We start from the raw sequence: 230686 nt of genomic DNA, 5'->3' as shown, positions 1-230686 counted from the left end.
CCGAGGCGCTGGCCGCCGGGGACCGCCGCACCGTGCTCTACCCCGTCCACCACGACGAGGTCGGCGCCGTCGCCCGCAGCCTGGAGCTGATCCGCCAGGACCTCGGGGCCGTCGCCAGGCCCCGGCCCGCCCGCGGCACACCCGCCGCCGCGTCCGCCGCCGCGCCCACCGCCACCCGCTGAGAAGGACCGCCCGAAGTGCTCTTCCTCTACCTCGTGCTGCTGGTGTGCTGCGCCGTCCTGCTGGTGGCGGGGATCGTCGAGCAGCGCCGGCACTTCGCCGCGCTGGAGCAGATCCCCGCCCGGGTGCTGGTCAACGGCATCCGCGGCAAGAGCTCGATCACCCGGCTCTGCGCGGGCGCGCTGCGCGGCGGCGGCCTGGTCACCGTCGCCAAGACCACCGGCACCGCGGCCCGGTTCATCCACCCCGACGCGACCGAGGAACCGGTCTACCGCAAGTTCGGCATCGCCAACGTGGTGGAGCAGATCGGCATCGTCCGCCGCGCCGCCACCTACCGCCCGGACGCCCTGGTGATCGAGTGCATGGCGGTCATGCCGGCGCTCCAGGAGGTCAACCAGACCAAGCTGATCCGCTCCACCATCGGTGTGCTCTGCAACGTCCGCGAGGACCACCTCGCCGAGATGGGCCCGACCCTGGACGACGTCGCCCGCTCGCTCTCCCGCTCGATGCCGGTCGGCGGCGTCTGCGTCACCGCCGAGCAGGAGCGCGCGCACATCCTGCGCGAGGAGGCGGCCAGGCGGAACTGCGAGCTGATCGTGGTCGATCCGGAGTCGGTCACCGACGAGGAGCTGCGCGGCTTCAGCTGGTTCACCTTCAAGGAGAACGTGGCCATCGCCCTCGCCGTCGCCGAACTCCTCGGTGTGGAGCGGCAGACGGCGCTGCAGGGCATGTGGCAGGCCCCGCCGGACCCGGGCGTCCTCTCGGTCGAGCGCTACAGCACCGAGGATGGCAAGGCGCTGCGGTTCGCCAACGTCTTCGCGGCCAACGACCCCGAGTCCACCCTGATGAACGTCCGCCAGCTGGAGGACCTCGGCGCGATCCACCGCCCGCTGAACGTGGTGATCAACTGCCGCCCGGACCGCGTCGAGCGCAACGGCCAGATGGGCCAGATCGTGCCGGACCTCGACCCGGACACCGTCTTCCTGATCGGCCATCCCACCAAGAGCGCCCGGGACGGCATCCCGGCCGGCTGGCCGGGGCGGGTGGTCGACCTCGGCGGTGACCGGCGCGACCCGGCGGCGCTCACCGCGGAGCTGCTGGCCGGGCTCGGACCGGACTCCTCCCTGGTGGCGATCGGCAACATCCACGGCCAGGGCGAGCTGTTCCTGGAGGAGCTGGCCCGGCTGGCCCCGGACGAGGAGCCGGACGCCCCCCGGTACGAGGAGCCGGCCCACCGGCCGTACGACGACCCCGGGCCCGCGTACACCGGGCCGGCGTACGCGGAACCCTCCTACTCGCCACCGCCGTACGTCCAGGCCGTGTACGTCCCCGAGCCGCTGCCCGACTCCTGGTTCGACCCGGCCCCCGCCCGCCCGCGCCAGCCCTTCCCGTACGGAGACCAGCAGTGATCCCCACCGAGCTCACCCCCGAGATCGCCGCCATCGGCATCGCGCTCGGCCTGGTCTTCTCACTCGTCTGCTACCTGACCACCAACCTCTCCCCCGGCGGCATGATCACCCCCGGCTGGCTGGCCCTCACCCTGGTCGAGGACGTCCAGCGGGTGGCGATCGTGATCGGCGTGACGGTGCTGACCTACCTCGCCACCCGGGTCGTCCAGAAGCTGGTGATCCTCTACGGCAAGCGGCTGTTCGCCACCGTGGTGCTGACCGGCGTCCTGCTCCAGGCCACCGTGATGCTGGTCCTCCAGCGCGAGCTGCCGACCCTGTACGCCAACCAGACGCTCGGCTTCATCGTCCCCGGCCTGATCGCGTACCAGCTGGTCCGCCAGCCGCGGGCCGCCACCCTGATGGCCACCAGCACGGTGACGCTCGCCAACTACGTCGTGCTCACCGCCGGTGTGCTGCTCGGCGCCCTCCCCGGTACCTGATCCCGCCCACTGGAAAGCAGCCCCATGCCCGTCACCCGGAAATCCCTGCTCAGCGGCGGCCTCGCCGTCACCCTGCTGGCCGCCAGCGGGTACCTCACCGTCCAGCTGCGGGACCGCGGCGGGCAGCCCGGCTCGGTCGGCGGCACCGCGCCGCTGATCGCCGCCACCGTCGCGCCGAGCCCGGCCGCCGCCCAGGGCACCGCCGCGGCGGGCGCCGGCTACCGGTACGAGCGGCTGGCCGGCCCGGACCGCACGGTGGTCCGTGACGCCCGCGGCGGCGTGGTCGCCACCCTGACCGACGGTGCCCGCACCGCCGTCCTGGCCGGCCCGAGCCGCACCTTCACCGAGCCCGGAACCACCACGGCCACGCTGGTCAGCGACAGCTGGGTCCGGCTGATGCCGCAGACCTGGAAGGCCGGCGCGGAGAACGAGGGCTGGTTCCGCACGTGGTTCCAGCAGTCGCTGGGCTCCACGGCGGACGACGTGCTGGCGATCGCCACCCAGTACCTGGCCGGCGCACCCGAGGGCAAGGACGCCAAGGGCGTGCGGATCAAGGGCGACGCCTCGTTCGGCCCGCTCAACCCGAACGGCTCGGCCGGCAACGACCTACGGCTGGAGCAGACCGACTTCCTCGACTACCTCGGCACCGCGTACACCTTCGCCGACAAGGTCACCAAGCAGCCGGACAAGACCCGCTACGGCTCCTTCGACTGCTCCGGCTTCGTCCGGATGGTCTACGGCTACCGATCCGGCTACCCACTGCTCAGCAAGGACGTGGCCGGAGCCGGCCTGCAGCGCACCGCCAACGGCCTGGCCCGGCTCGCCCCCGGCGTGCCGGTGCTGCCGCTGACCACCGCCCCCGGTTCGGACGCCACCCTGCGACCCGCCTCGATCGACCCGCTGCAACCCGGTGACCTGGTCTTCTTCGAGATCGACGCACGCACCGGCGCCCGGCTCGACCACACCGGCATCTACCTCGGCCTGGACACCGACGGCCACCCCCGCTACGTCTCCAGCCGGGAGGAGGCCAACGGCCCGACCTTCGGCGACAAGGGCGGCACCGCGCGGCTGGACGACAACGGCATGTACGCCAAGGGGCTGCGGAGCGCCAAACGGCTGTAGGTTGCTCCCGTCCGAGCGGGCGAAAAGGGGCCCGCGAGCTGTACTTTCACGCCATCCGGGTAACGATCCGGCACGTCGGGCCGCGATTTTCTACGCGCGTAGTCGTTTCCCGTCTATCCTCGGACGTGTGAACGCATCTCCTCAGTCGGTCGTCTCCGCCGACCCCTACGCCGCCGCCCAGGCCGCCGCCGCGCGCCTGCGCGAGCTGACCGGTGCCGAGCGCCACGACGTCGCCCTGGTGATGGGCTCCGGCTGGGTGCCGGCCGCCGACGCCCTGGGCGAGACCGTGGCGGAGTTCCCGGTCACCGACCTGCCGGGCTTCCCCGCCCCCGCCGTGGCCGGCCATGCCGGCACGATCCGCTCGGTGAAGATCGGCGACAAGCGCGCCCTGATCTTCCTGGGCCGCAACCACTACTACGAGGGCCACGGCGTGGCCACCGTGGTCCACGGCGTGCGCACCGCCGCCGCGGCGGGCTGCGGCATCATCGTGCTGACCAACGGCTGCGGCGGTCTGCGCGAGGGCTGGGTCCCCGGCCAGCCGGTCCTGATCAGCGACCACATCAACCTGACGGCGGACTCCCCGATCGTCGGCGCCAACTTCGTCGACCTGACGGACCTCTACTCCAAGCGCCTGCGCGACCTCTGCCGCGAGGTGGACTCCACCCTCGACGAGGCCGTCTACGTGCAGTTCCGCGGCCCGCACTACGAGACCCCGGCCGAGGTCAACATGGCCCGGGTGATCGGCGGCGAGCTGGTCGGCATGTCCACCACGCTGGAGGCCATCGCCGCCCGCGAGGCCGGCTCCGAGGTGCTCGGCATCTCCCTGGTCACCAACCTGGCGGCCGGCATCACCGGCGAGCCGCTCAACCACGCCGAGGTGCTGGAGGCCGGCAAGGCCTCCGCCGAGCGCATGGGCGCGCTGCTGGCGAAGGTCCTTGAGCGGATCTGACCCGGATCTGGTTCACAATCGTGAGCGACGGGGTCCGCGGGCGGCTGTGATCCGCTGATCACACCCGCCCGCGGGCCCCGTCCGCATGCGCACACCCACGACATCGCGGAACTTTCCAACGGAGCTGGCCATGACGCAGGCACCCACCACCGACCTCCTCGCCCGGGCCCGGACCTGGCTGGCCGAGGACCCCGACCCGCAGACCCGCGAGGAGCTGGCCGCGCTGCTGGCCGAGGCCGAGGGCCCGGACGCCGAGTCGGACAGCAAGATCGCCTGGTCCCAGCTGGCCGAGCGGTTCTCCGGCCGCCTCCAGTTCGGCACCGCCGGCCTGCGCGGCGAACTGGGCGCGGGCCCGATGCGGATGAACCGCGCCGTGGTGATCCGGGCCGCCGCCGGCCTGGTCGCCTACGTGAAGAAGCAGAACCTCGGCGACCTCGTCGTCATCGGCTACGACGCCCGGCACAAGTCGTACGACTTCGCGCGCGACACCGCCGCCGTGGTGGTCGGCGCCGGCCTTCGCGCCGCGCTGCTGCCGGCCGCCCTGCCCACCCCGGTGCTCGCCTTCGCCGTCCGCCACCTCGGCGCGGCCGCCGGCGTCACCGTCACGGCCAGCCACAACCCGCCGCAGGACAACGGCTACAAGGTCTACCTGGGCGACGGCTCGCAGATCGTCCCGCCGGCCGACGCCGGGATCGCCGCCGAGATCGACGCGATCGGCACGCTCGCCGGGGTCCCGCTCGCCGAGGACGGCTGGGACGTGGTCGGCGATGACGTCGTCGAGGCCTACCTGGCCCGCGCGGTCTCGATCGTGGACCCGCCCAGCCCGCGCGACCTCGACGTGGTCTACACCCCGATGCACGGCGTCGGGCGCGACACCCTGGTCGCCGCCTTCCGCCGGGCCGGCTTCCCCGCGCCCACCGTCGTCGCCGAGCAGGCCGAGCCCGATCCGGACTTCCCGACCGTGGCCTTCCCCAACCCGGAGGAGCCGGGGGCGATGGACCTCGCCTTCCGGACCGCCGCCTCGGTCGGCCCGGACATCGTCATCGCCAATGACCCGGACGCCGACCGCTGCGCGGTGGCGGTCCCCGCCAACGGCAACGGCAACGCCTGGCGGATGCTCCGCGGCGACGACGTCGGCGCGCTGCTCGGCGCGGCCCTGGTCGCCAAGAAGGCCGCCGGCACCTTCGCCACCACCATCGTCTCCTCCACCCTCCTCGGCCGGATCGCCGAGGCGGCCGGCCTCGGGTACGCCGAGACGCTGACCGGCTTCAAGTGGATCGCCCGCGCCGACGGCCTGCGCTACGGCTATGAGGAGGCGCTCGGCTACTGCGTGGACCCGCAGGGCGTGCGCGACAAGGACGGCATCACCGCCGCCCTGCTCGTCGCCGAGCTGGCCGCCACCCTCAAGCAGTCCGGACGCACCCTGACCGACCTGCTGGACGACCTGGCGCTGGAGCACGGCCTGCACGCCACCGACCAGCTCTCCGTCCGCGTCCAGGACCTCTCCCTGATCGCCGACGCGATGCGGCGCCTGCGCGAGCAGCCGCCGACCGAGCTGGCCGGCCTGAAGGTGACCCAGGCGGACGACCTGACCGCCGGCTCCGCCGACCTGCCGCCCACCGACGGCCTGCGCTACTACCTGGGCGGCGAGGCCGTCCGCTCGGCGCGGATCGTGGTCCGGCCGTCCGGCACCGAGCCCAAGCTGAAGTGCTACCTGGAGGTCGTCCTCCCGGTCGCCTCGGCCGCCGAGCTGGCGGGCGCCCGCGAGCGCGCCGCCGGTCTGCTCGCCGCGATCAAGCGCGACCTGGCCGCGGCCGCCGGCATCGACGCCTGACGCACCCCGCGTACGACGAAGGGGCCCGCCGATTCGGCGGGCCCCTTCCCGTCATCTGCCGTGGCGCTTGGCCTAGGCCGCGATCACGGTGATCAGTGCGGCCAGACCGGCCAGCGTCGGCGCGATGATCCACCAGCACCAGCGGACGGTCACCGGCCCGGCGGCGTCCGGGCGGGACGCGTTCCGCTCGGCCATGTCCTGCAGCACCCCGACCACCTGGTCGGACCAGGCCCGGTTCGGGTCCGGCGCGCCCTCGACCACCGCCGGCGCCGGGCCTCCGAAGGTCGCCCCCAGCCGGGACGCGTGACGGTCCGCCCCGCCGCGCTGCTCCATCCGGCTGGCCCGCTTGCGCTGCCGCAGCGACACCGGCACCGCCCACACCTGGTACTTCTTGTCGCCGGCCAGCAGCTCCACCGAGTACCCGGCCCGCAGCGCGTCCACCGACGCCCACGGCGCCGTGATCGTCCGCAGCGGATTGCGCACCACCAGCCGCCGGTCGTTGGCCAGCACCGCCGGCCGCAGCGTGTAGGCGATCACCGGGAAGGCGAACACCGGCACGGCCGCCAGCGACACGTACGGCGTCTTCCCCGTCCCGTTCAGCGCCGCGTCCCCGATCAGCCACCCGGCCACGGCCAACAACAGCACGCCGGAGATCACGCCGGGAATGGAGCGGTACACGCGGTCGGCGTACACGGGCTCCCCATCGGAGCCGGCCGAGCCCTGGTGGGGCTTGCCGTCGGATTCGGTCATGCCGACGATTCTGCCGCATGCCCCCCACGATCTACAGGGGTGACGGGCGGGGTACATGGGGCGCCGAGGTCTCGGTCCGGCATCGAAAAGGTCCCGCCCTAGCGCGATGTTACGCGCGTAGATATGCTGGTCTGGTGACTATGTCCACTCTTGCAGCCAATGCCCCCGGCGTTGCGGGCAGCGGTCTCCAGGACGTTGCGGCGTCCGAGGCCTCGCTCCGCCGCTTTCTGCACGGCCTGCCCGGCGTCGACCAGGTCGGCCTGGAGGCGCGTGCCGCCACTCTCGGTACCCGCTCGATCAAGACCACGGCGAAGGCGAACGCCATCGACCTGGCCATCTCGATGATCGACCTGACCACGCTCGAAGGCGCGGACACGGCCGGCAAGGTGCGCGCGCTCTGCGCGAAGGGCCGGACCCCTGACCCCACCGACCCGACCACCCCCCGCGTCGCCGCGATCTGTGTCTATCCGGACATGGTCGCCACCGCGAAGGCCGCGCTGCAGGGCACCGACATCCAGGTCGCCTCCGTCGCCACCGCCTTCCCCGCCGGGCGCGCCGCGCTCCCGGTGAAGCTGGCCGACACGGCCGACGCGGTCGCGGCCGGCGCCGACGAGATCGACATGGTGATCGACCGGGGCGCCTTCCTCTCCGGCCGCTACCTCGACGTCTTCAACGAGATCGTCGCCGTCAAGGAGGCGTGCAAGCGCCCGGACGGCACCGCCGCCCACCTCAAGGTGATCTTCGAGACCGGCGAGCTGCAGACCTACGACAACGTGCGCCGCGTCTCGTGGCTGGCGATGCTGGCCGGCGCCGACTTCATCAAGACCTCGACCGGCAAGGTCGCCGTCAACGCGACCCCGCCGGTCACCCTGCTGATGCTGGAGGCCGTCCGCGACTTCCGGGCGCAGACCGGCGTCCAGGTCGGCGTGAAGCCCGCCGGCGGCATCAAGACCACCAAGGACGCGATGAAGTACCTGGTGATGGTCAACGAGACCCTCGGCGACGACTGGCTCACCCCGCACTGGTTCCGCTTCGGCGCCTCCAGCCTGCTCAACGACCTGCTGATGCAGCGTCAGAAGCTCACCACCGGACGGTACTCCGGTCCCGACTACGTGACGGTGGACTGATCACCATGGCCAAGAAGAAGACCATCGAGGAGCCCGTGGCCCCCAAGCGCGGCGGCCTCTTCGAGTACGCCCCGGCCCCCGAGTCGCCCGCCGCCGCGGGTGACATCGCCACCTCCTACGGCCACTTCATCGGCGGCGAGTTCGTCGACTCCTCCGGCAGCGAGGCCCTGAAGACGGTCAACCCGGCCACCGAGCAGGTGCTCGCCGAGTTCGCCCAGGGCACCGACGAGGACGTCGACCGCGCGGTCGCCGCCGCCCGCAGGGCCTTCGCCGACTGGTCGGCGCTGCCGGGCAGCGAGCGCGCCAAGTACCTGTTCCGGATCGCCCGGATCATCCAGGAGCGCAGCCGCGAGCTCGCCGTGCTGGAGTCGATCGACAACGGCAAGCCGATCCGTGAGACCCGCGACGTCGACCTGCCGCTCGTCGCCGCTCACTTCTTCTACTACGCCGGCTGGGCCGACAAGCTGGACTTCGCCGGCTACGGCCCCGGCCCGAAGCCGCTCGGCGTGGCCGGCCAGGTCATCCCGTGGAACTTCCCGCTGCTGATGCTGGCGTGGAAGATCGCCCCGGCGCTGGCCACCGGCAACACGGTCGTCCTCAAGCCGGCCGAGACCACCCCGCTGACCGCGCTGCGCTTCGCCGAGATCTGCCGCCAGGCGGGCCTGCCGAAGGGCGTCGTCAACATCGTGACCGGTGACGGCCGCACCGGCGCCGCGCTCACCGCGCACCCGGACGTCAACAAGGTCGCCTTCACCGGCTCCACCCCGGTCGGCCGGGCGATCGCCAAGCAGCTGGCCGGCACCCGCAAGAAGCTCTCGCTGGAGCTCGGCGGCAAGGCAGCCAACATCGTCTTCGACGACGCGCCGATCGACCAGGCGGTCGAGGGCATCGTCAACGGCATCTTCTTCAACCAGGGCCACGTCTGCTGCGCGGGCTCGCGCCTGCTGGTCCAGGAGTCGATCCAGGACGAGCTGCTGGACGCCCTGAAGCGCCGGATGGGCACCCTGCGGGTCGGCGACCCGCTGGACAAGAACACCGACATCGGCGCCATCAACTCCGCCGAGCAGCTGGCCCGGATCACCGCGCTGACCGACGCCGGCGAGGCCGAGGGCGCCGAGCGCTGGTCGCCCGCCTGCGAGCTGCCGGGCACCGGCTTCTGGTTCAAGCCGACCATCTTCACCGGCGTCAGCCAGGCCCACCGGATCGCCCAGGAGGAGATCTTCGGCCCGGTCCTGTCGGTGCTGACCTTCCGCACCCCCGCCGAGGCGGTCGAGAAGGCCAACAACACCCCGTACGGCCTCTCCGCCGGCATCTGGACGGAGAAGGGCTCGCGGATCCTGTGGACCGCGAACCGGCTCAAGGCCGGTGTGGTCTGGGCCAACACCTTCAACAAGTTCGACCCGACCTCGCCGTTCGGCGGCTACAAGGAGTCGGGCTACGGCCGCGAGGGTGGCCGCCACGGTCTGGAGGCCTACCTCGATGTCTGATGTCGTGAGCCGTCTTGATGTCCTCAAGACCTACAAGCTGTACGTCGGCGGGAAGTTCCCGCGCTCCGAGAGCGGGCGGGTGTACGAGGTGACCGACTCCAACGGCGAGTGGCTCGCCAACGCCCCGCTGGGCACCCGCAAGGACACCCGCGACGCCGTCCTGGCCGCCCGTGCGGCGGTCAAGGGCTGGGCCGGCACCACCGCGTACAACCGCGGCCAGGTGCTCTACCGGGTCGCCGAGATGCTCCAGGGCCGACGCGAGCAGTTCGCCGCCGAGGTGGCGCTCTCCGAGGGCATCGGCCCGAAGAAGGCCGCCGCCCTGGTGGATGCGGCGATCGACCGCTGGGTCTGGTACGCGGGCTGGACGGACAAGGTCGCCCAGATCGCGGGCGGCGCCAACCCGGTCGCGGGGCCGTACTTCAACCTCTCCACCCCGGAGCCGACCGGCGTGGTCGGGATCGTCGCCCCGCAGGCCGGCTACGGGCACTCGCTGCTCGGCCTGGTCTCGGTGATCGCCCCGGCGATCGCCACCGGCAACACCGTGGTGGTCGCGGCCGCGGCCGACGCCCCGCTGCCGGCCCTGTCGCTGGGCGAGGTGCTGGCCACCTCGGACGTCCCCGGCGGCGTGGTCAACATCATCTCCGGCCGCACCGCCGACATCGCGCCCACCCTGGCCTCGCACCAGGACGTCAACGCGCTGGACCTCACCGGGGCGATCGCCTCCGACGGTCCCGGCGCGGCGGGCGCGCTGGAGGCCGCTGCCGCGGATACCCTGAAGCGGGTGGTCCGTCCGGAGCTGGACCCGTTCGCCCAGGACTGGACCAATGCTCCCGGTACCGACCGGCTACTCTCCTTCCTGGAGACGAAGACGGTCTGGCACCCGATGGGGATCTGACCGTCCCGTCGGCCACCGAGTAACAACTCCACAAGCTGGCCGTCCCCCGTGCCCTCTCCCCCCCAGGGCCCGGACGGTCATTGGACGGACCCGCGCCTCTCCCCCCCTGGCGCGGGTCCGTCGACTTTCGTCGCCGTGCACTTCCGTCTTTCGGCGCTCCCGGCCGCCCCGCCGCCCGAGCAGACTGTGATCACACCGCACACCGAGGGGGACGCACGTGGGAGAGATCGCCGGCGAGCTGATGGCGCTGTTCGCGGACGGGTTCGTCCGCCGGCTGCACCTGGCCCGGGCGCGGCGCAGGCTGGCCGCCCGCAGGGCGGTCCGGATCCCCTGCTCCGCCCGGTCCCACCGGCCCGGCTGGCCCTCCGGGCGGTACGTCAACGGCAAGCTGCGGGTCACCCCGGGCGGACCGGTCGTGGTCTTCACCGTCCGCGGCTGCGCCGCCCTCGAACTGCCCGCCGGCGGGACCTTCCAGGAGCCCGAGCCCGACACCTGGCACGACCAGGACTGGGCCGCCACCGCCTACCTGGTGCCCGGCGCCGAGGAGCCGGTCTTCCTCCAGGTGGACAGCGGCTACCTGCCGCTGCTGCACGCCGCGCTCACCGCGCCGGCCGCCGTGGCGGACTCGGCGGCCGAGGTCTGAACACGGCCCGGGAAAAGGTCCGGTCCCACTGGTTTCGGCATCCGGCCCGGATGCGTCAGACTGGTGTCTCGTGAGTGACTCCCCGCTGAACCCTGTGCCGATAGCCCGCGCCCGGGTGGTCCTGCTGTCCGGGCCCTCCGGTTCGGGGAAGTCCTCGCTGGCCGAGCGCAGCGGCCTGCCGGTGCTCCAGCTCGACGACTTCTACAAGGACGGGGACGATCCCACCCTCCCGCTGCTGCCCGACGGCGCGGTCGACTGGGACTCCCCGCTCGCCTGGCACCGCGAGCAGGCCGTCGCCGCCATCCGCCGCCTGCACGAGACCGGCCGCGCCGACGTCCCGGTGTACTCGATCCCGGACAACGGCCGCGTCTCCACCCGGGTCCTGGACCTGGCCGGCGCCCCCGCGTTCATCGCCGAGGGCATCTTCGCTGCCGAGATCACCTCCGACTGCGCCGCCGAGGGCGTGCTGGGCGACGCGCTCTGCCTGCGCAACGGCGCCCTCACCACCGCCTGGCGCCGCCTGCGCCGGGACGTCCGCGAGGGCCGCAAGTCGCTGCCGGTGCTGCTGCGCCGCGGCTGGCGGCTGATGCGGGCCGAGCGGTCGATCGTCGGGCGCCAGGTCGGCCTGGGCGCCCACCCGTGCACCGGTCCGGAGGCGGACCGGCGGATCCGCGCGGCGGCCTCGCGGGAGCTGTCGGCGGTCTGAGCGCCGTCCGCCGCCGCCCGGGCCGCCGGTCCGGACAGGCGCGGTACCGCTGCCGAACCGCGGCGGACACGAACGAACGACGGGCCCGGTGCGTCTCCCCCGCACCGGGCCCGTCGCCTTCCCGGACGGCCGTAGGGCTCCCCCGGCTGCGCCGCTCCCCCGAGCCGGCGCCACCAGTCCCTGACCGTCCTCACCCGTCCCCCGACGGGAGTCCTCTGTGTTCCTCCGTACCTACGGTCGTTACGCGACCAGCTCGCCGAACGCCCGGACGGTGTCGCCCGAGTTGTTCAGCTGCTCGTCGTCGCGCAGCCGGCGCAGCGCGCGCCAGATGCTGCTCTTGACCGTGCCGACGCTGATGCCGAGCACGTCGGCGATCTCCGGGTCGGTCTTGCCCTCGTAGTACCGCAGCACCAGCATGGTCCGCTGGTTCTCCGGCAGCTTGGCCAGCGCCTGCCAGAGCACGGCGCGCAGTTCGGTGCCGCCCATCGCGTCGGTGTCGCCGGCCGTCTCCGGCAGCTCCTCGGTCGGGTACTCGCTGACCTTGCGGCGCCGCCAGGCGGAGATGTGCAGGTTGGTCATGGTGCGGCGGAGGTAGCCCCCGACCGCGGCCTTGTCGGTGATCCGGCCCCAGGCCCGGTAGGTGCTGAAGAGCGCGCTCTGCAGCAGGTCCTCGGCCTCGTAGCGGTCACCGGTGAGGTGGTACGCCGTGGCGTACAGGGAGGCGCGGCGCTCGCGCACGTATGCGGTGAACTCCTTGGTGTGGTCCTCCGCGACGGCCGGGTGCTCCCCCTGCGCGTCTCCCTGTCCCGCCTCGGTGGTGCGGGCTGCTGCGGGGTTCAGCCGCAGCAGCGTCGCACCGGCGGCCTCGCGGCCGGCCGACTCCCCCGAGTCGGCCTTCCGCAGGCCGGTTCCCCCGATCCCCCTGGTTCCCCCATTACCCCCCAGGGCGTCCTTGCCCTCGACGCGGACGGGGAGGATCCCCCGCAGCGTGAGGGTGTTGGCGGAGTCGACCGAACTCCCCATCCGGCCGATTCCGTACAGCTCCCCCTGCCTGCCGCCGCCGCTCACCCGGCATGCAGCAGTGTTTCCACCGGTGCTGTGTGCGCACCCCCGTACGATCACGGCACCGGAGGTCTCGTCGGTCCTGACCTCGTACCGGGTCCGGTGGGTGGTCGCTGAGGAACGCGCGGTGCGGTCAGCCGGGTTGGTCCGGGCCTGAAGCATGGCGTTCATCGTGCGCCCCCTTGGTCGGTACGAGCGGATCCTGTTGCCGCCTTCCAGCCGGCCGGTTGGCCCGCTGTCCTGCGGCGACATGGAAAATCTTGCCCGCCGGTTGTGATGGCGCTGTCCGCCGACTGTCACAGGGGTGTCACAGGGGCGGGCCTTTCGTCCCGCACTCCCATCTGCCGTCACGGACGCCGGTAGCACGCATTCCGGTTCCCGGACGGCCGACGGGTGACGGGCCGGTCCGGACCGGGGGGTGATTCGGCGCCCCGGGTGAGCCAGAATGAGGCCGTGCCTTTCCTCCTACTGATCGAGGACGACGACGCCATCCGCACCGGCCTCGAACTCGCCCTCACCCGCCAGGGCCACAAAGTGGCCACCGCCGCCTCCGGCGAGGACGGTCTGAGGCTCTTCAAGGAGCAGCGGCCGGACCTGATCGTGCTGGACGTCATGCTGCCCGGAATCGACGGCTTCGAGGTCTGCCGCCGCATCCGCCGGACCGACCAGCTGCCGATCATCCTGCTCACCGCCCGGTCCGATGACATCGACGTGGTCGTCGGCCTGGAGTCCGGTGCGGACGACTACGTGGTCAAGCCGGTGCAGCCGCGCGTCCTGGACGCCCGGATCCGGGCCGTGCTGCGCCGCGGCGAGCGAGAGAGCTCGGACTCCTCCGCGTACGGCAGCGTGGTGATCGACCGCGCGGCGATGACCGTCACCAAGGACGGCGAGGACCTCCAGCTCACCCCGACCGAACTGCGGCTGCTGCTGGAGCTGAGCCGCCGGCCGGGGCAGGCGCTCTCCCGGCAGCAACTCCTGCGGCTGGTCTGGGAGCACGACTACCTGGGCGACTCCCGCCTGGTGGACGCGTGCGTGCAGCGGCTGCGGGCCAAGGTCGAGGACGTCCCCTCGGCGCCGACGCTGATCCGCACCGTGCGCGGAGTCGGCTACCGGCTGGACCCGCCCGCGTGACCGCCTCCGCCCGCCCGCTCTCCCTGATATCCCCTCCGATCTTCTGATCCTCCGGTTCGCAACGACAGGCTCCCGTGACTGACCATCAGACGACGACCCGCCGGTTCTCCTCGGGCCCGTGGCGGCGGCTGCGCTCCCTGCGGGTGCGGCTGATCGCGGTGTTCGCCGCAGTCGCGCTGCTCACCGCCGTCTCGGCCTCCGGCATCGCCTACTGGCTCAACCGGGACGCGGTCCTCAAGCGCGCCCAGGACACCGCGCTCAACGACTTCCGGGTCTCGCTCAGCCGCAACGTCTCCGAGCTGCCGTTGAACGCCACCTGCGCCGAACTGGCCCAGCTCGCCTCCAACGTCGCCAGCTCCGGGCTCAGTTACGAGGTGGTGGTCACCGACACCGCCCACCCGGAGTGCACCGCGTCCTCGGACCCGACGCGCTACACGCTCGCCAACGTCCCGGCCAAGCTGCAGGACATCGTCGCCAAGCAGCGCGACATCACCGAGAGCAACCCGTACCCGTACCACCTGTACTGGCAGCGGCAGAACCTGGAGGGCCGGCCGTACGTCATCGGCGGCACCAAGGTGGTGCCGACCGGCCCGACCGCGTACATGTTCAAGTCGCTGGAGAACGAGCGGGCCGACCTCAACACGCTCGGCTGGTCGCTGGCCATCGCCACGCTGCTGGCGCTGATCGGCTCGGCGCTGCTCGCCCAGGCCGCGTCCGCGACGGTGCTGCGCCCGGTCAAGCGCCTCGGCGAGGCCGCCCGGCAGCTCGGCGCGGGTCACCTGGACACCCGCCTGGAGGTCGAGGGGTCGGACGAACTCGCCGACCTGGCAAGGACGTTCAACCGCACCGCGGAGTCGCTCCACGAGCAGGTCGAGGAGCTGAGCGCGCGCGAGGCACAGAGCCGGCGGTTCGTCGCCGACATGTCGCACGAGCTGCGCACCCCGCTGACCGCGATGACCGCCGTCACCGACATCCTGGAGGACGAGGCCGAGTCGCTGGACCCGATGATAGAACCGGCGGTGCGGCTGGTGGTCAGCGAGACGAGGCGCCTCTCCGACCTGGTGGAGAACCTGATGGAGGTGACCCGCTTCGACGCCGGCACCGCCAAGCTGGTCGCCGACGAGGTCGACATCGCCGACCTGATCATGTCCTGCATCGACGGCCGGGCCTGGTACGACGCGGTCGAGCTGGACGCCCCGCGCGGCGTCCGGGCCGTCGTCGACCCGCGCCGGCTGGACGTCGTCTTCGCCAACCTGATCGGCAACGCCCTCAAGCACGGCGGCTCGCCGGTGCGGGTGAAGGTCCGCGAGTCGGACGACGCCATCACGGTGGAGGTGTCGGACAGCGGTCCCGGCATTCCCGAGGACGTGCTGCCGCACGTCTTCGACCGGTTCTACAAGGCCGACAAGGGGCGGGCGCGCTCGGAGGGCAGCGGGCTGGGCCTGTCGATCGCGATGGCCAACGCACAGATCCACGGGGGGACGATCACGGCCGCCAACGGGGAGGTGGGGGCGGTGTTCACACTGACGCTGCCGTTGACCCCTCCCTCCCCGCCGGCCGCCGATTCCGAGGAGAGTGCGCAGTGAGCGCCCGTCCGTTCCGTCTTCCCGCCTGCTGCGCCGTCGGCGCCGTGCTGCTGCTCGCGCTCACCACCGGCTGCGGGATCCGCCCGACCCCCGTGCCGGTGGACGCGGGCGCGCCGGCCAGCCGGACCGCCTGCCCGACCGCGCCGCAGATACCCACCGCGCTGCCCACACCCTCGCCCGCGGGGCCGACGGCGCCCGCGGCGCACGCCTCGGCGAAGGCGGGCGCGAAGCCGTCGCCCTCGCCGTCCGTCGTCTCCGCCTCGCCGGCGGACAACCCGTTCAGCGCGATGCCGACGCCGTCGGCCCCGGCCTCCGCGACCTGCCGCTGACCCTGCGGGGCCGGTTCCGGCGGCCTCGCGGGCGTGCGTCGGAATGTTCACGCCTGCCGTGGAACCGCCGCGCCACCGGCTCACGTCCTTCCCCGCGTGCAGCGAGATGGCACCAGGACACGCGACGAGCGTTCCGGCGTGCGGACCGAGACCGGGCCGGCGGCGGCCGTCCACCGTTCCCTCCGCATGGCGGGCCTCCTGGGACTCACCCTCCACCTGGTGCTGGCCGGCTGGCTCGTGCTGAGACCCCTGCCGGTCGCCTGGGTCTACGACGCCAACCTGACGCCGCTGGCCTCGCTCCGCTTCTCCACCGCCGGGCAGATCCTCGGCGAACTGCTGCTGCTGGCCCCGCTCGGCGTGCTGCTCCCGCTGGCCGGCGGCCGGATCCGGGCCCCCTGGCTGCCGTCCTTCCTCCGCACCACCGGCGCCTCGGCACTGCTGGCCACCGCGCTGGAGTTCCTCTCCTCCTGGACCCCGGGGCACGTCCTGGACGTCGACCACATCCTGTTCGCCGTCGCCGGCGTGGCCGCCACCCACCTGGCCCTGGTGCCCGCCTCCCGCTCGCTCGCCCTCCACACCACCCGACGCCCGGCGCCCGCGCCCGCGGCGCCCCCGCGCCCGGCCCCGGCCGCACCGGCCGCCGTCTACGCGGAGACGGCCTCCTCCTCCGGCCGCTGAGGGGTCACGCCCGCCCCGCCCCGTCCTCGGCCGCCCGGTCCTCGGCCGCCCGACCACCCGGCTACCGGCCGCCCGACCTCCCGGCCGTGCGGACCCGGCCGCCGACCTCGATCAGGCCGTCGGCCCGTACCGCCGTGGCGATCTGCGAGCCGCGCCCCTGGGTGATCGTCAGGTCGCGGCCCAGCTCGGCGGTCAGCAGCAGGGCGGCGGCACCGGTCGCCTCGTCCTCCTCGATCCCGTCGCCGCGGCCCGGGAAGGCCCGCGCCCGGACGGTGCCGGCCGACTCGTCCTGCCAGGCCCAGGCGTAGATCCACTCGCCCGGCGGCGGCACCTCCAGAGCGTCCACCTCCACGGCCGAGCCGTACTGCCGCGTCGTCCGCCCCGGAGCCCACTCCGGGCGCGCCGCGATCCGGGTGAACTCGCCGTCGTGGCGCACGCCGACCACGCCGGCGGCGGTGACCAGCCGGTCCGCACCGAGCAGCCAGGCCGCGCCGACGCACGGGTGGCCGGCGAAGGGGAGGCGGACGCCGGGCGTGTAGATGTCGATCGCGCCGCTCCCGGCGTCGTCCACGAAGACGGTCTCGCTGAAGCCGAGTTCGCGCGCGAACGCCAGCCGGTCCGCCTCGCCGGGGACGGCGGCGCCGTCGCGGACCACGCCGAGTTCGTTGCCGTGCGCGCCGTCGGGGCCGCAAAAGACACGAAGGACCTCATAGTCAGTCATCCGCCCACCCAACCACGGGCGTGGTGGGGATTCAGCAATGACTCCGTGACGAAAAGGCGGGGACGGATGTCGGCGCGTTCCAGTACTGTGCGCACTCGTCCCCATCAGCAGTTCTTCCTCACTCCCCACAGGAATGCCTCAGTGAATCTCGACTTCAGCGCCGAGCCCCTCTTCTCCTGGTACGTCGTCCTGCTGGCGATCAGCGGCATCGCGATGGTCGTCCTCGGCGCCATCAACCTCGGTGGCGGCCTGAGCGGCGGCTGGCGCGTCATCAACGTGCTGGCCGGTATGGCGTTCGCCGGATACGCGTACTACCTGGCGTTCGTCTTCGAGGGCGGCGAGTACCGCATGTTCTTCCAGGCGTTCATCCTGCCGCTGCTGCTGATAGCCAACGCGGTGAAGGCGCTGCTGGCCCGCAGCGCGCCGGCCCCGCAGCCGGTCCCGGCCGCGCAGTACAACCCGAACATGCCGTACAACCCGAACATGCCGTACAACCCCAACGCACAGTACGACCCGAACGCCCCGCAGCACCCCGACGCCCAGTACAACCCGTACGCCCAGTCGGCGCCCGTCCCGCCGCAGGGTGCCCCTGCCGCCCCGGTCGCCCAGCCCGGACAGCCCCAGGCCCCGCAGTACCCGGCCGGCTGACCTGCCCCGTCAGGGCGGGGAGTCTCCGCCACGCACCGCCGGGCGCGGTGTCCCGCGGAGACGCTCCGGCCGTTGTGCCGGGGTCGCGGCACGAAGCCGCAGCCCCGGCGCGCGGATCAGGGCGTGGGCCGGTGCAGGTCGCGGGGGAAGAGCGTGGTGCGGCGGACGTTGTCCGCCCCCGTCAGCCGTGCCGTCCACCGCTCCAGCCCGAGGGCGAAGCCGCCGTGCGGGGGCATGCCGTGGGCGAGGGAGCGCAGGTGGGCGGCGTACGGTTCGGCCGGCTCGCCCCGGGCCGCGAGCGCGGCGAGGTAGTCCTCGTGACGGTGCAGGCGCTGGCCGCCGGTGACCAGTTCGAGCCCGCGGAAGAGCAGGTCGAAGCTGTTGGAGTACTCCGGCCGGCCCGGCTCCGGGTGGGTGTAGAACGGCCGCGTGCGCGTCGGGTAGCCGACCACGAAGAGGGCTCGCTGCCGTGCTCGCGCAGCGCCCACTCGCTGAGCCACCGTTCGTGCGCGGGCGCGAGGTCCGGCTCGTCGGTGCCGAGCAGCCGCATCACCTCGGCGAAGTGGATCCGCGGGATCTCGGCCGGCACCGCGGGCAGCTCGACGTCCCAGGAGCTCGACGGCGCTCGCGGCGCGCGTGGCGACGGCCTCCAGCATCCCGGCAACGGCCGCGCGGAGCACGGCCATCACCTCGCGGTGGTCGGTGATGAAGCCGAGTTCGGCGTCGAGGCTGGTGTACTGCGCCAGGTGACGTGCGGTGTCGTGCGGTGTCGTGCGGTTCGGCGCGGAAGACCGGCCCGGTCTCGTAGACGCGCTCGAAGACGCCGGCCATGGCCTGCTTGAAGAACTGCGGCGACTGGGCGAGGAAGGCGGGCCGGCCGAACCAGTCGAGGGCGAAGACGTCGGCGCCGGACTCGGTCGCCGAGGAGACCACCTTCGGCGTCCGGATCTCGGTCAACCCGAGCCCGTCGAGCGCGGCGCGGTACTCCTCCCTCGACGTGTTGAGGGCGAGAGTAGGCCGGGCCCGAACCCTCGCGCAATCGGTTCCCCCCCACGCGGACTCCCGGCCCCGGGTGTGACGTCGGCCACTTCCGCGGCCCCCGTGCAGCAGGCGGCGCCCACCCGCCGTCTTGGGGGCAGGAACACGGCGAGGAGGAACCCCATGACCGACAGCGCACCCACCGGCACCACCCGGTGAGGCTACGACGGCGCACCGGCACCCCGGCCGACCCGCAGATCGGCTTCGCCGACTTCGTGCACCGGCGCTCCGCCGCCCTCTTCCGCACGGCCTACCTGCTGACCGGTGACCGCCACCTCGCCGAGGACCTGCTCCAGGAGGCGCTGGAGAAGGCCTGCCGCCACTGGAAGCGCGTCGCCGCCACCGACTCTCCGGAGGCGTACGTCCGCCGGATCGTCGTCAACCTGGCCAACGACCGCTGGCGCCGGCTCACCCGCAACGGCCTGCGCGTCGACTCCGACCTCGACGCGCTCGCCGACCCGGGCAGCGACCCGTACGGCACCGTCGACCTTCGCGACGAGCTGATCCACGCGCTGCACGCCCTCCCGATCGGGATGCGCAGCGTGGTCGTCCTCTCCTACCTGCACGACCTGGACGACCGCCAGATCGCCGACGTCCTGAACATCACCCCCGGCGCCGTGCGCTCCCAACTGGCCCGCGGACTCGCCAAACTCCGCACCGCCGCCGCCCGGCCGACCCCCGAAGGTGCGCGATGACGACCGACGACACCGACCTCTCCCCCGATCTGGAAAGGGACCTCCGCCAGGCCATGGACAGCTACGCCGGCTCCGCCCCCGCCCCCGTCTTCGACGCCCCCGCCATCCTCCGCCGCACCCGCCGCCGGCGAGGCGTCCTCGCCGGCGCGGCCTCGGCGGCGGCCGTCGCCGTCATCGCCACCGGCGCCTTCCTCCTCCACAGCCCCGGCCCCGCCCCGTCCGGCCCACTCACCCCGGCCGTGCCCGGCGTCCCCACGGCCACGGCCGCGTCCGCCCCCATGCCCACCGCCTCCGCGACCACCGGCCGGGGGGAGGCCGCCTCGGCTCCCGCCGCCTCCGCCACCGGGGGCCAGGGGCAGCCCTCCCCCGCCACGACCGCCACCCGCACGGAGCGGGTCGTCGTCCCCCCCGTCGTCGGCCTCCCCGAAGCCGACGCCGTGCGGGTCCTCGCCGCCGTCGGCCTGCACGTCGAGACCCACCTGTTCACCGACTGGAAGGTCCCCGCCGGCTCCGCCATCAACACCGAGCCCGGCGCCGGCGCCGTGGTCGCCCCGAACGCCTCCGTGACCCTCTTCCTCTCCAAGGGCAAGCCCTGAAGCCGTTCCGGCGCAGGTGGCGGGCCCACCGGCTCCCCCTCCGGCCGGGCGGGCCTCCGGGGCGCCCCCGAGGAGAACCCCTAGAACGGGTACTCCCTCCTGGTGAGGAACACCGGGGTCGGGATCGTCGTCCGGTGTGAGGATTCGGCGGCGGGCGGGGCGGAGCATGGAAGTACGCCGACCGGAGGGACCGGACCAGGCGCGAAGACCACGGAGTACGTCATGAGCCGCCTCGCCCGCCCCCGTCACAACCGCGTCATCGCCGGCGTCTGCGCCGGGATCGCCGAGCGCTTCGGCCTGACGCCCTGGACCGTCCGGATCATCTTCCTGGCCTCCTGCCTGCTGCCCGGCCCGCAGTTCCTGATCTATCTGGCGCTCTGGCTGGTGCTGCCCCAGGAGCCGTGAACCGGCGCCCGGAACGCCGAACGGGCCGTCCGCGCCCCGGGATCACCGGGTGCGCGGACGGCCCGTTCGGCCTGCGGGAGCGTCAGCCGCCAAGGCCGGGCAGCGGGAGGGCCTGGGCCAGCCCGCCGATCGGGGTCTTGCCCAGGCCCGGGACGCTCGGCACACCGGCGCGGGTAGCGTCGCCTGCCTGGCCGGCGCTCGGGCTGAGTGTGCCGAGGGTGCCGGCGACCTTGTCAGCCCCGGGCAGCTTGCTCGCGGTGTCGACGACGGCGCCGGTGACGGCGGGGTTGCTCACCGCGCCGGTGGGAAGCCCGAGGCCGCCGGCGGCGGCGGGGTCGGCGGACGCGCTGCCGACGCCGACCGCCGCGATGGCGATGCCGAGCACGGCGGTGCCGGCGGCCTTGAGACTGGCCTGCTTCATGTTCGTCCCCTTGGATCCTCGTCGGTGGCCGACATTCACGGCAGGCGGCGGGTTCCGCCGCCACGGCCGGTCGGCGATGACTGGCACACCGTAGTGATTGGATCGCACGAGGATCAAAGGCGGTTAACCCACACGAGCGGTAAGTCAGATGAACGCCAACGCCCTTACAGGACAAAGGCGTTCATCCAACCCCATCGCACGCTCTCAGGCGCCGGCGCTGAACAGCCACTCGGCCTTGAGCTCGGCGTAGCCCGGCTTGATCACGTCGTTGATCATCGCCAGCCGCTCGTCGAACGGCAGGAACGCCGACTTCATCGCGTTCACCGTGAACCACTCCATGTCGCCCAGCGTGTAGCCGAACGCCTCCACCAGGTGCCCGAACTCGAGGCTCATGCTGGTGCCGCTCATCAGCCGGTTGTCGGTGTTGACCGTCACCCGGAACTTCAGCCGGCTGAGCAGCCCGATCGGGTGCTCGGCGTACGAGGTGGCCGCCGCGGTCTGGAGGTTGGAGGTCGGGCACATCTCCAGCGGGATGCGCTTGTCGCGCACGTACGCGGCCAGCCGGCCGAGCTCGACGCTGCCGTCCTCGTTCACCGTGATGTCGTCGACGATGCGGACACCGTGGCCGAGCCGGTCGGCGCCGCAGCACTGCAGGGCCTCCCAGATCGACGGCAGGCCGAACGCCTCGCCCGCGTGGATCGTGAAGTGGTTGTTCTCGCCCTTGAGGTAGTCGAAGGCGGCCTGGTGGCGGGTGGGAGGGTAACCCGCCTCGGCGCCGGCGATGTCGAAGCCGACGACGCCCTGGTCGCGGTGGCGGTTGGCCAGCTCGGCGATCTCCTGCGAGCGCGCGGCGTGGCGCATCGCGGTGATCAGGGTGCCGATCCGGATGCGGTGGCCGGCGGCGCGGGCGTTGGCCTCGCCGAGGCGGAAGCCCTCCTGGACGGCCTCGACGACCTCGTCGAGGGTGAGGCCGGCCTCCAGGTGCTGCTCGGGGGCGTAGCGGACCTCGGCGTAGACGACGCCGTCGGCGGCCAGGTCCTCGGCGCAGTCGGCGGCGACCTTGATCAGGGCCTCGCGGGTCTGCATGACGGCGCAGGTGTGCGCGAAGGTCTCCAGGTAGCGGACCAGCGAGCCGGAGTCGGCAGCCTCGCGGAACCACTCGCCGAGTGCCTTCGGGTCCGTGGTGGGCAGGCCCTCGTAGCCGACCGCGGCGGCCAGCTCGACGATGGTCTCGGGCCGGAGCCCGCCGTCGAGGTGGTCGTGCAGGAGCACCTTCGGGGCGCGGGCGATCTGGTCGGGCGTGGGGATCCGGGGGGCGGTGCCCACGGTGGTGACGGGGATCTGGTTCTCCATTGCGGGAGTGTAGCTCCTACGCGCGTAGACAGGCCACACCCCACACGGCCGGTTCGGCCAATGTGCACCCTGAATTCCACCGAAGGGGCGAGCCGCGCCGCGCCGCCCTCGCAGGCCGAGCCGTCCGGCCCTCGCGAGCCACGCCGCCCAGCCCTTGCCGCGCCGCGCCGCCCCACCCCTCAGTCGTGCTGCAGCAACCGCCCGCGCCGGGACAGCACGAAGTCCCGGAACGCCGCCACCGGCGGGGTCATCGGCCGGCCCGCCGCCCACGCCAGACCGATCGCCCGCCTGGTCCGCGGCGCCGTCACCTCCAGCTCCACCACCCCGGGCCGCGGCACCAGCGCGGGCGGCAGCAGCGCCACCCCCAGCCCGGCCGCGACCAGCCCCCGCAGCGTCTCCGCCTCCTCCCCCTCGAACGCGATCCGCGGCACGAAGCCGGCCTCCGCGCAGAACCCGTCGGTGATCGCCCGCAGCCCGTACCCGCGCTCCAGCCCGACGAAGGGGTCGTCCGCCACCTCCGCCAGCCGGATCCGCCGCCGCCCGGCCAGCCGGTGGTCGGCCGGAACCACCAGGTGCAGCCGCTGCTCGTCCAGCGGGCGGGCCACCAGCGCCGGATCGTCGTCCGGCACCGGGGCGACCAGGCAGAGGTCCAGCTCACCGGCGCGCAGCCGCTCCAGCATCGCGCCGACGTAGTCCTGCACCAGCTGGAACCGCACCTGCGGGTGCGCCGCCCGGAAACCCCGCAGCAGCGCCGGCACCGCGTCCGTCCCCATCGTGTGCAGAAAGCCGAACGCCACCCGCCCGGCAGACGGGTCCGCCTCCGCCCGGGCCGCCTCGGCGCCGCGCTCGACCTCGGCCAGCGCCCGCTCCACCGAGGCCAGCAGCAGCCGGCCGGCCCGCGTCAGCCGGACCGTCCGCCCCTGACGGGCCAGCAGGTCCACGCCCAGCTCGGCCTCCAGCCGGGCCACCGCCCGGGACAGCGTCGGCTGCGGCATGCCCAGCACCGCGGCCGCCTGCGTCACGTGCTCCAGCCGGGCCACCGCCGCGAACTGGGCCAGCCGGGGAGCCAGTTGGACGGCCGGCAGCTCCGGGCCCAGCTCGGCCAGCCGGTGCGGGAGATCGAACCCCTCGGTACGGCCCGTTCCCTCCGTCACTCTTCCCCACCCTCACCGCGACGACCTCTGCTCATACCCTGACGCATGCATTATCGACGGATCATGCATTGGACGCATCAGCGGCGGCGGTCCTAACGTCGACGTCATGCAGCCCTCCAGTACCGGGGCATCCGTGGCCACTCCGGATGCCCTCGCCCAGCCGTCCCCACTCCCCGCCGGCACCGACGGCCGCCACCGCGACGACCGCCACCGCCCCGGGCAGCGCGCCTTCCGCCGCGCCAACCTCGCGCTCTTCGCCGCCGGTATCGCGACCTTCGTCCTCCTCTACTCCACCCAGGGCCTGCTGCCGGTCCTCTCGGCCGACCTCGACCTCACCCCCGGCCAGGCCAGCTGGACGGCCTCCGCCGCCACCCTCGGCCTCGCCCTCGCCCTGCTGCCGGCCAGCGCGCTCTCCGACCGGTACGGGCGCACCGCGGTGATGACGGCCTCCACGCTCGCCGCCTCCGCCCTCGCGCTGGCCCTGCCGTTCGCCCCGGACCTCACCACCCTGGTCGTCCTCCGCGTCCTCCAGGGCGCCGCACTCGCCGGGCTGCCCGCCACCGCGATGGCCTACCTCGCCGAGGAGGTCCACCCCAGCGCGCTCGCCTCCGCGATGGGCCTGTACGTCGCGGGCAACAGCATCGGCGGCATGGGCGGCCGGCTGGTCTCCGGCTGGGTGGCCGCCGGCTTCGGCTGGCGCTGGGGCCTCGCCGCCTCCGCCGCGCTCGCCCTGCTCGCCGCGCTGGCCTTCCGGCTGCTGATCCCCGCCGCCCGCCACTTCACCCCGGCCCCGGTGGACGCCCGCGCCCTCGCCCGCACCGTCGGCCGCCACCTGAGCAACCCGCTGCTGGTCCGGCTGTACGCGCTCGGGCTGCTCTTCATGGCCGTGTTCGGCGCGGTCTACAACACCGTCGGCTACCGCCTGATCTCCGCGCCGTTCCACCTGCCGGAGTCGGTCGCCGCCTCGATCTTCGTGGTCTACCTGGTCGGCACCGGCACCTCGGCCGCCGCCGGCCGCCTCTCCGGGCGCCTCGGCCGCCGCGGCGCGCTCTACGTCTCCATCGGCGTGACCGCCGCCGGCCTGCTGCTCTCCCTGGCCGGCTCGCTGCTCTGCGCCCTGCTCGGCCTGGTCCTGATCACCGCCGGCTTCTTCGCCGGCCACGCCACCGCCTCCTCGGCGGTCGGCCGCACCGCCACCGAGGGCCGCGCCCAGGCCTCCGCGCTCTACCTGATCGCCTACTACCTGGGCAACAGCCTGGGCGGGACCGTCGGCGCCGACGCCTACCACTCCACCGGCTGGCCCGGCGCGGCCGCCGTCGGCCTCACCGCCATGACCCTCGCCGCGGGCGTCACCCTCTACGCCACCCGGCAGGCCCACACCGCCCGCCGCAGCGTCCGGGCCGTCCACTGACGGCGCTTCACGGCGGATACCTGACGCAGGGTGTCAGGTATCCGCCGTAGTTTTCCTCTCGTCCCGCCAGACCGACCAGAGGAACCCGACATGGCCACCTTCGTCCTCGTCCCCGGCATGCTGCACGGCGCCTGGTGGTACCGGCCCCTCACCGACCGGCTGCGGGCGGCCGGGCACGAGGTCTACCCCCTGACGCTGACCGGGGTGAGCGAGCGCGGGCACCTGAACAACGCGGCGGTCAACCTGGACACCCACATCCAGGACGTGCTGGCGACACTGGAGGCCGAGCAGCTGACCGACGTGGTGCTGGTCGGGCACAGCTACGGCGGGATGGTCCTCTCCGGGGTGGCCGACCGGGCGCCGGAGCGGATCGGGGCGCTGGTGTACGCGGACGCCTTCGTGCCGCGCAGCGGCGAGTCGGCCTACCGGATCGTCAACGAGGTCTGGAAGCAGCGCTACCTGGCCGGCGCCGCGGCGGGCAACGGCTCCACCGTGGTCGGCCTGAGCCCCTTCCTCGACCCGCGTGCCACCGTCCACCCGCTGGCCAGCCTGTTCCAGCCGGTCACCCTCACCGGCGCGGCCGAGAGCGTCACCCGTCGCGTCTACATCCACGCCGAGCGCTTCGAGGACACCCCGTTCCTGGAGACCGTCGACCGTGTCCGCGACGACCCGGCGTGGACCGTGCACACCCTCCCGGTCGGCCACGACCTGATCCGCGAGGCCCCCGAGGAGTTCCTCAAGATCGCCCTCGCCGCGGCCGGATGACGAGCACCCCGGCGGTCGGCGGCCGCCGATACACTCCGGAACATGAGCATCGATCCTGCTGTGTACGCCCGGTTGCGTGAGATCGCGGATCAGCTGCCGCAGGTGCCGGGGATAGGGAAGATCGAGATCGCCGACGGCGAGATCGTCATGATGATGTCGCCCGTCAAACGGCACGAGCTAGCGGTGCTGCGGATCGCCCGGCAGCTCAACGCCCAGCTCCCGCACACGCACCCCGGGTATGTCGCCCACCCCGGCGCCGACTTGGAGGACATCGGGCTCGGTCGGCTGCGGAATCCCGATCTGATGGTGTTCCCCGAAGCGGTCCTCGACGACGACGAAGCCGCAATCCTCCCCCATGAGGTGCTTCTGGTCGTCGAGATCGTCTCCAAGTCCAACCCCGAGAACGACTACCGCGACAAGGTCCGCGACTACGCGGCCATGGGTATCCCGCTCTACCTGCTCGTGGACCCACGCAAGGGCACCGGCATCATCCACGACGAACCCGGCTACGCCCGCCGCAAGGAGTTCGTCTTCGGCGACACGATCGCCGTCGGCGCCTGGACCCTCGACACCAGCGTCCTGCGCACGTACGCCTGACCGGCCGTGCGTGCGCAGGACGGATGATCAGGCGATCCGGTCCAGCACGATCGGGTTCGGGGTGAACGCCGTACCGGCCGGGGAGACCTCGATGCCGCCGGCGAGGGCCTCGATGGCGTAGTCATAGCGCTCGGGGGTGTCGGTGTGCAGGGTCAGCAGGGGCTGGCCCGCCACCACGGTGTCGCCGGGCTTGGCGTGCATCTCGACGCCGGCGCCGGCCTGCACCGGGTCCTCCTTGCGGGCGCGGCCGGCGCCGAGGCGCCAGGCGCAGACGCCGACGGCGTACGCGTCCAGCGTGGTGAGGACGCCCGAGGCCGGGGCGGGGATGACGTGCTGCTCCCGGGCGACCGGCAGCGGGGCGTCGACGTCGCCGCCCTGGGCGGCGATCATGCGGCGCCAGTGGTCCATCGCGGAGCCGTCGCGCAGGGCGTCGGCCGGGTCCTTCCCGTGCACGCCGGCCGCGGCGAGCATCTCGCGGGCCAGGGCGAGGGTCAGCTCGACGACGTCGGCGGGGCCGCCGCCGGCCAGCACCTCGACGGACTCGCGGACCTCCAGCGCGTTGCCGGCGGTGAGGCCGAGCGGGGTCGACATGTCGGTGAGCAGGGCGACGGTGTTGACGCCGGCCGAGGTGCCGAGGCCGACCATGGTGCGGGCCAGCTCGCGGGCGTTGTCCAGGTTCTTCATGAAGGCGCCGGAGCCGACCTTGACGTCCAGGACCAGCGCGCCGGTGCCCTCGGCGATCTTCTTGGACATGATCGAGGAGGCGATCAGCGGGATCGCCTCGACCGTGCCGGTGACGTCGCGCAGCGCGTACAGCTTCTTGTCGGCGGGGGCGAGGCCGTCGCCGGCCGCACAGATCACCGCGCCGGTGTCGTGCAGCACCTGGAGCATCTCCTCGTTGGAGAGCAGGGCGCGCCAGCCGGGGATGGACTCCAGCTTGTCGAGGGTGCCGCCGGTGTGGCCGAGGCCGCGGCCGGAGAGCTGCGGGACGGACGCACCGCAGGCGGCGACGAGCGGGGCGAGCGGCAGGGTGATCTTGTCGCCGACGCCGCCGGTGGAGTGCTTGTCGCTGGTGGGCTGGGCCAGCGAGGAGAAGTCCATCCGGACGCCGGAGCGGATCATCGCGTCGGTCCAGCGGCTGATCTCGCGCAGGTTCATGCCGTTGAGCAGGATGGCCATGGCCAGGGCGGACATCTGCTCGTCGGCGACGTCGCCGCGGGTGTAGGCGTCGATGACCCAGTCGATCTGAGCGTCGCTCAGCTCTCCGCGGTCGCGCTTGGTCCTGATGACGGAGATGGCGTCCATGGCTGCTCCATTGCTACCGGAGGGGTTCGAAAGAGCTTCGGGAAGCTCTGGAAAGCTGTGAAAAGCGAAGAGTGTCGCGAGTGGGCCGGATTGCGGCCCACCCGCGACACTCTACGCGCGTAACAAAGGCAAAGACTAGAGCCGCTCCGGCCCGAACGCGTCAGGCAGGACCTCGCTCATCGGCTTCACGCCGGACGGCAGCTCGATCAGCAGTTCCGGCCCGCCGTGCTCGTACAGCAGCTGGCGGCAGCGCCCGCACGGCATCAGCAGTCGGCCGTCCCCGTCCACACAGGTGAACGCGGTCAGCCGGCCGCCGCCGCTCGCGTACAGCGCGGAGACCAGGCCGCACTCGGCGCAGAGGCCGAGCCCGTACGAGGCGTTCTCCACGTTGCAGCCGGTGACCACCCGGCCGTCGGCCACCAGGGCGGCCGCGCCCACCGGGAACTTGCTGTACGGGGCGTAGGCGTGGGTCATCGCCTCCCGCGCCGCCGCGCGCAGCGCCTCCCAGTCGACCTCCGGGGCCGCGGACGTCACTTGCCCTGACCCTTGCGGTAGATCTGGCCGTCGGCCTTCGGCGGCCGCAGCCGCTGCGAGGCCAGCGAGAGCACCACCAGGGTGATCACGTACGGCGTGGCCACGATCAGCGGACGCTGCACCTCGTCGGTGGTCGCGTACCAGACGAAGAGGCCGCCGGACACCACGAAGGTGATGACCGCGGAGGTCAGCTTCCGGCGGTAGACGTTCCAGAGCGCCAGCAGGAGCATCGCGATCGCGACGACCAGGATCAGCACGTGCACCGACCCCGGGTCGCGCAGCTGGAGGCTGTCGGTGAAGCCGAACAGGCCGGCGCCCATGGCGAGGCCGCCGGGCATCCAGTTGCCGAAGATCATCGCCGCGAGGCCGATGAAGCCTCGGCCGTTGGTCTGGCCGTCCTTGTAGAAGTGCGCCGCGACCAGCGAGAGGTACGCGCCGCCGAGGCCCGCGAAGGCACCGGAGGCGATGACCGCGAGGTACTTGTACTTGTAGACGTTGACGCCCAGCGACTCGGCCGCGGTCGGGTTCTCACCGCAGGAGCGCAGGCGCAGACCGAACACGGTGCGCCAGAGGGCGAAGTAGCTGACCACGATCAGCGCGCCGGCCAGCAGCACGACGACCGAGATGTTGGTGACCAGACCGCCGAGCACGCCGGCCACGTCGGAGACCAGGAACCAGTGGTGGCCCTCGATGTCCTTCAGACCGGAGGAGAGGCCGGGGATGGTGATGTACGGCAGCGGATCGGCCGGCGGGGACTGGTTCGCGCCGGCACCGACGGAGATGTAGTCCTTGTAGTAGATCCGGTTGACGTACGCGCAGATGCCGGGGATCAGCAGGTTGACGCCGACACCGGAGACGATGTGGTCGACGCCGAAGGTCACGGTGATGACGGCGTGCAGCAGACCGCCGAGCGCACCGCCGATCATGCCGGCCACCAGGCCGAACCAGGGGTTGACCAGGTAGCCGCCCCAGGCGCCGCAGAAGGTGCCGGCGACCATCATGCCTTCGAGGCCGATGTTGACCACGCCGGCCCGCTCGGACCAGAGACCACCCAGACCGGCCATGCCGATCGGCACGGCGGCGCTGAGCGCGGCGGTGACCTGTCCGGAGGAGGTCAGCGAGTGGTTGCCGGTGGCCATGCCCACGGCGGAGAACAGCACCAGGGCGCCCGCGATCAGCAGCAGCACCACCGGCCAGGACAACTTGCGCTTCTTCGCGGGAGCGCCCTGCGCCTTCGCGCGGGCAGCGGTGGCCGTGCTCATGCGGACACCTCCTTCTTGACGTTGGCCGCGGCCTGGGCGGCGAGTTCGGCGCCCACCTTCTGCTGCTGGCGCTTGAGGCCGTAGCGGCGCACCAGCTCGTAGGCGACGACGACGCAGATGACGATGGTGCCCTGCATGACCGGGACGATCTCGAACGGGAATCCGCCCTGGAGCGGCAGCTGCGAGCCGGTGGCGTCCAGGAAGGCGAACAGCACGGCGGCGAAGGCCATGCCGATCGGGCTGTTGCGGCCCAGCAGGGCGACCGAGATGCCGAGGAAGCCGAGGCCGCCCTGGAAGCTCTGGCCGAAGTTGTACGAGTTCTGCAGCAGCTCGGGCAGGCCGATCAGGCCGGCCAGCGCACCGGAGACCACCATCGAGGTGACGACCATGCGCTTGACGTTCACGCCGGACGCGGTGGCCGCGGTCTCCGAGCGGCCGGTGGCGCGCAGGTCGAAGCCGAAGCGGGTGCGGGTCAGGGTGAACTGGAAGGCCACGCCGACCAGGATCGCGATGAAGAGGAAGCCGTAGAGCGGCCCGCCATCGGTGTTGATCGAGAAGAAGTGGCTGGACTCCGAGACCGGGGCGGTCTGGATCGAGTTGCTGGTGCCGCTCTTCTCCGGCGCGAAGATGCCGGGGACGAGCAGCAGACCCACGATGGCGACCGCGATGGCGTTCAGCATGATGGTCGAGATGACCTCGCTGACGCCGCGGAAGACCTTCAGCAGACCGGCGATGCTCGCGTACAGGCCACCGACCAGCATGGCGGTGATCAGCAGCAGCGGGATCTGGATGAACGACGGCAGGTCGAGCCGGCTGCCGACGAACGCCGCGAAGAGTGCCGCGACCTTGTACTGGCCCTCGACACCGATGTTGAAGAGGTTCATCCGGAAGCCGAAGGCGGCGGCCGCGGCGGCCAGGTAGTACGTGGTGGACCGGTTGAGGATGGCCACCTGACCGTCCGACTTGGTGGCGTACGTGATCATCACGTTCCAGGCGTCGAACGGGTTCTTGCCCGAGGTCGCCAGGAGCACCGAACAGATCGCGACGGAGAGCAGCACGGCGAGCACCGGAGCTGCCAGGGCGAGCACGATCTTCTCGCCGTCGAACCGCTGCGCGAAGGTGCGCTTGGCGGCGGGGTTGGGACTGGTCATGTGGCTACTCCCCCGCCTGCGGGTCGGCGGTGTCGGTGGGGGTGTCGGACGGAGTGCCGTCCTCGGCTGCGGCAGCCTCGGTGCCCTCCGCGCTGAGCGCGTGGAACTGGTCCACCGCATCGGCGTCGGACTCGATGTGGCCGCGGGCCGCACCGGTCATCGCGGTACCCAGGTCCTCGGCGGTGACGGTGGCCGGGTCGGCGTCGGCGACCAGACGGCCGCGGTAGATCACCCGGATGGTGTCGGAGAGGCCGATCAGCTCGTCCAGGTCGGCCGAGATGAGCAGGACGGCCAGGCCGGCCCGCTGGGCGGCCCGGATGTGCTCCCAGATCTGCGCCTGCGCGCCGACGTCCACACCACGGGTGGGGTGGGCGGCGATCAGCAGCTTGGGGTCATGGCTCATCTCGCGGCCGATGATCAGCTTCTGCTGGTTGCCGCCGGAGAGCGACGCCGCGGTGACCTCGATGCCGGGGGTGCGGACGTCGAACTCCTCGACGATCCGCTGGGTGTCCTTGCGGGCACCGGCCGGGTCGAGCAGCACGCCCTTGGAGTTCGGGGTCTCGGTGACGTGACCGAGGATCCGGTTCTCCCAGAGCGGGGCCTCCAGCAGCAGGCCGTGCCGGTGGCGGTCCTCGGGGATGTAGCCGATGCCGGCCTCGCGGCGGGCCCGGGTGAGCGAGCCGGAGAGGTCCTTGCCGTCCAGGGTGATCGTCCCGCCGTCCAGCGGGAGCATGCCCATGATGGCCTCGACCAGTTCGGCCTGGCCGTTGCCCTCGACGCCGGCGATGCCGAGGATCTCGCCCTTGTGGATGCGCAGCGAGATGTCGTCCAGCACCACGCGCTCGATGCCCTCGGCGTCGGTCTTGGCGATCCGCAGGGCCTCGACGTCGAGCATCGCGTCGGTGGTGACGGTGGACTCGCGGCTCTCCGGGGAGGGCAGCTCGGCGCCGACCATCATCTCGGCGAGCTGGCGCGCGGTGACGTTGCCCGGGTCGGCGTCGCCGACCGTGGTGCCGCGCCGGATGACGCTGATCGCGTCCGCCACCGAGAGCACCTCGTGCAGCTTGTGCGAGATGAAGATGACGGTGACGCCCTCGGCCTTGAGCTCGCGCAGGTTGTCGAAGAGCGCGTCGACCTCCTGCGGGACCAGCACGGCGGTGGGCTCGTCGAGGATCAGGATCTTGGCGCCGCGGTAGAGCACCTTGAGGATCTCGACGCGCTGGCGGTCGGCGACGCCGAGGTCCTCGACCAGGACGTCCGGGCGCACACCCAGACCGTACTGGTCGGAGATCTCCTTGATCTTCGCCTTCGCCTTGGCGCCGATGCCGTGGAGCTTCTCGCCGCCGAGGACGACGTTCTCCCAGACGGTGAGGTTGTCGGCGAGCATGAAGTGCTGGTGCACCATGCCGATGCCGCGCGCGATCGCGTCACCCGGGGTGTTGAACTCGCACAGTTCGCCGTTGATCGCGATGGTGCCCTCGTCCGGCTTCTGCATGCCGTAGAGGATCTTCATCAGCGTCGACTTGCCGGCGCCGTTCTCACCCATGAGGGCGTGCACGGTGCCGGTGCGGACGGTGAGGTTGATGTCGTGGTTGGCCACGACGCCGGGGAAGCGCTTGGTGATGCCGCGCAGTTCGACGGCCGGTGTCGCCGTCCCCGCGCTGGGGGTACCGCCCTTGCTGAGGGCGGGGTCGGATGCGGTGATGGCGATCTCCTGGTGGTCTGGAGGCGCGTCGTTGCGCTGGAGGGCCAAGAAAAAACGGTGAGGTACAGGACGGGGCCCGGGGGTGCGCACTGAGCGCACCCTGCCGGGCCCCTCCCTGATGCTGTGTCAATCATTGCGCTGCCGGGCAGGTGGCAGCGGCAGCGACGTCCCGCTGCGTCCTTACTTGGCGGGCGCGGTCGGAACGGTGGTGGCACCCGAGGTGATCGCCTTGGCGGCCTCGTCGAGCTTGCCCTTGATGTCGTCGATCTTGCCGCCGGTGGTGGCGAGCGAGACGCCGTCGGCCTTCAGGTCGAAGTTCTTCACACCGGTGAAGGGGGAGCCCTTCTTGACCGACTCGATGTAGGCGTAGACGGCCTTGTCGACGTTCTTCACCATCGAGGTGAGGATGCTGTTCTTGTACTTCGCCAGGGCCGGCTGGGCGGCCTGGTCGGAGTCGACGCCGATGGCGTACGCACCCTGCTTGTTGGAGACGGCCTCGATGGCGCCGTTGCCGGAGGAGCCGGCGGCGGAGTAGATGACGTCCGCACCCTTGTCCAGCTGGCCCTGCGCGGCCTCCTTGCCCTTGTCGGGCGAGTTGAAGCCGGAGAAGTCCGGGGGCGTGGTCAGGTAGGTGGTCTCGATCGCGATGTTCGGGTCGACGGACTTCACACCCGCGACGTAACCGGCCTCGAACTTCTTGATCAGCTCGGACTGCACACCGCCGATGAAGCCGACGTGCTTGGCCTTCGACTTGAGGGCGGCGGCCACACCGGCCAGGTACGAGCCCTCCTGCTCCGAGAACGTCAGCGAGGTGACGTTGCTGGGCTGGGTGTCGGAGGCCGAGTCGATGATCGCGAACTTGGTGTTCGGGTTCTCCTTGGCGACCTTCTCGACCGCGGCCTGGTACACGAAGCCGACGGCGATGATCGGGTTGTACCCGGAGGTGACCAGGTTCTTGAGCCGGGTCTCCTTGTCGGCCTCGGCCTCACCGGTCTTGGCGTCGGCCTCGGTGACGGCGACGCCCAGGTCGGCCTTGGCCTTGTCGAGACCGCGGGCGGCGGAGTCGTTGAACGACTGGTCGCCACGGCCGCCGATGTCGTAGGCCATACCGACCTTCAGGCTGCCCTCGGATGCGCCCGAGGAGGCGTTGGTGTCGTTGCTCTTTGCGCCGCAAGCGGCGAGCGAGGCAATGCCCAGGGAACCCGAGAGCACAACCGCGGCGAGCTTAGTTGAACGGCGCAAGGGAGTATCTCCTTCTCACACGCACCCGATTAGCGTGGTCGGACGCCACCGTAACGCGCGTAGAACACGGTTGGGTTACGGGCCGCCGGAGCATTCGGGTTGTTATCAAACCGTGGTCTGACAACCCTCCCGGCGCCCCTCTCCCTCACGCACAGGTGATCGGAACTGGCCCGGCCCAGTTTACGTAACCGGATGTAAAGCCTGAATTCCGACAAACCGGGCGCCGGTGAGACCTACGGCCCTTCCGCCGGCGAGACCTACGCCCCTTCCGCCGGCCGCACGTCCGCCCCCGCGTCCAGCGCCAGTGCCGCGAACAGCTCCACGCCGATCCCGATCGCCCGCTCGTCCACGTCGAACCGGCCCTGGTGCAGGTCACGCACGGTGGCATCACCGGGGGCGCGGACGCCGAGGCGGGCCAGCGCACCCGGGGCGTGCTCCAGGTACCAGGAGAAGTCCTCACCACCCAGGCTCTGCTCGGTGTCCTCCACCACCTGGCGGCCGTCCTGCCCGAAGCGGGCCGTCATGGCGGCCTCCAGCTGGCCCACCGAGACCGCCTCGTTGACCACCGGCGGTACCCCGCGGTGATAGTCGAGCGTCCACTTGGCCCGGTAGGTCTCGGCCAGCTTGGCGATCAGCTCGTGCAGCAGGTCCGGCGCCTCGCGCCAGCCGTCCAGCTCCAGGCAGCGGACGGTGCCCTCCAGCTCGGCGTGCTGCGGGATCACGTTGGGCGCGGAGCCGGAGGCGATCCGGCCCCAGACCAGGCTGACTCCCCAGCGCGGGTCCATCCGGCGGCCCAGCGCGGCCGGCAGGTCCGCGGCCATCCGCGCGATCGCGGTCACCAGGTCGGTGGTCAGGTGCGGGCGGGCGGTGTGGCCGCCGGGGCCGTCCAGGTGGAGCACCAGCCGGTCGCAGGCCGAGGTGATCGCCCCGGTGCGCAGCCCGATCCGGCCGGCCTCCACCTTGGGGTCGCAGTGCACCGCGAAGATCCGGCCGACGCCGTCCATCCCGCCGGCGTTGATCACGTCCAGCGCCCCGCCCGGCATGACCTCCTCGGCCGGCTGGAAGACCAGCCGGACCGGGCGCCGCAGCTCGCCGGTGCGGGCGGCCTCCGCCAGCACCAGGGCGGTACCCAGCACCACCGAGGTGTGCACGTCGTGGCCGCAGGCGTGGGCCCGGCCGGGGACGGTCGAGCGGTAGGGCACGTCCGTCTTGGCATCGTCGATCGGCAGCGCGTCGATGTCGGCGCGGAAGGCCAGGAACTCGGTGCCGGGCGCGGTTCCGTCCGGGACGATGTCGACGGTCATGCCGGTGCCGCCGGGCAGCACCCGGGGGGCCAGACCGGCCGCCGTCAGCCGGTCGCGCAGCAGGCCGGTGGTGCGGAACTCCTGGCGGCCCAGTTCCGGGTGCCGGTGCAGATCGCGGCGGAAGGCGATCAGCTCGGGCTCCAGCGCTCTGACCCTGCCCCGCAGGTCTGCGGCGGGGCGGGAAGCGGTGAGAGTGACGGCCGGCTGGGCGGGGTCAGGACGGTTCATCTCAACAAGAGTAGGCCTGTTGGGGGGATTTGGCCCGACTTCCCCGAAAGTAGTCCCCGGATGGGCGCATAGCGGCCGAGCAGGTGGGTATGACATCTCGTTTCAGCCGCCTTCCCCGGGTTGCGTGCCCTGTGCAACGACCGCCCGCGCCGGCGGTCACGGGCGCCACGTGACAGCAGTGTGACGATCCTTCAGAACCGCTCGCTCGGCGTGTACGTCCCCCACACCTCGCGCAGCGCGTCGCAGACCTCGCCGAGCGTGGCCCGGGCGGCCAGCGCCTCCCTCATCGGGTACAGCACGTTGTCCCGCCCCTCGGCCGCCCGGCGCAGCGCGCCGAGCGCGCGGGCGACCGCCCGGGAGTCGCGCCCGGCCCGCAGCCGGGCCAGCCGCCCGGCCTGGCGGGCCTCGATCGCCGGATCCACCCGCAGCGGCTGGTACGGCTCCTCGGCGTCCAGCCGGAAGCGGTTGACGCCGACGACCGTCCGCTCGCCTGAGTCGGTCTCCTGCTGGACGCGGTAGGCGGTGCGCTCGATCTCGGCCTTCTGGTAGCCCGCCTCGATCGCGGCCACCGCACCGCCCAGGTCCTCGATCCTCGCCATCAGGGCGAGGGCGGCGGCCTCCACCCCGTCGGTCAGCGACTCCACCACGTACGAACCGGCGAAGGGGTCGACGGTGGCGGTCACGTCGGTCTCGTGGGCGAGCACCTGCTGGGTGCGCAGCGCCAGCCGGGCGGCCTTCTCGGTGGGCAGGGCGATCGCCTCGTCGAAGCTGTTGGTGTGCAACGACTGGGTGCCGCCGAGCACCGCGGCCAGGGCCTGCACCGAGACCCGGACCAGGTTGACCTCGGGCTGCTGCGCCGTCAGCTGCACCCCGGCGGTCTGGGTGTGGAAGCGGAGCATCTGCGACCGCGGGTCCTTCGCGCCGAACTCCTCGCGCATGACACGGGCCCAGATCCGGCGGGCGGCGCGGAACTTGGCCACCTCCTCCAGGAGCGTCGTGCGGGCCACGAAGAAGAAGGAGAGCCGCGGCGCGAAGTCGTCCACCGCCATGCCGGCCGCGACGGCGGTGCGCACGTACGCGATGCCGTTGGCGAGGGTGAAGGCGATCTCCTGTGCGGGGTCGGCCCCGGCCTCGGCCATGTGGTAGCCGGAGATCGAGATGGTGTTCCAGCGGGGGATCTCGGCCCGGCAGTACCGGAACACGTCGGCGACCAGCCGCAGCGAGGGCACCGGCGGGAAGATGTAGGTGCCGCGGGCGATGTACTCCTTCAGGACGTCGTTCTGCACGGTGCCGGTCAGCCGGGCCGGCGGGACGCCCTGGGCCTCGCCGACCAGTTGGTAGAGGAGCAGCAGCAGGGCCGCGGGCGCGTTGATGGTCATGGAGGTGGAGACCTCGCCCAGCGGGATGCCGTCGAACAGGACGCCCATGTCCTCGACGCTGTCGATCGCGACCCCGACCTTGCCGACCTCGCCGGACGCGATGCGGGCGTCCGAGTCGTAGCCCATCTGGGTGGGCAGGTCGAAGGCGACCGAGAGGCCGGTGCCGCCGCCCGCGATCAGCTGCCGGTAGCGGGCGTTGGACTCGGCCGCGGTGCCGAAGCCCGCGTACTGGCGCATCGTCCACGGCCGGCCGGTGTACATCGTCGGGTAGACGCCCCGGGTGTACGGGTACTCCCCCGGCCTGCCGAGGCGCTCCTGCGGGTCCCAGCCGGCCAGGGCCTCGGGGCCGTAGAGCGGTTCGACGGGGAGACCGGACTCGGTGCGGCGTGGCTCGGCTGCCATGGTGTCCTCCGCGGGGATCGGCGGGGCGGTGCGCTCGTCCCTTCGCAATCTAGGCGGTGGCGAGCGGCGCCGACACCGTTGAGATGATCGGGTGAGCGACCGAAGAGCTTCCGACCCCACGCTTCCGAGGAGTGGCAATGACCGAACAGAAGGTGGCCGTGGTCACCGGTGCGAGCAGCGGAATCGGCGCGGCGACCGCCCGCCGGCTCGCCGCCGAGGGCTTCGACGTGGTGCTGACCGCCCGCCGGACCGACCGGATCGAGGCACTGGCCAAGGAGACCGGCGGCCGGGCGTACACCCTGGACGTCACCGACCGGGCCGCCGTGGACGCCTTCGCGGCCGGGATCGGCCGGGTGGACGTCCTGGTCAACAACGCCGGCGGCGCCATCGGCGCGGAGCCGGTGGAGACCGGCGACCCGGCCGACTGGCTGGCGATGTTCCAGGTGAACGTGCTCGGCGTGCTGCACATGACCCAGGCGCTGCTGCCGGCGCTGCGGGCGAGCGGCGACGGCACCGTGCTGGTGCTCTCCTCCACCGCCGCGCTGGCCGCGTACGAGGGCGGCGGCGGCTACGTGGCAGCCAAGCACGCGGCGCACACCATCGCGGCCACGCTGCGGCTGGAGCTGTGCGGCGAGCCGATCCGGGTGATCGAGATCGCGCCGGGCATGGTGAAGTCCGAGGGCTTCGCGGTCACCCGGTTCCGGGGCGACGAGGAGAAGGCGGCCGCCGTGTACGCGGGCGTCGCCGAGCCGCTGACCTCGGAGGACGTCGCGGACACCGTCGCCTGGGCGGTCACCCGGCCCTCGCACGTCAACATCGACCTGCTGGTGGTGCGCCCGCGCGCCCAGGCCGCCAACCACAAGGTCCACCGGGCCTGACGCCGGACGCGGGCAGCGCGGGGGGCCGTGATCGGACGCGTCACCCCCCAGTGGTACATACGTGCGATGAAATCTCTCCGGGCTGCCCGCCCGCGGGTTCTGCTGACCGCCTTCGCGGCCGGCGCCCTGCTCCTCAGCTCCGCCTGCAACGACAGCGCCAAGCCCGCCCAGGACCACGCCGCGGGGACCTCCACGGCCGCGGCCGCCCCGGCGCCCACCGCGGCGCCGACGCCCACCCCCAAGCCCACCGGGGCGGACGACCCGGCGCTCAAGTCCTTCTACGGCCAGCAGATCGCCTGGGCCGCCTGCCCGGCCGACCCCCAGGCCGCGAAGTCCAAGATCGACATATCCGGGATGCTCTGCGGCAGGCTCCACGTCCCGCTCGACTACGCCAACCCGGCGACCGACGCCCTCGACATCGCGCTGATCAAGCTGCCGGCCGCCAAGCCGGACCGGAAGATCGGCTCGCTGATGGTCAACCCGGGCGGCCCGGGCGGTTCGGGTGTCGAGATGGTCAAGTACAGCCCCAAGGACTACGACGGCGCCCTGCACGACCGCTTCGACGTGATCGGCTTCGACCCCCGCGGCACCGGGGAGAGCTCGCCGGTCGTCTGCTTCGACGACCAGCAGATGGACGCCCGCAACGAGGCCGACGACCCGCTCGACCCGGCGGCCCGCAAGGCCGAGCACGTCAAGAACGCCACCGAGCACGCCGCGGCCTGCCAGGCCAGGTCCGGCCGGCTGCTGCCCTTCGTCGGCACCCGCAACACCGCCCGGGACCTGGACGTCCTGCGCGCCGCCGTCGGCGACAAGAAGCTGAACTACCTCGGCGTCTCCTACGGCACCTATCTCGGCGCGGTCTACGCCGAGGAGTTCCCGAAGAACGCCGGCCGGCTCGTCCTGGACGGCGCCGTCGACCCCGCCCAGGACCAGCTCGACCACGGCGTCGACCAGCAGGTCGGCTTCGAGAAGTCCTTCGAGCGCTTCGCCGCCGACTGCGTGGAGAACCACGCCTCCGAGTGCCCGCTCGGCAAGGACCCGGCCAAGGCGGCCAAGAAGGCGGCCGACTTCATCGACGGCCTGCACGACCACCCGATGACCGCCAAGGACGGCCGCAAGCTCGGCCGGGACCTCGCCTGGACCGGCACCACCGAGCTGCTGTACGGCGACGAGAAGACGACCTGGCAGTACCTGCGCAACGCGCTCGGCTGGGCGATGGTCGGCAACAAGCCCGACGTCCTGCTGGCCTTCGCCGACGAGTACAACGGCCGCGACGAGAAGGGCCACTACAGCCCGATGGAGGAGGCGAACGGCGCGATCCGGTGCGCCGACAACGCCGCCCCCGCCCCGAGCCCCGAGCGCGCCCAGCAGGCCGTGGCCAGGCTCCGGGCCGAGGCCCCGCTGTTCTCCAGGGGTGTCACGGTGGACGACTACAGCGAGCCCGGCTGCGCGTACTGGCCGTTCAAGACCCCGGAGAAGGCGCACGCGATCCGCGCCGAGGGCGCCGACCCGATCCTGGTCGTCGGCTCCACCGGCGACCCGGCCACCCCGTACGCCTCCGCCGAGGCGCTGGCCAAGGGCTTCGCCAACGCCACCCTGCTGACCCGGGTGGGCGAGGGCCACGGCGCGTTCGGCCGGGGCAACGCCTGCATCGACGCGGCCCTGCAGGCCTACCTCGTCGAGGGCACGCTGCCGGCGGCCGGGACGCGCTGCTCCTGAGCGCTCGGCGTCATTAGCAGACGAGGACGGGGAGGGCGCTGACACCGAGGTGTCAACGTCACAACTTGATAGCTCGATCGGATGAATTCCGCGGGCGCCCTCCCCAACTGATGACTGCTCAACTACCGTTGAGCCGCTGCCCGGCGGGCGCTGGACGCCACCCCGCAGTCTGAATACTTCACCTGCTTCACCTCCCTTTCACCGGCACCTTCCCGCCCTCACGAGGAGGACCCGCTGGCCAGCGACATCCCGTCACAGCGGCTCGATCCCAGCTCCGAGCCGACCCTCCTCGGGTTGCACCGCTTCAACGAGGCCGACGCCGGCGCCGCCGAGGAGGCCCTCCTCGCCTGCTGCGGAAGCCACCGCTGGGCCCTGCGGCTCACCGCGCACCGGCCCTACCCCGACATAGAGTCCCTGCTGGCTGCCGCCAGCGAGGCCTCCTACGACCTGCGCCCGGCCGACCTGGCCGAGGCGCTGGCGGACGAGAGCTGGATGCCGCAGCCGCTCCTCGGCATGCGCGCCCCCGGCAGCCAGGCCGCGCACACCGCGCTGCGGGCGGCCCACGCCGCCTACGAGGCCCGGTTCGGGCACGTCTTCGTGGTCTGCCTGGAGGGCGTCGCCCCCGAGGAGATGCTCGACACCGTGCTCAGCTCGATCCGCACCCGGCTGGCCAACGACCCGGACGAGGAGCGGCTGATCGCCTCGGACGAGTTGCGCCGGATCGCCCTCACCCGCCTGGAGCACCTGGTCGCCACCCACTCGGAGGCCGGAGCGCGCTGAACCGGGCTCACCTCTTCGCCTGCGCGGCGCGGAGCTTGGCCACCTGCTGCCGGACGATCCGCTCGTCCGGCACCGTGGCCGGCTCCGCGCCGACGCCCACCGTGGTGAAGACCGCCAGCGCCGGGCCGACCCGGGCCACCACCGCACGCTGGGAGAGCACCGCCGAGCCCGATTCATTCGTCAGAGTGAACCCGGTGGACGCGTCGGCTCCCCCGGGCGTGGGCGTGTCGTCCCGGGTCAGCCGGTGCCTGGTCCGCACCGCCTTCCGTGACCTGTCCGCCGGCGGCGGTGCGGTGGAGGTGAACGAGGCGCACGGACCGAACAGCTTCTCCAGGTCCGCCTGGAGCTGAGCCGCCCGCCCGGCCCGGTAGCCGAGCAGCCCTCCGTACACGCCGCCCTCCGGGTCCGCCGCCCGTGCCACGCCCAGATCGGTCTCGGCGTACGGATCCCCCGGCCCGGGCGTGGGCACGGTGCCGCCCACCGAGGCGGCCGGGGTCACCGCGTCCAGCAGCGGCTGGCAGGCGGGCACGTCGGCGGTCTCCCGTGCGCCGCCCGATCCGGTCTCGCCGTGACCGGGCTTCATCACCGTCACCGTGTAGCCGGGCCCGAGGTCGGCGTCGGCCACCGCGGACGCCCGCAGCTCGGCGGCGGACAGCTCGCGCCCGGGCCCGGCCTGGTCGGCCGAGCCGCCGACCGTGGTGCAGCCCGCCGCGAGCAGCAGGGCGCAGACGACGAAGGGAGCGGGCGGGCGGGACGGGCGGAGCGGCACGGCGGCCTCGTCAGGGTGTCGGTGCGGGAGGAGGCCGCTACGGTAGCGCAACCGGATGCTCACCCTGCGTGCCGATTTCGGGCGTGGTTCCCACCCGACTAGGCCAGTCGTGCCTGATTGATCACACCTCGGGCCCCCGGAGGCGGTTGGCGAGACGGCGTCGATAGGATGCTCGCGGCCGGTGGACCGTACCCGGCCGGGCTGACCGACACCGAAGCCGGCCGAGCCCCCAATCGCTTCCGGAGGGTTTTTCCGTGCCGGCTGGAACGTTGTACCGCGGCCGGGAAGGCATGTGGAGCTGGGTGGCTCATCGAGTCACCGGCGTCCTCATCTTCTTCTTCCTGTTCGCTCATGTCCTGGACACCGCACTGGTGCGGGTGTCGCCCGAGGCGTACGACTCCGTCATTCAGACGTACAAGACGCCACTGGTGAACCTGATGGAGTACGGCCTGGTGGCCGCCATCCTGTTCCACGCTCTCAACGGCCTGCGGGTCGTCGCCGTCGACTTCTGGTCGAAGGGCCCGAAGTTCCAGAAGCAGATGCTCTGGACCGTGGTCGGGGTGTGGGTCGTCCTGATGGCCGGCGCCTTCTACCCGATCCTTCAGCACACGCTGACCTCCTGGTTCGGGAAGTGATCTGAGACATGTCCACGGAAATCTCCGACGCCCTGGTGGTCCCCTCCGCCCAGGCGCACACCGGCAAGGGTCTCGGCACCGGCAACCCGGCGGACGAGTTCGTCATCGAGCCGGCCCGCCAGCGGACCAAGAAGACCCCGCGCCGCACCCGCACCAACTTCGAGATGCTGGCCTGGCTCTTCATGCGCCTGTCCGGCATCGTCCTCGTGGTGCTGATCCTCGGCCACCTGCTGATCATGCTGGTGCTCGACGGCGGCGTCTCGAAGATCGGCTTCGCCTTCGTGGCCGGCCGCTGGGCCTCGCCGTTCTGGCAGGGCTGGGACCTCCTGATGCTCTGGCTCGCCATGCTGCACGGCGCCAACGGCATGCGGACGGTCATCAACGACTACGCCGAGAGGGACTCCACCCGGCTCTGGCTGAAGGGCCTCATGGGCGCCGCCACGGTCTTCACCGTGCTGCTCGGCACCCTGGTCATCTTCACCTTCGACCCGAACATCTAATCGGCAGAGGCCAGAGGCGAGTTAGAACCCCCATGCAGATTCACCAGTACGACACCGTCATCGTCGGCGCCGGCGGCGCCGGCATGCGCGCGGCCATCGAGTCGACCCAGCGCAGCCGCACCGCGGTGCTCACCAAGCTCTACCCCACCCGGTCCCACACCGGCGCGGCCCAGGGCGGCATGTGCGCCGCCCTCGCCAACGTCGAGGAGGACAACTGGGAGTGGCACACCTTCGACACGGTCAAGGGTGGTGACTACCTGGTCGACCAGGACGCCGCCGAGATCATGTGCAAGGAGGCCATCGACGCCGTCCTCGACCTGGAGAAGATGGGCCTTCCCTTCTCCCGCACCGAGCAGGGCCGGATCGACCAGCGCCGCTTCGGCGGCCACTCCCGCAACCACGGCGAGGCCCCGGTCCGCCGTTCCTGCTACGCGGCCGACCGCACCGGTCACATGATCCTCCAGACGCTGTTCCAGAACTGCGTCAAGCACGGCGTCGAGTTCTTCAACGAGTTCTACGTCCTCGACCTGCTGATCAACGAGGGCAAGACGGCCGGCGTCGTCGCCTACGAGCTGGCCACCGGCGAGATCCACATCTTCCAGGCCAAGTCGGTCGTGTTCGCCTCCGGCGGCACCGGCAAGTTCTTCAAGGTCTCCTCCAACGCCCACACCCTCACCGGTGACGGCCAGGCCCTGGTCTACCGCCGCGGCCTGCCGCTGGAGGACATGGAGTTCTTCCAGTTCCACCCGACGGGCATCTGGCGCATGGGCATCCTGCTCACCGAGGGCGCCCGCGGCGAGGGCGGCATCCTGCGCAACAAGGACGGCGAGCGCTTCATGGAGCGCTACGCCCCCGTCATGAAGGACCTCGCGTCCCGTGACGTCTGCTCCCGCGCGATCTACACCGAGATCCGCGAAGGCCGCGGCTGCGGTCCGGACGGCGACCACGTCTACCTGGACCTCACCCACCTGCCGCCGGAGCAGCTGGACGCCAAGCTCCCGGACATCACGGAGTTCGCGCGCACCTACCTCGGCATCGAGCCCTACACGGACCCGATCCCGATCCAGCCCACCGCGCACTACGCCATGGGCGGCATCCCGACCAACGTCGAGGGTGAGGTCCTGCGCAACAACACCGACGTCGTCCCGGGCCTGTACGCGGCCGGCGAGGTCGCCTGCGTCTCCGTGCACGGCGCCAACCGCCTGGGCACCAACTCGCTGCTGGACATCAACGTGTTCGGCAAGCGCGCGGGCATCGCCGCCGCCGACTACGCGCAGACGGTGGACTTCACCGAGCTGCCCGAGAACCCGGCCGAGAAGGTGCAGGCGCTGGTCGACGGCCTGCGCGAGTCCACCGGCACCGAGTCGGTGGCGCAGATCCGCAAGGAGCTGCAGGAGACCATGGACACCAACGCCATGGTCTACCGCACCGGCGCCACCCTGAAGCAGGCGGTCGAGGACATCGCCGCGCTGCGCGAGCGGTACAAGAACGTCGCCATCCAGGACAAGGGCTTCCGTTACAACACGGACCTGCTGGAGGCCGTCGAGCTGGGCAACCTGCTCGACCTGGCCGAGGTGCTGGCGGTCTCCGCGCTGGCTCGCGAGGAGTCGCGCGGCGGCCACTACCGCGAGGACTTCCCGACCCGTGACGACGTGAAGTTCATGCAGCACACCATGGCGTACCAGGAGGTTGCCGAGGACGGCACCACCTCCATCCGCCTCGACTACAAGCCGGTCGTCACGACCCGCTACCAGCCGATGGAGCGTAAGTACTGATGAGCACTCCGACTGTGGAGAAGCACTCGGCCGCTCTGGACGCGGTCGAGGCGGGCGGTGTCGAGCTGATCACCGTCACCTTCCGAATCCGCCGGTTCAACCCGGAGGAGCACCCGGACCCGGTGTGGGTCGACTACCAGCTGACCCTGGACCCGAAGGAGCGCGTCCTGGACGCGCTCAACAAGATCAAGTGGGAGCAGGACGGCACCCTCACCTACCGCCGTTCCTGCGCGCACGGCATCTGCGGCTCCGACGCGATGCGGATCAACGGGCGCAACCGGCTGGCGTGCAAGACCCTGATCAAGGACGTCAACCCGGACAAGCCGATCACGATCGAGGCCATCAAGGGCCTCACGGTCCTCAAGGACCTGGTCGTGGACATGGACCCGTTCTTCCAGGCGTACAAGGACGTCATGCCGTTCCTCATCACCAAGGGGAACGACCCGACCCGCGAGCGCCTGCAGTCCGCCGAGGACCGCGAGCGCTTCGACGACACCACCAAGTGCATCCTGTGCGCCGCGTGCACGTCGTCCTGCCCGGTCTTCTGGAACGACGGCCAGTACTTCGGCCCGGCCGCGATCGTCAACGCGCACCGCTTCATCTTCGACTCGCGCGACGAGGGTGCGGAGCAGCGGCTGGAGATCCTGAACGACCGTGAGGGTGTCTGGCGCTGCCGGACCACCTTCAACTGCTCGGAGGCCTGCCCGCGTGGCATCGAGGTCACCAAGGCGATCCAGGAAGTGAAGCGGGCGCTGGTCACCCGCCGCTTCTGAACCCACCGCCGAACCGAGGGCCCGTCCGATCCTGTGATCGGACGGGCCCTCGGTCGTTCTCCGGCGGCTGCCGGTCAGCCGGCGGCCGGCTCCCGGCGGGCGGCGCGCAGGCCGCGGACGCCGACGGCACCGACGGCGATGCCGAGGAGGAAGGAGGTCACGGCGAGCAGGAGGTGGATCCAGAAGAACGCGGTGGGCTGGGAGTGGTCGCCGTCGGTGAAGGCCTGGCCGCCGGAGTCCTTCCAGAGGTTCTTGACGAAGGTGGTCCAGATGATCATGGACCAGACGCCGAAGGCGGTCAGGAACCAGGAGGTGCGGCGGCTGAGCTTCATGAGGGTCCCCAACGGGCGGTGGCGTGAAGATGCTGTGCCCTCCCAGTATGCGCAGGCGTCCGTTCGGCGTACGTCTGCCCCCTCCTGCGGAGGACGGGCCCGGAGGGGCGGACGGCGGGGGCTCCGACTGGGTACGGTCTGCGGGTGCCCAAACGTCCTAAGCTCGCACACCTGCTCGCCGTGTACGTCGCGGCCCTCCCGGTTCTCCTCGCCGCCCCGGCGGCCCTCGCGGCCCCGCACGAGCCGCCACCCCCGGCGGCCGCGATCGGCGGCGAGCGGCTGGGACTCTCCGGGGTCCAGGTGGCCCCGCTGGCCGGCGCCCCGGCACTGCCGGGGGGCCTCACCGGACAGTCCTGGATCGTCGCCGACGCGGCGTCAGGAAACGTGCTCGCGGCCAGCAACCCGCATCTGCGGCTCGCACCGGCCAGCACCCTGAAGATCCTCTTCGCGGACACCGTGCTGCCCAAGTTCGACCGCAACGCGGTGCACAAGGTCGCGGACGCGGAGATCCAGGGGATCGGCGCCGGCAGCAGCCTGGTCGGCATCAAGGAGGACCTGGAGTACAAGGTCGAGGACCTCTGGCGCGGCGTGTTCCTCAGCTCGGGCAACGACGCGGTGCACGTCCTGTCGCACATGAACGGCGGTGTCCAGCAGACCGTCGCCGAGATGCAGGCCCGCGCGGACGCGCTCCAGGCGAAGGACACCAAGGTGATCTCGCCGGACGGCTACGACATGGACGGCCAGCTCTCCTCGGCGTACGACCTGACGCTGTTCGCCCGGGCCGGGCTGCGCAACCCCGACTTCCGGATGTACTGCGCCACCCGGGACGCGCTGTTCCCCGGCGCGGTGGACAAGAACACCGGCCAGCGCGGCAGTTTCGGGATCGCCAACACCGACCGGCTGCTGGGCAAGTACCCGGGCCTGATCGGCGTGAAGAACGGTTTCACCACCGAGGCCGGCTCGACCTTCGTCGGGGCGGCCGAACGGGACGGCCGCACACTGCTGGTGACGGTGATGCACCCGTCGACATATCAGAAGGTGTACGACGAGACGGCGGCACTGCTGGACTGGGGGTTCGCGGCGGCCGACAAGGTCACGCCGGTCGGACACCTGGTGGACGAGGCCCCGGCCGGGGGCGCCGAGCCGACGCCGACCGGGCAGGCGGGCGGCACCGCCGGGGTGCCCGCGCCGCCGCCGCACCCCTCGCCCACCCCCACGCCGCAGGCCGCCGCAGCCCCTGCCGCGGCCGGGGACGGCGGCGACGACGGGCTCGGCCCGGCCGGCCGGCTGGCGGTCGCGCTCGCCCTGACGGTGGGCGGCGCCGGCGCGCTGGTCCTGCTGCGGCGGCGCGGCCGCCCGTCGTCCGGCTGACGGAGTCGTGCGGGGCCCGGTCTCACTCCTGGGACCGGGCCTCCCCCGTCCCCTCCGCCTTGCCCGCCTCCGCCTCCGCCTTGCCCGCCTCCGCCTCCGCCTCGTCGGCCGCCGCCACCATCTCCCGGGCGCGCTCGCGGGCCCGGTCACGGGCGGCGGCCGGGTCGGCCGTGGCCGTCCAGGCGACGCAGTACATCAGCAGCCGGCAGACGAAGTTGATCCAGAGCAGCAACGCCACCGGCACGCCGAACGCGCCGTAGAGGCTCTTGCCGGCGACCGAGCCGAGGTAGGAGGCGAGCAGGACCTTCAGCAGCTCGAAGCCGATCCCGCCGATCACCGCGCCCCGCAGCACGTCCCCCCGGTGCTGGCCGCGAACCCCGGGGAAGGGCGCCAGCAGGTAGGCGAAGAGCACCGTGTCGGAGGCCACCGCGATCAGCAGGCCGACGCCGGTCAGCAGGTAGCCGCCGGGCCCGCCGGTGCCCAGGCCGATCCACTCGGCGATCCGGCCGGCCAGGGTCGTCCCGGCGGCGGAGGCGGCCAGCGAGAAGAGCGAGACCAGGCCCAGCCCGCAGAGCACCACGCAGTCCCGGGCCTTGCGCAGCACCGGGTTGCCGTCGTCCTCGGGCAGCTGCCAGACGTCGCGGACCGAGGTGCGCATGGTGTCCACCCAGCCGAGGCCGGAGATCAGCAGCAGCACACCGCCGACCAGCCCGACGGCGCCCGCGTTGGCCACCAGCGAGGGCAGGTTGAGCGCGTCGGAGATGCCCGGCAGCTGGTCGGAGATCCGCTTCTGCAGCTCGGCGACCCGCGTGTCGCTGAGGGTCGCGACCGCGATCGCCAGCGCCACGGTGAGCAGCGGGAAGAGCGCGAGGAACCCGAAGAAGGTGATCGCGCCGGCCAGCCGGTTGCCGCGGGCGCCGGTGAAGTGCTCGTACGCGCGGTACGGGCGGCTGCGCAGCACCCGCGCCACGAGCGGGCCGATCACCGGGAGGCGGGTCAGGAAGTCCATCCGACCGGTTATACCGGCCGTTCGCCCGAACGGCCGTCAGACTCCCCGCGCGCCCAGGCGGTTCGGCACCTCAGCGCCTGACGAGCCGGCGGGCGCGGGCCAGGGCGCGGACGGCCTGGTAGGCGCCGTAGCGGCCGTGGCTGAGCAGCTCGGTGCGGACCCCGTCCACTCCGGCGGGCGGGCGGTAGCCGGCCGGGCGCAGCCGGGCGCAGTGCGCGGCGGCGCGGCGGAAGTACTCGCGGCGGTCGCCGGGCGGGACGCGGCCGGCCTTGGAGACGACGGTGTTGAGGTGGTGCAGCATCCGGCCGTAGACCACCGGCCGCCAGTGGCCGAGGTCGGGGCGGCGGTCCAGGAAGGCGAAGACCAGGTCGTACTGGGCGAAGACGTCGAAGTGCTTGCGGCTGGCGGTGGCGAGGATGTTGCCGCCCTCCTGGCGCTGGCGGTAGTGGACGCCGACCTGGTCGAGCAGGGTGATGCTCGCGGCGGCGAGCAGCGCCGGGTAGGTCCAGGGGGTGTCCTCGTAGAAGCCCGCGGGGAAGGTGAGGCGCTGCTCGGTGATGAAGCCCCGGCGGTAGGCCTTGTTCCAGACCACCTGGAGCAGGTCGAGCAGGTCGGGGCGGCGGTCGAGGTCGAAGACCTCCGGGGAGTCGGCACCGAAGACGTGGGCCGAGGCGGCCCGGGTGATCCGGCCGTCCGCGTAGGTGCGGGCGTAGTCGTAGACCAGGATGTCCGGGTCGCCGCCGGCCGCGAGCCGGTCGTCGACGGCCTTGAGCAGGCCGGGGGTCAGCGTGTCGTCGCTGTCCAGGAAGATCACGTACTCGCCGGTGGCGGCCTCCAGGCCGGCGTTGCGGGCCCGGCCGAGGCCGACGTTCTCCGGCAGGTGCAGCACCCGCACCCGGGGGTCGCCGGCGGCGGCCTCGTCCAGCAGGGCGCCGCAGCCGTCCGGGGAGCGGTCGTCCACCGCGATCAGTTCGAAGTCCGGGCCGCCCTGGCCGAGCACCGAGTCGAGGCACTCGGGGAGGTACTCCTGGACCTGGTAAACGGGGACGATGACGCTGAAGCGGGGCATGGGCACAGAGTAGTGGCCGCCCGCCCGGCCGGTCCGGCGAGGGCCCGCCGGGGCCCCTGCGTCCGCCGCCCGGGCGACTCCGGAGGGCCTCCGGAGCCGGACGGTAGGATCGGTGGGCACGTACGCACCGGTTCAAAGTGCGGTCAGACCCCGAACGGGCTGCCACGCTCCTTCCCAAGAAAGGCCTGCGTAGCCGATGGCTCCCCGCCTCTCCATCGTCGTTCCGATCTACAACGTCGAGCGCTACCTCGTGGAATGCCTCGACTCGATCGCCGCCCAGACGTTCACGGACTTCGAGTGCGTCATGGTCGACGACGGTTCGAAGGACGGCAGCGCGGCACTCGCCGAGGCGTATGCCGCCCAGGACTCCCGGTTCCGGCTGGTCCGCCAGGTGAACAAGGGCCTCGGCGCGGCCCGCAACACCGGCATCCGGCACATCGACCCGGAGGGCGAGTTCCTCTGCTTCGTCGACAGCGACGACTCGATGCCGCCGAGCGCGTACGAGCTGATGATCAACACGCTGGACGAGACGGGCTCGGACTTCGTCACCGGCAACGTGCTGCGATTCCGCGCGGTGGGCTACTACCAGTCCGGCGGGCACGTGAAGCCGTTCAAGGAGACCAGGCTCAAGACCCACATCACCGAGATCCCCGCGCTGGTCACCGACCGCACGGCGTGGAACAAGGTGTACCGCCGGTCCTTCTTCGACGCGGCCGGCCTGCTCTACCCCGAGGGCATCCTGTACGAGGACGCCCCGGTCAGCGTGCCGCACCACTACCTCGCCAGGAGCGTGGACGTGCTCGCCGAGCCGATCTACCACTGGCGCGAGCGCGAGGTCGGCGAGATGTCGATCACGCAGATGCGCACCAACCCCAAGGGCCTGATCGACCGCGTCGCCTCGGTGGAGCTGGTCCGCGGCTGGCTGAAGAAGCAGACCGACCCGCGCTTCGCGCAGTACCTGCACTCCTACGACGAGAACACCCTCGTCGAGGAGATCCCGATGTTCTTCTGGTCCGTCGTGGACGGCGACAAGGAGTACCGGGACGCCTACCTCAAGCACGTCAGCCGGCTGCTCCGGGCGATCGGCCCCGAGCAGGTCCGCAAGCTGCGCGCGCCGCTGCGGCTGAAGTACCACCTGACCCTGGCGGGCCGGATCGACGAGTTCGTCGAGCAGATCAAGTACGAGGGCGAGAGCAACGGCGGTGTCGCGGCCCGCGGCCTGCTGCGCCCGTACGCCGACTACCCGTTCCTGCGCGGCGGGCGCAAGAGCGTGCCGGCCGGCGTGCTCAAGCTGGACAACTCGCTGGTGATGCGCAGCAGGCTCTACGAGTCGGCCTGGGCCGGCGGCAGGCTGGAGCTGACCGGGCACGCGTACCCGGAGCAGCTGGGCGCCGCCAACAAGCTCGACATGGTCCGCACGCTGGTGCTGCGCGAGACCAAGGGCCGCCGGGTGATCGCCGTGCCGATGAAGACCCAGTACAGCCCCGAGGCCACCGCCAGCTCCAAGCACGACCTGTACAACTGCGACTGGGCCGGCTTCACCGTCTCCCTCGACCCCAAGAAGCTCAAGCACCGGGGCCAGTGGAAGGACGGCAACTGGCGCGTCCTGGTGGCCGGCGCCGGCAAGGGCGGCGTCTACAAGGGCCGGGTCTCGGCCGGGTGGAGCGACACCTCCGCGTACATCCCCGCGCAGTGGGTCGAGCCGGACGTGCGGATCGTGCCGTGGGTCCGGGACGGCCACGTCTACCTCCGGGTGGAGACCGTCCGGGCGCGGGTGACCGGCCTGGCCACGCACGACGGGCGGCTGGAGGTGTCCGGCGCGGCCCGCTCCGGCCCGGACCTCGCCGGGGCCCGGCTGAAGCTCACCCACGTCGAGTCCGACCGCGAGCTGCTCCACCCGCTGGAGCTCGCCTCCCCGGTCGGCACGCTGCAGCCGTTCTCGGCGTCCGTCTCGCTGGCCGAGCTGACCGCCGTCCGCGAGGCCTGGGCCGAGCTCGACCCGGTCGCCGCTGAGCGTGCCCGCGACCGCTGGGACACCGCCCTGCTGCTCGCGGACGGCAGCACCATGCCGTTGGCCTGGGACGACCGCAACGCCCCGGCGCAGCTGCACCTGGCGCTCAACCCGCAGGCCCCGGCCGCCGAGCGCCGTGCGCTCTACTCCAAGCCCTCCCCCGGCGGCTACCTGCAGTTCTCCGACCAGCTGCTGCAGCCGGTGGTGGACGAGGTCGCCGCCCGCGGCGCCGACGGCTTCCTGCTCAGCGGCGCCTTCCCGCTGCCCGGCAACCACCGCTGGGAGCTCGTCGTGCGCCACAACTGGCGCGAGGAGGAGCACGTCTACCCGGTGGAGATCGCCGACGGCCGGTTCCGGGCCGCGCTGCCGCCGGTGCCGACGGCCTCCTTCGCCGGGCGGGTGCCGCTCGCCCAGGGCACCTGGGACGTCTTCTTCCGCCCGGTCGGGGAGCCGGCCGAGACGATCGCCACCCGGTACGCGCTGATCTCGCCGGAGTGCTTCGGCGCCCTGCCGCTGGAGGTGGAGTCGCGCGGCAAGCGGATCGTGCTGGAGCGCCGCCACTACGACGGCCTCTCGCTGGAGTCGCACTCGGCGCTGCTGCCCGAGGAGCGCAGCGGTTACCGGCAGCGGCAGCTGCGCACCGTCGACTACCCGACGGCCCGTCGGCTGCCGGTGCGCGACACCGTGCTCTACAACGTCGCGCTCGGCGGCCTCTACGCGGACTCGCCGCGGGCGATCCACGAGGAGCTGGTCCGCCGCGGCCTGCCGCTGGAGCACCTGTGGGGCAGCGACGACCTGCAGGCCGAGCTGCCGCAGACGGCGGGCGCGATCCGGCTCTGGAGCCCCGAGTGGTTCGAGGCGCTGGCGACCGCCAAGTACATCGTCACCAGTGCGCACCTGCCCGACTTCTTCGTCCGCCGTCCCGGCCAGGTGGTCGTGCAGACCTGGCACGGCACCCCGTTGAAGCAGATCGGGTACGACTTCGAGAAGGTCTGGTTCACCGACGCCAACTACCTGAAGGGCGTCGCCAAGGAGGTCCCGAACTGGTCGATGCTGGTCGCCGGGAACACCTGGGCCGCGCCGGTGCTGCGTCGCGCGTTCGATTTCAAGGGCGAGATCCTGGAGAGCGGTTCGCCCCGCAACGACCTGCTGTTCGCGCCCGACCGGGAGAAGACCGCCGAGCAGGTCCGCGAGCGGCTCGGCCTGCCCGAGGGCAAGAAGGTCGTACTCTACGCGCCGACCTTCCGTGAGGACCGGCGCCGCCCGAACGGCGGCTACCAGATCGACCTGCGGATCGACCTGGAGGCGGCGAAGGCCGCGCTCGGCGACGACCAGGTGCTGCTGGTCCGCCGGCACAGCGTGATGTGCGGCCAGATCCCCGGAGCGGGCAACGGCTACATCTGGGACGTCGGCAGCTACCCCGACATGGCCGAGCTGCTGCTGATCGCCGACGTGCTCGTCACCGACTACTCGGCCACGCTGTTCGACTTCGCCGCGACCGGCAAGCCGGTGCTGTTCTTCACGCACGACCTGGAGCACTACCGCGACAACCTGCGCGGCTTCAGCCTCGACTTCGAGTCGGAGGCGCCCGGCCCGCTGCTGGGCACCCCGGAGGAGCTGCTCTCCGCGCTCGCCCGGGTCGACGAGGTGACCGCGGGGTACGCCGACAAGTACACGGCCTTCCGCGAGGCGTACTGCGACCTCGACGACGGCCAGGCCGCGGCCCGCGTCGTGGACGGGATGCTCCGCCAGCAGTAGTCCGCCGACAGTCAGCAGCGCCCCGGAGGCGCCCGACGCATCACGCGTCGGGCGCCTCCGGGCTTTTCTGGGAGTTATCTGGAAGGAACCTGTCCTTTACGGTCACATTGCATTCGAACTCATGTTTCGTAAGCGAATCTCTCAGCAATTCCGCCGGACAGTTCAGTTGACCCCGCATGTCATTTCGGTATGGGATATCGAATCGGCCCCGTCCGACCAGCCGCTCGGCACGAAGGCCCCCGGGCCACCGCCACGGCCCGGGATCCCCTCCCGAAGGGCCACCCACATGCCTGTCCTCACCCGGCTCGTCCTGCCGCACGCCACCCCCCGTGCGGGCGAGGGCCTGCCGCCCGGCGACGAGGACGCCGCCTTCGGCCTGCTGCGCGCCCGCTGGACCGCCCGCGGTCTCGAACTCACCGGCTTCGCCCGCCCCGACGACTTGGACACCGCCCGACCCGGCTCCGCCTGGACGTGGCTCACCCTGCACCGCGACGAGGAGGAGCCGCCCGTCCACCTGCGGTCCAGACCCCGCCGGCTGCCCGAGGTCACCGACGACAGCGCCCAGCCCGACCACAACCACGACTGGTCCGGCTTCACCGCCCTGATCGAGCCGCGCCGGCTGCGCCGCGGCGAGGAGTGGCTCCTCGGCGACTGGCGGATCGGGGCCATCCTCTTCACCCGCCCCCGCCCGACCCGGCTGCGGCGCCAGTACGGCGCTCTCGCCCCGCACTGGTGCGGCTCCGGCGAGTACCCGCCCGCCCACTGGGTCGACCACGACGTCCGGCTCCAGCCGCACTTCGCCGACGGCCGGCTGCGGCTGCTGCTCGAACGCCCCGGTGTCCGGCTCACCCACGCCGCCCCGGCCCAGGACGGCCTCGACCTGCGCGGCGCCGCCGACCACTGCCCGGCCGGCACCGTCCTGCGGCTGCGCCACCGGGAGAGCGACGCCGTCCTGCTGCGCCCGGTGGCCCGCACCGGCAACACCTTCGCCGTCCACCTGCCGAACCGGCCGTTCACCGCCGACGGGTGCGGCACCGGCGACCTGGAGCACTGGGACGCCGACCTGCTGCGCCCGGACGGCTCCGCCGAGCAGCTCACCCTGGACGAGCGCGGCGGCCCGGTGGCCGGCCAGCACCCGCTGCCCGGGCCGCACGACCGGGCGCTCCAGCTCAAGCACCTGGCCGACGGCCGGCTCCAGTTCTGCGTCCGGCGCGCCGCCGGCCACGTCGAGCGGATCGCGGTCCGGGCGGAGGGCTTCGAACTCACCGGCCGCTGCCCCGGCGCCGGGCCGCTCGAACTCGTCCTGCGCCACAGCGGCACCGGCGGCGAGGTCCGCCACCCGGTCGAACGCGGCGACGACGGCCGCTTCCGCATCCGGCTGCCCGCCACCCGCACCGGCTCGGACGGCATCGCCCTGCCGCTGCGCAAGGGCATCTGGGAGGCCACGCTGCGCCCCGCCGGCCGCAGCGGCCCGCAGCGCCCGCTGATCGCCGCCCCCGCCGTCCTCCCGGCCCTGCCGGCCGCCACCCGGGCCGGCGGCAAGCGGATCCTGCTCCAGCGCCGCTGGCACGACACCCTGCTGGTCGACTCCACGCCGGTGCTCACCGCCACCGAGCGCAGCGCCTGGGCCCAGGAGCGCCAGCGCGCCGTCGGCTACCCCGCCGCCCGACGCGAACCGCTGCGCGAGGCCGTGCTGTACGACGTCTTCGGCGGCCGTGGCTACTCCGACTCACCGCGCGCCGTCCATGCCGAACTCGCCCGCCGGGACGCCCCGTTGGAGCACCTCTGGGTGGTCGACGACGCCCAGGCCGCACTGCCCGCCGGCGTTCGCGCGGTTCGGATCTGGAGCCCCGAGTGGTACCGGGCGCTGGCCACCAGCCGCTACCTGGTCGGCAACACGCACTTCCCGGACTTCCTGGAGCGCCGCCCCGGCCAGGTGATCGTGCAGACCTGGCACGGATCGCTGCTCAAGCGGATCGCCCACGACGTCGACAACCCCTGGCTGGCCGACCACGGCTACCTGGAGGCGCTCGACCGGGAGACCCCGCAGTGGAGCCTGCTGCTCTCCCCCAGCGCCTTCGCCACCCCGATCCTGCGCCGGGCCTTCCGCTACGACGGCGAGATCCTGGAGGCCGGCTACCCGCGCGGCGACGTCCTGGCCCGGCCGGACGCCGGGCACGCCGCGACCGTCCGCCGCCGGCTCGGCATCCCGGAGGGCAAGCGGGTCGTGCTGTACGCCCCGACCTGGCGCGAGGACCAGCAGCGCGGCAACGGCGACGGCTTCCGGCTGGACCTGCGGATCGACCTCGGCCACGCCCGGCGCACCCTCGGCCGCGACCACGTGCTGCTCGTCCGCCCGCACGTGCACGTCCGCGAGCCGCTGAGCGGCGCCGGCGGCGGCTTCCTGTACGACTGCGGTGATTACCCCGACGTGCAGGAGCTGCTGCTGATCGCGGACGTGCTGGTCACCGACTACTCGTCGATCATGTTCGACTTCGCGATCACCGGCCGCCCGGTGCTCTTCTTCACCTACGACCTGGAGCACTACCGCGACACCCTGCGCGGCTTCTACTTCGACTTCGAGTCACAGGCCCCCGGGCCGCTCGTCCCCGGCTCGCCCGAACTGCTCGCCGCGCTGCGCCGCCTCGCCGACGGCGGCGCCGAGCTTCCCGCCGGGTACGAGGAGCGCTACCGCCGGTTCCGGGCCACGCACTGCGGGCTGGACGACGGCGGCGCCGCCCGCCGGGTGGTCGACCGGATGCTCCGCGCCGGCGGCGGGGGCTGAACCCGCGTCAGGAGAAGGCGTAGGCCCGCCAGGGCCGCCAGACCTCGTCGGCGTCGAACCGGGAGAGGCTGAAGCCCGGCACCGTGAACGCCGCGCGGAAGCCCCGGGCCTGCTCGTACGCCTGGTCCAGCACGTCCTCCGGCAGGCCGTGCGCCACCGTGACGTGCGGGTGGTACGGGAAGGCCAGCTCGCGGGCCAGCGGGCCGGAGCGGACGTCCGCCTCCAGCAGCCGGCACTCCTGCGCGCCCTCCTCGACCCGGACGAAGACCACCGGGGAGACGGGGCGGAAGGTGCCGCTGCCCTGCAGCAGCATCCGGAACGGCCGGTGCGCGCCGGCCACCGACGCCAGGTGCTCCTCGATCTTCGGCAGCTCCGCGGCCGCCACCTCGGTCGGCGGCAGCAGGGTGACGTGCGTGGGTATCGACCGGGCCAGCGGATCGCCGTGCCCGGCCCGCGCGTCCTGGATCGCCGAGCCGTACGGATCCGGGACGCTCACGGACACGCCGATGGTGACGACCTCCGGGAGGTCGCCACCATCGGGCAGGCTCGTCAGCTGCGTCACCGCTTGGCGGCCGGAAGGAAGCCGATCCGGTCGTACACCGTCTCCAGCGTCTGCGACGCCACCTCCCGGGCCTTCTCGGCGCCGATCGCCAGGACGCGGTCCAGCTCGGCCGGGTCGTCCAGGAAGGTGTTGGTGCGCTGCTGGAACGGCGTCACCCACTCGGTGAACAGCTCGGCCAGCTCGGTCTTCAGGGCGCCGTACATCTTGCCCTCGAAGTGCGCGACCAGCTGGTCGATCGACTGGCCGCTGAGCGCGGAGTGGATCCGCAGCAGGTTGGAGACGCCGGCCTTCTCCTCCTCGTCGTAGGAGACGACGGTGCCGGTGTCGGTGACGGCGCTCTTGAACTTCTTGGCGCTCACCTTCGGCTCGTCGAGCAGGTTCACCAGGCCCTTGGCCGAGGAGGCCGACTTGCTCATCTTGGCGCCCGGGTCCTGGAGGTCCTGGATCTTCGCCGTCTCCTTGAGGATGTACGGCTTCGGCACCGTGAAGGTGGGGCGGTAGCGGGTGTTGAAGCGCTCGGCGAGGTCGCGGGTGAGCTCCAGGTGCTGGCGCTGGTCCTCGCCGACCGGAACGGCGTCGGCCTGGTAGAGCAGGACGTCCGCGACCATGAGGACCGGGTAGGTGAACAGGCCGACCGTGGTGCTGTCGGCGCCGTGCCGGGCCGACTTGTCCTTGAACTGGGTCATCCGGGAGGCCTCGCCGAAGCCGGTGAGGCAGTTCATCACCCAGGCGAGCTGCGCGTGTTCGGGCACGTGCGACTGGACGAAGAGCGTGCAGTGGTCCGGGTCCAGGCCGGCGCCCAGCAGCTGGGCGGCGGAGATCCGGGTGTTCTCGCGCAGCTCCTTCGGGTCCTGCGCCACGGTGATCGCGTGCAGGTCGACGACCATGTAGAAGGCGTCGTTCTCCTTCTGCAGGTCGACCCACTGGCGGACCGCGCCGAGGTAGTTGCCGAGGTGGAACGAGCCGGAGGTGGGCTGGATGCCGGAGAGAACCCGGGGACGGTCCTTGACCGGACCAGTGACCGCTGCGTTGACCATGGGGGCCATTGTTCCAGTTACAGCGACCGGTCAGGAAACGTCTTCGCCTGGAGGTTCTGCCAGTGTGACCGCACTCACCCTGACCCGGGCGATCCGCCGGCCCTCCAGCTTGGCCACCGTCAGCCGGACCTCCTCGGCACCGACCGGGATCCTGACCTGGTCGCCGTCGGCCGGCAGCCGGCCCAGCGCGGCGACCAGGCAGCCGGCCACCGTCTCGTACGGCCCCTCGGGCAGGGTGACGCCGGTCTCCTCGGTGAAGTCGCCGAGGTTCAGCAGGCCGTCCAGCTCCATGCCGCCGCCGGCCAGCTGCCGGGTGGTGCTGGGCTCCTGGGAGTCGTACTCGTCGCGGATCTCGCCGATCACCTCCTCGACCAGGTCCTCCAGGGTGACGATGCCGGCGGTGCCGCCGTACTCGTCGACCACGATCGCCAGGTGGTGGCCCTCCCGGCGCATCTCGCCCATCGCCTCCAGCACCCGCTTGGTGCCCGGCAGCAGCTTGACCGGCCGGGCCAGGTCGCGGACCTTCACGGCCTGCTCGGCGCGGGCCCCGTACAGGTCGCGGACATGGACGAAGCCGGTCACCGCGTCGTAGCTGCCCTCGACCACCGGGTAGCGCGAGTGCGGCGAGGAGCTCGCCTGTTCGCGCACCTCGGCGAGCGGGCGCTCGGCGTCCAGGAAGGTCACCTCGGTGCGCGGGACCATCACCTCGCGCAGCTGGCGCTCCCCGGCGGAGAACACGTCGGCGATCAACGCCCGTTCGTCGCTGCCGAGTTCGGTGTTGGCGGCAACCAGCCCGCGCAACTCCTCGGAGCTCATCGAACCGCGCCCGGCGGCCGGGTCCCCGCCGAACAGTCGGACCATCAGGTTGGTGGAGTGGCCGAGCAGCCAGATCACCGGGCGCAGCACCACCGACATCACGTCCACCACCGGGGCGGCGAGCAGCGCGATGGAGTCGGCGCGCTGCAGGCCGATCCGCTTGGGGGTGAGCTCGCCGAGCACCAGCGAGACGTAGCTGATCACCAGGGTCAGCCCGACCAGCGAGACCGCGTCGGCGACGCCCTCGGAGAGCCCGGCCCGGACGAACACGGGGGCCAGCTTTCCCGCCAGGGTGTCCGCGCCGAAGGCCGCGGACAGGAAGCCCATGCAGGTCACCCCGACCTGGACGGCGGCCAGGAAGCGGTTCGGGTCGGCCGCCAGGTGCGCCGCGCGGGCGGCCCGCCGGGTGCCGCGTGCCTCCAGCGACCGGATCTGGCCCTCGCGCAGCGAGATCAGCGAGATCTCCGCGACGTTGAACAGGCCGCCCAGCATGATGAAGACGAGGACGAGCGCCGCGTCCTCGATGGTTTCGCTCACGGGGGGTCATCCTACGCACGCGGCCCGCCGCCTCCCGGGGAGGCGACGGGCCGGTGCGTCAGCGTGGCTTCGCTCAGATCAGGCCGAGGGCCTGGACCGCGTCGCGCTCCTCGACCAGCTCGTTGACCGAGGCGTCGATGCGGCCGCGGGAGAAGTCGGAGATCTCCAGGCCCTGGACGATCTCGAACTTGCCGTCCTTGGTGGTGACCGGGAAGGAGGAGATCAGGCCGGCCGGGACGCCGTAGGAGCCGTCGGAGACGACACCCATGGAGGTCCAGTCACCCTCGGCGGTGCCGTTGACCCAGGTGTGGACGTGGTCGATGGCGGCGTTGGCGGCGGAGGCGGCCGAGGACGCGCCACGGGCCTCGATGATCGCCGCACCGCGCTTGGCGACGGTCGGGATGAAGTCGCCCTCCAGCCAGGCCTGGTCGGCGCCGACGGCCTCGAAGGCCGGCTTGCCGGCGATCTCGGCCTGGAAGATGTCCGGGTACTGGGTGGCCGAGTGGTTGCCCCAGATGGTGACGCGCTTGATGTCGGACACGGCGGCGCCGGTCTTCAGGGCCAGCTGGCCGACGGCGCGGTTGTGGTCGAGGCGGGTCATCGCGGTGAAGCGCTCGGCCGGGACGTCCGGGGCGTTGCGCTGGGCGATCAGGGCGTTGGTGTTGGCCGGGTTGCCGACGACCAGGACCTTGATGTCGTCCGCGGCGTGGTCGTTGATGGCCTTGCCCTGCGGGCCGAAGATGCCGCCGTTGGCCTGCAGCAGGTCGCCGCGCTCCATGCCCGCGGTGCGCGGACGGGCGCCGACCAGCAGCGCGACGTTGGCGCCGTCGAAGGCCTCGTTGGCGTTGTCGGTGATCGTGATGTCGCGCAGCAGCGGGAACGCGCAGTCGACGAGCTCCATCGCGGTGCCCTCGGCGGCCTTGACGCCCTGCGGGATCTCCAGGAGGCGCAGGTTCACCGGCACGTCGGCGCCGAGCAGGTGGCCCGAGGCGATGCGGAAGAGCAGCGCGTAGCCGATCTGGCCGGCCGCTCCGGTGATGGTGACGTTGACGGGGGTGCGGGTCATTTCTACCTTCTCCAGCAAATCGCCAGGTGCCCCAGGCACACCGGCGCACTGGAGCCGAGGACGGTCTCTCGACATCGAGAGACCCGCGTCAGGTTATCGCAAAGCGAAGCGTACGCCGCGTGTGCGGTCGTGGCTGATACGTCACAGCGGACGGCCCCCGCCGGGAGTCTCCGGGCGGGGGCCGTCAGGGTCCGGTCGGCTGCGGTCCGGCCGTCAGCGGCGCGGACGCCCGATCAGCTGGCCGATGTTGTCGAGGAGCGGCATCTCCAGCCACGGGTTGGGCTGGGCCACCAGCGTCAGCAGCACGATCGACAGGCCCAGGAAGGACAGGACGATCACGTCGGTGAACCGGCTGCGCACCGCCAGCATGCCGACTTCGGGCAGGACCAGCCGGAGCAGGGCACCGAGCAGCACGCCGCCGCCGAGGATCAGCAGCCCGTACTTGAAGCCGTCCTTGAAGTCGGCGAACCAGGTCACGGCGAGCCCGGCGCCGACCACCAGCAGGACCAGCGTTATCGGCCACTGGCGCACTGGCAGGGCGTGCTCACGCCCCAGCGCCGCAGCCGAGCCCTCGGGGGGCAGGGTGCCGGTGGTCTTGACGGGCCCGCGCCGAGACCTCACCGGTCGATTGCTCATGGCTCGCCGTCCCTCCGGTGTCAGATGCCGGCGCGGCGCTCGGCCGCCTCGACGATGTTGTTCAGCAGCATGGCGCGGGTCATCGGACCGACGCCGCCGGGGTTCGGGGAGATCCAGCCGGCCACCTCGGCCACGCCCGGGTGCACGTCGCCGACGATCTTGCCCTCGCTGCGGCTGACGCCGACGTCCAGGACGGCCGCGCCGGCCTTGACGTCCTCCGGCTTGACCAGGTGCGGCACGCCCGCGGCGGCCACGACGATGTCGGCCTTGCGCAGGTGGTAGCCGAGGTCACGGGTGCCGGTGTGGCAGAGGGTGACGGTGGCGTTCTCGCTGCGCCGGGTGAGCAGCAGGCCGATCGAGCGGCCGACGGTGACGCCGCGGCCGATCACGACCACCTCGGCGCCGTCGATCTCGACGTCGTGGCGGCGCAGCAGCTCGACGATGCCGAGCGGGGTGCACGGCAGCGGGCCCTGGATGCCCAGCGCGAGGCGGCCGAGCGAGGTGGGGTGCAGGCCGTCGGCGTCCTTGTCCGGGTCCATCAGCTCCAGGACCGGGTTCTGGTCGAGGCCCTTGGGCAGCGGGAGCTGGACGATGTAGCCGGTGCAGGCCGGGTCGGCGTTGAGCTCGCGGACGACGTTCTCGACGTCCTCCTGGGTGGCGGTGGCGGGCAGTTCGCGCTGGATCGAGGCGATGCCGACCTCGGCGCAGTCCTTGTGCTTGCCGTTGACGTACCAGCGGCTGCCCGGGTCGTCGCCGACCAGGACGGTGCCGAGGCCGGGCGTGACACCCTTGGCCTTGAGGGCCGCCACGCGGGCGGCGAGTTCGGACTTGATCGCGGCCGCGGTGGCCTTGCCATCGAGAATCTGGGCAGTCATGACCCCATTCTCCCGGATCGCGGCAACCTGCTGCGCCAGCCCCGGCGCCGCCGCCACGCTCCCCGCCCTGCTCCCCGCCGCGACGGCCGTGCTCCGGTACGGAACGTGCGGGCCACGTTGCGGTTGCGCCACAGTCCGGTCCGGTGCGCGGGCGCGGCTGGACAGCACCGGGCCGTCCGGTTGACGATGAGCGGGCATTCCCTGCCGCCTCCGGCCCGGTGACGGGCCGACGGACACACACCGGCGGGGGCGTACCCGGGGGAAGAACAGAGTGAGCCGACCACACCACGCCGTGCCGCCCGACCACTACGGCCGCATGTTGCCAGGACCGCAGCCGTCGATGCTCCCGTTCACACCGTCGCCCCGACTCCCACCGTCCTCGCGGTCCTGAGCCGCGACGGCGGGCGCCCGAATCCGCGCGCCCCCGATGTCACCGCACTCCGCTATCGTCCCGTCCGTCCGGCGTGCCCCACACCGCCGGTCCGGTCCGGGTGCCCTGCCGTCCCGTCCCCTGTCCCCACATCCTGCCCGGAGGCATCGATGAGTTACCCGCCCGACCCGAACAACCCGTACGGCCAGCCGCAGCAGCCCGGTTACGGCTACCCGCAGCAGGCCCCGCCGGCCGCCGGCTACGGCTACCCCCAGCAGCCCCCGGCCCCGGGCTACGGCGTGCCGCAGCAGCAGGCGTACGGGTACGCGCCGATGCCGGGCACCATCCAGGCGAACAACGGCTACATCAACATCGCCCAGCTGGGCACGGTGAAGATCGCCACCATGGGGCAGCGGTTCGCCGCCCGGCTGATCGACGGCCTGTTCTTCGGCGCGCTGTACGCGCTCTTCACGCTGTTCGGCGTCGTCGGCGCGATGGGCGTGGCCAAGGACCAGCAGGACTGCAGCTCGAAGTTCGACTACGGCTCGTCCTACAGCGGCTCCAACTCCGCCTACTACGACTGCGTGCACCAGAACTCGCAGGCGGCGGCCGGCTGGTTCGTCACGCTGATGGTGATGTTCGGCCTGTTCATGGCGGTCGGCCTGCTCTACGAGTGGCTGCTGGTGGCCTTCACGGGCGCGACCCTCGGCAAGTTCGCCATGGGCCTGCGGGTCGTGAAGGAGAACACCGGCCAGAACCCCGGCGTGGGCGGCGGCTTCATCCGCTTCATCATCCCGAGCGTCGGCGCGCTGCTGTGCGGCATCGGCCAGCTGCTGGTCTACCTGTCCCCGTTCTTCGACAACACCGGGAAGCTGCAGGGCTGGCACGACCGTGCCGCCGGCACCGTGGTGATCAAGAAGTAGCGCCCACCGGACGCAGCAGAGCGGCCCGGCTCCCCGCGAGGGGAGCCGGGCCGCTCCGTCTGTCACACCGTCATCAGTGGAAGAAGTGCCGGGTGCCGGTGAGGTACATGGTCACGCCGGCCTCGGCGGCGGCCGCGATCACCTCTTCGTCGCGGATCGAACCACCGGGCTGGACGATGGCCCTGACGCCGGCGGCGATCAGGATCGCCGGCCCGTCCGCGAACGGGAAGAACGCGTCGGAGGCCGCGTACGAGCCCTTGGCCCGCTCGCCGGCCCGCTCGACCGCGAGCTTGCAGGAGTCGACCCGGTTGACCTGGCCCATGCCGACGCCGACCGAGGCGCCGTCCTTGGCCAGCAGGATCGCGTTGGACTTGACGGCCCGGCAGGCCCGCCAGGCGAAGGCCAGCTCGGCCAGCTCGGCCTCGCCGAGCGCCTCACCGGTGGCCAGCGTCCAGGTCGACGGGTCGTCGCCCTCGGCGTGCACCCGGTCGGTCTCCTGGAGCAGCACGCCGCCGGAGATCGGGCGCACCTCCTGGCGGTTGGCCGGCGCCTCGGGGGCGAGCAGCACGCGCAGGTTCTTCTTGCGGGCGAGCACCTCGACGGCGCCCTCCTCGTAACCCGGGGCCACCACGACCTCGGTGAAGATCGGCGCGATCTGCTCGGCCAGCTCGACGGTGACCGGGCGGTTGACCGCGATCACGCCGCCGTACGCGGAGACCGGGTCGCACTCGTGCGCCTTGCGGTGCGCCTCGGCGACGTCCGCGCCGGTCCCGATGCCGCACGGGTTGGCGTGCTTGATGATCGCGACGGCCGGCTCGGCGTGGTCGTAGGCGGCGCGGCGGGCGGCATCGGTGTCGACGTAGTTGTTGTACGACATCTCCTTGCCGTGCAGCTGCTCGGCGCCGGCCAGGCCACCGGTGCCGTCCACGTACAGCGCGGCGCCCTGGTGCGGGTTCTCGCCGTAGCGCAGCACGTTCTGCCGCTCCCAGGTGGCGCCGAGGAACTCGGGGAAGCGCTCGTCGCTGGGCGCGTAGCCGGCCTCGAACCAGGAGGCGACCGCGACGTCGTACGCGGCGGTGTGCGCGAACGCGGCGCCGGCCAGTCGCTTGCGGGTGGCCAGGTCGAAGCCGCCCTCCTGAGCGGCCTTCAGCACGTCACCGTAGCGGGCCGGGTCGACCACGACGGCGACCGACGGGTGGTTCTTGGCGGCGGCGCGGACCATGCTCGGGCCGCCGATGTCGATCTGCTCGACGCACTCGTCGGGGGTGGCGCCGGAGGCGACGGTGGCCTTGAACGGGTAGAGGTTCACGACGACCAGGTCGAAGGGCTCGACGCCCAGCTCGGCCAGCTGCGCGCGGTGCGACTCCAGGCGCAGGTCGGCGAGCACGCCGGCGTGCACGCGGGGGTGCAGCGTCTTCACGCGCCCGTCCAGGCACTCCGGGAAGCCGGTCAGCTCGGAGACCTCGGTCACCGGCACGCCGGCGGCGGCGATCCGGCCGGCGGTGGAGCCGGTGGAGACGATGGCGACCCCGGCGGCGTGCAGGCCCTGGGCCAGCTCCTCCAGACCGGTCTTGTCGTACACGCTGATCAGCGCGCGACGGATCGGACGGACGTTCTCGGAGACAGGGGGGGTGGTGGAGCTGGCACTCATGCCGGGATCCATACCTTTCGGTCCTCGATGCGGTGACCTTCGCGGGCCAGCCGGCCCACGATGTCGACGAGCAGCTTGCGCTCGACTGTCTTGATGCGCTCGTGCAGCGCTTCGCCGCCATCGGCGTGATCGGCGTCGGCGACCTCGACGACGCCCTGCGCGATGATCGGCCCGGTGTCCACACCGGCGTCGACCAGGTGGACGGTGCAGCCGGTGACCTTCACCCCGTACGCGAGCGCGTCGGTGACGCCGTGGGCGCCGGGGAAGGCGGGCAGCAGTGCGGGGTGGGTGTTGACGATCCGCCCGGAGAAGGCTTCGATGAAGCCGGGACCGAGGATCTTCATGAAGCCGGCCGTGACCACGAGGTCCGGCTCGTACGCGGCGACGGAGGCGGTCAGCGCGCCGTCCCAGCCGGCCCGGTCGGGGAAGTCCTTCACCCGGTGCACGAAGACCGGCAGGCCGGCGCGCTCGGCGCGCTCCAGGCCGGCGATCCCGTCGCGGTCGGCACCGACGGCTACGATCACGGCGCCGAAGGCCGGGTCGGCGGCAGCGTCGATCAGCGCCTGCAGGTTGGTGCCGGAGCCGGAGACCAGCACCACCAGGCGGGCCGGTCCGGGCGTGCGGGGCGGGAAGAGCTGAGCGGGGGCGGCGGCCACTGCGCGATTCTCCGTAGGTCGGGGCGCCGCCCGCTGGTACGTCCACCGGTGGTGGGGCCACTACGAACGGCAGGTCGAGCAAGGGGGAACATCAGGAGAACCCGCCGCGACGCGGGCCACGGGAACCTCTGTGAGCTGCTGACCGTCACCACGATAACGGCAGGTCGGACGGCCTCTGAAACGGCCCGGTGGCGCTACGCGCGTAGTTGAGACGGGGATCTCCTCGGCCCGCCGGAACCCGCACCCGGCCGGCCGCCCCGGTCGCAGGGGTGCCCGCGGGCGACTGCGGGATCATAGGGTGGCGCGGGCGTCCGCCCCACCGACCGAGAAGGAATGGCTGAACCATGAGCAGCGGTGACGACACCGGCGAGCGCAACCCCTTCGCGCCGCCGCCGGCGGATGCCCCGGACCAGCCGTGGCGGCCGCGCAACCCCGGGCCCGCCGAGGGCTCGGACGTGCCGGACGGTGACGGCGGCCAGGACGGGCGCCCGCACGTCCCCCCGCCGCACCCGTGGAGCCCCGGCTACCAGGGCGGCGGCTGGCACCCCCGGCCGCCGGCCCCGCAGCCGCCCAAGCTCGACCCGAGCGACCCGGCGCAGCGCAAGGCCCGCAACGCGGCCCTGGCGGGCATGGCCTCGCTGGTCTGCGCGTTCGCCGCGCTGCACTACGTCGCCCTGTTCGTCGGCGCGCTCGCCATCGTCTGGGGCGTCGGCGCGATGCGCACGCCCAAGCCGGCCGGGCCCTCCGCCGTCGTGACACCCGCCGTCACCACCGAAGCCGGCGCACCCAACCCGCTCACTCCGGCGGCGCTCGCCGGGATCCTCACCGGCGCGATGACCCTGGTCTTCGTCTCCTCGGTGATCGGGCTGAGCCTGTACTACAACGACTACGTCACCTGCGTCCGGGACTCGCTCACCACCACCGGTGCGGACAACTGCGACCGGCTGGCGCCGAAGTGGTACGTGGACATCACGACCAAGAGCGAGTAGCCGCCCCCGGCGGGTAGGGCGGGTCGGTCAGTTCGCGGGACCGGGGGCGGAGACGGCGCCGTCGGCGCCGTCCGTTGCGCCCGCCCCGCCGTCGCCGTCCGTTCCGCCCGCCCCGCCGTCGGGCGTGCCCAGCCGCAGCACCACCGCGTAGGCGCGGACGCGCAGCAGCAGTGCGGCCCGGCGCGTGCGGCCGGCGAGCGCCGTGCCGACGCGTGCGGTGCGGACGAGCGCGATGCCGGCGAGTGCGGTGCCGGCCCCGGTGGGCATGGGCGCCTCCGGCTCTTCGGTGCCGCTCCGGCCATCGGCGACGCCGCCCTCGGCGGTGCCGCCCTCGATGACGCCGCCCGCGACGACGCCCCGGCCGGTGGGCCGGGCCAACGCCCCGCCCAGCGGCCCGCCCCACGGCCGGCCGAGTGCTCGGGCCCGCACCAGCAGCGCGCCCGGCACCGCCACCGCCGCGACCCACCCCGCCGCCGCCAGGCCCGTCCACCACGGCACCGGCCCGAGCTGCGCCATCCGGCCGCCCGCCAGCGCGCCGCCGGAGAGCCAGCCGAGCACCGCGGCCGCCGCCCCGGTCAACAGCGCCGCCGCCAGCACGGCGACGCCCGTCGCCACCGGGTGCCATGGGGCGCCCGCCCCGGAGGGCCGGCCGTCCGTGGCCCGAGCGCCCGGACGCGTCGCCCCCTCGGCCGCCGCCCGGCCCAGCAGCAGGGCAGGGGCCACCCCGGCCAGCGCCGGCAGCAGACACGCCGCCAGCCGCCAGCCACCCGCGCCCGGCTCCGCCACCAGCGCGAACAGCGGGAAATCCGGCACCGGCCCCAGCACCGTCCCGCCCGGCGCCACCGCCGTCCCCTCCCCCACCGCGAACCCCGGGCCCAGCGCGTACGCCGCACCCCAGACCACCGCGTTCGGCAGCAGCGCCACACTCAGCAGCACCAACCCGGCCACCGCGGCCGGGCCCACGCCGAGCGCCGCCATCGCCTGACCGCTGCCGTCCACCGCGTCCACCACCGCCGCCACGGCCAGCACCGCCGCACCCGACGCCACCAGCCCCGCCCCGGCCGCCAGCGCCGCCATGCGGACCGCCGCCGCTCCCCCGTCGGGCCGGGCCCAGGCCGGCACCCGGGCCGGCACCCGCCACCGGGACGCCGGCCGGCGCACCCCCGAGAGTCCGTGGCCGCCCCCCGCGCGCCGCGCCGTCCGCGCACCGGCCGCCGTCGCGGCCGCGGCCAGCACCGTCACCACCAGCACGTCCGGCAGCACCCGCGCGCGGAACAGCCCGGCGCCCGAACAGTGCGCCACCACCGCCACCGCCACCGCGCAGTAGCCGCACCACACCGCCGGCGGGCCGCTCCAGCGCGGCCGCGGACCACGCCGGGCAGCCACCCGGGCGCCCGCCCGGTACAGCTGCGCCACCACCAGCAGGCCGAGCAGCAGCGGAGTGACGGTCAGCGGGGCGTCCGCGGCGCCGCGCAGCACCGGCGCGCCGTGCCCGAGCAGCCAGAGCACGCCCGCCAGCCGGACGGCGCCGGCCGCACCGTCGTCCGCGAACGGGGTCACCACCCAGAGCCCGAGCACCGGCACCGCGACCACCGCCAGGCCGAGCAGCGCCGTCCGCACCCCGGTGAGCACGTCGGCCAGGACGGGCCTGGCGCCCAGCTCCCCCGGCACTTCCACGATCGGACGGCCCATCAGCTGCGTCATGCGCCTCATGGTGCCAAGGCGACTCGCCATGCTCCGTGAAGAGGCAAACCGCCGTCGTGTCCCAGATTATTGGCTTATGCGCATTTTCAGACCCTGCCCTCTCGCCGCCCCCACTCCGGCTCGGAGCGTCTGATGGCCACGCCGCCGAAAAACGCCGAGCGCTCCACCGGCACCCCCACGACCGACGAGCCCCCGCCGCAGGGCCGTTCCGGAAAGGGCCGGGCCGGACGCGGCCGGGCCGCCAAGAACACCAAGGCGACACGGGCCGGGGCGGCCGGCGGCCCATCCGGCGGCCCATCCGGCGGCCCCTCCGGCGGCCAGGAGGAGGTGGCCCGGCTGCTCCGACAGCTGACACCACGTGAAGCCCAGGCCCTGGCCCACCTCGCGGCCGGCCGGGACCTCGCCGAGTCGGCGGCCGCGCTCGGTGTCACCCCGGCCACCGCGCGCAGCTACCAGCACCGCGCCATGCGCAAGCTCGGCACGCGGACCCGCACCGAGATCACCGCCTTCGCCGCTCTGCTGAGCCCCGCTCAGACCGCTCCCGAGGCCGTCCGAGCGGCACCCGGTACGCCGGCCCGCGGGCGGGGCCCCGCGCCGAAGACCCCGGCCGAGCCCGCCCGGGGCGGGAAGGCCGCCCCCCGGCCGGACACCGCCATGGCGCCGGCCCCAGCCCCGGGCCCGGCTCCGGCCCCGACTCCAGGCCCCGCCGACCGGCGGCGGGCCCAGCGGGACCAGGGGAAGCCGGCCCCGTCGAACGGTCATCCGAAGGCCGCTGCCACGCCCCCCACTCCAGCCCGGCGGGAGACCCCGGCGCCTACGGCAACCCCCGACGGCCGCCGCTCCCCCCGGCCCGAGGCGCCGGGCCTGCCGGACGGTCAGCCGAGGGGTGCCGAGGAGACCGCCGGGCACAGCCGCCCGCAGCGCGAGAAACCGGCCGGAGTCAACGGCCACCCCGGAGCTGCCGACGCCGCGCCCCCCGCCGCGCCCCCCGCCGCACCCCCCGGCGTCGCCACCCCCGCCGGCGGACCGCGCCGGACGCCCCAGGCCCCCTCCGGAGCTTCCGCCGAAGCCCCCTCCGCAGCACCCGCCGACCGCCGTCCGCCACAGGGCGGGAAGTCGGCCCCGCTGAACGGCCACCGGAAGGCCCCCGCCCCGGCGCCCACCCCGGCCCGCCGGCCCGGAGGCCCCGACGGCGGACCGCAGCGCACGGACCCCGGCCGGCCCGCACCCGCGCCCGCACCCGCGCCCCGGAAGGACGCCCGCCCGGAGACCGCCGACGCGGCCACCGCCCCCGCCTTCGAAGAGTTGTACGAGACCGCCCACACCCGCCTCGTGCAGCAGGTCTTCCTCCTCACCGCGTGCAAGCACCGCGCCGTGCACTGCGTCCAGCGGGCGTTCGGCGAGGCCCGGCGGCAGTGGGACGACGTGGCCGCCGAGCCCGACCCGGAGGGCTGGGTACGGGCGCGGGCCTGCGAGGCGGCGCTGTCGCCGTGGCACCGGGGCGGCCCGCGCCGGGCGCATGCCTGGCGGCTGCCGCACCGCCGGATCAAGGTCCGCCCGGCCGACGAGTCGCAGGCGGTGCTACCGGACCACGACCGGCTGACCGACCGGGACCGCGCGCTGCTCAAGGCGCTCAAACGCCTTTCCCGTCCGCAGCGCCGGGCCCTGGTGCTGCACGACGGCCTGGGGCTGCCCGCAGCCGCGGTGGCCGTCGAGGTGGAGTCCACGATGGCGGCCGCCGAGGGCCGGGTCTGGGCCGCCCGAGCGGCGCTGGCGCAATGGGTACCGGAGCTGGCCGGGCCGGACCCGACGGCGGACGGCTTCGCGGACCGGCTCAGCGGGCTGCTGCACCGGGCGGCGGTCCGCGGCTGCCCGGAGCCGCACCGCCCGCCGGTGCCGGTGCTGCGGGCCCGGTACGGACTGGCCAACGCGACCCGGACGGGGGCGGCGGCGCTGATCACGGTGGCGGTCGCCGGGGCGGCGGTGGCGACGCTGGCCGGCGGCGGACCGCGCGAGCTGTTCCGGCCCGGCGGGGTGCCGCCCGACCCGGCCGTCTGCGCTTCGGCACCGAACGACGCCGTCCCGGCGGCGCCGGGCGCCCCGCCGACGGGCATCGTGAGCCTCTGGTGCAGCACGGCCCCGGGCGTCGAAGCGGTGGTGGTCGACCCGCCGCCGCCCGGGTCCCGCCCGTGGGAGCTGCCGGCCGCCGCCCGCGCCGGGGAGGCGCTGCCCCCGCCCGGTCCGGCCGCGACGGGGCCGGTGTCCTGCACCCGCTGGTCACTGCACCCCTGCGCGACCGACCGCTGAACAGGCCCGACGCCGAACGCCCCGGGCCCCGGCAGCCCAAGTCCCGAACGGCCCGCGCCCCGACCCCCGCAAACGCGAGCGCCCCCGCCCGGAGATCCGGGCGAGGGCGCTCGACGAGCGGCTGGCGTCAGCCGATGAGCTCGCGCGCCAGGCGGGCGGTCTCGGACGGCGTCTTGCCGACCTTGACACCGGCGGCCTCGAGGGCCTCCTTCTTCGCCTGGGCGGTGCCCGAGGAGCCGGAGACGATGGCGCCGGCGTGGCCCATGGTCTTGCCCTCGGGGGCGGTGAAGCCCGCGACGTAGCCGACGACCGGCTTGGTGACGTGCTCGGCGATGTAGGCCGCGGCACGCTCCTCGGCGTCGCCGCCGATCTCACCGATCATGACGATGAGCTCGGTCTCCGGGTCCTCCTGGAACGCCTTGAGGGCGTCGATGTGGGTGGTGCCGATGACCGGGTCACCGCCGATGCCCACGGCCGAGGAGAAGCCGATGTCGCGCAGCTCGTACATGAGCTGGTAGGTCAGGGTGCCCGACTTCGAGACCAGACCGATCTTGCCGGAGGTGGTGATGTCGGCCGGGATGATGCCGGCGTTCGACTGTCCGGGGCTGATCAGGCCGGGGCAGTTCGGGCCGATGATCCGGGTCTTGTTGCCCTTCGAACCGGCGTACGCCCAGAAGGCGGCGGTGTCGTGCACCGGGACGCCCTCGGTGATGACGACGGCCAGGCCGATCTCGGCGTCGATGGCCTCGACGACGGCGTCCTTGGTGAACTTCGGCGGCACGAAGATGACGGTGACGTCGGCACCGGTCTTCTCGATGGCCTCGGCGACGGAGCCGAAGACGGGCACCTCGGTGCCGTCGACGTCGACCGTGGTGCCGGCCTTGCGCGGGTTCACACCGCCGACGATCTGGGTACCGGAGGCGAGCATGCGGCGGGTGTGCTTCATGCCCTCGGAGCCGGTCATGCCCTGGACGATGACCTTGCTGTCCTTGGTAAGGAAGATAGCCATGGTTAAGTCCCCTTCCTTACTTGGCGTTGGCCAGCTCGGCGGCGCGGTCGGCCGCACCGTCCATGGTGTCCACGCGCTGGACCAGCGGGTGGTTCGCGTCGTCGAGGATCTTGCGACCCAGCTCCGCGTTGTTGCCGTCGAGGCGGACGACGAGCGGCTTGGTGACGGCCTCGCCCTTCGACGAGAGCAGCTCCAGAGCCTGCACGATGCCGTTGGCGACGGCGTCGCACGCAGTGATGCCACCGAAGACGTTGACGAAGACCGACTTGACGTCGGGGTCGCCCAGGATGATCTCCAGGCCGTTGGCCATCACCTCGGCGGAGGCGCCGCCACCGATGTCGAGGAAGTTGGCGGGCTTGACGCCGCCGTGCTTCTCGCCCGCGTAGGCGACCACGTCGAGGGTGCTCATGACGAGACCCGCGCCGTTGCCGATGATGCCGACCTCGCCGTCGAGCTTGACGTAGTTCAGGCCCTTGGCCTTCGCCGCCGCCTCGAGCGGGTTGGCGGCGGCCTTGTCCTCGAGCGCCTCGTGCTCGGGCTGGCGGAACTCGGCGTTCTCGTCCAGGGAGACCTTGCCGTCGAGCGCGATGATCTTGCCGTCGCCGGACTTGATCAGCGGGTTGACCTCGACCAGGAGGGCGTCCTCCTTGATGAAGACGACCCAGAGCTTCTGCAGGACGTCGGCGACCTGGTCCGCGATCTCGGCCGGGAACTTCGCGGCGGCGACGATCTCGGCGGCCTTCTCCGGGGTGCAACCCTCGTTGGCGTCGACCGGGATCTTGGCGAGCGCGTCCGGGTTCTCCTCGGCGACGACCTCGATCTCCACACCGCCCTCCACGCTGGCCATGGCCAGGAAGGTGCGGTTGGTGCGGTCCAGCAGGAAGGAGACGTAGTACTCCTCCTTGATGTCCGCGGTCTGGGCCAGCATCACCTTGTGAACGGTGTGGCCCTTGATGTCCATGCCGAGGATCGCCTCGGCCTTGGCGACGGCGTCCGCCGGGTCGGCGGCGAGCTTCACGCCACCGGCCTTGCCTCGGCCACCCACCTTCACCTGAGCCTTGACGACGGCGCGGCCGCCGAAGCGCTCCGCGATGGCGGCAGCGTCTGCGGCGGTCTCGATGACATCACCGTCAAGCACGGGCACACCGTGCTTGGCGAAGAGGTCCCTCGCCTGGTACTCGAACAGGTCCACGTGTTTGTCCTTGTTCGTGGTCGCGGATTGTGTCTCTACGAGCGTGCCACGGCAGGATCTTCGCTGCGGGTCGTCGGGGCGGTGCGGGTACGCAGAAGTACGGCCTTGCGGCCCACACAGCCACGGGCGCACACGTCAATCAACACGCGCGTCACGTCCGTCTGGCAGGTTATCCCCGGACGACGGGCGTGTTTCGCCCGGGACCGGCCCGTCTTGGGTGAGAACCGTCACAGAGAGCCTGCGACCGTGTGTCGCGCGCCCTGCTCAGCGGGCGGGCGGATCCGGGGCTGCGGGCGGGCCCGGGTTCGCTCGTTCGGGTGAACCCGAGCCCGGGTTGATCACACGCCCTGCTCCGGTACCGGGATCGGCCGCTTCTCGATCGCCGCCGCCATGACGTCCGGGAAGACGTCGGGGGTGCAGGCGAACGCCGGGGCTCCGAGCGCGGCCAGCGCCGCCGCGTGCGCGTGGTCGTACGAGGGCGCGCCCTCGTCGGAGAGCGCGAGCAGCGCGATGAACTGGACGCCGGCCGCCTTCATCGCCGCCACCCGCTTGAGCATCTCGTCCCGGATGCCGCCCTCGTAGAGGTCGCTGATCAGCACCACGATCGTCTCGGACGGGCGGGTGATCCTCGACTGGCAGTAGGCGAGCGCGCGGTTGATGTCGGTGCCGCCGCCGAGCTGGGTGGCGAACAGGACGTCCACCGGGTCGGCGAGCTGCTCGGTGAGGTCGACCACCGAGGTGTCGAAGACGACGAGCCGGGTGTCCAGCGACTTCATCGAGGCGAGCACCGCGCCGAAGACCGCCGAGTGCACGACGGACGGGGCCATCGAGCCCGACTGGTCGATGCAGAGGATGACGTCCTTCTTCACCGCGCGCTGGGCCCGGGCATAGCCGACCAGCCGCTCGGGGACGACGGTGCCGTGCTCGGGCAGGTAGTTCTTCAGGTTGGCCCGGATGGTGCGGTCCCAGTCGATGTCCCGGTGACGGGGGCGGTTCACCCTGGCGCTGCGGTCCAGCGCACCGCCCAGGGTGGCCCTGGTGCGGTCGGCGAGCCGGCGCTCCAGCTCGGCGACCACCTTGCCGACCACCGCGCGGGCGGTCTCCCGGGTGGTCTCGGGCAGCGCGTGCTTGAGCGAGAGCAGGGTGCCGACCAGGTGGACGTCGGGCTCGACGGCCTCCAGCATCTCCGGCTCCAGCAGCAGCCGCTCCAGCCCGAGCCGGGTGATGGCGTCCTGCTGCATCAGCTGGACGACGGTGGACGGGAAGTACTCGCGGATGTCGCCCAGCCAGCGCGCCACCTGCGGCGCCGAGCCGCCCAGGCCGGCGCTGCGGCGGCCGGACCGCCCGGCGCGGCCCTCCTCCGGTGCCCCGCGGTAGAGCGCGGCGAGGGCGCCGTCCATCGCGGCGTCCCTGCCGCGCAGGGCGCAGCCCGTGCCGTCCGCCTCGCTGCCGAGCACCAGCCGCCAGCGGCGCAGCCGCTCCTCGGCGGCGGGGGTGGTGGTCACTGCCATCGGATGCTCCTTCACGAGGTCGGGATCGGGTGTCGCGGCCGGGGGCCGGGGCCGGGCGTCATGGTCGGGGGCCGGGGCCGGGGCCGGGACCGGGCCGGGTGCCGCGGCCGGGCCTCGGGCTCAGGTGTCGCGGCCGGGCGCCGGGCTCAGGTGTCGCGGCCGGTGGCCTGTTTCGGGATGCGCGCCGGGCCGCCGCCGGGGTGGGCCTGGCAGCCGGGCAGGCCGAGCAGGGTGGCGACCACCGGCAGGGCGGCGTCGGCGCGGCCCCGGTCGAGTGCCGGGCCAGCGCTCTCGTCCGCCGCCGGCCCGGTGCCGAACGGGCCGGCCGCGACCCGGCTGCCGATGGTGGTCCGGACACCCGCCTCCAGGGCGGAGAAGGTGCGGCGCAGCAGCGGCAGCACGTCGGTGAAGGCCTCGGCCGGCACCTCCGTCAGCCAGGCGTCGAGCAGGCCCAGCAGACGAGGGTCGTGCAGCAGCAGGGCGCCGCCGCCGGTGAGGAAGCCCTCGACCCAGCCGGCCGCGTCCGCCGGGGCGCCGGCGGCGGAGAGGACCAGGCCCATCCGGCGGCCGGCCTCCTCGGAGTCGAGCCGTCCGTCGTCCAGCAGCAGCCGGACGGCACGGCCGCGCAACACACCGGGCACGCCGGTGGCGGGGCCGCCGTCCGGCTCGCGGCGGGCGAGCGCCCGCAGGGTGGCGGCCCACCGGTCGGCGAGGCCGCCGTCCGGCGCCAGCAGGCCGATCGCGCCGTGCACCTCGTCGAGGTGACCGCGCATCACCGCCGCGCCGGCCGCGTCCAGCCCGGTGCAGGCGGGCGGCAGGCCGACGCAGATCCGGTCGGCGAGGCCGGCCGCGACCTCGCCGAGCGCGCCGTCGTCGGTGCCGCGGACGTCGCCGTAGCGCAGGGCGCGGACCAGGGCGGGCAGGGCGCCGGCGAGGTGGGCGACGTCGGTGTCCAGGGCGGCGCAGTCGGCGAGCACCCGCATCACCGCGGGCAGGGCGCTGCCGAGCCCGGCGAGCAGGCACGTCTCCACCAGCCCGGTCAGCTCGGCGAGCTCCGTCGCCGCCCGGGCCGTGCCGACGGCCTTCGCCCGGGCCGCGTCCTCGACCGTGGTGCCCCACTGGGCGGCCTCGGCGATCCGGACCGCGAACTCCGGCTGCCAGCAGAGCCGCCAGCTCTCGCGGAAGGTGCCGGTCGAGTTCACCGCGGACCGGCCGGGCACGCCCCAGTCGATGCCGAGCAGCCGCAGCCGGTGCAGCAGCCGGGAGCGGGCGGCGCCGGTCTCCTCGCGCAGGTCGAGGTCGAGCTCGCGCGGCTCCGCACCGGGCTTGAGACGCAGCGAGCGCTGGAGGCGGGTGAGGTCCCGCTGGAGCGGCACCGCCGGGGCGCCCTCCGGGACTTCGCCGAGCGCGTCGCCGATCACCAGCCGGTCCTGCACGAGGGCGAGGGCGACGTCCGAGCCGTCGCACATCACCGAGCGGACGGCGTCCAGCGTCTCGGTGAGGCCGGCCAGCGGGCGGCCGCGCATCACGGCGAGCGTGCGGGCCAGCCGGACGGCCTCGATGACGTGGGCGGAGGAGACCGGGTGGTCCTCGGCCCGGAGCAGCTCGGCGGCCCTGGTCAGCCACTTCGGCAGCGGGTCGCCCGGCTCCGCGAACAGGTGGCGGTACCAGCCCGGCGAGACGATCCCCGCGCCGTAGCCGCTCGACTGCGCGAGCCGCCGGTGCGTCCAGGGCACCCAGGTGATGTCGGTCCTGACCTTCTTCGGCAGGCCGGCCAGCAGGGCGCGGTCGTGGGCGACGGTGGGCATGCCGGCCAGCGCGGGGACGTGGAAGGCACCGCAGACCACCGCGATCCGCCGGTACCCGGCCCGCTTGGCGGCCCGGATCTGCCGGCGCATGTACGCCTCCCGCAGGTCGTCCCGCCGGGCGGTGCTGCCGGCGGCCACCCCGGCCTCGCGCAGCGCCGTCATCGCCTCGGCGACCGCGGCGAACGGGGCCAGCGCGTCGGCGCCGGGCGAACGGTGCTCGATCACGTCCTCCCACCAGCGCTCCGGGTCGTCGTGGCCGGCGGCCTCGGCGAGCAGCGCGATCGGGTCACCCGGCCGCTCATCCGCCGCCTCGCTCCCGCCGTCCGTCTCCCCCGGCTCCGCGGCGCCCTCGGCGCCCTCGGTCTCCGCGGCGAATCCGTACGCCGCCGGGAGGTCGATGAAGTGCACCGGCAGCCCGGCGTCGACGGCGTAACGGATCGCCACCCACTCCGGGGAGAACTCCGCGTACGGCCAGAACGCGGCCCGGGCCGGGTCGTCCACGGCATGGGCGAGCAGGGCGACCGGGGGCACCATCTCCTTCTCCGCCGCCAGCCCGACGATCGGATCGGCCTCCGGCGGGCCCTCGATCAGCACCACGTCCGGCTCCAGCAGCTCCAGCGCGGCCGCCACCGCGCGGGCCGAACCGGGGCCGTGGTGCCGTACGCCCAGCAGCGTCACCTCTGCGCTGATCCGATCACTCATCGCGCCCTCCCTCCTCCAACCTCGAACTGCGGTGCAATCAGCGGGCGTTCTCGCGGGCCGCGCGGTAGAAGTCCTTCCAGCCGTCGCGCTCCCGCAGCACGCCCTCGACGTACTCGCGCCACACCACCTGGTCGGCCGCCGGATCCCGGACGACGGCGCCGACCACACCGGCGGCGACGTCGCCGGCCCGCAGCACGCCGTCCCCGAAGTGCACGGCCAGCGCCATCCCGTTGGTCACCACCGATATCGCCTCCGCCGTCGACAGGGTGCCGCTCGGCGACTTCACCTTCGTCCGGCCGTCCAGCGTGATCCCGGCCCGCAGCTCGCGGAAGACGGTGACCACGCGCCGGATCTCCTCGGCGCCGCCGGGCAGTTCGGGCAGCTCCAGCGAGCGGCCGAGCTGGTCTACCCGCCGGGTGACGATGTCCACCTCCTCCTCCAGCGAGCCGGGCAGGGGCAGCACCACGGTGTTGAACCGTCGGCGCAGGGCGCTCGACAGCTCGTTCACGCCCCGGTCCCGGTCGTTGGCGGTGGCGATCAGGTTGAACCCCCGCACCGCCTGCGTCTCGCTGCCCAACTCCGGCACCGGCAGCGTCTTCTCCGACAGGATGGTGATCAGACTGTCCTGCACATCGGCCGGGATGCGGGTCAGCTCCTCGACCCGGGCGATCTTCCCGTCCGTCATCGCCCGCATCAGCGGCGACGGCACCAGGGCCTCCCGGCTCGGCCCGTTGGTGAGCAGCTGGGCGTAGTTCCACCCGTAGCGGACGGCCTCCTCCGGGGTCCCGGCCGTGCCCTGGACGAGCAGCGTGGAATCACCGCTGATCGCGGCCGCGAGGTGCTCCGACACCCACGTCTTCGCCGTCCCCGGCACGCCGAGCAACAGCAGCGCGCGGTCCGTCGCCAGCGTCGTCACGGCGACCTCGACGACCCGGCGCGGACCGATGTACTTGGGCGTGATCACCGTGCCGTCGGACAGCTCGCCGCCCAGCAGGTAGGTCGCCACGGCCCACGGGGACAGCCTCCATCGTTCGGGGCGCGGACGGTCGTCCTGCGCGGCCAGGGCGGCCAGCTCCGCCGCGAAGGCGTGCTCCGCGTGCTGCCGCAGAACGTCGGTCATAGGGGGCTCCTTCGGGCCGGCCGCCGGACACACCTGTGGCAGGCGGCGAAGTGATCGGGGGGAGCCAGGCCGGCGTCCCGGCCTGCGAGAACAAGCCTGCACCGAGCCACTGACAATCCTGACCGGACCTCAGTTCGACCACCGGGACTGTCAGTCCCTGCCCCTACCGTCGTCGCCATGGAGGAACGCTGGAGCACCGAACACGTCCTGTCCCTGGCGCCCGACGCCGCCTCGCGGAAGGCCGCGGGCAAGCTCTCCTCGCCCGCACCCTGGTCGGCCACGGGCACCGACGGCGGCGCGCTCTGGGGCGAGTGCCGGGGCAGCGGCAGGACGCCCTACCGCACGGTCGTCGAGCTGGCCACCCCCGCCTACACCTGCACCTGCCCGAGCCGGAAGTTCCCGTGCAAGCACGCCCTCGGGCTGCTCCTTCTCTGGAGCGGCACCCCCGAGGCCGTCCCGGCCGCCGAACCGGCCGACTGGGCCTCCGCGTGGCTGACGGTGCGCCAGGAGCGGGCCGAGCAGCGCGCCGCCGCGCCGGTGCCGCCCGCCGACCCGGCCGCCGCCCGCCGCCGCGCCGAGAAGCGCTCCGCCCGGGTCGCCGCCGGCGCCGCCGAGCTGCGGCTCCGGCTGGCCGACCGGATCCGCCACGGCCTGGCCGACCAGTCCACCGCCGGCCCCTGGGAGGAGGTCGCCGCCCGCATGGTCGACGCCCAGGCGCCCGGCCTCGCCGCCCGCGTCCGCGCCCTCGACACCACCCCCCAGCAGCACCTCCTGGAGGAGTACGCCATGCTCCATCTGCTCGCCACCGCCGCCACCCGGGTCGGTGAACTGCCCGCCCCGCTCGCCGCCACCGTACGCGCCCGGATCGGCTACACCACCGACACCGCCGACCTCCTCGCCGGCCCCACCGTCCGCGACCGCTGGCACGTCCTCGGCAGCCGCACCTCCCCGCTGGAGGGCGGCGCCGACGACCGCCTCACCACCCGCCGCCTCTGGCTGCGCGGCGCCAAGACCGGCCGCCCCGCCCTCCTCCTCGCCTTCGGCCGCCCCGGCCAGGCCCCCGACCTCGCCCTCCCCACCGGGCACGTCCTCGAGGCCGAGCTCGCCTTCCACCCCGGCGCCCGCCCGCTGCGCGCAGCGCTGGGCACCCGCTACGGCGCCCCCGAACCCGGCCCCGCCACCCCACCGCCCGGCCTCACCGCCGCCGAAGCCGTCGCCGCCTACGGCACCGCCGTCGCCGACGACCCGTGGCTCGACGCCTGGCCGGCCGTCCTCACCGACGCCGTCCCCGTCCTCACGCCCGACGGCTGGCACCTCACCGACGGCCGGCACACCCTCCCGGTCCACCGCGCCGCCACGCCCGAATCCGCCCTGTGGCGTCTCGCCGCCGTCTCCACCGGCCGCGCCCTCACCGTCTTCGGCGAACACGGCCACCAGGGCTTCACCCCCGTCACCGCCTGGGGCCCGGACCACCGCCCGATCAACCTCACCACCCCGTAGCCCGGCGGCCCACCGCACGCCCGCACCGCCCACACCACAACCTCAGGAGACCACGTGTCCGACCCCTGGGAGTCCCTCCACACCACCGCCCTCCTCGGCACCGACCGCCGTCCCCTGCCGCAGCCCACCGGCGAGTCCCCCGCCCACCGGGCCGTCGACCGCACCGACCCGGCCACCGCGCTCCTCGAACTCGCCGCCCTGGAGACCGTCCGCCGCCGCGCCGGTGCCCTCCCCTCCCCCGTCACCGAGCCCCTCGCCGCCCCCGCTCCCGAGGACGACCGCCCCGAACTCCCCGCCCCCGCCGCCCGCCGCCTCTCCCTGCTCCTCGGCACCCGCGGCGGCGGCACCACCCTCGCCAACCTCACCGAGCTGCTCCCCCAGTGGCTCACCACCGCCCGCGCCCGCGGCTACCGCCCGCCCGCCGTCCTCGTCCCGGCGCTGCTCGACGCCGCCCGCGCCCGCAGCGAGCTGCGCCCCGACGCGGTCGCCCTGGCCGGCCCGCTCGGCCGCTGGCTCGCGCCCCGCAACCCCGACTGGCGCTTCGTGCTGCGCACCACCGCCGGGGAGCCCGCGGAAACGGCCGGCCCCGGCGACGACCGCCTCTGGCACGAAGGCCTCTTCGCCGAGCGCGTCACCCACCTGACGCTGCTGCGCCGCACCGACCCGGCCGCCGGTCTCGCCCTGCTCCGCAGCACCTGGTCCACCGAGCGCGCCGAGGACCGCCTGCTCTTCCTGGACGCACTCCAGGACGGCCTCTCCCCCGCCGACGAGCCCTTCCTGGAGGCCGCCCTCGGCGACCGCAGCAAGAACGTCCGCGCCACCGCGGCCGAGCTGCTCTCGACGCTCCCCGGCTCCACCCTGGCCGGCCGCATGGCCGAGCGCGCCCGCGCCGCCGTCCGCCTCTCCGACCGCGGCACGCACCTGCTGGTCACCCCGCCCGCCGAATGCGATCAGGCGATGCAGCGTGACGGCATACCACTCAAGTCGCCCACCGGGCGCGGCGAGCGGGCCTGGTGGTTCGGCGAGGTGATCGCCGCGGCACCACTGGCCCTCTGGCACGAGTCCACCGGCCTGACGCCGGACCGGCTCCTCGCCCTGCGGGTCGGTGACAGCATCGACGAGACCAACAGCAGCTGGGCCGACGACCTGCGCGAGGCCTGGGCCCGGGCAGCCGTCCGCCAGCAGGACGCCGACTGGGCGCGGGCGCTCCTCGGCCCGGCCCCGGCCCCATCCCCCCCGGAGAGCCGGCGGGCCCGCCCGCCGCGGACCACGGGCGCCCCCGGCAAGCTGCTCTCCGTCCTGCCGCCCGCCGAACGCGCCGCCTGGACGGCCGCGTTCATCGAGGTGCACGGCCTCGGCGAGGCCTTCCAACTGCTCGGCGCCTGCGCGGCCCCGTGGACGCCGCCGCTGTCCACCGCCGTGGTCGCCGCCCTCGCCCGGGCGGCCGCCTCCGGCGCGTACCCGTGGAGCCACAGCGGGGTGCTCGGGATGACCGAGCGTGCGCTCGCCCCCGAGACCGCCGCCGCCGTCGAGGCGCTGGTGGCCGACACCGCCCCCGCCACCGCCTGGGCCGAGACCTTCACCCGCCTCGCCGGCACCCTGCGCTTCCGCGAGGCCATGCTCGCCGAACTCGCCTCCTGACCCGCGACGCACCCGGGCCGGCACGGGAGGAGACCCGTACCGGCCCGAGAAGATGCAGGCGTACCAGGGCTTTTCTGACAATCCCTAGCTGGCGACCCGCAGGTTCGCCTCGACCCAGGCCACCACGTCCCGGGTCGGCGTGCCAGGGGTGAAGATGTCCGCGACGCCCATGGCCTTGAGCTCGACGATGTCCTCGTCCGGGATGATCCCGCCGCAGAAGACCTTGATGTCCTCCGCCTCGCGCTCCTTCAGCAGCTCCAGCACCCGCGCGCAGAGCGTCATGTGTGCGCCCGAGAGGACCGACAGCCCGATGCCGTCCGCGTCCTCCTGGATCGCGGTGTCGACGATCTGCTCGGGCGTCTGGTGCAGGCCGGTGTAGATGACCTCCATACCGGCGTCGCGCAGGGCGCGCGCGATGACCTTGGCGCCGCGGTCGTGACCGTCGAGCCCGGGCTTCGCGACTACCACACGGATCGGCCCTGACACACCCATCACTGCCTCCTGGACTTCGTCGTCCACCACCCCAGACCTCGTCGGGCACGGGCGCGGTTAACCAGCAATAACCAACCTGAGGGGAGGTTAGCGTCACCCGGCCCCCCTGGCCGTGCCGCCCCTCAAGAGGAGGGGAAAATCACAGCCCCGCCCTTGCTACCAGTCGGTATACCCCGCAATTCCCACCCACAGCCCACCAACTCGCCTCTTGACTTACGGACTTTTGTCCGCATGTCGGCGTTGCGGCTACAGTCGCGGCAGTTTTCCCCTCGTCTTTCCCCTCGCCCGACGACGTGCCGAAGGCCCACCGAGGAGGCAGCCCCCGATGGCTCCCGACGCAGCCGCCCGCCCGACCCGAGCGGAGCTGCGCCTGGCCGCCCGCGAGCAGTCGCGTGCCCAGCGGCGCGGTGCCGCCAAGGCCGCCACCAGGACGGCGCTGCTGCGCGTCGCGCTGCCGTCGGTGGCCGCGCTCGGGGTGGCCGCGGCGGCCGCCGTGACCGTCCAGGGCGAGGCCGGCCAGCAGCGCCTCGAGGCGGCCGGCCGGGTGCCGCAGCAGGCCACGGCCGCCGACGCGCCGGACAACGCGGCCGCCCGGGCCTCCGCCCAGCAGGCCCTCGCGACGGACGGTGCCGGCCAGGCCTCCCGCAGCGACGCCCGCCAGCCGCTCTCCGGCGGCCAGCCGACCGCCGAACCGACCGCCGAACCAACGGCCGAACCGGCCGCGCCCAAGGTGGTCATGCCGGTCGCCGAGCACGGCCTCGGCGAGCTGTTCGGCGAGGCCGGCACCCATTGGGCCAACCGCCACACCGGCATCGACTTCCCGGTGGACGGCGGCTCGCAGGTCATGGCCGTCGCCGACGGCACGATCCGTACGCAGTGGAACCCGTCGTACGGCTACATGACGATCCTGAAGATGGCCGACGGCACCGAGGCCTGGTACTGCCACCTGCGCTCGTACAAGATCCGCAAGGGCACCGTGAAGCAGGGCGACGTCATCGCCTTCGTCGGCAGCAGCGGCAACAGCACCGGTCCGCACCTGCACTTCGAGATCCGGCCGCCCGGCAGCGGGCCGGTCGACCCGCTGCCGTGGTTCCTCTCGAACGGACTCGACCCGCGCTGAGCGGTCAGAGCTTCTCCACCGGCGCGTACCGCAGCAGCAGCTGCTTGCGCCCCTCCGTCCCGAAGTCGACGGTGGCCTGCGCCTTGTCCCCGACGCCCGTGGTGGCCACCACCGTGCCCAGGCCGAAGGTGTCGTGGGTGACCCGGTCCCCGACCGCCAGCGCCACGACCTCCCGCTCGACCGCCGCACCGGACCGCCGCGCCGACTGCCCCCAGCCCGCCTTCGGCGAGGCGGCCGCGCCGCCGCGCGAAGCACCGCGCGAGGAGCCGCCCGAGCCGGCGGACCTCCCGCCCCAGGACGACCCCGAGGAGTACCCACGCGAGGCCGGCACCGAGGCCGCCCCCGTCCGCTTCCACTCCACCAGCGTCTCCGGGATCTCCTCCAGGAACCGCGAGGCCGGGTTGTACGAGGGCTGCCCCCAGGCGCTGCGCAGCACCGAGCGGGTCAGGTAGAGCCGCTCCCGCGCCCGGGTGAGCCCGACGTACGCGAGGCGCCGCTCCTCCTCCAGCTCCTTGACCTGGTTGAGCGCCCGCATGTGCGGGAAGATCCCGTCCTCCATGCCGGTCAGGAAGACCACCGGGAACTCCAGGCCCTTGGCGGTGTGCAGGGTCATCATCGTGATGACGCCCTGCCCCTCCTCGTCCTCGTCCGGGATCTGGTCCGAGTCGGCGACCAGCGCGACCCGCTCCAGGAAGTCGGCGAGCGAGCCGACCGGCGGTGCGCCGTCCTCGCCGGCGTCGGGCCGCTCGCCCGGGTCCTGCTCGTACTCCAGCGCCACCGAGGCGAGCTCCTGGAGGTTCTCCACCCGGGTCTCGTCCTGCGGGTCGGTCGAGGACTGGAGCTCGGCGAGGTACCCCGTCTCCTCCAGCACCGCCTCCAGCACCGCGGCCGGCCCGGCGCCCGACTCGACGACCTGCCGCAGCCCGGCCATCAGCTCGTTGAACTTCCTCACCGCGTTCGCCGAGCGCGCGGCCATCCCGTACGCCTCGTCCACCCGCCGGAGCGCCTGGGCGAAGGAGATCCGCTCGCGCGCGGCCAGTGCGTCGATCATCGCCTCGGCACGGTCGCCGATGCCGCGCTTGGGCACGTTGAGGATCCGGCGCAGCGGCACGGTGTCCTCCGGGTTGGAGAGCACCCTCAGGTACGCCAGGACGTCCCGGACCTCCTTGCGCTCGTAGAAGCGCACCCCGCCGACCACCTTGTACGGCAGGCCGACCCGGATGAACACCTCCTCGAACACGCGGGACTGCGCGTTGGTCCGGTAGAAGATGGCGACGTCGCCGGGCTTGGCGTCGCCCGCGTCGGTCAGCCGGTCGATCTCGTCGGCGATGAACTGGGCCTCGCCGTGCTCGTCGTCCGCGACGTAGCCGACCACCTTCTCGCCGTGGTCCCCGGCCGTCCAGAGCTTCTTCTCGCGGCGGCTGGTGTTCCGCTCGATGACGGCGTTGGCGGCGGTGAGGATGGTCTGCGTGGAGCGGTAGTTCTGCTCCAGCAGGATGGTGGTCGCGTTCGGGTAGTCCTCCTCGAACTGGAGGATGTTGCGGATCGTCGCGCCGCGGAAGGCGTAGATCGACTGGTCCGCGTCACCGACGACGCACAGCTCGGCGGGCGGCACCTCGGCCAGCCGCCCGGCCGCCGGGTTCACGAACTCGCCGTCCACGGTGCGCTTCGGCGCGGCGGCGACGGCGCCCCCGCTGAGCTCGCGCACCAGCATGTACTGGGCGTGGTTGGTGTCCTGGTACTCGTCGACCAGGATGTGCCGGAACCGCCGCCGGTAGTGCTCCGCGACGTCGGGGAAGGCCTGGAGCAGGTTCACCGTCGTCATGATGATGTCGTCGAAGTCGAGCGCGTTGGCCTCCCGCAGCCGCCGCTGGTAGAGGAAGTACGCCTCGGCGAGCTTCTTCTCCATCGGGTTGGCGGCCTGGTCGGCGTACGTCTCCTCGTCGATCAGCTCGTTCTTCAGGTTGCTGATCTTCGCGGTGAAGGACTTCGGCGGGAACTGCTTGGGGTCGAGGTCCAGGTCCCGGCAGACGAGCGACATCAGCCGCTGCGAGTCCGCCGAGTCGTAGATCGAGAACGACGAGGTGAAGCCGAGCAGCTTGGACTCGCGGCGCAGGATCCGCACACAGGCGCTGTGGAAGGTGGAGACCCACATCGCCCGGGCCCGCGGGCCCACCAGCTGCTCGACGCGCTCGCGCATCTCGCCGGCCGCCTTGTTGGTGAAGGTGATCGCCAGGATCTCGCCCGGCTGCACCCCGCGGGCGCCCAGCAGGTGGGCGATCCGGTGGGTCAGCACCCGCGTCTTGCCGGAGCCGGCGCCGGCCACGATGAGCAGCGGCGAACCCGCGTGCAGCACCGCCTCGCGCTGCGGGTCGTTCATCCCCTCCAGCAGCTGCGCCGGGTCCACCACCGTCCGGGCGGCGCCGTTGCGGTACCAGGAGTCCCGCTCCGTCTCGGCGGCGTGGTCGGTGTGGAACAGCCCCTCCGGGATCGCCTCCTCGTACACGTCGTACGGGACGTCGTCCTCGTACGGCGGCGGCTCCTCGTCGATGGGCGCGGCGGCGTGCGGCTGCTTCGACCCGGCGGCGGGCCCGGCGGCGGGGGCCTCGAAACCGGGGAGCGGGAGGTCGTCAAAGAGGCTACTCATGGCACTCCGAGTCTATGGCCCCCCACCGACAAGCCCGCCCGGACCGGAGGGATCCGGACCGGGCGGGCGGGTGCGCGGGGCGTCAGACCAGGCGGCGGGCGGTGGCCCAGCGGGTCAGCTCGTGCCGGTTGCTGAGCTGGAGCTTGCGCAGCACCGCCGAGACGTGGCTCTCCACCGTCTTCACCGAGATGAAGAGCTGCTTGGCGATCTCCTTGTACGCGTAGCCGCGCGCGATCAGCCGCAGCACCTCGCGCTCGCGCTGGGTCAGCCGGTCGAGGTCCTCGTCCACCGGCGGGGTGTCGGTGGCGGCGAAGGCGTCCAGCACGAAGCCGGCCAGCCGGGGCGAGAACACCGCGTCGCCGTCGGAGATCCGGAAGATCGCGTCGACCAGGTCGGTGCCGGTGATGGTCTTGGTGACGTAGCCGCGGGCACCGCCGCGGATCACGCCGATCACATCCTCGGCCGCGTCGGAGACGGAGAGCGCGAGGAACCTCACGCCCTCCCGCCGCCCGCCGCCGCCCTTGTCCGAGCCGCTCCGCGCCGCCCCGCCCGACTGCTCGCCCATCAGCCCGGCCGAGCGGCGCAGCACCTCGACCCCGCCGCCGCCGGGAAGGTGGACGTCGAGCAGCACCACGTCCGGCCTGGTCTCGGCGACCACCCGGACCGCCGACTCCACGTCGTCGGCCTCGCCGACCACGTCGATCCCGGTCACCTCGGTGCGCCCGATCTCGGCCCGGACCCCGGTACGGAACATCCGGTGGTCGTCGACCAGGACGACGCGCGCGACCCTCCCCTCGCCGTCGGCCGGGACCCCCATCGGCGCTGCCTCAGTCATTCGTTCTCTCCATCTCCAGCTCGACCTCGGTCCCGCCGTCCGGCGCGGGCCGCACCCGTGCGGTGCCGCCGTTGCGCTTCATCCGGCCGAGGATCGACTCGCGGACACCCATCCGGTCCTCCGGCACCGTGTCGGGGTCGAAGCCGGGGCCGTGGTCGCGGACGAACACCATCACCGTCTTCCCCTCCACCTCGGCGTAGACCTGGACCGGTCCCCCGCCACCGTACTTGGCCGCGTTGACCGTCGCCTCCCTCGCGGCCTGCATCTGGGCCGCGATCCGCTCGTCCATCGGGCAGTCGCCGACGATCACCAGCTCGACCGGCACCCCGTGGCGGTCCTCGACCTCGGCGACCACCGCGCGCAGGCTCTCCGCCATGGTGTCCGGCGCGGCCTCGGCGGCGGCCTCCGGGCGGTACAGCCAGAGCCGCAGCTCGCGCTCCTGGGCACGGGCGAGCCGCAGCACCTCCTTCGGGTCCTCGGCCCGGCGCTGGATCAGGGTCAGCGTGTGCAGCACCGAGTCGTGGACGTGGGCGGCGATCTCGGCGCGCTCCTGGGCGCGGATGCGGGCGGTCCGCTCGGCGCCGAGGTCCTGCCACATCCGCAGTGCGTAGGGGCCGACCAGCACCAGCACGCCGGCCAGCACCGCGAGCGAGGCCTCGATCACCGAGCCGAGCGTGGAGCCGCTGCCCTGCATCGCGAGGAAGGCGATGGTGCCGGCCACCACCAGCAGCACGCCGCCACCCACCCTGGTGTAGGCGCCGCGCCGCTTCTCGCCCTCCTCCAGGCCGAACCAGCGCTGCCAGCGCGAGTCGTCGGCCTGCCGCCAGACCAGCGCGACGCCGACGCCGATCGCCAGCAGCGGCCAGGTGTACGGCCGGGCGGTCTGCACGCCGAGCGCGTTCAGCAGGGCGATCAGGCCGATCACCACCATGACCAGCGCGGCGAGCTGCCCCAGGCCGCCCTGGCGCTTCGCGGCCGGCCGGACCGGCGCCGTCTCCATCCCCGGCACCGCGCCGGGCTCCGCGGCGGGCTCGCCCTGCAGCGCGTGCTGGAGCAGCTCCCGCAGCCGGCCGATCCGGCCGCGCCGGCCCTTGCTCAGCTCCGCGCCGGACGCGCCGGAGGCCTGCCAGGACCCGGCCGGCACGAAGGCCCCGTCGACGTATACCCAGTGCGCGCCGCCGCGCTGCGCGGGCTCGCCGATGCCGATCGGCACCACGAACCAGAACGCCGCGTACAGCAGCGCGCCGATCCCCTGCGCGAAGAAGAGCAGGACGAACGCGACCCGGACCCAGGCGACCGGCAGGCCCAGGTGCACCGCGAGACCGTGCGCGACACCGCCGAGCATCCGGCCCTGCGGGCTCCGGTAGAGCCGCCGGTACGGCGGCCGCCCGTCGCCGGGGACGGACGGGTCGGCGCCCGCCGACGGCGGGGCGTCGGGGACGAGCGGACGGGGATCGGTACCGGGGGCTGCCACGCCACCGATGGTTCCACGCGGGCGGGCCCGGACGCATCAGGGTGGAGCCCTACCCGTTCTCAGGGACAAGTCAGGGTACGGACAGGGACGGCACCGGTTGGGCGGGCGCGCCGGAGCCACCAGGATGGTGGGCATGACCGAGGACCACCGCACCCAGGAGGCCGGGCCGAGCGCCCCGCCCGAGCCGGACCGACCCCCGCTGAACCGGACCGAGCACCACCGCGTGGTCGCCGGCGTCTGCGGCGGACTGGGCCGGCACCTGGACATCGACCCGGTGGTCTTCCGCGTGGTGACGGTGGTGCTCTGCCTCTCCGGCGGACTCGGCCTCTTCCTGTACGGGCTGGCCTGGCTGATCGTCCCGACCGAGCCCGTCCCGGACGGCAAGGGCGGCAGCCGGTCGGGCCGGACCGAGCTCCAGCGGGTGCTCACCGGCCGGGTCGACGGCCAGTCGGTCGGAGCGGTGCTGCTGACCGTGATCGGCACCGGCGTCTTCTTCTCCTCGATGGGCGACGGCGACCAGCTGTTCCCGCTGCTGCTGCTCGGCGGACTGGTCTTCCTGGCCGTCCGCTACGACCCGGAGCGCCGCCACAACCGGCTGCGCGGGCGCCGGCGCGGCCGCAACCGCCACGAGGGCCCGTACGACCGGTACTTCCCCGGGTCCGGGCCGGCCACCGCCTACTCCTGGCCGCTGACGGACGAGCAGCCGCCGCCCGGTGACGACGAGTCGGCCCGCGAGCGGCACGCCCGGGAGCGGGCGGCCGGCACGGTGCCGGCCGACACCCCGCACGCGGGCCCGAGCGGCTACCTCTGGGACCCTCGCCACCCCGAGCGCAACCCGTACGGCGACACCGGCGCCGCCCCGCACGGCGCCGCGGCCCCGCCGCCCGGCGGCCCGGCCCAGCCCTGGTGGCAGCGCGCCGACCTGCCGGAGGGGGACCCGCTGCGCAAGGGCGGCCCGGCCCGCCGGGCCCGGCCACCGGTGGCGGTGCGCCACCACCGCGAGCGCTCGCCGCTCGGTCTGATCGGGCTGCTGCTGGCGGTCGGCGCGGCCAGCGCGGTCTGGGGGGCCTCCGCCCACGGCGACACCGACGTGCTGACCGGCACCGTGCTGGCGACCGCCCTGCTGGTCATCGGGCTGACGCTGCTGGTCGCCGCCAAGTTCGGCCGGGCCCGCAGGCTCGTCGTGCCGGGCCTGCTGCTCACCCTGGCGCTCGCCTTCACCCACGGCTCGTCGATCTCGGTGCACAACGCGTTCGGCGACCGCGACTGGAGTGCCGCCTCGGCCGGCGAGCTGCAGCCGCGGTACACGCTCGGGCTCGGCAACGCCCGACTGGACCTCAGCCGGATCGACCCGGCCGGCAGCACCCTGCACAGCACCGTCGAGCTCGGCGCCGGCGAGCTGACCGTCCTGGTGCCGTCGAACGTGACGGTCGACCTGGAGACGAGGATCGGCCTCGGCAACGCCGCCGTGCCGGGGCAGGACGAGGTCAGCGGCAACAGCTCCCGCACGTTCCGGCTGGCCCCGGTGAACGGTCAGGCATCCACGGGCACGCTCGACCTCAAGCTGATGGTCGGGCTCGGCAACATCAAGGTGGTCCAGTCGTGAGGAAGCACCAGCTCGATCTCTTCTCGCTGATCGCCGGGGGGTTGTTCACCGTCATCGCGGTGCTCTACCTGGTGGCGGCCGTGAACGACATCTCGGTGAACGGCCGGATCGTCATCCCGGTGACCTTCATCGTGCTGGGCCTGGGGGGCCTGATCGGGGCGGTCGCGGCGGCAGCCCGGCGCGGCCGGACGGACGCGCCGGACTGAGGCCGCGGCGTCAGCTCTGCAGCGGCCCGAGGTTCAGCTTGTCGCCGTCCTTGGTGACGCCGTACTTGGGCAGCGGCTTGGTGGCCGGGCCGTTGACCACGGCGCCGGTGGCCGCGTCGAACCGGGAGCCGTGGCAGGGGCAGTACAGCTGACCGTTCTTCGGTGCGTCGACCGAGCAGCCGGAGTGCGTGCAGACCGCGGAGAAGGCGCAGTACTGGCCGGCCTTGGGCTGGACGATGTAGACCGCGTCGCCGGTGGCCGGGTCCTTGACCTGGGCGGAGCCGCCGACCGGGACGCTCGCTGCGGCCACCGAGACGGGCGGCCCGGCGGGCGCCCTCCCGGCCGGGGCGGCGGACGGCCCGACCGCCTTCTTGTCCCGTCCGAAGGTGGCGGTCAGCGAGCCGGAGAGCAGGCCGGCGCCCCCGATCGCGACGGCCGCGATCCCGCCGTCCACCAGCGCCCGCCGGCGGGTGTGCGCCTCGCCCAGCCCGCGCTCGCGGTCCCGGGCGGCCCGCTCGGCCAGGTAGCCGTCCAGCGAGAGGTACGGGGTGCCGGCCAGCAGCAGCGGGGTCCAGGCCATCAGGTAGGCGAGGTCGTTGCCGAGGTAGTACGGCGAGACGTTCCAGCTGACGGTCAGCCAGAGGCTCAGGTTGATCAGCGCGCCGCCGAGGGCCGCGACCCGGCCCCAGAGACCGAGCAGGGTGCCGAGGCCGACCGCAAGTTCACCGAAGGCGATGGCGAGCGCGAACAGGGTGGGGGCGTCGAGGGCTGCGCCGAGCAGGAAGGAGATCGGGCTGGAGCCCTTCGCCGCCTGGGTCTGCGAGACGAAGGAGGCCGGGTCGCCCGCGCCCGCCAGGTAGTGCGTGTCTGAGAGCTTGTCGAGCGCCGCGTAGACGAAGGTGACGCCGAGGAACATCCGAAGCGGCAGCAGCGCGTACCGCGAGGCCACCGCCTTGCGCGCGGCCACCCACCCGGTACTGCCGTCCGCCGCCCCCGCGCCGGTCGTCACGGAGCCGCCGGCCACCGTGGGGCTGCTGGCCTCCGTCATCCCTCACACCTTCCTTCACGGCCCGCCAACCGCCTGACAGGTCCGGTCGCATTCTGCACGTTTGTGAGCGCTTTCGGTGGGAGATCCCACCCGGTGGGCCCCCGTCCACCGCGAACGGCCGCGCCGCCGCTCCCTTGTATACGGGAACGACGGCGCGGCCGTTCAATGCCGGTCCGGGGCCTTCTCAGGGCCGGCCGGCGGGAGTGATCACTCCCACTCGATGGTGCCCGGCGGCTTGCTGGTGCAGTCCAGCACCACGCGGTTGACGTCCTTGACCTCGTTGGTGATCCGGGTCGAGATCTTGGCCAGCACGTCGTACGGCAGGCGCGACCAGTCGGCCGTCATGGCGTCCTCGGAGGAGACCGGGCGCAGCACGATCGGGTGGCCGTAGGTGCGGCCGTCGCCCTGGACGCCGACGCTGCGGACGTCCGCGAGCAGCACGACCGGGCACTGCCAGATCTTCCGGTCCAGGCCGGCCGCGGTCAGCTCCTCGCGGGCGATCGCGTCGGCCTCGCGCAGCAGGTCCAGGCGCTCCTTGGTGACCTCGCCGACGATCCGGATACCCAGGCCCGGGCCCGGGAACGGCTGGCGCTGGACGATCTCCTCCGGCAGGCCGAGCTCCTGGCCGACCATCCGGACCTCGTCCTTGAACAGCTTGCGCAGCGGCTCGACCAGCGCGAACTGGAGGTCCTCGGGCAGGCCGCCGACGTTGTGGTGGGACTTGATGTTGGCGGTGCCGGTACCGCCGCCGGACTCCACCACGTCCGGGTACAGGGTGCCCTGGACCAGGAACTCCACCGACTCGCCGTGCTCGCCGGCCTCGGCCACGATCTCCGCCTGGGCCTGCTCGAAGACCCGGATGAACTCACGGCCGATGATCTTGCGCTTCTCCTCGGGGTCGGAGACCCCGGCGAGCGCGTTCAGGAAGCGCTCCTGCGCGTCGACGACCTTCAGCTGCACGCCGGTGGCCGCGACGAAGTCCTTCTCGACCTGCTCCGTCTCGCCCTTGCGCATCAGGCCGTGGTCGACGTAGACGCAGGTCAGCTGCTCGCCGATGGCCTTGTTGACCAGGGCGGCCGCGACCGCGGAGTCCACGCCGCCGGAGAGGCCGCAGATCGCCCGCTTGTTCCCGACCTGGGCGCGGATCAGCGCGACCTGCTCGTCCACCACGTTGCCGGTGGTCCAGGTCGGCGCGATGCCGGCGCCGCGGTAGAGGAAGTGCTCCAGGATCTGCTGGCCGTGGTCGGAGTGCAGCACCTCGGGGTGGTACTGGACGCCGTAGAGCCGGGCCTCGTCGTTCTCGAAGGCCGCGACCGGCACCACGTCGGTGGAGGCGGTGACGGTGAAGCCCTCGGGGGCGGCCGAGCAGGCGTCGCCGTGCGACATCCAGACCGAGTGCTGCGCCGGGACGCCCTCGAACAGGGTGGAGCCGGTGCGGGAGACGGTCAGCGGGGTGCGGCCGTACTCACGGGCGCCGCTGTTGTCGACGGTGCCGCCGAGCGTCTTGGCCATCAGCTGGAAGCCGTAGCACATGCCGAAGACCGGCACCCCGGCCTCGAAGATCGCGCGGTCGAGCTGCGGTGCGCCCTCCTCGTAGACCGACGAGGGACCGCCGGAGAGGATGATCGCCTTCGGGTTCTTGGCGAGCATCTCGGCGACCGGCATGCTGCTCGGCACGATCTCGCTGTAGACCCGGGCCTCACGCACCCGGCGGGCGATGAGCTGGGCGTACTGGGCACCGAAGTCGACCACCAGGACGGTGTCGGTCTCAGGTACGGACTGGACGGGAATAGCAGAGGACACGGACGGCCTTCCGGCAGCGGTACGAAAGGTGTCGCGCGCAGCGCTTCCGTCGAAGGGCGGCGGCGGGCGACGAGCGGGGGTCTGTGGTCGAGTCTACCGGGCGGGCCGGTTTCACTCGTCTGCACGTCCAGGAGACCGTGACCGCCCCGGCCGCCGGTTCGTTGCTTCTGACGACCGTACGACCGCGCCGCGCCCGCCAGGTGCGCCGCCTCCGCCCCGGCCAGGGGCGCCGCCGTACGGGCTTGCAGGACCACGCGTGGAGCTCATCCCAGTCCACCGGCGCGCGTGGCGCCACCGCTGTCCCGGCCCCGCCGGGAGCGGTGCGCCGTGGGACCGTGCGCGGGTGCAGCGGCCGGCCAGCAGGGGACAGCGACCCCGGCCGCGACTGGACCAACGAGGTGGGGTGGCTGGCCTCCGGGGACGCCCGGAGGCCGGCCGCCGCACCCCGGCGCAACCCAGGCGCACACCGTTCACCGTCCCGCGCCGCTACGCGCGTCCCCGTGCGCTCCGGCCGACACCACTACGCACCGTGATCATCGACGTGGCCTTCCCGGACCTCCCCGAGGGCCGCCGGGCGGCCCCTGGCAGACCTCCCCTGGCCGGTCCGGCCGAAAATGGACTGTGCCGAATCATGCCGAATCGGTTGCAGAGCAAGCCCTTCGTCCAGCACGATGCTGCTTGGAAGAGGTTCTCCCGGTGGCTGAAGGCCCACTGCGGAGGCCCGGCCCGGTGCCGCCGAGACCCTTGGTGGCAACGATTGTCACCTCACGCTCCGTGAGCGAAGGCCCGGCGCAGCCATGCGCGCCGGACCAGCCGCACCGCGAGCGTGCGCGCCCCGCGCGACCGGCACACCCACGCCGGTGCTGCGACGGCGCGGTCCCAGAAGCCAACCGACAGGACGGCGCTCCTCCCCCGGCGCCGTCACCCCAGCACCGGCGCAGCCCTGACGCCGCGTGCTGAACGACAAAGGGCCCCGTTCCCCCGCGGGGCCCTTTGCCCTTCTCCGGGCCGGTCGGGTCCTGGTCCGGCCTCCTCGTCCGGGCCCCGTCGGGGGCCTTGTCCGGGCCTTGTCCGGGGCCGCGCGGCGGGGTGACCGCTGCGGCGGGCGGGCGCCGGGACGACGCGAGGGGCGCGGGCCGCCGAGGCGCACGCCCCCCCGGCTCGCTACGGCTCCTTGCGCCAGACGCTCGCGTCGGCGGCATCCCCGCCGTCCCCGGGGGCGGCGGCGCCGGGGGCCGGCGGCTGCTGGTCGTGCGAGCCGATCACCTCGCTCACGCCCGCCACCTGACCCGGCACCAGCGGCCCGCCCTCGTGCACCACGCCCGCGGGCGCGGCGTCCGCGTGTGCCGTCTCCCCGGGCACCGCTCCCGCGTACGCCGCACCCTCGTACGGGCCGCCCTGCGGCGGCACCGCTCCGAGGGGGCCACCGGCCGAACCGCCGCGGACGGCCGCCAGCAGCGGCGGCACGGCCAGCGCGCCGACCGCTGCCCAGATCACGTTGGCCGCCAGCTGGGAGCCGAAGAGCAGACCGACCGAGAACTCGCGGTCGGCGCCCGTCCGCCCGCCCGAGGACCCGCTGCCCGACGTCGCCACGAAGCCGGCCACCGCCATGAGCAGGGTCAGCCCGGTCGCGTACACCACGGCAAGCCGGATCCGGTCGGCCGCGTCGAGCCGGCGGCGGTGGGCCGTCCAGCCGAGGTATGCCGTCGCGGCCAGGGCGAGCAGCAGGGTCCACCGCCAGTCGGCGGTCTCGCCGTGCAGGTCGAAGAGCGAGAACTCGTCGCGCGGGCCGCTCGACCCGTAGCCCGGGCCGTCCCCGTCGTAGCCGCCGTAGCGGCTGCTGCCGTCGCCCGCCCGCAGGGTCGCACCCGAGCCCAGGCCGAGCAGGCTCAGGCCGAGGTTCGGCAGGAAGGCCACCGAGACACCGGTCGCCCACCCCTCGTCCTGCACGGCGACCAGCACGAACCCGGCCAGCGCGCCGAGCCCGACCGACACCGCCGCCGCCCGGCCCGCGGCCAGCCCGGCCACCGCCCACCCGCGCACCGCGCGGTTGCGCCAGGCCGCCCAGCGCAGCGCGTCCGTCCCGTACACGGTGAAGGCGAGCAGCCCGGCCAGCAGCGCGCTCCAGCCGACCGCCTCCAGCCAGCCGGAGTCGGACCGGTACTCCACAGCCCCGTAGTAGTCGCTGAAGCTCGCCCCCCGGCCGTTCGACGGGGACCAGACGGCGCCGCCGACCAGGCCCACCAGCAGGGTCGCCGCGGCCACCACCAGGGCGGTGCGGACCGCCTCGCCGGCCGCCTGCGCCCGGGTCTGCTGCGCACCGGTGCGGGCCTGGCGCAGGCGCACGCCGGCCCGCAGACCGAGCCAGAGCGCGAACAGCCAGAGCGCGGTGACCGTCATCGGCACCGTCCGCACCAGGAGCGACGGGCCGCTCTCCCCCCGGAACAGCCGGCCGCTGAGGCCGAGCTTGAAGGGTGCGCCGAGAGCGGCCAGGGCCATGGCCAGGGCGGTGCCGAAGCGGTCGCCGAAGTCGGGCGAGTCGTAGAGGTAGCCGACGTTGTAGTCGCCCGGGATCGCGGCGATCAGCGCCGCCAACAGCAGCACCGCGGTCGGCGCGATCACCGCCTTCACCGCCGGCCGCCAGTCCTCGCCGGTGAGCCACCGCAGCGCGGCGGGCTGCGCGGCGGCCGCGTCGTACGGCCGGCCGGTGCCCCAACTGCCCACCGTCGGAGGGACGGTGGGCGGCGCGTACCCGGGCCGGCCGGGCGCCGCGGCCGTCGGGTACCCCGGCGCGGACGGTGGCGGCGGGGGCAGCACGGGCGGGGTGAGCGGTGTCGCGGCTGGCGGGGGCGGCGCCAGCGGCCGCCCGCAGGACGCGCAGCCGAGCGCCCCTTCCGCCGAAGCCGCGCCGCACGATGCGCAGATGGCCATGGACCGTGATCCCCCCGTGAGAACAAGCCCCTGGTCCCCCCAGGGAGCCCGTTTATCCCATCGTGCGCGGACGGCTGTCAACCGGCTCCGGCGCGTCGCGGCCCGGCCCCGGCGAAGCGTCAGGGAGCTTGCGTGCCAAGCTTCTTCGGCACCTCGGGGACGGCCAGCAGCGGCAGGCGCAGCGCACCGAAGGCCTCCTTCGGCACCGCCGGGCGCACCGGCGCCACCGACTCGACCCGCCGGTACGCCTCGCCGGGGGCCGGGCGCCGGTCGTCCTCGCCCTTGTTCGGCCACATCGACATGGCCCGCTCGGCCTGCGCGGTGATCGTCAGCGACGGGTTCACCCCGAGGTTGGCGGAGACCGCCGAGCCGTCCACCACGCTGATCCCGGGGTGGCCGAAGAGCCGGTGGTACGGGTCGACCACGCCGGTCTCGGCGGAGTCGCCGATCGGGCAGCCGCCGAGGAAGTGGGCGGTCATCGGGATGTCGAAGATCTCGCCGACGGTGCTGCCCGCGAAGCCGTTGATCTCGTCGGCCAGCGCCTGGGCGCCCTGCTCGGCGGCCGGGATCCAGGTCGGGTTGGGTGCGCCGTGCCCCTGGGTGGAGGTCAGCTGGCCCTTTCCGAGGCCCTTCTTCTTCAGCGAGACGGTGATCGAGTTGTCCAGCGACTGCATCACCAGGCCGATGATCGTCTTCTCCGACCAGCGGCGCTGGTTCATCGAGCGGGCGAAGGTCACCGGGTGCCGCACCGACGAGCCCAGGTAACGCAGCCAGCGCGGGCCCTTGCCGCCGCCCTTGACCTGCGCGATCGACAGCGCGCCCATCGCGTTGGAGCCCTTGCCGTAGCGCACCGGCTCGATGTGGGTGTTCGCGTCCGGGTGGATCGAGGAGGTGATCGCGACGCCCTTGGTGAAGTCCGTCCGGGCACCGTACCGACGGTCGGTGGTCTGCGCGCCGACCAGCGCCTCGGAGTTGGTCCGGGTCAGCTCGCCGAGCCGGCCGGAGATCCGGGGCAGGTGGCCGCCGTCGCGCATCCGGTGCAGCAGCGACTGGGTGCCGTAGGTGCCGGCCGCGACCACCACCCGGGCGGCGGTGATGGTCCGCGCCCCCGCCTTCACCGGGTCGGTGGTGGAGCGGGCGTCGGTCCGGCGGACGTCCACCTTGAAGCCCTGCGTGCCGTCGGCGCCGGTGTGCTCGCGGATCCGGGCCACCGTGGTGAGCGGGTGGATCTCGGCGCCGCCGCGCTCGGCCAGGTGGAGGTAGTTCTCGGTGAGCATGTTCTTGGCGCCGTGCCGGCAGCCGGTCATGCACTCGCCGCACTCCACGCAGGCCCGCCGCGCGGGGCCGGCGCCGCCGAAGTACGGGTCCGGGATCTCGTCGCCGGGCGCCGCCTCGGCCGCGCCCCCGGCGTCCTTGCCGTCACCGAAGAAGACCCCGACCGGCGCCATGTGGAAGGTGTCCCCGACGCCCATCTTTTCGGCCGCCGCCCGCAGATGGACGTCGGACGGGGTCATGGTCGGGTTGAGCCGGACGCCCAGCATCCGCTGCGCCTGGTCGTAGAACGGCGCCAACTCCTCCTGCCAGTCGGTGATGTGGGCCCACTGGCGGTCCTCGAAGAACGGCTTCGGCGGCACGTAGAGGGTGTTGGCGTAGTTCAGCGAGCCGCCGCCGACGCCGGCGCCCGCCAGGATCAGCACATTGGCCAGCAGGTGGATCCGCTGGATGCCGTACAGGCCGAGCCTGGGCGCCCACAGGTACTTGGCCAGGTCCCAGGAGTTCTTGGGCAGTTCGTCGCGCTCGAAGCGCCGCCCGGCCTCCAGGACGGCGACCCGGTAGCCCTTCTCGGTCAGCCGCAGCGCGGAGACCGACCCACCGAAGCCCGAGCCGATCACGACCACGTCGTAGTCGAACTCCGCCTCATCGCGGGACCCCACCATGTGCCACTGCTCCTTCGGGAAAAGAACTGACGTCGGGACGGACTGCCGTGGGCCGTCGGCTACTTGAGGCGCAGCGCCTTCAGCACCCGCAGGCCGCCGGTGAACACCGCGGCGAACTGCTTGTCGTCCAGCCCGAACGAGGGCGCGAGCGGCATCAGCCGCTGGCTGGCGACGGTCTGCGCCTCGGTGAACCGCAGGATGCCCTCGGCGCCGTGCCGCCGGCCGAGCCCGGACTCGCCCATGCCGCCCATCGGCGCGCCGACCGAGCCGTACGCTGCCGCGTAGGCCTCGTTGACGTTGACCGTGCCGGTGCGCAGCCGGGCCGCGACCGCCCGGCCGCGCCGCAGGTCCTTCGTCCAGACGCTGGAGTTGAGCCCGTACGGGGTGGAGTTGGCGGCGGCCACCGCCGCGTCCTCGGTGTCGAAGCGGTAGACCGAGACCACCGGGCCGAAGGTCTCCTCGCTGCAGACCGCCATCTCCGGGGTGACGCCGTCCAGGATGGTCGGCTCGTAGAAGAACGGGCCGAGATCCGGCCGGGACCGGCCGCCGGTGACCACGGTGGCACCGGCCTTGACCGCCTCGTCCACGTGGCGGGTGGTGGTGTCCAGCTGCCGGACGGAGACCAGCGAGCCCATGTCCGCGCCGTACGCGAGGCCGCCGCCGAGGCGCAGGGCGCGGGTCCGCTCGGCGAACTTCGCCAGGAACTCGTCCGCCACCGAGCGGTGCACCAGCAGCCGTTCGATCGAGATGCAGAGCTGGCCGGCCGAGGAGAAGCAGGCCCGGACGGCACCCTCGGCGGCCCGGTCGAGGTCGGCGTCGGCCAGCACCAGCATGGCGTTCTTGCCGCCGAGTTCGAGCGAGACGCCGACCAGCCGGGCGGCGGCGCGCTGGGCGACCTCGCGGCCGGTGCGGGTGGAGCCGGTGAACGAGACGTAGTCGGCGTGCTCGACCACGGCCGGGCCGATCACCGGGCCGTCGCCGATCACAACCTGCCAGAGGTCGGCCGGCAGCCCGGCCTCGATCAGCAGCTCGCGGGCCCAGAGCGCGGTCAGCGCGGTCTGCGTGTCCGGCTTGTTGACCACCGCGTTGCCGGCCACGAAGGCGGGCAGCGCGTCGCCGATGCACAGCTCCAGCGGGTAGTTCCACGGCGAGATGTGCCCGACCACGCCCTTGGGGCGGCGGGCCTCGATCGCCTGGGTGAGCAGCGGCAGCGCGCCGCCGCGCCGCTTGTCGCGCAGGTAGCCGTGCGCGGCGCGCCCGTAGTGCCGGGCGGCCATGGCGACGGCCAGCACCTCCTCGAAGGCGTGCAGCCGGGCCTTGCCGGTCTCGGCCTGGATCAGGTCGAGCACCTCGTCCTGGCGCTTCAGCAGCAGGTCGTGGAAGCGCAGCAGGACGGCGGCGCGACGGCGCACCGGCAGCGCGGCCCAGGCCGGCTGGGCACGACGGGCCAGCTCGAAGGCGACCTCGACGTCGGCCGGGGTGGACTGCGGCAGGCCGGCCAGCCGCTCGCCGGTCAGCGGGGCGACGGTCTCCACCAGGCTGGGCTCGCCGGTCGCGGTGATCCCGCCGGCCAGGCGGGTGACCAGCGACGACGGAACGGCCGCGGCGACCGTGCGGCCGCCTCCGGGGGCGGCGGGGTTGCGGTCCGCCGCGCCTGCACCGGGCTGCCGGAGGGCCGAGGCATCTGCTGTGAGGTCCGTCATACGGCGCAGCCTAGGCGTTCGGCGGCCGGTTCGGTACCCGTGGGTAACAAGAAACTCCGAGCGGCCCACCCGGCCGGCGGGTCACCGGCTCGGCCGGTCACCGGCTCGGCGCTTCGTGACGGCTCGGCGGCTCCGCGCTTCTCCGGGTCAGCGGGTCGGCGCTTCTCGGCGGCTCAGCGGGTCGGGGTGAAGTGGCCGAGCACCGCGTTGAACCGCTGCTCCCCCTCCGGCCAGTCCTTGTCCGTCTCCGGGCAGGACAGGTAGATGGCGTAGCCGGTCCCGTCGTCGTCGATGAACTCCGCCTCGATCGCCCGCCGCCGTCCCCCCTCCTTGGCCGCGTAGCTGAACTCCCAGACCGCGGCGTCGTGGCCGTTCACCAGGACGCTGGTCAGCTTGTGCTGGCGGTACTCCTTCAGCTTGGAGACGGTGGTCTCCATCTGCCGCATGTGGTCCAGCGGCTTGACCGACTGGCCGACGGTGACGGCGAACTGGAGGTAGTGCGTCTTGTTGTCCGGGCTGTAGAAGATCTGGTTGGCGGTGTCGGTGCTGCGCTGCCAGGCCGGGGTGGCCACCGGCAGCGGGAAGCGGAAGCCCGCCGGGTCGTCCACCCAGCGGTAGCCGGTGGGCGCGGGGTCCGCGTCGCCGGACGCGGTGGGCTGCGGCCCGCCGGTGGCGGTCGGGGTGGGGTCGGCGACCGGGGTGCCGGAGTGCCGGGTCACCAGGAAGGTCGCCCCCGCGGCCAGCACGGCGACGCCCAGCCCGATCGCGGCGATCCGCAGCACGTTGCGGCGTCCGGCCGGCCCGCGCGCGGGCGCGACGGGGTGCACCACCAGCGCGGGCCGCCCGGCGGGCGGACCCACGGCGGCTCCGGCGCCCACGGCGAGGGCTCCGGCGTCCGCCGCGGTGGCAGCCGGCGTCGCCGGCGGTGCGACCGGCCCGGGCGTCGTCTCCGGCTCGGAGTCCGGCCCCGGCCCGGACGGCGCCTCGGTCCGGTCCACTACCGGCACCGACTGGGTCGGCGTCTTCACCGGCGCGACCGGCTTGAAGCCCATGGTGTGCCCGGCCTGCACCTCGGCCAGCATCCGGGCCGCCTCGTCCGCGGTCGGCCGCTCGGCCGGGTCCTTGGCCATCAGCGCGGCCAGCACCGGCCCCAGCGCCCCCGCCCGGCGCGGCTCCGGCAGCGGATCTCCGACCACCGCGGCCAGCGTGGTCAGCGGCGACGTCCGGCGGAACGGCGACTGGCCCTCCACCGCCGCGTACAGCGTCGCCCCGAGGCCCCAGAGGTCGGAGGCCGGGCCCGGGCGGTCTCCCTGGGCGCGCTCGGGCGCCAGGTAGTCCGGCGAGCCGACCAGGTCACCGGGCCGGGTCAGCTCGGCCGAGCCCTCGTACGTGGCGATGCCGAAGTCGAGCAGGACCACCCGCCCGGTGCCGCGCTCCAGCAGCACGTTGGCCGGCTTCACGTCCCGGTGCAGCACACCCAGCTGGTGGCCCCGGTGCAGCGCTGCCAGCACCTGGCTGCCGACCTCGGCGGCGGCCCGCGGCTGCAGCGTTCCGTCCTGGCTGATCACGTCGGCCAGCGAGCGGCCGTCGACCAGCTCCATCACGATCCACGGCCGGCCGTCCTGCTCCAGCACGTCGTGCACGGTGATCACGCCGGGGTGCTTGATCCGGGCGGCCGCACTGGCCTCCCGCTTCATCCGGGCGTGCAGGATCTGCAGCTCCTCCTCCGGGAGGTGGCTGACGGTCAGCTCCTTGACGGCGACCTCGCGGTCCAGCATCCGGTCCCAGGCCCGCCAGACCGTGCCCATGCCGCCGCGGCCCAGCCGGTCGCCCAGCTCGTAGCGTCCGGCCAGCAGCCGCTCCGCCTCGGCCGCCTCCGGCCGGTCCTGCACGCTCATCGGCGACCGCTCCCCCTCATCCACCTGCCGTCACCTCGACGGAGGGCCGGTGCAGACCATTTCTCGAACAGATCCCACGCACACATTAGGCGCCCCGCCCGCACCCCGGTAATCTCCCCCGCCCGTCCGGCCGGCGGGACGGCCCCGACAGGCACCGTCAGCCTGCGAACATCAGCCCGCGAACACCGGGGCCGCCACCATCAGCCTGCGAACGTCAGCCCGCGGGCACCGGCACCGCCACCATCAACCCGCGAACGTCAGCCCGCGAACACCACGACGGCGACCACCCCGAGCACCAACAGCAGGAAGACCCCGCCCACCAGCACCGGTCCGAGCAGCGCCGGCGGCATCAACGGACGCCGGACCGGCTCCGGCCCCGCGTCCGCCGCGACCGGCTCCGGGGCCGGCCCGCCCCGGCCGCGCCGACGCGGCGTCAGCGGCACCAGCGGCCCCTCCGGCCGCAACTCCAGCGCCCGCGCCGACCGCTCCTCGTCGGCCGGCTCCGGCGCGCCCGCCAGGAGGCCTGCCAGCTCCCGCTGGACGGCCTCCGCGGTAGGCCGCAGCGCGGGGTCGGGCTGGAGCAGCCGCTCGACCAGCGGCGCCAGCGGCCCGCACACCACCGACGGCTCCCGCCGGCCGTCCCGCACCGCCGTGACCAGCTCCGGCACACCGTGGTCCGGGAACGGCGAGCGGCCGGTCACCAGCCGCTGCACCAGCACGCCCAGCGCCCAGCAGTCCCCCGCCGGGCCGCCGTCCAGCGGCCAGCGCTCCGCCACCGGACCGACCAGGGTGGCCCGCACGTCGTACCGGCGGCGCCCGCCGGGCCCGCCCAGCTCCTCGGCCAGCGCCTCCTCGGCCACCCCCGGCAGCAGTCCGCCCAGCAGCGCCGCACCGTCCTCGCAGACCAGCACCGACGCGGTGGTCAGATTGCCGTGCGCGAGCCCGTCCTCGTGCAGTGCCCGCAGCGCACCGGCCAGGTCGGCCGCCAACTCGGCCGCCCGGTACGGCGGGACCGGCCCGGCCGCGACCAGCTCGGCCAGCGGCACCCCGGCCGGCCGTTCCTCGACCGTCCAGAGCAGATCGCCCTCGACGAAGGCCCCCGCCCCCTGCAACAGCCTGGGGTGCGAAGGCGCCGCCGACCCGGCCGCCGCCACCCGGCGGACCAGCCGCTCGCCCTGCTCGGGGACCGGCTCGTCCGGATCGTGACCGCTCGTCAGCAACGCCGGCAGCTCCAGGCCGCGCAGCAGGACCGCACCCCCGGTCACCTCGTCCACGGCGGAGGCGCGCAGCGCCTCCGGACGGTCCGTCAGCCGGTAACGCCCTGCCAGCACCTGACCCGGACCCGCTCGCATGCGTGTTCCTCTCGCTCGCGCCCCAGCCTAGGGCGTGCGCATTACGCTCGGTCCCATGGACTGGACCGATCTGATCGAGGCGGCCTTCGACGTGGCCGGCAACAGCAACAGTGACACCCGGGCGCAGGCCCTGCGCACCGTCGAGGCGAACGTGACCCCCGAGGAGAGGCCGGTCGCGTCCACGGCGGGGCGCCATCCCGACCATTTCCGCAAGGGTGTCCTGGTCCTCACCACGCACCGGCTGCTGTTCCTGAAGGACGGAAAACCGCCTGTCCCGGTTCCGCTTTCCGCGGTCACCGACGCGACCGTCGCCAAGTCCCGGATCAACGGCGAGGTGCTGCTGGTGGTCGCCCTCACCGGCTCGCACCGGTTCGAGGACGTGGTGAAGGGCGAGGTGTTCGCCGAGCAGATCCGGGCCGCCGCCCGGCTGGCCCGGACCGCCGCACAGAAGGCGCCGGCCGGGCCGGGCGCCGCGCCCGCCTCCTCCGGCACCGAGCTGCTGGACCAGCTGGAACGCCTCGCCGCCCTGCGCACCGCCGGGGCGCTCACCGACGAGGAGTTCAGCCGCGCCAAGCAGCGCCTGATCGGCTGAGCCCGCCGGGAGGCCCCGGCGGGCCCTCCTACGGCGCGGGCTGGAAGGAGTCGAAGGCGGTCTGGCGGGCCTGGGCGTTCGCCGGGGCGCTCCAGTCCGCGTCGGGGGTGATCCAGTAGATCGCGTAGCCGTACTTGGCGGGCGTGCCGGTGACGAAGCCCCGGTTGAGCGAATGCGTCCGGGGGTTGCCGCTGATCCACTCCCAGTCGGCGGCGTTGGTCCACTCGCGGTAGGCGACGGCCTGCAGCTGCACGCGCTGGTAGTTGGAGACCTGGGCGCGCAGCCCGGGCTCGGACTCCTGCCAGTCGGCCACGGCACTCGCACCGGGGCTGGTGGTCCATTCGATCTTCAGGGTGCTGCCGTTGCCCTTGAAGGTGCGGCGGGTCGCCTCCGAGCCGGCCGGCTGGAGCCAGTCCGGCAGCACGACCGAGAAGCCGGCCGGGTCCTTGTACTCGTGGAAGCCGGCGGGCACGGCCGGGCCCGCCGGCGTGCCGGGAGCGGGCGTGACTGGAGCCGGCGGGGCGGCTGCCGGGGTGCTCGGCGCTGCGGCGGTCGGTGCCGGGGTCGCCGCGCCGGTGGGCGCGGTCGCCGGGGTTCCGGTCGCCGGGGCGCCGGTCGCCGCCGGGCTCGCCGGGCCGCCCGCCGGGACCGTGGCCGCCGTGCCCTCCCCCTCCGGGGAGGTGGTGGCCGCCACCGGGGCGGTGCTGCCCGCGCCCTTGGCCGGCAGGTGGTCGGAGCCGCCGACGGCCTGGATCACCGCGACCACCCCGGCGATCAGCACCAGGACCAGCACCGCGGTGACCACGGCGAGGCGCCGCCGTCCCGTGCGCGGGTCGGCACCGGCCGCCTGGGTCGCGCCCAGGGTCCACTCGCTGGTGACCGGCTTGATCGGGTCGGTGGCCGGCGCGCCGGCCCCGGCGGTGGCGGGCTTCTCCGCCGCCTCGGCGCCCTTGGCGGCCCCGGTCTCCCCGGTGACCGCGGCGTCCTTGGCCCGACTCCCGACCCGGACGGTGCCGAGCAGCCCGCCGACCGGACGCTTCCCGGCCGGCTTCCCGGCGGCCGGCGTCTGCGCGGCCTGCTTCTCCGCGGCCGGGGCCACGGCCGCTTCGCTCTTGGCCTTCGCCGCGCCCTTGCTCTCCCCCGCCGACGGCTTCACCGGCATCGCGTGCTCGGTGGTCGACTCCGCCCGTGCGGTGGCGTCGGCCACCACCCGCTTCAGCATCGACCGGGTCTGCGAGGCGTCCAGCCGCTCGCCCGGGTCCTTCTCCAGCAGTCCCTCGATCACCGGCTTGAGCGGCCCGGCGTTCAGCGGCGTGCTGAGCTCCTCGGTCATCACCGCCGTCAGGGTGGCCAGCGCCGAGCCCCGGTCGTACGGCGGCCGGCCCTCGACCATCGCGTACAGCGTGCCGCCCAGCGACCAGAGGTCGGCCGGCGGGCCGGGCTTCTGCCCGCGGGCCCGCTCGGGGGATATGTACGAGGGCGCGCCGACCAGCATCCCGGTGGAGGTCACCGAGGCGTCGCCCTCCACGCTGGCGATGCCGAAGTCGGTGAGCACCACCCGGCCGTCCTCGCCGATCAGCACGTTGGACGGCTTCACGTCGCGGTGCAGGATGCCGAGCGCGTGCGCGGCGACCAGCACGCCCAGCACGTCGAGCGCGATCTCGGCGGCCCGGGCGGGCGCCAGCGGCCCGTCCTCCTTGATCACGTCCGCCAGCGAGCGGGACTCGACCAGCTCCATGACGATCCACGGCCGGTCGTCCTCCTCGACCACGTCGAAGACGGTGACCGCCGAGCCGTGACGGATCCTCGCCGTCGCCTTGGCCTCGCGCAGCGTACGGACGATCAGCCGGTGCTTCTCGTCCTCGTCGACGCTGCCGTTCATCCGCAGTTCCTTGACCGCGACGATCCGGCCCAGCATCTCGTCCTCGGCGCGCCAGACGGTGCCCATACCGCCGCGCCCGAGCACCGCGTCCAACCGGTAGCGTCCGGCCAGGAGGCGGCCGGTGGAACCCTGCGCCTGGGTCATTCGGAACGTTCCCCCATGTGGTGCTGGCCGGTCGAGGTGACGGCGCGTCGGCCCGACGCCGGGCCCGAACGCCAAGCCTCCATCATCCCCTGTCCCCGGGGCCCGCGGCCACCCGCCCCCCGGCCACCCTGGTGACGGCCCCGCCGAACGCGGCCGCTCCGTGCCCGATCTGTGATCGAAAACTCTGTTCGGCCGGCCCGGAGCGCTGCTAACGTTCGGCCGCTCACAGTCTTTTCCGGGGGGATTCGACGCCCATGACCGCACCCGCACCCGGCGCTGACGGCCACTCGGAACGGCCGCGAACGGCCCGGCACTTCTCCGTGGCGCCCGAGCCGGAGGTACCGGAGGGCTATGTCGCCCCCGGCATGCCCGGCGCCCCGGTGACCGGCTACCGGCCGGAGCCCGAGCACGCCGACGGGCCGGCGCGCCGCCGCCGGACCGGCACCGCCGTCGCGGCGGCCGTCGTCGCGATGCTGGCCGGCGCGCTCGCGTACGGCGCCGCCCTGGCCCGGGTCGAGGGCAGCATCGGCTGGCTGGCCATCGCCCTGGCCGCCGCCGTCGCCTGGCCGCTCGGCCGGCTCGGCGGCCGCAGCCACGCGCTGCCCCCGCTGGGCGCGCTGCTGGCGGCCGGCGCGCTCTTCCTCGGCCAGCTGCTCGGCCAGACGCTGCGCCTGCACGGCCTGGCCCGCACCCCGTACGGCGAGCTGCTCGGCGACGCCCTCCGGCTCTGGCGCGCCGACCGGCACCCGCTGGACCTCGTCTTCTACGGCATCGCCGCGATCGGCGGCTTCCTGCTCACCCGCCGCACGGCCACCCCCAGCTGAGGACGCCCGGGCCGGACGCGGCAGAGCCCCCGCCGGGTGGTGATCCGGCGGGGGCCCTGGTCCGTCACGGCACGGCGGCTCAGCGGTGGTTGAGCGCCGGGTTGACCGTGACCTCGACCCGCTGGAACTCCTTGAGCTCCGTGTAGCCGGTGGTGGCCATCGCCCGGCGCAGCGCGCCGAACATGTTCATGGTGCCGTCGGGGGTGTGCGACGGACCGGTGAGGATCTCCTCGGTGGTGCCGACGGTGCCGAGGTCCACCCGCTTGCCGCGCGGCAGCTCCTCGTGCACGGCCTCCATGCCCCAGTGGAAGCCCTTGCCGGGCGCGTCGGTGGCGCGGGCCAGTGCGGCACCGATCATCACCGCGTCGGCGCCGCAGGCGACGGCCTTCGGGATGTCGCCGCTGTAGCCGACGCCGCCGTCCGCGATCACGTGCACGTAGCGGCCGCCGGACTCGTCCATGTAGTCGCGGCGGGCCGCGGCCACGTCGGCGACGGCGGTGGCCATCGGCACCTGGATGCCCAGGACGTTGCGGGTGGTGTGGGCGGCGCCGCCGCCGAAGCCGACCAGCACGCCGGCCGCGCCGGTGCGCATCAGGTGCAGCGCGGCGGTGTAGGTGGCACAGCCGCCGACGATGACCGGGACGTCCAGCTCGTAGATGAACTGCTTGAGGTTGAGCGGCTCGGCGGCGCCGGAGACGTGCTCGGCGGAGACGGTGGTGCCCCGGATGACGAAGACGTCGACGCCGGCGTCCACGACGGCCTTGGAGAACTCGGCGGTGCGCTGCGGCGAGAGCGCGGCGGCGGTGACCACACCGGAGTCGCGGACCTCCTGGATCCGCTGCTTGATCAGCTCGGCCCGGATCGGCGCGGCGTAGATCTCCTGCAGGCGGCGGGTCGCGGCGGCCTCGTCCTCCAGCGTGGCGATCTCGTCCAGCAGCGGCTGCGGGTCGTCGTAGCGGGTCCAGAGGCCTTCCAGGTTGAGCACGCCCAGGCCACCGAGGCGGCCGATGGCGATGGCCTGCTGCGGGGAGACCACGCTGTCCATGGGGGCGGCCAGGAACGGCAGCTCGAAACGGTAGGCATCGATCTGCCAGGCGATCGAGACCTCCTTCGGGTCACGCGTACGCCGGCTGGGGACGACGGCGATGTCGTCGAATGCGTACGCCCGGCGGCCGCGCTTGCCTCGCCCGATCTCGATCTCAGTCACTTCGTTCGAGCCCTTCTGGTTTGTTGCTCATGCCCGCCGGGTCACCCCGGCCGCCCCCAGTATCCCGCACCCGCCCGTCGGCGCGCCGCGACGGCCCGCCCCCCGGACACGCACGAGGGACCCACCGCTCGGAAGCGGCGGGTCCCTCGGCGGACGACGGCGTCAGCGGCTGGTGTAGTTCGGCGCCTCGACGGTCATCTGGATGTCGTGCGGGTGGCTCTCCTTGAGGCCCGCCGAGGTGATCCGGACGAAGCGGCCCTTGCTCTCCATCTCCGCGACGGTGGCGGCGCCCACGTAGCCCATGGTCTGGCGCAGGCCGCCGACCAGCTGGTACAGCACGGCCGACAGCGGGCCGCGGTACGGCACCTGGCCCTCGATGCCCTCGGCGATCAGCTTCTCGTCCGAGGTGACCTCGCCCTGGAAGTACCGGTCCTTGGAGAAGGACTTCGCCTGTCCGCGCGTCTGCATCGCGCCCAGCGAGCCCATGCCGCGGTAGGACTTGAACTGCTTGCCGTTGATGAACAGCAGTTCGCCGGGCGACTCCTCGCAGCCGGCCAGCAGCGAGCCCAGCATCACGGTGTCGGCACCGGCGGCGAGCGCCTTGCCGATGTCGCCCGAGTACTGCAGGCCGCCGTCGCCGATGACCGGCACGCCGGCCGCCTGGCAGGCGAGCGCGGCCTCGTAGATCGCGGTGACCTGCGGGACGCCGATGCCGGCGACCACACGGGTGGTGCAGATCGAGCCGGGGCCGACGCCGACCTTGACGCCGTCCACGCCGGCGTCGATCAGCGCCTGGGCGCCGTCGCGGGTGGCCACGTTGCCGCCGACCACGTCGACGCCGACGGCCGCCTTGATCTTGGCGATCCAGGCCAGCGCGTTGTGGCTGTGGCCGTGCGAGGTGTCCACGACCAGGAAGTCGACGCCCGCCTCGACCAGGGCCTGGGCCCGGTCGAACGCCTCGGCGCTGGCGCCCACGGCGGCGCCGACCAGCAGGCGGCCCTCGGCGTCCTTGGCGGCGTTCGGGTACTTCTCGGCCTTGACGAAGTCCTTGACGGTGATCAGGCCCTTGATCCGGCCCTCGTCGTCGACCAGCGGGAGCTTCTCGATCTTGTGGCGGCGGAGCAGGCCGATCGCGTCCTCGCCGGAGATGCCGACCTTGCCGGTGATCAGCGGCATCGGGGTCATGATCTCGCGGACCTGGCGGCTGCGGTCCGACTCGAAGGCCATGTCGCGGTTGGTGACGATCCCGAGCAGCTTGCCCGCCTCGTCCGCGATCGGCACGCCGCTGATCCGGAACTTGGCACAGAGCGCGTCGGCCTCGGCCAGGGTGGTCTCCGGGCCGACCGTGATCGGGTCGGTGACCATGCCGGACTCGGAGCGCTTCACCAGGTCGACCTGGTTGGCCTGGTCCTCGACGGACAGGTTGCGGTGCAGCACGCCCACGCCGCCCTGGCGGGCCATCGCGATCGCCATCCGCGACTCGGTGACCTTGTCCATCGCCGCGGAGAGCAGCGGGATGTTGACGCGCACGTTCCGGGAGACCCGCGAGGAGGTGTCGACCTGGTTCGGCAGCACCTCGGAGGCCCCGGGCAGCAGCAGCACGTCGTCGTACGTGAGCCCGAGCATCGCGAACTTCTCGGGTACGCCTGCGGCGTTGTAGGACATTTGGGGGTACCTTCCGTGGCCGGCCTATTCCGCTCGCGCCCTGAGGGTGGGGGCGCTGTCATCGCTCACTCGCTCAGGCCGCCGAAAGCTCGGTGCCGTTGGAGGAACCTCCAGGGGAACCCCGCTCGCACCCACGAAACTTTGGCAACCCGCCCAGGCGCCGATACCCCATGGTACTGGCACCACGAATGTGCACTCGTGTGCCCTTGACAACACCCGGCGCCCATGAGCCATTCCGGCGCGGGCGGGCCGGGGCCGGGATCAGGAGGATTCCTCCGCGAGCGCCCGCAGCCGGCTGAGCGCGCGGTGCTGGGCGACCCGGACGGCGCCGGGCGACATCCCGAGCACCTCGCCGGTCTCCTCCGCCGACAGCCCGGCGGCCACCCGCAGCAGCACCAGCTCGCGCTGACGGGCCGGCAGGTTGGAGAGGAGCTCCTTGGCCCAGGCGGCATCGCTGCTCAGCAGCGCCCGCTCCTCCGGGCCGAGCGCCTCGTCCGGCACCTCCGGCAGGTCGTCCTGCGGGACGACGGTCGAGCCGGGCCCGCGCATCGCGGCCCGCTGCAGGTCGGCGATCTTGTGGGCGGCGATGCCGTAGACGAAGGCCTCGAACGGCCGGCCCTGGTCCCGGTAGCGCGGCAGCGCGCAGAGCACCGCCACGCAGACCTCCTGGGCGACGTCGTCCACGTGGTGGCGGGCCCCGCCGGGCAGCCGGACCAGCCGGCCGCGGCAGTACCGCAGCGCCAGCGGGTGGACGTAGGCGAGCAGCGCGTCGATCGCCGGGCCCTCGCCGCGGACGGCGGCCGCGACCAGCTCGCCGACCAGGGGGGAGCTGCCGGTACCGAGCACCGGCGCCCGGTCGATGCCGCCCCGGACGCCCGCCTCGCCGGCGCCCGCGTCCTCACCGGCTCCGTGGCCGGGCTCACCGCCACCGGGATCCGTGTACGACGGAGTACCCGGGCCGGAGGGCTCGGCCTCCACCGGGTCCGCCTCGCCGGTAGCACCGGCAACGTCGTCACGCATCGGTCCATGGTGCCTGGTCGAACGAGAAAACGCGGCACCGCGTCCGGAGTTGTGCACCGGAACGTTATGCGGTGCGGCGCCGGGCACCGCGCCACCGCGCACCACCGGCCCCTCCTGCACCGTGCCGCCTCCCGCCCCGCCGCCGTCGGTGGTCCCGTCCGTCGCGCCGTCCACCGAGTGTCCTGCGGCTTCGTGGTCCGCCGCAGTGCCTGTCCGCTGGTCCCCGAGGTGCTCCACTACTCCATGGTGCAACCTCGGGACCGTAACGTCACACGCCCCTGCGGGAGGAACCGCGAGCAGCGCGCCGCGAGCAGCGGCGCCGCCGGTGGTCAGCGGACCAGGCCCCAGCGGAAGCCCAGGGCCACCGCGTGCGCGCGGTCCGAGGCGCCGAGCTTCTTGAACAGCCGCCGGGCGTGGGTCTTGACGGTGTCCTCGGAGAGGAACAGCTCGCGACCGATCTCGGCGTTGCTGCGGCCGTGGCTCATGCCCTCCAGCACCTGGATCTCACGCGCCGTCAGCGTCGGCGCGGCACCCATGTCCGGGCTGCGCAGCCGGCGCGGGGCGAGCCGCCAGGTCGGGTCGGCGAGGGCCTGGGTGACGGTGGCCCGCAGCTCGGCGCGCGAGGCGTCCTTGTGCAGGTACCCGCGGGCACCGGCGGCCACCGCGAGGGCCACACCGTCGAGGTCCTCGGCGACGGTGAGCATGATGATCCGCGCGCCCGGGTCGGCGGACAGCAGCCGCCGGACCGTCTCGACCCCGCCGAGGCCGGGCATCCGGACGTCCATCAGAACGAGATCGGAGCGGTCGGCCACCCAGCGGCGGAGGACCTCCTCCCCGTTCGTCGCGGTGGTGACCCGGTCGACGCCGGGTACGGTCGCGACCGCGCGGCGAAGCGCCTCGCGGGCGAGCGGGGAATCGTCGCAAACGAGAACGGAAGTCATGACCGTCGTCCTCCGCAGCTGATCCGCGTCACGTTGAGCCTCCTGGCTGGTACGAATCTCTCCGACACGGCCGATTGGCGACGGACTCCGTGCCGATCGCCTGAACTTCCCCGCGATCGTTCCCGACGTCCGGCGCCCGCTAACCGCCTCCGCACTTCCAACGACCGTCACTCGAATGAGTTACGGCTTTCAGGGCCATCTCCACCACTGTACGTGGCCGACCCGTTACCGATCAGCCGCATCGCGGTGCACACGCCGCACTTTTGTGCAGCTCGCGCGCGGTCGGCGTACGACCCGCACACCGACCCGGAGCGTCGTGCGCCCGTCGGCCACCCGAATTGCCGCGCCTGCGCCCGCGCAAGTCCATGCCCACTTTGCCCGTTTTTATAGCTTTTGTACGGTCATTGACTGTTGTGCCACTCTGTGGGTGACTTGTCCATGGAGTTGCCGTAAGTCATATTTCCAGGTGTCCACACCAGCGCATCGAAGCCTCGCCGTGCCGCACCGCCCAGCCCGCTGGTGGCCGGCTGGTGGCCGGCGAGCCTCTGAAGGGAATGAGCCATGGCAGATTTCTCCCGCCTCCCCGGCCCCAACGCCGATCTCTGGGACTGGCAGCTCTCCGCGGCCTGCCGCGGCGTGGACAGCTCGCTCTTCTTCCACCCCGAGGGCGAGCGCGGGGCCGCGCGCAGTTCGCGCGAGGCCAGCGCCAAGGAGGTCTGCATGCGCTGCCCGGTACGGACCGAGTGCGCCGCGCACGCACTGGCGGTCCGGGAGCCGTACGGCGTCTGGGGAGGCCTGACCGAGGACGAGCGCGAGGAGATGATGGGCCGCTCGCGCAACCGTCTGGTGGAGGTGCCGCTGGCCGCGCCGACGGGGCTGCAGCGCTAGGCGCTCGCCCGCGCCGCGCCGTGAAGAAACGTTTCTTCGCGGCGCTCCACGCCGCACGGCCGCCCGGCCCGGGACGAGCCGTCCACGGCCCCGTGAGCCACGGTCAGCGCCCGGCGGCCGCCGCGCCCGCCAGCCGCTCCAGCATCAGCGCCACGGCCGGCACCTCGGCGAGGTCCGGCAGGGTCAGGGCGACCACCTGCCGCACCGCCGGCGCCCCCGAGGCGGTCCGCACCGGCACCGCCGACACGCCGTCAGGGCGCACCGACTCCAGCGCCAGCCCCGGCAGTACCGCCACCCCGAGCCCGGCCGCCACCAGGCCGACCACCGCCGGGTAGTCGTCGGTCGCGAAGTCGATCCGGGGCTCGAAGCCCGCTCCCGCGCAGAGCTCCACCAGGTGCCCCCGGCACTGCGGGCAGCCGGCGATCCACTGCTCCCCGGCCAGCTCGGCCAGCTCCACCGGGCCACCGCCTCCCCGCCCGGCCAGCGGGTGCGCGGCGGGCAGGAGGCCGACCAGCGGGTCGTCCAGCAGCGGGGTGACCACCAGATCGGACCAGTCGGTGCCGGCACTGAGCTGCTGGGCCTCCAGGTTGGCCTCGGCCCGCGCCTCGCGCGGCGTGCCGTGCGCGGGCGCGGGGGCCGGCGCCGGGGCGCCGCCGGGGGCCGGCGGGTAGCGGAAGGCCAGCGCGACCTCGCACTCGCCGCCGCGCAGCATCGCCAGCGACTCCGGCGGCTCGGCCTCGACCAGCGACACGCGGACCCCCGGATGGCTGTCCCGCAGCCGGGCGACGGCGGGCGGCACCAGAGTGGAACTCGCGGTCGGGAAGGAGACCAGCCGCACCCGCCCGGCCCGCAGCCCGGCGATCGCCGCCACCTCCTCCTCGGCGGCGGAGAGCCCGGCCAGGATCCCGGTGGCATGCTTGAGCAGCACCCGCCCGGCCTCGCTCAGCTGCATGCCGCGGCCCGAGCGGACCACCAGCGGGGTGTCGACGGCCTTCTCCAGGGCCTTCATCTGCTGGCTGATGGCGGGCTGCGTACAGCCCAGCTCACGAGCGGCGGCGGAGAAGGAGCCGGTGCGGGCGACGGCACGCAGGACGCGCAGATGGCGGGCCTCGATCATGGCTCAGTTATAAGCCAAACTTTGCCGTATGCAAAATTCCACTGATAGTTGAACGGTGAAGCACGCCCGACGCCGGAGGCCCGGCCCGGCTCCCGAAGGAGCGGGACCGGGCCTCCGGTCACTGATCAGGCGTCAGTGGGAGTGGCCGTGACCACCGTGCGAGTGGCCGTTGTCGGCCTCCTCTTCCTTCTTCTCCACCACGAGGGTCTCGGTGGTGAGCAGCAGGGAGGCGATCGACGCGGCGTTCTCCAGCGCGGAGCGGGTGACCTTGACCGGGTCGATGACGCCGGCCTTCAGCAGGTCGCCGTACTCGCCGGTGGCGGCGTTGAAGCCGTGACCGGCCTCCAGCTCCGCGACCTTGTGGGTGATGACGTAACCCTCGAGGCCGGCGTTCTGGGCGATCCAGCGCAGCGGCTCGGCGAGTGCCTTGCGGACGACCGCGACACCGGTCGCCTCGTCGCCCTCCAGGCCCAGGCCGCCCTCCAGCACCTTGGCGGCGTGGACGAGCGAGGCGCCACCACCGGCGACGATGCCCTCCTCGACCGCGGCACGGGTCGCCGAGATGGCGTCCTCCAGGCGGTGCTTGCGCTCCTTCAGCTCCACCTCGGTGGCGGCGCCGACCTTGATGACGCAGACGCCGCCGGCCAGCTTGGCCAGGCGCTCCTGCAGCTTCTCGCGGTCCCAGTCGGAGTCCGTGTTGGCGATCTCGCCCTTGATCTGGGCGACGCGGCCGGCCACGGCCTCGGAGTCACCGGCACCGTCGACGACGGTGGTCTCGTCCTTGGTGATGGTCACGCGGCGGGCGGTGCCCAGCACGTCCAGACCGGCCTGGTCGAGCTTGAGGCCGACCTCCTCGGAGATGACGGTGGCACCGGTCAGGGTGGCCAGGTCGCCCAGGATCGCCTTGCGGCGGTCACCGAAGCCCGGGGCCTTGACGGCGACCGCGTTGAAGGTGCCGCGGATCTTGTTCACCACGAGGGTGGACAGCGCCTCGCCGTCGACGTCCTCGGCGATGATCAGCAGCGGCTTCGAGGCACCGCCCTGCAGGATCTTCTCCAGCAGCGGCAGCAGCTCCTGGATGGAGGAGATCTTGCCCTGGTTGATCAGGATGTACGGGTCCTCGAGGACCGCCTCCTGACGCTCCGCGTCGGTGACGAAGTACGGCGACAGGTAGCCCTTGTCGAACTGCATGCCCTCGGTGAAGTCCAGCTCCACGCCGAAGGTGTTGGACTCCTCGACGGTGATGACACCGTCCTTGCCGACCTTGTCGATCGCCTCGGCGATCAGCTCGCCGACCTGGGTGTCCTGCGCGGAGAGGGACGCGACGGCGGCGACGTCGTCCTTGCCCTCGATCTCGCGGGCGACGGACAGCAGGTGCTCGGAGACGGCGGCGACGGCCTTGTCGATGCCCTTCTTCAGAGCGGCCGGGCCGGCACCGGCGGCGACGTTGCGCAGACCCTCGTTGACCAGGGCCTGGGCCAGCACGGTGGCGGTGGTGGTGCCGTCACCCGCGACGTCGTTGGTCTTGGTGGCGACCTCCTTGACGAGCTGCGCGCCAAGGTTCTCGTACGGGTCGTCCAGCTCGACCTCACGCGCGATGGTGACACCGTCGTTGGTGATGGTCGGAGCGCCGAACTTCTTGTCGATGACGACGTTGCGGCCCTTGGGGCCGATGGTCACCTTGACGGTGTCGGCCAGCTTGTTGACACCGCGCTCCAGCGAGCGGCGGGCGTCCTCGTCGAACTGCAGGATCTTCGCCATGTTCCCTATTCCCTCGGGGCTGCGGCCGGCATGCCGGCCGCCGGACTACGTGAACCAACAACCACGCCCCGGGCCCCTGTCACTGGGACACGGATCCGGGGCGGGCTGGAACGACTGACTTCTCGGTGCTGCTTACTTCTCGATGATGGCGAGAACGTCGCGCGCCGAGAGGACGAGGTACTCCTCGCCCTGGTACTTCACCTCGGTGCCGCCGTACTTCGAGTACAGGACGATGTCACCGACGGCGACGTCGAGCGGCAGACGCTGGCCGTCCTCGAAGCGGCCCGGGCCGACGGCCAGGACGACGCCCTCCTGGGGCTTCTCCTTGGCGGTGTCCGGGATAACCAGGCCGGAGGCCGTGGTGGTCTCGGCGTCGAGCGGCTGGACCACGATGCGGTCCTCGAGCGGCTTGATGGCAACCTTGCTGCTGGTGGTCACGTCCGAGCTCCCCTTCGGAGATTACGGGGTTGTCTAACGGGTAGTGGCGAACCTGCGGGCCTGCCGTCGCGGGGGTCAGACACGCTTCTTCGCGTTAGCACTCTCCTGGTGGAGAGTGCCAAGGACGACCATAGGCCGCGGTTAGCACTCAGTCAACCAGAGTGCCAACGGCGCGCCCGTCCGCTTCGGCAGCGGGATGAGCAGCCGTACGCATGTGCGACACCGGGGGCCTCCGTTCCTCCCGCCGGTCCGGGCCTTCGCGGGCTTCCCCGGCAGGTGACCGGCGAGAATGGCGCTGTGGAGACCGAGAACCTGCAGCCCCTGCTGACCCCCGAGGGCCAAGCCCTGCTCGCCGAGCTGCGCGAGTTCGCGCCCGAGGAGGAGCTGGCGCTGGCCACCCGGCTGCGGCGGGAGCACCCGGCCGGGCTCGTGTCGGCGGCGTTCGGGCAGGCACGGCTGCGGCAGCGGGCCCGGGCCAAGTTCGGCGAGGACGCCGACCTGATGTACTTCACGCCCAACGGGGTCGAGCAGTCCACCCGGCGCAACGTCGCCGAATGGCGTGCGCGGCGCTTCGCCGAGCTGGGGGTGCGCCGGCTGGCCGACCTCTGCTGCGGGATCGGCGGGGACGTGCTGGCGCTGGCGCGGGCGGGGATCGAGGTGCTCGCGGTCGACAAGGACCCGGCGGCCTGCGCCGCCACCGCCGCCAACGCCGCCGCGCTGGGCCTGGACGGCCTGGTCGAGGTGCGCTGCGCGGACGTCGCGGAGGTCGACGTCACCGGCTTCGACGCGGTCTTCACCGACCCTGCCCGCCGCACCTCGCGCGGCCGGGTGTTCGACCCCGAGGCGTACGCCCCGCCGCTCTCCTGGGCGATCGAGGCCGGCCGGCGCACCCCGGTCGGCGCGCTGAAGGTGGCCCCCGGCATCCCGCACGAGGCCGTCCCGGCCGACGCCGAGGCCGAGTGGGTCTCCGACCACGGCGACGTCAAGGAGGCGGTGCTCTGGTTCGGCACCAGGGCGGAGCGCCCGCACCGGGCCACCCTGCTCCCCCGGCAGGCCAGCCTCGCCGGCGGCGACCTGCCCGACCCGCCGGCCGGCCCGGTCGGCCGCTACCTGTACGAGCCGGACGGCGCGGTGATCCGTGCCCACCTGGTCGCCGAGGTGGCCGGGCAGGTGAACGGCCGGCTGATCGACCCGAAGATCGCCTACCTCACCTCGGACGAGCTGGTCGCCACCCCGTACGCGCACGCCTTCGAGCTCACCGACGTACTGCCGTTCCACATCAGGAAGCTGAAGGCCCTGCTGCGCGAGCGGGCCGTCGGCACGGTGGTGATCAAGAAGCGCGGGATGGCGATCACCCCGGAGGAGCTGCGCCGCCAGCTGAAGCCGAGCGGCCCGAACTCCGTCACGGTGATCCTCAGCCGTACCGACCACGGCCCGCTGATGATGCTCGGTCAGCCGGTCACGTTCCCGTAGTGCCCGCTCAGCTGGCGGGCGCCTGGATGTAGTCCTCCAGCCGGGCCACCGCGAAGCCCTGTTCCTGGATCCGGGCCAGCATCTCGCCGAACATCTGCGTCATCGTCTCGCCCTTGAGGTCCTTCGGGCCGCGGAAGTGGGCGAGGACGATGTCGCCGGGCTTCAGCTTCTTGTCGGCGGCCTGGTACTGCATGTCGTGGATCTGCATCGACTCGCGCCAGAGCACGATCGCCCGCGGCCCGCACTGCTGCACCGAGGTGTTCAGCGCCGGCGTGTTGGCGCCGTCCCCGTACGGCGGGCGGAACAGCAGCGGCGCGGTGCCGTACTGCTGGGTGAGCGCGGCCTGGGCGTCGCAGATCTCGGACTTCTGCTTCTCCGGCGCGACCTTGCTCATCTGGGCGTGGTCCACGGTGTGGTTGTGGATGTGGTTGCCGAGCGCCTGGAGCGGTTTGAAGTAGCCGTAGTTGTCCTTGACTATGTCCCGGGTCAGGAACATCGAGACCGGCACCTTGAGCTCGGTCAGCATCTCGACGAACTTCGGGTCCTTCTCGGCGCCGTCGTCGATGGTGATGAAGACGACCTTGTCGGTGGTCTTCACCTCGCTGAACACCGGTACGGCGCCGGTCCGTTGGAGCTTGACCGGCTTGTCGGCGGGCGCCGCCGGCGCGGGCGGCAGCGGCTTGAGGTTCCACTTCGCCCAGGCCGCCGCGTCCCCGGCGGCGGGTGCCGCGGCGGGCGTGGTGGCGGCGGGGGCCCGGCCGGCCGGGGCGGGCGCCGCCGCGGACTGGGCGGCCGTCGGGGGCGGGGTGGCGACCATGGCCGCCTTTCCGGACCCGCCGCTGCTGCCGCACCCGGTGGCGGCGGCCAGCAGGGCCAGCGCCCCCACCGCGTACGTCCTCGTCCTGCTCCGCCCGTACCTCTTCACCGCGCCGCGCTCCCCGGTCCCGTCCAGCTTTCTCTCAGCTATGCACGGTAGCGGTCGGGTATTCGGTTCCCGGACAGGCTTACAAGCGGCTACTCCACATGCTCGCTGACGAAGGACCAGCGGTGCACCGGGCGGCCGACCAGTGCGGCGGGCGGCTCGGCCACCGGCACCGGCTCGCCCGTCCACCAGGTGATGAGCAGCACGCGGTCGCCCGGCGCGCCGAACAACTCGGTGCGAACCAGGCCGCCCGAGCCACGCAGCGCGGGCAGCGCGGTCTCGCGCACCCAGGCGGCCAGCTCGGCACCGCGCCCCTCGGCGGCGCGGGCCTCCCACATGGCGGCGGTCGTGGTCACTTCTCCCCGCCCAGCGCCCGGTACGCCTGGCCGTGGACGTCCCCGTGACCGGTCGGCACACCCGGCACGTGGACCTCGGTGACCGGCAGCGAGGAGTCGGCCGAGAGGTCGAAGGCGGACGGCGCACGGTCGCGCCAGACCATCTCGGAGCCCAGCGCGGCGACCATCGCGCCGTTGTCGGTGCACAGGCCCGGACGCGGCACCCGCAGCCGGATGCCGGCCTTGTCGCAGCGCTGCTGGGCCATCTCGCGCAGCCGAGAGTTGGCCGCGACCCCGCCGCCGATCATCAGATGGTCGACGCCGTTGTCCCGGCAGGCCTTGACCGCCTTGCGGGTGAGCACGTCGGTCACCGCCTCCTGGAAGGACGCCGCCACGTCGGCGATCGGCACCTCCTCGCCGGCCCGGCGCTTGGCCTCCACCCAGCGGGCGACGGCGGTCTTCAGGCCGGAGAAGGAGAAGTCGAACTCCGGGTCCTTCGGGCCGGTCAGGCCGCGCGGGAAGGCGATCGCCTTCGGGTCGCCCTCGCGGGCGGTGCGGTCGACCACCGGGCCGCCGGGGAAGCCCAGCCCGAGCACCCGGGCCACTTTGTCGAAGGCCTCGCCGGCCGCGTCGTCGATGGTCGCGCCGAGCGGGCGGACGTCACTGGTGATGTCCTCGCTGAGCAGCAGCGAGGAGTGCCCGCCGGAGACCAGCAGGGCCATCGTGGGCGAGGGCAGCCGGCCGTGCTCCAGCTGGTCCACGCAGATGTGAGAGGCGAGGTGGTTGACCCCGTACAGCGGCTTGTCCAGCGCCCAGGCGTACGCCTTGGCCGCGCTGACGCCGACCAGCAGAGCGCCCGCCAGACCGGGGCCGGCGGTGACGGCGATGCCGTCCAGGTCGCTCGCCTTGATGCCGGCGGTGTCGAGGGCGCGCTGGATGGTCGGGACCATCGCCTCCAGGTGCGCGCGGCTGGCGATCTCCGGCACCACGCCGCCGAAGCGGGCGTGGTCGTTGACGCTGGAGGCGACCGCGTCGGCGAGCAGGGTGGTGCCCCGCACGATGCCGACGCCGGTCTCGTCGCAGGAGGTCTCGATGCCGAGGACGAGCGGTTCGTCAGCCATGGCGGGTTTCCTTCAGGTCCTTCGGTTCGATGCTTGGGTGGTCGAGGCGCATCACCAGCGCGTCGACGTTGGCCGGTTGGTAGTAGCCGCGCCGGATGCCGACCGGTTCGAAGCCGAACCGCTCGTACAGCCGCTGGGCGCGCGGGTTGTCCACCCGCACCTCCAGCAGCAGCTCCGCGCAGCCGCGCCGGGCGGCCTCCCGGATCAGGTCGATGAGCAGCGCCGCGCCGAGACCGGAGCCCTGGTGGCGGTGGCCGACGGCGATGGTCTGCACGTCGCCCTCGCCGGCCACCACCATCAGGCCGGCGTAACCGGCGATCGCGCCGTCGGCGGTGGTGGCGACGGTGTAGTGGCGGGTGCCACCGGGGTGGGCCTCGGCGAGCTCGGACCAGTACATCCCGGTGGACCAGGCGTCCTCCGGGAAGAGCTCCAGCTCCAGCTCCATCACCGGGGCGATGTCCCACCAGCGCATCGGGCGCAGGGTGGCGGGGGCGGCATGCGCGGGGGCGGCATGCCCGGGGGCGGCATGCCCGGGGGCGGCCTGGTTGCCAGGGCTCGTGACGCTGGTCGGGCCGGTCAGGCTGCTCGGGCCGGTGACACCGGGCACGCCGGTCAGGCCGGTCACGCCGGGAGCACCGCCTTGTAGCCCGCCGGCACCTGGGCATCCGGGCGGCGCAGGTAGAGCGGCACGTTGGGCAGCAGCTCACGGCCCGCGGCCAGCTCGGCGGCGGCGAAGTCCGCCAGCGCACCGGCCGAGACGTGCTCGGGCCCGTGCGCACCGGGGAAGGCGTCCGGGTAGAGCAGCGCGCCGGCGCCGACCGCGCGTGGCTGCGGCGTCAGCTCGGCCGGGCGGTCCACCGCCGGGCCCTCGGTGCGGCGGCCGTCGGCGTCGTACGAGGCCCAGTAGACCTCCTTGCGGCGCGCGTCGGTGGCCACCGTGAACGGCTCGCCGGCCAAGCCGTCGGCGCGCGCCCGGTGGGCGATCGCGTCCAGGGTGCAGACGCCGTGCACCGGCACGCCGAGCGCGTGGCCGAGCGCGGCGGCGGTGACCAGGCCGACCCGCAGGCCGGTGTACGGGCCCGGGCCGACGCCCACGGCGATTCCGGTCAGCCGGTGCTTGTCGACGCCGGCCGTCCGCAGCACCCGGTCGATGGCGGGGAGGAGCAGTTCGCCGTGGCGCCTGGCGTCGACCTGGTCGGTCTCGGCGAGGACGGCCGTGCCGTCATGGACGGCGGCGGTGACGGCGGGGGTAGCGGTGTCGAACGCGAGCAGCAGCACGGGTCAAGGTTAGACCGGTCGGGGCGGAGGACGGCCGCCGGTCTTGCTCCGCCCGTTCCCGCTCCGCCCGTCCGCGTCTTCCTGCCCCACCCGTCCGCCCGTTCCTGCTCCGCCCGATCGACAGGGCGTCCGGGTTCGGAACACACGTCCTACGGGGTGCGAGTCCGGGCGGACGGACCTGGCACGATGGGGCCGACGGGTTTTGGGACGGCGGTGGGAGCACACGTGGCGAAGATGGGTCCTGGAGTGGTGGTCACGGGGCTGACCCTGGGGGCCCTGGCGGTGGTGAGCCTGCTGGCCTTCCAGGCCAGCGGCGCGCAGGGCCGCGCGGACGCCGCCCGGCCGAGCACCGCCGTGTCCGCGTCGTCGAGCGGACCGGCCGCCTCGGCCACCCCGACCGCTTCGGCCACCCCGACCATCCCGGCACTGCCGACCAGCTCGGGCACCGGGCTGCGCGTCGTCTACTCGGTCGGCAGCCACCACGTCTGGCTGGTCGACCCCAGGAAGAACCCGCAGGTGGTGGCCGCCTTCGCGGTCACCCCGGGCTCGGTGGAGCCGACCCCCGGCAGCTACCCGGTGTACAGCCGGACGCCCACCGCCACCGGGACGGACGGACGGCAGATCGAGCACGTGGTGCGCTTCGCCCAGCAGAACGGCGTGGTGTTCGGCTTCAGCGCGGCGGTGGACGGCGCCACCCCCACCGCCGACCCGAAGGCCAAGACCGGCGGCATCCGCAGCGGGCGGCCCGAGGGCCAGCTGCTCTGGGACTTCGCGTCGAATGGCACCAAGGTGGTCGTGATCGCCTGACCGGCGCAGGCCGCCGTGGGGCCCGCCGGTCTCACGGGAGGGATTCAGGCCGCGCGCGGGGTGCCGACCGCCGGCCCGGCCGTCTCCGATGCCGCTGCCGCCTCCGCCGCCTCGGCGCTCTCGTGGCGTTCCGGCGGAGTGGAGACCGCCTCCGCGGCCGCGCACGCGGCCAGCAGGGCTCGCATCGGCGCGCCCTGAACACTGCGGGCGGGCTCTCCGGCCCCGGTGCCGCGCGGCGCGCGCTCCGGGTCGGGGGTGGTGCTCGACATGGCGCCTCCCTAGTTAGGCAGACCTAACCGCAGCCTCCATCCCATCACGCCCGGTCCCCCGCCCGCAACACTTTGCCGACAGCCTGTCGGCAACAACCGGCGTCCGGGGAGCCCGGGCCTGTCCGTCCGGCGCGGCTCAGGCGAGCTTCTCCAGCTCCACGCCCGCCCAACGCGGGCCGATGCCGGTCAGCACCACCCGGCGCGGATCCAAGTCGTCCTGGTCCGCCGTGTCGCCGATGGCGCGCTCGATCCGGACCTCCAGCCGGTCCTCGGACAGCCGCTCGACCTTGCCCTCGCCCCACTCGACGACCACCACCGACTCCGGCAGCGAGACGTCCAGGTCGAGGTCCTCCATCTCGTCCAGGTCCCCGCCCAGCCGGTACGCGTCCACGTGCACCAGCGACGGCCCGCCCACCAGCGACGGATGCACCCGCGCGATCACGAAGGTCGGCGAGGTGACCGCCCCGCGCACCTGCAGCCCCTCCCCCAGGCCCCGGGTCAGCGTGGTCTTCCCCGCTCCCAGCTCGCCGGAGAGCAGCACGAGGTCCCCCGGCCGCAGCAGGGCGGCCAGCTCCCGGCCGAGCCGGCCCATCCGCTCGGGGGTGGCGACGGTGAGGGTGGCGTGCGAGCCCATGCGCGAATCAAGCCCTTCGGTGCGTTCCGTACAGCGGCGCACCGACCGCCGGGCGCCCCCGCTACGGTGCCACATCCCCGACCGCCCGCGCTCCGGGCCCGGTCCCGCCCCGGTTCGCCCCGGTTCACCCCCGGGTGCCGTCTGCACGCCCCGGGCCGCCGGATCATGGACAGGCCCCCTCACGGGGCGTGCGGGAGGCCGGCGCCGCCCGCGGATCCCTGTTCGGACGCTCGCGCGGGCCGCCCGTACCGCGGCGGCGGCGCTCAGGCCAGTTCGCAGACCGAGGGCGGCAGCGGGGCCGCCCGCCGGAAGTCGACCGCCTGCTTGAGCAGGGCGGCCAGACGCTGGTCGACCAGGTCGGGGCGCTCCAGCATCACCAGGTGGCCGGCGTCCTCGACCAGGACCAGTTCGGCGCCGGGCAACTGCTCGGCCATCGCCTCGCTGTGGCCGGGCGGGGTCAGCAGGTCCTTGGTGCCGGCCAGCACCAGGGTGGGGATGCCGCGCAGGGCGGCCAGCGCGGCGGACTTCTCGTGCGCGCCGAAGACCGGGTAGAACTCGGCCACCACGTCGATCGGGGTGGCGTCCAGCAGCTGCTCGGCGAACCGGACCACGCCCGGGTCGACGTCCTTCCCGCCGAACGAGAACTTCCGGTAGAAGACGGCGCTGACGTCCGCGCCGAGCCGGCGGGTCGCCTCCACCAGCTCGACCTGGCGGCCGAGCAGCTTCATCACGCCCGGCGCGACCTTCTTGAACAGCTTGGCCCCGGCGGCAGGAAGGCCGAGAGTGACGGCGTCCCAGTCACCCGCCAGGGTGCCGATGAGGGCGACCCCGGCGACCCGCTCCCGGAACAGCTCCGGGTGCTGGTCGGCCAGTGCCATCACCGTCATGCCGCCCATCGAATGGCCGACCAGGACCAGCGGCCCGGCCGGCGCGACGGCGTCGATCACGGCCTTGAGGTCCCCGCCCAGCTGGTCGATGCTCGCGGGTTCGCCGGCCAGGTACGAGCGGGAGCGCTCGGAGCGGCCGTGGCTGCGCTGGTCCCAGAAGACCAGGCGCATGCCCTCGCGGAGGGCGGCGCGCTGGAAGTGCCAGCTGTCCTGGTTGAGGCAGTAGCCGTGGCAGAAGACCACGGTCAGCGGCTCGGCGTCGGGGGAGCCGGCGGAGGCCGGGGCGGCGGCAGCGGCAGCCGCGCGGCCGGATCGGCGGCCGGCCCGGACGAGTGCGCCCGAGCGGCCGAGCAGCCCCGGCAGTCCGGTGCGGTCCACCGGGCCGTCGGGGTTGGGGTTGGGGTGGCTGGTGGCGTTGTCGTCGGCGCCGACGGTGGTCTCCGTGGCATCCGCGCGCCGACGGGTGAGCCGGCCCCGCCGGACCGGCGTGCCGCCTGCCTCGTCGTCGGCCCGCCTCGACTCCGGCCCCGGCTCCGCGTCCGATCCCGCCCCCGGCTCCGCGTCCGGCCCCGTGGGCGCGGGGCGCAGCCGGACGGGCTCGGGCCAGCCGGTGCCGTCCAGTTCGACGTACAGCTCGGTGCCGTCGGCGGTGGTCACCGTGCGGGGGCGTCCGCGCAGCGAGCCGTACGGGGCGTTGGCGTCCAGTTCGGCGCGGGCCCGGCGGCGGGTGGCCCGGCCGACCGTCAGCCGCTCGATCGCCACACCGGCGGCCGCGCCGGCCGCGACCACGCCGACCGAAATGCCGATCAGGCCGGCCCGGCTCACCCCGGACGCCGCGCCCGCGGCCTTGGCCACCGCCGCCACCGGCCCGGACCCGGCCTCCTCGCTCATGCGCGCGGGCCCTCGGCGAGCCGGTCCTGGCCGAGCGGGCCGTGGCCGAACGAACTCCGGGCGAGCCGGCCTGCCGCGAGCGGGTCCGTCGTGAGCGGGTCCGTCGTGAGCGGGTCCGTCGTGAGCGGGTCCGTCGTGAGCGGGTCCGTCGTGAGCGGGTCCGTCGTGAGCGGGTCAGCGACGAGCGGGTCCGTCGTGAGCGGGTCAGCGACGAGCCGGTCCGCAGCCAGCAGGTCCGCGACGAGCTGGTCCTCGGCGATGCCGCCGAGGTAGCGGCGCGGCACCCGGGCACCGATCCGGGTGACGATCTCGTACGAGATCGTGCCGCAGGCGCGGCCCCAGTCCTCTGCGGTCGGCTCGCCCTGCTCGCCGTTGCCGAACAGCAGCACCTCGTCGCCGACCGCGGGGGTGTCCCCGCCGAGGTCGACGACGAACTGGTCCATCGCCACCCGGCCCGCCACCGTCCGCCACTTGCCCGCGATCTGCACCGGGCCGGTGCCGCTGGCGTGCCGGGGGATGCCGTCGCCGTAGCCGACCGGGACGAGGCCCAGGGTGGTCGGCCCCGAAGTGGTGTAGTGGTGGCCGTAGCTGACCCCGTGCCCGCCGGGGACCTGCTTGACCAGAGCCAGCCGGGCGGTCAGCGCCATCACCGGGCGGAGCCCGAAGTCCGCGGGCGAGCCGACCTCCGGAACGGGCGACAGCCCGTACATCGCCAGGCCGGTGCGCACCATGTCGTAGTGCGACTGCGGGAGCAGCAAGGTGGCGGGCGAGTTGGCCAGGTGCCGGACCTCGGGGCGCAGCCCGGCCGCCTCGGCGAGGGCCAGGGCGTCGCGGTAGGAGTCCAGCTGGGCCTGGATGGAGGGGTGACCGGGCTCGTCGGCGGCCGCGAAGTGCGACCAGATGCCGACCACGGTGAGCAGGCCCTCCGCCTCGGCACGCCGGGCGGCGGCAACCAGCTCGGGCCAGTCGTGCGGCTGGCAGCCGTTGCGGCCGAGACCGGTGTCGGCCTTCAGATGCACCCGGGCCGGGACGCCGGTCGCGCGGACGGCGGCCAGCAGCTCGTCCAGCGCCCACCGGCCGGACACGGAGATGTCGATGTCGGCGAGCAACGCCTCGCGCCAGGGGCCTCCGGGCGTCCAGAGCCAGCAGAGGACGCGGGCCTGCTCGGGGCGGATGCCGGCGGCGCGCAGCGCCAGCGCCTCCTGCGGGAGCGCGGTGCCGAGCCAGCCGATCCCTGCGGCGACCGCCTCGCGGGCACACCGGACCGCGCCGTGGCCGTAGGCGTCCGCCTTGACCGTGGCCATCACCGTGGACCCGCCCACGCGCTCGCGCAGCGCGGCCAGGTTGCCGCGCAGGGCGGCCAGATCAATGGTCGCCTCGGCCCGTACGCCGTCGGTGAGGGTGGCCGTGCCGGTCGTCTTCGCAGTTGTCATCAGGGTCAGTCTCCCAGACGTCCCGGAGTCCTCGCCGAACGGCCCGTCGGCGCGGCGGCCCCCACAACCCACCCCGCTGCTCCGGACGCGCGCGAAGCGCCGCTGGTTGCACCGGCTGTCGGAGCGGGAAGTCGACCCCGCCGACTTCCCACTCCACGGCCGCCGCCCCGGCGCTCGACCCCGGGAAACCATGTAGACCGATCCATCTATTCTCGCCGGCCCCCGATCCGCGACGCCGGCGCCCTCCCACCCCGGCACACCACCCGCCCCGCGCGAAAAGTCGGCCCGGCCGACTTCCCAGTCCGCGCAAACACCCACCCCAGCCCCCAGGGGGCACCCCGGCCCTGCAGGCTCAAACTATGTAGACCGGTCGGTTCATTCGCCTGCCCGCCCCGCCGCAAGCACGCACCTCGTGCGCAGGTCACCCCCACCCCGGTGCTCACACTATGTAGACCGGTCGGTCTATTCGCTCTCCCGCTCCCACGCGCTCCCCGCCGAGGCCCGGACGTCGCGCCACACCACCGGGAGCGCCGCGGCCACCTGCAGCGCCGTGACCGGAGCCCCCGGGGCGCCCGCCGCGTGCCGGCCGGCGAGGCCGTGCAGGTAGGCGGCCACCGAGGCGGCGTCCAGGACCGGGAGGCCGGCCGCGAGCAGGGAGCCGGCCAGACCGGCCAGCACGTCCCCGCTGCCGGCGGTGGCCAGCCAGGGGGTACCGGTCGGGTTGACCCGCACCTGGCCGCCCGGGTCGGCGACCACCGTCGTGGAGCCCTTCAGCAGCACCGTCGCCCGGTACGCCGCGGCGAGCCGGCGGGCGGTCGCCAGCCGGCTCGCCGCCAGCTCGTCGGCGGCCGGCGGGGCGGTGCCGTCCACACCGGCGAGCAGCCGCGCAGCCTCGCCGGTGTGCGGGGTGAGCAGCGTGGGCGCCGTCCGCCCCGCGAGCGCTCCCGGGCCGAGGCGGCCCAGCTCGGTCAGGCCGTCCGCGTCCACCAGCACCGGCACGTCGCTCGCCAGCGCCTCCGCGAGCGCCTGCCGCGCCCCCTCGCCGCCGCCCGGGCCGACCACCCAGGCCTGCACCCGCCCGGCGCCGGCCGGTCCGCCCTCGGTGACCAGCGCCTCCGGGAACCGCCGGACCACCTCCTCGGCCGCCGTCCCGACGTAGCGCACCGCACCCGCGCCGCCGTGCAGCGCCCCGGCGACCGCGAGCAGCGCAGCCCCCGGATACGTCGCCGAACCGGCCGCCACGCCGACGACGCCGCGCCGGTACTTGTCGCTCTCCGCCCCCGGGAGGGGCAGCAGCGCCCCGGCCTCCGCGTGCTGCAAGGCCTCCACGCCGGCCGGCGGCAGGTCCAGCCCGATCCCCACCAGCTGCACCGCACCCGCGTACGCGGCGCCCGGGTCGATCAGGAGCCCCGGCTTGTACGTCCCGAAGCAGACCGTGACGTCCGCCCGCAGCGCCACGCCCGCCACCTCGCCGGTGTCGGCGTCCACCCCGCTGGGCACGTCCACGGCCACCACCACCCCGCGCCGCCGCGCCCTCGCGTACGGCTCCGCCTCGGGGCGCAGCCCGCCGCGCCCGCCGATGCCGACGATGCCGTCCAGCACCAGGTCCGCGCACGAGAAGCCGGCCAGGCCGACTTCCTGCTCCAGCACCACCCGCCCGCGCGCAGCCCGCAGCGCGGCGAGACCCCCGGCGTGGGCACGGGAGGGCGCGAGCAGCACCGCCGTCACCCCGGCCCCGCGCCGGGCCAGCGCGGCGCCGGCGTACAGCGCGTCACCACCGTTGTCGCCGCTGCCCGCGAGCACCACCACCTGGCTGCCGTAGACCCGGCCGCGACGGCGCGTCAGCAGCCGGGCGCAGGTGGCGGCGAGGCCGGTGGCGGCCCGCTGCATCAGCGTGCCCTCCGGCAGTCGGGCCATCAGTTCGGCCTCGGCGGCCCGGACCTGTTCGACACGGTGAGCGCGGCGCATCCGCAAGCCCCTAACCCTCGGCTAACCCTCGGCGATGACTACCGCCGACGCTACGCCCGCGTCATGGCTGAGCGACACGTGCCACGACCCGACGCCCAGTTCGGCCGCCCGCGCGGCCACCGTCCCCCGCACCCTCAGCTCCGGACGGCCCGAGCCGGCGCTCACCACCTCGGCGTCCGTCCAGCGCAGCCCGCCCGGCGCACCATGCGCCTTGGCCAGAGCCTCCTTCGCTGCGAACCTCGCCGCCAACGAGGCCACGCCCCGCCGCTCCCCCGACGGCAACCGCAACTCGTCCGGCGTGAACAGCCGCTCCGCCATCCCCGGCGTGCGCGCCAGCGCGGCCCCGAACCGGTCGACGCCCGCCACATCGATCCCGACCCCGATGATCACCAGCTGTTCCTCCGGCTTTGCGGGACACTTTCGAGTGACAACCACTTCGATCCCCCACCGGTGTCGGTCCGTACGCCTACCGTGTCGCTCGCAAGGCAGACAGGCGTACGGACCAGCAGGAGGGAGGAGGGCCATGGTCGCCATTCCGGCAGCCGAGGACCCCCAGGGCCAGGACGGCATCCTCCAGGCGTTCCTGGAGCTGGACACGCCGCCGGGCTTCAAGGCTGAACTGATCGAAGGGGAGATCATCGTGACCCCACCGCCGGACGGTGACCGCGAAGATGCGGTTGCCAGGTTCGGCCGCGCCGTTGCGCGACAGGCGGCCGGGGAGCTCTACGTCAGCGGGGGCAAGGGGCTGACCACTCCGAAGGGACGGTTCGTCCCGGACGCCACCGTTGCTCCCGTGGGCCATTTCCGTGCGCAGGACTCGTGGTCGTCCACGACCGGCATCGTGCTCGTCCTGGAAGTCACCTCGACCGGTCCTGTCGAGGACCGCGAGGTCAAACGGCTGGGCTACGCCGCCGCCGGTGTCCCCTGCTACCTGCTGGTCGACCGCAGCGAGAGCAAGGTGACGCTGTTCACCGAACCGAAGGACGGCGACTACACCGCCCTCACCCAGGTCGACTTGGGCAAGCTCATCGACCTCCCCGCCCCCTTCTCCTTCACGCTCGACACGGCGTCCCTGCGGAGGCCGCAGCCACCGCAGGGGCACCGTGGCGGGTACTACTCGACGGTGACCGACTTCGCCAGGTTGCGCGGCTGGTCGACCTCGTGGCCCTTGGCCGTGGCCAGCTCGCAGGCGAAGACCTGCAGCGGCACGGTGGAGACCAGCGGCTGGAGCAGCGTGGGCGTCACCGGGATGCGGATCAGGTGGTCCGCGTACGGGACGACGGCCTCGTCGCCCTCCTCCGCGATGACGATCGTGCGGGCGCCACGGGCCCGGATCTCCTGGATGTTGGAGACGATCTTGTCGTGCAGGATCGAGCGGCCGCGCGGCGAGGGCACGACCACCACGACCGGCAGCCCCTCCTCGATCAGCGCGATCGGCCCGTGCTTGAGCTCGCCCGCCGCGAAGCCCTCGGCGTGCATGTACGCCAGCTCCTTGAGCTTGAGCGCACCCTCCAGCGCGACCGGGAAGCCGACGTGCCGGCCCAGGAACAGCACCGACCGGGCGTCCGCCAGGGAGCGGGCCAGCTCGCGCACCGGCTCCATGGTCTCCAGCACCTGCTCCACCTGCTTCGGCGCGTCGCCGAGCTCGCGGATGATGGTGAAGATCTCGTCGCCCCACTTGGTGCCGCGCACCTGGCCGAGGTAGAGCGCGACCAGGTAGCAGGCCACCAGCTGGGTCAGGAACGCCTTGGTGGAGGCGACGGCGACCTCGGGCCCGGCGTGCGTGTACAGCACCGCGTCCGACTCGCGCGGGATGGTGGAGCCGTTGGTGTTGCAGATCGCCAGCACCTTGGCGCCCTGCTCGCGCGCGTGCCGCAGCGCCATCAGGGTGTCCATGGTCTCGCCGGACTGCGAGATCGCGATGACCAGCGTGCCCGGGCCCATGATCGGGTCGCGGTAGCGGAACTCGGAGGCGACCTCGACCTCGCAGGGGATGCGGGTCCAGTGCTCGATCGCGTACTTGGCGATCATGCCGGCGTGGAACGCGGTGCCACAGGCGACGATGACGACCTTGTCGACCGAGCGCAGGTCGGCGTCGGAGATCCGCAGCTCGTCCAGGGTGAGCCGGCCGTCGGTGCCGATCCGGCCGAGCAGGGTGTCGGCGACGGCCTTCGGCTGCTCGGCGATCTCCTTGAGCATGAAGTAGTCGTAGCCGCCCTTCTCGGCGGCCGAGGCGTCCCAGTCCACGTGGTACTCGCGGACGTCGGCCGGGGTGCCGTCGAAGTTGGTCACCGTGACGCCCTCGCGGCGCAGCTCGACGACCTGGTCCTGGCCGAGCTCGATCGCCTCGCGGGTGTGCGCGATGAACGCGGCGACGTCGGAGGCGAGGAAGTTCTCGCCCTCGCCGCGCCCGACCACCAGCGGCGAGTTGCGGCGGGCACCGACCACCACGTCCGGCGCGTCGGCGTGCACGGCTACGAGGGTGAAGGCGCCGTCCAGACGGCGGCAGACCACCCGCATGGCCTCCGCCAGGTCGCCCTCGTACACCTCGCCCAGCAGGTGCGCGACGACCTCGGTGTCGGTCTCGGAGCGCAGCGTGTGGCCCCGCTCGGCCAGCTCCGCCCGCAGCTGGGCGAAGTTCTCGATGATGCCGTTGTGCACCACGGCGACCCGGACGGCGTCGTCCAGGTGGGGGTGGGCATTGGCGTCCGTCGGGCCGCCGTGGGTGGCCCAGCGGGTGTGGCCGATGCCGGTGGTGCCGCCGGGAAGAGGGGCCTCGGCGAGCGACTTCTCCAGGTTGGCGAGCTTGCCGGCCCGCTTGTCGGTGGCCAGGCTCCACTGCCCGTCGGAGCCCTTCACCTGCACCGCGACACCGGCCGAGTCGTAGCCCCGGTACTCCAGTCGCTGCAGGCCTGCGATTACTACATCAAGAGCGGGCTGAGCGCCCACGTATCCAACGATTCCGCACATGCGTGCCAGCATAAGGGCGGCCAGGATGCCCTTTTCGCACGCTTCACCCCGTGCGCGTGACCGACACCACAGCCACCGTGAACGCCGCTACGGCCCACAATGGAGCATGTGCTGACCGAACTCTGTACGCGGGGCGCCGCCACGCCCGGCCCGTCCCCGTCCCCCTACGTGGACCTCAGCCGGGCCGAGTGGAGCGCGCTGCGCGAGCGTACGCCGCTGCCGCTGACCGCCGAGGAGGTGGAACGGCTGCGCGGTCTGGGCACCGCCCTCGACCTGGACGAGGTCCGCGACGTCTATCTGCCGTTGTCCCGGCTGCTGAACCTCTACATCCACGCCACGCACGAGCTGCGCGGCGCGGTGGGCACCTTCCTGGACACCCCGGACACCGAGCGCACCCGGACCCCGTTCATCATCGGCGTGGCCGGTTCGGTCGCCGTCGGCAAGTCCACCACCGCCCGTCTGCTCCAAGCGCTGCTGGCCCGCTGGCCCGAGCACCCCCGGGTCGAGCTGGTCACCACCGACGGCTTCCTGCTGCCCAACGCCGAGCTGCGCCGACGCGGTCTGATGGCGCGCAAGGGGTTCCCCGAGTCGTACGACCGGCGCGCCCTGATGCGCTTCGTGGCGGACGTGAAGGCCGGCAAGGAGCGGGTGACCGCCCCGGTCTACTCGCACCTGGTGTACGACATCGTGCAGGGCGAGCGGCTCACCGTGGAGCGCCCGGACATCCTGATCGTCGAGGGCCTGAACGTCCTCCAGCCGGCCCTGCCCGGCACCGACGGCCGGACCAGGCTCGCGGTGGCCGACTACTTCGACTTCTCGATCTACGTCGACGCCCGCACCGACGACATCGAGAGCTGGTACCTCTCCCGCTTCAAGAAGCTGCGGGACACCGCCTTCCAGGACCCGAACTCCTACTTCCGCCGCTTCACCGAGGTGCCGGAGGAGGAGGCGATGGAGTACGGCCGGCAGGTCTGGCGCACCATCAACAAGCCCAACCTGCTGGAGAACGTGCTGCCCACCCGCGGCCGCGCCACCCTGATCCTGCAGAAGGGCGCGGACCACAAGGTCCGCCGCGCCCTGCTGCGCAAGCTCTAACCGCAGCCCCAGCCCAGCCCCAGCAATCCGGAGCCCCGCGGCCTGACGGCCCGAAGGATCGACGGCCCGACAGCCTCGGCCCCGGGCAAGCCGGAAAGGCCCCCGCCGTACGAACCGGCGGGGGCCTTCGTCACGAACGGGCCGTCAGCCCAGGTGTGTCCGGACCGCCTCGGCCAGCCGCTCGGCGACGGCCTTGGCCTGCACCTGGTCGGCGGCCTCGACCATCACCCGGACCAGCGGCTCGGTGCCGGACGGGCGCAGCAGCACCCGGCCGGTGGTGCCCAGCTCGGCCTCCGCCTCGGCGACCGCGGCCGCCAGCTCCTCGCTGGTCTTCACCCGGCTCTTGTCGACGCCCTTGACGTTGATCAGCAGCTGCGGCAGCCGGGACATCACGGCGGCCAGGTCGGCCAGCGGCTGCTTGGTCGCGGCCAGCCGGGCGCCCAGCATCAGGCCGGTCAGGGTGCCGTCGCCGGTGGTGGCGTGGTCGAGCAGGATGACGTGGCCGGACTGCTCGCCGCCCAGCGCGAAGCCGTGCTCCTTCATCGCCTCCAGCACGTAGCGGTCGCCGACGGCGGTCTGCACCAGCTCGATGCCCTCGCGCTCCATCGCCAGCTTGAAGCCCAGGTTGGACATCACGGTGGCGACGGCGGTGTTGCGCCGCAGCGTGCCGGCCTCCTTCATGGCGACCGCCAGGATCGCGATGATCTGGTCGCCGTCGACCTCGTTGCCGTCCGCGTCGGCGGCCAGGCAGCGGTCGGCGTCGCCGTCGAGCGCGATGCCGAGGTCGGCCCGGTACTCCTTCATGGTGGCGCGAAGCCGGTCCAGGTGGGTGGAGCCGACGCCGTCGTTGATGTTGAGGCCCGTGGGCTCCGCCCCCAGGGTGTGGACGACCTCGGCGCCGGCCCGGGCGAAGGCCTCGGGGGCGACGTAGGCGGCCGCGCCGTGGGCGCCGTCGATGACGACCCGGACGCCGTCCAGGCGGTTCGGCAGCACGCCGATCAGGTGGGCGACGTACTTGTCGAAACCCTCGGTGTACTCACGGACCCGGCCGACGGCGGAGCCGGTCGGACGCTTCCACTCGTCACTTCCGACGGAGTACGTCCGGTAGTGGGTCTCGATGGCGTCCTCGATGCGGTCGTCCAGCTTGTGGCCGCCGCGGGCGAGGAACTTGATGCCGTTGTCCGGCATGGCGTTGTGGCTCGCGGAGAGCATCACGCCGAAGTCGGCGCCGAGCGCGCCGGTGAGGTACGCCACCGCCGGGGTGGGCAGCACGCCGACCCGCAGTACGTCGACGCCCGCGCTGGCCAGGCCGGCGATGACCGCGGCCTCCAGGAACTCGCCCGAGGCCCGCGGGTCGCGGCCGACCACCGCGACCGGCCGGTGGCCGTCGAAGGCCCCCGCCTCACCGAGTACGTGCGCCGCCGCGACCGACAGCCCGAGCGCCAGCTCGGCCGTCAGCCCCTCGTTGGCGACACCGCGTACGCCGTCCGTACCGAAGAGTCGTCCCACAGTCCCGTCCTCCATCGCCGCTGCCGGCAGTGATCCGGCAGTAAATCCGATCGAACCCCGGCCTCCGCACCGTGGCAGGGGAGCACGACGCCCCGGAGTACACGGGGTACTCCGGGGCGTGAGAGCGCAACCAGGGGTGTGCACCACCAGGGCGGCACACACCCCTCGGGCGCGACTAGCGCTTGCTGTACTGCGGCGCCTTGCGGGCCTTCTTGAGACCGGCCTTCTTGCGCTCGACGGCACGCGCGTCACGCATCAGGAAACCGGCCTTCTTGAGGGCGGCGCGGTTGTTGTCCACGTCGGCCTCGTTCAGGGCACGGGCGACGCCGAGGCGCAGCGCGTAGGCCTGACCGGAGGTGCCGCCACCCGAGATGCGGGCGACGACGTCGTAACGACCGTCGAGCTCCAGCAGCTTGAAGGGCTCGTTCACGGTCTGCTGGTGCACCTTGTTGGGGAAGTAGTTCTCCAGGGTGCGACCGTTGATCTTCCAGACGCCGGTGCCGGGAACGATGCGCACGCGGGCGATCGCCTCCTTGCGACGGCCAAGGCCGGCGCCGGGGACGGCCTCGCCGAAGCGACCGGCCAGCGACTCGGAGGTGTAGCTCTCCTCGGAGGTGTACTCGCCCTCGACGACAGTCTCGTCGAAGTCGACCTCAAGGGTTTCAGTGGTCTCGGCCACGGTGTTCCTCAGCTCTTTTCAGTGTTGGGGGGCTAGGTGGCCGGAGTTACTGCGCGACCTGGGTGATCTCGAACGGCACCGGCTGCTGGGCAGCGTGCGGGTGCTGGTCGCCCGAGTAGACCTTCAGCTTCGAGAGCATCTGGCGGCCCAGGGAGTTCTTGGGGACCATGCCCTTGATGGCCTTCTCGACGGCCTTCTCCGGGTTGTTCGCCAGGAGGTCGTCGTAACGGACCGAGCGGAGACCGCCCGGGAAACCGCTGTGGCGGTACGCCAGCTTCTGGGTCTTCTTGTTACCCGACAGGTGCACCTTGTCCGCGTTGATGATGATGACGAAGTCACCGGTGTCAACGTGCGGCGCGTAGATCGCCTTGTGCTTACCCCGGAGGAGGTTGGCGGCCTGGGAGGCCAGGCGGCCGAGCACGACGTCGGTCGCGTCGATGACGTGCCACTGACGCTGGACGTCGCCGGGCTTGGGGCTGTACGTACGCACGGTCGTAGCCTCTGCTTTTCAGTGAGTGAGTCCTGACAGGAGCACCTGGTCGAGCGCATCAGCCTGGCCGCCTTGGACGCAATTCAAGGGGGGCCGCTGGGTGGTCGACCTGGTATCTCCGGCGTACCGACCTCTCACGTGAGATAGAGCGAGCCAATACGCACAACAAGCACCCAGCCTACCGGCCCGCCCCGGGTGGGTCAAAAACGGTCAGCGATCGCGCTCGACCCGGGTGACGTCCCACACCGGCTCGGACGACTCGTAGACCCGGCCGTCGGCGCCGAACACCAGGAATCGGTCGAAGGTCCTGGCGAACCAGCGGTCGTGCGTGACGCAGAGCACCGTGCCGTCGAAGGCCTCCAGCCCGGCCTGCAGCGCCTCGGCGCTCTCCAGGTCCAGGTTGTCGGTCGGCTCGTCGAGCAGGAGGGCCGTCACACCCGAGAGTTCGAGCTTGAGGATCATCAGCCGGGCCTGCTGCCCGCCGGACAGCGACTCGAACTTCTGCTCCTCCTGCCGGTCCAGCTCGTAACGGCGCAGCGCGCCCATCGCGGCGCCGCGGCTGAGGGCGTGCTCCTCCTCGACGATCGAGCGGACCGTCCGGCCGAACAGCTCGGGATGGGCGTGGGTCTGCCGGAAGTGGCCCGGCACGACCCGGGCGCCGGTCTTCCACGTACCGGTGTGCGCGACCGTCTCGTCCCCGGCGAGCAGCCGCAGGAAGTGCGACTTGCCGGAGCCGTTGGAGCCCAGCACGCCGACCCGCTCGCCGTAGAAGACCTCCAGGTCGAACGGCTTCATCAGCCCGGTGAGCTCCAGCTGCTCCATGGTGAAGGAGCGCACGCCGGTGCGCCCGCCCTTGAGCCGCATGGTGATGCTCTGCTCGCGCGGGGGCTCCTCCGGGCGGCCGGCCTCCTCGAACTTCTTCAGCCGCGTCTGGGCGGCGGCGTAGCGGGTGGCGAGCGCATGGCTGACGGAAGCCGCCTGGCGCAGCGTGACGACCAGCTTCTTGAGCTTGGCGTGCTCCTCGTCCCAGCGCCGGCCGAGCTCCTCGAACCGCGCGAAGCGGTCCTTGCGGGCCTCGTGGAAGGAGTCGAATCCGCCGCCGTGCACCCAGACGCTGCTGCCGGCCGCGCCGGACTCGACGCTGATGATCTTCTCGGCGGTGTGCGAGAGCAGCTCGCGGTCGTGCGAGATGTACAGCACGGTCTTCGAGGTGGCCTTGATGGCCTCCTCCAGCCAGCGCTTGCCCGGCACGTCCAGGTAGTTGTCCGGCTCGTCCAGCAGCAGCACCTCTTCGGGGCCGCGCAGCAGCGCCTCCAGGACCAGGCGCTTCTGCTCCCCTCCGGAGAGGGTGTTCAGGCCGCGCCACTGGGCCTTGTCGAAGGGCATTCCGAGGGCCGCCATGGTGCAGACGTCCCAGTCGGTCTCGTAGTCGTAGCCGCCGACGTCGGCCCAGTCGGAGAGCGCCTGGGCATAGGCCATCTGCGTCTTCTCGTCGTCCTGGGCGATCATCGCCAGCTCGGCGGCGTCGACCGCGCGGGCCGCGAGCGCGATCCGCTCGGGGGCGACGGAGACCAGCAGGTCACGGACGGAGGCGTCGGCGGGCAGCGCGCCCGGCGTCTGCGACTGGTCCTCGCGGCCGGTGGTGCCGACGAACTGGCGCATCACGCCGAGTCCGCCGCTGATCGTCACCGTGCCGCCGTGCGGCTGGATGTCGCCCGCGATCATGCGCAGCAGCGTGGTCTTTCCGGCGCCGTTGGCGCCCACCAGGGCGACCGCGGCGCCCTCGCCGACCCGGAAGGACGCGTCGTCGAACAGCACCCGCCCGTCCGGCAGGTAGTACTCCAGGTGCGAAATCTCGACGTGTCCCATGAGGGAGATTGTCCCAAGTCGCGGCCGTGGGCCAAAACGGATTACGGCTGCCCCGGCAGCGTGCGGATCCGGCGGGCCAGCCGGCTGCGCTCGGCGAGCTGGTCGTCGGCCGGGTATCCGACCTCCTCCAGCGTCAGCCCGTACGGCCGGATCACGTTGACGGCGGAGTTGCGCACCCCGCCGGCCAGCACCTCGCCGGGGAACTCCACCGGCCGGTGGCCGTCACCGACCAGCAGCATCGCGCCGACCAGCGCCCGCACCATGTTGTGGCAGAAGGCGTCGGCCCGGACGGTGGCGACCGCCAGCGAGCCCTCCTGCGAGGCGTAGGCGTCCACCGGGACGCGGTCCCAGTGCAGCTCCAGCAGGGTGCGGATGGTGGTCGCGCCCTCGCGCTTCTTGCAGTAGGCGGCGAAGTCGTGCTCGCCCAACAGCAACTCGGCCGCGGCGTTCATCTTCCCGACGTCCAGCGGCCGGTCGTGCCAGAGCACGTGCCCGCGCAGCAGCGGGTCCACCCCGCCGGGGTGGTCGGCGACCCGGTAGGCGTACCGGCGCCAGATGGCGGAGAAGCGGGCGTCGAAGCCGGCCGGGGCCTCGCCGAGCCGGTAGATCCGGACGTCCCCGGGCAGCCGCCCTGCCAGCCGCCGCAGCAGCTTCTCCCGATGCTCGGCCCACAGCCCGGCCGGCAGGTCGACGTGCGCGACCTGGCCGCGGGCGTGCACTCCGGCGTCGGTGCGGCCGGCGACGGTCAGCGGGTACAGCTCGGTGCTGCGGGTGACGATCTGCAGCGCGGTCTCGATCTCCTCCTGCACCGTCCGCCGGCCGCCGCGCTGGCGGGCCCAGCCGGAGAACTCGGCGCCGTGGTAGGCGAGGTCGAGCCGGATCCGGACGTACCCGTCCGCCGGACCGTCCTTCACCGGCGGCCGCTCGGCGCAATCGTTGACCACTGCTTCTCTCCCCGGACTGCTTCTTCTACCCAAAGACGAGGAACGGGCCCGCTCCCCCACGGATGGGAGAACGGGCCCGCAACACCTGGAGGTGTCAGGCCTGCTCGGCGGCCTCGGCCTCGTCGGCCTTGGTCTCGACGGCGGCGGCGGCCTCGTCGGCCTCCTTGACGGCGCGCTTGGTGGCGCCCTCGGCCTCGCCGACGGCGGTCTGCGCGACGGTCAGCGCCTCGACCAGCTCGATCACGGCCATCGGGGCGTTGTCGCCACGACGGCCACCGATCTTGGTGATGCGGGTGTAGCCACCCGGGCGGTTCTCGTAGCGCGGCGCGATCTCGGTGAAGAGAGTGTGCAGCACGGAGATGTCGGTGATCGTCTTGCGAACCAGGCGACGGTTGTGGATGTCGCCCTTCTTCGCCTTGGTGATCAGCTTCTCCGCCAGCGGGCGCATCCGACGGGCCTTGGCCTCGGTCGTGGTGATGCGGCCGTACTGGAAGAGCTCCCGGCACAGACCGGCGAGCAGCAGCGGCTCGTGGTGCGGGCCGCCGCCGAGGCGGGCACCCTTGGTGGGACGCGGCATGGATTACTCCTTGAATCTCCGACTACGGCCGTATCAGGTACCGCAGCGGGCGTACGGGCACTGTTGCCCGTACGACTTTCGCGACGACGGGGGCGGCTCCGTGGAACCGCCCCCGCGGCCAAATCTCTTAGTACTGCTCGGTCTCCGCGTAACCCGCGTCGTCCAGGTCGTCGGCGCCGAAGGCGTCGGCGGCGGCGGTCGGGTCGAACCCGGGCGGGCTGTCCTTGAGCGCCAGGCCCATGCCGGCCAGCTTCGCCTTGACCTCGTCGATCGACTTCGCACCGAAGTTGCGGATGTCGAGCAGGTCGGCCTCGGAGCGGGCGACGAGCTCACCCACGGTGTGGATGCCCTCGCGCTTGAGGCAGTTGTACGACCGAACGGTGAGCTCCAGCTCCTCGATCGGCAGCGCCAGGTCGGCGGCCAGGGCGGCGTCCGTCGGGGACGGGCCCATGTCGATGCCCTCGGCGTCGATGTTCAGCTCGCGGGCGAGACCGAACAGCTCCACCAGGGTCTTGCCGGCCGAGGCCATGGCGTCACGCGGGCGCATGGCGGGCTTGGTCTCGACGTCGACGATCAGCTTGTCGAAGTCGGTCCGCTGCTCGACACGGGTGGCCTCGACCTTGTAGGTGACCTTCAGCACGGGGCTGTAGATCGAGTCGACCGGGATGCGGCCGATCTCCTGGCCGGAGGCCTTGTTCTGGACGGCGGAGACGTAGCCGCGGCCGCGCTCGACGGTCAGCTCCATCTCCAGCTTGCCCTTGCCGTTCAGCGTGGCAAGGACCAGCTCGGGGTTGTGGACCTCGACACCGGCCGGCGGGGCGATGTCGGCGGCGGTGACCACACCCGGGCCCTGCTTGCGCAGGTACATCACGACCGGCTCGTCGTGCTCCGAGGAGACGACAAGCTGCTTGATGTTGAGGATGAGGTCGGTCACGTCCTCCTTGACGCCCGGCACGGTGGTGAACTCGTGCAGGACACCGTCGATGCGGATGCTGGTGACAGCAGCGCCGGGGATCGACGAGAGGAGGGTGCGGCGCAGGGAGTTGCCGAGGGTGTAGCCGAAGCCCGGCTCCAGCGGCTCGATCACGAACCGCGAGCGGAATTCGTCGACGACCTCTTCGGTCAGCGAGGGACGCTGAGCGATCAGCATGTTTTCAGATCCTCCAGTTGTCTTCGGCACCCACTATTTGATGCCGAACAGAACCAGCGTACGGGCTCCCGTCCAAAACGGGAGCCCGTACGAGGTTTAAAGCAGTACCCGCGTGCCCGAAGGCGCTGCGTCAGACGCGGCGGCGCTTCGGCGGACGGCAGCCGTTGTGCGGGGTGGGGGTGACGTCCTGGATCGAGCCGACCTCCAGGCCGGTGGCCTGGAGCGAACGGATCGCGGTCTCGCGGCCGGAGCCCGGACCCTTCACGAAGACGTCAACCTTGCGCATGCCGTGCTCCTGCGCGCGACGGGCAGCGGCCTCCGCGGCCATCTGCGCGGCGAACGGGGTGGACTTGCGCGAGCCCTTGAAGCCGACGTGGCCGGCAGAGGCCCAGGAGATCACGTTGCCCGCGGGGTCGGTGATCGAAACGATGGTGTTGTTGAACGTGCTCTTGATGTGCGCGTGGCCGTGAGCGACGTTCTTCTTTTCCTTGCGGCGGATCTTCTTCGCGCCGGCAGCCTGACGACCCTTGGGGGGCATAAGTCTGTTCTCCTACTGAGGTGGTCGGTCCGCTGACCCGCGGGCCGGAGGGATGTCCGGTTACGGGACGGACTACTTCTTGCCCGGCTTCTTCTTGCCGGCAATCGCGCGACGCGGGCCCTTGCGGGTACGCGCGTTGGTGTGGGTGCGCTGACCGCGGACCGGCAGGCCACGGCGGTGACGCAGACCCTCGTAGCAGCCGATCTCGACCTTGCGGCGGATGTCGGCGGCCACCTCACGGCGGAGGTCACCCTCGACCGTGTAGTTGGCGTCGATGTACTGGCCCAGCTTGACGAGGTCTTCCTCGGAGATGTCGCGAACGCGGACATCCGGGTTGACACCGGTCTCGGCCAGGGTCTGCTGGGCGCGGGTACGGCCGATGCCGTACACGTACGTAAGGGCGATCTCGATCCGCTTCTCACGGGGGAGATCAACGCCGGCGAGGCGTGCCATTCAAGGCTCCTGTGGTTCTTCAGAGGTCTTGCGTGCTACCTACTCCGACACCTCACGGTGAGGGAGCCCCGGCCTCTGACCGGGGGCGGCAGTCCGCCCTGCGAAGGGCGGATCGGGTAGCCCGCTTATGACGTTTTCGCGTCGCGCGAAGTACTACGAGAAATGCTGGGGGGAGAGCAATCAGCCCTGGCGCTGCTTGTGGCGCAGGTTGTCGCAGATCACCATGACCCGACCGTGACGGCGGATCACCTTGCACTTGTCGCAGATCTTCTTGACGCTCGGCTTGACCTTCATGTCTCAGGTTCTCCGGGTCTAGATCTGACGTTGTTACTTGTAGCGGTAGACGATCCGGCCGCGCGTGAGGTCGTAGGGGCTGAGCTCCACGACGACCCGGTCGTCCGGCAGGATGCGGATGTAGTGCATACGCATCTTGCCGCTGATGTGCGCGAGGACCTTGTGACCGTTCTGCAGCTCGACCTTGAACATCGCGTTCGGAAGAGACTCGATCACGGTGCCCTCGATCTCAATGGCGCCTTGCTTCTTAGCCATGAACTGCGAGATCCACCTTCCGGGACCGGCTACCGTATGCGGCACGCTCGTGCGAACCTGGGTTCACCCCGACCCGCTAGGGAAGAGGGCGTGCTGAAGCACGCTACGAGTGAGCCGACGGTCCATCCTACGCCAGCCCGTGGGATGCGCCAAAACCGGGGCCGGATCGTCGACGCACGGCGTCAGCGCTGCGCGACGACCATCAGCGGCTCGACGTGCGCGGTGCAGGCGGAGCAGCGGCGGGCGGCCTCGGGGATCTCGGTCAGGCACTCGGGGCAGGGGCGCTTCGGGGTCTTCGGCTTCTTCGGCATGTACCGGGCGGTGGCCTTGGTGACCGGCAGCACGACGCAGAAGTACAGCACCGCGGCGGTCATGAAGAACGCGATCAACACGTTGAGGAACTGGCCGTACGGGAACGTGACACCGGCCACCACGGCCTTGTAGGAGCTGAAGTCGCCGGCCGCGCCGACCACCACGCCCACCAGCGGGGTGAGGAACGCCGACACGAAGCCGGTCACCACCCCGGTGAAGGCGGCACCGATGACGACACCGACCGCCATGTCGACCACGTTGCCGCGCATCATGAAGTCGCGGAATCCCTTGAGCACTGCTCTCTCCTGCCGTTCGAAGCCGCTGAAGCCACTGCCAGCCGATAAAAATAGGACGAAAGCCCTGGAGGTCCAAACCTCCAGGGCTCTGATCCTCTGTCAGACGCGGCAGTCGGCCGCCTCGGCCACTACGCCAACGGGTCCGGAGCTGCGGTGATGCCCAGCTTCGCCAGCTCGGCCCGGCCTCCGTCGAAGGCAGTCAGCACCAGCGGACCCTGCTCCGTCACGGCCACCGAGTGCTCCCAGTGCGAGGCCCAGGTGCCGTCGTTGGTCACGACGGTCCACTCGTCCTCCAGCACGGTGGTGTGCGGGGTGCCGAGCGAGACCATGGGCTCGATCGCCAGCACGGTGCCGGGGACCAGCTTGGGGCCCTTGCCGCGACCGCGCTCGACGTAGTTCAGCACGTGCGGCTCCATGTGCATCGCGGTGCCGATGCCGTGGCCGCCGTAGCCCTCGGTGATGCCCCACTTGCCCTTGGGGGGCAGCGGCTGGCGGCGGATGAAGCCCTCGATCGCCTTGGAGACGTCGACCAGGCGGTTGCCCTTCTTCATCTGGGCGATGCCGGCCCACATCGAGCCCTCGGTCACCCTGCTCAGCATCTCCACCTCGGGCCGGACCTCGCCGACCGCCACGGTGATCGCCGCATCGCCGTGCCAGCCGTCCAGGATGGCACCGCAGTCGATCGAGATGACGTCGCCCTCCTGCAGCACCCGGTCGCCGGGGATGCCGTGGACGACCTCGTTGTTCACCGAGGCGCAGATCACCCCGGGGAACCAGAGCCCGCCGTGGTGGGCGCGGAAGTTCGAGGTGGCGCCGTGGTCGGTGATGACCTTGTCGGCGACGTCGTTGAGCTCCTGGGTGGTCACCCCCGGAGCGACCGCCTCGCGGCAGGCCTTGAGCGCCTCGGCGACGACCAGCCCGGCCGCTCGCATCTTCGCGATCTGCTCGGGGGTCTTGATCTCCACCATCTGGTCACGCCTTCCTTGGGTTCCCGCCCGGTCCTTGCCGGGCGGCCGTGCACTCGTTCCACCGTACGACGCCGTACGGCCGCGCTGCCCCGGGGAAGGGGAGCGCGGCCGTACGTACGTGTCCGGAAACTCAGCTGTCCTGCTTCAGCGCCCCGATCGCGCGCTGGGTGACCTCGTCCACCTTGCCGAGGGCCGGGATCGTCGCCACCAGGCCCTGCTGGGCGTAGTAGTCGATGATCGGCTCGGTCTCCGTGTGGTAGACCTCCAGGCGCGTGCGCACCTTCTCCTCGGTGTCGTCCGAGCGCTGGTACAGCTCGCCGCCGCACTCGTCGCAGACGCCCTCGGTCTTCGGCGGGTTGTAGTCCACGTGGAACACGTGGCCGCCGTCGTTGCGGCAGAGCCGCCGGCCGGCGATGCGCCGGACGACCTCGTCCTCGGGGACCTCGAGGTCCAGCACGCCGTCCAGCGCGATGCCCTGCTCCGCGAGGAACTCGTCCAGCGCCTTGGCCTGGCCGAGGTTGCGGGGGAAGCCGTCGAGCAGGAAGCCCTTGGCGGCGTCGGGCTGGAGCATGCGGTCCTTGGCCATCCCGATGGTGACCTCATCCGGTACCAGGCGACCCGCGTCCATGTAGCTCTTGGCCTCGAGCCCCAGCGGGGTGCCCTGACCGATGTTGGCGCGGAACAGGTCGCCGGTGGAGATGTGGGGGATGGACAGGGTCTTGGCGAGCAGGTGCGCCTGAGTACCCTTCCCGGCCCCGGGAGGCCCGACGAGGACGATACGCATCAGCGGAGGAACCCTTCGTAATTGCGCTGCTGGAGCTGGCTCTCGATCTGCTTCACAGTTTCGAGTCCGACGCCGACGACGATGAGAACACTGGTGCCGCCGAACGGGAAGTTGGTCTGCTGTCCGAAGGCGACCAGGGCGATCATCGGGATCAACGCGATCAGGCCCAGGTAGAGCGAACCCGGCCACGTGATGCGGGTGAGCACGTAGTTCAGGTACTCGGCCGTCGGTCGGCCGGCCCGGATGCCCGGGATGAACCCACCATACTTCTTCATATTGTCGGCAACTTCTTCGGGGTTGAAGGAGATCGCGACGTAGAAGAAGGCGAAGAAGACGATCAGCAGGAAGTAGGTCGCCATGTAGATCGGGTGGTCACCCTTGACGAAGTTCGTCCTGATCCAGACCGCCCAGCTCGCCTGGCTGTTGGTCAGCTGGACCACAAGCGCGGGGATGTACAGCAGGGACGAGGCGAAGATGACCGGGATGACACCGGCCTGGTTCACCTTGAGCGGGATGTAGGTCGAGGTGCCGCCGAAGGCCCGCCGCCCGATCATCCGCTTCGCGTACTGGACGGGGATCCGGCGCTGGGCCTGCTCCACGAAGATGACCAGCATCACAACGATGATGCCGACCGCGACCACGGAGAGGAACTCGACCCAGCCGCCGCCGATGGTGCCGGACTTCTTGATCGCCCACATCGACGAGGGGAACTGCGCCGCGATCGAGGTGAAGATCAGCAGCGACATGCCGTTGCCGATGCCGCGGTCGGTGATCAGCTCGCCGAGCCACATGATGAAGGTGGTGCCGGCGGTCATGGTCAGCACCATGACCGCGATCCGGAACACCCCGGTGTCGGGCACGATCTGGTTGCCCACCGGGCAGTTGGAGAACAGCGCACCGCTGGAGGCCGTCGCCACGATGCCGGTGCCCTGGAGCACGGCGAGCGCGATGGTCAGGTACCGGGTGTACTGGGTGATCTTGGCGGTACCGGCCTGCCCTTCCTTCTTCAGCGCCTCGAGCCGCGGGATCACGACGGTGAGGAGCTGGAGGATGATGCTGGCCGTGATGTACGGCATGATGCCGAGCGCGAAGATCGTCAGCTGCAGGAGCGCGCCACCGCTGAACAGGTTGACGAGCCCGAAGAGGCCGGTGTTGTTGGCCTGCTTCACACAGGTGTTGACGGCCTGGAAGTCCACCCCGGGTACCGGGATGTGGGAGCCCAGCCGGAACAGCACCATGATGCCCAGCGTGAACAGCAGCTTCTTGCGCAGGTCGGGCGTCTGGAACGCCCGCGCGAACGCACTGAGCACGGTGCCTCCTGCGCCTCCCGCGCGTCGTCGGCGGGAGGGTCGGTCCTGAATGGGGAGTTTTCGGTTCGGGCCCCCGTACAGACGGCACAGGCGAGCCTACGCGCAGCCTACAAGGGAACTCCACGGACTCTAACAGTGCGCGGCCACTCGAAAGAAGCGCGTACGGCCCCTCCCCCACTCACGGGGTACGGGATGCCCGGGTTTGCCACACAAAAGAACGAGGCCCGCACCTACCGGGGAGCGGGCCGCCGGCGGCGGGAAAAGCACGAGCCCCGCACCTCCCGGAGGAGGTGCGGGGCTCGTGGGAAGTCAGCGGGCTCAGACGAGCTCGGTGACGGTACCGCCGGCGGCGGTGATCTTCTCGGCGGCGGAGCCGGAGACGGCGTCCACCGTCACCTGCAGGGCAACCGAGATCTCGCCGGTGCCGAGCACCTTGACGAGGGAGTTCTTGCGAACCGCGCCCTTGGCGACCAGGCCCTCGACGGTGACCTCGCCACCCTGCGGGTAGAGCTCGGCCAGCTTGTCGAGGTTGACAACCTGGAACGTGATCTTGAACGGGTTCTTGAAGCCCTTCAGCTTCGGCAGGCGCATGTGGAGCGGCATCTGGCCACCCTCGAAGCGCTGCGGAACCTGGTAGCGGGCCTTGGTGCCCTTGGTACCACGACCGGCGGTCTTACCCTTGGAGCCTTCACCACGACCGACACGGGTCTTGGCGGTCTTGGCACCCGGGGCGGGACGCAGGTTGTGCACCTTGATCGGCGAGTCAGCCATCTCAGTCCACCTCCTCGACCGTGACGAGGTGACGCACGGTCTGGGCCATCCCGCGGATCTCGGGACGGTCCTCCTTGACGACCACATCGTGCATGCGCTTCAGACCCAGCGAGCGCAGCGTCTCGCGGTGGTTCTGCTTGCTGCCGATGTAGGACTTGGTCTGCGTGATCTTCAGGCGAGCCATCAGGCGCTCACCCCTGCAGCACGAGCCCGCAGCAGAGCGGCGGGAGCCACGTCCTCCAGCGGCAGGCCACGACGGGCGGCGATCTCCTCGGGGCGCACGAGGCCCTTCAGAGCGGCCACGGTGGCGTGCACGATGTTGATCGCGTTGTCGGAGCCGAGCGACTTCGACAGGATGTCGTGGATACCGGCGCACTCCAGCACGGCACGCACCGGGCCACCGGCGATAACACCGGTACCGGGGGCAGCCGGCTTCAGGAGCACGACGCCGGCAGCCTTCTCGCCCTGGATCGGGTGCGGGATGGTGCCCTGGATACGGGGGACCTTGAAGAAGTTCTTCTTGGCCTCCTCAACACCCTTGGCGATGGCGGCCGGAACCTCCTTCGCCTTCCCGTAACCGACACCCACGGTGCCGTCACCGTCGCCCACCACGACCAGCGCGGTGAAGCTGAAACGACGACCACCCTTGACAACCTTGGCGACACGGTTGATCGCAACGACACGCTCGACGTAAGCGGTCTTCTCGACGGCGGGGGCGTTACCCCGGTCGTCACGCTTACGGTCGCGCCGCTCGCCACCGCCGGTGCCGCCGCCGGCGCCGCTACCGCGGCGCTGGGGTCCAGCCATTGGAATTACCTCTCTCGATTACGTCCGTCGACTGAGCCGACGAGCGGCTTAGAAGTCGAGCCCGGCCTCACGGGCAGCATCGGCCAGAGCGGCGATGCGGCCTGCGTACCGGTTGCCCGCGCGGTCGAAGACGACCGACTCGATGCCGGCGGCCTTGGCGCGCTCGGCGACCAGGCTCCCGACCTTCTTGGCCAGCTCGGTCTTGTCGCCCTCGACGCCCTTGATGGACACGTCGAGAGTGGACGCCGACGCCAGGGTGTGACCCTTGGCGTCGTCGATGACCTGGGCGACCATGTGACGGTTCGAGCGCGTCACGACGAGGCGCGGACGCACCTCGGTGCCGACGACGCGCTTGCGAACGCGGATCGCGCGGCGCTTGCGAGCGGCGCTCTTGTAGGCGTTGCCCTTGCCGATCTTGACAGAGACGCTCATCGCTTACTTACCACTCTTTCCGACCTTGCGGCGGATGACCTCGCCCGCGTACTTGACGCCCTTGGCCTTGTACGGGTCGGGCTTGCGCAGCTTGCGGATCTTTGCGGCGACCTCGCCGACCTTCTGCTTGTCGATACCGTCCACGTGGAACTTGGTGGCCGACTCGACGACGAAGGTGATGCCCTCAGGGGCCTCGACCAGGATCGGGTGGCTGTAGCCCAGCTGGAACTCCATGTTGGAGCCCTTCGCCAGAACTCGGTAGCCGACGCCGCTGATCTCCAGCGACTTGCGGTAGCCCGCGGTCACGCCGGTGATCATGTTCGCCACCAGCGTGCGGGAAAGGCCGTGCAGGGCCTTCGACAGACGCTCGTCGTTGGGGCGGGTGACGAGCAGCGTGCCGTCCTCGCCCTTGCCGATCTCGATCGGCGCGGCGACGTGGTGGGTGAGGGAGCCCTTCGGGCCCTTCACCGAGACCGCCTGGCCATCGATGGTGACGTCCACGCCGGCGGGAACCGGGATGGGCAGCCGTCCAATGCGCGACATTGCTGTACCTCCGTTTCCCGAATTACCAGACGTAGGCGAGAACTTCTCCGCCTACGCCCTTCTTGGCAGCCTGCTTGTCGGTGAGGAGACCGGAGGACGTGGAGATGATCGCCACGCCCAGGCCGCCGAGCACCTTCGGCAGGTTGGTGGACTTTGCGTAGACCCGCAGGCCCGGCTTGCTGATCCGCTTGATGCCAGCGATCGAGCGCTCACGGTTGGGGCCGAACTTGAGCTCGATGGTCAGCTTCTTGCCGACCTCGCCCTCAACGGGCTCCTCAACCTTGTAGGAGGAGATGTACCCCTCCTGCTGCAGGATCTGGGCGACGTGCGCCTTGATCTTGCTGGCCGGCATCGCCACGGTGTCGTGGTACGCCGAGTTCGCGTTACGCAGACGCGTGAGCATGTCTGCGATGGGGTCGGTCATGGTCATGATGGCCTCAGGCCTCTCTCGCCGTGGTTTCTCCGCGCCAGGTCCCCCTGCCGCACTCCGAGGAGTGCGGCAGGGGCACAGACGCAGGGGACCTGCGGCGTCGTAAGACTGGGTGCGAGCCCTCCGAAGAGGGTCGACGGCAGCTATGGAGCTCCCGCGACAGGGGGCCCGACCTCACTACCTTACGGGATTCCGTACGTAGCCCCAAAAAGGGGCGCTGTGGGATCGGGCACACCTGCTTCGCTATGGCGTTACCGCGAGGTCCTGACTACCAGGAGCTCTTGGTCACGCCCGGCAGCTCGCCGCGGTGGGCCATCTCACGGAGGCACACACGGCAGAGGCCGAACTTGCGGTACACCGAGTGCGGACGGCCGCAGCGCTGGCACCGGGTGTAGGCCCGGACGCCGAACTTCGGCTTCCGCTCGGCCTTCGCGATGAGGGACTTCTTCGCCATTGGCTCACGCCTCCTTGAACGGGAAGCCCAGAGCACGCAGGAGCGCCCGGCCCTCGTCGTCGGTCTGAGCGGTGGTCACGACGGTGATGTCCATACCGCGCTGACGGTCGACCTTGTCCTGGTCGATCTCGTGGAACATAACCTGCTCGGTCAGACCGAACGTGTAGTTGCCACGGCCGTCGAACTGCTTGGGGGAGAGACCACGGAAGTCACGGATACGCGGCAGGGCCAGCGTCACCAGACGGTCCAGGAACTCCCACATGCGGTCACCACGGAGGGTGACGTGGGTGCCGATCGGCTGGCCCTCGCGCAGCTTGAACTGCGCGATGGACTTGCGAGCCTTGGTCACGGCCGGCTTCTGACCGGTGATCGCGGTCAGGTCGCGGATCGCGCCCTCGATCAGCTTGCTGTCACGGGCGGCCTCGCCGACACCCATGTTGACGACGACCTTGACCAGGCCGGGCGTCAGCATGACGTTCTCGTACGAGAACTGCTCCTGCAGCTGACCCTTGATCTCGGAGTTGTAACGCTCCTTGAGACGGGGGGTCACCTTCTCAACAGACGTCTCAGACATCAGATGTCCTCACCGGTTCGCTTGGCAACGCGGATCTTGTTGCCCTCGTCATCGAAGCGGTAGCCCACGCGGGTGACGACCTTCTTGCCGTCCTTCTCCACGACCAGCTGGACGTTGGAGACGTGCACCGGGGCCTCGACGGTGACAATGCCACCCTGAGTGCCCGGGCCCGGCTTGGTGTGCTTCTTGACCCGGTTCACACCCTCGACCAGGACCTTGTTCTCGGCGGGCATGGCCTGGATGACCTTGCCCTGCTTGCCGCGGTCCTTGCCGGTGATGACCTGGACCAGGTCACCCTTCTTGATCTTCATGCTGTTCGCCATGGGTTAGAGCACCTCCGGCGCAAGCGAGATGATCTTCATGAACTTCTTGTCGCGCAGCTCGCGGCCCACCGGGCCGAAGATGCGGGTACCGCGGGGGTCACCGTCGGTGTTCTTGAGAACGACAGCGGCGTTCTCGTCGAACCGGATGTACGAACCGTCGGGACGACGGCGCGACTTCACGGTACGGACGACGACGCACTTGACGACGTCACCCTTCTTCACCGAACCGCCGGGGATCGCGTCCTTGACGGTGGCGACGATGACGTCCCCGATACCGGCGTAGCGGCGACCGGAGCCACCGAGAACGCGGATGCAAAGGATTTCCTTCGCGCCCGTGTTGTCGGCGACACGCAGTCGCGACTCCTGCTGGATCACAGCTTTCTCCTGATCGTCAACGAGAGCTGACGGGCCGGCCGCTGCTCACACCAGCGCCCGCAAGGGGCCTGGTGCACATACGGCCGTACCGCATCAACTTCGTTACTTGGCCTTCTCGAGGATCTCGACGACGCGCCAGCGCTTCGTCGCGGACAGCGGGCGGGTCTCCGCGAGGAGGACCCGGTCGCCGATGCCGCAGGCGTTCGCCTCGTCGTGCGCCTTCAGCTTGTTCGTACGGCGGATGACCTTGCCGTACAGCGCGTGCTTGACGCGGTCCTCGACGGCGACGACGACGGTCTTGTCCATCTTGTCGCTGACGACGAGGCCCTCACGGGTCTTGCGGAAACCGCGCGTCTCGTTGGTGTTCTCAGTCATCAGGCGTTCTCCACCGTCTCGATGCCCAGCTCGCGCTCGCGCATCAGGGTGTAGATCCGCGCGATGTCCTTACGGACGAGCTTGAGCCGTCCGTGGTTGTCGAGCTGCCCGGTCGCCGCCTGGAAGCGGAGGTTGAACAGCTCCTCCTTGGCCTCACGGAGCTTGGCAACGAGACCCTCGTTGTCCAGCTCGCGGAGGTCAGCAGCCTTGGTGCCGGCCGACATCAGCTCTCACCTGCCTCGCGCCGGATGATCCGGCACTTCATCGGGAGCTTGTGAGCTGCGCGGGTCAGCGCCTCACGAGCCACCTTCTCGTTGGGGTACGACAGCTCGAACATGACCCGACCCGGGTGCACGTTCGCGATCCACCACTCGGGCGAACCCTTACCGGAACCCATGCGGGTCTCGGCCGGCTTCTTGGTGAGCGGACGGTCCGGGTAGATGTTGATCCAGACCTTGCCGCCACGCTTGATGTGACGGGTGACGGCGATACGAGCGGACTCGATCTGCCGGTTCGTCACGTAGGCCGGGGTGACGGCCTGGATGCCGTACTCGCCGAAGGCGAGCTCGGTGCCACCCTTGGAGGCGCCACGGCGCTTCGGGTGGTGCTGCTTGCGGTGCTTGACCCGACGGGGGATCAGCATTGGGTCAGGCCTCCGTTCCGGTGTTCTCGGCAGCCGGCGTGTCGACCGTCGCCGGGGCCCCCTGAGACGCTGCGGCCTCGGCGGCGGGACGACGGCCACGGCCACCACGCTCGCCACCACGGCGCTCGCCACCGCGGGCGGGACGACCACCCTCGGGACGGGCCGGACGGTTGCCCGAGCGGGCAGCGGCGTTCTCAGCGCGGACCTCGGCGATGTTCTTGACGTCGCCCTTGTAGATCCAGACCTTCACGCCGATGCGGCCGAAGGTCGTCTTGGCCTCGAAGAAGCCGTAGTCGACGTTCGCGCGCAGGGTGTGCAGCGGCACACGGCCCTCGCGGTAGAACTCCGAACGGCTCATCTCGGCGCCGCCGAGACGACCGGAGCACTGGACCTTGATGCCCTTGGCGCCGGACTTCATGGTGCCCTGCATCGACTTGCGCATGGCACGGCGGAAGGAGACGCGGGAGGACAGCTGCTCCGCGACGCCCTGAGCCACGAGCTGGGCGTCCAGCTCGGGGTTCTTGACCTCGAGGATGTTCAGCTGGACCTGCTTGCCGGTCAGCTTCTCGAGGTCGCCGCGGATGCGGTCGGCCTCGGTGCCACGGCGGCCGATGACGATGCCGGGGCGAGCGGTGTGGATGTCAACGCGGACGCGGTCGCGGGTGCGCTCGATCTCGACCTTGGAGATGCCGGCGCGCTCCATGCCCTTCGTCATCATGCGACGAATGGCGACGTCTTCCTTGACGTAGTCCTTGTACAGCTTGTCGGCGTACCAGCGGGACTTGAAGTCCGTGCTGATGCCGAGGCGGAACCCGTGCGGGTTAACCTTCTGGCCCATTACCGGGTCCCTTCCTTGCTGCTGACGACCACGGTGATGTGGCTGGTCCGCTTGCGGATCCGGTAGGCACGGCCCTGGGCACGCGGACGGAACCGCTTCAGGGTCGGGCCCTCGTCAACGTACGCCTCGCTGATGACGAGGTCGTCCACGTTGGAGTGGTTGTAGTTGTGCGCGGCGTTGGCAATGGCGCTGTCGAGCACCTTGCCGACCGGCACGGTCGCGGCCTGCGGAGCGAAACGCAGGACCGCCTGGGCCTCCGTGGCGTTCAGGCCACGGATGAGGTCCACCACGCGGCGGGCCTTCATGGGCGTGACGCGGATGTACCGCGCCTGGGCCCTGGCTTCCATGGTTGTCCCCTTGCTGGTGTCAGTCATTGAGTCGGTAATCTCGCCGGCGACTAGCGACGCTTCGACTTGCGGTCGTCCTTGACGTGACCGCGGAAGGTACGCGTCGGCGCGAACTCGCCGAGCTTGTGGCCGACCATCGACTCGGTGACGAACACCGGGACGTGCTTACGGCCATCGTGCACCGCGATCGTGTGGCCGAGCATGGCCGGGAAGATCACGGAGCGACGGGACCAGGTCTTGATGACGTTCTGGGTACCCGCCTCGTTCTGCGCGTCCACCTTCTTGAGAAGGTGGCCGTCAATGAAGGGGCCCTTCTTGAGACTGCGCGGCATCTGACCTGCTCCTAGCGCTTCTTGTTGGTCTTGCGGCGGCGCACGATGAGGGCGTTCGAAGCCTTCTTCGGGCTACGAGTGCGACCCTCCTTCTGGCCCCACGGCGAGACCGGGTGGCGACCACCGGAGGTCTTACCCTCACCACCACCGTGCGGGTGGTCGATCGGGTTCATGGCCACACCACGCACGGTCGGGCGGACGCCCTTCCAGCGCATACGGCCGGCCTTGCCCCAGTTGATGTTCGACTGCTCGGCGTTGCCGACCTCGCCGACGGTCGCGCGGCAGCGCGCGTCGACCAGGCGGATCTCACCGGAGGGCATGCGCAGGTGCGCCATCTTGCCCTCACGCGCCAGCAGCTGAATGCCGGCACCGGCGGAGCGGGCCATCTTGGCACCGCCACCGGGACGCAGCTCCACCGCGTGGATGGTCGTACCGACCGGGATGTTGCGAAGCGGCAGGTTGTTACCCGGCTTGATGTCGGCGCCAGCGCCGTTCTCGATCCGGTCACCCTGCGCGATGCCGCGCGGCGCGATGATGTAGCGCTTCTCGCCGTCCGCGTAGTGCAGGAGCGCGATGCGCGCGGTGCGGTTCGGGTCGTACTCGATGTGCGCGACCTTGGCCGGCACGCCGTCCTTGTCGTGACGACGGAAGTCGATCACGCGGTAGGCGCGCTTGTGTCCGCCACCCTGGTGGCGAACGGTGATCCGACCGGCGTTGTTACGGCCGCCCTTGCTGTGCAGGGGGCGAACCAGCGACTTCTCCGGCGTGGACCGCGTGATCTCTACGAAGTCGGCCACGCTGGAGCCACGACGGCCCGGCGTAGTCGGCTTGTACTTGCGGATGCCCATTTGGCTCTCTCGTCCTCGTCCTTATCGACGATCACGATCTCCGTTAGGAGACCGGACCACCGAAGATGTCGATGCGGTTGCCCTCGGCCAGCGTCACGATGGCGCGCTTGGTGTCCTTGCGCTTGCCAAAGCCCGTCTTGGAGCGCTTGCGCTTGCCCTGACGGTTGATCGTGTTGACAGCCTCGACCTTGACCGAGAAGACCGCCTCGACGGCCTGCTTGATCTGGGTCTTGTTGGCGCCCGGCGACACGATGAACGTGTACTTGTTCTCGTCGAGAAGGCTGTAGCTCTTCTCGGAGATGACCGGCTTCACCAGGACGTCACGGGGGTCCGTGAACGTCTTGCTCGTAACGTCGCTCATCAGGCGGCGCTCCCTTCGAGCTCGCCCTCAGCGGCAACGGCCTTGGCGGACGCGGCCGGACCGGCCACGAAACGCTCGAAGGCGGCCTGGGTGAAGACCACATCGTCGGAGACGAGCACGTCGTAGGTGTTCAGCTGACCGGCGTCCAGGATGTGCACGTTCGGCAGGTTACGAGCGGACTTGAGGCCCAGCTCGTCCGCACGCTCGACGACCAGGAGGACGTTCTTGCGCTCGGTGATCTTGCCGAACAGGCTCTTGGCGGCCTTGGTCGACGGCGCCTCGGTCGCGGTCACGTCGGTGATGACGTGGATGCGGTTGTGGCGGGCCCGGTCGGTGAGCGCACCGCGCAGGGCGGCGGCGATCATCTTCTTCGGGGTCCGCTGCGAGTAGTCGCGCGGCACGGGACCGTGCACGACGCCACCGCCGGCGAACTGCGGCGCACGGGTCGAGCCCTGACGGGCGCGGCCGGTGCCCTTCTGGCGGTACGGCTTCTTGCCGCCGCCGCGGACCTCGCCACGAGTCTTGGTCTTGTGGGTGCCCTGACGGGCCGCAGCGAGCTGCGCCACGACGACCTGGTGCATCAGCGGAACGCTGACCTTCGCGTCGAAGATCTCGGCCGGCAGCTCGAGGCTGCCGGTCTTGTCGCCCGAGGGCGACAGGATGTCAATGGTGCTCATATCCTCACAGCCCCTTCGCCGCGGTGCGGACGAGGACGAGGCCGCCGTTCGGGCCCGGGATTGCGCCCTTGATCAGGAGCAGCCCCTTCTCCGCGTCAACGGCATGGATGGTCAGGTTCTGGGTGGTCACACGCTCGTGGCCCATCCGGCCGGCCATCCGTACGCCCTTGAACACACGACCCGGGGTGGCGCAGCCACCGATCGAGCCGGGCGAGCGGTGCTTGCGCTGCACACCGTGACCGGCGCCGAGGCCCCGGAAGTTGTGGCGCTTCATGACACCGGCGAAGCCCTTGCCCTTGGAGGTGCCGGTCACGTCGACCTTGACACCCGCCTCGAACAGCTCCGCGGTGATCTCCTGGCCGAGGGTGTACTCGGACGCGTCCGCGGTACGGAGCTCGACCAGGTGGCGACGCGGGGTGACACCGGCCTTGGCGAAGTGACCCGCGAGGGGCTTGTTCACCTTGCGGGGGTCGATCTCGCCGAAGCCGATCTGGACGGCGTCGTAGCCGGCCGGGCTGTCGGCGGTGTGGACCTGGGTCACGACATTGGGCCCAGCCTTGACGACGGTCACCGGAACGATCCGGTTGTTCTCGTCCCAGACCTGGGTCATGCCGAGCTTCTCGCCCAGGATGCCCTTAATCTGCTTAGCCATCTTCGGTGTGCCTCTCAGAGCTTGATCTCGATGTCGACACCAGCCGGCAGGTCGAGACGCATCAGCGAGTCAACCGTCTTCGGCGTGGGGTCGAGGATGTCGATCAGACGCTTGTGAGTGCGCATCTCGAAGTGCTCGCGCGAGTCCTTGTACTTGTGCGGCGAGCGGATGACGCAGTACACGTTCTTCTCAGTGGGCAGCGGCACCGGGCCCGCGACCTGCGCACCAGTGCGAATGACGGTCTCGACGATCTTCTTCGCCGAGGAGTCAATCACCTCGTGGTCGTAGGCCTTGAGCCGGATGCGGATCTTCTGTCCCGCCATGGCTACTCAGTAGTCCTTTGTGTCGTCTGCTGCTTCTACGGCCGGATTCATCCAGGTGGACTGTGTCCGGTGGTGCCCCTGGGTGGTTACCTCCGACCCCCGCGCTCGGGCGTGTCGCCCTGTCGCTTGCAAAAAATCCGACACGAGGTTTCCCTCTGCGGATTTCCCACGGGATCGGTGAGGTCTTGCACCCACCAGGCGCCGGATCGAGGCCCCGCCCACGCTTCCCGGAAGATTCCCGTACGTCCGCCCCGCAGCTGCCGCGGTGTCGACTTCACACCACTGCGTTCACACATTTCACGTGAACACATGAACGGCCATCACGGGAACGACGAGTACTTGGGACTCGCTTCCAGTCCTCCCGGCGGGAGGCGCGCAGCATCGGCACTCAACCGAGCAACTTGGACATACTGCCACATGGAGCAGCAACAAAGCCAATCGGGGCCGGTGAGGTCTCCCTCACCGGCCCCGGTCCCGCACGTGCGGACTACTTCTTCTGTTCCTTCAGCCAGGGGGCCTCCCGGCCGCAGACCGCCGGCCAGTCCTCGGTGCTCACGTTGGCGCACCAGATGAAGCCCTTGTCCGTCTCCGGCTTCCAGTCCTTCGTGATGATGTCCGCGCACTTCGCCACCGGGGAGAACTTCGGGCAGGTGCCGTCCTTCTTCTTGATGGTGTGAGCCCGCCAGGCGTCCAGGCCCATGCTGTTGGTGGACTCCGCCTGCGGCATGTAGCGGTCCACCGACCAGGAGGCGCCCATCGTCGCGAACAGCGCCATCGCGCAGATCAGGCCGGCGGCCAGCTGCCGGGTGACCCGGACCGGGATGGCCGGCCCCTCGGCGGTGCGGCCGCTGGAGCGCAGAGTCCGCTCCAGCCAGCCGGCGCCGCGCTCCAGGCCGGTCATCAGGCCCACCACGGCGAGGATCAGCAGGCAGTACATGATGATCCAGGTGGTCCGCGGGTACAGCTGGATCATCTGCGAGTGCGCCATGTGCGAGGCGAACCAGAACCGCAGCAGCCAGGCACCGGCCAGCACCGCCGCCGCCACCCGGACCACCATGCTGCGCAGGCCCAGGCCCACCCCGATGCCGACCGCCGCGATCAGCATGATCGCGAAGCCGGTCTGGCCGGCCAGCTCGCCCGACTGCGGCCAGTTGTGGTAGGTCAGCTGGCCGTTGCGGTCCGACATCCAGCCGAGCACGTACGCCGGGTCGACGTAGTTGACGATGTAGGCGTACCGGTCCGGGGTGTCGGCGCCGAGCTTCACGATCTGGTACAGCAGCGGGGAGCCGATGGCCCCGGCGGTCACCACGGTCGTGGCCAGGAACACCAGGCCCCGGCGGACGGTCTGCCGGCCGCGCCGCCACGGGAAGACGAAGAGGGTCAGCAGGAACACGCCCGGCGCCGACCACAGGTACCAGCCCGAGTACCAGAGGAAGAGCACACCGAAGACGATGCCGAAGCCCGCGCCGCGCAGCAGCAGCGACCGGGTCGACTGCTCCCCCGCCCGGCGCAGCTCGCGCAGGCAGGCCGCCAGCAGCGGCAGCAGGACGATCATCGTCACGTGGCTGTACGGGCGGATCGGGTCCAGGAACACCAGCGCGGACGGAACGGCGATGGCCAGCGCCCAGAACGGCCGCAGCATGAGCCGCCAGGCCAGGTAGCTCATCGGTCCGACCAGGGCGCTGCAGACGATCTGCAGGTCGTGCAGGGCGAAGCCGGCGCCGCCGACCCCGCCGTAACGGATCTCCGACCAGAGCGCCACCGCGGCCGGGAAGAGCGGCGGGTAGACGCCGGAGATGCCCTTGTCGTGCATCATCGACGTCGCCATGTCGACGAGCACGCTCGGGTCGCCCTCCTGGCCGCCGAGAGGCCAGGGGGTGCCGCGCAGGGCGACGACCACGCCGCCGGCGACGACGCCGGTCGCCAGGCCCGCCAGGGCCGCGCAGACCAGCCGCTGGACCAGCGCGTGCCGGCGCAGTCCGCCCCGATAGGCGGTGTAGACCAGCACCCCCAGAATCGGCAGGCCGACCATCGCCGCGTACTGCTGGATCTTGGCCAGGCCGCTGACCTGTCCGATCCGGTTCATCGGGTTCACGCTGATGTGCCGGCAGAGAAGGGTGAAGCCCAGGGCCACCACCACGCTGACCAGGACCTCACCGGCCACCAGCACCCAGCGGCGATCGATCCACCGGTCGCCGGGCGAGCCGGCCGCCGCGCCGTCGGAGCGGGTCGTGCCGCTCCCGTCGGGGGAAAGCTCCGATCCGCTGGGCCGGTCGGTTGCCAGATCGGTCATGTCGCTTCACTTCCATAGGGCTGCGGACGTCTGCTGAGCGGTGCCGGGCGGGGTTCGGCCCCTGTGGACAGTACCGCCCGGTGAAAGCGCGCCGGGACACCCCTACCGGAACCGGCGCCCCGGGTGCTTCGGCCGGCGGGGGCGGAACACTCCGGAGCCGGGGCCGGTGGGCGTATCGCACAGGTATACCCCACCTGCCAGCGAAAAGCATATACAGTTCACCGTCATATCGAGCGGGCGGCGGGGCCTCATCACGGCCGGGCCGCACCACGGGCCCGGGCGGCTACGACGCGGCCGGGCCCGACCCGCGGGAGAAGTCGGTACGGATTGTGGACATGCCACCACCATCCCTCCGGATCGCCACCGAAGTCTGCCATGCACCCCTGGCCCGGGCCAGCGTGATCAAGCGGCCGTCAGGCCGCGTTCTGCGCAGAAATCGCGTGCCGGACAGGGGCCCTGACGGCTTTCCGCCAGTTTGCGCGCACTTTGCCATCGGCCGGTCGTGGATCGCCCGCCCAGCAGCCGAACCGGCGAGAGGGGGCGTGATCACCCCCTGGCAGAATCAATCGAGCAAGTGAGCCCAGCCCCGGAGCTCCTGTCAGTCCGTCTCCAATCGGACCCACCCCGGCCACTAAGGACCCAGCAGTGACGAGCCTCCAGACCGCGTCCGTCGCGGCCGATCACCAGCGGAGCCACCTGCTGCACAGGGGCGGGGCGCGAAACGGGTGCGTCGGCGTCCGTCTCCTGGTAGCCGAGAGCCTGGTCGCCGTCGCGGCGTCACTGCTGATCACCTACCTCGCCCGGTTCATCGAACTGGACCCGATGTCCCGGATCGGGCAGGTCAGCGGCCTCGCCGCACTGCAGCTCCAGCTGCTGGTGCTGCTCGGCGTCATCCTGCTGGTCTGCATCCCGGCCATGCGCCGGTGGCCCGAAGCGCCGCTGCGGTTCGCGGCGGCGGGCGTCGCCGGGCTCGCATCCGGCGTCACCGCGTCCGGCATCTCGCTCGCGCTGCGCGACACCACCTGGCCGCTCAACGGACAGGGCGGTGACGCGGGCGCGCTGCAGGCCTGGGCCGGCGCCCTGATGGACGGCAAGCCGCTCGACGGCGCCTACCCCCCGATGTTCCCGCACCTGGTGGCCTGGACGGCCGAGTACTTCACCGGCGGCGACGTCGGCCACGCCATGAAGCTGGTCTGCCTCCTCTTCACGGCCCTGCTCGGCCCGGTCGCCTACCTGTCCTGGCGGCTGTTGCTCCCGCCGCTGTGGGCGCTGGGCATCGGCGTCACCGCGTCGCTGCCGATGATGCAGCCCTACAAGCCGTACACCAACCTCGTCCTGGTCGCCCTCGTACCGCTGCTCGGCAAGCTGATACAGGTGCTCCAGCGTTCCGCCGAACTCCCGCGCAGGCGCGCCGCGTTCCAGGGCGGCGCGCTGGGCCTGGCGATCGGCCTGCTGTTCATCCTCTACTCGGGCTGGTTCGTCTGGTCCGCGCTCGGCATCGTCGTGCTGACGGGCGCGGTGGTGCTCCGGGTCCGGCGGGACGCCGGGACCCAGGCTCTGGTGACGGCGGGCACCACCATCCTCACCACCTCCGCGGTCTTCCTCGCGGTCGCGGGCACCTATCTGGTGCGCCTGCTCTCCTCGGCCGGCTCGACCGTCGACCGGTACTGCTACTTCGACACCTACGTCGAACCCACCTACTTCGCCATGTGGCGCGACGACCTTCCGGGCTCGGAAGCCTGGAGCACCTGGCCGCTGCCGGGCGAGCTCGGCGGGGTCGGGCTCTTCTCGATCGTCCTGCTCGCCGGCCTCGGCATCGCCCTGGCCCTCGGCATCGACCGCCCGTCGGTCCTCGTCACCGCCGCGTGCGCAGCCAGTGCCCTGGTCATGCGCTACTGGTTCGCCTCCCACATGGAGCGGGACCAGGCGGTCATGCTGTACCCGCGCACCAGCGCCCAGCTGCTCCACTGCACGCTCCTGCTCACCGGCCTCGCCTGTTACCTGGCCACCCGCCGGTGGGGGGCCGGCCGCGACCGGGCCGCGCCGGCCGGTCCGGCCCGGGTGCTCCCCCGGTTCACCCCGCGCGCGGTCGCCCTCGGCGCGCTCTGCGGCCTCGGCCTGCTGTTCGGGATGGCCGGCTCGGCCACCGTCGACAAGTTCATGCCGAACCACCGGGGCGGCGAGTCGGCCACCGTCGACACGGCCGTGCCGCACCCCCAGGGCGGCGACCCGGCCACCGTCGACAAGTCCGCGCCGAACCAGCAGGGCAGCTCTCCCAGCGACCTCGCCTGGTACGCCCAGACCACCGCCAGCCCCGACGGACACTGCTCGAAGTACGCCCCGAACAACCACTGCCAGAAGCCGGTCGACCTCTCCTCCCAGCTCGACAGCCCGCCCGACCAGGGCACGCTGGGCTGCCCCACGTCCAACCCCTTCCCGGCCCGGCCCAAGGCCGCCGGCGTGGTCGGCACCGTGATGACCCTGCTGGCCGACTGACCCGCCACCCGGGAACGCGAAGAGCCCGGCCCCGCTGCCTGAGCAGCGGGGCCGGGCTCTTCTCCGTTCGTCGCCCTGCTCCGGAGGCCGGAGCAGCAGTTCGGTCCCCGGTCAGCCCTCGTGGCGCTGGCCGCCGGTGAAGGCGTGCCGCGCCAGGACCTTCACGCCGGCGCTCTGGCCCCGGCGCAGGGCGCCCGGGAGCATCGTGATGGCGTGGAAGCGCGAGGCACTGCGCACCCGGGCCGCACGCGCCGCCTTGGGCCAGCCACGGGCGTCCATCCGCTCGGCCACCGCGTTGAAGTAGCGCTCCGCCTCGGTGAAGCGGGTACCGGAGAAGGCCTGCACCGACGACTCGCTGACCGCGTGCCGGCGGTACTGGAAGACGGTGGTGGTGTTGTCCACCATCATCGACTCGCCGCGCTCCAGCAGGTCGACCACCAGCGCCAGGTCCTGGATCACCGAGTACTCGTCACGGAAGTTGACCGCGCGCAGGGCCTCGCCCCGCCAGCAGATCGACGGGAAGTACAGCCAGTTGCCGCGCAGCACGCTGGCCGCCAGCTCCTCGCCGCCCATCAGGCGCCGGCCTTTGACGTTCGGGGCGTACAGCTTCCCCTTCACGTTGTCGGCCAGGCCGTACGTGACCACACCGTCGCCGTCGATCACCTCGACGCCCGGCTGCACCATGCCCAGGTCCGGGTTGTCCTTGAGGATCGCCCGGACGGTCTCCAGGTAGTGCGGGTGCAGCAGGTCGTCGCAGCCCATGATGACCACGTGGTCGGCCGTGGAGAGCTCCACGCACTTCTGGAAGTTCTTGGTGATCCCGAGGTTCTGCTCGTTGCGCAGGTACCGCACCCGGTCGTCACCGAGCCCGGCGAACCAGCCCGGGACGTCCGGCTCCTTGCCGTCGTCGACGACGGTGAGCCGGAGGTCCGGGTCGCTCTGGCCCAGGATGCTGCGTACCGCGGCCTGCATCAGGGCCACGTCGCCGTAGTACGGCAGCATGAACTCGAAGGTGGCCATGACGGTCAGACTCCGCTGCGGTCGGCCGGGGCCGAGACCGGGAGGTCCAGGTCGAACCGCTCCTCGTTCAGCCGGGCGCCCTCGTTGATCGCCACGGTGCGGGCGAGGTCGGTGAGCTTCTTCTCCAACGAGCGGAAACGCAGGAAGGTGTTCAGCGTCAGGAAGCCCATGGCCAGGACCATCACGTACAGCACCAGGTCGGTGCCGCGGCCGACGCCCATCTTGTGCGCGATCCAGGTCACGTCGCCGGGGCGCAGGATCGCGTAGATGTTCGCGATCACGAAGACGGAGAAGGCGATGCGCTTCCAGGCCCGGGTGTTCGCTGCGTCCCAGCGCCGGATGAACATGAACGCAAGGGAGACCGCGCCCAAGATCAGAACCAGCTGGATCCAGAAGTAGTTCATCGGCGGCCACGCTCCCGAAGCGAAATGTCGAAGATGATGTTGACGCCGTTGATCAGGGACTGACCCTTGGCGCGTGAGTAGTCGGTGTAGAGAATGTCGACCGGGAGCTCCGCCACCCGGAGGTCGGCTCCGGCCAGGAAGCTGACGATCTCCGAGGCGTGGGCCATGCCGTTCATGGTGATCCGCAGCCGGCTGGCCGCCTCACGGTTGAGGACCCGCAGGCCGTTGTGCGAGTCGGTGAGCTTGAGCTTGCGCGCGGTGGGGCTGACCGTCGCGGCGGTTCGCAGGACGACCCGCTTGATCCACGGCACCTGGCCGTTCTGCTCGATGAAGCGCGAGCCGAGGACCACGTCGGCCTCGCCCGCACGGAGCACCGCGACCATCTTCTCGACGTCGGCGGTCTGGTGCTGGCCGTCCGCGTCGAAGGTCGCGAAGTACTTGGCGTCGGGCTGGGCGAGCGCGTAGGCGAGGCCGGTCTGCAGCGCCGCGCCCTGGCCGAGGTTGACCGGGTGCCGCACCAGGTGCGCACCGGTGGTCATGATGTGCTTGGCGGAGTCGTCCGCACTGCCGTCATCGACCACAACGATGTTGGGGAACGTCTTGCGCGCTCCCTCCACAACGTCAGCGATCACCTGGCCTTCGTTGTAGGCCGGGATCACCAGCCAGACATCGTCGTACTGGGACACGGGGGCTCCATGTTCGGGGTGTCGCCCGCGCTCGTGCGCGGCAATCTGTATATCGGGGGCCGATGCGGTCATTCGCCGACCACCCCGGCACTCAGGGTAGGCATAGCCTGACCCGACGTGCTCTGCGCGGAACCGGCCTGGCTCGCCGTCGAACCGGGGAAGCTGCGCCTGAGCGCCGCCAGCATACCGAGCACGGTGGCCACCGATCCGGCCGCGTAGGCCAGGATCACGCGGGTGGACACCTCGCCCGGCAGGAAGGTGACCCCGGCGAGGACCACGGTGCCGACCGCCCAGCAGAGCAGCTGGAGGTTGTGCCGTCTGAATACCATCAGCGCCTGGCCGAGCACCATCGCGAACATGTACGCCACGGTTCCGGCGGACATCCAGAAGAAGTCGAGGCAGCCGAGCACCGGCTTGGCGCCGAACAGCACCTGGATCAGCCAGGGGCCGAGAGCCACCGCCGGGATCCCGCCGAGCAGGCCCAGCAAGCCGACCACGGCGCCGATCCGGCGGAGCATGCCGGTGAAGGCCGCGCGGTCGCCGACCGCGATCGCCGCGGACAGCCCGTTGAGCAGCGAGGCCTGCAGCGAGCCGAACACGAACAGCGGGACCCGGGCCAGCACCAGCGCGTTGAGCAGCGCCGCGATCAGGGCCGAGTCCGACGGGGCGAGCAGCTTGGTGCTCACCACGGCGGCGTTCACCACGACCTGGGAGAGCAGGGTCGAGCAGATCAGCAGGCCGAGCCCGGAGCAGAGCTCGGACCAGGGGATCCGGGGCCCGGGCTTGACCACCCGCAGCAGCGCGGGCAGCGTCACCAGGGTGGCGGCGATCGGCGCGGCGGCGAGGATCAGACTGAACGCCAGGGCGGAGTGCACGCCGGCGAGGCCGCAGGCGAAGGCGAGCCCGATCCGCAGACCGCCGTCGATACCGAGCTGGGTGCCGTAGGCGCCGAAGCGGCCGAGGCCGGCCAGCACGCCGCGGGTGAGGTAGCAGACCGCCATGCCGGCGAACGCTCCGCCCAGCGCGAGCACCAGCGAGCGGTCGCCGTGGAACATCACGTCGGCGATCTTCCCGGAGCCGGCGCCCAGCGCGAGCAGGACGGTGCCGAGGATCGCCCCCGTCAGCAGGGTGGCCCGGCGCAGGACCGGCGTGGCGCCGTGGCCGAGGGCGGCCCGGGCCGCGACGATCCGGGTGAGCTCCTGCTCGATCGGGAAGAACACGCCGATACCGACGGACATCACGATCGTCCAGAGCAGTGAGACGTTCGCCATGTCGTCGACCGACAGGCTGTGGCCCGCCACACCGAGGTGGATGTACGAGGCGGCGCCGAGCACGACGGTGCCGCCGGCCACCGCCAGGGTTCCCGGCGGTAGCGCGGCGGCCACCTTCGTCAGCGGATTCTTCACTGAGATCTGTCGCTCTCGGTCGTCCGGGCCGCGGTGGCCAGTTCGGTGAAGACGGGCGTGCCGAGCGCCTCGGCGAGTTGTTCACGCCAGTCGGGCAGCGGGCTCAGGCCCGCGGCCGCCCAGCGCTCGTGGCCCAGCACGCTGAACGCGGGCCGGACGGCCGGGGTGACGAAGGCCGCGGAGGTGGTCGGGCGGATCCGCTCCGGGTCCAGCCCGCTCAGCCGGTACGTCTCGCGGGCCAGCCCGAACCAGGTGGTCCGGCCGCTGCCGGTGCCGTGGTAGACCCCGGCCGGGGCCTGTCCGGCGAGCGCGGCCAGGCCGAGCGCGACGAGGTGCCGCGCGAGGGCGAACGACCAGGTCGGCTGGCCCTGCTGGTCCTCGACCACGTCGAGGGTGTCGCGCTGGGTGGCGAGCCTGAGCATGGTGGCGACGAAGTTCTTGCCGTGCTCGCCGTACAGCCAGGCGGTGCGCACGACGTAGCCGTGCTCCGGGAGGAGCTCGGCCACGGCCTGCTCCCCCACCAGCTTGCTGCGACCGTAGGCGTTGACCGGGCCGGTCGGCGCGGTCTCGGCGTACGGCTCGGTGGCGTCGCCGGGCAGGACGTAGTCGGTGGAGACGTGCAGCAGCCGGGCACCGGTCTTGGCGCAGGCGGCGGCCAGGTGGCGCACGCCGGTTCCGTTGACGGCGGTGGCGGCCTCCTCGGCGCTCTCGGCGCCGTCGACGTTGGTCCAGGCCGCGCAGTTGACGACGACGTCGTGGCCCTCGACGGCGGCCAGCACGGCCGCCGCGTCGGTGATGTCGAGGTCGGCCCGGCCCAGGGCGGTGACCTCGGCGGACCCGTCGGCGGCCAGGACCGCGAGCAGGTCCTGGCCGAGCATGCCGCCCGCGCCGGTGACGAGCCAGCGGACCTGGCCGGAGGCGTTGGCGGTCACTTCTCCAGAGCCGCCTTCGTCTTCAGCGGCTCCCACCAGGCGCGGTTCTCGCGGTACCAGGCGATGGTGGCGGCGAGGCCGTCCTCGAACCGAACCTGCGGCTCGTAGCCGAGCTCCTCGCGGATCTTGCTGATGTCGATCGAGTAGCGCAGGTCGTGGCCCTTGCGGTCGGCGACGTGCTCGACCATGTCCCAGCCGGCGCCGGCGGCCTCGAGCAGCAGGCCGGTGAGCTCCTTGTTGGTGGCCTCGGTGCCGCCGCCGATGTTGTAGACCTCACCGGCGCGGCCGCCGCGCATGACCAGCTCGATGCCCCGGCAGTGGTCCGAGACGTGCAGCCAGTCGCGGACGTTGCCGCCGTCGCCGTACAGCGGCACCTTCTTGCCGTCGATCAGGTTGGTGGTGAACAGCGGGATGACCTTCTCCGGGAACTGGTAGTGCCCGTAGTTGTTGGAGCAGCGGGTCACCACGACGTCCATGCCGTGCGTGCGGTGGTATGCCAGCGCCAGCAGGTCCGAGGAGGCCTTGGAGGCCGAGTACGGGGAGTTCGGCACCAGCGGCCACTCCTCCGTCCAGGAGCCCTCGTTGATCGAGCCGTACACCTCGTCGGTGGAGATGTGCACGAAGCGGCCGACGCCGTGCTTGCGGGCGGCGTCCAGCAGGACCTGGGTGCCGACGACGTTGGTCAGCACGAAGGGGCCGGCACCCGCGATCGAGCGGTCCACGTGGGACTCGGCCGCGAAGTGGACGACGACGTCATGGCCGGGCATGACCTGGTCGACGGCGTCGACGTCGCAGATGTCACCCCGGACGAAGGAGTAGCCGCTGTGGCCCGCCACCGGCGCCAGGTTGGCCTCGACGCCCGAGTACGTGAGCTTGTCGAAGACAGTGATCTGGTCAGTGGTGTCGGCGCCCAGGAGCTGGCGGACGAATTCAGAACCGATGAAGCCGGCACCGCCGGTCACGAGGATGCGCATAGTGCGGCGTAGTCTACCGTCGCGCCGGCGCCCCCACCGACCCGGGCCTCACCGGCCGCTCCGGACTCGAATAAGGTGCACGCATGCGTGGAATCCTTCTGGCCGGCGGCACCGGCTCGCGGCTCTGGCCGCTGACCCGGGCGGTGTCGAAGCAGCTCCTCCCGGTCTTCGACAAGCCGATGATCTACTACCCCCTCTCGACCCTTGTGATGGCGGGGATCAGCGAGATCCTGATCATCACCACCCCGAACGACAGGGAGCAGTTCGAGCGCCTGCTGGGCGACGGCTCCCAGTTCGGTCTCCGCCTGGAGTACGCCGTCCAGGAACGCCCCGAGGGCATCGCCCAGGCCTTCGTGCTGGGCGCGGACTTCATCGGCGACGAGCCCGTCGCGCTGATCCTCGGCGACAACATCTTCCACGGCAGCGGCCTCGGCACCCGGCTCGCCGAGCACACCGACGCCAAGGGCGGCCGGGTCTTCGCCTACCCGGTGGCCGACCCGACCGCGTACGGCGTGGTGGAGTTCGACGAGGACGGCCAGGCCATCTCCATCGAGGAGAAGCCGACCGAGCCCAAGTCCCGTTACGCCGTTCCCGGCCTGTACTTCTACGACAACCGCGTGGTCGAGATCGCCCGCGGCCTGAAGCCCAGCGCCCGCGGCGAGCTGGAGATCACCGCCGTCAACGAGGCCTACCTCCAGGCCGGCGACCTCCACGTGACGATCCTCGACCGGGGCACCGCCTGGCTGGACACCGGCACGTTCGTCTCGATGGTGCAGGCCTCGGAGTTCGTCCGGGTCATCGAGGAGCGCCAGGGCTTCAAGATCGGCTGCATCGAGGAGGCGGTCTGGCGGGCCGGCCTGATCGACGACGCGCAGCTGCGTGAGCTCGCCGAGCCGCTGCTCAAGAGCGGCTACGGCCAGTACCTGGTGGCACTGCTGGACGAGGAGAGCGCGCGGTGAAGTTCAACGAGCTGTCCATCGAGGGCGCCTGGGAGATCACGCCCCAGCTGCACGGCGATCCCCGTGGTCTGTTCACCGAGTGGTTCCGCTTCGACAAGCTGGCCGAGGTGGTCGGCCACCCGCTGCGGCTGGCCCAGGCCAACCTCTCGGTCTCCAGCCGCGGTGTCGTGCGCGGCATCCACTTCGCCGACGTCCCGCCCGGCCAGGCCAAGTACGTGACCTGCGTGCGCGGCGCGGTGCTGGACGTCATCGTGGACCTGCGGGTCGGGTCGCCGACCTTCGGCCGCTGGGAGGGCGTGCGGCTCGACGAGGACGAGCGCAAGGCCGTCTACATCTCCGAGGGCCTGGGCCACGGATTCTGCGCGCTCAGCGACGACGCGACGCTCAGCTACCTGTGCTCCGAGACGTTCAACCCGACCGGTGAGCACGGCGTGCACCCGCTCGACCCGGACCTCGGCATCGAGTGGCCGGCCGACGCCCCGCAGCTCTCCGCGAAGGACGCCCAGGCGCCTTCGCTGGCCGAGGCCCTGGCCGGCGGCCTGCTGCCGGACTACAAGGCCGTCAAGGAGTTCACCGCGGGCCTGAGCAAGGCCCACCAGGCCTGATCCGGGACTGCCGACAAGGGCCCGGCCGCATCGACTGCGGCCGGGCCCTTGGGCTTGGGGCCTCGGACCGGCGCCGCGGCGGGCTCAGCGGCCGCGGAACACCCAGACCTTCAGCAGCAGGAACCTGGCGACCGTGGCGAGCCCGTTGGCCACCACCAGCCCGGCCACCTCGACCGGCCGGGAGGCGTCCGGTACCAGCGCGTCGAGCAGGGCGAGCGCGCCACTGCTGAGCCCGAGCCCGATCAGGAAGGCCACCGCGCCCTGGAGCTGGTGGCGAAGGGCGCCCTCGTTGCCGGTGATCCCGAAGGTGAACCGGCGGTTGGCGGCGGTGTTGGCGATCGCGCTCACGGCGAGCGCGATCAGGTTGGCCGCCTGCGCGCCGGTGAACCAGCGCGCGGCCACGTAGAGCAGCAGGTAGAAGAGGGTGCTCAGAACGCCGATGACCAGGAAGGACGGCAGCTGGCGCCGGGTGGTCCGGCCCGCCTCGGGCGGCCGGACCGGTTCGCCGGTGAAGGTCATCAGGAGTTTCCGTCCCGTTCTTCCTCGGCCGAGTCGTAGCCGATGAAGTACGCCGGGCGGGCCTGGACGGCCGAGTAGATCCGCCCGACGTACTCGCCGAGCATGCCGACGCAGCTGAGCTGGACGGCGCCGATGAAGAGCATCCCGATGAACAGCGAGGACCAGCCGGGCACCGTGGAGCCGATCGCCCACGCGACGGTCGTGTAGATCGCCAGGCAGATGCAGACCAGGAAGCTCAGCAGCCCGAGCCAGGTGGCCAGCCGCAGCGGGGTGGCCGAGAAGTTGGTGATGCTGTCGAGGGCGAGCCGCACCATCTTGGCCAGCGGGTAGTGGGTGGCGCCGGCGACCCGCTCCTCGCGGACGTAGACCACCTCCCCGCTGGGGAAGCCCAGCCACGGCACCAGCAGCCGGTAGACCGGCTGGTGCTCGGGCAGCGCCTTCAGCGCGTCCACCGCCGCCCGGCTGAGCAGCCGGTAGTCGCCGGCCTGGCTGGGCATCCGCTTGCCGACGAGCTTGCGCATCAGCCAGTAGTAGGCGCCGGCCGTGCGCCGCTTGAAGAAGCTGTCCGTCCCGCGGTCCCCGCGCACCCCGTAGACGATGTCGAGGTTCTCCTCGCGGGCGAGCTCGAGCATCTCCGGGATCTTCTCCGGCGGGTCCTGGAGATCCGCGTCGATGCTCACCACGTAGTCGCCGAACGCCCGGTGGAGGCCGGCCTTGAGCGCGGCCTGGTGCCCGGAGTTGCGGGAGAACCGGATGATCCGGAACTCGGGCCAGTCCTGCCGGATCTTCTGCATCAGCACCGGGGTGGCGTCGGTGCTGCCGTCGTCGACACCGACCACCTCGTAGTCGACCCCGAGCCCGTCCAGGATGGGACGCAGGCGCGCAACAGTCAGCGGAAGCGCCTCCTGCTCGTTGTAGATCGGCATGACGACCGACAACTGCGGTGCCCTCGACATGAGTTGGTCCCGCTTTCCACTGGTGGGGCTGGATCACGGCCGACAATAGCAGTTGGTCGTGAGCCCCCTATGAGATCGATGAGCAGGGATTGAGGGCCCTGCGGCCCCCTCGGCGGGGCCCGTCCGCACCGGCCGGGACGACGACGGGGCGCCGCCCGTCGGACGGGCGGCGCCCCGCGCTCGCGGTCATCGGCCCGGCGCTCGCGGGCCGGGCGTCGGGCTCACTGTCAGTCCCCGGGGAAGCTGCGGTTCCACGGGTGGATCCAGTTGTTGCCGGGCTTGACCACCACGGTGATCCGCGGCGCCGAACCGGTGAGGTCCTTGCGCATCCGGTCACCGGTGGCCTGGTCGGCGACCACGACGGTCATCGGCTCGCCCAGCTTCTCGGCGGCCTTCCTCACGTGGACCAGGGCAGCCTGGTACTCCGCCTCCGGACGCTCGGCCGCGCCGATGTTGACCCAGTGGGTCTCGTACAGCGGCAGCATGTCACCGCCGCGGTCCCGCAGCAGCGTGGCGATCCAGGTCGACTTGAGGTTCTTGTAGTCGTCGTTGGAGTACAGGACCATCATCGGCCCGGAGATGCCGTCGAGGTCCTCCATGACGGTGGCACCGTCGCGGGGGCCGATGTCGCTCCAGGCATCTCCCCGGCTCCAGGCCATCAGCGAGTTGTTGTGCCAGGCCGTGGGCGCGGCCTTGAACGACTCCATGCCCCACTGGACCCCGGCGAAGAGGCTGAACGCGGTCGCCACCGAGAGCACCGAGAGGACGGCGTCGCTCACCCTGCGCCCCGGCACGCTCACCCGGGCCGGCGGCGTGGTCCGCAGCAGCGGGCCGACTGCGCCCAGCGAGACCAGGGCGATCACCACGCCGGTGCCCGCAAGCTTCTCGAAGTAGTACGACACATGGCCGATCGTGTGCATCTGCCACCAGGCGAAGCCGCCGATGACCAGGCCGGAGCCGAGCACCAGCGCCAGGTGCGCCTGGCCGGTCCCGGTCCGTCGGCTGGTCGGCGCGGCCGCGGCCAGCAGCCCCAGCAGAAGGCCTCCGACCAGGATCGTCCGGTCCGCCCCGACGCTCGGGCCGCCCAGGTTGGAGGTGCTGGCCACGTCGAGCTTGGAGAGCACGGAGACCACGCTGGGCAGGCCGGCCAGGCCCAGCGTGACCACGGCGGCCAGGCCGTAGAGCAGCCAGGCCTTGCGGCGGAACCTCCGGCGGTGGGCGACGAGGGCCGCCAGGACGGCGACGCCCGCGACGGCGCCGAAGAGGTTGTAGACGTAGGTGACGGTGATCAGGCCGAGCGCGGCGACCACCACGAACTCGGGCGTCCGCATGGCGGGCCGCACCAGGAAGGCGACGGTCACGGCCACCATCAGCAGGCCGATGATCGTCGAATCGAAGCCGTGCGTGACGAGGTCGGTGTAGTTGCTCGAGAACACCAGCGCCGCGACCGACCCGCACACCGCTGCGGTGCGCCAGCCGCGCAGTCGCGGTCCGCCGATCCAGCGGGCCGCCCACACCAGGGCCGTGCCCAGCAGGGCGTAGGCGGCCAGGACGTAGAGCAGGTAGCGGTTCATGGTGTCGAGCGTCGACCCGAGGTCCGTGGACGACCGGACCAGTGCGTCGACCCAGGCCAGCAGGAAGTGCGAACCCTGCGGGTACACCGCCTCGGCCGGCGACATCATGTACGCCTTGGCGGCCTCCTGGTGAAGGAAGTTGTAACCGCCGACGTGCTCGATCCCGACGAAGTAGGAGAAGTGGTTCAGCCGGTCCTCGGCCGTGGTCAGGAATTCGAGGCGCCAGCCCGGGCCCTTGCCGACCAGCGGACGGTGCAGGTAGTGCCAGAGCCCGAAGGTGGTGCCGAGCACCAGGAGGTCCGAGGGCCGCACCCGCAGCGACAGCCGCGGCGCCCGGCGGCTCAGCCAGCCGGTCAGCGTCACAGCGGTGAAGAGGACACCCGAGGTGGGGATCGGGGAGAGCCCCCACGGCCAGAGCGAGAACAGCAGGCCGGAGACCAGCACCCCACCGACGACGATCAGGGCCGCCGCCACCAGCCGGTCGAGCAGCACACCGCCCACCCGGATCACGCAGGCGACCGCCACCACCAGCAGCGGCAGCACCAGAATGCCCAGGCCGGTGGCGATCAGCGCGGCCGGAAGGAGCCAGGAGGCCAGCAGGCCGCCGGCCAGAACGGGGAGGCTGCGGGCCGGCTTGGCGGAGGGGTCCACGGGCCCGGACGCGCTGCCCTGTTCAGGTTGCTCGGGCAAGGGAACCGTGGCCGCCATGGTACGGAGTCTTTCCATCGAGACCCTGAGTCCCCATCCCTTTATCGGGCACACGCGGGCGCCCCTCTTTACTCCGGCTAATCCAAAAGATCATAGAGCAAGAATTTTCACCCAAAGACAGAGGGCTTGGCGGAGATCAAGTGATCTCCGCCAAGCCCTCCTTGACCAGGGGTCAAGTGTCAGATCGTCAATTACTTGAGGATCTTGGTGACCTGGCCGGCGCCGACGGTACGACCACCCTCACGGATGGCGAACTTGAGGCCCTCCTCCATGGCGATCGGCTGGATCAGCACGACCGTCATGGCGGTGTTGTCGCCCGGCATGACCATCTCGGTGCCCTCGGGGAGGGTCACGACGCCGGTCACGTCCGTGGTACGGAAGTAGAACTGCGGGCGGTAGTTGTTGAAGAACGGGGTGTGACGGCCACCCTCGTCCTTCGACAGGATGTAGGACTGGGCCTCGAACTCGGTGTGCGGGGTGACCGAACCGGGCTTGATGATGACCTGGCCGCGCTCGACGTCCTCGCGCTTGATGCCACGGAGGAGCAGACCGACGTTCTCGCCGGCCTGGCCCTCGTCGAGCAGCTTGCGGAACATCTCGATGCCGGTGACCGTGGTGGTGGTCTTGGTCTCCTTGATGCCGATGATGTCGACAGTCTCGTTGACCTTGAGGATGCCACGCTCGATACGACCGGTGACGACGGTGCCACGACCGGTGATCGTGAAGACGTCCTCGATCGGCATCAGGAACGGCTGGTCCACGGCGCGGGCCGGGGTCGGGATGCTCTCGTCGACCGCGTGCATCAGGCCGAGGAGCTTCTCGCCCCACTCCTTGTCGCCCTCCAGCGCCTTCAGCGCGGAGACGCGGACGACCGGCAGGTCGTCGCCCGGGAACTCGTACTCGGAGAGGAGCTCACGGACCTCGAGCTCGACGAGCTCCAGGATCTCCTCGTCGTCCACCATGTCGGCCTTGTTCAGGGCGACGACGATGTAGGGGACGCCGACCTGGCGGGCCAGGAGGACGTGCTCCTTGGTCTGCGGCATCGGGCCGTCGGTGGCGGCGACGACGAGGATCGCACCGTCCATCTGGGCCGCACCGGTGATCATGTTCTTGATGTAGTCCGCGTGACCCGGGCAGTCAACGTGGGCGTAGTGACGCGCCTCGGTCTGGTACTCGACGTGCGCGATCGAGATGGTGATACCGCGCTGCCGCTCCTCCGGCGCCTTGTCGATCTGGTCGAACGGCGTGAAGGGGTTGATCTCCGGGTACGCGTCGTGCAGCACCTTGGTGATGGCCGCGGTAAGGGTCGTCTTACCGTGGTCAATGTGACCGATGGTGCCGATGTTGACGTGGGGCTTCGTCCGCTCGAACTTCGCCTTCGCCACTGCAGTCCTCCTGAGGACAGTTCTGTACGCCGTGCTGACGTCAGTTGGTCTTTGATCGGGTTTGGGTACGGGGTGCCGCAGCACTCCATGCCGTCCCGCGGGTGGGGGCCGGAGGCACCCGGGAGAATCCGACCGGATTCTCCCGGGTTGCCTCCTAATAGCCTAAGGGTTCGCAATCGTCCCGAATGTCGGGATGTACTGCGGCCTCGGGTAAGGGGCCGGCTGGCGCCGGTCCTTACTCGCCCTTGGCCTTGGCGATGATGTCGTCCGCCACGTTCCGCGGAACCTCGGCGTACGAGTCGAACTGCATCGAGTAGCTCGCGCGACCGGAGGTCTTGCTGCGCAGGTCACCGACGTAGCCGAACATCTCGGAGAGCGGCACCAGCGCCGAAACGACGCGGGCACCGTAACGCTCGTCCATGGACCGGATCTGGCCACGGCGAGAGTTGATGTCGCCGATCACGTCGCCCATGTAGTCCTCGGGCGTGGTGACCTCGACGGCCATCATCGGCTCCAGCAGAGCCGGGGACGCCTTGCGAGCGCCCTCCTTGAAGGCCATCGAACCAGCGATCTTGAACGCGAGCTCGGAGGAGTCGACGTCGTGCGAGGCACCGTCGAGCAGCGTCACGCGGACACCCTGGAGCGGGTAGCCGGCGAGGACACCGAACTCCATGGCCTCCTGGCAACCGGCGTCGACCGAGGGGATGTACTCCTTCGGAACGCGGCCACCGGTGACCTTGTTCACGAACTCGTAGCCCTCGCCGGACTCGATCGGCTCGATCGCGATCTGGATCTTCGCGAACTGGCCGGAGCCACCGGTCTGCTTCTTGTGCGTGAAGTCGATGCGCTCGACGGCCTTGCGGATCGTCTCGCGGTACGCGACCTGCGGCTTGCCGACGTTGGCCTCGACCTTGAACTCACGCTTCATACGGTCGACCAGCACCTCGAGGTGCAGCTCGCCCATACCCGCGATGATGGTCTGGCCGGTCTCCTCGTCGGTGTTGACCTGGAAGGACGGGTCCTCCTCGGCCAGCCGCTGAATCGCGGTGCCCAGACGCTCCTGGTCACCCTTCGACTTCGGCTCGATCGCGACGCGGATGACCGGGGCCGGGAAGTCCATGGACTCCAGGATGACCGGGTGCTTCTCGTCGCTCAGGGTCTCGCCGGTGGTGGTCTGCTTGAGACCCATGACGGCGACGATGTCACCGGCGCCCACCGACTCGATCTCCTCACGCTTGTTCGCGTGCATGCGGTAGATCTTGCCGATGCGCTCCTTGCGGCCCTTCACCGCGTTGAGGACGGCGGTGCCGGCCTCAAGGCGCCCGGAGTAGATCCGGACGAAGGTGAGCTTGCCGAGGTGCGGGTCGGACATGATCTTGAACGCCAGAGCCGCGAGCGGCTCGTCGTCCGACGCCTTGCGGGAGATCTTGACCGTGTCGTCGCCGGGCTTGGTGCCCTCGATGGACTCGATGTCCAGCGGCGACGGGAGGTAGTTGACGACCGCGTCGAGCAGGGGCTGAACGCCCTTGTTCTTGAAGGCGGTGCCGCAGAAGATCGGCGTGAAGTCCGAGTTCAGCGTGCCCTTGCGGATCGCGGCGATCAGCAGCTCCTGGGGGACGTCCTCGCCCTCCATGGCGAGCTCCATCACCTCGTCGCTGACGTTCGACACGGTGTCCAGCAGCTTCTCGCGGTACTCCGCGGCCTGGTCGGCCAGCTCGGCCGGGATGTCGACGATGTCGTACATCTCGCCCTTGGCGGCCTCGGCCGTCCAGACCAGCGCCTTCATGCGGACCAGGTCGACAACGCCCTGGAAGTCCGACTCGGCACCGATCGGGAGCTGCATCACCAGCGGGGTCGCGCCGAGGCGCTCCACGATGGTGTCGACGCAGAAGAAGAAGTTCGCGCCCGTGCGGTCCAGCTTGTTGATGAAGCAGATGCGCGGGACGCCGTAGCGGTCAGCCTGCCGCCACACGGTCTCGGACTGGGGCTCGACACCGGCGACACCGTCGAACACCGTCACGGCACCGTCGAGGACGCGCAGCGAACGCTCCACCTCGACGGTGAAGTCGACGTGACCCGGGGTGTCGATGATGTTGATCGTGTTGTCAACGCCGTCGAGCGTCCAGTGACAGGTCGTCGCGGCCGACGTGATCGTGATGCCGCGCTCCTGCTCCTGCTCCATCCAGTCCATGGTGGCAGCGCCATCGTGGACCTCACCGATCTTGTACGAGACACCGGTGTAGAACAGGATCCGCTCGGTGGTGGTGGTCTTGCCCGCGTCGATGTGCGCCATGATCCCGATGTTGCGGACCCTGGCGAGGTCAAGGGAGGTTGCAGCCATGGTGGCTCGTTCTCTCTCTGTCTAGTGACGGGGTTGGGACTACCAGCGGTAGTGCGCGAAGGCCTTGTTGGACTCGGCCATCTTGTGGGTGTCCTCGCGACGCTTCACGGAAGCGCCCAGGCCGTTGCTGGCGTCGAGGATCTCGTTCATCAGACGCTCGGTCATGGTCTTCTCGCGACGGGCGCGGGAGTAACCGACCATCCAGCGCAGCGCCAGGGTGCTGGCGCGGCCCGGACGGACCTCGACCGGAACCTGGTAGGTCGCGCCACCGACACGGCGGGACTTGACCTCGAGGGCCGGCTTGACGTTCTCCAGCGCGCGCTTCAGCGTCACGACGGGGTCGGAGCCGGTCTTCTCACGGACGCCCTCGAGGGCGCCGTAGACGATCCGCTCGGCGGTGGAGCGCTTGCCGTGCAGCAGGATCTTGTTGACCAGCTGGGTGACGACCGGGGAGCCGTAAACCGGGTCGATGATGACCGGGCGCTTCGGGGCGGGGCCCTTACGAGGCATTCTTACTTCTCCTTCTTGGCGCCGTAGCGGCTGCGAGCCTGCTTGCGGTTCTTGACACCCTGGGTGTCAAGCGAACCGCGGATGATCTTGTAGCGGACACCAGGAAGGTCCTTCACACGACCACCGCGCACCAGCACGATGGAGTGCTCCTGCAGGTTGTGGCCCTCGCCCGGGATGTAAGCGGTGACCTCGATCCCGCTGGTGAGGCGCACACGGGCGACCTTGCGAAGCGCCGAGTTCGGCTTCTTCGGGGTGGTCGTGTACACACGCGTGCAGACCCCACGACGCTGCGGGGAACCCTTCAGCGCGGGAGTCTTGTTCTTCTCGACCTTGTCCTGCCGGCCCTTTCGGACCAGCTGCTGGATCGTAGGCACCGTTTCTCCGTTTTCTGTGTGCCAAGGCTTGGTGGAACTAACCTGCGGTGTTCCCGTCGCACACGGCCCCGTGGTCGACCCACGCGGTCGGGTGTGTTGGGCTTATTCCGGTACGGAATCCCATGGGCTGCTGTACAGCGACGGCGCTCACGCGCGGCGCGCCGAAAAGGCGCTCCGGCTTGGCGCGGCGACCGGTGTGCATGCACGCACAAGGACCCGGGGACACCCCAGGCACAAGGTCAGAGCGTACCTAGCGCATCGGGCTCGGTCAAAACAAATGCAACGCCGCAGGTCGCGGCCGTCGGGACGGAGGTGCGGCCGGGTGCCGGGGAGCTCGCGTTCCCTCTACCACACTTCCGGGACGCCCGCACTCCCGACCCTACGCGTCCGCCGGTATCGCCGCGAGCGGACGGTGCCGCCCGCGCCCGGTCCGCTCGCCGCGCGAACCCGCGTCCGCCGCCACCCGCTGCGACGGCTCCTCCCGGTCGGTCACCACCACCAGCAGGGCCAGGACCACGGCCGCCGCCGTGTAGACACCCACCCAGAGCGGCCAGCCGCCGGGCGGCGCCCACATCGCGGGGTGGAGGAAGAACGATCCCGTGGTGCCGACGGTGTTGCGGCGCAGGGCCCAGACGAACGCCGCCGCGTTCGCGAGCGCGAGGGCGAACGAGGAGAGCAGCAGCAGCCGGCGCCACGGCATCCCCGGCCGCCATGACTGCCGGGCCAGGATCACGGTGGCCATGATCGGCAGACCCACCGCGAAGGGCAGCAGGTAGCGGCCCTGCCAGATCAGCCCCAGCGTGCTGGCCTGCATGGCCTGGGCGGCCACCGGGATCACGACGATGCCGGCCAGCGCGCCCACGATCGCGAGCGCCTCGCGGAAGCGGGCGAAGCAGAGCGCCAGCAGGCCCAGCATCACCACGATCCCGGTCCAGAGCAGCAGCGTCGCGGCCGGCGACGGGGCGTCCAGCCAGCCGAACAGGCCGATCATCTGGTGGACCCAGATGAGGGTGCTGTCGAAGGTCAACCGGGCCGCCTTCAGCGCGGTGAGGCTGTCCGGCGTCTCGATGACGGAGTGATCGGGATGCTGGGAGGACCAGGCCATCGCACCGACCGTGGCGGCAGCGATGGCGGTGGCCCAGAGCCAGGCCGCGCGGCGGCGCAGCACCTGGCGCAGGGCTCCGCGCTCCTGCAGCAGCAGGGCGAAGAACAGCGCGCCGGCGAACCAGATCAGGCCCAGCGGCCGGATGCTGATCAGCACGATCGCTCCGATGCCCAGCCGGCCCAGCCGGCGGGTCAGCAGGGCCGGGTCCGGAACCATGAGTATCGGCAGTCCGGCGCTCCAGGCCAGGATTCCGGCCGCGATCTCCGGGCCGCTGGGGTTGACCATGCCGGACATGAACAGGGCCATCGGAGTGGCGGAGGCCATCACGCCGAGCAGCGGGACGGAGCGGCGGCGCCACTCCGCGGCCGAGACCACCGCGCTGGCCAGCAGCGCGGCGCAGACCAGCGCCGACATCAGGCGCATCAGGTAGATCCCGCCCTCGCCGGACACCAGGAGGCCGGGCCAGCCGACGACCAGGTAGTAGGCCGGGTTGTAGCGGCCCGCAGCGGTGGTCACCTGCATCTCGGTCCCGGTGTCCTTCAGCCTCGGGGCGCAGTCGGCCGGGACCTCCGGCTGGAAGACGTAGCAGGCGTTGACGTCCTTGAGGTCCTGGTAGAACTTCGGGAGGACCACCCCGGTCTCGGCGAACTTGCCCTCGATGCCGCCGACCACGTGCGGGACCATCACCTCGCGACCCTCGATCTGGCCGCGGGCGACGGCGGCGGCCCTGATGATGTGCGCGTGCTCGTCCGGCGAGGCCCCGATCGGGGTGGACATCGACCAGGACGCGCCGAGCGCGAAGAACAGGGCGAAGGACACGGCCCAGAGCCGTCTCGGCGTCGTGGCGAGCCGGTCGGCAAGCCGCTTCAGGGCGTTCATCATCGGGTGCTGGGTCTCCGGGAGTTCAGGTCGGTCGGGACAAGCCGGGAGCCGGTCACCGGACCATGGTGGACCAAGACTGGTCGCCGTCCTTCGAGCACGTGCCGCCGGGGGCGAACTTCGGGCAGCTGCCGTCCAGCTTCTGCACGGTATGCGACACCCACGGCAGGATGCGGTAGGAGTTCTCCTTGGCCGGCATGTAGCGGTCCGCCATCGACGAAGAGACGGTACCGAACAGGAACAGCAGGGCGAACAGCGCGCCGACCACTGCGGCGCGCGGGTTCGGCAGAGCGTCACCGGAGGCCGGGCCCCCGACGGGCCCCGCGAGCCCGCCGGCCTGCACGCGGCGCCCGGCCGGCCTCAGGGACACCAGGTGCGCCACCAGGGCACAGATGACCAGACCGCAGTAGAGCAGCTGGTTGTCGGTGCGGGTGTAGAGCTGGACGGTCTGCGTCTCGTACGTGCGCGATGCGATGTACATCCGCACCAGCCAGGCGCTGGCGAACATGCAGCAGACGGTGACCACCAGCGGCCTGCCCAGGCCGAGCCAGAGCGCGGCACCCAGGCAGACGAACATCACCACGGCGAACAGCCCCAGGCCACCGAACTCGCCCGGCGGCGGCCATTCGCCCACCGTGCCCGGCATGTCGGTGCGCCACATCAGGAAGTACGCCGGGTCGGTGAAGTTGTCGAAGCGGAAGCTGGAGTCCCTGGTGTCCTGTCCCTCCGTCAGCAGGGTGAGCAGGTAGCGGCCCGCGACGGCCAGGAACGCCGCGCCGGTGACACCGACGAAGGCCAGGCCCCTGGCCCGGCCGCTCCGCCACGGGAAGTGGACCAGCGCCGCGACCACCACGCCCGCCGCGCTCCACAGGAACCAGCCCGAGTAGGTGAGGAACAACACGCCCAGGGCCGCACCGAAGCCGGCCGCCTTGAGCAGTACCGGCCGCCGGTCCGCCGTCCCGCTGCGGTGCAGCTCGACCACCACCGCGACCAGCACCGGGACCAGCAGGACCAGCACGGTCGGGCTGTACGGCTTGTAGGCGTCGATCAGCGCGAAGGCCGGCAGCACGCCGAAGGCCAGCGCGCGCACCGGGCTGAACAGCATCCGCCAGGCCAGGTACACCAGCGGGCCGAACGCGGCCGTGCCCAGGATCTGCAGGTCCTTGAAGGCGTACGCGGTGTTGCCGCCGTGGAACCACGCGGCGTAGTAGCCCAGGGTGTAGAGCGGCAGCGGCGGATAGACCGGCGAGCCGGAGGGCTGCCCGTTCGCGACCGCGTGGGCCCACTCGACGATCCGTCCGCTGTCGCCGTTGAGGCCGAACATCGGCCACGGGGTGCCGAGCAGGGCGACGACGGCGCCCGCCGCGACGAAGCCGCTCGCGAGGCCGGCCACCGCGGCGGCGGCGAAGCGGGTGACCAGGTCGAAGTGGCGGCCGGCCCGCAGTCGCAGCGCGAGGACGGTCAGCGCGAGCAGGGCCAGGCCGATCAGGGCGAACCGGAACTGGAGCGCCGCGAGGCCGCTCACCTGGGCGATCCGGTCGAGCGGGTCGAGGTCGAAGCCGCCCGCCATCAGCGGCAGCACCAGCGCCGCCAGGAAGGCGACGGCCGCCTCTGCGGCCGGCAGGAACGGTGACGCGGCCGGCGGTAAGCCGTCCGGCCGGTGCCGCCGGGCCGACACCGCCGTCCGGGCACGCGCAGCGGTCAGGGAGGGCCTGCTGGCGTCCTCGTCACTGACTGTCACTGGACTGGTCCCTCGGCTGGTCAATACCCCGGCCGGCTCTCCTGGCCACCACCTCACCGGCCGACCGCGGAAGGCGGGGGTCCCGGTGCGGGCTCCGGGGCAGTTGCTCCGGGAATCCTATGACCCGACCGTCCAGGAGTTCACGTGTGGATCGTCCATTCGGCCGGTCGCTCCCCCGCGCCGGCCGGGGCGATCCGGCCGTCGGCACGGCGGCGGGGAAGGGAGCACCTGCCGGGAGCGGCCGGCCCGGGATGCACTCCCGGCAGCCGGTCCCGGGTCACCCCGCGGCGAGCACGACCAGCATCAGCAGGGTCCAGGCCAGCGATCCGAGATAGCCGAAGATCAGGCCGACCGTGGCCATCCCGTCGCCGTCCTCGTTGCGCTCGCGGATCTGGCTCTTGGCGACGTGGCCGGTGATCACGGCGGGCAGCCCCAGCCCGAGCACGCCGAGCACCAGGGACGTCACGGCCATGCTGTTGGTCGGCCGCGCCGGGGGCAGGACGGGCGGCGGCAGGAAGGTGGGCGGCACCTGGCCGGTGAGCGACATCGGCGTCACCATCGGGCCGGACGGCAGGTCGGCCACCAGCCGGGTGAGCTCGCCGTACGTCTGCGCGGCGCTCGCCGCCTCGAAGCGCTGGCCGTACTCGTCGGCCGTGAGACGGCCCTCGGCGTACGCGGCCTTCAGCACGTCGACCGTGCGGTCCCGGTCCGTGTGCGCCGCCCGCATCTGGGACTGGTGCATCTGCGGCTGCTGCACCTGAGCGGGCGGCCACGACCTGGCGTACGGGCCGGACGGCGCCTGCGGCGGCGGGCCCCCGTACCCGGGGGTCTTCTCGCCCCACGGCTGAACCGCCATCCGCCACCTCCGACACCCGGCGCACGCTGCGCTCACTGTCTCTCATAGTGCAGGACGAACCGGGGCGCTGAGTAGTTGCCGGTTTCTTCGTTGCCATTTTTCGCGACGGGCTCCGACCCGCCTCCGTGTTCTCGCGACGGCCTCCGGCCGCCTCCGCGGACTCACCCGTTCGGCCCAGACACGCCGAAGATCGCCCGCGGCGCGACAGCCCCGTCCGGGCAGTGGCAGGCTGTCGCCCGGACCACCCCTACCACCGCAGAGAAGGCCATCATGCAGGCGTCAGCGCCGCCACCGTCCCCCGCCCCCGCGTCCGGCGCCCCCGCGGCGGTGAGCATCCAGGGGCTGTGGAAGCGCTTCGGTGACCAGGCCGCGGTGGCCGGGCTGAGCCTGGAGCTTCCGGCCGGCGCGTTCATCGGACTGGTCGGCCCGAACGGCGCCGGCAAGACCACCACCCTGTCGATGGTCACCGGGCTGCTCCGGCCCGACCAGGGAACCGTGCTGATCCACGGCGCCGACGTCTGGGGCGACCCGGTCGCGGTCAAGGCCCGGATCGGCATCCTGCCCGAGGGCCTGCGGATGTTCGAGCGGTTGAGCGGCCGCGAGCTGCTGCAGTACAACGGACGGCTGCGCGGCCTGCCCGGCGACGAGGTGGACCGCCGGGCCGAGGAGCTGCTGGCCGTCCTGGACCTGGCCGGCGACGCCGACAAGCTGGTCGCCGACTACTCCACCGGCATGCGCAAGAAGATCGGCCTGGCCGCCGCGCTGCTGCACAACCCGGACGTGCTCTTCCTCGACGAGCCCTTCGAGGGCGTCGACCCGGTGTCCGCCCAGACCATCCGCGGGGTGCTCAAGCGGTACGCCGCGGCCGGCTCCACCGTCGTGTTCTCCAGCCACGTCATGGAGCTGGTCGAGCAACTCTGCGACTGGGTCGCCGTGGTCAACGCCGGCCGGGTGATCGCCCAGGGTCCGCTGGACGCCGTCCGCGGCGAGCACAGCCTGCACGAGGCGTTCCTCGCGCTGATCGGCGTCCGCGAGGACGACGGCCAGGCGCTCGGCTGGCTCGGGGGCGGGCAGTGACCTCCCAGGCCACCGGCCTCCGCGCGGCCCGCACCGCGGTGCCCGACGGGCGGACGGTCGTCCGCGCGCTCGTCGCGCTCAAGCTCCGGCTGCTCCGCAACGGGCTGCGGCGCAGCCGCGGCCGGGCCGCCCTCTACGCCATCGGCACGGTGGTCGGCCTGCTGTTCGCCACCGGGCTGGCGGTGGCCCTCGCCTTCCTGGGCCGCTTCGACGGCGCCGGTGACGCGGCGGTGATGCTCGCCGGCGTGCTCACCCTCAGCTGGGCCGCACTGCCGCTCTTCCTGTTCTCCAGCGACGAGAGCTCCGACCCCACCCGGCTCACCATGCTGCCGCTGCGTCCCGGGCCGCTGCTGCGCGGCTCGGTGCTGGCCGCGCTGATCGGGCCCGGGCCGCTGATCGCGCTGGTGCTGCTCACCGGCGCGGCGATCGCCGGCGCCGACGGGCCCGCCTCGGCTGTGGTCGCCGTGGTCGGCGTCCCGCTGACCGTGCTCAGCCTGGTGACGCTCTCCCGCTCCGTCGCGGCGGGCAACGCCCGGCTGCTCTCCAGCCGGCGCGGCAAGGACTTCGCGATCTTCGGCGGTCTGCTCTTCGCACTGCTGGGCCAGGCCGCCAACGTCGGCTTCCAGAGCGTCTTCGGCCGGCCCGGCGACCGGCTCGATCTCAGCCCGCTGAAGCCGATCGCCTCGGTACTGCGCTGGGTGCCGCCGGTCAGCGCGCTGGACGCCTCCCGCACCGCCGGCGAGGGCCGCTACGGCCTCGCGGTGCTCCAGCTGGCGGCGGCGGCCGCGCTGCTGGCGCTGCTGCTGCGCTGGTGGCGTGGCAGCCTCCAGCAGCTGATGGTCACCGCGGACGCCTCCACCCTGGAGGTGGCGCGCGGCGTGCAGTCCTCGCGCGGCTGGGGCTTCCTGCCCGGGGGCCGGACCGGCGCGGTGATGCAGCGCCACCTCCGGTACGCCTGGCGGGAGCCGCGGGCCAAGGCCGCCGTCTTCACCAGCATCGGGATGACCCTGGTGATCTGCGTGCTGTCGGTGGTCCAGGGCTGGGCGAGCGTCTACCTGGTGTCGGCCACCGGGATGTTCCTCGGCCTGCAGATGCTCAACCTGTTCGGCATGGACGGCTCGGCGTTCTGGATGGTCGCCGCCACCCTGCTCACCCCCGCCGACGCCCGGGAGGAGCTCCGCGGGCGGGCGTTCGCGGTGCTCGCGTACGCGGTGCCGGTCACCTTCGTGCTGGGGCTGGTGCTGGCCGTCGTCACCGGCGACTGGGCCGGCCTGCCGGCGGCGCTCGGCCTGGCCTTCGGCCTGCTCGGCAGCGGCATCGCGATCGGCGCGGTGCTCAGCGTGCTGGCGCCGTACACCATGCCGGCCGACAACAACCCGATGCGCAACGCGGCCCCCGGCCAGGGTGGCCTGGTGCTGCTGAACAGCTTCGGCTCGATGTTCGGCGCCGTGCTGGTCAGCGCCCCGGTCGCCGGCTACCTCGGCTGGGCCCTGGCCACCGACGGCCCGGCCTGGCCGGTCGTCCTGCTCGGGCCGCTCTACGGCGCGCTGGTCGCCTTCCTCGGCGTCCGCCTCGCCGCCGGACGCCTGCTGGAGCGCATCCCGGAGATCCTCGCCAAGACGGTCGAACGCTGACGACGGCCCGCGCGGGCCGCCACGGAGCGCCCGGTCCCCGTCGCGGGACCGGGCGCTCCGGCATCATGGGCGGGAGGCTGTCCTGACCGCAGGGCGGGTACGAGGAGAGCGGGCTACACCGTGGGCAAGGGCAGGCAGCAGGGGCAGGCCGGGGCGGACGGGGGCGCCGGACCGCTGCTGGCGCAGGCGGTGGCCGCGGTGGTGACGGCGCCGCAGGAGCGGCTGGACCTCGCGCTGGACACCGGGGCCTCGCTGCTGGCCGCCTCGCCGGGCCAGTGGCCGGCGGTGAGCCGGGCGCTGCTGGGGTACGCGGACACCGCGGTCGGGCGGTGCTGGTCGGCGGGTTGGCGGCCGGCCGACCTGGCCCGGGTGGTGCGGCGGGAGCTGAAGCCGGTGCACCTGGCGCTCGCGGTCGACCTGATCGCCGCCGAGGGGCGGCGCCGCCCGGCGGCCGCGCCGGACCGGCGCTGGCAGGAGCAACTGCGCGAGCTGGAGACCGAGGTCTGGTGGCAGGGCGACGAGGCCTACCTCGCCGCCTTCGCGCACCGCCACCGGCTGGACCGGTTCGCGTTGGCCACGGCGGTGCTGGAGCTGCTGCGGTCCTGGGGCCGGCTGCCCCCGATCGCGCCGGTCGGCCCGGCGCCCGGCCAGGGGGTACCTCCCGGCCGGGCCGGGGGCGGGCCCGGGACGCACCGGCCGTCGTCCGACCCGGTGCCGGGTGAGCCGCGGATGCTCTCCCGGATCCGGGCGCTGCTGGCGAAGGCCGAGTCCACCGAGTACCCGGAGGAGGCCGAGGCACTGACCGCCAAGGCCCAGCAGCTGATGGCGCAGCACAGCATCGACGACGCCCTGCTCGCCGTCTCGGCCGCCGACCGCAACGCCCCGGCGTCGCTGCGGATCGGCGTGGACAACCCGTACGAGGGCCCGAAGACGATGCTGCTGGACGCGGTGGCGGCGGCCAACCGGTGCCGGGCGGTCTGGGCGAAGGAGTTCGGCTTCTGCACCATCATCGGCTTCGACGGGGACCTCGACGGCGTCGAGCTGCTCTACACCTCGCTGCTGGTGCAGGCGACACACGCGATGAACAAGGCCGGCTCGCGCCAGCACCTGGACGGCGCCTCGCGCACCAAGGCGTTCCGGCACTCCTTCCTGGTGGCGTACGCGGCCCGGATCCGCGAGCGGCTGGTCGCCGCCACCGAGCAGGCGACCAGCGACGCGGCGGCCGGCCGGCACCTGCGCGAGGACGGCACCGCGGAGCAGCTGGTACCGGACGAGCGGCTGCTGCCGGCGCTCGCGGCCCGGACCGAGGCGGTGGACCAGGAGGTCGGGCGGATGTTCCCGAAGCTGGTCTCGCAGCGGGTCCGGGTGAGCGACGGAGAGGGCTGGGCGGCCGGCCGCGCGGCCGCCGACCGGGCCGCCCTGCACGGCCGGGCCGGCGAGATCCGGTCGTAGGGCGTCCCGCCACCGGCGGGGACGGGCGGGGCGGGAGCGGCCGGGCCTGATAGAACGGACTCCGGTAGACGCGAGGGGGAACGGTGGCGGTGACGGAGTCGGGGTACCCGGACCGGGTGCGCGGGGCGCTGCTCGGCGGAGCGGTCGGGGACGCCCTGGGCTGGCCGGTGGAGTTCCAGCAGCTGTACCAGATCCGTGAGCAGCACGGCCCGGCCGGCGTGACCGGACTGCCGTCCGGCGGCCGGATCGCCGAGGTCACCGACGACACCCAGATGACGCTGTTCACCGCCGAGGGCCTGATCCGCGGCTTCGTCCGGGGCTGGTCGGGCGGCGGCGGCTCCGTCCCGGAGGCCGTCCACGGCGCCTACCGGCGCTGGCTGCTCACCCAGAGCCAGGGCGCGCCGGACCAGCATCCGCTCCCCCGCCCGTATGACGGCTGGCTGCTGCGCCAGCCGTTCCTGTACGCGCGGCGGGCGCCGGGCAACGCCTGCCTGAGCGGGATGTCGTACCACCCGGAGTTCCAGGCGCCGGCGCCGTTCGGGCAGCCGGGGCCGATCAACGCGCACTCCAAGGGCTGCGGCACGGTGATGCGTTCGGCGCCGTTCGGGCTGGCCCGGCTGGGTGCCGAGCAGTCCTTCGGGCTGGCCGCGCAGTGCGCGCAGCTCACCCACGGGCACCCGACCGGCTACCTGGCGGCGGGCGCGTTCGCGGCGCTGGTGGAGCGGCTGGCGGACGGGGTGGAGCCGTGGGCGGCGGTCGGGCAGACCGTCGACCAGACCCGGGAGTGGCCGGCGTCCAAGGAGACCGTCCAGGCGCTGGCCCGGGCGGTCCGGGTGGCTGAGGAGTCCGAGCCGTCGGCGGAGGCGGTGGAGCGGGTCGGGCTCGGCTGGATCGCCGAGGAGTGCCTGGCCATCGCGGTGTACTGCCTGCTGGCCGCCGGCTCCGAGCCCGACCCGGCCCGGGCGGCCCTGCTGCTCTCGGTGAACCACTCCGGGGACAGCGACTCCACGGGCGCGGTCTGCGGCAACCTGGTCGGCGCGGCCTACGGCGCCGCCGCCCTGCCGGCCGCCTGGACCGAGGCGGTGGAGGGCAACGAGACGCTGCTGCGGGTGGCGGACGACCTGCTGGTGCTGTTCGGCAGCCGGGAGCCGGCCCACCCGGCGCTCGGCGGCCGCTACCCGGCCTGGTGACCGGGTAGCGCTCAGGCCTGCGGGTCGGTGACCTGGCCGAGGAAGAGCGGCCGGCTCAGCGCGCCTGCGGGTCGGTGACCTGGCCGAGGAAGAGCGGCCGGCTCAGCGCGCCTGCGGGTCGGTGACCTGGCCGAGGAAGAGCGGCCGGCCGGTGGCGGTGTCCCGGATCAGGAACAGGAACGGCCGGTCGATGTGCAGCTCGACGGGGCGTTTCGGGGCCGCCGCGCCCGCCGCCTCCATCCCGACGCCGCTGCCGGCGGCGGCCACCGTGCCCTCCTCGTCCACCTCGATGGTGGCCTTCTGGACGACCGTGCCGATCTTCAGCCGCTCCTGCGCGCCGGCCCCGGGGATGCCGCCGAAGTCCGCGGCGTCGAAGGCGGCGTTGACGCCGAGCGCGCGCAGCGTCGGGGTCAGCTCGTTGGCCGTGTCGAAGTGGAAGCGCGGCAGTGTCAGGTCGACGGACTGGTCGGCGAGTTCGCCCAGGATCCGGTCCAGTTGGGCCTGGTCCAGGCCTTTGGTGAAGGCCGCGAAGCCGCCCTGCGCGGGTACCAGCAGGTCCATGGCCAGCCCGCCGTCCGCGTACGGGAGTTCGACGGCCTGCCAGGGCTCGCCGAGGATCCCGCCGGAGCCCTCGGCGTAGCGGAAGGTGCCGGTCCGGCCCATGGTGCTGACCGCGGGAGCCGAGCCGTCCAGGCGGTGGAACGGTTTGTCGGCGGTGTTCTCGGGCTTGAACGGGGTGGCCCACTTCGCCTTGAGGTAGAGCGCGTCGGTGAGTGCCAGCCGGGTGTCCTTGTTGATCGCCTTCTCGCCGAAGAGGTCCTTGATCCGGCCTTCGGTGGCCTTCTCCACGGCCGCGTTGACGCTCCTGCGGGCGCCCTCAGGGTCCTTCGTGAAGTCGGCGGTGTGCACGCCGGTGTCGAAGGCGGCGGCGAGGGTGGCCAGGTAGTCCTGGTTCAGCGGGAAGCCCTGCTGGGCCCAGAGGCCGTCGGACTGGCGAAGGGTCAGTCCGTCGGCGGGCGGGAGGCGGCGGGCGAGGGCGCCGGTGGCGAGGGCGTACTGCTGCGGGGTGAGCTCGGTGTGCAGGGCCTTGGCGAGCTCGTCGGCGGTGGCGCCGCGGGCGCCGGGCAGCACCATGGCGAGCGCGGTGGCCAGGCCGGACGGCGAGAGCACCATGTTGCGGCCGGCCTGGTCGGGCGCGGCGGTGAGGGTGTGCAGGAGGTCCAGGCCGAAGGCGTTGGTGGCGGCCGCGGTCGCGGCGACCTGGGCCGGGTCGGCGGGCGGCGACGAGGCGGGCGTGGAGGCGCGGACGACGAGGGGCTCGGCGGCGCCGGTGGAGCCGCAGCCGGTGAGGAGCAGCGGGGCGGCGAGTGCGGCGGTGACGGTCGCGGTGAGGAGCAGGACAGCCGGGCGGCGGCCGGTCCGGCGGGTTCGACTGGTCATGGCGGTTCGACGCGGCCCCCGCCCGGACGGTTCCGCCCGGCAGGCTCGTGCCGGGCGGAACGGTCCGGCACGAGCCTGCCGGGCGGCCGCCGCGAGGGGCTGCCGCTCGCGGCACCGCGCCGGCGCGTCAGTCCCAGAGCGCGCCGAGCGCGAGCAGCTCGTCCCGGTGCTCGATCCGCTCCACCCAGTCCGCCGGCCAGGCCGACGCGCCGTGGTGGGCACCGGCGAAGGCGCCGGTCAGACAGGCGATCGAGTCGGAGTCACCGGAGGAGTACGCGGCCCGGCGGACGGCGGCCACCGGGTCGTCCGGCAGCAGGAGGAAGCAGAGCAGGCCGGTGGCGAGCGCCTCCTCGGCGATCCAGCCCTCGCCGGTGGCCAGGCACGGGTCCGCCTCGGCATCCGGCCGGGCCAGCGCCGCGTCCAGCCGGTCGAGGATGCCGAGGCACTCTCCCCAGCCGCGGGCGATGAAGTGCTCCGGCGACGGGTCCTGGGCGTGCGCCGCGAGGTCGCCGAGCCAGAACTCGTCGTACCGGGTGCGGTTGGCCAGCGCGTACGCCCGCAGTACGGCGGTCAGGCCGGACGGCGGCAGGCCCTCGGCGAGCTTGCGGACGGCGTACGCGGTGAGGTCACTGGCGGCGAGCGCGGTGGGGTGGCCGTGGGTGAGCGCGGACTGCAGCTGAGCGGCCCCGGCGAGCTGGCGCGTCGTCAGCTCCTTGACCAGCCCGATCGGGGCGACCCGCATGTTGGCGCCGCAGCCCTTGGAGCCGAGGTCGCTCGCCTCCTGCCAGCGGCGGCCGTCGGAGAGCCGCTGGCAGGAGCGCATGCAGGTCATTCCGGGCGCCCTGTTGTTGTCCGGCGAGCGCCACCAGTCGACGAACTCCTCGCGCAGCGGCCGCTCCAGCCGCAGCGGGCCCAGCGGACCGCGCTCCAGGGCGGTGCGCAGGGCGCGGGCGAGGGCGAGCGCCATCTGGGTGTCGTCGGTGACCAACGCCTTGTCAGGAAGCGGCAGTTGCCGCCAGTCGGGGTCGTACGCGGCGATCATCTCGACCGTACGGAACTCGGTCAGCCGACCCAGCGCGTCCCCGATCGCCAGCCCCAGCAGTGCCCCCGTCGCCTTGCCCACGGCCCCTCCTATGCCTCGACCAGCAACTCTTTCAGCCCCCGGATCACATAGCCCGGGCGCCACTCGGGCTCGCGGACCAGCCGCAGGCCCGGCGCCCGGCGCAGCAGCGCGCCGTACGACTCGGTGAGCTCCAGTCTGGCAAGGGGGGCACCGAGGCAGAAGTGAATTCCGGCGCCGAAGGTGATGTGCGGATTGTCGGTGCGGCCGAGGTCGAGCCGGTCCGGCTCGGCGAAACGGGCCGGGTCGCGGTTGGCGGCGCCGAAGAGCAGCGCGATCTCGGAGCCGCGCGGGACGGTGACACCGCGCACCTCGACGTCCTCCAGCACCCACCGCTCGAACATCTGCAGCGGGGTGTCCCAGCGCATCAGCTCCTCGACGGCGGTGGGCAGCAGTTCGTCCACCGAGCCCCGCAGCCGGGCCAGTTCGTCCGGGTTGCGGAACAGCGCCCACCAGCCGTTGCCGGTGGTGTTGACCGTCGCCTCGTGGCCGGCGTTGAGCAGCAGCACGCAGGTGGAGACCATCTCCTGCTCGCTGAGCGCGTCCGAGCCCTCCTGGGCCTGGATCAGGGCGCTGATCAGGTCGCCGGCCGGGTCGGCCCGGCGCTCGCGGATGAGCGCGCGCAGGTAGTCGGAGAACTCGGTGCTCGCGGTGACGGCCCGACGGGCTGCCTCCTCGGTCGGGTTGAGCTCGAACATGCCGGTGATGTCGGCGGACCACGGCCGCAGCAGGTGCCGGTCCGGCTCGGGGACGCCGAGCATCTCGGCGATCACGGCGACGGGCAGCGGTTCGGCGACGGCGGCGATCAGGTCGCCGCCGCCGGCCGCGAGCAGCCCGTCGACCAGCTCGTCGGCGAGCCGCTGCACGGTCGGCCGCAGCCCCTCGACCATGCGCGGGGTGAACGCCTTGGAGACCAGCCGCCGGATCCGGGTGTGGTCCGGCGCCTCCAGGTCGAGCAGCCCGTTGTCGTTGAGCGTGTGGAACGGCTCGTGCGCCGGGTCGGGCGCGGGCCGCCCGAACTCCTCGTGGGTGAACCGGTGGGTGTACGTCCGCCCGAGCCGCCGGTCCCGCAGCAGCGCGCTGACGTCCTCGTACCGCGAGACCAGCCACTGGCCGGTCGGCTCGTGGTACGTCACCGGCGCGTGCTCGCGCAGCTCGGCGTACGCGTCGTACGGGTGGGCCACGAACGCCGCCGACCAGGGGTCGAACTTCGCCGTCGTCGTCATCGATCACTCCAGGCCGTGAGGGGGTAGCCGGGGTGATCATCGTATGCACGCGGCCTCGCAGGATTAAGGGTGTCCGGCCACCAGCTTCGCCACCAGCGCCGGGAGCGCGGTCGAGATCGGCTCGCGGATCACCTCGTCGGCGACCTCGTCGAACGGCGTGGGCTCGCCGTTCACGACGACCAGCCGGGCCCCGGACTCCCGGGCGATCTGCGGGAGCGCCGCCACCGGGTAGACCTGGAGGCTGGTGCCGACGGCGACGAAGAGGTCGCAGGCCTTGGCGATGGCGTCGGCCTGCTGGAGCACCACCGGGTCGAGGCTCTCGCCGAACATCACCGTGCGCGGCTTGAGCACGCCGCCGCACTCCCGGCAGGGCGGGTCCGGCTCGCCGGCCGCCACCCTCTCCAGGACCTCCTCCATCGGGCCGGCCGCCCGGCAGTCCACGCACTGCACCTCCCGGGCGGTGCCGTGCAGTTCGAGCACCTTGCGGGCGGGCAGGCCGGCCCGCTGGTGCAGGCCGTCGACGTTCTGGGTGAGCACCCGCACCGGCAGGCCGCTGCGCTCCAGCCCGACCAGCGCCCGGTGGCCGGCGTTGGGCTCGGCGGCGAGCGCGCCCGCGTCCCGGCGCATCAGCCAGGCGCGGCGGCGGACCTCCGGATCGGCCAGGTACGGGCCGATGGTGACCATCTCCTGGGCCTTCGGGTCACGCTGCCAGAGGCCGTTCGGGCCCCGGTAGTCGGGGATGCCCGAGTCGGTGGAGATACCGGCACCGGTCAGCACGGCGATCAGAGGGCGCTTGGCGTTCATGCCCCGGACGGTACGGGCCGGCGCTCCCTGGCCGCCACCGAAAATCCGGTGCGCCGCGTCGACCCCCGCCGTGTACCGACCCGGCCGCCGCGACCGGACACGGGGCCGCCCGGGGCAGGGGCCGTCGGCGCCCCGCCCACGCCGCCCCGGCCCGTCAGGCGACGGCCGGCTGCCGCGCCCCGCCGAAGCCGGCCAGCGGGGCCAGCGCCGCCAGGTAGAGCGCGCCGGCCACCGGGATCATCGCCAGGTCGGCCGCCGTCATCGCGGTACCGGCCAGCATCAGCACCGGGCTCCACCAGCGCAGCGTGCGCGCCCGGCCCACCGAGGCCGCGACCAGCAGCGCCAGCAGGCCGATGTAGAACAGCAGCGGGCCCACCGAGTAGAAGGCCGGCAGCACCCCGGGCCGGCTCTGGATGCTGTCGAACAACCGGTGCTGGTCCGCCTTGTCGACGGCCACCGCCCCGACGTACAGGTCGATGGCGATCTGCACCACCGAGGCCGCCAGGCCCGCGAAGGCCGCCCCCGTGGCTGCGCCGGCGGCGAGCCGGCCCGCCGTGGTGCGCGGTGCGAGCAGCCTGCGCAGGGCGGCGAGCACCGGGCCGAACAGCAGCAGCCCCACCAGCATCAGGCTGTGGCCGACCAGCCAGCCGGGGCCCGGATCCCGGGAGCCGTCCAGCAGCCGGATTCCGCCGTAGAGCGCCATCAGGGCGGGCCCGCCGACGACGGCGTACGGGGTGAGGCGGTCGGGCTTGGTGGTGGTCATGGGGGCTCCCCGGTCTGCGAGTGCGTTTCCGACACCCCAGATGCTGTCCGCCGGACCTCTCGTCGCGGATCGCCCGCACCGGCGAACCCGCCGCCTCCCCCGCGCGGGGGAGGCCCCACAGGAGTCCCCACAGGAAGTCCCCCGCAGAAGGCCCCGGACGGCCCCTAAAGAGCCCGGACGGGCCCCCGCAGGAGCCTCCGGGGGCCCGGGTGTCAGCCCTCCCCCGCGACGACCGCCCCCGCCTCGTACGCGAACACCACCGCGTGCACCCGGTCCCGCAGCCCCAGCTTGCTCAGCACATTGCTGACGTGGGTCTTCACCGTGTGCTCGCTCACCACCAGCTCGGCCGCGATCTCCGCGTTGGAGAGCCCGCGCGCCAGCAGCCGCAACGTCTCCTGCTCGCGCACGGTCAGCTGCTCCAGCAGCCGGGACGGCGCCCGCACGCCCTGCGCGGACTGCGTCGCCCCGCCCGGCCGGCGGGCGGCGAACTCCCCGATCAGCCGCTTCGTCACCGACGGCGCCAGCAGCGCCTCGCCGGAGGCCACCATCCGCACCCCGTGCGCCAGGTCGTCCCGCCGGACGTCCTTCAGCAGGAACCCGCTGGCCCCCGCGTACAGCGCGTCGAAGACGTAGTCGTCGATGTCGAAGGTGGTCAGCATGATCACCTTGGTGGCCGGGTACTCCGCGCAGACCCGGCGGGCCGCCTCCAGGCCGTCCATCACCGGCATCCGGACGTCCAGCAGCAGCACGTCCGGGCCGTGCTCGCGCACCGCCGCGATCGCCTCCACGCCGTCGCAGGCCTCCGCGACCACCTCGATGTCCGGCTGCGCGTCCAGGATCATCCCGAACCCGGCCCGCACCAGCTCCTGGTCGTCCGCGACGACCACCCGTATCGGCGTCATCCGCCCACCCTCTCCGCCAGGCCCGCTGCACCCAACGGCAGCCGGGCGCTCACCAGGAAACCCCTGCCCTCCGGCCCGGGCCCGGCCTCGGCGTGCCCGCCGCAGGCCGCCGCCCGCTCCCGGATGCCGACCAGCCCCCGTCCGCCGGACCGGTCGCTCACCGTACGGTCGGCGCGCGGCCGCACCCCGTGCCCGTCGTCGGACACCACGACCTCCAGCTCCTCCCCCGCCCGGACCACCCGGACCGAGGCCGCGGCGGCACCGGAGTGCTTCACCGTGTTGGTCAGCGCCTCCTGGACGATCCGGTAGGCGGCTGCCTCCACGTCGGCCGGGAGCGGCCGGTCGGACGCGCCCAGCTCCAGCTCCACCCGCAGGCCGGCCCCGCGCACCCGCTCGGCCAGCGCGGCCAGCTCGGCCAGGCGCGGCTGCGGCGCCAGCTCCGGCGCCGCACCCTCCTCCTTCAGCACGCCGAGCACCCGCCGCAGCTGCACCATCGCGTCACGCCCCGAGTCGGCGATGGTGTCGAATGCCTTGATCGCCCGCTCCGGACTGCTGTGCACCACCAGCGGCCCCGCCTCCGCCTGGATCACCATCAGCGAGACGGCGTGCGCCAGGATGTCGTGCATCTCCCGGGCTATCCGGGCCCGCTCCTCCGCCACCGCCCGCGCCGCGTCACTGGCCGCCCGCTGCCCGGCCTCCCGCGCCCGCTCCGCCTCCACCAGCGCGAGCCGGCGCAGCTCGCGCACCAGCGAGCCGAAGACGAAGGTGCCGACGGTCAGCAGCAGGCTGAAGAACGCCCCGTTCACCGAGTGGGTGCCCAGGATGTTGGAGACGACCAGGACCGCCAGCAGCAGCCCTCGCTGCCAGTCCCGGGCCCGGTCCGCCACCGTGTAGATGGTGAGCACCGCGTACACCGGGATCTGCGGCATCACCGAATGGGCGACCACCGACACCGGGACGGACGCCAGCCCGCTGAGCGCGGCCACCAGCAGCGGCGCCCGCCGGCGCCACGGCAGCGGCAGGGCCGTGCCGAGCGTCATCAGGTAGATCCACCAGGGCCAGGCGACGTCGTCGTTGTAGACCGACCAGACCGACACCCCGAGGGAGAGCAGTGCCAGCGGCACGTCCAGCACGTACGGGTTCACCCCGGCCATCCGGCTCCGCCAGCGCGCGATCAGCCCCATCACCGCTCCTCCCCCGGGTGCGGGGAGGCCGTCCCCGCGGAGACGATCATGCCCCACCGGGAGGACCACCGGCGCGCGGCGCTCAGCCATGGGCGACCGTCACGCCCCCGGTCTCCGTCCGCGCCAGGATGCTGTGCCGCGCCCCCGGCTGCCGGGGCACCTCCACGTCGACCCCGCCGGTACCCGCGCTCGCGTCCACCGCGTAGGCCTCTCCGGCCGGCACCTTCACGCGCACCCCGCCGGTTCCCGCCCGCGCCTCCACCTTGGCCGGCGCCCCGGCGAAGGACGCCTCGATGCCGCCCGTCCCGGTCCGCAGCAGCGCCGTCGGCGAGGTCAGCCCGCTCGCCTCCACCCCGCCGGTGTCGACCGTGGCCTCCACCTCGCCCGCCAGCCCGGCCAGCTTCACCCCGCCGGTCTCGGCGGTCACCCGCACCTTGGTCCCGGCCGGAACGTCCACCTCGTAGCCGATCCCGCACTCCTCGCAGTCGTACGTCAGCGTCAGCGTGCCGTCCTTCAGCTCGTGACTGCTCCGCGGGGCCTCGCCGTGGTAGCTCTGGTGCTCGGACACCTTCACCGCGTCCCCGCCGCCTCGCACGGTGACCCCGCCGGTGTGTCCGGCGATCACCAGCTCCCGCACCGGCCCGGTCACCCCGTAGGCGACGTCCCGGCGCTGCTCGTCGTCCCAGGCGAAGCACCCCGACATCCCGAGCAGTACCGCCCCGGTGATCGCCGCCGCCCCCAGCACCCGCTTCATTTCCGGCTCCCCTCCGACGTTGTTCCTCCGACGCCGAAGAGCCTGCCCCACCACCCCCGGGCTCCGCCTCGCCCACCCGGGCGGTTTCCCGGCCTCCCCCGCACGAGGGAGCCGGGGAACGCGACGGCCCGGGGCACGCGAGGATCCCGGGAACGCCGAAGGGCCCGGAGGCTGAATGCCTCCGGGCCCTTCGATTTGTAGCGGGGACAGGATTTGAACCTGCGACCTCTGGGTTATGAGCCCAGCGAGCTACCGAGCTGCTCCACCCCGCGTCGGTAAACACGACTCTACGCGACCTCGCCCGGGAAACCTAATCGGCTTCGCTTCGACCCGGATCCACGGCGGCGCCGGCCCGGAAACGCCGCCGGGCGGCCACCCCGTGAGGGGTGACCGCCCGGCGGTAGGTGACCGTGAACTCAGCCGGTGTACGGGCCGTAGTCGTAGTCGTCCAGCGGGACGGCCTGGCCGGAGCCGGCCCCGAAGGGCGACAGGTCGTAGTCGTCGTAGCCGACGGCCGAGTACATGGCGGCCTTGGCCTCCTCGGTCGGCTCGACCCGGATGTTGCGGTAGCGGGGCAGACCCGTACCGGCCGGGATGAGCTTACCGAGGATGACGTTCTCCTTGAGGCCCAGCAGCGGGTCCGACTTGGCGTGGATCGCCGCGTCGGTGAGGACCCGGGTCGTCTCCTGGAAGGAGGCGGCCGACAGCCAGGACTCGGTGGCCAGCGAGGCCTTGGTGATACCCATCAGCTGCGGACGGCCGGAGGCGGGGTGACCGCCCTCGGAGACCACACGACGGTTCTCCTGCTCGAAGCGGCCGCGCTCGACGAGCTCGCCCGGGAGCAGCTCGGCGTCGCCCGACTCGATGATCGTCACGCGGCGGAGCATCTGCCGGATGATGATCTCGATGTGCTTGTCGTGGATCGACACACCCTGCGAGTTGTAGACCTTCTGGACCTCGGCGACCAGGTGGATCTGGACGGCACGCTGGCCCATGATCCGCAGCACGTCGTGCGGGTTGGTGGCACCCATGGTCAGCTTCTGGCCGACCTCGACCGCCTCGCCCTCGCTGACGAGCAGCTTCACACGCTTCGAGACCGGGTAGGCGATCTCGTCGGTGCCGTCGTCCGGCGTGACGACCAGCTTGCGGGTCTTCTCGGTGTCCTCGATGCGGACCCGGCCCTGCGCCTCCGAGATCGGGGCCACACCCTTGGGGGTACGGGCCTCGAAGAGCTCGACGACACGCGGCAGACCCTGGGTGATGTCGTCACCGGCCACACCACCGGTGTGGAAGGTACGCATGGTCAGCTGGGTACCGGGCTCACCGATGGACTGGGCGGCGATGATGCCGACCGCCTCACCGATGTCGACCAGCTTGCCGGTGGCCAGCGAGCGCCCGTAACACATGGCGCAGGTGCCGACGGCCGACTCACAGGTCAGGATCGAGCGGGTCTTGACCTCGCCGATGCCGTGGCGGATCAGCTCGTCGATCAGCACGTCACCGAGGTCGGTGTTGGCGGTGGCAAGGAGCTTGCCGTCCACCGTGATGTCCTCGGCGAGCATGCGGGCGTAGACGCTGGTCTCGACGTCGTCCGTCTTGCGCAGGACGCCGTTCTCGACCGTGCCGATCGCCAGCTTCAGGCCGCGCTCGGTGCCGCAGTCCTCCTCGCGGATGATGACGTCCTGCGAGACGTCGACCAGACGACGGGTGAGGTAGCCCGAGTCGGCGGTACGCAGGGCGGTGTCGGCCAGACCCTTACGGGCACCGTGGGTCGAGATGAAGTACTCGAGAACGGTGAGGCCCTCACGGAACGACGCCTTGATGGGACGGGGAATCGTCTCGTTCTTGGCGTTGGACACCAGACCACGCATACCGGCGATCTGGCGCATCTGCATCATGTTTCCACGAGCACCCGAGTCGACCATCATGAAGATGGGGTTCGTCTTCGGGAAGTTCGCGTTCATGGCCTCGGCGACCTCGTTGGTCGCCTGGGTCCAGATGCCGATGAGCTCCTGCTTGCGCTCGTCGTTGGTGATCAGGCCGCGCTCGTACTGACGCTGGACCTTCTCCGCCTTCGCCTCGTAGCCCTCGAGGATCTGGGGCTTGGTCGGCGGGACGACGACGTCGGAGATCGAGACGGTGACACCCGAGCGGGTGGCCCAGTGGAAGCCGGCCGCCTTCAGGTTGTCCAGGGTCGCCGCGACGACGACCTTGGGGTAGCGCTCCGCCAGGTCGTTGACGATCGCGGAGAGCTGCTTCTTGCCCACCTCGTAGTCGACGAACGGGTAGTCCTCGGGCAGCAGCTCGTTGAAGAGCGCGCGGCCCAGGGTGGTCTTCAGGCGGAAGGACTCGCCCTCGAACCAGCTCGACTGACCATCCTCGTCGACCGGCGGGGTCCAGCCACGGGGCGGGACGGTGCCGATCGGCAGGCGGACGTCGATGACTGCCTGGACGTCCAGCTCCTTGGCGTCGAACGCCATGACGGCCTCGGCGGTGGAGGAGAAGGAACGGCCACCGCCCTTCACCTCCTCGCGGTCCGAGGTGAGGAAGAACAGACCGAGCACCATGTCCTGGGTCGGCATGGTGACGGGGCGACCGTCGGCCGGCTTCAGGATGTTGTTCGAGGACAGCATCAGGATGCGGGCCTCGGCCTGCGCCTCCGCGGAGAGCGGCAGGTGGACGGCCATCTGGTCACCGTCGAAGTCCGCGTTGAACGCGGTGCAGACGAGCGGGTGGATCTGGATGGCCTTGCCCTCGACCAGCTGCGGCTCGAAGGCCTGGATGCCGAGGCGGTGCAGGGTGGGTGCACGGTTCAGCAGCACCGGGTGCTCGGCGATGACCTCTTCGAGGACGTCCCACACGACCGGGCGCGCGCGCTCGACCATGCGCTTGGCCGACTTGATGTTCTGCGCGTGGTTCAGGTCGACCAGGCGCTTCATCACGAACGGCTTGAAGAGCTCCAGCGCCATGGCCTTCGGCAGACCACACTGGTGCAGCTTGAGCTGCGGGCCGACGACGATGACCGAACGGGCCGAGTAGTCGACTCGCTTGCCGAGCAGGTTCTGGCGGAAACGACCCTGCTTGCCCTTCAGCATGTCGCTGAGGGACTTCAGCGGACGGTTGCCGGGGCCCGTGACCGGGCGGCCGCGACGACCGTTGTCGAACAGGGCGTCGACGGCCTCCTGGAGCATGCGCTTCTCGTTGTTCACGATGATCTCGGGGGCACCGAGGTCGAGAAGCCGCTTCAGGCGGTTGTTGCGGTTGATGACGCGGCGGTACAGGTCGTTCAGGTCGGAGGTCGCGAAGCGGCCACCGTCCAGCTGCACCATCGGACGCAGGTCCGGCGGGATGACCGGGACGCAGTCCAGCACCATGCCGTTGGGCTTGTTGGTGGTCTGCAGGAACGCGGAGACGACCTTGAGGCGCTTCAGCGCGCGGGTCTTCTTCTGGCCCTTGCCGGTGCGGATGATCTCGCGCAGGCGCTCGGACTCCTCCGCCAGGTCGAAGGTCTCGAGGCGGTCCTTGAGGGCCGCCGCGCCCATCGAGCCGGAGAAGTAGGTGCCGAAGCGGTCGCGCAGCTCGCGGTAGAGCAGCTCGTCGCCCTCGAGGTCCTGGACCTTGAGGTTCTTGAAGCGGGCCCACACCTCGTCGAGACGGTCGAGCTCGCGCTGCGCACGGTCGCGCAGCTGCTTCATCTCGCGCTCGGCGCCCTCGCGCACCTTGCGGCGCACGTCGGCCTTGGCGCCCTCGGCCTCCAGCTCGGCCAGGTCGGTCTCGGCCTTCTTGGCACGGGCCTCGAGGTCGGAGTCGCGGCGGTTCTCGATCTGCTGGCGCTCGACCGAGACGTGCGCCTCCAGGGACGGCAGGTCGCGCTGGCGGCGCTCGTCGTCGACCCAGGTGATCATGTAGGCGGCGAAGTAGATGACCTTCTCGAGGTCCTTCGGCGCCAGGTCGAGCAGGTAGCCCAGGCGGGACGGGACACCCTTGAAGTACCAGATGTGGGTGACCGGGGCGGCCAGCTCGATGTGGCCCATCCGCTCACGGCGCACCTTGGCGCGGGTCACCTCGACGCCGCAGCGCTCACAGATGATGCCCTTGAAGCGGACGCGCTTGTACTTGCCGCAGTAGCACTCCCAGTCCCGGGTCGGACCGAAGATCTTCTCGCAGAAGAGTCCGTCCTTTTCGGGCTTCAGGGTGCGGTAGTTGATGGTCTCCGGCTTCTTGACCTCGCCGTGCGACCACTGGCGGATGTCGTCGGCGGTGGCCAGGCCGATGCGGAGCTCGTCGAAGAAGTTGACGTCAAGCACTGGTCGTCAAGCCCTCTTTCGTAAGTCGAGAGTCGTTCGTGTGGTCTGAGGGGGGCCTGGGGGCGGGCCGGCTCTCAGTGGTTAAGAGCCGGCCCAGCCTCCGTCAGACCTCTTCGACGCTGCTCGGCTCGCGCCGGGACAGGTCGATGCCGAGCTCCTCGGCGGCGCGGAACACGTCCTCGTCGGAGTCCCGCATCTCGATGGACTGGCCGTCCGAGGACAGCACCTCCACGTTGAGGCAGAGCGACTGCATTTCCTTGATGAGGACCTTGAAGGACTCGGGAATGCCGGGCTCGGGGATGTTCTCGCCCTTGACGATGGCCTCGTAGACCTTCACGCGGCCGAGAACGTCGTCGGACTTGATGGTGAGCAGCTCCTGCAGCGCGTAGGCCGCGCCGTACGCCTCAAGGGCCCACACCTCCATCTCACCGAAGCGCTGACCACCGAACTGCGCCTTACCACCGAGCGGCTGCTGGGTGATCATCGAGTACGGGCCGGTCGACCGGGCGTGCAGCTTGTCGTCGACCAGGTGGTGCAGCTTGAGGATGTACATGTAGCCGACCGAGACCGGCATCGGGAACGGCTCGCCGGAGCGGCCGTCGAACAGCCGGGCCTTGCCGGTGGAGTTCACCAGGCGCTCACCGTCACGGGTGAGGGTGGTGTTGTCCAGCAGGCCGGTGATCTCGTCCTCGCGGGCGCCGTCGAAGACCGGGGTGGCGAGGTTGGTGCCGCCCTGGACGGTGTCGGCGCCGATCGCCTGCAGGCGCTGGGCCCACTCGTCGGCGAGGCCGGAGACGTCCCAGCCCTGCTTGGCGAGCCACCCGAGGTGAATCTCCAGGACCTGCCCGGGGTTCATTCGGGACGGGACGCCCAGCGGGTTGAGGATGATGTCGACCGGGGTGCCGTCCTCCAGGAACGGCATGTCCTCGACCGGCAGGATCTTGGAGATGACACCCTTGTTGCCGTGACGGCCGGCGAGCTTGTCACCATTGGTGATCTTGCGCTTCTGGGCCACGTAGACGCGGACCAGCTGGTTGACGCCCGGGGGCAGCTCGTCGCCCTCTTCGCGGTCGAAGACGCGGACGCCGATGACCTTGCCGGACTCACCGTGCGGCACCTTCAGCGAGGTGTCGCGGACCTCACGGGCCTTCTCGCCGAAGATCGCGCGGAGCAGGCGCTCCTCCGGGGTCAGCTCGGTCTCACCCTTGGGCGTGACCTTGCCGACCAGGATGTCGCCGGTGACGACGTCGGCGCCGATGCGGATGATGCCGCGCTCGTCGAGGTCGGCGAGGACCTCCTCGGAGACGTTCGGGATGTCCCGGGTGATCTCCTCGGGGCCGAGCTTGGTGTCACGGGCGTCGACCTCGTGCTCCTCGATGTGGATCGAGGAGAGGACGTCGTCCTGGACGAGGCGCTGCGACAGGATGATCGCGTCCTCGTAGTTGTGACCCTCCCACGACATGAACGCCACGAGCAGGTTCTTGCCGAGGGCCATCTCGCCCTCGTCGGTGCAGGGACCGTCGGCCAGGACCTGGCCGGCCTCGACCCGGGCGCCCTCGTCCACGAGCACCTTCTGGTTGAAGGCGGTGCCCTGGTTGGAGCGGGTGAACTTGGCGGCGCGGTACGTGGTGTACGTGCCGTCGTCGTTGGCCACGGTGACGTAGTCGGCCGAGACCTCCTGGACGACACCGGCCTTCTCGGCGGTGATGACGTCCGCGGCGTCGACGGCGCAGCGGTACTCCATGCCGGTACCGACCAGCGGAGCCTCGCTCTTCAGCAGCGGCACCGCCTGGCGCATCATGTTCGAGCCCATGAGCGCGCGGTTGGCGTCGTCGTGCTCGAGGAACGGGATCATGGCGGTCGCGACCGACACCATCTGGCGCGGCGAGACGTCCATGTAGTCGATCTCGGTGCCGGGGATGTAGTCGATCTCGCCACCACGGCGGCGGACCAGGACACGCGGCTCCGCGAAGGTCAGCTCCGCCGTCAGCGGGGCGTTGGCCTGCGCGATGACGTAGCGGTCCTCCTCGTCGGCCGTGAGGTAGTCGACCTGCTCGGTGACGACACCCTCGATGACCTTGCGGTACGGGGTCTCGATGAAGCCGAAGGCGTTGACCCGGCCGTACGAGGCCAGCGACCCGATCAGACCGATGTTCGGGCCTTCGGGGGTCTCGATCGGACACATGCGGCCGTAGTGCGAGGGGTGCACGTCACGGACCTCGAAGCCGGCGCGCTCACGGGAGAGACCGCCGGGGCCGAGCGCGGACAGACGACGCTTGTGGGTCAGGCCCGACAGCGGGTTCGTCTGGTCCATGAACTGCGACAGCTGGCTGGTGCCGAAGAACTCCTTGATGGAGGCGACGACCGGCCGGATGTTGATCAGGGTCTGCGGCGTGATCGCCTCGACGTCCTGGGTGGTCATGCGCTCGCGCACGACGCGCTCCATACGAGCCAGACCCGTACGGACCTGGTTCTGGATGAGCTCGCCGACGTTGCGCAGACGACGGTTGCCGAAGTGGTCGATGTCGTCGACCTCGACCACGATGTCGCGGCCCTCGTCGTCACGCCACTCGGTCTCGCCCGCGTGCAGCTTCACCAGGTACTTGATCGCACCGATGATGTCGGGCTCGGTGAGCACGCCGGAGTCCAGCGACTCGGCGTTGCCCAGCTTGCGGTTGACCTTGTAACGGCCGACCTTCGCGAGGTCGTAGCGCTTCGGGTTGAAGTAGAGGTTCTCCAACAGCGTCTGCGCGGCCTCACGCGTGGGCGGCTCGCCCGGGCGCAGCTTGCGGTAGATGTCCAGCAGCGCGTCGTCCTGGCCCTGGGTGTGGTCCTTCTCCAGGGTGGCGCGCATCGACTCGTACTCGCCGAACTCCTCGAGAATCATCTCGTTGGTCCAGCCGAGCGCCTTGAGCAGCACGGTGACGGACTGCTTGCGCTTGCGGTCGATGCGGACGCCGACCATGTCGCGCTTGTCGATCTCCATCTCCAGCCAGGCACCACGCGAGGGGATGACCTTGCAGGAGTAGATGTCCTTGTCGGACACCTTGTCCAGGGTGGAGTCGAAGTACACACCCGGGGAGCGGACCAGCTGCGAGACGACGACACGCTCGGTGCCGTTGATCACGAACGTGCCCTTGTGGGTCATGAGCGGGAAGTCGCCCATGAAGACCGTCTGAGACTTGATCTCACCGGTCTCGTTGTTGGTGAACTCGGCCGTGACGAAGAGCGGAGCCGCGAACGTGAAGTCGCGGTCCTTGCACTCGTCAATGGAGTTCTTCGGCGGCTCGAAACGGTGGTCGCGGAAGGTCAGCGACATCGACCCACTGAAGTCCTCGATCGGGGAGATCTCTTCGAAGATCTCCTCCAGACCGGACTTCGTGGGGACGTCCTGACCACTCTCCAGGGCCGCCTCGACCCGGGACTTCCAGGCCGCGTTGCCGAGCAGCCAGTCAAAGCTCTCGGTCTGCAGGGCCAGGAGGTTCGGGACCTCGAGGGGCTCCTTGATCTTCGCGAACGAGACGCGGAGCGGGGCGGTGGATGCGGCGGAATTGTTCGAGGCGTTGCGCGGCGCGGCCAAGAGGGGGGTCCTTCCGAGGGCTCGGAGCTCACTACGCGCGTACCGGCCGGGCCTGGAAAGGCTTGGTCCCACCTCCTCGCCACTGGCCTCTGCCGGGGGTGAAACCCGAGGTCAGAGCCGTTTTGCGGAGGCGGTGCCAGACCCCTTCAGGGCAACGCAAACTCCGGGCGACGAGTCACGGAGCAGCTAACAGGCAGCGCAAAGGGACAGTGTAGCCAAACGGCACACTGCTGTCCAGCTCTGATTCGGAAACCGAATCGGAGACTCCTCCCGGTAGCCGGCGGACGCGAACGCCCACCGGGTACTGCACTGGCCCGGACACCCCGGGCCTCCACGACTCACGTGGAGTCACTTCCCGCCGGAGACGCTGGTTATGCATCCAGCAACAAACCAACCGGGCGGACTCGCGCCTTGAGAATCGCGCGCCGCGCCTGGTTCGTCAAGGGCCCGCCTCCGGCGCGGACCTCGACCCGTCTATCGCTGCGAACCCGCCCGGCGTTACAGAAGCCGTGGTGAGAGCCACTCTCGATGACAGCGATCACCATACCCGTCCGCACCGACACTGCCGAGTGCGCTCTCGGCCACACCGGTGGATCCCCGCCGCCGGGCCCGCCCGGGGCCGGGTACGCGAAAAGGCCGGGCCGACCACCCGCAAGGGTGATCGGCCCGGCCTCAGGCAGCCTCAGCCCCCTGAGGGGCGTGGAGGCACCTCCCGGCCGTCATGGCCGGGGAGGAGTCACTTGACGGTGACCTTGGCGCCAGCGGCCTCGAGGGCAGCCTTGGCCTTCTCGGCAACGTCCTTGGCAACCTTCTCCAGGACCTTGGCACCAGCGGTGTCAACGAGGTCCTTGGCCTCCTTCAGGCCGAGGGAGGTCAGGGTGCGCACCTCCTTGATGACCTGGATCTTCTTGTCGCCGGCACCGTCGAGGATGACGTCGAACTCGTCCTGCTCCTCAGCGGCCTCGGCGGCCGGGCCGGCAACGCCGGCGGCGGCAACGGCAACCGGGGCGGCCGCGGTGACGTCGAACTTCTCCTCGAAGGCCTTCACGAAGGCAGCGAGCTCGATGAGGGTGAGCTCCTCGAACTGCGCGAGCAGCTCGTCCTGGGTCAGCTTCGCCATGATTGGCGTCCTTCCACTAATTCGGCAGGTGGTGCCGTATGTACGGGTTGGCGGGCGTACGGGCCCGCAGCGAGGCGTGAGCCTGCCGAATTACTCGGCGGCCTCGTCCTCGGCGGCGGGAGCCGGCGTACCGGCACCGCCCTGCTCGACCTTGTCGCGCAGCGCGTCCACAGTGCGGACGAGCTTCGACGGCAGGGCCTGGAAGAGCGCAGCAGCCTGGGACTGCTTGGCCTTCAGGGCGCCGGCCAGCTTGGCGAGCAGCACCTCGCGGGACTCGAGGTCCGCGAGCTTCTTGATGTCATCGGCGGACAGCGCCTTGCCGTCAAGGACACCGCCCTTGATGACGAGAGCGGGGTTCTCCTTGGCGAAGTCACGCAGAGCCTTCGCCGACTCCACCGGGTCACCGGTGACGAAGGCGACAGCCGTCGGACCGTTGAACTGGTCGTCGAGCTCCGTGATCCCGGCCTCGTTGGCAGCGATCTTGGTCAGCGTGTTCTTCACCACGGCGTACTGGGCGTTGTCACCCAGCGAGCGACGCAGGGTCTTGACCTGCTTCACCGTCAGACCGCGGTACTCGGTCAGTACGGCCGCGTTCGAGGCGCGGAACTTGTCCGCGATCTCGGCGACGGCAGCAGCCTTGTCGGGCCTAGCCATAGGCTTACGCCTCCTTCCGTGATGTCGAAGTCCGGCCGACCGCAAAAGTCGACCATTCTCGCCTCGGACCGACCGGACGGAAGGAAAGCTCCTGCAGAAAAGCAGATGAGCCCCGGTGCGCAGGCGCACGGGGCTCAGTACGACCTCGACAGGTCCACGTGCGAACACGCGGGACCCGGAAGTCCAAGCTCCAAACAATCCTGCGCGGGCTGCCTGCGCTGAAAGCGCAGATCCTTCGGTCGCCCACTCCCTTGCGGGGGCACGGCGACAACCAGCGGTCTTTGGCTTCGGCAACAGTAGCCGGACCCCGCCGTCCGGGGCAAATCGCCCAGGACCACCGCCCGCGGACGGGACGGACGGGCCGGACGGGAGTGGTCAGCGGGCCGGCTCAGCGGGCCAGCGGGGAGACGTTGCGGGTGCCCGCGTCGACGGTGTCCGCCTCGGCCGGGGCCTGGGCCGAGAGGGCGCCGGCGAACTCGGAGTAGAGCACCGAGTCGTCGGCCCGGCCGCTCTCCCCGGTGCCGGTGCGCTGGAGCTTCACCAGCTGGTCCTTGTCGTTCAGCCAGAGGTCCAGGGTCAGCGAGGCCGATCCGCCGGGGGCGAGCGCGGCGCGCAGGCCGTCCCGGCGGGCCTGGGTCAGCTGGGTCTGCGCGGCCGCGTACCGCTCGGCGTTGGTGGTGACCCGGTAGTGCTCGACCGTCGAGTCCTCGGCCTTCTCCTCGCCGACGTACTGCGCCGCCACCCCGTCCGCGGTCGCGGCGGCCAGCGCCTCGACCGGGTTGAGCAGGTCGATCAGCCCGGCGTACGGGATCTCGCGGTGGCCGTCCGGGCCCGGCGCGCCGCTGAACCGCTCCCAGTGCCGGCCGCCGAGCCGGGCCGCGGTGGCGGCGTCACCGCCCTGGTAGGCCACGGTGTCCACGACGATCAGCTGCTCGGCCTCGGCCGGGGTGGAACGTTTGACCTGGAGGGCGGTCTTCGGCAGCCAGAACAGCGGGCCGGAGCCGGCGTCCGGCCCGAGCCGGTAGCTGACCTTGGCCCGGCGCGCGGTCTGCATGGCCAGCTGGGCGGAGAGCAGGACGCCGTGCGGCGACCGGTCGGTCGGCTTGGCCGGGCCGCTCGGGGAGGCGCTGGTCGGCGTCGGCGTCCCGGAGGGCGTCGGCGGCGTGCCGCCGTTCCCGCCGCACGCCGTCAGCCCGCCTGCCAGCAGCGCGGCGGCCACCGCCGCCGCCAGCCGCTGCCGCACCGCCATGGCCCGTTCCCCTTCCGTCCCTGTTGCGCCTGTTCCGAGCCACCTTGCCACCAACTGCCCGGCCGGCCGGTGGCGCCCCCCTGGCCCGGCCCGGTGAACCCGGCGCGCTCCGCGACGCGCCGGGGTCGGAGCCGGACTCGGGGCCGGGACCGGAGGGAGAGCCCCGTGGGCTCAGCCGCCGAAGAGCTTGGAGAAGTCGGAGCTCTTGCCGACGTCGGCGAAGGCCGGCGCCTCGATCTTGGGCGCGGCGCCCAGGCCCGAGTACTTGACCGTGACGGCCTGCTGCTCGCCGTTCTTGTTGCCGTAGCCCTTGAGCTGGACGAGCTCCTGGGCGCCGTTGATCCAGAAGTCGACGGTCATCGTGTTGCCGCCCGCGGCGAGGGTCTGCTGGACGGCGGTGCGCTGGTCGTTGCCGAGCGCGCTCATCGCCTCGGTCAGCTTGGCGACGTCCTCGACCGCGCGGTAGTGCGTGGTGTCGACCCCGCCGACGGCCTCGGCCCCGACCTTGGTCGGCTTGCCGACCTGGGCCGCCACCGTGAGCTGGAGCACCGGGTTGCTCAGCTGGGTCACGGTCAGGAACATCCCGGCCATCGGGCCCACGCCCGGGTCCTGGGGGGTGACCTTGGCCCAGTGCTTGCCGCCCAGGGCGGCCGTCACGTCGGCGCCGCCACCGAGGAAGATGTCGTCGCCGACCACCCGCGTCTTGGTGGACGCCTTGCCCTTGCCGGCCACGTCGACATCGGTTCTCTTGCTCCACTGGGCCGTACCGGCCATGGAGTTGTCGGGCAGGGCCAGCTCGACGTTGCCGTTGGCGGCCTTCTGCATCACCACGGCCGAGGCGGCCAACGCGGCCTTCGGGTCGAGGCCGGAGGACTTGCCGGCGGCCGGGCCCTCCGCGGACTTGGTGTCCGTGTTGCCGTCACCGCCGCAGGCCGTCAGTCCTCCGACCAGGACGGCGGCTGTGACGACGACGGAAGCGAGGCGCAGAGCACGCATGAAGAAACCCCCAATGAGGCCCGATTGTCAGGTAATACGCAGCGGACTCTAACGGATCGTCAAAGTCCGCCTGACAACGGCCACCCCCCGAACGGCTCAGCCCGTCGCGGCAGGGGTCTCCGCAACCGGCCCGAGGTCGGAGAGGTCGGTCGTGGTGACCACCTTGGCGGTGCTGCCCTGGACGGTGGCGCGGAGCCGGAGCAGCCGGTCACCGGGGGCGACCCAGAAGTCGTAGCCGATCGCCGTGACCCCGCGCTGCCGGTAGTAGGCGAGCAGGACCGCGAGCCGGTCGGCGGAGAGCCCCTGGTCGGCGGCGAAGAAGTCGGCCACCGCCGCGGAGCCCTGGTAGTGCGCCACCGTGGTGCCGGCCAGCTGCTCGCCGCCGAGCGAGGTGAGCTTCCCGGCCAGGGCCATCGAATGCGCCGGGCCGCCGGGGTTGGCGATCAGCCCGCTCAGCCAGCCGCCCGCGTACGCCGCGCCCGGCGCCCGCGGGTCCAGCGACTCGGCGTCGGCCCGCTCGGCCCGCTTCGCCGGCGCCCCGTCGTACGCGAGGTCGAGCGCGCCGTCCCGGGCCTCGAGCCGGGCGGTGCCCAGCTCGTCGGCGACGGCCAGCTCGACCGCGTCCCGGGCGCCCCAGGAGACGGCCCCGGAGGCGGTGCGTCGCCCGGCCGGACCCTCCTCGGTGACCTGCACGCGCGTGCCACCGGAGTCGTCCAGGTTCTGCGCGGCCGAGAGCAGCACCTGCTTGGGCGGCCGGACGGTCGCGGGCGCGCCGGCCGGCGTGCGGTCCCCCGAGACGGCCAGCAGGCTGCAGGCGGTGAGACAGCCGGCGAGCAGCAGCAGGGACGCCCCCCAGACGGCGGGGCGAAGGGCGGGCGGCACGGCACACTCCGACGGTCACACGATAATTCACATGATCTGACCGGCTGAGCGTACGACGAGCCGCACCAGACGTCCTCCCCGGCCCGGTCTCGATCCGGACACGACGACCGCTCGGAGGACGACCGCCCCGGGAGCACGGCCCGGGCCGGACACGACGACGGGCCCGCACCCCCGGTGAAGGGGGTACGGGCCCGTCGTACGGACTACTGCTGCGCCCAGGACGCGGCTACCGGTGTGAGCTCGGGGCTCAGACGGCGGCCGGGTCCTCCTCGACCAGGAGGTTGCGGGTGCGGTTCGGGTCGACCAGGATGCCGGGGCCGATCGTGGTGGAGATCGCGGTCTTCTTGATGTAGCGACCCTTGGCGGCGGACGGCTTGGCGCGGAGCACCTCGTCCAGCGCGGCGGCGTAGTTCTCGACCAGCTGCTCGTCGGTGAAGGAAGCCTTACCGATGATGAAGTGCAGGTTCGAGTGCTTGTCGACGCGGAACTCGATCTTGCCGCCCTTGATGTCGTTGACAGCCTTGGCGACATCGGGGGTGACGGTGCCGGTCTTCGGGTTCGGCATCAGGCCACGGGGGCCGAGCACGCGGCCGAGGCGGCCGACCTTGCCCATGAGGTCCGGGGTGGCGACGACGGCGTCGAAGTCCAGCTTGCCCTTGGCGACCTCGTCGATGAGCTCGTCGGCACCGACGATGTCGGCGCCCGCAGCACGCGCGGCCTCGGCACGCTCGCCGGTCGCGAAGACCAGGACCCGAGCGGTCTTACCGGTGCCGTGCGGGAGGATCACGGTGCTGCGGACCATCTGGTCGGCCTTGCGCGGGTCGACGCCCAGACGCATGGCGACCTCGACGGTGCCGTCGAACTTGCTGGTGCTGGTCGCCTTGGCGAGGCGGATGGCCTCGAGGGGGGCGTAAAGGCGGTCGCGGTCGACCTGAGCGTCCGCGGCCTTCAGAGCCTTGCTGCGCTTCACTGCTGCTCCTGAGTGGGGAATGGAGTCGTGGTATGTACGGGCCGCGCAGGCCCTACCACATGGACGAGAAGGGTGATCAGCCCTCGACCGTGATGCCCATCGACCGGGCGGTGCCGGCGATGATCTTGGACGCGGCGTCCAGGTCGTTGGCGTTCAGGTCGGGGAGCTTGACCGTGGCGATCTCGCGGACCTGGGCGGCCGTGAGCTTCGCGACCTTGGTCTTGTGCGGCTCGGCGGAGCCCTTCTCCACGCCCGCGGCCTTCAGGATGAGGCGCGCGGCCGGCGGCGTCTTCGTGATGAAGGTGAAGGAACGGTCGTCGTAGACCGTGATCTCCACCGGCACGATCATGCCGCGCTGCGACTCGGTCGCAGCGTTGTAGGCCTTGCAGAACTCCATGATGTTGACGCCGTGCTGGCCCAGCGCGGGGCCGACCGGCGGCGCCGGGTTGGCCGCACCGGCGTTGATCTGGAGCTTGATAAGCCCCGTGACCTTCTTCTTCTTGGGAGGCATTTCTCTCCGGGTCCTTCCGAGAGGTGATTGCTGGTGCATGCCGAACCGGGGCGACACCCGGCCGCCAGCACACACATCGGACCAGGCTAACGCGGATGCGCCGCTGGACCAAAACGGCTTCGGGGCGGAGCCGCAGCCCCGCCCCGAAGCCGAAGCTCAGTGCTAGTTCTTCTGGATCTGGTCGAAGGAGAGCTCGACCGGGGTCTCCCGGCCGAAGATCTCGACCAGGCCCTTGACCTTCTTCGAGTCCGGGTTGATCTCGTTGATGGTCGCCTGCAGGGTGGCGAACGGGCCGTCGGTGACGGTGACGGAGTCGCCGACCTCGAAGTCGAGCACCTGGATCTCGCTCGGCTTGACCGGCGAGGGCTTGCCGGCCTCCTTGGCCGCCTGGCGCTCGACGTCGGGGGCGAGCATCTTGACGACCTCGTCCAGGGTCAGCGGGTACGGGTCGTAGGCATTGCCGACGAAGCCGGTGACACCGGGGGTGTTGCGCACGACGCCCCAGGACTCCGGGGTGAGGTCCATGCGCACCAGGACGTAGCCGGGGAGCTTGTTCTGGCGGATGGTCTTGCGGTCGCCGTTCTTGATCTGGACGACCTCCTCCTGCGGCACCTCGGCCTGGAAGATGTACTCCTCGACGTTGAGCGAGACCGCGCGCTGCTCCAGGTTCTGCTTCACCCGGTTCTCGTAGCCCGCGTAGGTGTGGATCACGTACCACTCGCCGGGCATGAAGCGCAGGTCCTCGCGGAACTTGGCGACCGGGTCGACCTCGGCCTCGACGACGGCCTCGGCCTCGTCGGCAGCCTCGTCGGCCTCGTCGGCAGCCTCCGCGGACTCCTCGGCGGCGAGCTCCTCGTCGGCCTCCACGTGCAGCGCGGCCTCCTCGGCCGGCTCGCCGGCCTCGGCCTCGTCGTACGCCTCGGCCTCGTCCTCGTCGCTGTCCGCGGCGTCCACGATCTGCTCGGCGGACTCGGCTTCGTCAGCCAGCTCGGCCGCGTCCAGCTCGGCGGCGACATCCGCCTCGCGGACGGTCTCGTCGGCGTCGTACAGGGGGGACTCAGACACGGTGGCTGCTTCTTTCCTGGAGATGGTGAAGGTGGCGCGCTCCGGGACCGCTCCGGCGCCGCTACCGCTCACGCGGGCGCCAGGAGATGCCTCGGAGACTTCAACAGTACCGAGTCAACGGTAGCGGCCTCGTACGTCCGGCGCCGACAGCTCGACCCGGACCGAAGAATCGGCCCGGGTCGGAAAGCTGTTTCAAAGGTGGGGCGGCTCGGTCAGCCGAAGACCCAGAGGCTGAGCTTCGAGAACCCGTAGTCGAGGGCTGCGACGAAAGCCATCACGACCACGACGAACACGACCACGACGGTCGTGTAGTTGACCAGCTCGCTGCGGGTGGGCCAGACGACCTTGCGCAGCTCGGCGATGATCTGGCGGTAGAACAGGGCCAGGCGGGCGAAGACGCCCTTCTTGGCCCGCTTGCCGGACTTCTTGTCGCCCGAGCGGCCTCGCTTGCGGTCGCGGCGCGACTCGCCTTCGGCCGGCGTGGTCTCGTCAGCGCCGTCGGCACCCTCGGGGTTGCCGCTCTCAGGCGTTGCGGTGGAGCCCGTGGTCTCCGTCACTCGTCCTCACCTGAATCCGGGTCCTGCCGAGCATCACCTGCGTACCCGATCGGGCACGAGCGGCCGGCTAAAGCGGTGCTGTTCGGTGCCCTCTCCGCATCAAGCCCGCTCGCTCTGTGGAGCGAACGGGCTGAATACGGATCAAGCAGCAGGGCAAGAGGGACTTGAACCCCCAACCGCCGGTTTTGGAGACCGGTGCTCTACCAATTGAGCTATTGCCCTACGGCGCCTTACGGCTCCTGTAGCGACCACCAACCTACCGCATCTCCCCCCGCTGTATGCACAGGCGGTGGAAGTCTTGGCTTCTCGGTGGCCGTCGAGCAGTGAGTGTACGTGGTCGAGGGGGGTTTGGTCGAACCTCTTCTGCGACCACCTGTGCCGACCCGCCGCCATGCATGGCAATCGGACCAGCCCGTACATGTGACTCCTCCACCCCGCAGACGGGGCGGCTTCTCACTCGGCTCCGCAGAGCGTCGTGACGGCCAAGTCCTGACCGCTGTCCTTGGACAGGTCGCTGATGCTACTACGGCGCTCCGAGATCAAAGAGACATATGGTGAAACCCCCATGCCCGGTCCGTCCCGGTTCTGCGACCATGCAGGCATGAGCGCTTCCACCCCGCAGCCCGACAGTTCCGTCCGCCCCGCCGACCGGAGGGTCTCCGCCCGGATCGGCGCGATCGCCGAGTCCGCGACCCTCGCCGTGGACGCCAAGGCCAAGGCCCTCAAGGCGGCCGGCCGTCCGGTGATCGGCTTCGGCGCCGGCGAGCCGGACTTCCCCACCCCGGACTACATCGTCGAGGCGGCCGTCGAGGCCTGCCGCGACCCGAAGAACCACCGGTACACCCCGGCCGGCGGCCTGCCCGAGCTGAAGGCCGCGATCGCCGCCAAGACGCTGCGCGACTCCGGCTACGCGGTGGACGCCTCCCAGGTCCTGGTGACCAACGGCGGCAAGCAGGCGATCTACGAGGCCTTCGCCGCGATCCTCGACCCGGGCGACGAGGTCATCGTCCCGGCCCCGTACTGGACCACCTACCCGGAGTCGATCCAGCTGGCCGGCGGCGTCCCGGTGGAGGTCGTCTCCGACGAGACCACCGGCTACAAGGTGTCGGTCGAGCAGCTGGAGGCCGCCCGCACCGAGAACACCAAGGTGGTCCTGTTCGTCTCGCCGTCCAACCCGACCGGCGCGGTGTACACCGAGGCCGAGGCCCGGGCCATCGGCGAGTGGGCGCTGGAGCACGGCCTCTGGGTGCTGACCGACGAGATCTACGAGCACCTGGTCTACGGCAACGCGACGTTCACCTCGCTGCCGGCGCTGCTGCCCGAGCTGGCCGACAAGACCATCGTCGTCAACGGCGTGGCCAAGACCTACGCGATGACCGGCTGGCGGGTGGGCTGGGTGATCGGCCCCAAGGACGTCGTCAAGGCCGCGACCAACCTGCAGTCGCACGCCACCTCGAACGTCTCCAACGTCGCGCAGCGCGCCGCGATCGCCGCCGTCAGCGGTGACCTCGCCGCCGTGCACGAGATGCGCACCGCCTTCGACCGGCGCCGCAGGACCATCGTGAAGATGCTCAACGAGATCGAGGGCGTCGTCTGCCCCGAGCCCGAGGGCGCGTTCTACGTCTACCCGTCCGTCAAGGGCCTGCTGGGCAAGGAGATCCGGGGCAAGCGCCCGCAGACCTCCGGCGAGCTGGCCGCGCTGATCCTGGACGAGGCCGAGGTCGCGGTCGTCCCCGGCGAGGCCTTCGGCACCCCGGGCTACCTGCGCCTGTCGTACGCGCTGGGCGACACCGACCTGGTCGAGGGCGTCGGCCGGATGCAGAAGCTGCTCGGCGAGGCGACCGCCTGACGGCACCCGCCCGACGCGACCGCCCCCTTCACCCCTTCGGGGGACACGAAGGGGGCGGTTCCCGTATCCGGGCCCGATGCGGCAGTATCGGCGGATGGAACGCCTGCTGATTCCGCGAGACGTCAGGGACCTCCCCAAGGCCCACCTGCACCTGCACTTCACCGGCTCGATGCGACCCGCCACCCTGCTGGAACTGGCCGACAAGCACGGCGTCCGCCTGCCGGAGGCACTCAGCTCCGGCGAGCCGCCCCGGCTGCGGGCCACCGACGAACGCGGCTGGTTCCGCTTCCAGCGCCTCTACGACACTGCCCGGTCCGTCCTGCGGGACGAGTCCGACATCCGCCGGCTGGTCCTGGAGACCGCCGAGGACGAACGCCGGGACGGCTCCCGCTGGCTGGAGATCCAGGTCGACCCGACCTCGTACGCGCCCCTGCTCGGCGGCCTGATCCCCGCGCTGGAGCTGATCCTGGACGCCGTCCGGCACGCCGCCGAGGCGACCGGTGTCGGCATCCGCGTCCTGGTCGCGGCCAACCGGATGAAGTCCCCGATGGACGCCCGGACGCTGGCCCGGCTGGCCGTCCGGTACACCGACCAGGGCGTGGTCGGCTTCGGCCTCTCCAACGACGAGCGGCGCGGCCTCGCCCGGGACTTCGACCGGGCCTTCGACATCGCCCGCAGGGGCGGGCTGCTGGCTGCCCCGCACGGCGGCGAGCTGGCCGGCCCGGAGTCCGTCCGGGACTGCCTGGACGACCTCGGCGCGGGCCGGATCGGCCACGGCGTCCGGGCGGCCGAGGACCCCCGGCTGATGCAGCGACTGGCCGACCGTCAGGTCACCTGCGAGGTCTGCCCCTCGTCCAACGTCTCGCTGGGCGTCTACGAGCGGGCCGAGGACGTCCCGCTGCGCCGGCTGTTCGACGCGGGCGTACCACTGGCGCTGGGCGCCGACGACCCGCTGCTGTTCGGCACCCGGCTGGCCGCCCAGTACGACCTGGCCCGCGATGTGCTCGGCTTCGACGACGCCGAACTCGCCGAGCTGGCCCGCCAGTCGGTGCGCGGCTCGCGCGCGCCGGAGAGCACGCAGAAGGAGCTGCTGGCGGACATCGACGCCTGGCTCGCGGACGCCCCCTAGGCACGCCCGCTAGAGCTTGACGCCCACCATGACCGGCTCGTTGACCAGCTCGACGCCGAACGCCGCCCGGACACCGTCGCGGATCTCCCGGGCCAGCGCCAGCAGGTCCTCGGCGGTGGCCGCGCCGCGGTTGGTCAGGGCCAGGGTGTGCTTGGTGGAGAGGGTGGCAGGACCGCTGCCGTAGCCCTTGCCGAAGCCCGCCTTGTCGATCAGCCAGGCGGCCGAGGTCTTGGTGCAGCCGTCCGGCGCCGGGTAGGCGGGGGCGGTGAGGTCGCGCTCGGCGGCCAGGGCGAGGAAGGCGTCGTACTGCTCGGCGGTCAGTACCGGGTTGGTGAAGAAGGATCCCGCCGACCAGGTGTCGTGATCCGCCGGGTCGAGCACCATGCCCTTGCCCGCGCGCAGCCGCAGCACGGCGTCGTAGGCCGTGCGCAGCGCGACCGGCTCGCCCTGCTCGACGCCCAGGTGCCTGGCGGTCTCGGCGTAGCGGACCGGGGTGGAGAGCCCGCCGTTGTCCGCCAGGGCGAAACGGACCCGCAGCACGACGTGGCGGTCCGGGTCGGCCTTGAAGCGGCTGTGCCGGTAGGAGAACTCGCACGCGGCGCCGGAGAGCGTCACGACCTCGCCGGCCCGGCGGTCGTAGGCGACCACCTCGGTGACGGACTGCGCCACCTCCTGGCCGTACGCGCCGACGTTCTGGACGGGCGTGGCGCCGGCCGAGCCGGGGATGCCGGCCAGGAACTCGATGCCGGCCAGGCCGTGCTCCACCGTCCGGGCCACCGCCTCGGCCCAGACCTCGCCGGCGGCCAGCTCCAGGGTGGTGCCGTCCAGCGCGAAGCCGGTGGTGGCGATGCGCAGCACCGTCCCGGCGAAGCCGGCGTCGCCGATCACCAGGTTGGAGCCGCCGCCGATGACCAGCAGCGGCTCGCCGGCGGCGTCAGCCTCGCGGACGGCGGCGACCACCTCGTCGTCGGTGGTCGCGGTCACCAGCCGGCGGGCCGGACCGCCGAGGCGGAGCGTGGTCAGCGGGGCGAGGGGGGCGTCGAGTTCTACCAGCACGCCCCCAGCGTACGGGGAGGAGCGGGGGCGGACCCTCCCCCGTACGCGTCCTCGGGGGCGGGGCCGGCCCCGCCCCCGTCGTGCGCTCAGGCCAGCCGGACGACGGCGCGGGACATGCCCAGCACCTTCTGGCCGCCGTAGGTCGCCACCAGGTCGACCTGGACCTTCCGGTCGTCCAGCAGCTTGGCCACCTTGCCGGTGACCTCGATCACGGAGCCGACCCCGTCGTTGGGCACCGGCACCGGACGGGTGAACCGCACGCCGTACTCGACCACCGCTCCCGGGTCGCCGACCCAGTCGGTGACCACCCGGATCGCCTCGGCCATGGTGAACATGCCGTGCGCGATGACGTCCGGCAGGCCCACCTCCTTGGCGAACTTCTCGTTCCAGTGGATCGGGTTGAAGTCGCCGGAGGCGCCCGCGTACTGCACCAGCGTGGCGCGCGTCACGGGGAAGGACTGCGCGGGCAGCTCGGTGCCGGCCGCGACCTCGTCGAAGCTGATCGCCATGGCGTTACTCCCCCGCCTCGTCGGCGGCCCGGGCCACCAGGGTCATGACCGACGTCACCACGTGCTCGCCGCTCGCGTCCGAGACCTCGCCGCGCACCGTGAGCACGTCGTTGCCGGCGAGCGACTTGATGTTGTCGATGGTCACGGCGACCGAGAGGCGGTCACCGGCCCGCACCGGGCGGGTGTAGGCGAACTTCTGGTCGCCGTGCACCACGCGGCTGTAGTCCAGGCCCAGCTCCGGGTCCTGGACCACCTGGGCGGCGGCCCGGAAGGTCAGCACGAAGGGGAAGGTCGGCGGGGCGATGACGTCCTGGTGGCCGAGCGCCTTGGCGGCCTCCGGGTCGGTGTACGCCGGGTTGGCGTCACCCACGGCGACCGCGAACTCGCGGATCTTCTCCCGGCCGACCTCGTACGGCTCGGTGGGCGGGTACGTCCGCCCGATGAAGGAGGGGTCGAGTGCCACGGGCAACTCCTCGAAAGTCCGGTGGATGACGAAAAAGACTCCGGGCCGCACCCAGAGAGGGTGCGGCCCGGAGTCGAAGACCTGAATCACACAGGCCCGGCGCCCTGCAACAGGGTCAGCGGGTCTCGCGGTGCGCGGTGTGCGAGTTGCAGCGGGGGCAGTGCTTCTTCATCTCAAGACGGTCCGGGTCGTTACGCCGGTTCTTCTTGGTGATGTAGTTCCGCTCCTTGCACTCCACGCAGGCCAGCGTGATCTTCGGGCGGACGTCGGTGGCAGCCACGGGAGTGCCTTCCTTGGACAATGAATAAGAACACAACAAGAGTAGCCGACCGGGAGTGCGATCTCCCGACCGACTACGCGGGGTAGCGGTGACCGGACTTGAACCGGTGACACAGCGATTATGAGCCGCTTGCTCTACCAACTGAGCTACACCGCCACAGTGATCCGGAGCACAGCCGAAGCTGACTCCTTTTCACCAGAGCCCCCATGCGGAATCGAACCGCAGACCTTCTCCTTACCATGGAGACGCTCTACCGACTGAGCTATAGGGGCGAACGAGGAAGAGATTACACGTTCCGCGCCCAGAGGTGAAATCCGTATCCCGACGCGAAGACCGCAGGTCGGCGGCGTGCACGGACGAGCGATCGAAGGCTGGGCGTTCGAACGGCCCTCCGGCGGCGCGGCCCGACCCGATACGACTATTGCCCGCCTCCCGGCGCCCCGCGCCCGCGCGCCATAGGCTCGTCGCTCATTGATCGGGACGGGCCGGGCAACTCGACGGGCCAGCGCGAGAAGGAGCCGGGCGATGGACAGCGCAGCCGCCGACGGGCCGCACTCCGGGCCCGGCCCGGCGGCCAACCCGCTCGGGCACGGCCCCGTCCTGCTGCTCACCGACGCCCGGCTCGTCGACGGCCGGGTGGTGGACGTACGGATCAGCGGCGACCGGATCCAGGCCGTCGGCACCGCCGGCAGCCTCGGCCCGCTGCCCGCCCTCCCCGGCGCCCCCACCGCCACCACCGGCGCCCGGATCGACCTCAAGGGCTATCTGCTGCTGCCGGCCCCCGCCGAGGCGCACGCCCACTACGACGTCGCCTTCGCCGCCGCCCTGCCCACCCCGCCGCCGGAGACCCCCTCCGACCTCACCCGGCGGGTCACCGAGGCCGCGCTCACCTCGCTCGGCTACGGCGCCACCGCCCAGCGCACCCACGTCCGGATCGGCGACGTGCACGGGCTGCGCAGGCTGGAGGCGGTGCTCACCGCCCGGCAGGCGCTGCGCGGCCTCGCCGAGCTCCAGGCCGTTGCCATGCCCCGGCTGCTCACCGGCCGGGCCGGGGCCGACGGCCGGGCCCAGCTGCGCGACGCGCTCAGGCTGGGCGCCACGGCGGCCGGCGGCTGCCCCGAACTCGACCCGGACCCGGCCGGCTACGTCCAGGTGCTGCTGGAGGCCGCCCGGGAGGCGGACTGCCCGGTCGACCTGCACACCACCGGCGCCGAACCGGCGCAGTTGGCCCGGCTGGCGAGCGCGCTGGCGCCGCTGCGGCCGCGGGTGGTGCTCGGCCCGTGCGGGTCGCTGGCTCGGGGCGCCCCGACGGTGCTGGCCACCAGTGGCGTCCGGGTGGTCTGTCTGCCGCAGAACGGCTGCTGCACCGGGCTGGAGGGCCGGCCGGGCGGCCTGCGGCCGGGGCTGCTGCGTGAGCTGGTGGACGCCCGGGTGCTGCTCGCGGCGGGCAGCGGCGCGCTGCGCGACCCGGCCAACCCGGTGGGGCGGGCGGATCCGCTGGAGGCCGCCTACCTGCTCGCGGCGGGCGGGGTGCTGGCTCCGGAGGCGGCGTACGACGCCGTGGCCAACCAGGCCCGGGCGGCGCTCGGGCTGCCGCCGGTCCGGGTGGACGCCGGTTTCCCGGCGGAGCTGCTTGCGGTGCGCGGGGACAGCCTGCCGGGGGCGCTCGCGGGCGGGCACAGCCGGCTGGTGGTGCACAGCGGACGGGTGGTCAGCCGGACAAGCGCGGTACGGGAGTTCGCCGACACGGTGGCGCTGGCGCTGCCCCGGCAGTCGGGCAGCGCGGGCGGGGGCTGACAAGGACGGTGATTCGGGGGCGCGCGGCTTTGGCCGCGCGCCCTCCCCCACCTTCTGGCCGCCGGGGCGGCGGAGCGGCCCCAGGCATCCCCCACTTGGAGCGGGGCCGCTCCCTCACCGCTGACGCTACCCCGCGGACGGTCCGCCCCGGCCGGCCTTGACGCCCTCCTGTCGTCCACCGGGCCCCTCCTGACGGCCTTCTGACGCCGTGCCCTCCGGAACGGGCCGTCAGGGCTCGTAGCGGTAGCCGATGCCGGGCTCGGTGATCAGGTGGCGCGGCCGGGCCGGGTCGCGTTCCAGCTTGCGGCGCAGCCCGGCCAGGTAGACCCGCAGGTAGTTGCCGTGCCCCTCCTGCGCCGGGCCCCAGACCTCGCGCAGGATCTGCCGCCCGGGCACCAGCCGGCCCGGGTTGGCGAGCAGCAGGGCGAGGATCCGCCACTCGGTCGGGGTGAGCCGGACGGGGCCGTCCGGGCCGGTCACGGTGGTCGCGGCGAGGTCCACGGCATGGTCGCCGATCACCGGCGCGGCCGGGGCGGGGGCACCCGGCAGCCGGCGCAGCACGGCACGCAGCCTGGCCAGCAGCTCCTCCATCAGGAACGGCTTGGTGAGGTAGTCGTCCGCCCCCGCGTCGAGCGCGTCCACCTTGTCGGCGGCGCCGGAGCGGCCGGAGAGCACGATGATCGGCACATCGCTGCGGCTGCGCAGGCCCCGGATGACGTCCATGCCGTCCAGGTCGGGCAGGCCGAGGTCGAGCAGGACGGCGTCGGGCGCGGTGTGCGCGGCGCGGTCCAGGGCCTCGCCGCCGCTGGCAGCCGTCCGGACGGCGTACCGGCGGGCGCTGAGGTTGATCCGCAGGGTGCGCAGCAGCGCCGGTTCGTCGTCGACGATCAGGATCTCACTCATGCGGCGCCCCTCCCGGACGGTCGTCGTGAACGGTCTGCGCGGCGGGCAGGGTGAGCAGCATGGTGGTGCCGCCGCCGGGGGTGTCCTCGACCTCCAGGCTGCCGCCCATGGCCTCGGCGAGGCCGCGGGAGAGGGCGAGGCCGAGGCCGACACCGGTGGTGTTGTCGGTGTCGCCGAGGCGCTGGAAGGGCAGGAAGACGCGGTCGCGGTCCTCCGGAGCGATGCCGGGGCCGCGGTCGATGACGCGCATCTCGACCCGGCCCTGGTGGTGGCTGGCGGTGACCAGGACGGGGGCGCCGGGGGCGTTGTGCCGCAGCGCGTTGGTGATGACGTTGGCGAGGACGCGTTCCAGCAGCGGCGGGTCGACCAGCACGGCCGGCACCGCGTCCAGGTCCAGCGGCTGGACCGGCGCGTACGGGTCGGGGAGAGTGTCCAGCGCCCGGGGCAGGATCTCGTCGAGGTGGGTCTCGGCGAGGTGGAGGGTGAGCGCGCCGGCCTGGAGGCGGCTCATGTCGAGCAGGTTGTCCACCAGCCGGGTGAGCTTGACCAGGGACTCGTCGGCGGTGGCCAGGAGTTCGGCCTGGTCCTCGGGCGAGAACTCGACGTCCGGGCTGCGCAGTGAGCCGACCGAGGCGAGGGCGGCGGCCAGCGGGGTGCGCAGGTCGTGGCTGACGGCGGCGAGCAGGGCGGTGCGCATCCGGTCCGCGGCCTTGATCGGCTCGACCTCGGCGGCGACCACGGCGAGCCGGTCGCGTTCCAGCGCGGCGGCGACGTGCGCGGCGAAGGCGGTGAGCACGCGCTGGTCGGCGGCGGGCAGCCGGCGGCCGGTGAGGACGAGAACCGCGTCGGCGCCGACGGGGATCTCGGTGGTCTCCGTCGGCTCGCCGCTCCGGACTCCCTCCTCCCGGCCGGTCCGAACGTCTCCGGCCCGGCCGTCGTCGGTCCGGCCGTCGTCGTCGCAGCGGGCCAGCACCTCGCCGCCGGTGCGTTCCAGCAGGGCGACGGAGTCCATTCCGAAGGCCGTCCGGGACTTCTCCAGCAGGGCGGGCAGCGCGTCGACGCCGCGCAGCACGCTGCCGGCGAGGGTGGAGAGGGTCTCGGCCTCGGCGGTGGCCCGGGCGGCCCGGGTGGTGAGCCGGCTCGCGTGGTCGACCACGGTGGAGACGGCCAGCGCGACGGCGGCGAAGACGACCAGCGCGACGATGTTGTTGGTCTCGCCGATGGTCAGGGTGTGGACGGGCGGGATGAAGAAGTAGTTGAGCAGCAGCGAGGCGACGACCGAGGCCAGCAGGGCGGAGGTGGCGCCGCCGAGCAGGGCGACGATCACCACGCCGAGCTGGAAGATCAGCGCGTCGGTGGTGAGGTTGACGGTGCCGTGCGCCTGCGAGAGGAGGGCGGTGAGCAGCCAGGGCAGCACCAGCCCGGCGAGGTAGCCGGCGATGGTGCGGCGCTTGGAGTGGCGGCGGCCGAGCGAGGGCAGCCGGCCGCGGCCGGTGAACTCGTGCGTGACCATGTGGACGTCGATGTCCTCGGAGGCGTCCACCGTGGTCTCGCCGATACCGGGGCCGGTGAGGAAGCGGGTGATCCGGCCGCGCCGGCTGGTGCCGAGGACGAGCTGGGTGGCGTCGTGGGCACGGGCGAAGGCGAGCAGCGCGGTGGGGATGTCGTCGCCGACGACCACGTGGTAGCTGCCGCCGAGGGTCTCGACCAGCTGCCGCTGCTGGGCGAGCGCGCCGGCGGAGGCGCCGGCCAGGCCGTCGCTGCGCGTGACGTGGACGGCGAGCAGGTCGCCGCCGGCGGTGCGGTCGGAGATCCGGGCGGCGCGGCGGATCAGTGTCTCGCCTTCCGGCCCGCCGGTGAGGGCGACCACGACGCGTTCGCGGGTCTCCCAGACGCGGTCGATGTTGTGGCTGGCCCGGTAGTCGCGCAGCCCCTCGTCGACCCGCCCGGCCACCCAGAGCAGGGCGAGCTCGCGCAGGGCCGTCAGATTGCCGACCCGGAAGTAGTTGGAGAGCGCGGCGTCCACCTTCTCCGCCCTGTAGACGTTGCCGTGGGCCATCCGGCGGCGGAGCGCCTGGGGGGCCATGTCGACCAGCTCGATCTGGTCGGCCCGGCGGACCACCTCGTCCGGGACGGTCTCGCGCTGGGGGATGCCGGTGATCTTCTGGACGACGTCGTTCAGCGATTCCAGGTGCTGGACGTTGACGGTGGTGATGACGTCGATCCCGGCGTCGAGCAGTTCCTCGACGTCCTGCCAGCGCTTGGCATGCCGGCCGCCGGGGATGTTGGTGTGCGCCAGCTCGTCCACCAGCGCGACCGTGGGCTTGCGCCGCAGCACCGCGTCGAGGTCCATCTCGTCGAACTCGGCCTCGCGGTAGGAGCGGTCGAGCCGGGGAACGGTCTCCAGGCCGGTGAGCATGGACTCGGTGTGCCGGCGCCCGTGGCACTCGATGAAGCCGACCACGACGTCCGCGCCGCGCTCCTGTCTGCGCCGGGCCTCGTCCAGCATCCGGTAGGTCTTGCCGACACCGGGGGCGGAACCGAGGTACACCCTCAGCCGGCCGCGTCGGGGGCCGGTGCCGGGGGTGAGGTCGCGGGCCATGGGCGCTGCTCTTTCGTCTTCTTCGTACGAGGGTCAGGGCGTACGTCGGCCGACCCGGGCGCGGGGTGGTGCCCCGGCCCGGGTCGGCCCGTCTCACTAATCCAGCCGGTCGGCCGTCACTTCTGCCTCCGTCATTTCTGCTGGGCCAGCGCCTTGTTGAGCAGGACGACGTTGACGCCCTCCTGGCCGAGGAAGCCGAGCGAGCGGCCCTCGGTGTACTTCTCGATGAGCTTGTTCAGCGTCTCGGGCGAGACGTTGCCGCGGGTCTTGGCGACCCGGTCGGCCTGCTCCTTGGCGTAGGCGACCGAGATGTGCGGGTCGAGGCCGGAGCCGGAGGCGGTGACCGCGTCCACCGGCACGGTCGCCGGGTCGACGCCGTCGAACGCGGCGACGGCCTTGCGGCGGTCCTCGATCGTCTTGGTGAGGTCCTCGCTGTTCGGGCCCTGGTTGGAGGCGCCGGAGCTCTTCGGATCGTGGGCGCCGGGCCGGGGCTGGAACCACTGCGGGTCCGGCAGGGCGGCCTCGTCGGCGTCGTCGGGGTTCTTCTTCGGCAGGTCGTAGTTCTGGCCCAGCAGGCTGGAGCCGATCTCCTTGCCGTCGGCGGTCTTCACGATCGAGCCGTTGGCCTTGTCGCTGACGACCGCCTGGCCGAGGCCGGTGACCAGCAGCGGGTAGGCGAGGCCGACGATCACCGTCATCACCAGCAGCATCCGCAGCGCGGTGAAGTGCGTGCGCACGGCGGTGGGCAGGGGCTTGGACATGATGCGTTCTCCTCTCTTTCAGCTCAGGCCGGGGATGAACTGGACGACGAGGTCGATCAGCTTGATCCCGACGAAGGGGACGACCAGCCCGCCGAACCCGTACACCCCGATGTTCCTGCGCAGCAGCGAACTGGCGTCGGACGGGCGGTACTTGACGCCGCGCAGGGCGAGCGGGATGAGGCCGACGATGACCAGGGCGTTGAAGATGATCGCCGAGGTGATGGCGGACTGGGGGCTGTGCAGGCCCATGACGTTGAGCTTGTCCAGGCCCGGGTAGACCGCCGCGAACATCGCCGGGATGATCGCGAAGTACTTCGCGACGTCGTTGGCGATCGAGAAGGTGGTCAGCGCGCCGCGGGTGATCAGGAGCTGCTTGCCGATCTCGACGATCTCGATCAGCTTGGTCGGGTTGGAGTCCAGGTCGACCATGTTGCCGGCCTCCTTGGCCGCCATGGTCCCGGTGTTCATCGCGACACCGACGTCGGCCTGGGCGAGGGCGGGGGCGTCGTTGGTGCCGTCACCGGTCATCGCGACCAGCTTGCCGCCGGACTGCTCCTTCTTGATCAGGGCCATCTTGTCCTCGGGGGTGGCCTCGGCGAGGAAGTCGTCCACGCCCGCCTCCTCCGCGATCGCCTTGGCGGTCAGCGGGTTGTCGCCCGTGATCATGATGGTCTTGATGCCCATCCGGCGCAGCTCGTCGAACCGCTCCCGCATGCCCTCCTTGACCACGTCCTTGAGGTGGATGACCCCCAGGACCTTGGCCTGAGCCGCACCCACCTTGGTCGCCACCACCAGCGGGGTGCCGCCGGCCGCCGAGATGCCGTCGACAAGCGCCGACACCTCCGAACCGACCGAACCACCCTGCTCCGTCACCCAGTTGGAGACGGCCGCGGCGGCGCCCTTGCGGACCTGGTGCACACCGTCGGCCTCGTCGAGGTCGACACCGGACATCCGGGTCTGCGCGGTGAACGGCACCCAGGTGGCGTGCGTCAACTCGCCCTGGGCGCGGGCCCGCAGACCGTACTCCGTCTTGGCGAGGACGACGATCGAGCGGCCCTCGGGCGTCTCGTCCGCCAGGGACGACAGCTGTGCCGCACCGGCCAGCTCGGCCTGGTCCACACCGGGAGCAGGCTGGAACTCGGCGGCCTGGCGGTTGCCGAGGGTGATGGTGCCGGTCTTGTCGAGCAGCAGGGTGTTGACGTCGCCGGCCGCCTCGACGGCCCGGCCGGACATCGCCAGCACGTTGCGCTGGACCAGCCGGTCCATGCCGGCGATGCCGATCGCGGAGAGCAGCGCGCCGATCGTGGTCGGGATGAGCGCCACGATCAGGGCGACCAGCACGATCATCGACTGCGGCGCGCCCGCGTAGGTGGCCATCGGCTGGAGGGTGACGACCGCGACCAGGAAGACGATGGTCAGCGAGGCCAGCAGGATGTTGAGCGCGATCTCGTTCGGCGTCTTCTGCCGGGCCGCGCCCTCGACCAGCGCGATCATCCGGTCGATGAACGACTTGCCCGGCTCCGAGGCGATCTTCACCACGATCCGGTCCGAGAGCACCTTGGTGCCGCCGGTCACCGCGCTGCGGTCACCACCCGACTCGCGGATCACCGGAGCCGACTCACCCGTGATCGCCGACTCGTCCACCGAGGCGACGCCCTCGACGACGTCACCGTCGCCCGGGATGATCTGCCCGGCCTCGACCACCACATGGTCGCCCAGCCGCAGCGCCGTCCCGGAGACCTCCTCCTCGGCCCGGCTCTTCGGCCAGTCGAGCAGCCGGCGGGCCATGGTGTCGGACTTGGTCTTGCGCAGGGTGTCCGCCTGCGCCTTGCCGCGGCCCTCGGCGACGGCCTCGGCCAGGTTGGCGAAGATCGTGGTCAGCCAGAGCCAGACGGTGATCGACCAGGCGAACACCGACGGATCGGCTATCGCGGCGACGGTGGTGACCACCGAGCCGACCTCGACCACGAACATCACCGGGTTCTTCACCATCACCCGGGGGTCGAGCTTCTTCACCGCGTCCGGCAGCGACGAGACGAGCAGCTTCGGGTCCAGCAGGCCGCCGGAGACTCTGTGCGGCGCCGCGGCGGGCGCCTCCGGCAGCGGGGCCGGCTTCTCGGTAAGGGTGGACGACATCAGGAGAGACCTTCCGCGATCGGCCCGAGGGCCAGGGCCGGGAAGTAGGTGAGGCCGACGACGATCAGGACGACGCCCGACAGCAGGCCCACGAACAGCGGCTTGTGGGTGGGCAGGGTGCCCGGGGTGGCGGGGACGGGCTGCTGCTGCGCGAGCGAGCCGGCCAGCGCCAGGACGAACACCATCGGCAGGAAGCGGCCGAACACCATCGCCAGACCGATCGCGGTGTCGTACCAGTCCGTGTTGACGGTGATTCCCGCGAACGCCGAACCGTTGTTGTTCGCGCCCGAGGTGAAGGCGTACAGCACCTCGGAGAAGCCGTGCGCGCCGGAGTTGAGCATCCCCGCCCGCTCGCCGGGCAGTGCCATCGCCACACCCGTGCCGACCAGCACGATCGTCGGCGTGGTCAGGATGTACAGGGAGGCGAACTTCATCTCCCGCCCGCCGAGCTTCTTGCCCAGGTACTCCGGGGTGCGGCCGACCATCAGACCGGCCACGAAGACCGCGACGATGGCCAGCACCAGCATCCCGTACAGGCCCGAACCGGTACCGCCGGGCGCGATCTCGCCCAGCATCATGTTGAACATCGTCAGCCCGCCGCCGAACGGCGAGTACGAGTCGTGGAAGGAGTTCACCGCACCGGTCGACGTCAGCGTCGTGGACGCCGCGAACAGGCCGGAGGCCGCGATGCCGAACCGCTGCTCCTTGCCCTCCATCGCCCCGCCGGCCGCCTGCATCGCCGCACCGGAGTGCTGCGCCTCGAAGAAGGTGATCAGCGCGACCGAGGCCACCCAGAACAGGCCCATCACCGCGACGATCGCGTAGCCCTGACGGTGGTCGCCCACCATCTTGCCGAAGGCTCGCGGCAGCGCGAACGGGATCAGCAGGATGAGGAAGATCTCCAGGAAGTTGCTGAGCCCGGTCGGGTTCTCGAACGGGTGCGCCGAGTTGGCGTTGAAGAAGCCGCCGCCGTTGGTCCCCAGCTCCTTGATGACCTCCTGCGAGGCCACCGGTCCGCCCGGGATCGCCTGCGGGTCGCCGGCCAGGGTCGCGACCTCGTGGAAACCGTGGAAGTTCTGCACCACGCCGGTCGCGATCAGGGCGACGGCGAAGACGACCGAGATCGGCAGCAGCAGGCGCAGGGTGATCCGGGTGAGGTCCACCCAGAAGTTGCCCAGCCGGTCCGTCCGGTTGCGGGTGAAACCACGGATGAACGCGGCCACGATCGCGATTCCGACCGCCGCCGAGACGAAGTTCTGCACCGCCAGGCCCGCCATCTGCACCAGGTGCCCCATCGCGGACTCGCCACTGTAGGACTGCCAGTTGGTGTTGGCGACGAACGAGATCGCGGTGTTCCAGGCCTGGTGGCCGGGCATCTGCTCGACCCCGAGGTTCAGCAGCAGGTGGCCCTGCAGCCGGATCAGGCCGTAGAGGAAGAGCACGGAGACGGCCGAGAAGGCCAGCACCGAGCGCAGGTAGACCGGCCAGCGCTGGTCGGCGTCGCCGTCCACGCCGATCACCCGGTAGATGCCGCGCTCGGCTCTGAGGTGCTTGGAGGTGGTGAGGATACGGGCGATGCAGTCGCCCAGGGGGCGGTAGCACAGGGCCAGGGCGCCCACCAGGGCGATGGCCTGCAGCCAGCCCGCGAGAGTGGAGCTCATGTCAGAACTTCTCCGGGTAGATCAGCGCCACGACGAGGTAGCCGACGAGGGCGACGGCCACGATGAGACCTGCGATGTTCTCGGCGGTCACAGCTTCTCCACCCCCCGCGCGATCAGGGCGATGACGGCGAACACGGCGACCGTGACACCGACGTAGATGAGATCCGACATGGGCTCCACCACAGTGGTTCGGAGGTGGCCGCGGCCGGCCCTCGACGGGCCCGGTGCGGCACCGGCGGAGGGCCGGCAGAGCCAGCAAAGCGCCCTCACGGGGCGTTACCGCCGTTCTTGACGCCCTCCATACGGCGCCCGTTCGATTGTTGACGAGGTCCATACGGGGGCGTCCCCGCGCGGGCTCCGCCTGTGTCCGGGCACGTGAAGGGCCCCGGACAGCGGTGCTGTCCGGGGCCCGGTCGGCTGCCCGTCAGGCGTTCTCGGGCGCCGGCAGCTTCTCGTACTCCGACCTCGCCGCCGGCTCGCCGCGGCGCACCGCGCCCGGGGCGCGGCGGGACGGGTGGTACGCCTTGGTGGAGGAGGTCAGCTGCCACGGCACGCTGATCACCATCACGCCGGAGGTGAACAGCAGCCGGCTCTTCAGCCAGAGCGCCGACTGGTTGTGCAGCAGGTGCTCCCACCAGTGCCCGACCACGTACTCGGGGATGAAGACCGCCACCGCCTCCCGCGGGCTGCTCCGGCGGTACTCACGGACGTACTGGACGACCGGCTTGGTGATCTCCCGGTAGGGCGAGTCCAGCACCTTCAGCGGTACCTGGACGTCCAGTTCCTCCCACTGCCGCTCCAGCTCCTGGGTGGCGTCGCTCTCCACCGCGACGGTCAGCGCCTCCAGCGAGTCCGGCCGGAACGCCTGTGCGTAGCCGAGCGCCCGCAGGGTGGGCTTGTGCAGCTTGGAGACCAGCACGATCCCGTGCACCCTGGACGGCCGCACCGACTCCTCCCGCGGGTCGTCCACCGCCAGTTCCTCGGCCACGCTGTCGTAGTGCCGGCGGATGCCGCGCATCATCACCCAGAGCACGATCGCCGCGACCACGGCCAGCCAGGCGCCCTGGGTGAACTTGGTCAGCAGCACGATCACCAGCACCAGCGCGGTGGTGACCGCGCCGAACGCGTTGATCACCCGGGAGCGCTGCGCCGAGCCGCGGACGGCCGGGTCGGTCTCGCTGCCCAGCACCCGGTTCCAGTGCTTCACCATGCCGATCTGGGAGAGCGTGAAGGAGGTGAAGACACCCAGGATGTAGAGGTGGATCAGGCTGGTGACGTCCGCGTCGTACAGCCAGAGCAGCCCGCCGGCCACCACCGCGAGCGCGATGATGCCGTTGGAGAAGGCGAGGCGGTCGCCGCGGGTGTGCATCTGCCGGGGCAGGTAGCGGTGCTCGGCCAGGATCGAGGCCAGCAGCGGGAAGCCGTTGAACGCGGTGTTGGCCGCCAGGATCAGCACCAGCGCGGTGACGGCCTGGATGAAGTAGAAGAGGAAGCTCTGGTCCCCGCCGAAGATCGCGGCCGCCAGCTGGGCGATCACGGTCTGCTGCGGCGCGGTGTGGCAGTCCCCGGGGAAGCCGGTCAGCTGGCAGGCGTCGTCGGTGATGTGCACCTTGGCCATCAGGGCCAGCGCGGTGATGCCGACGAACATGACCACGGCCGTGGTGCCCATCACGGCCATCGTGGCGGCGGCGTTCTTCGACTTGGGCGCCCGGAACGCCGGCACGCCGTTGGAGATCGCCTCGACGCCGGTCAGCGCCGTACAGCCGGAGGCGAACGCCCGCAGGCCCAGCATCAGCAGGCCGAGCCCGGCCAGGGTGTCCTTCCCGTCCACCGGCAGGATCCCGTACGAGGCGCTGGCCGCCACCGGGGTGTCCCCGAAGGCCGCCTTGATCAGGCCGGTGACCACCATCAGCACGATGCCGCCGATGAACAGGTACGTCGGCGCCGCGAAGGCCTTGCCGGACTCCCGGACCCCGCGCAGGTTCATCGCCGCCAGCAGGACGACGAAGCCGACCGCCAGCCCGACCCGGTAGTCGGCCAGCGAGGGCAGCGCCGAGATGATGTTGTCGACGCCCGAGGCCACCGACACCGCGACCGTCATCACGTAGTCGACCAGCAGTGACGCCGCCACCACCAGACCGGAGTTGGCGCCCAGGTTGCGGGACACCACCTCGTACGAGCCGCCGCCGCTCGGGTAGGCGTGCACGACCTGGCGGTACGACATCACGACGACCGCCATCAGCGCGACCACACCGGCCGCGACCCACGGGGTCAGGTACAGGAAGGCGGTGCCACCGACGGTGAGCACCAGCAGGATCTCCTGGGTCGCGTAGGCGACCGAGGAGAGCGGGTCGGAAGCGAAGATCGGCAGGGCCAGCCGCTTGGGGAGCAGCGTCTCGCCCAGCTCCTCGCTGCGCATGGCCTTGCCGATCACTAGGCGCTTGAGCGCCTGGGGCACGTTGAACACATGGGCGAGCGTAAGGGCCTGAAACGGGCTGGCAATAAGCCTCGGCGGAGTGTCCCGCGGGCCCGGCACGCCCATTGGGCGGAGTGTTTCCGCAGGTCGAAGCCGCTATGTGCGGGCCGCACCGGGCCGGTCGGGGGCGTTTCGAGGGCATTGAGCCCCCCCGTTAAGACATCGTCAAGATATGACGATCGGATCAGAGATTTGGGACATATACCATCAATTCGCCTCCGTCATCCCGGTGCGCTACATCCGCATCCGGAGTCGGCAGACCACCGCGTCGGTGCGCCCACGGCGGTGGCGTTGCCGGCCAGCGCGGACGCGTGGCCCTCGGCCGGGGCCGTGCTCACCGGCGCGTCCCGGAGCAGGCCCCGCTCGTCCGGCCCCGCCCCGGTATCCGGAGGCGCGGGCTCGGCGGTGACGGCCGGGGTGGCGACGGGGCTGGACACTGAACGGAACCTCCGCAGTCGGGCTGTTGCTCCCGATCCTGCGGGCGTCCGACCCCTCGCCCCTCTCCCCCTATGCACTCCTGACGCCCCGGCGGGCACCCTTGAGACCCCGTTGACGAGCGCGGAGAGGTGATGGACGGGGGCAGGCGGACCGTTGTCCCGGCGGGCGCCGGCTGGGAAGACGATCAGCTCGTACGGAGGACTCCCGGCGCATGCTGACACGTCCGGGACTGCTCAGCGGGGAGACTGAAAGGCCCAGCCCACCCCCTGGGGAACACTTTGCTGCCTTTAAAACGTAATTGCAAGCAATGCGCAATAATGCCCGGCCCACCCTGTACTACTCTCCGCACATGAACAGTCACCCCGGGCCACTCCTCCTCGTCGACCTCGACCACACCCTGGTCGAACGCGACGGCGCCGCGGACACCTGGACCTCCGCCTTCTGCACCACCCACGGCCTCCCCGCCGAAGCCGCCCCCACCGTCTTCGCCCTGTACGGCGCCGACCGCTCCCCCGGCGGCTTCACCCGGATCGCCGACCGCTACGGCCTCCCGCACTCCGGCCGGACCCTCTGGGACGCACACGTCGCCCAGGAGGCGGCTCGCACCCACCTGCTCCCCGGCGTCCCCGACGCCCTCGCCACCCTCCGCGAGGCCGGCTGGACCATCGGCGTCGTCACCAACGGCAGCACCGACATCCAACGCGCCAAACTCGCCCGCACCGGCCTGATCGACGCCGTCGACGCCGTCTGCGTCTCCGAGGAGGCCGGTTCCCGCAAACCCGCCCCCGAGATCTTCCGCCTCGCCGCCGCCCGCCTCGGCCGCCCGCTCACCCCCGCCGCCTGGATGGTCGGCAACAACCCCGCCACCGACATCCGCGGCGCCCACGCCGCCGGCCTCCGCTCCATCTGGATCACCCCGGCCCCCGCGCCGCTGCTCCCCCCGTCCCACCCCGTCCCCACGCACACCGCCCCCGACACCCCCGCTGCCGTCGCACTCCTCCTCGCCATCCCCTGACCCCGGCCCCGATGCCGCTGGTGCAGTGGCATCCGCCGGACGTCGAGGACGAGGTCGACCCGGGCGTCGTGGTCAGCCCGGAGCCGGCGGTCCAGCTCCTGGCCGCGGTGGCGCTCCGGGGCCGCCCCGGCCCGCGCCTCAGGGCGTTCTTCGAGTGCAGCAGCTACGGCGCGATCTGGACCAGGGCACGCGCGGCCGACCTGGCGACTCCGCTCGGCATGCGCCCGTATGACCTGCGCCACGCCCGCGTCTCGCTCCGGCTGAAGTCCGGGGTGGACGCGACCGGGGTGGCCCGGCGCTCCGGCCACAGCGCGGCCGTCCTGCTCCGGGTGTACGCCAAGTGCATCCACGGGGCTGAGGACCACGCGAACGAGCTGATCTCGCAGCGGCTCCAGCGTCGGGCCCCTACGTCCACCGGCGCCTGATTCTGGCCCGCGTCTGGTCCGTACGCCCTGGTCAGGGTTGGGGTTCGGGCGAGCCAGGGTGAGACAAACCCACCCGAAGCGGACCCGCTACTCCCCAGTGGCAAGTAAACGAAAAAGCGGTCCCTCACCTGCGTTTCCGCAGATCAGGGACCGCTTCTCTATCCTGTGGCTGGTGCAGGGTTCGAACCTGCGTAGCTTGCGCGACAGATTTACAGTCTGCTCCCTTTGGCCGCTCGGGCAACCAGCCAGGATTGGTGTCTCGCGGGGGCCTGCCCCGTTCGACTTCGTAAACGATACCCGATGCCGGGGGGTGGTTCGCCACTCGATTGGTCACGTGATGATCAAGGGGTCTGGCGTGACTGTCGGGGGCGGGGGCGGGGTGGGGCTGGATAGGCTGGGGTGGCGGACGTCCGGTGGGGCGGGCCGTGTCAGTGAAGCCACAGCATCAAGGAGACCAACACCCATGGCCGACTCCAGTTTCGACATCGTCTCGAAGGTCGAGTGGCAGGAGGTCGACAACGCGATCAACCAGACCTCCCGTGAGATCGCCACCCGCTTCGACTTCAAGAACGTCGGCGCCGAGATCAGCCGCTCCGGCGAGACGATCGAGATGAAGGCCAACGGCGAGGAGCGGGTGAAGGCCGTGCTGGACGTGCTGCAGAGCAAGTTCATCAAGCGCGGCCTGTCGCTGAAGGCCCTGGACGCCAAGGAGCCGCAGCTGTCCGGCAAGGAGTACAAGATCTTCGCGGACGTGAAGGAGGGCATCTCCCAGGACGATGCCAAGAAGGTCGCGAAGATCATCCGGGACGAGGGCCCGAAGGGCGTGAAGGCCCAGGTGCAGGGCGACGAGCTGCGGGTCAGCTCGAAGAGCCGTGACGACCTGCAGACGGTGCAGGCCCTGCTCAAGGGCAAGGACCTGGACTTCGCGCTCCAGTTCGTGAACTACCGCTGACCCCTGCGGTGCGTGCGGTGAGGCCCCGGTCCCGGGTTGGCTTTTCTAGGGGCCGGGGCCTCTCGCATCGGCGGGTCAGCCGGCGGCGGGCCGGGGGTGGGCGGCGGCGAGGCGGGCCGCGGCCGCGGCGTCCGCGAGGGACTGGGCCTGCGCCTTGAGGGAGGCGAGCTGCTCCGAGCGGCTCGGCGCGCCGGCGCCGGGGAGCGTCGGCGGGGCCGGGGCGGTCACCGGCGGTGCCGGCAGCTGGCCGAGCAGACCCTGCAGGACGGCGAGCGGCTAGCCGGCCGCCGCCCAGTGGGCGGTGCTGGAGTGGGCGGGCAGTCCGACGGCCTCGAACTCGTCGGTACAGCCGCCCTCCACGCGGGCGCCGATCCGGCGCAGGGCGCGGGATATCGGGCTGCCATCGGGCGGGAAGGGCTCGAACTCGGCGCTGGTGAGCGGGCCGAGGTCGAGGTGGCCGTCGGCCCAGACGGCGGCGCGCTGGATGCCGGTACCACCGAAGTAGTCGGCCTCCACGCAGGCGATCGGGCCGGCCTTGGACCAGGCGGCGACACGGAGCCCGAGCCCGTCCGGGAACCACGCGAAGCCGGCGGTGCCGCCCGATGCCCCGATCCCGCCGCCGAGTTGGAGGGCGGAAAGGAAGGCGGGGGTGGCCGGGATGAGGGCCAACCCCTGGGCCAGCGGGCTGAGGTGGGCGACCGGCACCTCGGCGGCGGCCACCGCGAGCAGCTCCGCCGAGCCGATCAGCGCCTGAAGTTCGTATGGCATTCAGTCATCCTGAACCACGGCACTGACACTCCGCCCGGCATTTACGATTCCGTGCCTGGAAGGGAATCGCCCGGGGCGACTCCGCCCGGAAGCCGTAGAGCAGGGTGAGGACGGTCACGTCCACCGCGTCCTCCGCCACACTCCGCTCCTCGCTCATCAACTCGTCGAAGATCTCCCCGAGTTGGCTACGGAGCCGGACCAGCCGGGCCGGGTCGAGCCGGAGCGAGAAGTCGGCGAACAGGCTGGGCGGGCCCGCCGAACCGTCCCTGGGGGTACTGAAGTCGACCCGGCCGGCCCGCGTGTGGGCGCGGAACTCGTCGCGGACCCGGTCGACCCCGGCGAGCACCGACCGCGCTGGTCTCCGCCAAGCCGGTGTCCGGCCGGGAGGGCGGGGTCCACGGCTGGGTGCCGGAGGTCCTGTCGAAGCCGCTCGGCGTCCTCACCGCCTGGTGCCGGTCCGCGATGACGATCCACTCCTCCCCGCCCTTGCTCGCGTACGTGGCCTCGACCGTCGCCCGCGTGGTCGACCCGGGCGCGATCGAGCCCATGACCAACGTCGAGGCGCTCTTCCTCCGGCACTACGCCGGTGCCCCCCGGGCGTGATTGAGCGTCAGTACCCAGTCGGATCCCCACCCACAGGATCCGCACCGAGCAGACTCCGGCCGAGCGCTGTCGACACAGGAAGGCGGGAGATCCCCGTGCCACGACCGTTCACCACCGAGGACTACACCGCCCGGCTCGCCCGGGCCACCGCCGACGCGTCCGCCGCCGGGCTCACCGGCCTGGTCGTCGCGCCCGGCCCCGACCTGCTCTACCTCAGCGACTACCAGCCCACCGCGATCACCGAGCGGCTGACCGCGCTCGTCCTCTCCGCCGGACGCGAACCCGCCCTGATCGTCCCCAAGTTGGAGCGCCCGGACGCCGAGAAGGCGGCCGGCGCCCCCGCCCTGCGGCTGGTCGACTGGACCGACGGCGAGGACCCCTACGCCACCGCCGTCCCACTGCTCGACCCGGCCGGGCGGTACGGCGTCTCCGACAACGCCTGGGCGATGCACCTGCTCGGCCTCCAGGCCGCCCTGCCCGGCACCGGCCCACCCGGACCGTGCACGTCGGCGCCGACGTGCCGGACGAGGTGCGGAAGGTGCACGACGTCGTCCGGCGCGCGCAGCAGACCGCGTTCGAGGCCGTCCGGCCCGGGGTGACCTGCCAGGAGATCGACCGGATCGCCCGACGGGTGATCACCGACGCCGGGTACGGCGAGTACTTCATCCACCGCACCGGCCACGGCATCGGCATCACCACGCACGAGCCGCCGTACCTGGCCGAGGGCGAGGAGCGGCCGCTCGTCCCCGGCATGTGCTTCTCGATCGAGCCCGGCGTCTATCTGCCCGGCAGGTTAGGGGTGCGGATCGAGGACATCGTGACAGTGACCGAGCAGGGCGGACGGCGGTTCAACAACACGCCGAACGAGCTGGGCATCGTGTCGTAGCCGACCCCTCCGACGGGCGGTCCCGACTGGGCTTTATGAGTCTTTTCTGTGCGACGGGCCGTTCGCGTGAAGAGTTCTCCAAGAATGCCTTGCTAGCTTCGACCGGCATGACCAAACTGCTCCGCCCGGCGCCGCTCCCACCCACGCGCGCCGGGCGGCTGCGTCCGGTGACCCGGCCGCAGCCCGGTGCGCGCGCCAGCGCCCTGGCCCGGCTCCGGCTGCTGGCGTGGCCGCTCTACCTCCTCGCCCTGCTCTGGTATCTGCGGACGTACGGGCTGCCGTACTCCAACGACGTGGTGTTCTGCTGGCTGATCGGCGCGCTGCTGGCCGCGGCCGTGCACAGCGGGCACGGACGGCGCGGCTTCCTGCTCGTCCTGCGGGACTGGGTCCCGGTGATGGCCGCCGTCTGGGCGTACTCGCTGCTGCGCGGCTACGGCGCGCACACTCCGTGGGCCCCGCACTGGCGGCCGCAGCTGCGCGCCGACGAGCTGCTCGGCCTCGGTGAGACCTGGACCGTCCGCCTCCAGCACGGGCTCTACACCCCCGGCTCGCCGCACTGGTACGACTACGCCGCGGTCACCGTCTACATGTCCCACTTCTTCATGGTCTTCGTGGTGCTGGCCGTGCTCTGGCGGCGCCACCACGACCGGTTCAGGCAGCTGCTCGGCTGCTACCTCGCGCTGACGTTCGCCGGCTTCGCGACGTACCTCCTCTACCCCGCCGACCCGCCGTGGCTCACCGCCCAGGAGGGGCACATGCCGGCGCTCACCCGGGTGGTGTCGGACGTCCTCACCGGGAGCGGGCTCCAGCGGGCCGGGTCGATCTTCGAGAACGGCAGCCGGTTCGCCAACGACGTCGCCGCGATGCCCTCGCTGCACTCCGCCTACCCGGCGATGCTGCTCTTCTTCTTCTGGCCGACGGCCTCCCGCGGGCTGCGGGTGCTGCTCGTCGCGTACCCGCTCGCGATGGCGTTCACCCTGGTGTACGGGGCGGAGCACTTCATCGTCGACATCTTCGCGGGCTGGGCGTACGCGGCGGCGGTGGTGTTCGGCGCGCGGTGGCTGCGGGCGCGGCGACGGGCCCGGCAGAAGGAGCTGTTGCGGGGCGGGCCGACGGCGGTGCCCGAGGCGGCCCCCGGGGTGTCGCTCCGGCCCTGACCGGCGAGGACGGGGCGAGGCGGCGGCGCGGGTCGGGGCCGGCGCGGCTCCGGCGGCCGGGCCGAGGGGCCTGGCGGCGACACCTTCGCCGGCCGAACGGCCTGCCCCGCCCTGCCCGCCCGCAGGGGCCGCCATGGCGCCGTCGGCCCCTCCCCCATGGGCCAGACTGGGGCGGTGCCCACTCCCCTGAAGCCCACCGCCGAACAGCTGCTCGGCGCCCGCGACACCACCATCCCGGACGTCGCCGCCCCCGGACTGCGGGTGCTGTTCTGCGGGATCAACCCCGGGCTCTGGTCCGGCGCCACCGGCCACCACTTCGCCCGCCCGGGCAACCGCTTCTGGCCCGCCCTGCACCGCTCCGGCTTCACCCCGCGCCAACTCCGCCCGGACGAACAGGCCGAACTGCTCGGCCTCGGTCTCGGCATCACCAACGTCGCCCCGCGCGCCACCGCCAAGGCGGACGAACTCACCGCCGACGAACTGCGCGAGGGCGGCGCCGCCCTCGCCGACCGGGTGCTGCGGCTGCGCCCGCGCGTCCTGGCCGTGCTCGGCATCGGCGCCTACCGGACGGCCTTCGGGCGGCGGACGGCGGCCGTCGGACGCCAGGAGGAGCGCATCGGGGAGACCGAGGTCTGGGTGCTGCCCAACCCGAGCGGCCTCAACGCGCACTACACACTCGACGGGCTGGCCGAGGAGTTCCGACGGCTCCGCGAGGCGGTGCGGTAGCTGCGCCGGCGTGCGCGGCCGCGCGGGGCTCAGGCGCGCAGGAACTCCAGGACGGCCAGCACCCGGCGGTGGGTCTCCTCGGCCGGGGGCAGGTCCAGCTTCATCAGGATGTTGCCGATGTGCTTGCCCACCGCCGCGTCCGACACCACCAGCTCACGGCAGATCGCCGCGTTGGACCGGCCCTCCGCCATCAGCGCCAGCACCTCGCGCTCGCGCGGGGTCAGCCGCTCCAGCGGGTCCCGGCGGCGGCGCAGCAGCTGCCGCACCACCTCCGGGTCGACCACCGTGCCGCCGGCCGCGACCGTGCCGACCGCGGCCGCGAACTCCT

At 72.1% G+C, this 230686-nt stretch carries 212 protein-coding genes, 5 tRNA genes and 5 pseudogenes (2 of these 222 only partly in view); 64 read left to right on the top strand and 158 right to left on the bottom strand.

The window, feature by feature from the left end; translation table 11 throughout:
* The 6 genes from OG286_RS24420 to OG286_RS24395 all read left to right on the top strand — a co-directional run.
* On the top strand, positions 1-182 hold the end of the coding sequence (locus OG286_RS24420) for a HAMP domain-containing protein (protein ID WP_396321349.1). The gene continues 2062 nt to the left of window position 1, outside the view; 182 of the gene's 2244 nt are visible here — the last part of the coding sequence; the start codon falls outside the window, past its left edge; the stop codon is at positions 180-182.
* 15 nt (positions 183-197) lie between these two features.
* Complete coding sequence (gene pgsB, locus OG286_RS24415; protein ID WP_396321350.1) at positions 198-1589, top strand: poly-gamma-glutamate synthase PgsB; 1392 nt, start codon at positions 198-200, stop codon at positions 1587-1589.
* The gene (locus tag OG286_RS24410; RefSeq protein WP_396321351.1) at positions 1586-2068 is read left to right on the top strand and encodes a poly-gamma-glutamate biosynthesis protein PgsC/CapC; all 483 of its coding nucleotides are present in this window, start codon (positions 1586-1588) and stop codon (positions 2066-2068) included. Before pgsB ends, OG286_RS24410 begins: the two co-directional genes overlap by 4 nt.
* A gap of 24 nt (positions 2069-2092) precedes the next feature.
* Positions 2093-3190 (top strand): NlpC/P60 family protein, encoded by a 1098-nt coding sequence (locus OG286_RS24405; RefSeq protein ID WP_396321352.1) that lies wholly within the window; start codon positions 2093-2095, stop codon positions 3188-3190.
* 127 nt (positions 3191-3317) lie between these two features.
* Positions 3318-4139 (top strand): purine-nucleoside phosphorylase, encoded by an 822-nt coding sequence (locus OG286_RS24400; RefSeq protein ID WP_396321353.1) that lies wholly within the window; start codon positions 3318-3320, stop codon positions 4137-4139.
* A gap of 130 nt (positions 4140-4269) precedes the next feature.
* Complete coding sequence (locus tag OG286_RS24395; protein WP_405365774.1) at positions 4270-5973, top strand: phospho-sugar mutase; 1704 nt, start codon at positions 4270-4272, stop codon at positions 5971-5973.
* Positions 5974-6045: 72 nt separating this feature from the next.
* On the opposite strand, the gene OG286_RS24390 is transcribed toward OG286_RS24395, so the two are convergent.
* Positions 6046-6723 (bottom strand): PH domain-containing protein, encoded by a 678-nt coding sequence (locus OG286_RS24390; protein ID WP_396321355.1) that lies wholly within the window; start codon positions 6721-6723, stop codon positions 6046-6048.
* Positions 6724-6863: 140 nt separating this feature from the next.
* Here OG286_RS24390 and deoC point away from each other — a divergent pair, with 140 nt between their 5' ends.
* The 5 genes from deoC to OG286_RS24365 all read left to right on the top strand — a co-directional run bounded on the left by deoC (position 6864) and on the right by OG286_RS24365 (position 11581).
* Positions 6864-7850, top strand: coding sequence for a deoxyribose-phosphate aldolase (gene deoC / locus OG286_RS24385; protein ID WP_396321356.1), 987 nt, complete (start codon positions 6864-6866; stop codon positions 7848-7850).
* A gap of 5 nt (positions 7851-7855) precedes the next feature.
* Positions 7856-9337 (top strand): aldehyde dehydrogenase family protein, encoded by a 1482-nt coding sequence (locus tag OG286_RS24380; RefSeq protein WP_396321357.1) that lies wholly within the window; start codon positions 7856-7858, stop codon positions 9335-9337.
* A complete protein-coding gene (locus OG286_RS24375) occupies positions 9330-10232 on the top strand; it encodes an aldehyde dehydrogenase family protein (RefSeq protein ID WP_396321358.1) in 903 nt (300 codons plus the stop codon). Before OG286_RS24380 ends, OG286_RS24375 begins: the two co-directional genes overlap by 8 nt.
* Positions 10233-10449: 217 nt before the next feature.
* A complete protein-coding gene (locus OG286_RS24370) occupies positions 10450-10875 on the top strand; it encodes a hypothetical protein (RefSeq protein ID WP_396321359.1) in 426 nt (141 codons plus the stop codon).
* 70 nt (positions 10876-10945) lie between these two features.
* Positions 10946-11581 (top strand): ATP-binding protein, encoded by a 636-nt coding sequence (locus OG286_RS24365; RefSeq protein ID WP_396321360.1) that lies wholly within the window; start codon positions 10946-10948, stop codon positions 11579-11581.
* 240 nt (positions 11582-11821) lie between these two features.
* Here OG286_RS24365 and OG286_RS24360 read toward each other — a convergent pair whose 3' ends face one another.
* A complete protein-coding gene (locus OG286_RS24360; RefSeq protein ID WP_396321361.1) occupies positions 11822-12604 on the bottom strand; it encodes a SigE family RNA polymerase sigma factor in 783 nt (260 codons plus the stop codon).
* Between the two features lie 492 nt (positions 12605-13096).
* Here OG286_RS24360 and OG286_RS24355 point away from each other — a divergent pair, with 492 nt between their 5' ends.
* The 4 genes from OG286_RS24355 (at position 13097) to OG286_RS24340 (ending at position 16367) form a co-directional block, all read left to right on the top strand.
* Positions 13097-13774 (top strand): response regulator transcription factor, encoded by a 678-nt coding sequence (locus OG286_RS24355; protein ID WP_148644494.1) that lies wholly within the window; start codon positions 13097-13099, stop codon positions 13772-13774.
* A gap of 74 nt (positions 13775-13848) precedes the next feature.
* Complete coding sequence (locus OG286_RS24350; protein ID WP_396321362.1) at positions 13849-15360, top strand: ATP-binding protein; 1512 nt, start codon at positions 13849-13851, stop codon at positions 15358-15360.
* Entirely contained in the window at positions 15357-15689 is a 333-nt protein-coding gene (locus OG286_RS24345) for a hypothetical protein (RefSeq protein WP_396321363.1), read from the top strand. The genes OG286_RS24350 and OG286_RS24345 overlap by 4 nt, the downstream gene beginning before the upstream one ends.
* Positions 15690-15827: 138 nt before the next feature.
* A complete protein-coding gene (locus OG286_RS24340; RefSeq protein ID WP_396321364.1) occupies positions 15828-16367 on the top strand; it encodes a VanZ family protein in 540 nt (179 codons plus the stop codon).
* A 61-nt stretch (positions 16368-16428) separates the two neighbouring features.
* On the opposite strand, the gene OG286_RS24335 is transcribed toward OG286_RS24340, so the two are convergent.
* Positions 16429-17088, bottom strand: a complete 660-nt coding sequence (locus OG286_RS24335) for a PhzF family phenazine biosynthesis protein (RefSeq protein WP_396321365.1) — start codon at positions 17086-17088, stop codon at positions 16429-16431.
* Between the two features lie 141 nt (positions 17089-17229).
* On the opposite strand from OG286_RS24335, the gene OG286_RS24330 reads away from it, so the two are divergent.
* Positions 17230-17736, top strand: coding sequence for a hypothetical protein (locus tag OG286_RS24330; protein WP_396321366.1), 507 nt, complete (start codon positions 17230-17232; stop codon positions 17734-17736).
* 116 nt (positions 17737-17852) lie between these two features.
* Here OG286_RS24330 and OG286_RS24325 read toward each other — a convergent pair whose 3' ends face one another.
* Entirely contained in the window at positions 17853-18443 is a 591-nt protein-coding gene (locus OG286_RS24325) for an amino acid--tRNA ligase-related protein (protein WP_405366080.1), read from the bottom strand.
* A gap of 130 nt (positions 18444-18573) precedes the next feature.
* Positions 18574-18669: pseudogene (locus tag OG286_RS24320) on the bottom strand (hypothetical protein); the annotation flags it as partial.
* Positions 18670-18971: 302 nt separating this feature from the next.
* Here OG286_RS24320 and OG286_RS24315 point away from each other — a divergent pair.
* From OG286_RS24315 to OG286_RS24305, 3 genes are all read left to right on the top strand, one after another.
* Positions 18972-19469 (top strand): SigE family RNA polymerase sigma factor, encoded by a 498-nt coding sequence (locus OG286_RS24315; RefSeq protein WP_405363720.1) that lies wholly within the window; start codon positions 18972-18974, stop codon positions 19467-19469.
* Positions 19466-20065, top strand: coding sequence for a PASTA domain-containing protein (locus tag OG286_RS24310; RefSeq protein ID WP_396321368.1), 600 nt, complete (start codon positions 19466-19468; stop codon positions 20063-20065). The genes OG286_RS24315 and OG286_RS24310 overlap by 4 nt, the downstream gene beginning before the upstream one ends.
* Before the next feature lie 222 nt (positions 20066-20287).
* Positions 20288-20470 (top strand): PspC domain-containing protein, encoded by a 183-nt coding sequence (locus OG286_RS24305; RefSeq protein WP_396321369.1) that lies wholly within the window; start codon positions 20288-20290, stop codon positions 20468-20470.
* 82 nt (positions 20471-20552) lie between these two features.
* On the opposite strand, the gene OG286_RS24300 is transcribed toward OG286_RS24305, so the two are convergent.
* From OG286_RS24300 to OG286_RS24290, 3 genes are all read right to left on the bottom strand, one after another.
* Positions 20553-20891, bottom strand: coding sequence for a hypothetical protein (locus OG286_RS24300; protein ID WP_396321370.1), 339 nt, complete (start codon positions 20889-20891; stop codon positions 20553-20555).
* Positions 20892-21095: 204 nt separating this feature from the next.
* Positions 21096-22244, bottom strand: coding sequence for an adenosine deaminase (locus OG286_RS24295; RefSeq protein ID WP_396321371.1), 1149 nt, complete (start codon positions 22242-22244; stop codon positions 21096-21098).
* A gap of 179 nt (positions 22245-22423) precedes the next feature.
* Entirely contained in the window at positions 22424-23350 is a 927-nt protein-coding gene (locus OG286_RS24290; RefSeq protein WP_396321540.1) for a LysR family transcriptional regulator, read from the bottom strand.
* Between the two features lie 154 nt (positions 23351-23504).
* Between OG286_RS24290 and OG286_RS24285 the strand changes: the two genes are divergently transcribed.
* The 3 genes from OG286_RS24285 to OG286_RS24275 all read left to right on the top strand — a co-directional run bounded on the left by OG286_RS24285 (position 23505) and on the right by OG286_RS24275 (position 26171).
* A complete protein-coding gene (locus tag OG286_RS24285; RefSeq protein ID WP_396321372.1) occupies positions 23505-24809 on the top strand; it encodes an MFS transporter in 1305 nt (434 codons plus the stop codon).
* A 90-nt stretch (positions 24810-24899) separates the two neighbouring features.
* Entirely contained in the window at positions 24900-25574 is a 675-nt protein-coding gene (locus tag OG286_RS24280; RefSeq protein WP_396321373.1) for an alpha/beta fold hydrolase, read from the top strand.
* Between the two features lie 42 nt (positions 25575-25616).
* A complete protein-coding gene (locus OG286_RS24275; RefSeq protein WP_396321374.1) occupies positions 25617-26171 on the top strand; it encodes a Uma2 family endonuclease in 555 nt (184 codons plus the stop codon).
* Positions 26172-26198: 27 nt separating this feature from the next.
* On the opposite strand, the gene OG286_RS24270 is transcribed toward OG286_RS24275, so the two are convergent.
* From OG286_RS24270 to OG286_RS24235, 8 genes are all read right to left on the bottom strand, one after another.
* Positions 26199-27476 (bottom strand): thymidine phosphorylase, encoded by a 1278-nt coding sequence (locus OG286_RS24270; protein WP_396321375.1) that lies wholly within the window; start codon positions 27474-27476, stop codon positions 26199-26201.
* Positions 27477-27611: 135 nt separating this feature from the next.
* Positions 27612-28010 carry a cytidine deaminase gene (locus OG286_RS24265; protein ID WP_396321376.1) on the bottom strand — a complete coding sequence of 133 codons (399 nt, stop codon included), beginning with the start codon at positions 28008-28010 and terminating at the stop codon, positions 27612-27614.
* Positions 28007-29272, bottom strand: a complete 1266-nt coding sequence (locus tag OG286_RS24260) for an ABC transporter permease (protein ID WP_396321377.1) — start codon at positions 29270-29272, stop codon at positions 28007-28009. Before OG286_RS24260 ends, OG286_RS24265 begins: the two co-directional genes overlap by 4 nt.
* Positions 29269-30423 carry an ABC transporter permease gene (locus OG286_RS24255; RefSeq protein ID WP_396321378.1) on the bottom strand — a complete coding sequence of 385 codons (1155 nt, stop codon included), beginning with the start codon at positions 30421-30423 and terminating at the stop codon, positions 29269-29271. Before OG286_RS24255 ends, OG286_RS24260 begins: the two co-directional genes overlap by 4 nt.
* A 4-nt stretch (positions 30424-30427) precedes the next feature.
* Positions 30428-31969: an ABC transporter ATP-binding protein gene (locus OG286_RS24250; RefSeq protein WP_396321541.1), complete on the bottom strand. Its 1542-nt coding sequence runs from the start codon at positions 31967-31969 to the stop codon at positions 30428-30430.
* Positions 31970-32308: 339 nt separating this feature from the next.
* Entirely contained in the window at positions 32309-33370 is a 1062-nt protein-coding gene (locus OG286_RS24245; protein WP_396321379.1) for a BMP family protein, read from the bottom strand.
* Between the two features lie 257 nt (positions 33371-33627).
* Positions 33628-34902 (bottom strand): amidohydrolase, encoded by a 1275-nt coding sequence (locus tag OG286_RS24240; protein WP_396321380.1) that lies wholly within the window; start codon positions 34900-34902, stop codon positions 33628-33630.
* A gap of 191 nt (positions 34903-35093) precedes the next feature.
* On the bottom strand, positions 35094-36683 hold the full coding sequence (locus OG286_RS24235; RefSeq protein WP_396321381.1) for a methylmalonyl-CoA mutase: 1590 nt from the start codon (positions 36681-36683) through the stop codon (positions 35094-35096).
* Positions 36684-36820: 137 nt separating this feature from the next.
* On the opposite strand from OG286_RS24235, the gene OG286_RS24230 reads away from it, so the two are divergent.
* From OG286_RS24230 to OG286_RS24220, 3 genes are all read left to right on the top strand, one after another.
* On the top strand, positions 36821-37561 hold the full coding sequence (locus OG286_RS24230; protein WP_405360095.1) for an SDR family oxidoreductase: 741 nt from the start codon (positions 36821-36823) through the stop codon (positions 37559-37561).
* 66 nt (positions 37562-37627) lie between these two features.
* Positions 37628-39280: an alpha/beta hydrolase gene (locus tag OG286_RS24225; RefSeq protein WP_405360097.1), complete on the top strand. Its 1653-nt coding sequence runs from the start codon at positions 37628-37630 to the stop codon at positions 39278-39280.
* A gap of 294 nt (positions 39281-39574) precedes the next feature.
* Positions 39575-40060, top strand: coding sequence for a 2-oxo-4-hydroxy-4-carboxy-5-ureidoimidazoline decarboxylase (locus tag OG286_RS24220; RefSeq protein ID WP_396321384.1), 486 nt, complete (start codon positions 39575-39577; stop codon positions 40058-40060).
* Positions 40061-40067: 7 nt separating this feature from the next.
* Here the strand turns inward: OG286_RS24220 and OG286_RS24215 are convergent, their stop codons facing one another.
* On the bottom strand, positions 40068-40829 hold the full coding sequence (locus tag OG286_RS24215; protein ID WP_405365773.1) for a hypothetical protein: 762 nt from the start codon (positions 40827-40829) through the stop codon (positions 40068-40070).
* 254 nt (positions 40830-41083) lie between these two features.
* Here OG286_RS24215 and sdhC point away from each other — a divergent pair, with 254 nt between their 5' ends.
* From sdhC to OG286_RS24195, 4 genes are read left to right on the top strand one after another with little or no spacing between them, the layout of a single operon-like run.
* Positions 41084-41464 (top strand): succinate dehydrogenase, cytochrome b556 subunit, encoded by a 381-nt coding sequence (gene sdhC, locus OG286_RS24210; protein ID WP_360631421.1) that lies wholly within the window; start codon positions 41084-41086, stop codon positions 41462-41464.
* Positions 41465-41472: 8 nt separating this feature from the next.
* Positions 41473-41964: a succinate dehydrogenase hydrophobic membrane anchor subunit gene (locus tag OG286_RS24205; RefSeq protein ID WP_396321386.1), complete on the top strand. Its 492-nt coding sequence runs from the start codon at positions 41473-41475 to the stop codon at positions 41962-41964.
* A 32-nt stretch (positions 41965-41996) separates the two neighbouring features.
* Positions 41997-43739, top strand: coding sequence for a succinate dehydrogenase flavoprotein subunit (gene sdhA, locus OG286_RS24200; RefSeq protein ID WP_396321387.1), 1743 nt, complete (start codon positions 41997-41999; stop codon positions 43737-43739).
* Positions 43739-44512: a succinate dehydrogenase iron-sulfur subunit gene (locus OG286_RS24195; protein ID WP_396321388.1), complete on the top strand. Its 774-nt coding sequence runs from the start codon at positions 43739-43741 to the stop codon at positions 44510-44512. The genes sdhA and OG286_RS24195 overlap by 1 nt, the downstream gene beginning before the upstream one ends.
* A 74-nt stretch (positions 44513-44586) precedes the next feature.
* On the opposite strand, the gene OG286_RS24190 is transcribed toward OG286_RS24195, so the two are convergent.
* On the bottom strand, positions 44587-44844 hold the full coding sequence (locus OG286_RS24190; protein ID WP_396321389.1) for an SCO4848 family membrane protein: 258 nt from the start codon (positions 44842-44844) through the stop codon (positions 44587-44589).
* A gap of 144 nt (positions 44845-44988) precedes the next feature.
* Between OG286_RS24190 and OG286_RS24185 the strand changes: the two genes are divergently transcribed.
* Complete coding sequence (locus OG286_RS24185) at positions 44989-46215, top strand: D-alanyl-D-alanine carboxypeptidase family protein (RefSeq protein ID WP_396321390.1); 1227 nt, start codon at positions 44989-44991, stop codon at positions 46213-46215.
* Between the two features lie 22 nt (positions 46216-46237).
* On the opposite strand, the gene OG286_RS24180 is transcribed toward OG286_RS24185, so the two are convergent.
* A complete protein-coding gene (locus OG286_RS24180; RefSeq protein ID WP_405360103.1) occupies positions 46238-47224 on the bottom strand; it encodes a YihY/virulence factor BrkB family protein in 987 nt (328 codons plus the stop codon).
* Between the two features lie 70 nt (positions 47225-47294).
* On the bottom strand, positions 47295-48293 hold the full coding sequence (locus OG286_RS24175; RefSeq protein WP_396321392.1) for a glycosyltransferase family 2 protein: 999 nt from the start codon (positions 48291-48293) through the stop codon (positions 47295-47297).
* Between the two features lie 196 nt (positions 48294-48489).
* On the opposite strand from OG286_RS24175, the gene OG286_RS24170 reads away from it, so the two are divergent.
* Positions 48490-52062, top strand: coding sequence for a CDP-glycerol glycerophosphotransferase family protein (locus OG286_RS24170; RefSeq protein WP_396321394.1), 3573 nt, complete (start codon positions 48490-48492; stop codon positions 52060-52062).
* Positions 52063-52348: 286 nt separating this feature from the next.
* Positions 52349-54847, top strand: a complete 2499-nt coding sequence (locus OG286_RS24165) for a CDP-glycerol glycerophosphotransferase family protein (RefSeq protein WP_396321395.1) — start codon at positions 52349-52351, stop codon at positions 54845-54847.
* 7 nt (positions 54848-54854) lie between these two features.
* Here the strand turns inward: OG286_RS24165 and OG286_RS24160 are convergent, their stop codons facing one another.
* From OG286_RS24160 to OG286_RS24135, 6 genes are all read right to left on the bottom strand, one after another.
* Complete coding sequence (locus OG286_RS24160; RefSeq protein WP_396321396.1) at positions 54855-55409, bottom strand: 2'-5' RNA ligase family protein; 555 nt, start codon at positions 55407-55409, stop codon at positions 54855-54857.
* Positions 55406-56446 (bottom strand): tryptophan--tRNA ligase, encoded by a 1041-nt coding sequence (gene trpS, locus OG286_RS24155; RefSeq protein ID WP_396321397.1) that lies wholly within the window; start codon positions 56444-56446, stop codon positions 55406-55408. Before trpS ends, OG286_RS24160 begins: the two co-directional genes overlap by 4 nt.
* Positions 56447-56476: 30 nt before the next feature.
* Complete coding sequence (locus OG286_RS24150; RefSeq protein ID WP_396321398.1) at positions 56477-57799, bottom strand: hemolysin family protein; 1323 nt, start codon at positions 57797-57799, stop codon at positions 56477-56479.
* Between the two features lie 73 nt (positions 57800-57872).
* The gene (locus tag OG286_RS24145) at positions 57873-58865 is read right to left on the bottom strand and encodes a malate dehydrogenase (RefSeq protein ID WP_396321399.1); all 993 of its coding nucleotides are present in this window, start codon (positions 58863-58865) and stop codon (positions 57873-57875) included.
* 213 nt (positions 58866-59078) lie between these two features.
* Positions 59079-59501, bottom strand: coding sequence for a DUF3017 domain-containing protein (locus OG286_RS24140; RefSeq protein WP_396321400.1), 423 nt, complete (start codon positions 59499-59501; stop codon positions 59079-59081).
* 20 nt (positions 59502-59521) lie between these two features.
* Positions 59522-60376 carry a bifunctional methylenetetrahydrofolate dehydrogenase/methenyltetrahydrofolate cyclohydrolase gene (locus OG286_RS24135; RefSeq protein WP_396321401.1) on the bottom strand — a complete coding sequence of 285 codons (855 nt, stop codon included), beginning with the start codon at positions 60374-60376 and terminating at the stop codon, positions 59522-59524.
* 540 nt (positions 60377-60916) lie between these two features.
* On the opposite strand from OG286_RS24135, the gene OG286_RS24130 reads away from it, so the two are divergent.
* Positions 60917-61669: an RDD family protein gene (locus tag OG286_RS24130; RefSeq protein WP_396321402.1), complete on the top strand. Its 753-nt coding sequence runs from the start codon at positions 60917-60919 to the stop codon at positions 61667-61669.
* Positions 61670-61742: 73 nt separating this feature from the next.
* Here the strand turns inward: OG286_RS24130 and purH are convergent, their stop codons facing one another.
* Entirely contained in the window at positions 61743-63320 is a 1578-nt protein-coding gene (gene purH / locus OG286_RS24125) for a bifunctional phosphoribosylaminoimidazolecarboxamide formyltransferase/IMP cyclohydrolase (protein WP_396321403.1), read from the bottom strand.
* Positions 63317-63976 carry a phosphoribosylglycinamide formyltransferase gene (gene purN, locus OG286_RS24120; RefSeq protein WP_396321404.1) on the bottom strand — a complete coding sequence of 220 codons (660 nt, stop codon included), beginning with the start codon at positions 63974-63976 and terminating at the stop codon, positions 63317-63319. Before purN ends, purH begins: the two co-directional genes overlap by 4 nt.
* A 344-nt stretch (positions 63977-64320) precedes the next feature.
* On the opposite strand from purN, the gene OG286_RS24115 reads away from it, so the two are divergent.
* Positions 64321-64965, top strand: coding sequence for a hypothetical protein (locus tag OG286_RS24115; RefSeq protein ID WP_396321406.1), 645 nt, complete (start codon positions 64321-64323; stop codon positions 64963-64965).
* Between the two features lie 27 nt (positions 64966-64992).
* Here the strand turns inward: OG286_RS24115 and OG286_RS24110 are convergent, their stop codons facing one another.
* The gene (locus tag OG286_RS24110) at positions 64993-66669 is read right to left on the bottom strand and encodes a DUF6350 family protein (protein WP_396321408.1); all 1677 of its coding nucleotides are present in this window, start codon (positions 66667-66669) and stop codon (positions 64993-64995) included.
* A gap of 132 nt (positions 66670-66801) precedes the next feature.
* Here OG286_RS24110 and OG286_RS24105 point away from each other — a divergent pair, with 132 nt between their 5' ends.
* Entirely contained in the window at positions 66802-68976 is a 2175-nt protein-coding gene (locus tag OG286_RS24105; protein WP_396321410.1) for a LuxR C-terminal-related transcriptional regulator, read from the top strand.
* 127 nt (positions 68977-69103) lie between these two features.
* Here OG286_RS24105 and sucD read toward each other — a convergent pair whose 3' ends face one another.
* The 5 genes from sucD to OG286_RS24080 form a co-directional block, all read right to left on the bottom strand.
* The gene (gene sucD / locus OG286_RS24100) at positions 69104-69985 is read right to left on the bottom strand and encodes a succinate--CoA ligase subunit alpha (protein ID WP_396321412.1); all 882 of its coding nucleotides are present in this window, start codon (positions 69983-69985) and stop codon (positions 69104-69106) included.
* Positions 69986-70001: 16 nt separating this feature from the next.
* Positions 70002-71177, bottom strand: coding sequence for an ADP-forming succinate--CoA ligase subunit beta (gene sucC / locus OG286_RS24095; RefSeq protein WP_396321414.1), 1176 nt, complete (start codon positions 71175-71177; stop codon positions 70002-70004).
* A 338-nt stretch (positions 71178-71515) separates the two neighbouring features.
* Positions 71516-72688 (bottom strand): VWA domain-containing protein, encoded by a 1173-nt coding sequence (locus OG286_RS24090; protein WP_396321415.1) that lies wholly within the window; start codon positions 72686-72688, stop codon positions 71516-71518.
* 146 nt (positions 72689-72834) lie between these two features.
* Positions 72835-75198, bottom strand: coding sequence for a DUF5682 family protein (locus tag OG286_RS24085; protein WP_396321417.1), 2364 nt, complete (start codon positions 75196-75198; stop codon positions 72835-72837).
* Between the two features lie 37 nt (positions 75199-75235).
* On the bottom strand, positions 75236-76318 hold the full coding sequence (locus OG286_RS24080) for an AAA family ATPase (RefSeq protein WP_396321418.1): 1083 nt from the start codon (positions 76316-76318) through the stop codon (positions 75236-75238).
* 177 nt (positions 76319-76495) lie between these two features.
* Here OG286_RS24080 and OG286_RS24075 point away from each other — a divergent pair, with 177 nt between their 5' ends.
* Both OG286_RS24075 and OG286_RS24070 read left to right on the top strand, forming a co-directional pair.
* Positions 76496-77818: an SWIM zinc finger family protein gene (locus OG286_RS24075; protein WP_396321419.1), complete on the top strand. Its 1323-nt coding sequence runs from the start codon at positions 76496-76498 to the stop codon at positions 77816-77818.
* A 54-nt stretch (positions 77819-77872) separates the two neighbouring features.
* Positions 77873-79459: a DUF5691 domain-containing protein gene (locus OG286_RS24070; RefSeq protein WP_396321420.1), complete on the top strand. Its 1587-nt coding sequence runs from the start codon at positions 77873-77875 to the stop codon at positions 79457-79459.
* An 84-nt stretch (positions 79460-79543) separates the two neighbouring features.
* On the opposite strand, the gene OG286_RS24065 is transcribed toward OG286_RS24070, so the two are convergent.
* Complete coding sequence (locus OG286_RS24065; protein ID WP_360191583.1) at positions 79544-79951, bottom strand: cobalamin B12-binding domain-containing protein; 408 nt, start codon at positions 79949-79951, stop codon at positions 79544-79546.
* Between the two features lie 325 nt (positions 79952-80276).
* On the opposite strand from OG286_RS24065, the gene OG286_RS24060 reads away from it, so the two are divergent.
* Positions 80277-81071 (top strand): M23 family metallopeptidase, encoded by a 795-nt coding sequence (locus OG286_RS24060; RefSeq protein WP_396321421.1) that lies wholly within the window; start codon positions 80277-80279, stop codon positions 81069-81071.
* Between the two features lie 4 nt (positions 81072-81075).
* On the opposite strand, the gene pcrA is transcribed toward OG286_RS24060, so the two are convergent.
* The 3 genes from pcrA to OG286_RS24045 all read right to left on the bottom strand — a co-directional run bounded on the left by pcrA (position 81076) and on the right by OG286_RS24045 (position 86027).
* Positions 81076-83718 (bottom strand): DNA helicase PcrA, encoded by a 2643-nt coding sequence (gene pcrA, locus OG286_RS24055; protein WP_405360114.1) that lies wholly within the window; start codon positions 83716-83718, stop codon positions 81076-81078.
* Between the two features lie 82 nt (positions 83719-83800).
* Positions 83801-84553, bottom strand: a complete 753-nt coding sequence (locus tag OG286_RS24050) for a LuxR C-terminal-related transcriptional regulator (protein ID WP_405360116.1) — start codon at positions 84551-84553, stop codon at positions 83801-83803.
* Positions 84546-86027, bottom strand: coding sequence for a PspC domain-containing protein (locus tag OG286_RS24045; protein ID WP_396321424.1), 1482 nt, complete (start codon positions 86025-86027; stop codon positions 84546-84548). The genes OG286_RS24050 and OG286_RS24045 overlap by 8 nt, the downstream gene beginning before the upstream one ends.
* A 133-nt stretch (positions 86028-86160) precedes the next feature.
* Here OG286_RS24045 and OG286_RS24040 point away from each other — a divergent pair, with 133 nt between their 5' ends.
* Positions 86161-87633: a PspC domain-containing protein gene (locus OG286_RS24040; protein ID WP_396321425.1), complete on the top strand. Its 1473-nt coding sequence runs from the start codon at positions 86161-86163 to the stop codon at positions 87631-87633.
* On the top strand, positions 87630-87839 hold the full coding sequence (locus OG286_RS24035; protein WP_396321426.1) for a hypothetical protein: 210 nt from the start codon (positions 87630-87632) through the stop codon (positions 87837-87839). Before OG286_RS24040 ends, OG286_RS24035 begins: the two co-directional genes overlap by 4 nt.
* A gap of 10 nt (positions 87840-87849) precedes the next feature.
* Here the strand turns inward: OG286_RS24035 and OG286_RS24030 are convergent, their stop codons facing one another.
* The 8 genes and pseudogenes from OG286_RS24030 to OG286_RS23995 all read right to left on the bottom strand — a co-directional run bounded on the left by OG286_RS24030 (position 87850) and on the right by OG286_RS23995 (position 100511).
* Positions 87850-88149 (bottom strand): Rieske (2Fe-2S) protein, encoded by a 300-nt coding sequence (locus tag OG286_RS24030; protein WP_405366079.1) that lies wholly within the window; start codon positions 88147-88149, stop codon positions 87850-87852.
* A gap of 186 nt (positions 88150-88335) precedes the next feature.
* Positions 88336-88887 (bottom strand): annotated as a pseudogene (locus tag OG286_RS24025) (DoxX family membrane protein); the annotation flags it as partial.
* Positions 88888-89094: 207 nt separating this feature from the next.
* Positions 89095-90678: a glutamine-hydrolyzing GMP synthase gene (gene guaA / locus OG286_RS24020; protein WP_396321543.1), complete on the bottom strand. Its 1584-nt coding sequence runs from the start codon at positions 90676-90678 to the stop codon at positions 89095-89097.
* 1176 nt (positions 90679-91854) lie between these two features.
* Positions 91855-93621, bottom strand: a complete 1767-nt coding sequence (locus OG286_RS24015; RefSeq protein ID WP_405360119.1) for a hypothetical protein — start codon at positions 93619-93621, stop codon at positions 91855-91857.
* Between the two features lie 119 nt (positions 93622-93740).
* The gene (locus tag OG286_RS24010) at positions 93741-95558 is read right to left on the bottom strand and encodes a GMC oxidoreductase (RefSeq protein ID WP_405360121.1); all 1818 of its coding nucleotides are present in this window, start codon (positions 95556-95558) and stop codon (positions 93741-93743) included.
* A gap of 59 nt (positions 95559-95617) precedes the next feature.
* Positions 95618-97261 (bottom strand): succinic semialdehyde dehydrogenase, encoded by a 1644-nt coding sequence (locus OG286_RS24005; protein ID WP_396321429.1) that lies wholly within the window; start codon positions 97259-97261, stop codon positions 95618-95620.
* Between the two features lie 173 nt (positions 97262-97434).
* Positions 97435-99159, bottom strand: coding sequence for a serine/threonine-protein kinase (locus tag OG286_RS24000; RefSeq protein WP_396321430.1), 1725 nt, complete (start codon positions 99157-99159; stop codon positions 97435-97437).
* Positions 99160-99416: 257 nt separating this feature from the next.
* Positions 99417-100511 carry a protein kinase domain-containing protein gene (locus OG286_RS23995; protein WP_396321431.1) on the bottom strand — a complete coding sequence of 365 codons (1095 nt, stop codon included), beginning with the start codon at positions 100509-100511 and terminating at the stop codon, positions 99417-99419.
* A gap of 55 nt (positions 100512-100566) precedes the next feature.
* On the opposite strand from OG286_RS23995, the gene OG286_RS23990 reads away from it, so the two are divergent.
* The gene (locus OG286_RS23990; protein WP_396321432.1) at positions 100567-101103 is read left to right on the top strand and encodes an SHOCT domain-containing protein; all 537 of its coding nucleotides are present in this window, start codon (positions 100567-100569) and stop codon (positions 101101-101103) included.
* Positions 101104-101131: 28 nt separating this feature from the next.
* On the opposite strand, the gene OG286_RS23985 is transcribed toward OG286_RS23990, so the two are convergent.
* Positions 101132-103129, bottom strand: a complete 1998-nt coding sequence (locus tag OG286_RS23985) for a serine/threonine-protein kinase (protein ID WP_396321433.1) — start codon at positions 103127-103129, stop codon at positions 101132-101134.
* Between the two features lie 254 nt (positions 103130-103383).
* Between OG286_RS23985 and OG286_RS23980 the strand changes: the two genes are divergently transcribed.
* Positions 103384-103953: a hypothetical protein gene (locus tag OG286_RS23980; protein ID WP_396321434.1), complete on the top strand. Its 570-nt coding sequence runs from the start codon at positions 103384-103386 to the stop codon at positions 103951-103953.
* A gap of 79 nt (positions 103954-104032) precedes the next feature.
* Here the strand turns inward: OG286_RS23980 and OG286_RS23975 are convergent, their stop codons facing one another.
* From OG286_RS23975 to OG286_RS23960, 4 genes are all read right to left on the bottom strand, one after another.
* The gene (locus OG286_RS23975; RefSeq protein ID WP_396321435.1) at positions 104033-105160 is read right to left on the bottom strand and encodes a GuaB3 family IMP dehydrogenase-related protein; all 1128 of its coding nucleotides are present in this window, start codon (positions 105158-105160) and stop codon (positions 104033-104035) included.
* Positions 105161-105322: 162 nt separating this feature from the next.
* Positions 105323-106825, bottom strand: coding sequence for an IMP dehydrogenase (gene guaB, locus OG286_RS23970; protein ID WP_396321436.1), 1503 nt, complete (start codon positions 106823-106825; stop codon positions 105323-105325).
* A 261-nt stretch (positions 106826-107086) separates the two neighbouring features.
* Entirely contained in the window at positions 107087-107803 is a 717-nt protein-coding gene (locus OG286_RS23965) for a sigma-70 family RNA polymerase sigma factor (RefSeq protein WP_396321544.1), read from the bottom strand.
* A gap of 371 nt (positions 107804-108174) precedes the next feature.
* On the bottom strand, positions 108175-108786 hold the full coding sequence (locus OG286_RS23960) for a response regulator transcription factor (protein WP_014136228.1): 612 nt from the start codon (positions 108784-108786) through the stop codon (positions 108175-108177).
* 561 nt (positions 108787-109347) lie between these two features.
* Here OG286_RS23960 and OG286_RS23955 point away from each other — a divergent pair.
* A complete protein-coding gene (locus tag OG286_RS23955; protein ID WP_148644417.1) occupies positions 109348-109674 on the top strand; it encodes a WhiB family transcriptional regulator in 327 nt (108 codons plus the stop codon).
* Positions 109675-109777: 103 nt separating this feature from the next.
* On the opposite strand, the gene OG286_RS23950 is transcribed toward OG286_RS23955, so the two are convergent.
* From OG286_RS23950 to groES, 3 genes are all read right to left on the bottom strand, one after another.
* Positions 109778-110791: a LysR family transcriptional regulator gene (locus OG286_RS23950; RefSeq protein ID WP_405360127.1), complete on the bottom strand. Its 1014-nt coding sequence runs from the start codon at positions 110789-110791 to the stop codon at positions 109778-109780.
* A gap of 132 nt (positions 110792-110923) precedes the next feature.
* Positions 110924-112552, bottom strand: coding sequence for a chaperonin GroEL (gene groL, locus OG286_RS23945; RefSeq protein WP_396321438.1), 1629 nt, complete (start codon positions 112550-112552; stop codon positions 110924-110926).
* Between the two features lie 132 nt (positions 112553-112684).
* Positions 112685-112990 (bottom strand): co-chaperone GroES, encoded by a 306-nt coding sequence (groES, locus tag OG286_RS23940; protein WP_014136232.1) that lies wholly within the window; start codon positions 112988-112990, stop codon positions 112685-112687.
* A gap of 297 nt (positions 112991-113287) precedes the next feature.
* Here groES and OG286_RS23935 point away from each other — a divergent pair, with 297 nt between their 5' ends.
* Complete coding sequence (locus OG286_RS23935; RefSeq protein WP_405360129.1) at positions 113288-114463, top strand: THUMP-like domain-containing protein; 1176 nt, start codon at positions 113288-113290, stop codon at positions 114461-114463.
* 7 nt (positions 114464-114470) lie between these two features.
* Here OG286_RS23935 and OG286_RS23930 read toward each other — a convergent pair whose 3' ends face one another.
* The 5 genes from OG286_RS23930 to tsaB all read right to left on the bottom strand — a co-directional run bounded on the left by OG286_RS23930 (position 114471) and on the right by tsaB (position 118119).
* Complete coding sequence (locus OG286_RS23930) at positions 114471-115388, bottom strand: polysaccharide deacetylase family protein (RefSeq protein ID WP_396321440.1); 918 nt, start codon at positions 115386-115388, stop codon at positions 114471-114473.
* A gap of 89 nt (positions 115389-115477) precedes the next feature.
* On the bottom strand, positions 115478-115741 hold the full coding sequence (locus OG286_RS23925) for a hypothetical protein (protein ID WP_396321441.1): 264 nt from the start codon (positions 115739-115741) through the stop codon (positions 115478-115480).
* Positions 115738-116841, bottom strand: coding sequence for a tRNA (adenosine(37)-N6)-threonylcarbamoyltransferase complex transferase subunit TsaD (tsaD, locus tag OG286_RS23920; RefSeq protein WP_405360132.1), 1104 nt, complete (start codon positions 116839-116841; stop codon positions 115738-115740). The genes OG286_RS23925 and tsaD overlap by 4 nt, the downstream gene beginning before the upstream one ends.
* Positions 116834-117313 carry a ribosomal protein S18-alanine N-acetyltransferase gene (rimI, locus tag OG286_RS23915; RefSeq protein WP_396321545.1) on the bottom strand — a complete coding sequence of 160 codons (480 nt, stop codon included), beginning with the start codon at positions 117311-117313 and terminating at the stop codon, positions 116834-116836. The genes tsaD and rimI overlap by 8 nt, the downstream gene beginning before the upstream one ends.
* 149 nt (positions 117314-117462) lie before the next feature.
* Positions 117463-118119: a tRNA (adenosine(37)-N6)-threonylcarbamoyltransferase complex dimerization subunit type 1 TsaB gene (gene tsaB / locus OG286_RS23910; RefSeq protein WP_405360134.1), complete on the bottom strand. Its 657-nt coding sequence runs from the start codon at positions 118117-118119 to the stop codon at positions 117463-117465.
* A gap of 234 nt (positions 118120-118353) precedes the next feature.
* Between tsaB and OG286_RS23905 the strand changes: the two genes are divergently transcribed.
* The gene (locus tag OG286_RS23905; RefSeq protein ID WP_396321546.1) at positions 118354-118926 is read left to right on the top strand and encodes a hypothetical protein; all 573 of its coding nucleotides are present in this window, start codon (positions 118354-118356) and stop codon (positions 118924-118926) included.
* A 44-nt stretch (positions 118927-118970) separates the two neighbouring features.
* Here OG286_RS23905 and OG286_RS23900 read toward each other — a convergent pair whose 3' ends face one another.
* From OG286_RS23900 to OG286_RS23875, 6 genes and pseudogenes are all read right to left on the bottom strand, one after another.
* On the bottom strand, positions 118971-119195 hold the full coding sequence (locus tag OG286_RS23900; RefSeq protein WP_396321444.1) for a hypothetical protein: 225 nt from the start codon (positions 119193-119195) through the stop codon (positions 118971-118973).
* 136 nt (positions 119196-119331) lie between these two features.
* The gene (gene tsaE / locus OG286_RS23895) at positions 119332-119829 is read right to left on the bottom strand and encodes a tRNA (adenosine(37)-N6)-threonylcarbamoyltransferase complex ATPase subunit type 1 TsaE (protein ID WP_396321445.1); all 498 of its coding nucleotides are present in this window, start codon (positions 119827-119829) and stop codon (positions 119332-119334) included.
* 263 nt (positions 119830-120092) lie between these two features.
* Positions 120093-121607, bottom strand: coding sequence for an alpha/beta fold hydrolase (locus tag OG286_RS23890; protein ID WP_396321446.1), 1515 nt, complete (start codon positions 121605-121607; stop codon positions 120093-120095).
* Positions 121608-121873: 266 nt separating this feature from the next.
* Positions 121874-123040 (bottom strand): annotated as a pseudogene (gene alr / locus OG286_RS23885) (alanine racemase); the annotation flags it as partial.
* A gap of 462 nt (positions 123041-123502) precedes the next feature.
* Positions 123503-125008 (bottom strand): NAD(P)H-hydrate dehydratase, encoded by a 1506-nt coding sequence (locus OG286_RS23880; RefSeq protein ID WP_396321447.1) that lies wholly within the window; start codon positions 125006-125008, stop codon positions 123503-123505.
* 21 nt (positions 125009-125029) lie between these two features.
* On the bottom strand, positions 125030-125398 hold the full coding sequence (locus OG286_RS23875) for a holo-ACP synthase (RefSeq protein ID WP_396321448.1): 369 nt from the start codon (positions 125396-125398) through the stop codon (positions 125030-125032).
* Between OG286_RS23875 and OG286_RS23870 the strand changes: the two are divergent.
* Positions 125391-126059: pseudogene (locus tag OG286_RS23870) on the top strand (Uma2 family endonuclease); the annotation flags it as partial. The gene OG286_RS23875 and the pseudogene OG286_RS23870 overlap by 8 nt on opposite strands.
* Before the next feature lie 62 nt (positions 126060-126121).
* On the opposite strand, the gene glmS reads toward OG286_RS23870, so the two are convergent.
* Positions 126122-127978 (bottom strand): glutamine--fructose-6-phosphate transaminase (isomerizing), encoded by a 1857-nt coding sequence (gene glmS, locus OG286_RS23865; RefSeq protein ID WP_396321449.1) that lies wholly within the window; start codon positions 127976-127978, stop codon positions 126122-126124.
* A 99-nt stretch (positions 127979-128077) separates the two neighbouring features.
* Between glmS and coaA the strand changes: the two genes are divergently transcribed.
* Positions 128078-129073 (top strand): type I pantothenate kinase, encoded by a 996-nt coding sequence (gene coaA, locus OG286_RS23860; protein WP_405360138.1) that lies wholly within the window; start codon positions 128078-128080, stop codon positions 129071-129073.
* 144 nt (positions 129074-129217) lie between these two features.
* Here the strand turns inward: coaA and glmM are convergent, their stop codons facing one another.
* The 37 genes from glmM to OG286_RS23675 all read right to left on the bottom strand — a co-directional run bounded on the left by glmM (position 129218) and on the right by OG286_RS23675 (position 153899).
* Positions 129218-130582 (bottom strand): phosphoglucosamine mutase, encoded by a 1365-nt coding sequence (glmM, locus tag OG286_RS23855; RefSeq protein ID WP_396321451.1) that lies wholly within the window; start codon positions 130580-130582, stop codon positions 129218-129220.
* Between the two features lie 175 nt (positions 130583-130757).
* The gene (gene rpsI, locus OG286_RS23850) at positions 130758-131261 is read right to left on the bottom strand and encodes a 30S ribosomal protein S9 (protein WP_148644401.1); all 504 of its coding nucleotides are present in this window, start codon (positions 131259-131261) and stop codon (positions 130758-130760) included.
* Positions 131262-131307: 46 nt separating this feature from the next.
* On the bottom strand, positions 131308-131751 hold the full coding sequence (rplM, locus tag OG286_RS23845; RefSeq protein ID WP_014136251.1) for a 50S ribosomal protein L13: 444 nt from the start codon (positions 131749-131751) through the stop codon (positions 131308-131310).
* 210 nt (positions 131752-131961) lie between these two features.
* On the bottom strand, positions 131962-133620 hold the full coding sequence (locus OG286_RS23840) for an ABC-F family ATP-binding cassette domain-containing protein (protein WP_396321452.1): 1659 nt from the start codon (positions 133618-133620) through the stop codon (positions 131962-131964).
* Between the two features lie 41 nt (positions 133621-133661).
* Positions 133662-134564, bottom strand: a complete 903-nt coding sequence (gene truA / locus OG286_RS23835) for a tRNA pseudouridine(38-40) synthase TruA (RefSeq protein ID WP_396321453.1) — start codon at positions 134562-134564, stop codon at positions 133662-133664.
* Positions 134565-134658: 94 nt separating this feature from the next.
* Complete coding sequence (gene rplQ / locus OG286_RS23830; protein WP_396321454.1) at positions 134659-135141, bottom strand: 50S ribosomal protein L17; 483 nt, start codon at positions 135139-135141, stop codon at positions 134659-134661.
* A gap of 127 nt (positions 135142-135268) precedes the next feature.
* Complete coding sequence (locus OG286_RS23825; protein ID WP_030055844.1) at positions 135269-136291, bottom strand: DNA-directed RNA polymerase subunit alpha; 1023 nt, start codon at positions 136289-136291, stop codon at positions 135269-135271.
* Positions 136292-136421: 130 nt separating this feature from the next.
* A complete protein-coding gene (rpsK, locus tag OG286_RS23820) occupies positions 136422-136829 on the bottom strand; it encodes a 30S ribosomal protein S11 (protein WP_030232513.1) in 408 nt (135 codons plus the stop codon).
* 72 nt (positions 136830-136901) lie between these two features.
* Positions 136902-137282, bottom strand: coding sequence for a 30S ribosomal protein S13 (gene rpsM / locus OG286_RS23815; RefSeq protein WP_030232510.1), 381 nt, complete (start codon positions 137280-137282; stop codon positions 136902-136904).
* Positions 137283-137462: 180 nt separating this feature from the next.
* Positions 137463-137576, bottom strand: a complete 114-nt coding sequence (gene rpmJ / locus OG286_RS23810; protein WP_003956441.1) for a 50S ribosomal protein L36 — start codon at positions 137574-137576, stop codon at positions 137463-137465.
* A 33-nt stretch (positions 137577-137609) separates the two neighbouring features.
* Entirely contained in the window at positions 137610-137831 is a 222-nt protein-coding gene (infA, locus tag OG286_RS23805) for a translation initiation factor IF-1 (protein WP_003956442.1), read from the bottom strand.
* A gap of 182 nt (positions 137832-138013) precedes the next feature.
* Positions 138014-138439, bottom strand: a complete 426-nt coding sequence (mscL, locus tag OG286_RS23800; RefSeq protein WP_396321455.1) for a large conductance mechanosensitive channel protein MscL — start codon at positions 138437-138439, stop codon at positions 138014-138016.
* A 128-nt stretch (positions 138440-138567) separates the two neighbouring features.
* On the bottom strand, positions 138568-139407 hold the full coding sequence (gene map / locus OG286_RS23795) for a type I methionyl aminopeptidase (RefSeq protein WP_396321456.1): 840 nt from the start codon (positions 139405-139407) through the stop codon (positions 138568-138570).
* Between the two features lie 130 nt (positions 139408-139537).
* Positions 139538-140191, bottom strand: a complete 654-nt coding sequence (locus tag OG286_RS23790) for an adenylate kinase (protein ID WP_396321457.1) — start codon at positions 140189-140191, stop codon at positions 139538-139540.
* Positions 140191-141501: a preprotein translocase subunit SecY gene (gene secY, locus OG286_RS23785; RefSeq protein ID WP_396321458.1), complete on the bottom strand. Its 1311-nt coding sequence runs from the start codon at positions 141499-141501 to the stop codon at positions 140191-140193. Before secY ends, OG286_RS23790 begins: the two co-directional genes overlap by 1 nt.
* Positions 141502-141819: 318 nt before the next feature.
* Positions 141820-142272 (bottom strand): 50S ribosomal protein L15, encoded by a 453-nt coding sequence (rplO, locus tag OG286_RS23780; RefSeq protein ID WP_396321459.1) that lies wholly within the window; start codon positions 142270-142272, stop codon positions 141820-141822.
* 1 nt (position 142273) lies between these two features.
* Positions 142274-142456: a 50S ribosomal protein L30 gene (rpmD, locus tag OG286_RS23775; RefSeq protein ID WP_030300409.1), complete on the bottom strand. Its 183-nt coding sequence runs from the start codon at positions 142454-142456 to the stop codon at positions 142274-142276.
* Positions 142456-143079, bottom strand: coding sequence for a 30S ribosomal protein S5 (rpsE, locus tag OG286_RS23770; RefSeq protein WP_030055834.1), 624 nt, complete (start codon positions 143077-143079; stop codon positions 142456-142458). Before rpsE ends, rpmD begins: the two co-directional genes overlap by 1 nt.
* A 48-nt stretch (positions 143080-143127) precedes the next feature.
* A complete protein-coding gene (gene rplR / locus OG286_RS23765) occupies positions 143128-143511 on the bottom strand; it encodes a 50S ribosomal protein L18 (RefSeq protein ID WP_209414075.1) in 384 nt (127 codons plus the stop codon).
* Positions 143512-143514: 3 nt separating this feature from the next.
* On the bottom strand, positions 143515-144054 hold the full coding sequence (gene rplF / locus OG286_RS23760) for a 50S ribosomal protein L6 (protein ID WP_329488120.1): 540 nt from the start codon (positions 144052-144054) through the stop codon (positions 143515-143517).
* Positions 144055-144076: 22 nt separating this feature from the next.
* Entirely contained in the window at positions 144077-144484 is a 408-nt protein-coding gene (gene rpsH, locus OG286_RS23755; protein WP_030232489.1) for a 30S ribosomal protein S8, read from the bottom strand.
* Positions 144485-144752: 268 nt separating this feature from the next.
* On the bottom strand, positions 144753-144938 hold the full coding sequence (locus OG286_RS23750; protein ID WP_030393303.1) for a type Z 30S ribosomal protein S14: 186 nt from the start codon (positions 144936-144938) through the stop codon (positions 144753-144755).
* 4 nt (positions 144939-144942) lie between these two features.
* Positions 144943-145512, bottom strand: coding sequence for a 50S ribosomal protein L5 (gene rplE / locus OG286_RS23745; protein ID WP_209414071.1), 570 nt, complete (start codon positions 145510-145512; stop codon positions 144943-144945).
* Positions 145512-145823 carry a 50S ribosomal protein L24 gene (rplX, locus tag OG286_RS23740; RefSeq protein WP_030055828.1) on the bottom strand — a complete coding sequence of 104 codons (312 nt, stop codon included), beginning with the start codon at positions 145821-145823 and terminating at the stop codon, positions 145512-145514. Before rplX ends, rplE begins: the two co-directional genes overlap by 1 nt.
* A 15-nt stretch (positions 145824-145838) precedes the next feature.
* Complete coding sequence (gene rplN / locus OG286_RS23735; RefSeq protein WP_030393301.1) at positions 145839-146210, bottom strand: 50S ribosomal protein L14; 372 nt, start codon at positions 146208-146210, stop codon at positions 145839-145841.
* Positions 146211-146312: 102 nt separating this feature from the next.
* Entirely contained in the window at positions 146313-146585 is a 273-nt protein-coding gene (rpsQ, locus tag OG286_RS23730; RefSeq protein ID WP_030055826.1) for a 30S ribosomal protein S17, read from the bottom strand.
* Positions 146585-146809 (bottom strand): 50S ribosomal protein L29, encoded by a 225-nt coding sequence (gene rpmC, locus OG286_RS23725; RefSeq protein WP_063348970.1) that lies wholly within the window; start codon positions 146807-146809, stop codon positions 146585-146587. Before rpmC ends, rpsQ begins: the two co-directional genes overlap by 1 nt.
* Positions 146809-147228 carry a 50S ribosomal protein L16 gene (gene rplP, locus OG286_RS23720; RefSeq protein WP_030393299.1) on the bottom strand — a complete coding sequence of 140 codons (420 nt, stop codon included), beginning with the start codon at positions 147226-147228 and terminating at the stop codon, positions 146809-146811. Before rplP ends, rpmC begins: the two co-directional genes overlap by 1 nt.
* Before the next feature lie 4 nt (positions 147229-147232).
* Entirely contained in the window at positions 147233-148066 is an 834-nt protein-coding gene (gene rpsC / locus OG286_RS23715; protein ID WP_396321460.1) for a 30S ribosomal protein S3, read from the bottom strand.
* Complete coding sequence (gene rplV / locus OG286_RS23710) at positions 148066-148413, bottom strand: 50S ribosomal protein L22 (protein ID WP_045304593.1); 348 nt, start codon at positions 148411-148413, stop codon at positions 148066-148068. The genes rpsC and rplV overlap by 1 nt, the downstream gene beginning before the upstream one ends.
* 50 nt (positions 148414-148463) lie before the next feature.
* Complete coding sequence (gene rpsS, locus OG286_RS23705; RefSeq protein WP_030055821.1) at positions 148464-148745, bottom strand: 30S ribosomal protein S19; 282 nt, start codon at positions 148743-148745, stop codon at positions 148464-148466.
* 11 nt (positions 148746-148756) lie between these two features.
* Positions 148757-149593, bottom strand: coding sequence for a 50S ribosomal protein L2 (gene rplB, locus OG286_RS23700; protein ID WP_063348968.1), 837 nt, complete (start codon positions 149591-149593; stop codon positions 148757-148759).
* Positions 149594-149636: 43 nt separating this feature from the next.
* Positions 149637-149954, bottom strand: coding sequence for a 50S ribosomal protein L23 (rplW, locus tag OG286_RS23695; RefSeq protein WP_030280768.1), 318 nt, complete (start codon positions 149952-149954; stop codon positions 149637-149639).
* The gene (gene rplD / locus OG286_RS23690; protein WP_396321461.1) at positions 149954-150631 is read right to left on the bottom strand and encodes a 50S ribosomal protein L4; all 678 of its coding nucleotides are present in this window, start codon (positions 150629-150631) and stop codon (positions 149954-149956) included. The genes rplW and rplD overlap by 1 nt, the downstream gene beginning before the upstream one ends.
* 4 nt (positions 150632-150635) lie before the next feature.
* Entirely contained in the window at positions 150636-151283 is a 648-nt protein-coding gene (rplC, locus tag OG286_RS23685) for a 50S ribosomal protein L3 (RefSeq protein ID WP_380435912.1), read from the bottom strand.
* Positions 151284-151297: 14 nt separating this feature from the next.
* Entirely contained in the window at positions 151298-151606 is a 309-nt protein-coding gene (gene rpsJ / locus OG286_RS23680; RefSeq protein ID WP_012785157.1) for a 30S ribosomal protein S10, read from the bottom strand.
* A 487-nt stretch (positions 151607-152093) separates the two neighbouring features.
* Positions 152094-153899 (bottom strand): hypothetical protein, encoded by a 1806-nt coding sequence (locus OG286_RS23675; protein ID WP_405360154.1) that lies wholly within the window; start codon positions 153897-153899, stop codon positions 152094-152096.
* A gap of 645 nt (positions 153900-154544) precedes the next feature.
* Here OG286_RS23675 and OG286_RS23670 point away from each other — a divergent pair.
* Positions 154545-156395, top strand: a complete 1851-nt coding sequence (locus tag OG286_RS23670; RefSeq protein WP_405365772.1) for a hypothetical protein — start codon at positions 154545-154547, stop codon at positions 156393-156395.
* Positions 156396-156506: 111 nt separating this feature from the next.
* Here OG286_RS23670 and OG286_RS23665 read toward each other — a convergent pair whose 3' ends face one another.
* The 6 genes from OG286_RS23665 to rfbB form a co-directional block, all read right to left on the bottom strand.
* Positions 156507-157415, bottom strand: a complete 909-nt coding sequence (locus tag OG286_RS23665) for a glycosyltransferase family 2 protein (protein ID WP_396321464.1) — start codon at positions 157413-157415, stop codon at positions 156507-156509.
* A gap of 5 nt (positions 157416-157420) precedes the next feature.
* Complete coding sequence (locus tag OG286_RS23660; protein ID WP_396321465.1) at positions 157421-157819, bottom strand: DUF2304 domain-containing protein; 399 nt, start codon at positions 157817-157819, stop codon at positions 157421-157423.
* Positions 157816-158505, bottom strand: a complete 690-nt coding sequence (locus tag OG286_RS23655; protein ID WP_209414059.1) for a glycosyltransferase family 2 protein — start codon at positions 158503-158505, stop codon at positions 157816-157818. The genes OG286_RS23660 and OG286_RS23655 overlap by 4 nt, the downstream gene beginning before the upstream one ends.
* 68 nt (positions 158506-158573) lie before the next feature.
* A complete protein-coding gene (locus OG286_RS23650) occupies positions 158574-159911 on the bottom strand; it encodes a lipopolysaccharide biosynthesis protein (protein ID WP_405365771.1) in 1338 nt (445 codons plus the stop codon).
* The gene (rfbD, locus tag OG286_RS23645) at positions 159908-160843 is read right to left on the bottom strand and encodes a dTDP-4-dehydrorhamnose reductase (RefSeq protein ID WP_396321467.1); all 936 of its coding nucleotides are present in this window, start codon (positions 160841-160843) and stop codon (positions 159908-159910) included. The genes OG286_RS23650 and rfbD overlap by 4 nt, the downstream gene beginning before the upstream one ends.
* Entirely contained in the window at positions 160840-161817 is a 978-nt protein-coding gene (rfbB, locus tag OG286_RS23640; RefSeq protein ID WP_396321468.1) for a dTDP-glucose 4,6-dehydratase, read from the bottom strand. Before rfbB ends, rfbD begins: the two co-directional genes overlap by 4 nt.
* Before the next feature lie 83 nt (positions 161818-161900).
* Here rfbB and rfbA point away from each other — a divergent pair, with 83 nt between their 5' ends.
* Together rfbA and rfbC are read left to right on the top strand one after the other, a co-directional pair.
* The gene (rfbA, locus tag OG286_RS23635) at positions 161901-162776 is read left to right on the top strand and encodes a glucose-1-phosphate thymidylyltransferase RfbA (protein ID WP_396321469.1); all 876 of its coding nucleotides are present in this window, start codon (positions 161901-161903) and stop codon (positions 162774-162776) included.
* Entirely contained in the window at positions 162773-163381 is a 609-nt protein-coding gene (gene rfbC / locus OG286_RS23630) for a dTDP-4-dehydrorhamnose 3,5-epimerase (RefSeq protein WP_396321470.1), read from the top strand. The genes rfbA and rfbC overlap by 4 nt, the downstream gene beginning before the upstream one ends.
* Positions 163382-163465: 84 nt before the next feature.
* Here the strand turns inward: rfbC and OG286_RS23625 are convergent, their stop codons facing one another.
* From OG286_RS23625 to OG286_RS23580, 10 genes are all read right to left on the bottom strand, one after another.
* A complete protein-coding gene (locus tag OG286_RS23625) occupies positions 163466-163900 on the bottom strand; it encodes a GtrA family protein (protein WP_405365770.1) in 435 nt (144 codons plus the stop codon).
* On the bottom strand, positions 163900-164856 hold the full coding sequence (locus OG286_RS23620) for a glycosyltransferase family 2 protein (protein WP_405365769.1): 957 nt from the start codon (positions 164854-164856) through the stop codon (positions 163900-163902). The genes OG286_RS23625 and OG286_RS23620 overlap by 1 nt, the downstream gene beginning before the upstream one ends.
* A 227-nt stretch (positions 164857-165083) precedes the next feature.
* Positions 165084-167120, bottom strand: coding sequence for a hypothetical protein (locus OG286_RS23615; protein ID WP_396321473.1), 2037 nt, complete (start codon positions 167118-167120; stop codon positions 165084-165086).
* 209 nt (positions 167121-167329) lie between these two features.
* The gene (tuf, locus tag OG286_RS23610) at positions 167330-168523 is read right to left on the bottom strand and encodes an elongation factor Tu (protein ID WP_313764195.1); all 1194 of its coding nucleotides are present in this window, start codon (positions 168521-168523) and stop codon (positions 167330-167332) included.
* Positions 168524-168758: 235 nt separating this feature from the next.
* Positions 168759-170864, bottom strand: a complete 2106-nt coding sequence (gene fusA / locus OG286_RS23605; RefSeq protein ID WP_396321474.1) for an elongation factor G — start codon at positions 170862-170864, stop codon at positions 168759-168761.
* Between the two features lie 39 nt (positions 170865-170903).
* Positions 170904-171374: a 30S ribosomal protein S7 gene (rpsG, locus tag OG286_RS23600; RefSeq protein ID WP_030055803.1), complete on the bottom strand. Its 471-nt coding sequence runs from the start codon at positions 171372-171374 to the stop codon at positions 170904-170906.
* A 2-nt stretch (positions 171375-171376) separates the two neighbouring features.
* Positions 171377-171748 carry a 30S ribosomal protein S12 gene (gene rpsL, locus OG286_RS23595; RefSeq protein WP_014144289.1) on the bottom strand — a complete coding sequence of 124 codons (372 nt, stop codon included), beginning with the start codon at positions 171746-171748 and terminating at the stop codon, positions 171377-171379.
* 379 nt (positions 171749-172127) lie between these two features.
* Positions 172128-173735: a DUF2142 domain-containing protein gene (locus OG286_RS23590; RefSeq protein ID WP_396321475.1), complete on the bottom strand. Its 1608-nt coding sequence runs from the start codon at positions 173733-173735 to the stop codon at positions 172128-172130.
* A 52-nt stretch (positions 173736-173787) separates the two neighbouring features.
* On the bottom strand, positions 173788-175473 hold the full coding sequence (locus OG286_RS23585) for a hypothetical protein (RefSeq protein ID WP_396321476.1): 1686 nt from the start codon (positions 175471-175473) through the stop codon (positions 173788-173790).
* Positions 175474-175750: 277 nt separating this feature from the next.
* On the bottom strand, positions 175751-176329 hold the full coding sequence (locus OG286_RS23580; protein ID WP_396321477.1) for a DUF1707 and DUF4190 domain-containing protein: 579 nt from the start codon (positions 176327-176329) through the stop codon (positions 175751-175753).
* A 270-nt stretch (positions 176330-176599) separates the two neighbouring features.
* On the opposite strand from OG286_RS23580, the gene OG286_RS23575 reads away from it, so the two are divergent.
* From OG286_RS23575 to OG286_RS23560, 4 genes are all read left to right on the top strand, one after another.
* Positions 176600-177406 carry an ABC transporter ATP-binding protein gene (locus tag OG286_RS23575; protein WP_396321478.1) on the top strand — a complete coding sequence of 269 codons (807 nt, stop codon included), beginning with the start codon at positions 176600-176602 and terminating at the stop codon, positions 177404-177406.
* Entirely contained in the window at positions 177403-179040 is a 1638-nt protein-coding gene (locus OG286_RS23570) for a transporter (RefSeq protein ID WP_396321479.1), read from the top strand. Before OG286_RS23575 ends, OG286_RS23570 begins: the two co-directional genes overlap by 4 nt.
* A 120-nt stretch (positions 179041-179160) precedes the next feature.
* Positions 179161-180492 (top strand): DUF2786 domain-containing protein, encoded by a 1332-nt coding sequence (locus OG286_RS23565; RefSeq protein WP_396321480.1) that lies wholly within the window; start codon positions 179161-179163, stop codon positions 180490-180492.
* A gap of 89 nt (positions 180493-180581) precedes the next feature.
* Positions 180582-181682 (top strand): ADP-ribosylglycohydrolase family protein, encoded by a 1101-nt coding sequence (locus tag OG286_RS23560; protein ID WP_396321481.1) that lies wholly within the window; start codon positions 180582-180584, stop codon positions 181680-181682.
* Between the two features lie 102 nt (positions 181683-181784).
* On the opposite strand, the gene OG286_RS23555 is transcribed toward OG286_RS23560, so the two are convergent.
* The 21 genes from OG286_RS23555 to OG286_RS23455 form a co-directional block, all read right to left on the bottom strand.
* Positions 181785-183122, bottom strand: coding sequence for a serpin family protein (locus tag OG286_RS23555; RefSeq protein ID WP_396321482.1), 1338 nt, complete (start codon positions 183120-183122; stop codon positions 181785-181787).
* A 127-nt stretch (positions 183123-183249) separates the two neighbouring features.
* Complete coding sequence (locus OG286_RS23550; RefSeq protein WP_396321483.1) at positions 183250-184245, bottom strand: ADP-ribosylglycohydrolase family protein; 996 nt, start codon at positions 184243-184245, stop codon at positions 183250-183252.
* A gap of 8 nt (positions 184246-184253) precedes the next feature.
* Positions 184254-185468 carry a cytochrome P450 gene (locus tag OG286_RS23545; RefSeq protein WP_396321484.1) on the bottom strand — a complete coding sequence of 405 codons (1215 nt, stop codon included), beginning with the start codon at positions 185466-185468 and terminating at the stop codon, positions 184254-184256.
* Between the two features lie 63 nt (positions 185469-185531).
* Positions 185532-186272: an SIR2 family NAD-dependent protein deacylase gene (locus OG286_RS23540; RefSeq protein WP_396321485.1), complete on the bottom strand. Its 741-nt coding sequence runs from the start codon at positions 186270-186272 to the stop codon at positions 185532-185534.
* 154 nt (positions 186273-186426) lie between these two features.
* Positions 186427-187035: a hypothetical protein gene (locus tag OG286_RS23535; RefSeq protein WP_405360168.1), complete on the bottom strand. Its 609-nt coding sequence runs from the start codon at positions 187033-187035 to the stop codon at positions 186427-186429.
* A 212-nt stretch (positions 187036-187247) separates the two neighbouring features.
* On the bottom strand, positions 187248-187937 hold the full coding sequence (locus OG286_RS23530) for a response regulator (protein WP_396321487.1): 690 nt from the start codon (positions 187935-187937) through the stop codon (positions 187248-187250).
* Positions 187934-189121, bottom strand: a complete 1188-nt coding sequence (locus OG286_RS23525; protein WP_396321488.1) for a sensor histidine kinase — start codon at positions 189119-189121, stop codon at positions 187934-187936. The genes OG286_RS23530 and OG286_RS23525 overlap by 4 nt, the downstream gene beginning before the upstream one ends.
* An 82-nt stretch (positions 189122-189203) precedes the next feature.
* Positions 189204-189875, bottom strand: coding sequence for a hypothetical protein (locus tag OG286_RS23520; protein WP_405360171.1), 672 nt, complete (start codon positions 189873-189875; stop codon positions 189204-189206).
* Between the two features lie 198 nt (positions 189876-190073).
* Positions 190074-190147, bottom strand: a tRNA-Met gene (locus tag OG286_RS23515).
* A 144-nt stretch (positions 190148-190291) separates the two neighbouring features.
* On the bottom strand, positions 190292-194182 hold the full coding sequence (locus OG286_RS23510) for a DNA-directed RNA polymerase subunit beta' (protein ID WP_396321490.1): 3891 nt from the start codon (positions 194180-194182) through the stop codon (positions 190292-190294).
* Positions 194183-194285: 103 nt separating this feature from the next.
* Positions 194286-197762 carry a DNA-directed RNA polymerase subunit beta gene (rpoB, locus tag OG286_RS23505; protein WP_396321491.1) on the bottom strand — a complete coding sequence of 1159 codons (3477 nt, stop codon included), beginning with the start codon at positions 197760-197762 and terminating at the stop codon, positions 194286-194288.
* 736 nt (positions 197763-198498) lie between these two features.
* Positions 198499-198882, bottom strand: a complete 384-nt coding sequence (gene rplL, locus OG286_RS23500; protein WP_380608299.1) for a 50S ribosomal protein L7/L12 — start codon at positions 198880-198882, stop codon at positions 198499-198501.
* A gap of 90 nt (positions 198883-198972) precedes the next feature.
* A complete protein-coding gene (gene rplJ, locus OG286_RS23495) occupies positions 198973-199536 on the bottom strand; it encodes a 50S ribosomal protein L10 (protein ID WP_148644361.1) in 564 nt (187 codons plus the stop codon).
* 388 nt (positions 199537-199924) lie between these two features.
* Positions 199925-200785, bottom strand: coding sequence for a hypothetical protein (locus tag OG286_RS23490; RefSeq protein WP_396321492.1), 861 nt, complete (start codon positions 200783-200785; stop codon positions 199925-199927).
* Positions 200786-200956: 171 nt separating this feature from the next.
* Complete coding sequence (locus OG286_RS23485; protein ID WP_396321493.1) at positions 200957-201781, bottom strand: hypothetical protein; 825 nt, start codon at positions 201779-201781, stop codon at positions 200957-200959.
* Between the two features lie 96 nt (positions 201782-201877).
* Positions 201878-202663: a hypothetical protein gene (locus OG286_RS23480; RefSeq protein ID WP_396321494.1), complete on the bottom strand. Its 786-nt coding sequence runs from the start codon at positions 202661-202663 to the stop codon at positions 201878-201880.
* A gap of 247 nt (positions 202664-202910) precedes the next feature.
* The gene (gene rplA, locus OG286_RS23475) at positions 202911-203633 is read right to left on the bottom strand and encodes a 50S ribosomal protein L1 (RefSeq protein WP_396321495.1); all 723 of its coding nucleotides are present in this window, start codon (positions 203631-203633) and stop codon (positions 202911-202913) included.
* 76 nt (positions 203634-203709) lie between these two features.
* Positions 203710-204144, bottom strand: a complete 435-nt coding sequence (gene rplK, locus OG286_RS23470; protein WP_376155943.1) for a 50S ribosomal protein L11 — start codon at positions 204142-204144, stop codon at positions 203710-203712.
* Between the two features lie 162 nt (positions 204145-204306).
* The gene (gene nusG, locus OG286_RS23465; RefSeq protein ID WP_396321496.1) at positions 204307-205209 is read right to left on the bottom strand and encodes a transcription termination/antitermination protein NusG; all 903 of its coding nucleotides are present in this window, start codon (positions 205207-205209) and stop codon (positions 204307-204309) included.
* Between the two features lie 212 nt (positions 205210-205421).
* Positions 205422-205766 (bottom strand): preprotein translocase subunit SecE, encoded by a 345-nt coding sequence (gene secE / locus OG286_RS23460; protein ID WP_396321497.1) that lies wholly within the window; start codon positions 205764-205766, stop codon positions 205422-205424.
* A gap of 149 nt (positions 205767-205915) precedes the next feature.
* A tRNA-Trp gene (locus tag OG286_RS23455) sits at positions 205916-205988 on the bottom strand.
* A 379-nt stretch (positions 205989-206367) separates the two neighbouring features.
* Here OG286_RS23455 and OG286_RS23450 point away from each other — a divergent pair.
* Both OG286_RS23450 and OG286_RS23445 read left to right on the top strand, forming a co-directional pair.
* Positions 206368-207615, top strand: a complete 1248-nt coding sequence (locus tag OG286_RS23450) for a pyridoxal phosphate-dependent aminotransferase (protein ID WP_396321498.1) — start codon at positions 206368-206370, stop codon at positions 207613-207615.
* Positions 207616-207709: 94 nt separating this feature from the next.
* A complete protein-coding gene (locus OG286_RS23445) occupies positions 207710-208744 on the top strand; it encodes an adenosine deaminase (protein ID WP_396321499.1) in 1035 nt (344 codons plus the stop codon).
* Between the two features lie 9 nt (positions 208745-208753).
* Here OG286_RS23445 and OG286_RS23440 read toward each other — a convergent pair whose 3' ends face one another.
* From OG286_RS23440 to OG286_RS23415, 6 genes are all read right to left on the bottom strand, one after another.
* Positions 208754-209797 (bottom strand): UDP-N-acetylmuramate dehydrogenase, encoded by a 1044-nt coding sequence (locus tag OG286_RS23440; protein ID WP_396321547.1) that lies wholly within the window; start codon positions 209795-209797, stop codon positions 208754-208756.
* A gap of 89 nt (positions 209798-209886) precedes the next feature.
* Positions 209887-210309, bottom strand: a complete 423-nt coding sequence (locus tag OG286_RS23435; protein WP_405360177.1) for a MaoC family dehydratase — start codon at positions 210307-210309, stop codon at positions 209887-209889.
* Positions 210310-210313: 4 nt separating this feature from the next.
* A complete protein-coding gene (locus OG286_RS23430; RefSeq protein ID WP_148644350.1) occupies positions 210314-210772 on the bottom strand; it encodes a MaoC family dehydratase N-terminal domain-containing protein in 459 nt (152 codons plus the stop codon).
* A gap of 115 nt (positions 210773-210887) precedes the next feature.
* Positions 210888-211052 (bottom strand): 50S ribosomal protein L33, encoded by a 165-nt coding sequence (gene rpmG, locus OG286_RS23425; RefSeq protein WP_006604855.1) that lies wholly within the window; start codon positions 211050-211052, stop codon positions 210888-210890.
* A gap of 83 nt (positions 211053-211135) precedes the next feature.
* Positions 211136-211208: transfer RNA gene (locus tag OG286_RS23420), tRNA-Met, on the bottom strand.
* A gap of 43 nt (positions 211209-211251) precedes the next feature.
* Positions 211252-211324: transfer RNA gene (locus tag OG286_RS23415), tRNA-Thr, on the bottom strand.
* A 253-nt stretch (positions 211325-211577) separates the two neighbouring features.
* Between OG286_RS23415 and OG286_RS23410 the strand changes: the two genes are divergently transcribed.
* Positions 211578-212849 carry a hydrolase gene (locus OG286_RS23410; RefSeq protein WP_396321501.1) on the top strand — a complete coding sequence of 424 codons (1272 nt, stop codon included), beginning with the start codon at positions 211578-211580 and terminating at the stop codon, positions 212847-212849.
* Between the two features lie 228 nt (positions 212850-213077).
* Here the strand turns inward: OG286_RS23410 and OG286_RS23405 are convergent, their stop codons facing one another.
* From OG286_RS23405 to OG286_RS23375, 7 genes are all read right to left on the bottom strand, one after another.
* A complete protein-coding gene (locus tag OG286_RS23405; RefSeq protein WP_396321502.1) occupies positions 213078-213752 on the bottom strand; it encodes a response regulator in 675 nt (224 codons plus the stop codon).
* Positions 213745-216354, bottom strand: a complete 2610-nt coding sequence (locus OG286_RS23400; protein WP_405365768.1) for an ATP-binding protein — start codon at positions 216352-216354, stop codon at positions 213745-213747. The genes OG286_RS23405 and OG286_RS23400 overlap by 8 nt, the downstream gene beginning before the upstream one ends.
* Positions 216355-216485: 131 nt before the next feature.
* A complete protein-coding gene (gene kdpC, locus OG286_RS23395) occupies positions 216486-217115 on the bottom strand; it encodes a K(+)-transporting ATPase subunit C (RefSeq protein ID WP_396321504.1) in 630 nt (209 codons plus the stop codon).
* Between the two features lie 18 nt (positions 217116-217133).
* The gene (kdpB, locus tag OG286_RS23390) at positions 217134-219251 is read right to left on the bottom strand and encodes a potassium-transporting ATPase subunit KdpB (RefSeq protein ID WP_396321505.1); all 2118 of its coding nucleotides are present in this window, start codon (positions 219249-219251) and stop codon (positions 217134-217136) included.
* The gene (gene kdpA, locus OG286_RS23385) at positions 219251-220912 is read right to left on the bottom strand and encodes a potassium-transporting ATPase subunit KdpA (RefSeq protein WP_405365767.1); all 1662 of its coding nucleotides are present in this window, start codon (positions 220910-220912) and stop codon (positions 219251-219253) included. Before kdpA ends, kdpB begins: the two co-directional genes overlap by 1 nt.
* 1 nt (position 220913) lies before the next feature.
* On the bottom strand, positions 220914-221003 hold the full coding sequence (gene kdpF, locus OG286_RS23380; RefSeq protein ID WP_045305809.1) for a K(+)-transporting ATPase subunit F: 90 nt from the start codon (positions 221001-221003) through the stop codon (positions 220914-220916).
* Positions 221004-221336: 333 nt separating this feature from the next.
* Entirely contained in the window at positions 221337-223331 is a 1995-nt protein-coding gene (locus OG286_RS23375; protein ID WP_396321548.1) for an APC family permease, read from the bottom strand.
* Positions 223332-224175: 844 nt separating this feature from the next.
* Here OG286_RS23375 and OG286_RS23370 point away from each other — a divergent pair.
* Together OG286_RS23370 and OG286_RS23365 are read left to right on the top strand one after the other, a co-directional pair.
* On the top strand, positions 224176-224841 hold the full coding sequence (locus OG286_RS23370) for an HAD family hydrolase (protein WP_396321507.1): 666 nt from the start codon (positions 224176-224178) through the stop codon (positions 224839-224841).
* 11 nt (positions 224842-224852) lie between these two features.
* On the top strand, positions 224853-225266 hold the full coding sequence (locus OG286_RS23365; protein WP_396321508.1) for a hypothetical protein: 414 nt from the start codon (positions 224853-224855) through the stop codon (positions 225264-225266).
* Between the two features lie 166 nt (positions 225267-225432).
* Here OG286_RS23365 and OG286_RS23360 read toward each other — a convergent pair.
* Positions 225433-225513, bottom strand: a tRNA-Tyr gene (locus tag OG286_RS23360).
* Positions 225514-225729: 216 nt separating this feature from the next.
* Here OG286_RS23360 and OG286_RS23355 point away from each other — a divergent pair.
* The gene (locus OG286_RS23355; protein WP_360183649.1) at positions 225730-226218 is read left to right on the top strand and encodes a YajQ family cyclic di-GMP-binding protein; all 489 of its coding nucleotides are present in this window, start codon (positions 225730-225732) and stop codon (positions 226216-226218) included.
* A 75-nt stretch (positions 226219-226293) separates the two neighbouring features.
* Here OG286_RS23355 and OG286_RS23350 read toward each other — a convergent pair whose 3' ends face one another.
* From OG286_RS23350 to OG286_RS23340, 3 genes are read right to left on the bottom strand one after another with little or no spacing between them, the layout of a single operon-like run.
* Positions 226294-226446, bottom strand: a complete 153-nt coding sequence (locus tag OG286_RS23350) for a hypothetical protein (RefSeq protein ID WP_396321509.1) — start codon at positions 226444-226446, stop codon at positions 226294-226296.
* A 48-nt stretch (positions 226447-226494) separates the two neighbouring features.
* A complete protein-coding gene (locus OG286_RS23345; RefSeq protein WP_396321510.1) occupies positions 226495-226986 on the bottom strand; it encodes a hypothetical protein in 492 nt (163 codons plus the stop codon).
* A gap of 4 nt (positions 226987-226990) precedes the next feature.
* Positions 226991-227332, bottom strand: coding sequence for a hypothetical protein (locus OG286_RS23340; protein ID WP_396321511.1), 342 nt, complete (start codon positions 227330-227332; stop codon positions 226991-226993).
* A gap of 26 nt (positions 227333-227358) precedes the next feature.
* Between OG286_RS23340 and OG286_RS23335 the strand changes: the two genes are divergently transcribed.
* The 4 genes and pseudogenes from OG286_RS23335 to mug all read left to right on the top strand — a co-directional run bounded on the left by OG286_RS23335 (position 227359) and on the right by mug (position 230358).
* A complete protein-coding gene (locus OG286_RS23335) occupies positions 227359-227589 on the top strand; it encodes a hypothetical protein (protein ID WP_396321512.1) in 231 nt (76 codons plus the stop codon).
* A 95-nt stretch (positions 227590-227684) separates the two neighbouring features.
* Positions 227685-228475 (top strand): annotated as a pseudogene (locus tag OG286_RS23330) (M24 family metallopeptidase).
* 107 nt (positions 228476-228582) lie between these two features.
* Positions 228583-229632, top strand: coding sequence for a phosphatase PAP2 family protein (locus OG286_RS23325; RefSeq protein ID WP_396321513.1), 1050 nt, complete (start codon positions 228583-228585; stop codon positions 229630-229632).
* A gap of 156 nt (positions 229633-229788) precedes the next feature.
* Positions 229789-230358, top strand: coding sequence for a G/U mismatch-specific DNA glycosylase (gene mug / locus OG286_RS23320; RefSeq protein WP_396321514.1), 570 nt, complete (start codon positions 229789-229791; stop codon positions 230356-230358).
* 29 nt (positions 230359-230387) lie between these two features.
* Here the strand turns inward: mug and OG286_RS23315 are convergent, their stop codons facing one another.
* Positions 230388-230686 carry the end of a response regulator gene (locus OG286_RS23315; protein WP_396321549.1) on the bottom strand. The gene runs 337 nt beyond the window's last position, so 299 of the gene's 636 nt are visible here — the last part of the coding sequence; the start codon falls outside the window, past its right edge; it ends in the stop codon at positions 230388-230390.

The organism is Kitasatospora sp. NBC_00039 (genome assembly GCF_045160625.1).
In the GTDB taxonomy this organism is placed as follows: Bacteria; Actinomycetota; Actinomycetes; order Streptomycetales; family Streptomycetaceae; genus Kitasatospora.
This window is presented reverse-complemented; position numbering and strand designations above follow the sequence as displayed.

Coding starts and splice junctions, on each gene's coding strand:
- OG286_RS24375 (WP_396321358.1), top strand. CDS start 9,330: ATGTCTGATGTCGTGAGCCGTCTTGATGTCCTCAAGACCTACAAGCTG.
- rplQ (WP_396321454.1), bottom strand. CDS start 135,141: ATGCCGCGTCCCACCAAGGGTGCCCGCCTCGGCGGCGGCCCGCACCAC.
- OG286_RS23880 (WP_396321447.1), bottom strand. CDS start 125,008: ATGCGCCGCGCTCACCGTGTCGAACAGGTCCGGGCCGCCGAGGCCGAA.
- OG286_RS23990 (WP_396321432.1), top strand. CDS start 100,567: ATGGACTGGACCGATCTGATCGAGGCGGCCTTCGACGTGGCCGGCAAC.
- OG286_RS23530 (WP_396321487.1), bottom strand. CDS start 187,937: ATGACGCCGATACGGGTGGTCGTCGCGGACGACCAGGAGCTGGTGCGG.
- rplD (WP_396321461.1), bottom strand. CDS start 150,631: ATGAGCACCATTGACATCCTGTCGCCCTCGGGCGACAAGACCGGCAGC.
- OG286_RS23575 (WP_396321478.1), top strand. CDS start 176,600: ATGCAGGCGTCAGCGCCGCCACCGTCCCCCGCCCCCGCGTCCGGCGCC.
- OG286_RS23890 (WP_396321446.1), bottom strand. CDS start 121,607: ATGAGCGAGGAGGCCGGGTCCGGGCCGGTGGCGGCGGTGGCCAAGGCC.
- OG286_RS24390 (WP_396321355.1), bottom strand. CDS start 6,723: ATGACCGAATCCGACGGCAAGCCCCACCAGGGCTCGGCCGGCTCCGAT.
- OG286_RS24115 (WP_396321406.1), top strand. CDS start 64,321: ATGAGCAGCGGTGACGACACCGGCGAGCGCAACCCCTTCGCGCCGCCG.
- coaA (WP_405360138.1), top strand. CDS start 128,078: ATGGAGCATGTGCTGACCGAACTCTGTACGCGGGGCGCCGCCACGCCC.
- rpmC (WP_063348970.1), bottom strand. CDS start 146,809: ATGTCGGCCGGCACCAAGGCTGCTGACCTCCGCGAGCTGGACAACGAG.
- OG286_RS24110 (WP_396321408.1), bottom strand. CDS start 66,669: ATGACGCAGCTGATGGGCCGTCCGATCGTGGAAGTGCCGGGGGAGCTG.
- trpS (WP_396321397.1), bottom strand. CDS start 56,446: ATGGTCAACGCAGCGGTCACTGGTCCGGTCAAGGACCGTCCCCGGGTT.
- rplX (WP_030055828.1), bottom strand. CDS start 145,823: ATGAAGATCAAGAAGGGTGACCTGGTCCAGGTCATCACCGGCAAGGAC.
- OG286_RS24195 (WP_396321388.1), top strand. CDS start 43,739: ATGAGCACTCCGACTGTGGAGAAGCACTCGGCCGCTCTGGACGCGGTC.
- rplK (WP_376155943.1), bottom strand. CDS start 204,144: ATGCCTCCCAAGAAGAAGAAGGTCACGGGGCTTATCAAGCTCCAGATC.
- OG286_RS24165 (WP_396321395.1), top strand. CDS start 52,349: ATGCCTGTCCTCACCCGGCTCGTCCTGCCGCACGCCACCCCCCGTGCG.
- OG286_RS23410 (WP_396321501.1), top strand. CDS start 211,578: ATGGACAGCGCAGCCGCCGACGGGCCGCACTCCGGGCCCGGCCCGGCG.
- tsaE (WP_396321445.1), bottom strand. CDS start 119,829: ATGGGCTCGCACGCCACCCTCACCGTCGCCACCCCCGAGCGGATGGGC.
- OG286_RS23950 (WP_405360127.1), bottom strand. CDS start 110,791: ATGATCGAGGCCCGCCATCTGCGCGTCCTGCGTGCCGTCGCCCGCACC.
- OG286_RS24145 (WP_396321399.1), bottom strand. CDS start 58,865: ATGACCCGCACCCCCGTCAACGTCACCATCACCGGAGCGGCCGGCCAG.
- OG286_RS24295 (WP_396321371.1), bottom strand. CDS start 22,244: ATGGAGAACCAGATCCCCGTCACCACCGTGGGCACCGCCCCCCGGATC.
- OG286_RS24240 (WP_396321380.1), bottom strand. CDS start 34,902: ATGAACCGTCCTGACCCCGCCCAGCCGGCCGTCACTCTCACCGCTTCC.
- OG286_RS24335 (WP_396321365.1), bottom strand. CDS start 17,088: ATGACTGACTATGAGGTCCTTCGTGTCTTTTGCGGCCCCGACGGCGCG.
- deoC (WP_396321356.1), top strand. CDS start 6,864: ATGTCCACTCTTGCAGCCAATGCCCCCGGCGTTGCGGGCAGCGGTCTC.
- rpsK (WP_030232513.1), bottom strand. CDS start 136,829: ATGCCCCCCAAGGGTCGTCAGGCTGCCGGCGCGAAGAAGATCCGCCGC.
- OG286_RS23485 (WP_396321493.1), bottom strand. CDS start 201,781: ATGCGTGCTCTGCGCCTCGCTTCCGTCGTCGTCACAGCCGCCGTCCTG.
- pcrA (WP_405360114.1), bottom strand. CDS start 83,718: ATGAGTAGCCTCTTTGACGACCTCCCGCTCCCCGGTTTCGAGGCCCCC.
- map (WP_396321456.1), bottom strand. CDS start 139,407: ATGGTGGAGATCAAGACCCCCGAGCAGATCGCGAAGATGCGAGCGGCC.
- OG286_RS23665 (WP_396321464.1), bottom strand. CDS start 157,415: ATGGCCACCTTCGAGTTCATGCTGCCGTACTACGGCGACGTGGCCCTG.
- OG286_RS23900 (WP_396321444.1), bottom strand. CDS start 119,195: ATGTCGAGCACCACCCCCGACCCGGAGCGCGCGCCGCGCGGCACCGGG.
- OG286_RS23825 (WP_030055844.1), bottom strand. CDS start 136,291: ATGCTGATCGCTCAGCGTCCCTCGCTGACCGAAGAGGTCGTCGACGAA.
- OG286_RS24275 (WP_396321374.1), top strand. CDS start 25,617: ATGAGCATCGATCCTGCTGTGTACGCCCGGTTGCGTGAGATCGCGGAT.
- OG286_RS23325 (WP_396321513.1), top strand. CDS start 228,583: ATGACCAAACTGCTCCGCCCGGCGCCGCTCCCACCCACGCGCGCCGGG.
- OG286_RS24260 (WP_396321377.1), bottom strand. CDS start 29,272: ATGAGCACGGCCACCGCTGCCCGCGCGAAGGCGCAGGGCGCTCCCGCG.
- glmS (WP_396321449.1), bottom strand. CDS start 127,978: ATGTGCGGAATCGTTGGATACGTGGGCGCTCAGCCCGCTCTTGATGTA.
- OG286_RS23345 (WP_396321510.1), bottom strand. CDS start 226,986: ATGCCATACGAACTTCAGGCGCTGATCGGCTCGGCGGAGCTGCTCGCG.
- OG286_RS24170 (WP_396321394.1), top strand. CDS start 48,490: ATGGCTCCCCGCCTCTCCATCGTCGTTCCGATCTACAACGTCGAGCGC.
- rpsS (WP_030055821.1), bottom strand. CDS start 148,745: ATGCCGCGCAGTCTCAAGAAGGGCCCCTTCATTGACGGCCACCTTCTC.
- OG286_RS23675 (WP_405360154.1), bottom strand. CDS start 153,899: ATGACCGATCTGGCAACCGACCGGCCCAGCGGATCGGAGCTTTCCCCC.
- OG286_RS23545 (WP_396321484.1), bottom strand. CDS start 185,468: ATGACGACGACGGCGAAGTTCGACCCCTGGTCGGCGGCGTTCGTGGCC.
- rplR (WP_209414075.1), bottom strand. CDS start 143,511: ATGAGCGTCTCTGTCAAGATCGGCAAGGGCAACGCCTACAAGAGCGCC.
- OG286_RS23535 (WP_405360168.1), bottom strand. CDS start 187,035: ATGACCACCACCAAGCCCGACCGCCTCACCCCGTACGCCGTCGTCGGC.
- OG286_RS24360 (WP_396321361.1), bottom strand. CDS start 12,604: ATGGGGAGTTCGGTCGACTCCGCCAACACCCTCACGCTGCGGGGGATC.
- OG286_RS24065 (WP_360191583.1), bottom strand. CDS start 79,951: ATGGGTGTGTCAGGGCCGATCCGTGTGGTAGTCGCGAAGCCCGGGCTC.
- fusA (WP_396321474.1), bottom strand. CDS start 170,864: ATGGCTGCAACCTCCCTTGACCTCGCCAGGGTCCGCAACATCGGGATC.
- OG286_RS24135 (WP_396321401.1), bottom strand. CDS start 60,376: ATGACTGCCCAGATTCTCGATGGCAAGGCCACCGCGGCCGCGATCAAG.
- OG286_RS23555 (WP_396321482.1), bottom strand. CDS start 183,122: ATGACCAGTCGAACCCGCCGGACCGGCCGCCGCCCGGCTGTCCTGCTC.
- OG286_RS24140 (WP_396321400.1), bottom strand. CDS start 59,501: ATGAGCAATCGACCGGTGAGGTCTCGGCGCGGGCCCGTCAAGACCACC.
- OG286_RS24015 (WP_405360119.1), bottom strand. CDS start 93,621: ATGGCCATCTGCGCATCGTGCGGCGCGGCTTCGGCGGAAGGGGCGCTC.
- rplP (WP_030393299.1), bottom strand. CDS start 147,228: ATGCTGATCCCCCGTCGGGTCAAGCACCGCAAGCAGCACCACCCGAAG.
- OG286_RS23620 (WP_405365769.1), bottom strand. CDS start 164,856: ATGTCGAGGGCACCGCAGTTGTCGGTCGTCATGCCGATCTACAACGAG.
- rpsG (WP_030055803.1), bottom strand. CDS start 171,374: ATGCCTCGTAAGGGCCCCGCCCCGAAGCGCCCGGTCATCATCGACCCG.
- OG286_RS24205 (WP_396321386.1), top strand. CDS start 41,473: ATGTCCACGGAAATCTCCGACGCCCTGGTGGTCCCCTCCGCCCAGGCG.
- OG286_RS24085 (WP_396321417.1), bottom strand. CDS start 75,198: ATGAGTGATCGGATCAGCGCAGAGGTGACGCTGCTGGGCGTACGGCAC.
- purH (WP_396321403.1), bottom strand. CDS start 63,320: ATGAGTGCCAGCTCCACCACCCCCCCTGTCTCCGAGAACGTCCGTCCG.
- OG286_RS23365 (WP_396321508.1), top strand. CDS start 224,853: ATGCCGCTGGTGCAGTGGCATCCGCCGGACGTCGAGGACGAGGTCGAC.
- OG286_RS23660 (WP_396321465.1), bottom strand. CDS start 157,819: ATGAACTACTTCTGGATCCAGCTGGTTCTGATCTTGGGCGCGGTCTCC.
- OG286_RS24105 (WP_396321410.1), top strand. CDS start 66,802: ATGGCCACGCCGCCGAAAAACGCCGAGCGCTCCACCGGCACCCCCACG.
- guaB (WP_396321436.1), bottom strand. CDS start 106,825: ATGTCCTACAACGCCGCAGGCGTACCCGAGAAGTTCGCGATGCTCGGG.
- OG286_RS23750 (WP_030393303.1), bottom strand. CDS start 144,938: ATGGCGAAGAAGTCCCTCATCGCGAAGGCCGAGCGGAAGCCGAAGTTC.
- OG286_RS24050 (WP_405360116.1), bottom strand. CDS start 84,553: ATGACTGAGGCAGCGCCGATGGGGGTCCCGGCCGACGGCGAGGGGAGG.
- OG286_RS23355 (WP_360183649.1), top strand. CDS start 225,730: ATGGCCGACTCCAGTTTCGACATCGTCTCGAAGGTCGAGTGGCAGGAG.
- sdhA (WP_396321387.1), top strand. CDS start 41,997: ATGCAGATTCACCAGTACGACACCGTCATCGTCGGCGCCGGCGGCGCC.
- OG286_RS23435 (WP_405360177.1), bottom strand. CDS start 210,309: ATGGCGATCAGCTTCGACGAGGTCGCGGCCGGCACCGAGCTGCCCGCG.
- OG286_RS24040 (WP_396321425.1), top strand. CDS start 86,161: ATGACCGAGGACCACCGCACCCAGGAGGCCGGGCCGAGCGCCCCGCCC.
- OG286_RS24230 (WP_405360095.1), top strand. CDS start 36,821: ATGACCGAACAGAAGGTGGCCGTGGTCACCGGTGCGAGCAGCGGAATC.
- OG286_RS24300 (WP_396321370.1), bottom strand. CDS start 20,891: ATGAAGCAGGCCAGTCTCAAGGCCGCCGGCACCGCCGTGCTCGGCATC.
- rpmJ (WP_003956441.1), bottom strand. CDS start 137,576: ATGAAGGTCAAGCCGAGCGTCAAGAAGATCTGCGACAAGTGCAAGGTG.
- OG286_RS24090 (WP_396321415.1), bottom strand. CDS start 72,688: ATGGCAGTGACCACCACCCCCGCCGCCGAGGAGCGGCTGCGCCGCTGG.
- OG286_RS23985 (WP_396321433.1), bottom strand. CDS start 103,129: ATGACCCAGGCGCAGGGTTCCACCGGCCGCCTCCTGGCCGGACGCTAC.
- OG286_RS24175 (WP_396321392.1), bottom strand. CDS start 48,293: ATGCCCCGCTTCAGCGTCATCGTCCCCGTTTACCAGGTCCAGGAGTAC.
- OG286_RS23405 (WP_396321502.1), bottom strand. CDS start 213,752: ATGAGTGAGATCCTGATCGTCGACGACGAACCGGCGCTGCTGCGCACC.
- OG286_RS23590 (WP_396321475.1), bottom strand. CDS start 173,735: ATGATGAACGCCCTGAAGCGGCTTGCCGACCGGCTCGCCACGACGCCG.
- OG286_RS24380 (WP_396321357.1), top strand. CDS start 7,856: ATGGCCAAGAAGAAGACCATCGAGGAGCCCGTGGCCCCCAAGCGCGGC.
- rplE (WP_209414071.1), bottom strand. CDS start 145,512: ATGTCTGAGACGTCTGTTGAGAAGGTGACCCCCCGTCTCAAGGAGCGT.
- OG286_RS23995 (WP_396321431.1), bottom strand. CDS start 100,511: ATGCGAGCGGGTCCGGGTCAGGTGCTGGCAGGGCGTTACCGGCTGACG.
- OG286_RS23540 (WP_396321485.1), bottom strand. CDS start 186,272: ATGAACGCCAAGCGCCCTCTGATCGCCGTGCTGACCGGTGCCGGTATC.
- kdpC (WP_396321504.1), bottom strand. CDS start 217,115: ATGTCCAAGCCCCTGCCCACCGCCGTGCGCACGCACTTCACCGCGCTG.
- OG286_RS23525 (WP_396321488.1), bottom strand. CDS start 189,121: ATGGGGCTGATCGCGCGCTGGCGGAGCCGGATGGCCGGGGTGAACCCG.
- rpmD (WP_030300409.1), bottom strand. CDS start 142,456: ATGGCTCGCCTGAAGATCACGCAGACCAAGTCCTACATCGGCAGCAAG.
- OG286_RS23375 (WP_396321548.1), bottom strand. CDS start 223,331: ATGCGCAGCGAGGAGCTGGGCGAGACGCTGCTCCCCAAGCGGCTGGCC.
- OG286_RS24270 (WP_396321375.1), bottom strand. CDS start 27,476: ATGGACGCCATCTCCGTCATCAGGACCAAGCGCGACCGCGGAGAGCTG.
- OG286_RS24235 (WP_396321381.1), bottom strand. CDS start 36,683: ATGGCAGCCGAGCCACGCCGCACCGAGTCCGGTCTCCCCGTCGAACCG.
- OG286_RS24010 (WP_405360121.1), bottom strand. CDS start 95,558: ATGGTGGGGTCCCGCGATGAGGCGGAGTTCGACTACGACGTGGTCGTG.
- OG286_RS24060 (WP_396321421.1), top strand. CDS start 80,277: ATGGCTCCCGACGCAGCCGCCCGCCCGACCCGAGCGGAGCTGCGCCTG.
- rplJ (WP_148644361.1), bottom strand. CDS start 199,536: ATGGCTAGGCCCGACAAGGCTGCTGCCGTCGCCGAGATCGCGGACAAG.
- rpsC (WP_396321460.1), bottom strand. CDS start 148,066: ATGGGCCAGAAGGTTAACCCGCACGGGTTCCGCCTCGGCATCAGCACG.
- rplF (WP_329488120.1), bottom strand. CDS start 144,054: ATGTCGCGCATTGGACGGCTGCCCATCCCGGTTCCCGCCGGCGTGGAC.
- rpsQ (WP_030055826.1), bottom strand. CDS start 146,585: ATGACTGAGAACACCAACGAGACGCGCGGTTTCCGCAAGACCCGTGAG.
- OG286_RS23960 (WP_014136228.1), bottom strand. CDS start 108,786: ATGACTTCCGTTCTCGTTTGCGACGATTCCCCGCTCGCCCGCGAGGCG.
- OG286_RS23905 (WP_396321546.1), top strand. CDS start 118,354: ATGGGTCCTGGAGTGGTGGTCACGGGGCTGACCCTGGGGGCCCTGGCG.
- kdpB (WP_396321505.1), bottom strand. CDS start 219,251: ATGTCGTCCACCCTTACCGAGAAGCCGGCCCCGCTGCCGGAGGCGCCC.
- rpsM (WP_030232510.1), bottom strand. CDS start 137,282: ATGGCACGCCTCGCCGGCGTTGATCTCCCCCGTGAGAAGCGGATCGAG.
- OG286_RS24285 (WP_396321372.1), top strand. CDS start 23,505: ATGCAGCCCTCCAGTACCGGGGCATCCGTGGCCACTCCGGATGCCCTC.
- OG286_RS23625 (WP_405365770.1), bottom strand. CDS start 163,900: ATGACCTTCACCGGCGAACCGGTCCGGCCGCCCGAGGCGGGCCGGACC.
- OG286_RS23840 (WP_396321452.1), bottom strand. CDS start 133,620: ATGGGACACGTCGAGATTTCGCACCTGGAGTACTACCTGCCGGACGGG.
- OG286_RS24250 (WP_396321541.1), bottom strand. CDS start 31,969: ATGGGTGAGAACGGCGCCGGCAAGTCGACGCTGATGAAGATCCTCTAC.
- OG286_RS24280 (WP_396321373.1), top strand. CDS start 24,900: ATGGCCACCTTCGTCCTCGTCCCCGGCATGCTGCACGGCGCCTGGTGG.
- OG286_RS23790 (WP_396321457.1), bottom strand. CDS start 140,191: ATGCGTATCGTCCTCGTCGGGCCTCCCGGGGCCGGGAAGGGTACTCAG.
- rpsH (WP_030232489.1), bottom strand. CDS start 144,484: ATGACCATGACCGACCCCATCGCAGACATGCTCACGCGTCTGCGTAAC.
- OG286_RS24305 (WP_396321369.1), top strand. CDS start 20,288: ATGAGCCGCCTCGCCCGCCCCCGTCACAACCGCGTCATCGCCGGCGTC.
- infA (WP_003956442.1), bottom strand. CDS start 137,831: ATGGCTAAGAAGCAAGGCGCCATTGAGATCGAGGGCACCGTGATCGAG.
- OG286_RS24395 (WP_405365774.1), top strand. CDS start 4,270: ATGACGCAGGCACCCACCACCGACCTCCTCGCCCGGGCCCGGACCTGG.
- OG286_RS24255 (WP_396321378.1), bottom strand. CDS start 30,423: ATGACCAGTCCCAACCCCGCCGCCAAGCGCACCTTCGCGCAGCGGTTC.
- OG286_RS23580 (WP_396321477.1), bottom strand. CDS start 176,329: ATGGCGGTTCAGCCGTGGGGCGAGAAGACCCCCGGGTACGGGGGCCCG.
- OG286_RS24000 (WP_396321430.1), bottom strand. CDS start 99,159: ATGAGCGTGCAGGACCGGCCGGAGGCGGCCGAGGCGGAGCGGCTGCTG.
- OG286_RS23490 (WP_396321492.1), bottom strand. CDS start 200,785: ATGGCGGTGCGGCAGCGGCTGGCGGCGGCGGTGGCCGCCGCGCTGCTG.
- tsaD (WP_405360132.1), bottom strand. CDS start 116,841: ATGGCTGACGAACCGCTCGTCCTCGGCATCGAGACCTCCTGCGACGAG.
- rplO (WP_396321459.1), bottom strand. CDS start 142,272: ATGGCTGACTCGCCGATCAAGGTGCACAACCTGCGTCCCGCCCCGGGT.
- OG286_RS24130 (WP_396321402.1), top strand. CDS start 60,917: ATGAGTTACCCGCCCGACCCGAACAACCCGTACGGCCAGCCGCAGCAG.
- OG286_RS23450 (WP_396321498.1), top strand. CDS start 206,368: ATGAGCGCTTCCACCCCGCAGCCCGACAGTTCCGTCCGCCCCGCCGAC.
- OG286_RS23520 (WP_405360171.1), bottom strand. CDS start 189,875: ATGAAGCGGGTGCTGGGGGCGGCGGCGATCACCGGGGCGGTACTGCTC.
- rplC (WP_380435912.1), bottom strand. CDS start 151,283: ATGGCTAAGCAGATTAAGGGCATCCTGGGCGAGAAGCTCGGCATGACC.
- rplL (WP_380608299.1), bottom strand. CDS start 198,882: ATGGCGAAGCTGACCCAGGACGAGCTGCTCGCGCAGTTCGAGGAGCTC.
- OG286_RS24080 (WP_396321418.1), bottom strand. CDS start 76,318: ATGACCGACGTTCTGCGGCAGCACGCGGAGCACGCCTTCGCGGCGGAG.
- rimI (WP_396321545.1), bottom strand. CDS start 117,313: ATGCGCTGGTGGGACATCGCCCCGGTGATGGAGCTGGAGCTGGAGCTC.
- OG286_RS24005 (WP_396321429.1), bottom strand. CDS start 97,261: ATGACGGACCTCACAGCAGATGCCTCGGCCCTCCGGCAGCCCGGTGCA.
- OG286_RS24405 (WP_396321352.1), top strand. CDS start 2,093: ATGCCCGTCACCCGGAAATCCCTGCTCAGCGGCGGCCTCGCCGTCACC.
- rpsE (WP_030055834.1), bottom strand. CDS start 143,079: ATGGCTGGACCCCAGCGCCGCGGTAGCGGCGCCGGCGGCGGCACCGGC.
- rfbA (WP_396321469.1), top strand. CDS start 161,901: ATGCGTGGAATCCTTCTGGCCGGCGGCACCGGCTCGCGGCTCTGGCCG.
- OG286_RS24190 (WP_396321389.1), bottom strand. CDS start 44,844: ATGAAGCTCAGCCGCCGCACCTCCTGGTTCCTGACCGCCTTCGGCGTC.
- mug (WP_396321514.1), top strand. CDS start 229,789: ATGGGCCAGACTGGGGCGGTGCCCACTCCCCTGAAGCCCACCGCCGAA.
- rplV (WP_045304593.1), bottom strand. CDS start 148,413: ATGGAAGCCAGGGCCCAGGCGCGGTACATCCGCGTCACGCCCATGAAG.
- OG286_RS23445 (WP_396321499.1), top strand. CDS start 207,710: ATGGAACGCCTGCTGATTCCGCGAGACGTCAGGGACCTCCCCAAGGCC.
- rplB (WP_063348968.1), bottom strand. CDS start 149,593: ATGGGCATCCGCAAGTACAAGCCGACTACGCCGGGCCGTCGTGGCTCC.
- OG286_RS23370 (WP_396321507.1), top strand. CDS start 224,176: ATGAACAGTCACCCCGGGCCACTCCTCCTCGTCGACCTCGACCACACC.
- rplW (WP_030280768.1), bottom strand. CDS start 149,954: ATGAGCGACGTTACGAGCAAGACGTTCACGGACCCCCGTGACGTCCTG.
- OG286_RS24180 (WP_405360103.1), bottom strand. CDS start 47,224: ATGGACTTCCTGACCCGCCTCCCGGTGATCGGCCCGCTCGTGGCGCGG.
- OG286_RS24075 (WP_396321419.1), top strand. CDS start 76,496: ATGGAGGAACGCTGGAGCACCGAACACGTCCTGTCCCTGGCGCCCGAC.
- rfbB (WP_396321468.1), bottom strand. CDS start 161,817: ATGCGCATCCTCGTGACCGGCGGTGCCGGCTTCATCGGTTCTGAATTC.
- groL (WP_396321438.1), bottom strand. CDS start 112,552: ATGGCGAAGATCCTGCAGTTCGACGAGGACGCCCGCCGCTCGCTGGAG.
- rpsJ (WP_012785157.1), bottom strand. CDS start 151,606: ATGGCGGGACAGAAGATCCGCATCCGGCTCAAGGCCTACGACCACGAG.
- OG286_RS24225 (WP_405360097.1), top strand. CDS start 37,628: ATGAAATCTCTCCGGGCTGCCCGCCCGCGGGTTCTGCTGACCGCCTTC.
- sucD (WP_396321412.1), bottom strand. CDS start 69,985: ATGGCTATCTTCCTTACCAAGGACAGCAAGGTCATCGTCCAGGGCATG.
- OG286_RS23955 (WP_148644417.1), top strand. CDS start 109,348: ATGGCAGATTTCTCCCGCCTCCCCGGCCCCAACGCCGATCTCTGGGAC.
- OG286_RS24310 (WP_396321368.1), top strand. CDS start 19,466: ATGACGACCGACGACACCGACCTCTCCCCCGATCTGGAAAGGGACCTC.
- kdpA (WP_405365767.1), bottom strand. CDS start 220,912: ATGAGCTCCACTCTCGCGGGCTGGCTGCAGGCCATCGCCCTGGTGGGC.
- OG286_RS23400 (WP_405365768.1), bottom strand. CDS start 216,354: ATGGCCCGCGACCTCACCCCCGGCACCGGCCCCCGACGCGGCCGGCTG.
- OG286_RS23980 (WP_396321434.1), top strand. CDS start 103,384: ATGACCGCACCCGCACCCGGCGCTGACGGCCACTCGGAACGGCCGCGA.